General features: G+C 69.1%; 238 protein-coding genes and 1 riboswitch (2 of these 239 running past the window's edge). Of the genes, 149 read left to right on the forward strand and 89 right to left on the reverse strand.

The features are described from left to right. Together PSS76_RS04905 and PSS76_RS04910 are read left to right on the forward strand one after the other, a co-directional pair. Positions 1-32 carry the end of a bifunctional adenosylcobinamide kinase/adenosylcobinamide-phosphate guanylyltransferase gene (locus PSS76_RS04905; RefSeq protein ID WP_069855950.1) on the forward strand. The gene continues 1,315 nt to the left of window position 1, outside the view, so the window shows 32 of its 1,347 coding nt (coding positions 1,316-1,347); its start codon lies beyond the left edge, outside the window; the stop codon is at positions 30-32. Positions 33-115: 83 nt separating this feature from the next. Next, the gene (locus PSS76_RS04910; RefSeq protein WP_337455938.1) at positions 116-1,255 is read left to right on the forward strand and encodes a serine hydrolase domain-containing protein; all 1,140 of its coding nucleotides are present in this window, start codon (positions 116-118) and stop codon (positions 1,253-1,255) included. A gap of 10 nt (positions 1,256-1,265) precedes the next feature. Here the strand turns inward: PSS76_RS04910 and PSS76_RS04915 are convergent, their stop codons facing one another. Both PSS76_RS04915 and PSS76_RS04920 read right to left on the reverse strand, forming a co-directional pair. Next, positions 1,266-2,081, reverse strand: a complete 816-nt coding sequence (locus PSS76_RS04915; protein WP_005517846.1) for an HAD-IIA family hydrolase — start codon at positions 2,079-2,081, stop codon at positions 1,266-1,268. Next, on the reverse strand, positions 2,078-3,082 hold the full coding sequence (locus tag PSS76_RS04920) for an alpha/beta hydrolase (RefSeq protein ID WP_005517848.1): 1,005 nt from the start codon (positions 3,080-3,082) through the stop codon (positions 2,078-2,080). Before PSS76_RS04920 ends, PSS76_RS04915 begins: the two co-directional genes overlap by 4 nt. Positions 3,083-3,233: 151 nt before the next feature. Here PSS76_RS04920 and PSS76_RS04925 point away from each other — a divergent pair, with 151 nt between their 5' ends. From PSS76_RS04925 to PSS76_RS04940, 4 genes are all read left to right on the forward strand, one after another. Further along, entirely contained in the window at positions 3,234-3,980 is a 747-nt protein-coding gene (locus PSS76_RS04925; RefSeq protein ID WP_037084904.1) for a hypothetical protein, read from the forward strand. Further along, entirely contained in the window at positions 3,977-4,450 is a 474-nt protein-coding gene (locus PSS76_RS04930; protein ID WP_005517851.1) for an RDD family protein, read from the forward strand. Before PSS76_RS04925 ends, PSS76_RS04930 begins: the two co-directional genes overlap by 4 nt. Before the next feature lie 77 nt (positions 4,451-4,527). Beyond that, a complete protein-coding gene (gene fgd, locus PSS76_RS04935) occupies positions 4,528-5,541 on the forward strand; it encodes a glucose-6-phosphate dehydrogenase (coenzyme-F420) (protein WP_005517853.1) in 1,014 nt (337 codons plus the stop codon). 38 nt (positions 5,542-5,579) lie between these two features. Continuing rightward, the gene (locus PSS76_RS04940) at positions 5,580-6,182 is read left to right on the forward strand and encodes a suppressor of fused domain protein (protein WP_084968485.1); all 603 of its coding nucleotides are present in this window, start codon (positions 5,580-5,582) and stop codon (positions 6,180-6,182) included. Between the two features lie 27 nt (positions 6,183-6,209). Here the strand turns inward: PSS76_RS04940 and PSS76_RS04945 are convergent, their stop codons facing one another. Further along, positions 6,210-6,731: a nitroreductase/quinone reductase family protein gene (locus tag PSS76_RS04945; RefSeq protein ID WP_084968484.1), complete on the reverse strand. Its 522-nt coding sequence runs from the start codon at positions 6,729-6,731 to the stop codon at positions 6,210-6,212. A 39-nt stretch (positions 6,732-6,770) separates the two neighbouring features. Between PSS76_RS04945 and pta the strand changes: the two genes are divergently transcribed. The 3 genes from pta to ctaD all read left to right on the forward strand — a co-directional run bounded on the left by pta (position 6,771) and on the right by ctaD (position 11,964). Beyond that, the gene (gene pta, locus PSS76_RS04950; RefSeq protein WP_064079321.1) at positions 6,771-8,852 is read left to right on the forward strand and encodes a phosphate acetyltransferase; all 2,082 of its coding nucleotides are present in this window, start codon (positions 6,771-6,773) and stop codon (positions 8,850-8,852) included. Further along, positions 8,849-10,039, forward strand: a complete 1,191-nt coding sequence (locus PSS76_RS04955) for an acetate/propionate family kinase (RefSeq protein ID WP_064079320.1) — start codon at positions 8,849-8,851, stop codon at positions 10,037-10,039. The genes pta and PSS76_RS04955 overlap by 4 nt, the downstream gene beginning before the upstream one ends. A gap of 164 nt (positions 10,040-10,203) precedes the next feature. Continuing rightward, the gene (ctaD, locus tag PSS76_RS04960; RefSeq protein WP_013417106.1) at positions 10,204-11,964 is read left to right on the forward strand and encodes an aa3-type cytochrome oxidase subunit I; all 1,761 of its coding nucleotides are present in this window, start codon (positions 10,204-10,206) and stop codon (positions 11,962-11,964) included. A gap of 228 nt (positions 11,965-12,192) precedes the next feature. Here ctaD and PSS76_RS04965 read toward each other — a convergent pair whose 3' ends face one another. The 3 genes from PSS76_RS04965 to PSS76_RS04975 are packed head-to-tail and all read right to left on the reverse strand — an operon-like array spanning position 12,193 to position 16,803. Then, positions 12,193-14,445, reverse strand: coding sequence for a serine/threonine-protein kinase (locus PSS76_RS04965; RefSeq protein ID WP_005517862.1), 2,253 nt, complete (start codon positions 14,443-14,445; stop codon positions 12,193-12,195). A 19-nt stretch (positions 14,446-14,464) separates the two neighbouring features. Further along, positions 14,465-15,448, reverse strand: coding sequence for a glutamate ABC transporter substrate-binding protein (locus tag PSS76_RS04970; protein ID WP_081184342.1), 984 nt, complete (start codon positions 15,446-15,448; stop codon positions 14,465-14,467). Further along, positions 15,445-16,803: a GlnX family signal transduction membrane protein gene (locus PSS76_RS04975; protein WP_081184628.1), complete on the reverse strand. Its 1,359-nt coding sequence runs from the start codon at positions 16,801-16,803 to the stop codon at positions 15,445-15,447. The genes PSS76_RS04970 and PSS76_RS04975 overlap by 4 nt, the downstream gene beginning before the upstream one ends. A 165-nt stretch (positions 16,804-16,968) precedes the next feature. Between PSS76_RS04975 and PSS76_RS04980 the strand changes: the two genes are divergently transcribed. Continuing rightward, entirely contained in the window at positions 16,969-17,808 is an 840-nt protein-coding gene (locus PSS76_RS04980; protein WP_013417102.1) for an NUDIX hydrolase, read from the forward strand. A gap of 9 nt (positions 17,809-17,817) precedes the next feature. Here PSS76_RS04980 and PSS76_RS04985 read toward each other — a convergent pair whose 3' ends face one another. Both PSS76_RS04985 and PSS76_RS04990 read right to left on the reverse strand, forming a co-directional pair. Beyond that, the gene (locus PSS76_RS04985) at positions 17,818-18,228 is read right to left on the reverse strand and encodes a pyridoxamine 5'-phosphate oxidase family protein (RefSeq protein ID WP_064077278.1); all 411 of its coding nucleotides are present in this window, start codon (positions 18,226-18,228) and stop codon (positions 17,818-17,820) included. Positions 18,229-18,486: 258 nt separating this feature from the next. Next, positions 18,487-19,866 (reverse strand): MFS transporter, encoded by a 1,380-nt coding sequence (locus PSS76_RS04990; protein ID WP_064077277.1) that lies wholly within the window; start codon positions 19,864-19,866, stop codon positions 18,487-18,489. A gap of 57 nt (positions 19,867-19,923) precedes the next feature. On the opposite strand from PSS76_RS04990, the gene PSS76_RS04995 reads away from it, so the two are divergent. Then, entirely contained in the window at positions 19,924-20,436 is a 513-nt protein-coding gene (locus tag PSS76_RS04995) for a winged helix-turn-helix transcriptional regulator (protein WP_005517872.1), read from the forward strand. A 113-nt stretch (positions 20,437-20,549) separates the two neighbouring features. On the opposite strand, the gene PSS76_RS05000 is transcribed toward PSS76_RS04995, so the two are convergent. Next, a complete protein-coding gene (locus PSS76_RS05000) occupies positions 20,550-20,951 on the reverse strand; it encodes a phage holin family protein (protein WP_005517873.1) in 402 nt (133 codons plus the stop codon). Between the two features lie 329 nt (positions 20,952-21,280). Here PSS76_RS05000 and PSS76_RS05005 point away from each other — a divergent pair, with 329 nt between their 5' ends. After that, the gene (locus PSS76_RS05005; RefSeq protein ID WP_022597713.1) at positions 21,281-22,486 is read left to right on the forward strand and encodes a glycosyltransferase 87 family protein; all 1,206 of its coding nucleotides are present in this window, start codon (positions 21,281-21,283) and stop codon (positions 22,484-22,486) included. A 16-nt stretch (positions 22,487-22,502) separates the two neighbouring features. Beyond that, on the forward strand, positions 22,503-22,937 hold the full coding sequence (locus tag PSS76_RS05010; protein ID WP_013417097.1) for a hypothetical protein: 435 nt from the start codon (positions 22,503-22,505) through the stop codon (positions 22,935-22,937). A gap of 6 nt (positions 22,938-22,943) precedes the next feature. Here PSS76_RS05010 and thiE read toward each other — a convergent pair whose 3' ends face one another. Then, complete coding sequence (gene thiE / locus PSS76_RS05015) at positions 22,944-23,636, reverse strand: thiamine phosphate synthase (protein WP_005517878.1); 693 nt, start codon at positions 23,634-23,636, stop codon at positions 22,944-22,946. Between the two features lie 26 nt (positions 23,637-23,662). Continuing rightward, a riboswitch (TPP riboswitch) is annotated at positions 23,663-23,774 on the forward strand. Between thiE and thiO the strand changes: the two genes are divergently transcribed. From thiO to PSS76_RS05070, 11 genes are all read left to right on the forward strand, one after another. Then, a complete protein-coding gene (thiO, locus tag PSS76_RS05020) occupies positions 23,743-24,840 on the forward strand; it encodes a glycine oxidase ThiO (protein ID WP_044991394.1) in 1,098 nt (365 codons plus the stop codon). Its footprint overlaps the riboswitch before it by 32 nt. Before the next feature lie 11 nt (positions 24,841-24,851). Then, positions 24,852-25,061 (forward strand): sulfur carrier protein ThiS, encoded by a 210-nt coding sequence (thiS, locus tag PSS76_RS05025; RefSeq protein ID WP_005517880.1) that lies wholly within the window; start codon positions 24,852-24,854, stop codon positions 25,059-25,061. A gap of 1 nt (position 25,062) precedes the next feature. Beyond that, positions 25,063-25,812, forward strand: coding sequence for a thiazole synthase (locus PSS76_RS05030; protein ID WP_013417095.1), 750 nt, complete (start codon positions 25,063-25,065; stop codon positions 25,810-25,812). Positions 25,813-25,922: 110 nt separating this feature from the next. Continuing rightward, entirely contained in the window at positions 25,923-26,462 is a 540-nt protein-coding gene (locus PSS76_RS05035; RefSeq protein ID WP_005517883.1) for a pentapeptide repeat-containing protein, read from the forward strand. A gap of 110 nt (positions 26,463-26,572) precedes the next feature. After that, positions 26,573-27,538 carry an ABC transporter ATP-binding protein gene (locus tag PSS76_RS05040; RefSeq protein ID WP_005517884.1) on the forward strand — a complete coding sequence of 322 codons (966 nt, stop codon included), beginning with the start codon at positions 26,573-26,575 and terminating at the stop codon, positions 27,536-27,538. Further along, positions 27,535-28,287 (forward strand): ABC transporter permease, encoded by a 753-nt coding sequence (locus tag PSS76_RS05045; RefSeq protein WP_005517885.1) that lies wholly within the window; start codon positions 27,535-27,537, stop codon positions 28,285-28,287. Before PSS76_RS05040 ends, PSS76_RS05045 begins: the two co-directional genes overlap by 4 nt. An 83-nt stretch (positions 28,288-28,370) precedes the next feature. Continuing rightward, positions 28,371-29,363, forward strand: a complete 993-nt coding sequence (locus PSS76_RS05050; RefSeq protein ID WP_069855922.1) for a GlxA family transcriptional regulator — start codon at positions 28,371-28,373, stop codon at positions 29,361-29,363. Positions 29,364-29,453: 90 nt separating this feature from the next. After that, the gene (locus tag PSS76_RS05055) at positions 29,454-30,272 is read left to right on the forward strand and encodes a dienelactone hydrolase family protein (RefSeq protein ID WP_337455940.1); all 819 of its coding nucleotides are present in this window, start codon (positions 29,454-29,456) and stop codon (positions 30,270-30,272) included. Between the two features lie 32 nt (positions 30,273-30,304). Continuing rightward, positions 30,305-31,762: a M28 family metallopeptidase gene (locus PSS76_RS05060; RefSeq protein ID WP_013417090.1), complete on the forward strand. Its 1,458-nt coding sequence runs from the start codon at positions 30,305-30,307 to the stop codon at positions 31,760-31,762. A gap of 64 nt (positions 31,763-31,826) precedes the next feature. Beyond that, complete coding sequence (locus PSS76_RS05065; RefSeq protein ID WP_337455941.1) at positions 31,827-32,693, forward strand: adenylate/guanylate cyclase domain-containing protein; 867 nt, start codon at positions 31,827-31,829, stop codon at positions 32,691-32,693. A 74-nt stretch (positions 32,694-32,767) separates the two neighbouring features. Next, entirely contained in the window at positions 32,768-32,953 is a 186-nt protein-coding gene (locus PSS76_RS05070; RefSeq protein WP_005517890.1) for a hypothetical protein, read from the forward strand. On the opposite strand, the gene thiD is transcribed toward PSS76_RS05070, so the two are convergent. Beyond that, complete coding sequence (gene thiD, locus PSS76_RS05075) at positions 32,954-33,805, reverse strand: bifunctional hydroxymethylpyrimidine kinase/phosphomethylpyrimidine kinase (protein WP_106851740.1); 852 nt, start codon at positions 33,803-33,805, stop codon at positions 32,954-32,956. Positions 33,806-33,933: 128 nt separating this feature from the next. Then, on the reverse strand, positions 33,934-34,824 hold the full coding sequence (locus PSS76_RS05080) for a hypothetical protein (protein ID WP_005517892.1): 891 nt from the start codon (positions 34,822-34,824) through the stop codon (positions 33,934-33,936). A gap of 850 nt (positions 34,825-35,674) precedes the next feature. Here PSS76_RS05080 and PSS76_RS05085 point away from each other — a divergent pair. From PSS76_RS05085 to PSS76_RS05100, 4 genes are all read left to right on the forward strand, one after another. Further along, on the forward strand, positions 35,675-36,448 hold the full coding sequence (locus PSS76_RS05085; protein ID WP_238086409.1) for a hypothetical protein: 774 nt from the start codon (positions 35,675-35,677) through the stop codon (positions 36,446-36,448). Between the two features lie 84 nt (positions 36,449-36,532). Further along, complete coding sequence (locus PSS76_RS05090; RefSeq protein ID WP_337455948.1) at positions 36,533-37,141, forward strand: hypothetical protein; 609 nt, start codon at positions 36,533-36,535, stop codon at positions 37,139-37,141. Between the two features lie 378 nt (positions 37,142-37,519). Further along, the gene (locus PSS76_RS05095; protein WP_013417084.1) at positions 37,520-37,879 is read left to right on the forward strand and encodes a GNAT family N-acetyltransferase; all 360 of its coding nucleotides are present in this window, start codon (positions 37,520-37,522) and stop codon (positions 37,877-37,879) included. Positions 37,880-37,970: 91 nt separating this feature from the next. Then, positions 37,971-38,351, forward strand: coding sequence for a GNAT family N-acetyltransferase (locus PSS76_RS05100; protein ID WP_013417083.1), 381 nt, complete (start codon positions 37,971-37,973; stop codon positions 38,349-38,351). Here PSS76_RS05100 and PSS76_RS05105 read toward each other — a convergent pair. From PSS76_RS05105 to PSS76_RS05115, 3 genes are read right to left on the reverse strand one after another with little or no spacing between them, the layout of a single operon-like run. Then, positions 38,321-39,121: an exodeoxyribonuclease III gene (locus PSS76_RS05105; protein ID WP_337455949.1), complete on the reverse strand. Its 801-nt coding sequence runs from the start codon at positions 39,119-39,121 to the stop codon at positions 38,321-38,323. The two genes, PSS76_RS05100 and PSS76_RS05105, sit on opposite strands and share 31 nt — an antisense overlap. A gap of 30 nt (positions 39,122-39,151) precedes the next feature. After that, a complete protein-coding gene (locus PSS76_RS05110) occupies positions 39,152-39,391 on the reverse strand; it encodes a putative acetyltransferase (RefSeq protein WP_041674426.1) in 240 nt (79 codons plus the stop codon). Positions 39,392-39,402: 11 nt separating this feature from the next. Beyond that, positions 39,403-40,020: a peptide deformylase gene (locus PSS76_RS05115; protein WP_005517906.1), complete on the reverse strand. Its 618-nt coding sequence runs from the start codon at positions 40,018-40,020 to the stop codon at positions 39,403-39,405. A 236-nt stretch (positions 40,021-40,256) separates the two neighbouring features. On the opposite strand from PSS76_RS05115, the gene napA reads away from it, so the two are divergent. The 5 genes from napA to PSS76_RS05140 all read left to right on the forward strand — a co-directional run bounded on the left by napA (position 40,257) and on the right by PSS76_RS05140 (position 44,599). After that, complete coding sequence (gene napA, locus PSS76_RS05120; protein ID WP_005517908.1) at positions 40,257-40,583, forward strand: nucleoid-associated protein NapA; 327 nt, start codon at positions 40,257-40,259, stop codon at positions 40,581-40,583. Between the two features lie 81 nt (positions 40,584-40,664). Beyond that, complete coding sequence (locus PSS76_RS05125; protein ID WP_005517909.1) at positions 40,665-41,237, forward strand: LytR C-terminal domain-containing protein; 573 nt, start codon at positions 40,665-40,667, stop codon at positions 41,235-41,237. A 62-nt stretch (positions 41,238-41,299) separates the two neighbouring features. After that, entirely contained in the window at positions 41,300-42,010 is a 711-nt protein-coding gene (gene sodC, locus PSS76_RS05130; protein ID WP_005517911.1) for a superoxide dismutase[Cu-Zn], read from the forward strand. Between the two features lie 114 nt (positions 42,011-42,124). Beyond that, a complete protein-coding gene (locus tag PSS76_RS05135; RefSeq protein ID WP_005517916.1) occupies positions 42,125-43,243 on the forward strand; it encodes a glutamate--cysteine ligase in 1,119 nt (372 codons plus the stop codon). 24 nt (positions 43,244-43,267) lie between these two features. Beyond that, positions 43,268-44,599, forward strand: coding sequence for a phosphatase PAP2 family protein (locus PSS76_RS05140; RefSeq protein WP_013417077.1), 1,332 nt, complete (start codon positions 43,268-43,270; stop codon positions 44,597-44,599). A 59-nt stretch (positions 44,600-44,658) separates the two neighbouring features. Here PSS76_RS05140 and mnhG read toward each other — a convergent pair whose 3' ends face one another. Genes mnhG through PSS76_RS05170 form a run of 6 tightly spaced genes read right to left on the reverse strand, consistent with a single transcriptional unit; the run spans position 44,659 to position 50,806 of the window. Beyond that, on the reverse strand, positions 44,659-44,997 hold the full coding sequence (gene mnhG, locus PSS76_RS05145) for a monovalent cation/H(+) antiporter subunit G (protein ID WP_005517922.1): 339 nt from the start codon (positions 44,995-44,997) through the stop codon (positions 44,659-44,661). Then, positions 44,994-45,254, reverse strand: coding sequence for a monovalent cation/H+ antiporter complex subunit F (locus PSS76_RS05150; protein WP_005517923.1), 261 nt, complete (start codon positions 45,252-45,254; stop codon positions 44,994-44,996). The genes mnhG and PSS76_RS05150 overlap by 4 nt, the downstream gene beginning before the upstream one ends. Then, positions 45,251-45,823 (reverse strand): Na+/H+ antiporter subunit E, encoded by a 573-nt coding sequence (locus PSS76_RS05155; protein WP_084968937.1) that lies wholly within the window; start codon positions 45,821-45,823, stop codon positions 45,251-45,253. Before PSS76_RS05155 ends, PSS76_RS05150 begins: the two co-directional genes overlap by 4 nt. Further along, a complete protein-coding gene (locus PSS76_RS05160; protein WP_064077267.1) occupies positions 45,820-47,421 on the reverse strand; it encodes a Na+/H+ antiporter subunit D in 1,602 nt (533 codons plus the stop codon). The genes PSS76_RS05155 and PSS76_RS05160 overlap by 4 nt, the downstream gene beginning before the upstream one ends. Further along, positions 47,418-47,975 carry a Na(+)/H(+) antiporter subunit C gene (locus tag PSS76_RS05165; RefSeq protein ID WP_005517927.1) on the reverse strand — a complete coding sequence of 186 codons (558 nt, stop codon included), beginning with the start codon at positions 47,973-47,975 and terminating at the stop codon, positions 47,418-47,420. The genes PSS76_RS05160 and PSS76_RS05165 overlap by 4 nt, the downstream gene beginning before the upstream one ends. After that, positions 47,972-50,806 carry a Na+/H+ antiporter subunit A gene (locus PSS76_RS05170; RefSeq protein WP_041674425.1) on the reverse strand — a complete coding sequence of 945 codons (2,835 nt, stop codon included), beginning with the start codon at positions 50,804-50,806 and terminating at the stop codon, positions 47,972-47,974. Before PSS76_RS05170 ends, PSS76_RS05165 begins: the two co-directional genes overlap by 4 nt. Before the next feature lie 197 nt (positions 50,807-51,003). Here PSS76_RS05170 and PSS76_RS05175 point away from each other — a divergent pair, with 197 nt between their 5' ends. Beyond that, on the forward strand, positions 51,004-51,426 hold the full coding sequence (locus PSS76_RS05175; protein ID WP_005517929.1) for an NUDIX hydrolase: 423 nt from the start codon (positions 51,004-51,006) through the stop codon (positions 51,424-51,426). Positions 51,427-51,451: 25 nt separating this feature from the next. Here the strand turns inward: PSS76_RS05175 and PSS76_RS05180 are convergent, their stop codons facing one another. Beyond that, entirely contained in the window at positions 51,452-52,792 is a 1,341-nt protein-coding gene (locus PSS76_RS05180) for a hypothetical protein (RefSeq protein ID WP_084968947.1), read from the reverse strand. Between the two features lie 10 nt (positions 52,793-52,802). Then, positions 52,803-54,380, reverse strand: a complete 1,578-nt coding sequence (locus tag PSS76_RS05185) for an MFS transporter (protein ID WP_237171065.1) — start codon at positions 54,378-54,380, stop codon at positions 52,803-52,805. Positions 54,381-54,548: 168 nt separating this feature from the next. On the opposite strand from PSS76_RS05185, the gene PSS76_RS05190 reads away from it, so the two are divergent. Further along, positions 54,549-55,211, forward strand: coding sequence for a TetR/AcrR family transcriptional regulator (locus PSS76_RS05190; RefSeq protein WP_084968936.1), 663 nt, complete (start codon positions 54,549-54,551; stop codon positions 55,209-55,211). A 100-nt stretch (positions 55,212-55,311) separates the two neighbouring features. After that, positions 55,312-56,064 carry an isocitrate lyase/PEP mutase family protein gene (locus tag PSS76_RS05195; protein WP_013417070.1) on the forward strand — a complete coding sequence of 251 codons (753 nt, stop codon included), beginning with the start codon at positions 55,312-55,314 and terminating at the stop codon, positions 56,062-56,064. Between the two features lie 12 nt (positions 56,065-56,076). Here the strand turns inward: PSS76_RS05195 and PSS76_RS05200 are convergent, their stop codons facing one another. Beyond that, on the reverse strand, positions 56,077-58,254 hold the full coding sequence (locus PSS76_RS05200) for an AAA family ATPase (protein ID WP_084968934.1): 2,178 nt from the start codon (positions 58,252-58,254) through the stop codon (positions 56,077-56,079). 238 nt (positions 58,255-58,492) lie between these two features. Here PSS76_RS05200 and PSS76_RS05205 point away from each other — a divergent pair, with 238 nt between their 5' ends. Continuing rightward, positions 58,493-59,380 (forward strand): endonuclease domain-containing protein, encoded by an 888-nt coding sequence (locus tag PSS76_RS05205; RefSeq protein ID WP_084846315.1) that lies wholly within the window; start codon positions 58,493-58,495, stop codon positions 59,378-59,380. A 142-nt stretch (positions 59,381-59,522) separates the two neighbouring features. Here PSS76_RS05205 and pssA read toward each other — a convergent pair whose 3' ends face one another. The 3 genes from pssA to PSS76_RS05220 form a co-directional block, all read right to left on the reverse strand. Further along, positions 59,523-60,311 carry a CDP-diacylglycerol--serine O-phosphatidyltransferase gene (pssA, locus tag PSS76_RS05210; RefSeq protein ID WP_005517937.1) on the reverse strand — a complete coding sequence of 263 codons (789 nt, stop codon included), beginning with the start codon at positions 60,309-60,311 and terminating at the stop codon, positions 59,523-59,525. 47 nt (positions 60,312-60,358) lie between these two features. Then, on the reverse strand, positions 60,359-61,072 hold the full coding sequence (locus PSS76_RS05215; RefSeq protein ID WP_005517938.1) for a phosphatidylserine decarboxylase: 714 nt from the start codon (positions 61,070-61,072) through the stop codon (positions 60,359-60,361). Between the two features lie 94 nt (positions 61,073-61,166). Further along, positions 61,167-61,634 carry an SRPBCC family protein gene (locus PSS76_RS05220; protein ID WP_005517939.1) on the reverse strand — a complete coding sequence of 156 codons (468 nt, stop codon included), beginning with the start codon at positions 61,632-61,634 and terminating at the stop codon, positions 61,167-61,169. 132 nt (positions 61,635-61,766) lie between these two features. Here PSS76_RS05220 and PSS76_RS05225 point away from each other — a divergent pair, with 132 nt between their 5' ends. From PSS76_RS05225 to groL, 3 genes are all read left to right on the forward strand, one after another. After that, positions 61,767-62,546: an HAD-IIA family hydrolase gene (locus PSS76_RS05225; RefSeq protein ID WP_175278825.1), complete on the forward strand. Its 780-nt coding sequence runs from the start codon at positions 61,767-61,769 to the stop codon at positions 62,544-62,546. A 110-nt stretch (positions 62,547-62,656) separates the two neighbouring features. Continuing rightward, entirely contained in the window at positions 62,657-63,181 is a 525-nt protein-coding gene (locus tag PSS76_RS05230; protein ID WP_005517944.1) for a DUF6764 family protein, read from the forward strand. Between the two features lie 243 nt (positions 63,182-63,424). Beyond that, positions 63,425-65,050, forward strand: a complete 1,626-nt coding sequence (gene groL, locus PSS76_RS05235; RefSeq protein ID WP_005517947.1) for a chaperonin GroEL — start codon at positions 63,425-63,427, stop codon at positions 65,048-65,050. A 102-nt stretch (positions 65,051-65,152) separates the two neighbouring features. Here groL and PSS76_RS05240 read toward each other — a convergent pair whose 3' ends face one another. Beyond that, complete coding sequence (locus PSS76_RS05240; RefSeq protein WP_337455956.1) at positions 65,153-65,353, reverse strand: PspC domain-containing protein; 201 nt, start codon at positions 65,351-65,353, stop codon at positions 65,153-65,155. A gap of 96 nt (positions 65,354-65,449) precedes the next feature. On the opposite strand from PSS76_RS05240, the gene PSS76_RS05245 reads away from it, so the two are divergent. Together PSS76_RS05245 and PSS76_RS05250 are read left to right on the forward strand one after the other, a co-directional pair. Continuing rightward, positions 65,450-66,283, forward strand: a complete 834-nt coding sequence (locus PSS76_RS05245; RefSeq protein ID WP_064079550.1) for an alpha/beta hydrolase family protein — start codon at positions 65,450-65,452, stop codon at positions 66,281-66,283. 125 nt (positions 66,284-66,408) lie between these two features. Continuing rightward, positions 66,409-66,549, forward strand: coding sequence for a hypothetical protein (locus PSS76_RS05250; protein WP_005517953.1), 141 nt, complete (start codon positions 66,409-66,411; stop codon positions 66,547-66,549). 67 nt (positions 66,550-66,616) lie between these two features. On the opposite strand, the gene PSS76_RS05255 is transcribed toward PSS76_RS05250, so the two are convergent. From PSS76_RS05255 to PSS76_RS05265, 3 genes are read right to left on the reverse strand one after another with little or no spacing between them, the layout of a single operon-like run. Continuing rightward, entirely contained in the window at positions 66,617-67,618 is a 1,002-nt protein-coding gene (locus PSS76_RS05255; RefSeq protein WP_205316613.1) for an alpha/beta hydrolase, read from the reverse strand. Next, on the reverse strand, positions 67,615-69,660 hold the full coding sequence (locus PSS76_RS05260; RefSeq protein WP_242420676.1) for a prolyl oligopeptidase family serine peptidase: 2,046 nt from the start codon (positions 69,658-69,660) through the stop codon (positions 67,615-67,617). Before PSS76_RS05260 ends, PSS76_RS05255 begins: the two co-directional genes overlap by 4 nt. Further along, positions 69,623-70,582, reverse strand: a complete 960-nt coding sequence (locus PSS76_RS05265; protein ID WP_069856857.1) for an Lrp/AsnC family transcriptional regulator — start codon at positions 70,580-70,582, stop codon at positions 69,623-69,625. The genes PSS76_RS05260 and PSS76_RS05265 overlap by 38 nt, the downstream gene beginning before the upstream one ends. 812 nt (positions 70,583-71,394) lie before the next feature. Here PSS76_RS05265 and PSS76_RS05270 point away from each other — a divergent pair. The 7 genes from PSS76_RS05270 (at position 71,395) to lpdA (ending at position 76,447) form a co-directional block, all read left to right on the forward strand. Further along, on the forward strand, positions 71,395-72,129 hold the full coding sequence (locus PSS76_RS05270; protein ID WP_064079677.1) for a hypothetical protein: 735 nt from the start codon (positions 71,395-71,397) through the stop codon (positions 72,127-72,129). 558 nt (positions 72,130-72,687) lie between these two features. Then, positions 72,688-72,819 carry a hypothetical protein gene (locus PSS76_RS05275; RefSeq protein ID WP_258013555.1) on the forward strand — a complete coding sequence of 44 codons (132 nt, stop codon included), beginning with the start codon at positions 72,688-72,690 and terminating at the stop codon, positions 72,817-72,819. Positions 72,820-72,861: 42 nt separating this feature from the next. Next, positions 72,862-72,993: a hypothetical protein gene (locus tag PSS76_RS05280; protein ID WP_258013554.1), complete on the forward strand. Its 132-nt coding sequence runs from the start codon at positions 72,862-72,864 to the stop codon at positions 72,991-72,993. 29 nt (positions 72,994-73,022) lie between these two features. After that, positions 73,023-73,217: a hypothetical protein gene (locus tag PSS76_RS05285; protein WP_337455959.1), complete on the forward strand. Its 195-nt coding sequence runs from the start codon at positions 73,023-73,025 to the stop codon at positions 73,215-73,217. A 17-nt stretch (positions 73,218-73,234) separates the two neighbouring features. Beyond that, the gene (locus PSS76_RS05290; protein ID WP_258013553.1) at positions 73,235-73,357 is read left to right on the forward strand and encodes a hypothetical protein; all 123 of its coding nucleotides are present in this window, start codon (positions 73,235-73,237) and stop codon (positions 73,355-73,357) included. Between the two features lie 1,391 nt (positions 73,358-74,748). Continuing rightward, positions 74,749-74,901 (forward strand): hypothetical protein, encoded by a 153-nt coding sequence (locus PSS76_RS05295; RefSeq protein ID WP_005517973.1) that lies wholly within the window; start codon positions 74,749-74,751, stop codon positions 74,899-74,901. 142 nt (positions 74,902-75,043) lie between these two features. Then, positions 75,044-76,447 carry a dihydrolipoyl dehydrogenase gene (lpdA, locus tag PSS76_RS05300; RefSeq protein WP_005517976.1) on the forward strand — a complete coding sequence of 468 codons (1,404 nt, stop codon included), beginning with the start codon at positions 75,044-75,046 and terminating at the stop codon, positions 76,445-76,447. Between the two features lie 19 nt (positions 76,448-76,466). Here the strand turns inward: lpdA and PSS76_RS05305 are convergent, their stop codons facing one another. Next, entirely contained in the window at positions 76,467-77,351 is an 885-nt protein-coding gene (locus PSS76_RS05305; RefSeq protein WP_084870262.1) for an alpha/beta hydrolase fold domain-containing protein, read from the reverse strand. 23 nt (positions 77,352-77,374) lie between these two features. Continuing rightward, positions 77,375-77,764 carry a winged helix-turn-helix transcriptional regulator gene (locus PSS76_RS05310; protein ID WP_205316617.1) on the reverse strand — a complete coding sequence of 130 codons (390 nt, stop codon included), beginning with the start codon at positions 77,762-77,764 and terminating at the stop codon, positions 77,375-77,377. A 118-nt stretch (positions 77,765-77,882) separates the two neighbouring features. Here PSS76_RS05310 and PSS76_RS05315 point away from each other — a divergent pair, with 118 nt between their 5' ends. Next, a complete protein-coding gene (locus PSS76_RS05315; protein ID WP_145235680.1) occupies positions 77,883-78,740 on the forward strand; it encodes an SDR family oxidoreductase in 858 nt (285 codons plus the stop codon). A gap of 92 nt (positions 78,741-78,832) precedes the next feature. Here the strand turns inward: PSS76_RS05315 and PSS76_RS05320 are convergent, their stop codons facing one another. From PSS76_RS05320 to PSS76_RS05335, 4 genes are all read right to left on the reverse strand, one after another. Further along, positions 78,833-80,440, reverse strand: coding sequence for an MFS transporter (locus PSS76_RS05320; RefSeq protein ID WP_005517981.1), 1,608 nt, complete (start codon positions 80,438-80,440; stop codon positions 78,833-78,835). A 168-nt stretch (positions 80,441-80,608) separates the two neighbouring features. Continuing rightward, on the reverse strand, positions 80,609-81,310 hold the full coding sequence (locus PSS76_RS05325; protein WP_005517982.1) for a GTP pyrophosphokinase: 702 nt from the start codon (positions 81,308-81,310) through the stop codon (positions 80,609-80,611). Positions 81,311-81,336: 26 nt separating this feature from the next. After that, on the reverse strand, positions 81,337-81,906 hold the full coding sequence (locus PSS76_RS05330) for a carboxymuconolactone decarboxylase family protein (RefSeq protein WP_084846324.1): 570 nt from the start codon (positions 81,904-81,906) through the stop codon (positions 81,337-81,339). Continuing rightward, entirely contained in the window at positions 81,903-82,787 is an 885-nt protein-coding gene (locus tag PSS76_RS05335) for an SDR family NAD(P)-dependent oxidoreductase (protein WP_064079681.1), read from the reverse strand. Before PSS76_RS05335 ends, PSS76_RS05330 begins: the two co-directional genes overlap by 4 nt. 165 nt (positions 82,788-82,952) lie before the next feature. Here PSS76_RS05335 and PSS76_RS05340 point away from each other — a divergent pair, with 165 nt between their 5' ends. The 7 genes from PSS76_RS05340 to PSS76_RS05370 all read left to right on the forward strand — a co-directional run bounded on the left by PSS76_RS05340 (position 82,953) and on the right by PSS76_RS05370 (position 90,078). Beyond that, positions 82,953-83,708 (forward strand): TetR/AcrR family transcriptional regulator, encoded by a 756-nt coding sequence (locus PSS76_RS05340; protein WP_064079682.1) that lies wholly within the window; start codon positions 82,953-82,955, stop codon positions 83,706-83,708. Between the two features lie 134 nt (positions 83,709-83,842). After that, the gene (locus PSS76_RS05345) at positions 83,843-85,036 is read left to right on the forward strand and encodes an ABC transporter substrate-binding protein (protein WP_013417051.1); all 1,194 of its coding nucleotides are present in this window, start codon (positions 83,843-83,845) and stop codon (positions 85,034-85,036) included. Between the two features lie 15 nt (positions 85,037-85,051). After that, positions 85,052-85,927: a branched-chain amino acid ABC transporter permease gene (locus tag PSS76_RS05350; protein ID WP_064077253.1), complete on the forward strand. Its 876-nt coding sequence runs from the start codon at positions 85,052-85,054 to the stop codon at positions 85,925-85,927. Next, entirely contained in the window at positions 85,927-86,967 is a 1,041-nt protein-coding gene (locus PSS76_RS05355) for a branched-chain amino acid ABC transporter permease (RefSeq protein WP_081206422.1), read from the forward strand. Before PSS76_RS05350 ends, PSS76_RS05355 begins: the two co-directional genes overlap by 1 nt. Further along, positions 86,964-87,734, forward strand: coding sequence for an ABC transporter ATP-binding protein (locus PSS76_RS05360; protein WP_337455962.1), 771 nt, complete (start codon positions 86,964-86,966; stop codon positions 87,732-87,734). Before PSS76_RS05355 ends, PSS76_RS05360 begins: the two co-directional genes overlap by 4 nt. Next, positions 87,731-88,444, forward strand: a complete 714-nt coding sequence (locus tag PSS76_RS05365; RefSeq protein WP_005517992.1) for an ABC transporter ATP-binding protein — start codon at positions 87,731-87,733, stop codon at positions 88,442-88,444. Before PSS76_RS05360 ends, PSS76_RS05365 begins: the two co-directional genes overlap by 4 nt. Then, a complete protein-coding gene (locus PSS76_RS05370) occupies positions 88,441-90,078 on the forward strand; it encodes a class I adenylate-forming enzyme family protein (RefSeq protein WP_337455963.1) in 1,638 nt (545 codons plus the stop codon). Before PSS76_RS05365 ends, PSS76_RS05370 begins: the two co-directional genes overlap by 4 nt. On the opposite strand, the gene uca is transcribed toward PSS76_RS05370, so the two are convergent. From uca to ramB, 7 genes are all read right to left on the reverse strand, one after another. Beyond that, positions 90,068-93,655 carry an urea carboxylase gene (gene uca, locus PSS76_RS05375; protein ID WP_064058400.1) on the reverse strand — a complete coding sequence of 1,196 codons (3,588 nt, stop codon included), beginning with the start codon at positions 93,653-93,655 and terminating at the stop codon, positions 90,068-90,070. The genes PSS76_RS05370 and uca overlap by 11 nt on opposite strands. A 52-nt stretch (positions 93,656-93,707) precedes the next feature. Then, entirely contained in the window at positions 93,708-94,400 is a 693-nt protein-coding gene (urtE, locus tag PSS76_RS05380; RefSeq protein WP_005517996.1) for an urea ABC transporter ATP-binding subunit UrtE, read from the reverse strand. 2 nt (positions 94,401-94,402) lie between these two features. Further along, positions 94,403-95,200, reverse strand: coding sequence for an urea ABC transporter ATP-binding protein UrtD (gene urtD / locus PSS76_RS05385; protein ID WP_005517997.1), 798 nt, complete (start codon positions 95,198-95,200; stop codon positions 94,403-94,405). Then, positions 95,197-96,288, reverse strand: a complete 1,092-nt coding sequence (gene urtC, locus PSS76_RS05390) for an urea ABC transporter permease subunit UrtC (protein ID WP_005517998.1) — start codon at positions 96,286-96,288, stop codon at positions 95,197-95,199. The genes urtD and urtC overlap by 4 nt, the downstream gene beginning before the upstream one ends. Then, complete coding sequence (urtB, locus tag PSS76_RS05395) at positions 96,285-97,169, reverse strand: urea ABC transporter permease subunit UrtB (protein ID WP_005517999.1); 885 nt, start codon at positions 97,167-97,169, stop codon at positions 96,285-96,287. The genes urtC and urtB overlap by 4 nt, the downstream gene beginning before the upstream one ends. A gap of 33 nt (positions 97,170-97,202) precedes the next feature. After that, positions 97,203-98,471 carry an urea ABC transporter substrate-binding protein gene (gene urtA / locus PSS76_RS05400; RefSeq protein ID WP_013417041.1) on the reverse strand — a complete coding sequence of 423 codons (1,269 nt, stop codon included), beginning with the start codon at positions 98,469-98,471 and terminating at the stop codon, positions 97,203-97,205. A 208-nt stretch (positions 98,472-98,679) separates the two neighbouring features. Continuing rightward, complete coding sequence (gene ramB / locus PSS76_RS05405; protein WP_005518001.1) at positions 98,680-100,089, reverse strand: acetate metabolism transcriptional regulator RamB; 1,410 nt, start codon at positions 100,087-100,089, stop codon at positions 98,680-98,682. 448 nt (positions 100,090-100,537) lie between these two features. On the opposite strand from ramB, the gene PSS76_RS05410 reads away from it, so the two are divergent. The 4 genes from PSS76_RS05410 (at position 100,538) to metE (ending at position 106,435) form a co-directional block, all read left to right on the forward strand. Next, positions 100,538-101,329 (forward strand): hypothetical protein, encoded by a 792-nt coding sequence (locus tag PSS76_RS05410; RefSeq protein ID WP_064078845.1) that lies wholly within the window; start codon positions 100,538-100,540, stop codon positions 101,327-101,329. 448 nt (positions 101,330-101,777) lie between these two features. After that, a complete protein-coding gene (gene aceA / locus PSS76_RS05415) occupies positions 101,778-103,067 on the forward strand; it encodes an isocitrate lyase (RefSeq protein WP_005518003.1) in 1,290 nt (429 codons plus the stop codon). Between the two features lie 91 nt (positions 103,068-103,158). Beyond that, a complete protein-coding gene (locus PSS76_RS05420; RefSeq protein WP_005518004.1) occupies positions 103,159-104,055 on the forward strand; it encodes a 3-hydroxybutyryl-CoA dehydrogenase in 897 nt (298 codons plus the stop codon). 91 nt (positions 104,056-104,146) lie between these two features. After that, the gene (metE, locus tag PSS76_RS05425; RefSeq protein WP_005518005.1) at positions 104,147-106,435 is read left to right on the forward strand and encodes a 5-methyltetrahydropteroyltriglutamate--homocysteine S-methyltransferase; all 2,289 of its coding nucleotides are present in this window, start codon (positions 104,147-104,149) and stop codon (positions 106,433-106,435) included. Positions 106,436-106,510: 75 nt separating this feature from the next. Here the strand turns inward: metE and PSS76_RS05430 are convergent, their stop codons facing one another. Next, on the reverse strand, positions 106,511-107,989 hold the full coding sequence (locus PSS76_RS05430) for an endoglycoceramidase I (protein WP_064058397.1): 1,479 nt from the start codon (positions 107,987-107,989) through the stop codon (positions 106,511-106,513). 178 nt (positions 107,990-108,167) lie between these two features. Here PSS76_RS05430 and PSS76_RS05435 point away from each other — a divergent pair, with 178 nt between their 5' ends. Both PSS76_RS05435 and PSS76_RS05440 read left to right on the forward strand, forming a co-directional pair. Next, positions 108,168-109,208, forward strand: coding sequence for an NAD(P)-dependent alcohol dehydrogenase (locus tag PSS76_RS05435; RefSeq protein ID WP_064058396.1), 1,041 nt, complete (start codon positions 108,168-108,170; stop codon positions 109,206-109,208). Positions 109,209-109,364: 156 nt separating this feature from the next. Then, complete coding sequence (locus PSS76_RS05440; protein ID WP_005518008.1) at positions 109,365-109,586, forward strand: hypothetical protein; 222 nt, start codon at positions 109,365-109,367, stop codon at positions 109,584-109,586. 13 nt (positions 109,587-109,599) lie between these two features. Here PSS76_RS05440 and PSS76_RS05445 read toward each other — a convergent pair whose 3' ends face one another. The 4 genes from PSS76_RS05445 to PSS76_RS05460 all read right to left on the reverse strand — a co-directional run bounded on the left by PSS76_RS05445 (position 109,600) and on the right by PSS76_RS05460 (position 113,101). Next, a complete protein-coding gene (locus PSS76_RS05445) occupies positions 109,600-110,460 on the reverse strand; it encodes a polyphosphate kinase 2 family protein (protein WP_064078828.1) in 861 nt (286 codons plus the stop codon). Positions 110,461-110,500: 40 nt separating this feature from the next. Then, positions 110,501-111,874, reverse strand: coding sequence for an ABC1 kinase family protein (locus PSS76_RS05450; protein WP_064078829.1), 1,374 nt, complete (start codon positions 111,872-111,874; stop codon positions 110,501-110,503). 74 nt (positions 111,875-111,948) lie between these two features. After that, positions 111,949-112,299 carry a DUF4873 domain-containing protein gene (locus PSS76_RS05455; RefSeq protein ID WP_005518011.1) on the reverse strand — a complete coding sequence of 117 codons (351 nt, stop codon included), beginning with the start codon at positions 112,297-112,299 and terminating at the stop codon, positions 111,949-111,951. A gap of 40 nt (positions 112,300-112,339) precedes the next feature. After that, positions 112,340-113,101 (reverse strand): TetR/AcrR family transcriptional regulator, encoded by a 762-nt coding sequence (locus tag PSS76_RS05460; RefSeq protein WP_005518012.1) that lies wholly within the window; start codon positions 113,099-113,101, stop codon positions 112,340-112,342. A gap of 228 nt (positions 113,102-113,329) precedes the next feature. Here PSS76_RS05460 and PSS76_RS05465 point away from each other — a divergent pair, with 228 nt between their 5' ends. From PSS76_RS05465 to PSS76_RS05495, 7 genes are all read left to right on the forward strand, one after another. Continuing rightward, positions 113,330-114,541, forward strand: coding sequence for a DUF445 domain-containing protein (locus tag PSS76_RS05465; protein ID WP_172504604.1), 1,212 nt, complete (start codon positions 113,330-113,332; stop codon positions 114,539-114,541). Positions 114,542-114,643: 102 nt separating this feature from the next. After that, positions 114,644-115,111, forward strand: a complete 468-nt coding sequence (locus PSS76_RS05470; RefSeq protein ID WP_005518014.1) for a helix-turn-helix domain-containing protein — start codon at positions 114,644-114,646, stop codon at positions 115,109-115,111. Continuing rightward, positions 115,108-115,965 carry a hypothetical protein gene (locus tag PSS76_RS05475; RefSeq protein ID WP_005518015.1) on the forward strand — a complete coding sequence of 286 codons (858 nt, stop codon included), beginning with the start codon at positions 115,108-115,110 and terminating at the stop codon, positions 115,963-115,965. Before PSS76_RS05470 ends, PSS76_RS05475 begins: the two co-directional genes overlap by 4 nt. Before the next feature lie 98 nt (positions 115,966-116,063). After that, positions 116,064-116,357 (forward strand): DUF2516 family protein, encoded by a 294-nt coding sequence (locus tag PSS76_RS05480; protein WP_005518016.1) that lies wholly within the window; start codon positions 116,064-116,066, stop codon positions 116,355-116,357. 154 nt (positions 116,358-116,511) lie between these two features. Next, positions 116,512-117,444, forward strand: a complete 933-nt coding sequence (locus tag PSS76_RS05485; RefSeq protein ID WP_013417036.1) for an AurF N-oxygenase family protein — start codon at positions 116,512-116,514, stop codon at positions 117,442-117,444. Between the two features lie 89 nt (positions 117,445-117,533). Next, positions 117,534-118,295, forward strand: a complete 762-nt coding sequence (locus PSS76_RS05490) for a MerR family transcriptional regulator (protein ID WP_005518018.1) — start codon at positions 117,534-117,536, stop codon at positions 118,293-118,295. 11 nt (positions 118,296-118,306) lie between these two features. Continuing rightward, positions 118,307-119,341, forward strand: coding sequence for an alpha/beta fold hydrolase (locus PSS76_RS05495; protein ID WP_005518019.1), 1,035 nt, complete (start codon positions 118,307-118,309; stop codon positions 119,339-119,341). A gap of 6 nt (positions 119,342-119,347) precedes the next feature. Here PSS76_RS05495 and purU read toward each other — a convergent pair whose 3' ends face one another. Both purU and PSS76_RS05505 read right to left on the reverse strand, forming a co-directional pair. Further along, positions 119,348-120,235: a formyltetrahydrofolate deformylase gene (gene purU, locus PSS76_RS05500; RefSeq protein WP_005518020.1), complete on the reverse strand. Its 888-nt coding sequence runs from the start codon at positions 120,233-120,235 to the stop codon at positions 119,348-119,350. A gap of 18 nt (positions 120,236-120,253) precedes the next feature. Next, positions 120,254-121,096 (reverse strand): class I SAM-dependent methyltransferase, encoded by an 843-nt coding sequence (locus PSS76_RS05505; RefSeq protein WP_013417035.1) that lies wholly within the window; start codon positions 121,094-121,096, stop codon positions 120,254-120,256. Positions 121,097-121,133: 37 nt separating this feature from the next. Between PSS76_RS05505 and deoC the strand changes: the two genes are divergently transcribed. Further along, the gene (deoC, locus tag PSS76_RS05510; RefSeq protein WP_005518022.1) at positions 121,134-121,814 is read left to right on the forward strand and encodes a deoxyribose-phosphate aldolase; all 681 of its coding nucleotides are present in this window, start codon (positions 121,134-121,136) and stop codon (positions 121,812-121,814) included. Between the two features lie 7 nt (positions 121,815-121,821). Here deoC and PSS76_RS05515 read toward each other — a convergent pair whose 3' ends face one another. Further along, entirely contained in the window at positions 121,822-122,559 is a 738-nt protein-coding gene (locus tag PSS76_RS05515) for an LmeA family phospholipid-binding protein (RefSeq protein ID WP_337456142.1), read from the reverse strand. 152 nt (positions 122,560-122,711) lie between these two features. Here PSS76_RS05515 and PSS76_RS05520 point away from each other — a divergent pair, with 152 nt between their 5' ends. Continuing rightward, a complete protein-coding gene (locus tag PSS76_RS05520; RefSeq protein ID WP_005518024.1) occupies positions 122,712-123,323 on the forward strand; it encodes a type IV toxin-antitoxin system AbiEi family antitoxin domain-containing protein in 612 nt (203 codons plus the stop codon). Between the two features lie 6 nt (positions 123,324-123,329). On the opposite strand, the gene PSS76_RS05525 is transcribed toward PSS76_RS05520, so the two are convergent. The 3 genes from PSS76_RS05525 to PSS76_RS05535 are packed head-to-tail and all read right to left on the reverse strand — an operon-like array spanning position 123,330 to position 125,164. Beyond that, on the reverse strand, positions 123,330-124,109 hold the full coding sequence (locus tag PSS76_RS05525) for a class I SAM-dependent methyltransferase (protein WP_064078831.1): 780 nt from the start codon (positions 124,107-124,109) through the stop codon (positions 123,330-123,332). A 5-nt stretch (positions 124,110-124,114) separates the two neighbouring features. Further along, the gene (locus PSS76_RS05530) at positions 124,115-124,615 is read right to left on the reverse strand and encodes a DUF2505 domain-containing protein (RefSeq protein ID WP_069856823.1); all 501 of its coding nucleotides are present in this window, start codon (positions 124,613-124,615) and stop codon (positions 124,115-124,117) included. A 45-nt stretch (positions 124,616-124,660) separates the two neighbouring features. Next, positions 124,661-125,164, reverse strand: a complete 504-nt coding sequence (locus PSS76_RS05535; protein ID WP_005518029.1) for a DUF2505 domain-containing protein — start codon at positions 125,162-125,164, stop codon at positions 124,661-124,663. 23 nt (positions 125,165-125,187) lie between these two features. On the opposite strand from PSS76_RS05535, the gene PSS76_RS05540 reads away from it, so the two are divergent. Together PSS76_RS05540 and PSS76_RS05545 are read left to right on the forward strand one after the other, a co-directional pair. Continuing rightward, entirely contained in the window at positions 125,188-126,291 is a 1,104-nt protein-coding gene (locus tag PSS76_RS05540; RefSeq protein ID WP_081264256.1) for a UDP-N-acetylmuramate dehydrogenase, read from the forward strand. A gap of 84 nt (positions 126,292-126,375) precedes the next feature. Beyond that, positions 126,376-127,563: a L,D-transpeptidase gene (locus tag PSS76_RS05545; RefSeq protein ID WP_084846361.1), complete on the forward strand. Its 1,188-nt coding sequence runs from the start codon at positions 126,376-126,378 to the stop codon at positions 127,561-127,563. Positions 127,564-127,605: 42 nt separating this feature from the next. Here the strand turns inward: PSS76_RS05545 and PSS76_RS05550 are convergent, their stop codons facing one another. Next, positions 127,606-128,577 carry a hypothetical protein gene (locus PSS76_RS05550; RefSeq protein ID WP_064077241.1) on the reverse strand — a complete coding sequence of 324 codons (972 nt, stop codon included), beginning with the start codon at positions 128,575-128,577 and terminating at the stop codon, positions 127,606-127,608. Between the two features lie 194 nt (positions 128,578-128,771). On the opposite strand from PSS76_RS05550, the gene PSS76_RS05555 reads away from it, so the two are divergent. The 7 genes from PSS76_RS05555 to PSS76_RS05585 all read left to right on the forward strand — a co-directional run bounded on the left by PSS76_RS05555 (position 128,772) and on the right by PSS76_RS05585 (position 132,915). Continuing rightward, a complete protein-coding gene (locus tag PSS76_RS05555) occupies positions 128,772-129,584 on the forward strand; it encodes an alpha/beta fold hydrolase (protein WP_064077240.1) in 813 nt (270 codons plus the stop codon). Positions 129,585-129,594: 10 nt separating this feature from the next. Continuing rightward, on the forward strand, positions 129,595-130,095 hold the full coding sequence (locus tag PSS76_RS05560; RefSeq protein ID WP_337455967.1) for a flavodoxin family protein: 501 nt from the start codon (positions 129,595-129,597) through the stop codon (positions 130,093-130,095). A 36-nt stretch (positions 130,096-130,131) separates the two neighbouring features. Then, the gene (locus tag PSS76_RS05565; protein WP_337455968.1) at positions 130,132-130,908 is read left to right on the forward strand and encodes an ESX secretion-associated protein EspG; all 777 of its coding nucleotides are present in this window, start codon (positions 130,132-130,134) and stop codon (positions 130,906-130,908) included. A 98-nt stretch (positions 130,909-131,006) separates the two neighbouring features. Next, positions 131,007-131,534, forward strand: a complete 528-nt coding sequence (locus PSS76_RS05570; RefSeq protein ID WP_337455969.1) for a YbaB/EbfC family nucleoid-associated protein — start codon at positions 131,007-131,009, stop codon at positions 131,532-131,534. Next, complete coding sequence (locus PSS76_RS05575; protein ID WP_022597570.1) at positions 131,527-131,841, forward strand: WXG100 family type VII secretion target; 315 nt, start codon at positions 131,527-131,529, stop codon at positions 131,839-131,841. Before PSS76_RS05570 ends, PSS76_RS05575 begins: the two co-directional genes overlap by 8 nt. After that, positions 131,841-132,737: a WXG100-like domain-containing protein gene (locus tag PSS76_RS05580; protein ID WP_064078835.1), complete on the forward strand. Its 897-nt coding sequence runs from the start codon at positions 131,841-131,843 to the stop codon at positions 132,735-132,737. Before PSS76_RS05575 ends, PSS76_RS05580 begins: the two co-directional genes overlap by 1 nt. A 13-nt stretch (positions 132,738-132,750) precedes the next feature. Further along, positions 132,751-132,915: a hypothetical protein gene (locus PSS76_RS05585; RefSeq protein ID WP_022597566.1), complete on the forward strand. Its 165-nt coding sequence runs from the start codon at positions 132,751-132,753 to the stop codon at positions 132,913-132,915. A gap of 10 nt (positions 132,916-132,925) precedes the next feature. Here the strand turns inward: PSS76_RS05585 and PSS76_RS05590 are convergent, their stop codons facing one another. Together PSS76_RS05590 and PSS76_RS05595 are read right to left on the reverse strand one after the other, a co-directional pair. Beyond that, positions 132,926-133,978, reverse strand: coding sequence for a DUF2804 domain-containing protein (locus PSS76_RS05590; RefSeq protein ID WP_337455970.1), 1,053 nt, complete (start codon positions 133,976-133,978; stop codon positions 132,926-132,928). Between the two features lie 9 nt (positions 133,979-133,987). Continuing rightward, the gene (locus PSS76_RS05595; protein WP_005518042.1) at positions 133,988-134,737 is read right to left on the reverse strand and encodes an SDR family NAD(P)-dependent oxidoreductase; all 750 of its coding nucleotides are present in this window, start codon (positions 134,735-134,737) and stop codon (positions 133,988-133,990) included. A 325-nt stretch (positions 134,738-135,062) separates the two neighbouring features. On the opposite strand from PSS76_RS05595, the gene PSS76_RS05600 reads away from it, so the two are divergent. Next, positions 135,063-136,364 (forward strand): ROK family protein, encoded by a 1,302-nt coding sequence (locus tag PSS76_RS05600; RefSeq protein ID WP_337455971.1) that lies wholly within the window; start codon positions 135,063-135,065, stop codon positions 136,362-136,364. 19 nt (positions 136,365-136,383) lie between these two features. Here the strand turns inward: PSS76_RS05600 and PSS76_RS05605 are convergent, their stop codons facing one another. Genes PSS76_RS05605 through PSS76_RS05620 form a run of 4 tightly spaced genes read right to left on the reverse strand, consistent with a single transcriptional unit; the run spans position 136,384 to position 140,809 of the window. Next, positions 136,384-137,637 (reverse strand): hypothetical protein, encoded by a 1,254-nt coding sequence (locus PSS76_RS05605; RefSeq protein ID WP_022597561.1) that lies wholly within the window; start codon positions 137,635-137,637, stop codon positions 136,384-136,386. Then, complete coding sequence (locus tag PSS76_RS05610) at positions 137,634-138,947, reverse strand: lipase family protein (protein WP_106851720.1); 1,314 nt, start codon at positions 138,945-138,947, stop codon at positions 137,634-137,636. The genes PSS76_RS05605 and PSS76_RS05610 overlap by 4 nt, the downstream gene beginning before the upstream one ends. 19 nt (positions 138,948-138,966) lie before the next feature. After that, on the reverse strand, positions 138,967-139,986 hold the full coding sequence (locus PSS76_RS05615; RefSeq protein WP_084846340.1) for a tocopherol cyclase family protein: 1,020 nt from the start codon (positions 139,984-139,986) through the stop codon (positions 138,967-138,969). A gap of 49 nt (positions 139,987-140,035) precedes the next feature. Then, entirely contained in the window at positions 140,036-140,809 is a 774-nt protein-coding gene (locus tag PSS76_RS05620) for a PIG-L family deacetylase (RefSeq protein WP_005518048.1), read from the reverse strand. A gap of 119 nt (positions 140,810-140,928) precedes the next feature. Between PSS76_RS05620 and PSS76_RS05625 the strand changes: the two genes are divergently transcribed. The 9 genes from PSS76_RS05625 (at position 140,929) to PSS76_RS05665 (ending at position 149,192) form a co-directional block, all read left to right on the forward strand. Then, a complete protein-coding gene (locus PSS76_RS05625; protein WP_069856801.1) occupies positions 140,929-142,116 on the forward strand; it encodes an MFS transporter in 1,188 nt (395 codons plus the stop codon). A gap of 23 nt (positions 142,117-142,139) precedes the next feature. Beyond that, positions 142,140-143,021 (forward strand): alpha/beta fold hydrolase, encoded by an 882-nt coding sequence (locus tag PSS76_RS05630; RefSeq protein ID WP_069856799.1) that lies wholly within the window; start codon positions 142,140-142,142, stop codon positions 143,019-143,021. Positions 143,022-143,046: 25 nt separating this feature from the next. Then, positions 143,047-144,381 carry a D-inositol-3-phosphate glycosyltransferase gene (gene mshA / locus PSS76_RS05635; protein WP_013417014.1) on the forward strand — a complete coding sequence of 445 codons (1,335 nt, stop codon included), beginning with the start codon at positions 143,047-143,049 and terminating at the stop codon, positions 144,379-144,381. Next, positions 144,378-144,932 carry a type III secretion system chaperone family protein gene (locus PSS76_RS05640; protein ID WP_022597549.1) on the forward strand — a complete coding sequence of 185 codons (555 nt, stop codon included), beginning with the start codon at positions 144,378-144,380 and terminating at the stop codon, positions 144,930-144,932. Before mshA ends, PSS76_RS05640 begins: the two co-directional genes overlap by 4 nt. Before the next feature lie 418 nt (positions 144,933-145,350). After that, entirely contained in the window at positions 145,351-145,680 is a 330-nt protein-coding gene (locus PSS76_RS05645; protein ID WP_005518053.1) for a transglycosylase family protein, read from the forward strand. Positions 145,681-145,909: 229 nt separating this feature from the next. Next, entirely contained in the window at positions 145,910-146,194 is a 285-nt protein-coding gene (locus PSS76_RS05650) for a putative quinol monooxygenase (RefSeq protein ID WP_337455974.1), read from the forward strand. A gap of 58 nt (positions 146,195-146,252) precedes the next feature. Beyond that, on the forward strand, positions 146,253-147,008 hold the full coding sequence (locus PSS76_RS05655; protein WP_172504603.1) for a phosphoglyceromutase: 756 nt from the start codon (positions 146,253-146,255) through the stop codon (positions 147,006-147,008). A 256-nt stretch (positions 147,009-147,264) separates the two neighbouring features. Then, on the forward strand, positions 147,265-148,506 hold the full coding sequence (locus PSS76_RS05660; RefSeq protein WP_005518071.1) for a sensor histidine kinase: 1,242 nt from the start codon (positions 147,265-147,267) through the stop codon (positions 148,504-148,506). Next, positions 148,503-149,192 (forward strand): response regulator, encoded by a 690-nt coding sequence (locus PSS76_RS05665; RefSeq protein ID WP_005518073.1) that lies wholly within the window; start codon positions 148,503-148,505, stop codon positions 149,190-149,192. The genes PSS76_RS05660 and PSS76_RS05665 overlap by 4 nt, the downstream gene beginning before the upstream one ends. A gap of 70 nt (positions 149,193-149,262) precedes the next feature. Here PSS76_RS05665 and PSS76_RS05670 read toward each other — a convergent pair whose 3' ends face one another. Then, positions 149,263-150,051 (reverse strand): DUF3109 family protein, encoded by a 789-nt coding sequence (locus PSS76_RS05670; protein ID WP_037086048.1) that lies wholly within the window; start codon positions 150,049-150,051, stop codon positions 149,263-149,265. 66 nt (positions 150,052-150,117) lie between these two features. Between PSS76_RS05670 and PSS76_RS05675 the strand changes: the two genes are divergently transcribed. The 3 genes from PSS76_RS05675 to PSS76_RS05685 are packed head-to-tail and all read left to right on the forward strand — an operon-like array spanning position 150,118 to position 153,064. Then, positions 150,118-151,071, forward strand: a complete 954-nt coding sequence (locus PSS76_RS05675; RefSeq protein WP_005518075.1) for a Ppx/GppA family phosphatase — start codon at positions 150,118-150,120, stop codon at positions 151,069-151,071. After that, positions 151,068-152,183: an Rv0497 family membrane protein gene (locus tag PSS76_RS05680; RefSeq protein WP_084869818.1), complete on the forward strand. Its 1,116-nt coding sequence runs from the start codon at positions 151,068-151,070 to the stop codon at positions 152,181-152,183. The genes PSS76_RS05675 and PSS76_RS05680 overlap by 4 nt, the downstream gene beginning before the upstream one ends. A 38-nt stretch (positions 152,184-152,221) precedes the next feature. Further along, the gene (locus tag PSS76_RS05685) at positions 152,222-153,064 is read left to right on the forward strand and encodes a sugar phosphate isomerase/epimerase family protein (RefSeq protein WP_005518077.1); all 843 of its coding nucleotides are present in this window, start codon (positions 152,222-152,224) and stop codon (positions 153,062-153,064) included. Between the two features lie 33 nt (positions 153,065-153,097). On the opposite strand, the gene PSS76_RS05690 is transcribed toward PSS76_RS05685, so the two are convergent. Continuing rightward, on the reverse strand, positions 153,098-153,517 hold the full coding sequence (locus PSS76_RS05690; protein WP_013417008.1) for a hypothetical protein: 420 nt from the start codon (positions 153,515-153,517) through the stop codon (positions 153,098-153,100). A 111-nt stretch (positions 153,518-153,628) separates the two neighbouring features. Here PSS76_RS05690 and PSS76_RS05695 point away from each other — a divergent pair, with 111 nt between their 5' ends. The 8 genes from PSS76_RS05695 (at position 153,629) to PSS76_RS05730 (ending at position 159,936) form a co-directional block, all read left to right on the forward strand. After that, positions 153,629-154,288 carry a MerR family transcriptional regulator gene (locus PSS76_RS05695; protein ID WP_064058434.1) on the forward strand — a complete coding sequence of 220 codons (660 nt, stop codon included), beginning with the start codon at positions 153,629-153,631 and terminating at the stop codon, positions 154,286-154,288. Further along, complete coding sequence (locus PSS76_RS05700; protein ID WP_337455975.1) at positions 154,285-155,142, forward strand: thioesterase family protein; 858 nt, start codon at positions 154,285-154,287, stop codon at positions 155,140-155,142. Before PSS76_RS05695 ends, PSS76_RS05700 begins: the two co-directional genes overlap by 4 nt. 81 nt (positions 155,143-155,223) lie before the next feature. Beyond that, on the forward strand, positions 155,224-156,039 hold the full coding sequence (gene proC / locus PSS76_RS05705; RefSeq protein ID WP_005518084.1) for a pyrroline-5-carboxylate reductase: 816 nt from the start codon (positions 155,224-155,226) through the stop codon (positions 156,037-156,039). Between the two features lie 160 nt (positions 156,040-156,199). After that, positions 156,200-156,844 carry a CPBP family intramembrane glutamic endopeptidase gene (locus tag PSS76_RS05710; RefSeq protein WP_253204909.1) on the forward strand — a complete coding sequence of 215 codons (645 nt, stop codon included), beginning with the start codon at positions 156,200-156,202 and terminating at the stop codon, positions 156,842-156,844. 176 nt (positions 156,845-157,020) lie between these two features. After that, on the forward strand, positions 157,021-157,263 hold the full coding sequence (locus PSS76_RS05715; RefSeq protein WP_005518088.1) for a helix-turn-helix domain-containing protein: 243 nt from the start codon (positions 157,021-157,023) through the stop codon (positions 157,261-157,263). Between the two features lie 210 nt (positions 157,264-157,473). Continuing rightward, positions 157,474-157,575 carry a 30S ribosomal protein bS22 gene (locus tag PSS76_RS05720; RefSeq protein ID WP_003402602.1) on the forward strand — a complete coding sequence of 34 codons (102 nt, stop codon included), beginning with the start codon at positions 157,474-157,476 and terminating at the stop codon, positions 157,573-157,575. A gap of 200 nt (positions 157,576-157,775) precedes the next feature. Beyond that, positions 157,776-158,825 (forward strand): NAD-dependent epimerase/dehydratase family protein, encoded by a 1,050-nt coding sequence (locus PSS76_RS05725; RefSeq protein WP_037084934.1) that lies wholly within the window; start codon positions 157,776-157,778, stop codon positions 158,823-158,825. A 79-nt stretch (positions 158,826-158,904) separates the two neighbouring features. Beyond that, entirely contained in the window at positions 158,905-159,936 is a 1,032-nt protein-coding gene (locus tag PSS76_RS05730) for a lysophospholipid acyltransferase family protein (protein WP_022597519.1), read from the forward strand. Here PSS76_RS05730 and PSS76_RS05735 read toward each other — a convergent pair. Then, positions 159,894-161,039 carry an HAD family hydrolase gene (locus tag PSS76_RS05735; protein ID WP_013417003.1) on the reverse strand — a complete coding sequence of 382 codons (1,146 nt, stop codon included), beginning with the start codon at positions 161,037-161,039 and terminating at the stop codon, positions 159,894-159,896. The genes PSS76_RS05730 and PSS76_RS05735 overlap by 43 nt on opposite strands. 191 nt (positions 161,040-161,230) lie before the next feature. Between PSS76_RS05735 and PSS76_RS05740 the strand changes: the two genes are divergently transcribed. The 18 genes from PSS76_RS05740 (at position 161,231) to PSS76_RS05825 (ending at position 176,536) form a co-directional block, all read left to right on the forward strand. Next, entirely contained in the window at positions 161,231-161,494 is a 264-nt protein-coding gene (locus tag PSS76_RS05740) for a glutaredoxin family protein (protein WP_022597515.1), read from the forward strand. Between the two features lie 209 nt (positions 161,495-161,703). Further along, the gene (locus PSS76_RS05745; protein ID WP_013417001.1) at positions 161,704-162,501 is read left to right on the forward strand and encodes a redox-sensing transcriptional repressor Rex; all 798 of its coding nucleotides are present in this window, start codon (positions 161,704-161,706) and stop codon (positions 162,499-162,501) included. Next, positions 162,498-163,871 carry a glutamyl-tRNA reductase gene (locus PSS76_RS05750; protein WP_005518098.1) on the forward strand — a complete coding sequence of 458 codons (1,374 nt, stop codon included), beginning with the start codon at positions 162,498-162,500 and terminating at the stop codon, positions 163,869-163,871. Before PSS76_RS05745 ends, PSS76_RS05750 begins: the two co-directional genes overlap by 4 nt. After that, positions 163,868-164,872, forward strand: a complete 1,005-nt coding sequence (hemC, locus tag PSS76_RS05755; protein ID WP_005518099.1) for a hydroxymethylbilane synthase — start codon at positions 163,868-163,870, stop codon at positions 164,870-164,872. The genes PSS76_RS05750 and hemC overlap by 4 nt, the downstream gene beginning before the upstream one ends. 72 nt (positions 164,873-164,944) lie before the next feature. After that, a complete protein-coding gene (locus PSS76_RS05760) occupies positions 164,945-166,510 on the forward strand; it encodes a bifunctional uroporphyrinogen-III C-methyltransferase/uroporphyrinogen-III synthase (protein ID WP_005518100.1) in 1,566 nt (521 codons plus the stop codon). Between the two features lie 17 nt (positions 166,511-166,527). After that, positions 166,528-167,505: a porphobilinogen synthase gene (gene hemB / locus PSS76_RS05765; RefSeq protein WP_005518101.1), complete on the forward strand. Its 978-nt coding sequence runs from the start codon at positions 166,528-166,530 to the stop codon at positions 167,503-167,505. Then, a complete protein-coding gene (locus PSS76_RS05770; protein ID WP_022597511.1) occupies positions 167,502-168,149 on the forward strand; it encodes a hypothetical protein in 648 nt (215 codons plus the stop codon). Before hemB ends, PSS76_RS05770 begins: the two co-directional genes overlap by 4 nt. A 273-nt stretch (positions 168,150-168,422) precedes the next feature. After that, positions 168,423-168,833 carry a hypothetical protein gene (locus tag PSS76_RS05775; protein WP_081184498.1) on the forward strand — a complete coding sequence of 137 codons (411 nt, stop codon included), beginning with the start codon at positions 168,423-168,425 and terminating at the stop codon, positions 168,831-168,833. 28 nt (positions 168,834-168,861) lie between these two features. Next, positions 168,862-169,377 carry a transport-regulating membrane protein Mce1N gene (gene mce1N / locus PSS76_RS05780; RefSeq protein ID WP_226347456.1) on the forward strand — a complete coding sequence of 172 codons (516 nt, stop codon included), beginning with the start codon at positions 168,862-168,864 and terminating at the stop codon, positions 169,375-169,377. Next, the gene (locus PSS76_RS05785) at positions 169,374-169,637 is read left to right on the forward strand and encodes a hypothetical protein (protein WP_064058374.1); all 264 of its coding nucleotides are present in this window, start codon (positions 169,374-169,376) and stop codon (positions 169,635-169,637) included. Before mce1N ends, PSS76_RS05785 begins: the two co-directional genes overlap by 4 nt. A 1-nt stretch (position 169,638) precedes the next feature. Then, a complete protein-coding gene (locus PSS76_RS05790; protein WP_013416995.1) occupies positions 169,639-169,920 on the forward strand; it encodes a metal-sensitive transcriptional regulator in 282 nt (93 codons plus the stop codon). 34 nt (positions 169,921-169,954) lie between these two features. After that, a complete protein-coding gene (locus PSS76_RS05795; RefSeq protein ID WP_013416994.1) occupies positions 169,955-170,158 on the forward strand; it encodes a heavy-metal-associated domain-containing protein in 204 nt (67 codons plus the stop codon). After that, on the forward strand, positions 170,158-172,326 hold the full coding sequence (locus PSS76_RS05800) for a heavy metal translocating P-type ATPase (protein ID WP_337455979.1): 2,169 nt from the start codon (positions 170,158-170,160) through the stop codon (positions 172,324-172,326). The genes PSS76_RS05795 and PSS76_RS05800 overlap by 1 nt, the downstream gene beginning before the upstream one ends. Positions 172,327-172,451: 125 nt before the next feature. After that, positions 172,452-172,685, forward strand: coding sequence for a hypothetical protein (locus tag PSS76_RS05805; RefSeq protein WP_005518121.1), 234 nt, complete (start codon positions 172,452-172,454; stop codon positions 172,683-172,685). A 108-nt stretch (positions 172,686-172,793) separates the two neighbouring features. Further along, a complete protein-coding gene (locus PSS76_RS05810) occupies positions 172,794-173,264 on the forward strand; it encodes a hypothetical protein (RefSeq protein WP_064079792.1) in 471 nt (156 codons plus the stop codon). A 111-nt stretch (positions 173,265-173,375) separates the two neighbouring features. After that, on the forward strand, positions 173,376-174,545 hold the full coding sequence (locus PSS76_RS05815; protein ID WP_022597506.1) for a PQQ-dependent sugar dehydrogenase: 1,170 nt from the start codon (positions 173,376-173,378) through the stop codon (positions 174,543-174,545). A 12-nt stretch (positions 174,546-174,557) separates the two neighbouring features. Continuing rightward, positions 174,558-175,469 carry a cyclase family protein gene (locus PSS76_RS05820; protein ID WP_044991344.1) on the forward strand — a complete coding sequence of 304 codons (912 nt, stop codon included), beginning with the start codon at positions 174,558-174,560 and terminating at the stop codon, positions 175,467-175,469. 260 nt (positions 175,470-175,729) lie between these two features. After that, a complete protein-coding gene (locus PSS76_RS05825) occupies positions 175,730-176,536 on the forward strand; it encodes a putative protein N(5)-glutamine methyltransferase (RefSeq protein WP_084968918.1) in 807 nt (268 codons plus the stop codon). Here PSS76_RS05825 and PSS76_RS05830 read toward each other — a convergent pair. Continuing rightward, positions 176,530-178,452 (reverse strand): acyl-CoA dehydrogenase family protein, encoded by a 1,923-nt coding sequence (locus PSS76_RS05830; RefSeq protein WP_084968917.1) that lies wholly within the window; start codon positions 178,450-178,452, stop codon positions 176,530-176,532. The genes PSS76_RS05825 and PSS76_RS05830 overlap by 7 nt on opposite strands. A 148-nt stretch (positions 178,453-178,600) precedes the next feature. Between PSS76_RS05830 and hemL the strand changes: the two genes are divergently transcribed. From hemL to ccsB, 6 genes are read left to right on the forward strand one after another with little or no spacing between them, the layout of a single operon-like run. Further along, the gene (hemL, locus tag PSS76_RS05835) at positions 178,601-179,935 is read left to right on the forward strand and encodes a glutamate-1-semialdehyde 2,1-aminomutase (protein ID WP_005518130.1); all 1,335 of its coding nucleotides are present in this window, start codon (positions 178,601-178,603) and stop codon (positions 179,933-179,935) included. Positions 179,936-179,991: 56 nt separating this feature from the next. Beyond that, positions 179,992-180,669 carry a histidine phosphatase family protein gene (locus PSS76_RS05840; RefSeq protein WP_005518131.1) on the forward strand — a complete coding sequence of 226 codons (678 nt, stop codon included), beginning with the start codon at positions 179,992-179,994 and terminating at the stop codon, positions 180,667-180,669. Beyond that, the gene (locus tag PSS76_RS05845; RefSeq protein ID WP_005518132.1) at positions 180,666-181,280 is read left to right on the forward strand and encodes a TlpA disulfide reductase family protein; all 615 of its coding nucleotides are present in this window, start codon (positions 180,666-180,668) and stop codon (positions 181,278-181,280) included. The genes PSS76_RS05840 and PSS76_RS05845 overlap by 4 nt, the downstream gene beginning before the upstream one ends. Then, positions 181,277-182,104: a cytochrome c biogenesis CcdA family protein gene (locus PSS76_RS05850; RefSeq protein ID WP_005518133.1), complete on the forward strand. Its 828-nt coding sequence runs from the start codon at positions 181,277-181,279 to the stop codon at positions 182,102-182,104. Before PSS76_RS05845 ends, PSS76_RS05850 begins: the two co-directional genes overlap by 4 nt. A 14-nt stretch (positions 182,105-182,118) precedes the next feature. Next, on the forward strand, positions 182,119-183,810 hold the full coding sequence (locus tag PSS76_RS05855) for a cytochrome c biogenesis protein ResB (RefSeq protein ID WP_041674418.1): 1,692 nt from the start codon (positions 182,119-182,121) through the stop codon (positions 183,808-183,810). 2 nt (positions 183,811-183,812) lie between these two features. After that, the gene (gene ccsB, locus PSS76_RS05860; protein ID WP_084968916.1) at positions 183,813-184,787 is read left to right on the forward strand and encodes a c-type cytochrome biogenesis protein CcsB; all 975 of its coding nucleotides are present in this window, start codon (positions 183,813-183,815) and stop codon (positions 184,785-184,787) included. Between the two features lie 109 nt (positions 184,788-184,896). Here the strand turns inward: ccsB and PSS76_RS05865 are convergent, their stop codons facing one another. Continuing rightward, complete coding sequence (locus PSS76_RS05865; protein WP_005518136.1) at positions 184,897-185,118, reverse strand: hypothetical protein; 222 nt, start codon at positions 185,116-185,118, stop codon at positions 184,897-184,899. An 81-nt stretch (positions 185,119-185,199) separates the two neighbouring features. Further along, positions 185,200-185,412 (reverse strand): BldC family transcriptional regulator, encoded by a 213-nt coding sequence (locus tag PSS76_RS05870; protein ID WP_005518137.1) that lies wholly within the window; start codon positions 185,410-185,412, stop codon positions 185,200-185,202. A gap of 404 nt (positions 185,413-185,816) precedes the next feature. Between PSS76_RS05870 and PSS76_RS05875 the strand changes: the two genes are divergently transcribed. From PSS76_RS05875 to cds1, 4 genes are read left to right on the forward strand one after another with little or no spacing between them, the layout of a single operon-like run. Then, entirely contained in the window at positions 185,817-186,023 is a 207-nt protein-coding gene (locus PSS76_RS05875) for a hypothetical protein (RefSeq protein ID WP_005518138.1), read from the forward strand. Positions 186,024-186,054: 31 nt separating this feature from the next. Beyond that, positions 186,055-186,252 (forward strand): hypothetical protein, encoded by a 198-nt coding sequence (locus PSS76_RS05880; RefSeq protein WP_005518140.1) that lies wholly within the window; start codon positions 186,055-186,057, stop codon positions 186,250-186,252. A gap of 33 nt (positions 186,253-186,285) precedes the next feature. Then, positions 186,286-186,639 (forward strand): DUF4229 domain-containing protein, encoded by a 354-nt coding sequence (locus PSS76_RS05885; protein ID WP_022597497.1) that lies wholly within the window; start codon positions 186,286-186,288, stop codon positions 186,637-186,639. After that, positions 186,636-187,730: an L-cysteine desulfhydrase Cds1 gene (gene cds1 / locus PSS76_RS05890; RefSeq protein WP_005518142.1), complete on the forward strand. Its 1,095-nt coding sequence runs from the start codon at positions 186,636-186,638 to the stop codon at positions 187,728-187,730. The genes PSS76_RS05885 and cds1 overlap by 4 nt, the downstream gene beginning before the upstream one ends. On the opposite strand, the gene PSS76_RS05895 is transcribed toward cds1, so the two are convergent. Beyond that, the gene (locus PSS76_RS05895; protein ID WP_005518143.1) at positions 187,727-188,269 is read right to left on the reverse strand and encodes a GNAT family N-acetyltransferase; all 543 of its coding nucleotides are present in this window, start codon (positions 188,267-188,269) and stop codon (positions 187,727-187,729) included. The two genes, cds1 and PSS76_RS05895, sit on opposite strands and share 4 nt — an antisense overlap. Positions 188,270-188,271: 2 nt before the next feature. Continuing rightward, positions 188,272-188,571, reverse strand: coding sequence for a hypothetical protein (locus PSS76_RS05900; RefSeq protein WP_005518144.1), 300 nt, complete (start codon positions 188,569-188,571; stop codon positions 188,272-188,274). A gap of 186 nt (positions 188,572-188,757) precedes the next feature. On the opposite strand from PSS76_RS05900, the gene PSS76_RS05905 reads away from it, so the two are divergent. From PSS76_RS05905 to PSS76_RS05915, 3 genes are all read left to right on the forward strand, one after another. Next, complete coding sequence (locus tag PSS76_RS05905) at positions 188,758-189,609, forward strand: SDR family NAD(P)-dependent oxidoreductase (RefSeq protein WP_013416978.1); 852 nt, start codon at positions 188,758-188,760, stop codon at positions 189,607-189,609. A 43-nt stretch (positions 189,610-189,652) separates the two neighbouring features. After that, entirely contained in the window at positions 189,653-190,570 is a 918-nt protein-coding gene (locus PSS76_RS05910; RefSeq protein WP_337456143.1) for a TIGR03619 family F420-dependent LLM class oxidoreductase, read from the forward strand. Between the two features lie 86 nt (positions 190,571-190,656). Beyond that, the gene (locus PSS76_RS05915; RefSeq protein WP_041674417.1) at positions 190,657-191,409 is read left to right on the forward strand and encodes a lysophospholipid acyltransferase family protein; all 753 of its coding nucleotides are present in this window, start codon (positions 190,657-190,659) and stop codon (positions 191,407-191,409) included. On the opposite strand, the gene PSS76_RS05920 is transcribed toward PSS76_RS05915, so the two are convergent. Beyond that, positions 191,388-191,717: a hypothetical protein gene (locus tag PSS76_RS05920; protein ID WP_005518149.1), complete on the reverse strand. Its 330-nt coding sequence runs from the start codon at positions 191,715-191,717 to the stop codon at positions 191,388-191,390. The genes PSS76_RS05915 and PSS76_RS05920 overlap by 22 nt on opposite strands. Positions 191,718-191,857: 140 nt before the next feature. Here PSS76_RS05920 and PSS76_RS05925 point away from each other — a divergent pair, with 140 nt between their 5' ends. Together PSS76_RS05925 and PSS76_RS05930 are read left to right on the forward strand one after the other, a co-directional pair. Then, on the forward strand, positions 191,858-192,211 hold the full coding sequence (locus tag PSS76_RS05925) for a hypothetical protein (protein ID WP_005518151.1): 354 nt from the start codon (positions 191,858-191,860) through the stop codon (positions 192,209-192,211). Positions 192,212-192,263: 52 nt separating this feature from the next. After that, positions 192,264-192,644 carry a phage holin family protein gene (locus PSS76_RS05930; RefSeq protein ID WP_005518152.1) on the forward strand — a complete coding sequence of 127 codons (381 nt, stop codon included), beginning with the start codon at positions 192,264-192,266 and terminating at the stop codon, positions 192,642-192,644. A gap of 24 nt (positions 192,645-192,668) precedes the next feature. Here the strand turns inward: PSS76_RS05930 and PSS76_RS05935 are convergent, their stop codons facing one another. After that, on the reverse strand, positions 192,669-193,538 hold the full coding sequence (locus PSS76_RS05935) for a 1,4-dihydroxy-2-naphthoate polyprenyltransferase (protein WP_005518154.1): 870 nt from the start codon (positions 193,536-193,538) through the stop codon (positions 192,669-192,671). A 78-nt stretch (positions 193,539-193,616) separates the two neighbouring features. Here PSS76_RS05935 and PSS76_RS05940 point away from each other — a divergent pair, with 78 nt between their 5' ends. Continuing rightward, on the forward strand, positions 193,617-196,919 hold the full coding sequence (locus PSS76_RS05940) for an ATP-binding protein (protein WP_337455983.1): 3,303 nt from the start codon (positions 193,617-193,619) through the stop codon (positions 196,917-196,919). 4 nt (positions 196,920-196,923) lie between these two features. Here PSS76_RS05940 and PSS76_RS05945 read toward each other — a convergent pair whose 3' ends face one another. From PSS76_RS05945 to PSS76_RS05985, 9 genes are all read right to left on the reverse strand, one after another. After that, on the reverse strand, positions 196,924-197,754 hold the full coding sequence (locus PSS76_RS05945; RefSeq protein WP_064058367.1) for an ABC transporter permease: 831 nt from the start codon (positions 197,752-197,754) through the stop codon (positions 196,924-196,926). Beyond that, complete coding sequence (locus tag PSS76_RS05950) at positions 197,751-198,725, reverse strand: ATP-binding cassette domain-containing protein (protein WP_084968914.1); 975 nt, start codon at positions 198,723-198,725, stop codon at positions 197,751-197,753. The genes PSS76_RS05945 and PSS76_RS05950 overlap by 4 nt, the downstream gene beginning before the upstream one ends. A 132-nt stretch (positions 198,726-198,857) precedes the next feature. Continuing rightward, positions 198,858-199,391, reverse strand: a complete 534-nt coding sequence (locus tag PSS76_RS05955) for a hypothetical protein (RefSeq protein ID WP_084979527.1) — start codon at positions 199,389-199,391, stop codon at positions 198,858-198,860. Positions 199,392-199,619: 228 nt separating this feature from the next. After that, entirely contained in the window at positions 199,620-200,180 is a 561-nt protein-coding gene (locus PSS76_RS05960) for a hypothetical protein (protein ID WP_081121011.1), read from the reverse strand. A 378-nt stretch (positions 200,181-200,558) separates the two neighbouring features. Continuing rightward, positions 200,559-201,725, reverse strand: a complete 1,167-nt coding sequence (menE, locus tag PSS76_RS05965; RefSeq protein ID WP_081187206.1) for an o-succinylbenzoate--CoA ligase — start codon at positions 201,723-201,725, stop codon at positions 200,559-200,561. Positions 201,726-201,766: 41 nt separating this feature from the next. Next, on the reverse strand, positions 201,767-202,069 hold the full coding sequence (locus tag PSS76_RS05970) for a DUF3349 domain-containing protein (protein WP_005518168.1): 303 nt from the start codon (positions 202,067-202,069) through the stop codon (positions 201,767-201,769). A 22-nt stretch (positions 202,070-202,091) separates the two neighbouring features. Then, complete coding sequence (locus PSS76_RS05975) at positions 202,092-202,445, reverse strand: DUF3349 domain-containing protein (RefSeq protein WP_005518170.1); 354 nt, start codon at positions 202,443-202,445, stop codon at positions 202,092-202,094. Positions 202,446-202,485: 40 nt separating this feature from the next. Then, positions 202,486-202,758, reverse strand: a complete 273-nt coding sequence (locus PSS76_RS05980) for a hypothetical protein (RefSeq protein ID WP_005518171.1) — start codon at positions 202,756-202,758, stop codon at positions 202,486-202,488. 13 nt (positions 202,759-202,771) lie between these two features. Beyond that, positions 202,772-203,980: an inorganic phosphate transporter gene (locus PSS76_RS05985; protein ID WP_005518172.1), complete on the reverse strand. Its 1,209-nt coding sequence runs from the start codon at positions 203,978-203,980 to the stop codon at positions 202,772-202,774. Positions 203,981-204,434: 454 nt separating this feature from the next. Between PSS76_RS05985 and PSS76_RS05990 the strand changes: the two genes are divergently transcribed. The 5 genes from PSS76_RS05990 (at position 204,435) to PSS76_RS06010 (ending at position 210,121) form a co-directional block, all read left to right on the forward strand. Next, positions 204,435-205,850, forward strand: coding sequence for an ABC transporter substrate-binding protein (locus tag PSS76_RS05990; protein WP_013416969.1), 1,416 nt, complete (start codon positions 204,435-204,437; stop codon positions 205,848-205,850). Between the two features lie 126 nt (positions 205,851-205,976). Continuing rightward, positions 205,977-208,277: an ABC transporter permease gene (locus PSS76_RS05995; protein WP_013416968.1), complete on the forward strand. Its 2,301-nt coding sequence runs from the start codon at positions 205,977-205,979 to the stop codon at positions 208,275-208,277. Continuing rightward, complete coding sequence (locus PSS76_RS06000) at positions 208,270-209,013, forward strand: ABC transporter ATP-binding protein (protein WP_013416967.1); 744 nt, start codon at positions 208,270-208,272, stop codon at positions 209,011-209,013. The genes PSS76_RS05995 and PSS76_RS06000 overlap by 8 nt, the downstream gene beginning before the upstream one ends. Further along, entirely contained in the window at positions 209,013-209,765 is a 753-nt protein-coding gene (locus PSS76_RS06005; protein WP_022597477.1) for an ABC transporter ATP-binding protein, read from the forward strand. The genes PSS76_RS06000 and PSS76_RS06005 overlap by 1 nt, the downstream gene beginning before the upstream one ends. Before the next feature lie 2 nt (positions 209,766-209,767). Continuing rightward, positions 209,768-210,121 carry a hypothetical protein gene (locus tag PSS76_RS06010; RefSeq protein ID WP_013416965.1) on the forward strand — a complete coding sequence of 118 codons (354 nt, stop codon included), beginning with the start codon at positions 209,768-209,770 and terminating at the stop codon, positions 210,119-210,121. Positions 210,122-210,182: 61 nt separating this feature from the next. On the opposite strand, the gene PSS76_RS06015 is transcribed toward PSS76_RS06010, so the two are convergent. From PSS76_RS06015 to PSS76_RS06030, 4 genes are read right to left on the reverse strand one after another with little or no spacing between them, the layout of a single operon-like run. Beyond that, positions 210,183-210,563, reverse strand: a complete 381-nt coding sequence (locus PSS76_RS06015; protein ID WP_005518183.1) for a VOC family protein — start codon at positions 210,561-210,563, stop codon at positions 210,183-210,185. A 25-nt stretch (positions 210,564-210,588) separates the two neighbouring features. Beyond that, complete coding sequence (locus PSS76_RS06020) at positions 210,589-211,038, reverse strand: hypothetical protein (protein WP_005518184.1); 450 nt, start codon at positions 211,036-211,038, stop codon at positions 210,589-210,591. 34 nt (positions 211,039-211,072) lie between these two features. Next, positions 211,073-212,692: a RecQ family ATP-dependent DNA helicase gene (locus tag PSS76_RS06025; RefSeq protein ID WP_233282270.1), complete on the reverse strand. Its 1,620-nt coding sequence runs from the start codon at positions 212,690-212,692 to the stop codon at positions 211,073-211,075. Then, positions 212,689-213,306 (reverse strand): dienelactone hydrolase family protein, encoded by a 618-nt coding sequence (locus tag PSS76_RS06030; protein ID WP_013416963.1) that lies wholly within the window; start codon positions 213,304-213,306, stop codon positions 212,689-212,691. The genes PSS76_RS06025 and PSS76_RS06030 overlap by 4 nt, the downstream gene beginning before the upstream one ends. 125 nt (positions 213,307-213,431) lie before the next feature. Between PSS76_RS06030 and PSS76_RS06035 the strand changes: the two genes are divergently transcribed. Continuing rightward, the gene (locus PSS76_RS06035; RefSeq protein ID WP_084923662.1) at positions 213,432-214,037 is read left to right on the forward strand and encodes a helix-turn-helix domain-containing protein; all 606 of its coding nucleotides are present in this window, start codon (positions 213,432-213,434) and stop codon (positions 214,035-214,037) included. 34 nt (positions 214,038-214,071) lie between these two features. Here PSS76_RS06035 and PSS76_RS06040 read toward each other — a convergent pair whose 3' ends face one another. Beyond that, positions 214,072-214,965, reverse strand: a complete 894-nt coding sequence (locus PSS76_RS06040) for a 1,4-dihydroxy-2-naphthoyl-CoA synthase (protein WP_064079128.1) — start codon at positions 214,963-214,965, stop codon at positions 214,072-214,074. Positions 214,966-215,050: 85 nt separating this feature from the next. Between PSS76_RS06040 and PSS76_RS06045 the strand changes: the two genes are divergently transcribed. From PSS76_RS06045 to PSS76_RS06055, 3 genes are read left to right on the forward strand one after another with little or no spacing between them, the layout of a single operon-like run. After that, on the forward strand, positions 215,051-215,716 hold the full coding sequence (locus tag PSS76_RS06045) for a PaaI family thioesterase (protein WP_041674414.1): 666 nt from the start codon (positions 215,051-215,053) through the stop codon (positions 215,714-215,716). Then, a complete protein-coding gene (locus tag PSS76_RS06050; RefSeq protein WP_064077332.1) occupies positions 215,716-216,711 on the forward strand; it encodes an o-succinylbenzoate synthase in 996 nt (331 codons plus the stop codon). Before PSS76_RS06045 ends, PSS76_RS06050 begins: the two co-directional genes overlap by 1 nt. A gap of 45 nt (positions 216,712-216,756) precedes the next feature. After that, on the forward strand, positions 216,757-217,203 hold the full coding sequence (locus tag PSS76_RS06055; protein ID WP_005518196.1) for a DUF6918 family protein: 447 nt from the start codon (positions 216,757-216,759) through the stop codon (positions 217,201-217,203). A 68-nt stretch (positions 217,204-217,271) separates the two neighbouring features. Here the strand turns inward: PSS76_RS06055 and PSS76_RS06060 are convergent, their stop codons facing one another. Beyond that, the gene (locus PSS76_RS06060; protein ID WP_022597462.1) at positions 217,272-218,096 is read right to left on the reverse strand and encodes a siderophore-interacting protein; all 825 of its coding nucleotides are present in this window, start codon (positions 218,094-218,096) and stop codon (positions 217,272-217,274) included. Between the two features lie 66 nt (positions 218,097-218,162). Beyond that, positions 218,163-218,759 (reverse strand): flavin reductase family protein, encoded by a 597-nt coding sequence (locus PSS76_RS06065; protein WP_081184636.1) that lies wholly within the window; start codon positions 218,757-218,759, stop codon positions 218,163-218,165. Between the two features lie 111 nt (positions 218,760-218,870). On the opposite strand from PSS76_RS06065, the gene menD reads away from it, so the two are divergent. From menD to PSS76_RS06085, 4 genes are read left to right on the forward strand one after another with little or no spacing between them, the layout of a single operon-like run. After that, on the forward strand, positions 218,871-220,517 hold the full coding sequence (menD, locus tag PSS76_RS06070; protein WP_013416957.1) for a 2-succinyl-5-enolpyruvyl-6-hydroxy-3-cyclohexene-1-carboxylic-acid synthase: 1,647 nt from the start codon (positions 218,871-218,873) through the stop codon (positions 220,515-220,517). Beyond that, entirely contained in the window at positions 220,514-220,936 is a 423-nt protein-coding gene (locus PSS76_RS06075; protein WP_037084945.1) for a DUF3592 domain-containing protein, read from the forward strand. The genes menD and PSS76_RS06075 overlap by 4 nt, the downstream gene beginning before the upstream one ends. Before the next feature lie 36 nt (positions 220,937-220,972). Beyond that, entirely contained in the window at positions 220,973-221,644 is a 672-nt protein-coding gene (locus tag PSS76_RS06080) for a phosphatase PAP2 family protein (protein ID WP_233285068.1), read from the forward strand. After that, on the forward strand, positions 221,631-222,365 hold the full coding sequence (locus PSS76_RS06085; protein ID WP_005518209.1) for a demethylmenaquinone methyltransferase: 735 nt from the start codon (positions 221,631-221,633) through the stop codon (positions 222,363-222,365). Before PSS76_RS06080 ends, PSS76_RS06085 begins: the two co-directional genes overlap by 14 nt. 28 nt (positions 222,366-222,393) lie before the next feature. Here PSS76_RS06085 and PSS76_RS06090 read toward each other — a convergent pair whose 3' ends face one another. After that, on the reverse strand, positions 222,394-223,196 hold the 3' portion of the coding sequence (locus PSS76_RS06090) for a geranylgeranyl reductase family protein (protein ID WP_005518210.1). The gene runs 484 nt beyond the window's last position; only the last 803 of its 1,287 coding nucleotides appear in the window; its start codon lies off the right edge, out of view; its stop codon occupies positions 222,394-222,396.

Genomic DNA, 223,196 nt, shown 5'->3' on the forward strand with positions numbered 1-223,196 from the left:
TGGTGGCGGGCGTGCCGACGTCGCTGCGCTGACGCCGAACCGGATGCGCGGGTCCGCCGCGCGCAATAGCCTGGCATCGGGGCCGCTCCCGGGGGATGCCCGATTAGAGGTGTTCATGGCATCTGTTCAGGGTCAATGTGATTCGGCGTTCAGCGGTGTTCGCGAGGTATTCGAGGAGAGCTTCGCGGAGGGGCAGAACCTGGGCGCCGCAGTGGCCGTGTACGCCGACGGCCGCCCCGTTGTCGATCTGTGGGGCGGCGTCGCCGATCGGCGGACCGGGCGCAGGTGGTCGTGGGACACCCCGTGCGTGGTGTTCTCGTGCACCAAGGCGGTGACGTCGGCGGCGGCACTGCTGCTCGTCGAGCGCGGCTACGCGAGCCTCGACGACCCCGTCGCCGACTGGTGGCCGGAGTTCGCCCGCCACGGCAAGGGCGGCGCCACCCTCGAACACCTGTTGACCCATCAGGTGGGACTACCGGCCTTCGACGGGCCGGTGACGGTGGCGCAGGCCGCGGACCCCGTCGCGATGGCCGACCGATTGGCCGGGCAGCACCCGGAATGGGAGCCCGGCACCGACTTCGGTTACCACGCGCTCACGTTCGGGTGGCTGCTCGGCGAACTGGTCAGACGGCACACCGGTGCGACGGTGGGGCAGTTCGTGCAGGAGGAGTTCGGTTCGGATCTGTGGATCGGGGCCCCGGCGGGGACGATCGCGCGGGCCGCGCGGATCAGCGTCCCGAAGCGGGGCGAGCCGAAATCCGAGCTGACCGACATCGCCACCCAGACCAGGATCGGCGCGGCGTACGGGGAGCCGGGTTCGCTGATCTTCCGGGCCACCGCGAATCCGGCCGCGTCGTACAACGACCCGGTGCTGCTCGGCGGCGGTTGGCCGGCCGCCGGGATGGTGACCACGGCCCGCGCCCTCGCCCGCTTCTACCGGGATCTGGTGCACGGGGTGACGTTGAGTCACCGGACGCTGGACGACGCGATCCGGGTTCGGGTGCGCGGACGCGACCGGGTGCTGCTCACCGACAGTGCGTACGGGCTCGGGTTCATGCGCCCCGCCCAGAGTTTCGAACTTCCGGACGTGGCTTCCGATGCGTTCGGGCACCCGGGTGCGGGTGGCGCTGTCGGGTTGGGCGACCCCGGCAGCGGGCTCGCGTTCGCGTTCGTGCCGAACCTCAAACGCGACTACTTCGCGGGCGACCGCCGAGCGCACCGGCTGGTCGAGGCCGCGTATGCGGCGATCACGTGAGACGCCGGGGTCAGAACGGATTCGCGGTGCGTCCCACCAGGTCGGCAACCGAGTCGAGCACGAGTGTCGGGCGGTACGGGAACGTCTCGACGGTCTGCCGGGTGGAGATGCCGCTCAGTACCAGGATGGTCTGCAGACCGGCCTCGAGGCCCGAGACGACGTCGGTGTCCATCCGGTCGCCGATCATCAGCGTGTTCTCCGAGTGCGCCCCGATCGCGCGCAGTGCCGACCGCATCATGAGCGGATTCGGCTTGCCCACGTAGTACGGTTCGCGTCCCGTCGCGCGGGTGATCAGCGCCGCGACCGAACCTGTTGCGGGGAGGGAACCCTCGCGGGACGGGCCGGTGGCGTCGGGGTTGGTGGCGATGAACCGCGCGCCTCGCTCGACGAGCCGGATCGCGGTCGTGATCGCCTCGAACGAGTAGGTGCGGGTCTCGCCGAGCACGACGTAGTCGGGGTCGTTGTCGGTGAGCACGTAACCGATCTCGTGCAGCGCGGTCGTGAGCCCCGATTCGCCCACCACGTAGGCACTTCCGCCGGGACGCTGATTCTTCAGGAACGTCGCCGTCGCCAGGGCCGACGTCCAGATCGACTTCTCGGGAATGTCGAGTCCGCTGCGCAGCAGGCGCGCCCGCAGATCGCGGGGGGTGCGTATCGAGTTGTTGGTCAGCACGATGAACGGCGTGCCGGCCTCCTGCAGCTCGGTGAGGAAGGCGTCGGCGCCAGGAATGATGTGCTCTTCGTGGACGAGAACTCCGTCCATGTCCATGAGGTACGTCCAGCCGGGGTTCCGTTCGTCGGTGCTCACGGATCCAGTATCCGTCATGCCCCGATCGCCGGACCGAGCACTGCCCACGAGTCCCGCATCTCGGCCTCGAACACGCCCCACGTGTGGCTACCGACATCCCGGTAGACGACCGTCGCGGGGATCCCGAGCGAGCGCAGCCGGGCGTCCATCACCGCGGTGCAGCGCATCGTGATCGACTCCAGCAGGCCGCCGACGAGGCCCTGCGGAATCGCGATCAGTGGGTCGAGGCGATCGATCGCACCGGGCATCCCGGATGCGGCGGACAGGAACAACACCTTGCCCCGCAATCGTTCTGCCTGCACCACCGGGTCGTGCTCGATCCATTGCGGTCCGCCGCCCGGTCCCCACATGTTGTTGACATTGCCGCCGCCGCGCACCTCGACCATCGAGCGAACCATCGCCTGCCCGTTGAAGTCGCTGGTGCCCGCGCACCCGCTGTACGACCCGACGGCGCGGTAGACGTCGGGTGCCTGGATCGCGAGGTCCAGCACCGGACCGGCAGCCATGGACACCCCGCCGAGCGCGTTGACGCCGGTGGTCCCGAACTGGCGGTCGATCACCGGCGGCAACTCCCTGGTGAGGAACGTCTGCCACTTGTTGCGCCCCAGCACGGGGTCGTCGGCGTCCCAGTCGGTGTACATCGAGTACTTGCCACCCACCGGAAGCACCACGTTGACGTGTTTGTCCGCGAAGAAGTTCGTGACGTCGGTGTTGTTGTACCAGGACACGCCGTCCTCGCCGCCCGTGATTCCGGTGAGCAGGTAGAACGTGGGTGCGGGACCGCCCCCGGTGGGATGGATGACGTCGCTGGTGACCACCCGGTCCATCGAGGGTGAGTACACCGATATCCGGGTCACCCGATCGCTCACCTGGACCGTCCCGGCCACGTACGCGACGTTCGACGGCGCGGCCCGCGCGGTGAGCGTCGCGCCGAGCAGCGAGGCCACCAGCACCCCGACGAGAGTGAGTGAGTGCAGGATCCGGTGCCGGGCACCGTCCCTCGCCCCAGAGCTTCGCATCGCGCACCTCCGGCCGAAAGGCCTGAATTGCTTTCTGGCTGAATGAAGCTCACGACAGCATATCCGTGGACGCCGTGTCGGCGCGGGGCTTCCGGGCCCCGGCGGGACCTAGGGGGTGCATTTTGCGCCCGTTCGGTCTTGGATGTTCGATATGGACGGCAACCGAACCCCCGATCCGGCCCGCGTCGTGGCCGGATCCGTCGCATTTCTCGGCGACGCGCTGCGCTACGCGGCGGGCACCACGCTCGATCTCGCTCGCCGAGTGCCCGGGGTGGACGCCGGTCTGGCCCTCCTCGAGTCGCGGGGCGCCGAAACCCTCCGGGCGGCGGACGCCGTCGTCGACCGCGTGCTGCGGGAGGTGGTGCGCCGGGTGGTCGCCGCCGCGCTCGCCGAAGTGGACATCACCGCGGTGGTCCGCGAGCACGTCGACCTCGATGCGATCGCGGAGGGCATCGACATCGAGCGGATCGTCGACCGCGTGGACATCGAGCGGATCGTCGACCGCGTGGACGTCGACGCGATCGCCGCCCGCGTGGACATCGCGCCGATCCTCGACCGCGTGGATGTCGACGACGTGGCCGCGCGCGTGGACATCGAGCGGATCGTCGACCGCGTGGACGTGAACGCTATCGCCGCCAAGGTGGACGTGGACCGGATTGCCGCCTCGGTCGACGTCGACGCCGTGATCGGGCGGGTCGACCTGGTCGGGCTGTCCAACGAGGTCATCGAGGGCGTCGACCTGCCGCGGATCATCCGGGAATCGACCAGCACGATGTCGACCGAGGCGGTGCGGGGCGCCCGTTCGCAGGGGATGGCGGCCGACGACGCCGTCGCCGGCTTCGTCGGCCGCCTGTTCGGTCGTGAGGAACGTGAGGGTCGTGAAGGTGACGAGGCATGACCGAACTCCGTCGCCCTGATCCGGAGCACCGGCCGGCGGGCATCGTCACGCGTGGCCTGGCCGCGCTGATCGACATCGGGGTGGTGCTGTTCCTGATGGGCGTGATCTACATGGGGCTGACCTTCACGCGATTGTTGTTCTCACCGCAGGAGTTTCGGTTCCCGCAGGCGCAGTTCCTGCTGTCGGCGACCACGTTCGTGGCGCTGTCCGTGCTGTATCTCACGGTGTGCTGGTCCACCAGTGGCCGCACCGTGGGGGCGGTCGCCATGGGGCTGCGCCTGGTCAGCCGCAACGGACAGCTCGTCCGCTTCCCGCGGTGCGCGGCCCGCGCCGTGCTGTGCGTGCTGTTCGGCTTCGGGCTGTTCTGGGTGGCCGTGGACCGGAGGAGACGCTCGCTGCAGGACATCGCGTTGCGGACGTCGGTGGTCTACGACTGGAAGCCGGATCCGCATCTCGTCGAGCATCACTGACACCGGAGTCTGCGCCCCGGCAGTGACGCGGGGCATACTCGAAGCCACAGCGAATCGGGCAGACGATCGGAGAACCGGTGGTACAGGGATTGAAGTTGGGGTTGAAGGCGTCCGCGGAGCAGTTCGGGCCGCGCGATCTGGTCGAGCTCGGCGTGATGGCCGAGGAACACGGCCTCGACAGCGTCACCGTCAGCGACCACTTCCAGCCCTGGCGGCACAACGGTGGTCATGCCCCGTTCTCGATCGCGTGGATGACGGCGGTCGGCGAGCGCACCCAGCGGCTACAGCTCGGTACCTCGGTGATGACCCCGACGTTCCGCTACAACCCGGCAGTGGTGGCGCAGGCGTTCGCGACGATGGGCTGCCTGTACCCGGGGCGCGTCATGCTCGGTGTGGGTACCGGTGAGGCGCTCAACGAGATCGCCACCGGTTTCAAGGGCGAGTGGCCGGAGTTCAAGGAGCGGTTCGCACGGCTGCGCGAGTCGGTGCAGCTGATGCGCGATCTGTGGACCGGCGACCGCGTCGATTTCGAGGGCGAGTACTACAGCACCAAGGGCGCGTCGATCTACGACGTGCCGGAGGGCGGCATTCCGGTCTACATCGCGGCCGGCGGCCCCGTGGTCGCGCGGTACGCGGGCCGCGCGGGCGAGGGCTTCATCTGCACGTCCGGCAAGGGCATGGACCTGTACACCGAGAAGCTGATCCCTGCGGTGAAGGAGGGCGCCGAGAAGGCGGCCCGCAACTTCGCGGACATCGACCGGATGATCGAGATCAAGATCTCGTACGACACCGATCCGGCGGCGGCACTGGAGAACACCCGATTCTGGGCACCGCTGTCGCTGACCGCGGAGCAGAAGCACAGCATCGACGACCCGATCGAGATGGAGGCCGCCGCCGACGCGCTGCCGATCGAGCAGGTCGCCAAGCGGTGGATCGTCTCGTCGGATCCGGACGAGGCCGTCGAGATGATCAAGCCGTACCTCGATGCGGGCCTCAACCACCTGGTCTTCCATGCGCCGGGCCACGACCAGAAGCGCTTCCTCGACCTGTTCGAGCGGGATCTCGCGCCGCGTCTGCGCGCGCTGGCCTGACGCCGGTTCCGCCGGGAGCGGCCTCTAGGCTCGTTCCCATGGAAGCGAGTGAAGAAGTCCGGGCGGCGGCACACCGAATCGGTGAGGTCTTCGGTGTGTCGCCGCAGGTGTTGCGGTTCCGGGCAACCGTCGATCCGGACGGCGACGGCGAGGAGCCGGCGGAGGTGTCGATCGCGGTCGGCGACGGCTGCCCCGGCCCGGGCTACGCGTCGTACGCGACGCTCGACATGGTGCGCTTCCCGACCAACGTCACGACCGACGACGGCCGTCCGATCCGCACCGAACTGATCACCGTCGGCCGCGCCGACTACCGGCTGCTGTCCGACGTGCTGGCGCAGTGCGCGTTCCAGGTGGCGTCCGGATCGCTGCACGTCACCCCGAACACCATCGTTCCCAACGCCGTTCACGCGGCGGATCCCGGTCGGTCCACCCGGCACGTGCTGCTCGTCGTGCCGTTCATCTGGGGCACGCTCGAGATCCTCGTCGACCGCGAGGAGGACGTGACCACGTGGCTGCAGGCCGTGCCGATCACCGACTCCGAGCTGCAGTTCGCCTCGAAGTACAGCACCGACGAACTGTTCGAGCGACTCGAAGCCGCGGGCGCGGACGTCTCCGACATCGACCGCCCGTCGGTGGTCTGACCTCACACAGCCACACAGCGGCGCTGCTCAGCGGCGCGTGAGTACGAACATCCGGAGGTCGCGATCGGTGCGGCCCCGGTAGACGGCGTAGGCGCCGGCCAGTTCGACGAACCGCCGGTACAGCCGGTCCTTCTCGGCGCCGGTCACCGGCGTGGCCAGGACGGGGATCTCGCGTCCGGCCATGGTCACACTGGCCTCGGGCTGCGCGAGCAGGTTCGACGTCCACGCCGGGTGGTGCTGCTGCCCGAAATTGCTGCCGACGACGACCAGTCGGTCGGTGTCGCGGACGTAGAGCAGCGGGCTGGTGCGGCGTTGCCCGGACTTGCGGCCGACGGTGTTGAGCAGCACGGTGGGCGCCCCGATCGGCCCGAGGACGGTGAAGCGGCCCTTGCTGCGCGTGAGCAGCCGCCGGTCCACCCCGGCGAGGGAGCGGATGGTCCACGACCCCAGCCGGGTCGCGGCGAAGGCCGTCGCGGGCCGGCGCAGGAAGCTGGTGTCCGAGCCCCACCGGACGTCCGGGAAGGCCGAATCACTGACCATGTCGTTCATGGACGCCGATTATGCGCGATCCTCACTAGGCTGTCGCTCATGGCTGTTTCGGGCACGGTGTCGAGCGTCTACATCGCCTCCCCGGAGGGAGACACGGGCAAGTCGACGGTGGCGCTGGGGGTGTTGCAGATGCTGTGCGCGTCGACGGCGCGGGTGGGAGTGTTCCGTCCCATCGCGCGCGCTGCCGACCAGACGGACCACATCCTGGAACTTCTGATCGAGCACACGACGGCCGATCTGAGCTACGAACAGTGCCTCGGCGTGACGTACGAGCAGGTGCACGCCGATCCGGACGGCGCCCTGAGCGACATCGTCTCGCGCTACCACGAGGTGGCCGCCGAGTGCGACGCGGTGGTGGTCGTCGGCAGCGACTACACCGACGTCGCGAGCCCCAGCGAACTCGGCTACAACGCGCGCATCGCCGCGAACCTCGAGGCCCCGGTACTGCTGACCCTGCGCGGCCTGCACCGCAGCCCCGACGAGGTGCGGCAGCTGGCGCAGATGTGTGCGGTGGAACTGGCTTCGCAGCACGCGCACCTCGTGGCGATCGTCGCGAACCGGTGCGCGCCGGAGTTGCTCGACGAGTACGCGACGGCCCTCGAGCCACTGGGGGTACCGGCGTGGAGCCTGCCGGAGATCCCGCTGCTGGTGGCGCCGACGATGGCCGAACTGCTGGACGCCGTCGACGGCGAGCTGTACAGCGGTGACACGGCGCTGCTGCAGCGGGAGGCGCTGAAGGTGATGGTGGGCGGCATGACCGCCGAGCACATCCTCGAGCGGCTCGTCGAGGGCGCCGTCGTGATCGTGCCCGGTGACCGGTCCGACGTTCTGCTCTCGATGATGAACGCGCATGATGCCGAAGGATTTCCGTCTCTCGCCGGGATCATCATGAACGGCGGGATCGCCCCGCACCCGGCCATCGCGAAACTCATGGCGGGGCTCAAGCCGCGGCTGCCGATCCTGAGTACGGAGATGGGGACCTTCGACACCGCACACACGGCGGCGCAGACACGCGGCAGGGTCGCCGTGGGCTCGCTGCGCAAGGTGGACACCGCGCTGAGCCTGGTGGAGCGCCGGGTGGACGCCCCGACGCTGATCGAGCGCCTGCGCCTGCAGATCCCGTCGGTCACGACACCGCAGATGTTCGAGTACCAGCTGATCGACCGCGCCCGCGCGGACCGCAAGCACATCGTGTTGCCGGAAGGATCGGACGACCGCATCCTGCGGGCCGCCGGGCGTCTGCTCCGCCGCCAGGTGGTGGACCTGACGATTCTCGGTGACGAGGCCAAGGTCCGCGGCCGTGCCGCCGAACTCGGGGTCGATCTCTCGACGGCGGAGGTGCTCGACCCCGCCCGATCCGACCACGTGACGGACTTCGCCGCCGAGTACGCGGAGCTGCGGGCGCACAAGGGCATGACCGTCGACCGGGCCCGAGAGATCATGACCGACATCTCGTACTTCGGAACCATGATGGTGCACAGGGGGGTTGCCGACGGCATGGTGTCCGGTGCGGCGCACACCACGGCGCACACCATCCGTCCGGCGCTCGAGATCATCAAGACCCAGCCGGGAGTGTCGACGGTGTCGAGCATCTTCCTCATGTGCCTGTCGGACCGGGTCCTCGCCTACGGCGACTGCGCCGTCGTGCCCGATCCGACGGCGGAGCAGCTCGCGGACATCGCGATCTCGTCGGCTGCGACGGCCGCCCGCTTCGGGATCGACCCCCGCGTGGCGATGCTGTCGTACTCGACGGGGGACTCCGGATCGGGAGTCGACGTCGACAAGGTGCGCACCGCGACCGCACTCGTTCGCGAGCGGCGCCCGGACCTGCTGGTGGAGGGTCCCATTCAGTACGACGCGGCGGTGGAGCCGTCGGTGGCCGACGCGAAACTGCCGGGCTCGGAGGTGGCCGGCCGGGCCACGGTGTTCGTGTTCCCGGATCTCAACACCGGCAACAACACCTACAAGGCCGTGCAGCGCAGCGCCGGCGCGGTGGCGGTGGGACCGGTGCTGCAGGGACTGAACAAGCCGGTGAACGACCTGTCGCGCGGCGCGTTGGTCCAGGACATCGTCAACACCGTCGCGATCACCGCGATCCAGGCGCAGGAGGAACTGTCGTGACCGAACCCGTTGTGCTGGTAATCAACTCGGGTTCTTCGTCGATCAAGTTCCAGCTGGTGCACCCGGTCGCGGGCGAATCGGTCGGCACCGGCCTGGTGGAACGGATCGGTGAGTCGGCCGGCCGCATCGTGTACCGCTACCCGGGTGGGGAGGTCGACCGCGAACTGCGCATCGCCGACCACACGGCCGGCCTGCACGCGGCCGAGGACGTGATCGCCGAGACCGGGCCGCCGCTGCGCGAGCGCGGCATCGTGGCCGTCGGGCACCGTGTCGTCCACGGGGGTGCGGTGTTCCACGAACCGACGATCGTCGACGACGGCGTCCTGCGTGAACTGCGCCGACTGTCGACGCTGGCGCCACTGCACAACCCGCCGAACGTCGTGGGCATCGAGGTGGCGATGGCTCAACTGCCCGACGTCCCGCACGTCGCGGTGTTCGACACGGCGTTCTTCCACACGCTGCCCGAGGCCGCGGCGACCTACGCGATCGACGCGGAAGTGGCGCGCGCGAATCGGGTGCGCCGCTACGGGTTCCACGGAACCTCGCACGAGTACGTGAGCGGCCGGACCGCAGCGTTCCTCGGCCGCGACCTCGCGGACCTGAACCAGATCGTCCTGCATTTGGGCAACGGGGCGTCGGCGTCGGCCATCCGTGGCGGCCGGGCGATCGACACCTCGATGGGCATGACACCGCTCGAGGGCCTGGTGATGGGAACCCGCAGCGGCGACCTCGATCCGGGAATCCTGCTGTACCTCAACCGGAATGCGGGCATGACGGTGGACGAGATCGACGACCTGCTCAACCGGCACTCCGGGTTGAAGGGACTCTGCGGTGAGAACGACTTCCGGTCGGTGCTGAAGATGGTCGCGGACGGCAGCCCGGACGCGAAGCTCGCATACGACGTGTACGTGCACCGGCTGCGCCGGTACATCGGCGCGTATCTCGTCGAACTCGGTGGCGTCGACGTCATCACGTTCACCGGTGGGGTCGGGGAGAACAACGTCGACGTCCGGCGCGATGCCCTTGCGGGACTGGGCCGTCTGGGTATTGTGGTCGACGACACTCGCAACGAGTCGCCGCAGCGAGGCGAGCGACGGATCAGCGCGGAGGACTCCGCGGTCGAGGTGCTCGTCATCCCCACCGACGAGGAACTCGCGATCGCGCGCAAAGCGGTGGCACTCGCGTGAGGTGAGCGGGCCAGGTGCCCGAGCCCCAGGTGCCCGAGCCCGCGGACGGCGAGCACATCGCGGCCCGGCCCGCGCCGAGGTCGGGAGAATTGGTGTCCGTCGGCGGGAACTGTCGGGACCTTAGGCCCTCGTGACGGAACCCTCGGACGTCCGACCATGTCAGCATGGTTGCCAACCCCGAGATCGAACTGTCTCCACCCCGAACGCTGACGGCGTCGCGACCGGCCCCTGCCCGCACCGGGTCGAAAGGTTCGTTCATCTACAAGATGATCACGACCACCGACCCCAAGGTGCTCGGGATCATGTACCTGGTCACGGCGTTCGCGTTCTTCCTCATCGGTGGCCTGATGGCGCTGCTGATGCGTACCGAGCTCGCGGTGCCGGGGATGCAGTTCCTCTCGAACGAGCAGTTCAACCAGCTGTTCACGATGCACGGCACGATCATGCTGCTGCTGTACGCGACCCCGGTCGTGTTCGGCTTCGCCAACTACATCGTCCCGCTGCAGATCGGCGCGCCGGACGTGAGCTTCCCGCGGCTCAACGCGCTGAGCTACTGGTTCTACCTCTTCGGAGGACTGATCGCGACGGCCGGCTTCATCACCCCCGGCGGCGCCGCGGACTTCGGCTGGACGGCGTACGTGCCGCTGTCGAACGGCGTGCACAGCCCGGGCGTCGGCGCGGACCTGTGGATCATCGGCCTGGCGCTCGGCGGCGTCGGCACGATCCTCGGTGCGGTCAACTTCATCACCACCATCGTGTGCCTGCGCGCCCCCGGTATGACCATGTTCCGGATGCCGATCTTCGTGTGGAACATCTTCATCACGTCACTGCTGATCCTGCTGGTGTTCCCGCTGCTGGCCGCCGCGCTGATCGGCCTGTGGGTGGACCGGAATCTGGGTGCGCACCTGTTCGACCCGGCCACGGGCGGAGTGATGTTGTGGCAGCACCTGTTCTGGTTCTTCGGCCACCCCGAGGTGTACGTCATCGCGCTGCCGTTCTTCGGCATCGTCTCGGAGATCTTCCCGGTCTTCGCGCGTAAGCCGATCTTCGGCTACAGCGGCCTGGTCTACGCCACCATGGGTATCGCGGCCCTGTCGATCGCGGTGTGGGCACACCACATGTACGCCACCGGCGCCGTGCTGCTGCCGTTCTTCTCCTTCATGACGTTCCTCATCGCGGTCCCGACCGGTGTGAAGTTCTTCAACTGGATCGGAACCCTGTGGCGGGGGCAGTTGACGTTCGAGTCGCCGATGCTGTTCTCGGTCGGCTTCCTCGTGACCTTCCTCTTCGGTGGCCTCTCCGGTGTGCTGCTCGCGAGCCCGCCGCTCGACTTCCACGTCACCGACACGTATTTCGTGGTTGCGCACTTCCACTACGTGCTCTTCGGCACCATCGTGTTCGCCACCTACGCGGGCATCTACTTCTGGTTCCCGAAGATGACCGGCCGCATGATGGACGAGCGTCTCGCGAAAATTCACTTCTGGACCACGCTGATCGGTTTCCACACCACCTTCCTGGTCCAGCACTGGCTGGGCGCGTCGGGCATGCCGCGTCGCTACGCCGACTACCTGCCCACCGACGGCTTCACCACGCTGAACACGATCTCCACGGTCGGCTCGTTCATCCTCGGTGCGTCGACGCTGCCGTTCCTGTGGAACGTCTTCAAGAGCTACCGTTACGGGCCTGTCGTCGAGGTCGACGATCCGTGGGGTTACGGCAACTCGCTCGAGTGGGCCACCAGTTGCCCGCCGCCGCGGCACAACTTCACCGAGCTGCCCCGGATCCGTTCGGAGCGTCCGGCGTTCGAGCTGCACTACCCGCACATGGTCGAGCGCATGCGCGACGAGGCGCACGTCGGACTCGGCCACGGCAAGGACAAGGGCGGAAAGTCCACAGCCGCGGAACTCACCGAAACGAGGGCCTGACGATGGACGACGGCAACAGGTCCCGGAACTGGATGCTCGACTCGGCGCCCGAGATCCGGCCCGAGCCGCGCCGGCTGTTGGCGCCGCTGCTCACCGTGGCGGTCGCGCTGGCCACCCCGCTCGTGGTGTCGGTCCCTGTCGCCGTCGTCGTGATCCTCGCTGCACTGGCCTGGCTGGGCTCGCGGATCCAGGAGGGCCGCAACCACACCAGTTCGACCCCGGGGGCACTCAGAACAGGCTCTGCGGGCGCACCGCGTTCGCCAGGTCGACGAGCGTATAGCGGTGAGTGGGTGTAGGGGCGCTCCGCGCCATCGCTCGTAGGGAGGCTTCGGTACCCGCACGCAGGCCGCGCTCGGTGAACGGCACACCGAGCAGCGGCTCGTGTGCGGTTGTGGGGGTGTTCCCCGACAGGATCCACTCGAGCGCGGTACCGAGCACCACGGTGCGCATCTGCGGGCCGCGGATCTCGGTGCGGGGCAGAGCCTCGACCCGACGGGCCGACTCGCGGAGCGTCGCCTCGTCGATCGCGCCGATGGGCCGGACCGACAGGTACGTCAGAACCGCGGTCATTCGGGCGGCGCCGTAGTTGCGTGAACCGGGCGGAACCTGGTCGAGGGCGGTGACGGCCGCGTTCACGTCACCGTCCGCAGCCAATCGGCGGGCCAGCCCGAACGCCGCGGTGACGACGTTGCGGTCGATCCGCCACACCGTGCGGTAGTACTCGCGGGACGGTAGCCGCCAGCGGTCGGTGCCGCTCTCGCTGTGGTGTTCGAGCAGCAGTTCCGCGGTGGCGGCGAGCGCCAGTTTGGGGGAGACCTCGCCCGGCATCGCCGAATAGACCGCATCGAAAGACGCGTACGCGGTGGTCAACTCGTCGGACAGCAGCGCGGCGATGCCGCGGTACCAGTCGATCCGCCACTCGAAGGGATACGCCGGCGCCAACGCTCGCAGCAGTTGCCGCGCCTTGCCCGCGTCACCGAGATCCAGGTGTGCGCGGATCTCTGCGAGCTTCAACTCCAGCGAATCGGGAACGCCCCGCTCCGGGCTGTCCCGCGCGCGGTCGAGGACGTCGAGCATGAGCTGGGGATCGCTGTGCGCCGTCGCGTTGACCAGGGCGGCGCCCGGATCGTCGGTGTCGACGAGCGGGACGGCGAGCGACTGGGCGACGTTGCGCGGGTTCAGCTTCCGTTCCCGCTCGACGCCGTCGGCGAACACGTCGGTCTGTTCCACGAATTCGTCGGCACCGAATGTTGCGCGCTGGCGCCCGAACACGGTGGACAGGTACGGGTGTTCACGTTCGGAATCCCGCGAGACGATCTCGTGCAGCACCCCGGTGAGCTGAGCCGCCAGTTCGGACGCGGACCGGAAGCGGCGATCCGGATCGGGCTCGATGGCGCGCAACAACAGTCGCCGGTACGACTCGTTCTCGGCGAGCAGCGGCGCCTGTTCGGGGGTGGGGAGGCCGTCGACGTAGCGGCCGTCCTCCGACGGGAGATCGAGCGTGAGGGCAGCGAGGGTACGACCTACGGTGTAGATGTCGGACGCGACCGTGGGGCCGGTCTCGGTGATCTCGGGGGCCTGGAAACCGGGTGTGCCGTAAAGGTATCCGTAGCTCTCGAGTGGGGCGACGGCGCCGAGGTCGATGAGCTTGACCTGCTCGTCGGTGACCATGACGTTGTCCGGCTTGAGGTCGTTGTACGCCAAGCCGAGTGAGTGGAGGTATTCGAGCGCCGGAAGGATCTCGAGAATGTAGGCGATCGCCTGTTCGAGGGGCAGGCGGTCCGGCCGGCACGTCTTCAGGATGTCGCGCAGCGAGTTGCCGCCGACGTACTCCATGACGAGATATCCGGCCGGGGGATGCCCCTCCTTGTGGTACTCGACGAAGTTGTAGATCTTGACGATGCTGGGGTGCTGCACCTCGGCGAGGATCTGGCGTTCGGCGGCCGCGACGGCCTGCGCCTCGGCGTCGCCCAGCTGCAACAGTCCTTTCAGCACCACCCAGCGGTTGTCGACGTTGCGGTCGATCGCCAGGTAGATCCAGCCCAGGCCGCCGTGCGCGATGCAGCCCTGGACCTCGTACTGCCCGGCGACCAGCTGGCCGGGGGAGAGCAGGGGAGAGAACTCGTACCGGGCGCCGCAGTGCGGGCAGATGCCGGACGGGGATCCCGGTCCCGCCTCGGTGGTCCGGCCCACCGGCTTGCTGCATCTCCAGCAGAACCTCTTGCGCTCGGGCACATGCGGATCGGTGAGGACGGCGTCCTGCGGATCGCGTTCGGGAACCGGCGGGACCTCGACCAACCCGTCGGCCAGGCGACGCCGCGACAGCGTGCGGGTGCGTTGCGTCCGTGCCCGCCGGCCCGTCGTGGGGATGCTCTCGCGGGTCGGCATCGGTTCGTCGTCGGGCGGCGGCGCTGCGCGAGTCTGGGCGATCTCACCCGAATCGTCGGTATTGCCTTCTCCGGCAATCTCTCCCGGCATCATCCTCCGTTCTTCTGCCACGTCAGTCCCGGTAGGTGGCCGGGGGCGGGCCCGGAGGCGGACCCAGTTCGGAGAGCCATCTGTCGTAGATCTTCTCCCACGTGCCGTCCCGGCGGATCCTTTCCAGCGTGCCGTTCACGAACCGGACCAGGTCCTCGTTGCCTTGCGCCACCCCGATGCCGTAGCGCTCGTCGCCCATGTTCGGGCCGACGATGCGCGAGTGGGGATCCTGCGTGGCCAGGCCCAGCAGCAACGTGTCGTCGGTGCTGATGGCGTCGACCTGGTTCTGCTGCAGCATCACCAGGCAGTCGGACCACATGGGCACGGTCACCACCGCGGCGTCCGGTTGCTGGCGTTCGACCCGCTCGAGCGACGTCGTGCCCTCGCCGACGCAGACGCGGCGCCCCGCCAGATCCGAGACGTCCCGGACCGGTGATCCGGCCATCACCAGGATGCGTTGGTGGGCGTCGTAGTACACCGTCGAGAAGTCGATCCGCTGCCGTCGTTCGCACGTGATCGCCATCGTCTTGGCGACGATGTCGACGCGGCCGTCCTCGAGGGCCTGCTCGCGCTCGGCGTAGTTGAGAACGCGGAACTCCACCTTGTCCGGGCTGCCGAGCAGATCGCGGGCGATCTCCCGCGCGATGTCGACGTCGAATCCCTCGATCTCGTCGGTCGTCGGGTTGCGGAAACTGAGGAGATTGCTGCCGGTGTCGAGGCCGACGACCAATCGGCCGCGCTGTCGGATCGCGTCGAGCGAGGCGCTGTCGGGGATCTGCCCGGCCGGGAAGGGTCGCAGGCTCGCGGTGGGATCGCCGCACTGGACGGGCGGGGGCAGGGCGGTGGACGCGACGGCGGTGGCGCCCTGCGGCAACGGGGCCAGGCTGTAGGTCTCGGTCGGCGGCACCGTGTACGGCTCCGGCGGGGAGGAACATCCGGCGGCCAACGTCGCCGTGATTCCGATCGCCGCGACGACCGTCCGGGTGGTGGCCGTCGTGGGGGTCACTGGTACTCCCTCAGCCTGGGCCACAGACCCACCGGGATGCCCACCACCGCCAGGGCGGTGAGGATCGCGGCGCCCGGCCCCAGCGCGGACAGCACCCGGGACGACGTCGCCACGTCCTCCCGCAGTTCCTCCCGCGCGGTGTCCGCCCCCGAAGCCAGCGCGGCGTCGACGGCGTCGAACTGCGCCGCCGACGACTCCGGATCGGACCCGATGGTCGTCATCGCGGCCGCCGTCCAGTCGCCGGTCGAGAGCGCGTCGAGCATCGTCCGATGGGACGTGGTCCAGTTGTCCATCGCCTGCGACGCCTGGTCGACGTCGTCGCGGCCCACGGTGCCCGTGTAGCTGCCCAGCAGTTGCTGCAGTTCCGCGGTGTCGTCCTCGTACAGTCGCGCGTGTTCCTCCTTCTCCTCGCGGCGCACCAACTGCAGAATCTCCTGCGTGCGCGCCTGCTGGGCGAGGATGCGGGCGGTCGCGAACGTCGACAGCGGCTCCGAGCCGTCCCGGATCGCGCGGTGCGCGCTGGTCGCGGAGATGATGCCGGCGATCAGCATCCACACCAGCAGGGCCACCATCGCCGCCGTCGTGAACAGCAGGCCGGGATTGAGCGTGCGTCTGGTCCGTCTCGACAGCACGACCTGCGTGGCGCCCAGCCCCACGATGAGCGCGACGAGCAGACCGATCGCGAGCCACGGCGGGCGGCCGAACCCGGCCTGGGGGGCGAGGGCCGCCGCGGAGCGCTCGGTGTGCAGCGCCTGCGCGGCCGGGAGGATGTCCGTCTGCATCAACGCCGACGCCTCGGCGAGGTAGGCGGTGCCGACCGGATTGCCGACCCGGTTGTTCGTGCGCGCGGTCTCCACGAGTCCCGTGTACACCGGTAGCTTCGTCGCGATCTCGGTGAGCAGCCGTCGGCTCGGGTCGTCGCCCGGCAGCCCGTCCGATGTCGCGACCATCTCGGCCGACGCGGTGCCGATCGCCTGCGCGTACCGGTCGCGGGCCTCGCTGGGTTCGACACCGCCGGACAGGAACGCGGTGGCAGCGGAGGCGTCGGCCACCGACAGCGACGCGTACAGATTCTGCGACGACCGGGCCAGCGGCTCGGTCGTCGACAGCAGGGTGTCGATGCTCTGCTTGCGGCCGCCCGCGGCCATCGACGCGATCAACCCGACCGCCAGCGTGCCGAGCAGCAGCGCCACCCCGATCGCGAGGAGCCGCGCGGGCGTGGAACGCAGCAGGTCGTGCCCGGTCATCTGGCGCGGACGAGTGCCGGCGCCGTTGGTCGCCAGGCCGCTCCAGATCCTGCGAGCGGTGGTGGTGGGCGTCGCCTCGCCTTCGTTTGCCGTCGTCGTTTCCGGCATTGCCACGGGCTGGTACCTCGGTTCGCCGTCCGGTGTGGTTCGCCGTTCCGCAGTTTCGAGCATATAAGCAGCACCGCGGGGATGTTCCGCCGTTTTCGGATGCCGCGGGGAATACTGTGGGGACAGGTGAGCGGCTCGGCGGACAGGGCAGGTGAGAGGTACTCCATGCGCGGTGACGGAGACGGCTGGGCGACGACGCCCGACGGGGTGCGGCATTGGGGCCGGCACGGCGCGGCGGGTCTGCTCCTGCGCGCCCCGCTCGAGGACGGTTCACCGGCGGTCCTGCTGCAGCACCGCGCCGCGTGGAGCCACCAGGGCGGGACGTGGGCGCTTCCGGGCGGTGCCCGCGACAGCCACGAGACGACGATCCACGCGGCGGTCCGCGAGGCACAGGAGGAGACCGGGATCGACACCGGCGCGGTCCGCGTCCGGACCGAACGGGTCACCGCCAACGTCGACGGCGGCTGGACCTACACGACGGTGGTCGCCGACGCCGAGAAGACCCTGGCCCTCGTGCCCAACGGGGAGAGCACAGAGCTGCGCTGGGTGCCGGAGGCGGACGTCGAGCACATGCCGCTGCACCCGGGATTCGCGGCCGCGTGGCCGAGTCTGCGCACCAACGAGATCCGCGTCCTCCTCGACACCGCCAACGTCCTGGGTTCACGACCGACCGGGTGGTGGCGGGACCGCGCGGGCGCGACCGGTGAACTGCTGGACCGGATCGCCCAGGTACTCCCGCGCACCGTCGAACTGCCCGGCGGCGGATTCGGCTGGCTGCCGCGGATCGAGGCGGTGCTCGAAGGCCAGGCCCGCGCCGTCGACCACGCCGACGTCCGGGTGCCGGTGCATGCCGCCACCGGCAGCGGCGACGACGAGCTGGCCCGGCTGGCGTCCGACGGCGACACACTCACCGCGGTGGTGACGGCCGACCGCGGGCTGCGCGGCCGACTGCCGACGTCGGTGCTGGCGCTGTCGCCGTCGACCGTGCTGGGCTGGCTGGACTGATCGCCCGGGTCAGCCTCGGTCGAGGACGAATCGCCGCCCGTGGCTCTCCGTCGGCCGGATCTCCACGAAATTGAACTTCTCGGTCGGTACCCAGGACTGCAGGTCCAGTTCCTCGGCGTCGTTGATCTCGTCGAACCGGACGAGGGTGCGCGCGATGCCGCGGATCACGACGCTCCACCCGGACGTCGCGTCGGCGTGGTCCACCTGGAACGTCGTCATCGGCCGGAGGGTGAGTTCGGTGAGCTTGTCGCCCTCGGCGGACCGGAAGTAGATCTTGCCGTCGTGGACCACGTAGTTGACGGGGTAGACGTCCGGTCGGTCGCCGGCGACCACGATCAGTCGTCCGAGGCGCTCGGTGGCCAGCAGGTCCAGGCATTCCTGTTCGGTCAGTGTCGTGACAGGTGCGGTCCGGTCCGGCATGTCTCCTCCGATCCTCGGTGAGTGTCACCTCCGACTCTGCTCCTTGCCGGACGCTCGTGCCAGACGCCGGTGGTGTGACGTGCGCTGCACGGCCGTTCACCTCTGCCCGTCCCGCCCACCCCTGCTCACCCCGCCGACTACCCGCCGCCTCCCACCCCCGCACCCCGCCTCCCACCCCCCCCGCGTTTTGCGCACTTATCGCGTTCGGGTGGCCCCGATCTTCGCGATAAGTGCGCAAAACGCGGGGGAGAACGAAAGCTAGTGCGCCGTAACGGCGGGAGGGGTGCTCGGCCGCTCGGCGGCGCGGGGTGACATGCCGAGAGCGGTGACCGCGCCGACGGCGGCGAGAGCCGCGACCGCCCACCACGCCGCGGTGAATCCGGACGAGGCCAGGAGGGCGACGAGAATTGCGATGCCGAGGACGCTTCCGAGTTGGCGAGCCGTGTTGACCACAGCGCTGCCGGTCGCGCCGAGAGCGGGCGGCAGGGTCGCAGCGGCCGTCGCGAGGATGGTCGGCAGCGCCAGCCCGACGCCCGCGCCCCCGACGATCCACCCCGGCAGCATCCCCGCCGCGTAGTTGGGGGTGGCGTCGACGCCGGCGAGCACGAGGACGATCCCCGCGCCCCACAGCGCGCTGCCGAGCGCGGCCACGGTCCCGGACGGAATCCGACGGCTCAGCAGTTGTCCGATCACCGCGAACAGCGGGACCAGCATCGGTCCGGGCGCGACGGCCAGACCGGTGCGCAGGGCCGAGTAGCCCCACTGGTTCTGCATCCACAGGATGTTCGCGAGCAGTCCCGCGGCGAACGACGCGCTGAACGCGATCGCGGTGACGTTGGACCATGCGAACGGGCGCACGCGCAGCAGCGCGGGATCGAGCAGTGGGCTGTCGTGGCGCATCGTGCGTCGGGCGAACCAGGCGAGGGCGAGGACGCCGAGGATCGCGGCGGCGAGCGTGGCGGCGTGGGTCCAACCCCATTCTGGGCCCTGCACCAGCGCGAGCGAGACCGCGCCGACGCCGAAGGCGAGCAGGACCGCGCCCGCGCCGTCGACGGGTGCGGGATTCGGATCTCTCGACTCGGGGACGGTACGCGCAGCCGTCCACAGCAGGATCACGCCGATCGGAACGTTGATCAGGAAGATCCATCGCCACGACGCGGCCACCAGCAGGCCGCCCAGCACCGGTCCCAGCGCGGCCGCGGCGGCTCCGGTCGCGGCCCACAGGCGGACACCGAGCGCGCGGCGTGCCTCGGGCAGCGCCGCGATGACGAGTCCGAGACTGGCCGGCGTCAGTATCGCGGCGCCTGCGGCCTGGACGAGGCGGAACGCGACCAGCGTCCACAGCGACGGTGCGAGGGCGCACGCCGCGCTCGCGACGGTGAACAGCGCGAGGCCGACGAGGAAGGCGCGACGTCGTCCCACCCGGTCGGCCCAACGTCCGGCCGGAATCAACAGGGCCGCATAGACGATCGCGTAGCCGCTCAGTACCCAGCTCAGGTGGGAGAGCGGCGTTCCCGAGTAGTCGGCGGCGATGTCGTCGAGGGCGACGTTGACGACGAAGAGGTCGAGGTTGGCGACGAACGGAGCTCCGGCGAGGACGGCCAGCACCGCCCCGAACTTCTGACTTTGCTTTTGCATAGCCAGGAGTGTGGACCCTGGCTATGGATTTGACAAGTCAGCGCGTAGCCTGGGGACATGGAGGCAGCACGACTCGACGGGTTTCTCGCGGACCGGGACGCGTGGCGTCCCACTCAGTGCTCGATCGGCAAGGCGATGGACGTGGTGGGGACGCGGTCGGCGATGCTGATCCTGCGCGAGGCGTACTACGGGACCACCCGCTTCGATCACTTCGCCGAGCGAGTCGGGATCACCGAGGCCGTCGCGGCGGCACGGCTACGGGAGCTGACCGCCGAAGGACTGTTCGAGCGCCGGCCCTACAAGGAGCCGGGTCAGCGCACCCGCCACGAGTACGTGCTCACCGACAAGGGGCGCGACCTGCTGCCGGCGGTGCTCGCGCTGATGCAGTGGGGCGATCGGTATCTGCAGGGGGAGGGGGGCGGTCCGCTCGACCTCGCCGACGACACGAACGGCGAGCCGGTCCGCGTCGAGGTGCGCAGCGCATCGGGGCGTCAGGTGCCGCTCGAGGAGATCCGCGTCGTCCCGCACTTCACCGAGGAACAGGCCCGCCGGGCCATGCGACGCACCTGACACCCTCCCGCGTTTTGCGCACTTATCGCGCCCGCGGGGCCCCGAATTCCGCGATAAGTGCGCAAAACGCGGGGAGAGGGGCGCGGGGAGAGGAAGGGGGGTGGAGGGGTGCGTCAGGCGCCGGCGTCCTTCTTCGCCTTGCGGTCGGCGATCTCGTCCTTGAGGAGGAACATCGGCAGCAGCACCGTCGCGAGGGCGGTGACGAGCCACACGACGAGCGACGCGAGGATCCAGGTGCGCCATCCGGTGATCGACAGTCCGGTCACGAGCGACGCGATGACGAGCGCGACGAACGTCGAGACCAGGCCGATGCCGCCGAGGAAGGCGGGAGCGTTGCGTGCCGCGACCTTGGTGATGAACGGCGACAGCAGGCTCTGCGCGACCGCGAAGACGATGGCGGCGAGGACGAACCCGGTGGCGGTGACGTGCACGTCCGGCAGCAGCCACACGGCAGCCAGGATTCCGATCGCCGCCGACCCGAGGAAGATCGCCGTCCGGATGAGGAAACGAATCATGTTCGGGGCCTTTCGTGTCGACCGCGGCGGCGCGATCTCGGGGAATCGGATCGGCCTCGGCGGAGTCTAACCAGCGGGGCGCCCGCGGACGTGCAGGTGCGATTCCGGCCGTGTTGCGCAGCGGCCGGTAACGTGCGACCGGTGCGCCCACGACGCCCGGGCAGCGGTCTCGGTGAGTGGGTTCCCGGTTCGTCCGAATCGGTGAAATTGCTTAGGCTGGGTATCGAGGCTGCGAGGGTTCTGGGGTGGGACCGCGATCGGGAGGGCTGGCCGTGCTGAGGAACATTCTTGTCCGCGGACGCGAGATGCCGCGTCGGACAGGGACTTCGGTGATCCTCGCGCTCTGGGCTGTGACATCCGTCGTGCTGCTCTTCACGACTGTGTCCCCGTGGATGCCCAAGATCGGACTGTTCGCGGGTGGCGCCGACCTCGACGTGTACCGCGACGGCGCCCGCCACGTGATGGCGGATCTTCCGCTGTACACCGAGCCTGTGATCCACGGCCTGCTCTACACCTACACGCCGTTCTCGACGTTGATGTTCCTGCCTTTCGGATTGCTTCCCGGCGGGGTCGACAAGTACCTGTGGATGGCGGCCAACGTCGCGCTGCTGGTCGCGATCGTGGCGTTGTGCTGGCGCATGCTCGGCTACCGCATCACGCCGTACGTCGTCGGGATGTCGGCGCTGCTGGCCGCGTCGTGCACGTTCCTCGAACCGGTTCGGACCACGCTGTTCTACGGGCAGATCAACCTGGTGCTCATGGCGTTGGTGCTGTGGGACGCCTCGCGCGGCGACGCGAGCCGGCTCAAGGGCATCGGCGTGGGAGTCGCGGCGGGCATCAAGCTCACGCCGGCCTACTTCGTCCTCTACTACCTGGTCCTGCGGAAGTGGCGTGCTGCCGTCGTCGCGGTCGGCACCGGCGCTGCCACGGTCGCCGTCAGCTGGCTGATACTGCCCGACGACTCGTTGCAGTACTGGACGGAGACGTTCTTCGAGTCCACTCGCATCGCGGAGGACTCGCACCCGTCGAACCAGTCGATCCGCGGAGTGATCGCGCACCTCGGTGGCGACCCCGCCCCGGTGGCGCTGTGGCTGGCGCTGGCGGGGTGCGCGGTCGTGGTGAGCATGTGGATCGTCGTCCGGTTGCATCGGAAGAACGAGGCGCTGCTGGCGGTGACCGTCGCCGGACTCACCGCGGCCGCGGTCTCACCGTTCTCGTGGAGCCACCACTGGGTGTGGTTCGTTCCGCTGCTCGTCTACATCGTGCACCGGGCGACCACCAACCGGTGGTGGTGGCTCGCGGCCGCGGTCGTCTACCTCGCGGCGGGCGCGTGGCCCTACCGCTGGGAGGAGGACAACGTGGTGGTGGGGCTGTTCCTGTTCCCGCCGTGGTGGACGATCACGGACGTCCTCATGAACATCTATCTGCTGGTCTACGTGGCTGTTCTCGCCGCGGCGGCGGTCATCGCCTTCCGCGGTACACCCGGCCCCGCGCTCGAGAAGCCGGCACCCGTGCGCGCGCCCGAACCGGTGTGATGCCACCATTCGGGGCATGCGCATTCGACATCTGATCGCCGCCGTCCCCGTCGCCCTGCTGGTCCTCACCGGCTGCAGTGACGGTGGCGACTCGGACCCGAAGGACACCAAGAACGACGCGGGCGAGACCACCATCACGGCCGAGGCCGGCGCCGACGCCCAGGAGACCGCGGTCTCGGTGATGTGCGCGCAGGTGGTGGCCTACCTCGACGCGACGCAGCAGCAGGCCGAGAGCACCGGGCAGCCGTTCGACCGGGATGCGAAGGGCGCCGAGTTCCTCGACATGCTGAAGGCGAACGGCGGCACCGTGGTGGCGGCGTACAACCAGCAGGCGGTGGCGGCCGGTGAGCCGACGCTCGATCCGGCGACCGCGACGTGGGAGGACGTGCCGGCCGAGGCCCGTGAGCTCATCGAGCAGTCGGTGCAGTCCGGGATCTCCGGCAGCTGCTGACGGCGGTCAGCCGCGCAGGGCGTCGGACAGTGCCCGCGCGGCGGCCTTCGGGTCGTCGGCCGCGGTGATGGCGCGGACCACGACGATGCGGGTGGCCCCGGCCTCGAGAATCTCCGGCAGCCGCTCGTGGTCGACGCCACCGATCGCGAACCACGGGCGCGACGGCTGCGCCTCGGCGGTGCTGCGAACCAGTTCGATGCCCGACGCGGCCCGGCCCGGCTTGGTGGGGGTGGCCCACACCGGACCGGTGCAGAAGTAGTCGACGTCCTCTTCGATCGCGGCGAGGCTGGCCTGCGCGCGGTTGTTCGTGGAGCGGCCGATGACGACGTCGGGTCCGACGATCTGCCGTGCGTAGTGCACCGGCAGGTCGTTCTGGCCCAGGTGCAGGACGTCGGCTCCGGCGGCGAGCGCGACGTCGGCGCGGTCGTTGACGGCGAGCAACGCGCCGTGGCGGCGGGCCGCGGCCCCGATCACCGCGAGCGCGGCGAGCTCCTCCTTGACCTCCATCGGCCCGAACTCGCGCTCGCCGGCCGAGCCCTTGTCGCGGAGCTGGACGATGTCGACGCCACCGGCGAGCGCGGCGTCGACGAACTGGGCCAGATCGCCCTTGTCGCGGCGGGCGTCGGTGCACAGGTACAGCCGCGCGTCGGCGAGACGTTCGCGCGGTGTGAGGTGCTTGACGGACTGGGAAGCATGCACACCTGGAACGGTAGTCTGTACCGCGGACGAATCAACACGGGAGTCCCGACGGATACGGGGCTGAGAGGGGGCCTGCCGGCCCCGACCGTCATACCTGACCCGGATCATGCCGGCGCAGGGAGTGAGGTGGAGAGAAGTGACCCGATCGGTTTCCGTCGTGGGAGGCGGAGTGATCGGCCTGTCGATCGCGTGGCGTGCCGCGCAGAGCGGCTGGGCGGTGACGTTGTACGACCCGGCGCCGGGGAGCGGTGCGTCGTGGGTGGCCGGCGGGATGCTGGCGCCGCTGTCGGAGGGCTGGCCCGGTGAGGAGAAGGCGCTCGCACTCGGTGCGGCGTCGCTACGGCGGTGGCCGGACTTCGGCGCCGAACTCGGGCGCCTGGCGGACGTCGAGTTGTTCACCTCCGACGACTCGCTCACCGTCGCACTCGACGCCGCCGACGCCGCGGACCTGCACACCATCGCCGACTGGGTGGCCGAGCAGGGCCACGAGCTGCGCATCCTGAACCGCGCGCAGATCCGCGAGCTCGAGCCGTCGCTGGGGCGCGGGATCCGGCTGGCGCTGCAGGCACCCACCGAACTGGCCGTCGACAACCGGCTGTTGGTGGCCGCGCTGCGGACGGCGGTGGCCGAAGCCGGCGTCGAGCTGATCGAGCAGGCGGTCACGGATCTCGGCGAGCTCACCACCGACCAGGTGGTGCTGGCGGCGGGATCGAACTCGGCGCAGCTGTGGCCCCACCTGCCGGTACGCCCGGTGAAGGGGGAGATCCTGCGGCTGCGGGCCCGGCCGGGCGTGACGCCGGCACCGCTGCGCACCATCCGCGGCAGTGTGCACGGGCGGCCGTCGTACCTCGTGCCGCGCGCCGACGGAATCGTCGTCGGCGCAACGCAGTACGAGTCGGGTCACGACACCCAGGTCACCGTCGCGGGTGTGCGCGACCTCATCGCCGACGCCGAGGCGCTGATGCCCGCGATCGGCGAGTACGAGCTGTACGAGGCGAAAGCGGGTCTCCGTCCGATGAGTCCGGACAACCTGCCGATCATCGGACGCGTGTCGGACCGCGTCGTGCTGGCGACCGGGCACGGCCGCAACGGGATCCTGATGACCCCGGTCACCGCGGACGCGACGGTCGCGATCTTGGACGGCAACCCCTTGGCGGAGGCGGAAAGCGCCACCGCCGAACGATTTTCACCCGCGAAGGTTTGAGTGAGGTTTGGATGAGTGAGTTGATCGGGATCACCGTCAACGGTGAGGACCGCGAGTTCGACGGGCCGCTGACGGTGACGGAGTTGCTCGAGCGGCTGGAGTTGCCGCAGCGCGGCATCGCCGTCGCGGTGGACGGTGCGGTGTTCCCGCGCGGCCGGTGGACCGAATCGGTCGGCCGCGGCTGGGAGATCGAGATCCTCACGGCGGTGCAGGGTGGCTGACATGGGCAAGCTGACGATCGCCGACCGCACGTTCGGCTCGCGCCTGATCATGGGCACCGGGGGCGCCGCGAATCTCGCGGTTCTCGAGGAGGCGCTGGTGGCGTCCGGTACCGAACTGACCACCGTGGCGATGCGACGCGTCGACGCCGCGGGCGGCACCGGCGTGCTCGATCTGCTCCGCCGTCTCGACATCGCGCCGCTGCCGAACACCGCCGGATGCCGCGGCGCCGCGGAGGCCGTGCTCACCGCGCAGCTCGCACGGGAGGCCCTCGAAACCGACTGGGTGAAACTCGAGGTGATCGCCGACGAGCGCACCCTGCTGCCCGACGCGATCGAATTGGTCAGCGCCGCAGAGCAGTTGGTGGACGACGGCTTCACGGTGCTGCCGTACACCACCGACGACCCGGTGCTCGCGAAGCGCCTCGAGGACGTCGGTTGCGCGGCGGTGATGCCACTGGGTTCACCGATCGGCACCGGTCTGGGCATCTCGAACCCGCACAACATCGAGATGATCGTCGACGCCGCGAACGTCCCCGTCATCCTCGACGCCGGCATCGGTACCGCGAGCGATGCGACGCTCGCGATGGAACTGGGCTGCGACGCGGTGCTGCTCGCGACGGCGGTCACCCGGGCGAAGGATCCGGCGCTCATGGCGTCGGCGATGCGCGGTGCGGTCACGGCCGGTTACGAGGCCCGGCATGCCGGACGTATCCCCAAGCGGTTCTGGGCGCAGGCGTCGTCGCCGATGTAGTTGCGGCGCGCCGCGGGTCACGGGTTGATCGAAATCCCTGGCCCGGCGCGGATTCAGGCTAGGCTCGACAGCAACTTGCTCCGTTGGTTCGAGTGCCTGGAGGGCATGCCATGACGACGTTGAGTACCGACCTTCTGGATTTGCTCCGCTCGGATGTCGTGGCGTGGAACGCCCGACGCGATCAGTTGCCCGATGCGCCCGACCTTCACGGTCTCGATCTGTCGGGTGCCGACTTGGCCGGGGCCAACCTCACGGGCGCCAACATGGAGGGCACCGATCTCTCCGGGGCGGACCTGACGTTCGCGGAACTCGGCGGCGCCAACCTCAACGGCGCGAACCTCTCGGGGGCCGTGGCCGCGGACGCGGACTTCAGCAAGGCGTATCTCACCAACGCCAAACTCAACGGGGCAGTGCTCACGCTGTCGTTCCTGACGTCGACGTATCTGGCACACGCCAACCTGACCGGCGCGGACCTGTCGGGCGCATACATGACCGGCGCCCACCTCGAGGACGCCGATCTGACGGGGGCGCGGCTCACCGGCGCGTACCTCGCGCACGCCGATCTCACCGGGGCCCGGCTCGGCACAGCCGACGTCAGCGGCGCGGACCTGACCGACGTGACGATGCCGGACGGCGCCGTCCGGGCCTGACTCCGGGTGATCCCCCACACGCCTCGGGGTGCGCGTCATCCCTGGGTATGACACGCGAGTAGACCCGGGACCGATGCGCAGGCAGGGGCGTTTCGGGCAGAGTGGTCCCCATGATTGAAGTGAGGGGACTGACGAAGACCTACGGGTCGACGAGAGCGGTGGACGATCTCACGTTCTCCGTGAAGCCGGGAATCGTCACCGGCTTCCTCGGCCCGAACGGTGCCGGCAAGTCGACGACCATGCGAATGATCCTCGGACTCGACACCCCGACGTCGGGAACCGCACTGGTCGAGGGTGTGCCGTACCACGAGCTCAAGCAGCCGTTGCGGACCGTCGGCGCGCTGCTCGACGCCAAGTGGGTGCACCCCAACCGCTCCGCGAAGGCGCACCTGCAGTGGATGGCCGCGGCCAACTCGCTGCCGATGTCGCGCGTCGACGAGGTGCTGCGTCTGGTGGGCCTGAGCGAGGTTGCCGGCAAGAAGGCCGGAGGCTTCTCGCTCGGTATGTCGCAGCGGCTCGGTCTGGCCGGCGCGCTGCTGGGTGACCCCAAGGTGCTGCTGTTCGACGAGCCGGTCAACGGCCTCGACCCCGAGGGCATCGTCTGGATCCGAAAGTTCATGCAGAGCCTGGCCGCCGAGGGCCGCACGGTCCTCGTCTCGAGCCATCTGCTGTCGGAGATGGCGCAGACCGCCGAGCATCTCGTGGTGATCGGCCGCGGTCGCCTCATCGCCGACACCAGCGTCAAGGATTTCGTCGACCGCGCCTCGGGTGCGTCGGTGCGGGTGCGCAGCCCGCAGCTCGACGCGCTGCGCAGCGTGCTCACCGCGCAGGGTTTCTCGGTCCAGGAGGACCCGGGCACCGATCATCAGCCGGCGCTGCTGGTCGCGGGTGTGCGCACGGACGACGTGGGCGCCCTCGCCGGTGCGAACGGCATCGTGCTGCACGAGCTGGCGTCGAAGCAGGGCTCGCTCGAGGAAGCGTTCATGAAGCTCACCGGCCACGACGTGCAGTACCAGGCGCAGATCGGCGGTCAGCCGGCCGACGCCGCGCAGAACATGGGAGGTGCGCTCCGATGAGCGTGTTGAATGCCGAGCGCATCAAGCTCACGTCCACCAAGTCGCCGATGTGGTGCAGCCTCATCGCCGTTGTGGTCAGCGTCGGGTTCGCGGCGATTATGGGCGTGGCCTACAAGTCGCTGGTGTCGTCGGGCGACAACTCGATGGGCGAGTTCACCGTCGCCTACACGCAGGCGGGTGCCGCCCAGTTCGGCGCCATGCTCGTGATGATCATGTCGGCGCTGGCGGTCACCACCGAGTACCGGTTCGGCGTCATCCGCACCACGTTCCAGGCCATCCCGCGCCGCACCCAGGTGATCGGCGGGAAGGCAGCGTTGCTGGCGGCGATTGCGGCGGTCCTCGGTCTGGTCATCGCCCTGGCGTCGTTCTTCGTGGCGCAGGCGACGTCGGGTGAGACGCTGTCGATGGGCAGCGGTGACAATGCCCGGGAACTGTTCGGTATCCCGATCTACTACGCGCTCCTGGCCGTGCTGGCCGTGGGCGTCGGCACGCTGATCCGTCAGTCGGCGGGTGCCATCTCGCTGCTGCTGCTGTGGCCGCTGGTGATCGAGAGCCTCGCGACGATCATCCCCAAGGTGGGCAAGTACGTCGGCGAGTTCGGTCCGTTCAACAACGTGAACTACTTCCTCGGCAACGGTGGCGGGTTCGATTTCCACTGGGGTCCGTGGGGCGGCCTGCTCTACTTCGCGGCGTTCGTCGCGATCGTGTTCGGTGCGAGCCTGTTCGTGGTGAACAAGCGCGACGCCTGAGTACCGCTCTCGAAGCGCCCGGCCGAATTCTTTCGGCCGGGCGCTTCGGCTATCTTCGGCCCGGACGACGGGAGGGTGCCGCGATGCGGATCGGAGTGTTGGCCTACGAGGGCTGTCTGGCGGCGGAGATCTTCGTGTTCACCGATCTGCTCCGCATCGCCAATCGTGTTGCGCGGGAGACGGGTGCGGCCACCGAGGATCCCTTCCGGGTGTCGGTGATCGCGGCGTCTGCCGAACCCGTTGCGGCGGCCGGCGGCTTTCCGGTCGGCGCGAAGCGCTGGCACCACCGGTTCGATCGTCTGATCGTCCCCGGCTTCGAACTCGTGCCGTCCGAGGATGTCGCGGCGCGACTGGGTTCTCTGCAGCGGGAGACGACGTTCCTGCGGGCGGCGGCGGAGCGAGGCACCCGGATCGCGTCGGTGTGTGTGGGCGCGTTCCTGCTGGGCGAGGCCGATCTGCTGGCCGGACGGCGGGCGACCACGTCGTGGCTGTTCGCGTCGCGCCTGGCCCGGCGCTACCCGCGGACGACCGTGTGCCCCGAGGCGCTGATCGTCACCGACGGGACGATCACGACGACGGCCGCCTTCAGTGCCGCGCTGGACCTTGCGACCGCACTGGTCCGGGAACACCTCGGCGACGACGTCGCGCGCGCCACGGCGCGGATCACGCTGGTGGCCGAGAACCGAACGAGTCAGGCCCCGTACGTCGTCGACGCCATGTTGCCGTCGGCCCGCGGGCCGTTCGCGGACCAGGTGGCGGCGTGGCTCGTGGAGCACCTGGCCGAACCCTACGAACTGGGGCGCCTCGCCGGCGCGTTCCACGTGAGCACCCGGACGCTGTTGCGGCGCTTCCGGGCCGAGACCGGGGAGTCGCCGCTCGACTTCCTCCGCCGGGCCCGGGTGCGGGCGGCGCGGAACCTGCTCGAGACCACGGATCTGCCGCTGGCCCGTGTCGTCGAGCGCGTCGGGTACCGGGATGCCGGCACGTTCCGGCGCTTGTTCGTCGAGCAGGTGGGGATGAATCCGGCCGACTACCGCCGGAAGTTCCATGGCGAGGCGAGCTCCGTGGCGATGTAGCCGCTATGGGTGGCGATGTCGCCTCTCCCCGTCGTGCCGGGACGCGGACAGACTGACCGAACCACCATCGATCGGTCACGGAGGACACAAGTGCCCCAACGCAGCCTGCACGAGGACGATCCGCTCGACGACTTCGAGCGCCGCAGCATCGAGGAGAACGGCGTCACCAAGACCGTCTACGTCGCGGGCAGCGGACCGGCGGTGATCGTCATGCCGGAGATGCCGGGGATCAGCCCGCACGTCGCGCGGTTCGGGCGGTGGGTGCGTGACGCCGGCTTCACCGTGTACCTGCCTTCGCTGTTCGGCCGGGACGGCGCTGTGCCCGGCGTCGAGGAGGGGGTCGCGGTGCTCCGCCGGGCGTGTGTGAGCGCGGAGTTCCGGGCGCTCGGCGCCGACGGCACCACCCCGGCCGTCGCGTGGTTGCGTGCGCTCGCCCGCCGCGCGCACGGCGAGTGCGGCGGACCGGGCGTCGGGGCGATCGGCATGTGTTTCACGGGCAACTTCGCGCTGTCGATGATGCTCGAGCCCGCGATGCTGGCGCCGGTGCTCTCGCAACCGTCGCTGCCGCTCGACGATCCGGACGGAATCGACAGCGGCCCGGAGGAACTCGCATCGGTGCGCAAACGTCTCGAGAAGGACGACCTGACGGTGCTGGCCTACCGGTTCCAGGGCGACAAGTTCTGCCGCGCACAGCGGTTCGCGGCGTACGAGCGGGCGCTCGGCGACCGGTTCGAGGCGCGGGTGCTGCCCGACAGTGCCGCCAATCCGGAGACGTCGCCGTTCTTCGAGCACGTCATCGCGAGCCCGCACAGCGTCGTCACGGCGCACCTGATCGACGAGGCCGGCCAGCCCACCGTCGCGGCGCGGGACGAGATCCTCTCCTTCCTCGCCATGCGGCTGAGGGACTGAGGAGCCGGTTCCGATCGGGGTACTCTGCCCGCATGCGGGTGAGGGTGGGGTTGGTCGCGGGTCTGTCCGGTGCGCTGCTGCTCGCGGGATGCAGCGATCCCGACGAGGGTGGCCCACCCGTGGACGGGCCGGGCCTGGCCGCGGCGATCGACGCCGACGCGGTGATGGGCGATCTCGAGCAACTGCAGCGGATCGCGGACGCGAACGGCGGCAACCGCTCCGTCGGCACCCCCGGCTACGACGCGAGCGTCGACTACGTGGTCGGACAGCTCGAGGGCGCCGGATTCGACGTCGACACACCGGAATTCGACGTCGACCGATTCGACGCGCATACCCAGACGCTCGCGTTCGCCGGCCGCGACGTGCCGGTCGAGGCGCTCACGTACTCGCCGGCGACACCGCAGGGCGGGCTCACCGCCCGGTTGGTGCCGGCGCCGTCGGACGAGACCCCGGGCTGCGAGGCCACCGACTACGACGGCCTGGACGTCACGGGTGCGGTGGTGCTGGTGGATCGCGGCGTCTGCCCCTTCGCGCAGAAGCAGCAGGTCGCGGCCGACCGGGGCGCGGTGGCCGTGCTCGTCGCCGACAACGAGGACGAAGGCCTACCCGGCGGCACGCTGGGGGCGAAGGCGGACGCGCGAATCCCCACCGGCGGCATCAGCAAGGCCGACGGCGTCGCGCTGCGACAGGGTGGAGACGTGACCCTCACGCTCGACACCACCGTCGAAACGGTCAAGTCCCGCAACGTGATTGCGCAGACCAAGACCGGCGATTCCGGCAACGTGGTGATGGCGGGCGCGCACCTGGACTCGGTGCCGGACGGCCCCGGCATCAACGACGACGGCTCGGGTGTCGCGTCGCTGCTCGAGACGGCCCGGCAGCTCGGCGCGAGGCCGGACACGGCGAACGCGGTGCGGTTCGCCTTCTGGGGTGCCGAGGAGGAGGGGCTCAACGGGTCGACGGCATACGTCGAGGGCCTCGACGACGCGGCCCGCGCCGACATCGCGCTGTACCTCAACTTCGACATGGTGGGCTCGCCCAACGCCGGCTACTTCGTGTACGACGGCGACAACTCCGACAACGTGGGCGAAGGGCCGGGGCCGGAGGGGTCGGCCGGGATCGAGCGCACGTTCGCAGCGATCGTGTTGCAGTTGGGGGTGACGCCAGGGGGAACGGACTTCGACGGGCGCTCGGACTACGGCCCGTTCATCGCGGCCGGGATCCCGGCGGGCGGCCTGTTCACCGGTGCCGAGGAGAAGAAGACACCAGCTCAGGCGCAGCAGTGGGGTGGTGAGGCCGACGCGATGCTGGACCCGAATTACCACACCGCGCAGGACACCGTCGGCAACATCGACCGCACCGCGCTGGCGCTCAATGCGCAAGCGATCGGGTACGGCATCGGGCATTACGCGCAGTCGACCGACGGCGTGAACGGGGTGCCGCCGGCGGGTGACGCCCGGAGCGCGGCGCGGGCCGATGTGGGGAAGTAGCCGCCGAAACCGGCGTCACGCGGCAGTTCTGCGAGACGACCCGGCCACGATTACTCTTGCCGGGGTGAGTGACGACCCGGAGGGCGACGCCACACCGGAACCGGTCCCCACGGATTCCGGCACGGAGGGCGGCTACGCCAAGGTCACCGGTTCGGTGGCGAAGTGGGTACGCGACGCAGACCGGCAACCCCAGTTGGTCGACGCCGTGCGGCGGATCAGGCGCTCACTGCCCGGTGATCCCTCATTCGGCGACCCCCTCTCGACGGCTGGTCCCGGCGGCGCGCGGGCCGCCGCCCGCATGCTCGACACCGGGGCGGGGGCGTCGCGCGAGGTGAGCATGGCGGCGCTGCAGGTGCTGCAGGCGGTGCTCGAGAAGACGTGGGGCAGCCCCGCGAACGGCGAGGTCACCATCGTGTTCACCGACCTCGTCGGGTTCTCCAGCTGGTCGCTGCAGGTGGGCGACGGCGCGACGCTGTCGCTGCTGCGGGAGGTCGCCGCCACCATCGAGCCGCCCATGATCGAACGGGGCGGCCAGGTGATCAAACGTTTGGGAGACGGCTTGATGGTGGTGTTCGACCACCCGGACCGGGCCGTCGAGGCGGTGTTCGCGGCGCGCGCGGCGCTCGCGACCCTCGACCACGCCGGCTACCGCCCCCGGATGCGCGTCGGCCTGCACACCGGGGCTCCGCAGCCCATCGGCGCGGACTGGTTCGGCGTCGATGTCAACGTCGCCGCGCGCATGATGGAGCTCGGCGGGAACGGCAACGTCGTCGTCTCCGGCAACACGCACGACGCGATCGGCGAGGAGCGCCTCGCCGAGCTGGGCCTGGTCGCGCGGCGCTACCGGCGCGGGCTGCTGGCGGCGCCGCAGCGTGGGGTGCCCGAGGACCTGCGGGTCTACGTGCTGCGCCCGGCGCCGGCACCGCGGTGACGGCCTAGCGGACCATTCGGACGACTTCGGGAAACCGTTGCCGCCCTCGCCGCCCGGCGCGCACACTGGGGACCATGACCGAGTCCGGGCATCCGCAGCGCACACCCTTCTACGGGGTGTTGATGATCATCGCGGCGCTGGCGGCCGCGATCGCGGTGAGCTACTACGGGCCCACGTGGTTCCGGATCACCGTCTACATTCTCGCGGTGCCGGTGGTGGCGGTCGGTTTCGTCATGACCCTGCGCGACTATTCGCGCTGATCAGGCGCCTTTCGGATCCAGTCGCCACAGCGGCGACACCGGACCGTGCCCGGCGCCGAGGTCGTACGACGCCTCGAGGCACTTGGTGACCCATTCCTTGCCGAACGCGACCGCGTCGGGCATCGCGTAGCCGTTGGCGAGCGCGCATGTGACCGCCGCGGCCAGGGTGTCGCCGCCGCCGTGATCGTTGCCGGTGTCGATCCGCGGGCTGGTGAACTCGTGGAAGGTGTCGCCGTCGAACAGCAGGTCGGTGCTCGACGTCGACGAGCGCAGGTGCCCACCCTTGACCATCGACCACTGCGCGCCGAGGGCGTGCAGGGCCTCAGCGGCGAGGCGGGCGGTGGCATCGTCGACCACCTCGATACCGGTGATGAGGCGCACCTCGTCGAGATTCGGTGTCACCAGCGACGCGATGGGGATGAGGGTGTTCCGGACGGCGTCGAGTGCCTCGGCGTGCAGCAGCGGATCGCCGTGCATGGACGCGCACACCGGGTCCACCACCAGCGGGATGGAGCCGTCGCGGCCGATGCCCACCTCGGTGCACACCTGCGCGACGGCCTCGATGATCGCGGTGGACGCGAGCATGCCGGTCTTGGCGGCCGAGACGCCGATGTCCAGGGCCACGCAGCGCACCTGCGCGGCGACCGTCTCCGGCGGGATCTCGTGAAAACCGCTGACGCCCACCGAGTTCTGCACCGTCACCGCGGCGACCGCGACGCACGCGTGCACCCCGCACATCGCCATGGTGCGCGAATCGGCCTGGATGCCGGCACCGCCGCCGGAGTCGGTGCCGGCGATGGTGAGGGCGCGGATCGGGGTCTGGCCGGTCGGCGTCAGGGGCAGGTAGTTCACGGCCTCGAGCCTACCCAGGCGAGGCGGGTGCGACGGACGGTGGTGTGAGTCGTGCGGCTGGGACATCTACGACGTGAGTCGTCCCGGTGCCGGCGGGATACCGGCACCGGGACGAGGTCAGCGGTGGATCAGGGCGTGGGGGTGTTCAGGTACTCGTCCAACTCCCAGCCGGCGACGTTGTAGACGGCGCTGGTCGTGGACAGGGAGTTACCGGCACCCGCGGAGGGCAGGCCCGCCCGCAGGTTGACGGCCCAGTTCAGGGATCCGAGCGGTCCGCAACCGGAGGCACCGGGGACGGCGAAGTCGGTGGCGGTGTGGGGTGCCTGGGGCCAGACGTAGCCCGGCACCTCGGGCCCGTTGGTCGAGATGTACTCGGTCGGTCCGGCGCTGCCCACGAGTGCGAGGGACAGGTTGATCGGGGTGGCGGCGGAGCCGATGTAGCAGTTGTCGCCGAGGAGTGGATTGGAGAGCTTGAGCCGCACCGGAAGCTGCACGGCGAGGTTGTAGGGATCGACGTCGGGCAGGGCGACGGCCTCCACGGTCGCCTGGATGGCGGTGGGGCCGAAGTTCTCCGCCGACGCGGCGCCGAATGCTCCGCCGGGAACGGTGATCGGGTTGGCGTACACGCCGAACTTGCCGTCGTCGGCGGCGGGGACGAAGACCTGCTCGCCCGTCACGCCGCCGGCGATCATCAGGCTGCCGTCGGGGACCGCGACGTCGAGATTGCCGATGCGCATGTTGCCGTCCCGGATGATCACCGTCATGCAGGTACCCAGGCCGGTATCGGGGTCGTAGGCCAGATCGAGCCGGCAGGTGTCCCAGTTCTGGAACTCGTACGGCGTGCCGGGCGCGGCCGACGAGCCGGTCGAGGAGCCGCTGCTGCCTTCGGAACTGGACAGGCTGCCGCTGCTACCGGAGCTGCCTTCGGCCGATCCGGCGGCGTTCGCGACGCCGCCGCCGACCAGGGCCAGCGCGGCGGTGGCCGCCAGCACGGCGGAGCGGGTGGTGTTCTTTCGCATGTACTTCCCCCACATGGATGTCGACTCGGCCAGGAGGTTCGGTCGAACCCAGCTGTGACTGCCCGAGTGCCCTACTGACAGGTTGGCGCCGCCCTGGCATGGGCCTTGGCGACGCCTGGCGTCGAGGTGAGTCGGGCGTGCCCCGGATCGAGATGGGGCGCAGATGCGCTCATCCGAATCCCCCGATGTTCCCCGTCCAGAGCCGGACGTTGTTGCAGTCCGACTGCGAGCGTGTAACAGATCGTCACACACACAGCGGATGTCATGTGCCGGTTTCGGGAGGATCGGCGAAATCTATCTGCGGTACACCGAAACTGTACTGCAGTACAAACTTTAGCATTGACCGAAAAGGCGACCTGAAAAGTCGGGTGTCGTTACGGCCAGGGCTGGCCCCTTGCTGGAAGTCGTGCGCTCAGGCGAATATCGGCCGACCGGTATCTCGTACTGTTGACCTGCGTGGATCTCGGAAATGGCAAGGGGTGCAACATTTATTGAACGCCCGTCCAGCTAGGGGCCTGCTTGGCGGCGGCCGGGGGAATTGTCGAAACTGTCACGCGAAGGCGTCGTGTGTGTGACGATCTGTTACGCGCACGCAGTCGGGCCGACATCAGGTCCGGCTCAGGATGCGGAATCTCGGGGGAGATCAGGAACGGGCACAACCCCGCTCGTTCCGGACTTACGCCAGCAGCGCACCCGACTCACCCCAACGTCATGCATCGTGCTCGAGGTGCAGTGCATATCGAGCCGATGCTCTTCCGTGAGAAATACACTCGATCGGCGATGCCGAGTCCTGCTCGAATCGAATCTGGACGGGTGTGTACCCGAATGGGGGTTCTACGTGAGAAAACTCATGACCCGCTCCGTGATCCTGGGTGCGGCAACAGCTTTGGCTCTGGTAGGGGGTGGTGTGGCGAACGCGGCTGCCCCGGTATCGGGGGCGAAGTACGATTTCAAGAATTGGGACACCTGCCAGCTGGACAAGGTTTACGACCCCGATACCGGTGTGGGTACCTGTATGACGGTCGTGATTCGGGATGGCACGATGCGAGTCGGCAGCCTCAACGTCCAGATTCCGGACGGAAGTCTGATGATTGCCGGCGGTGTCGCGCAGGACCAGGTCTTCGTTCCCGCTGCCAATGATGGCAAGTTCGGTGTGTATTCGAAGTCGCTCAGCGTCCCCGGCGGCGCACTCGGGACCAGTTCGGCCGAGGACTTCGGCCCGACTGCCATCCAGGCGACCGTGGAGGCTGTGGCGCTGCCTGTGGTCGATCCCTACAACCTCGGTGTGCAACTTCCGGTTCGGTTGAAGCTCTCCAACTCGTTGCTGGGGAACAACTGCTATATCGGTTCTACTTCGAATCCGATACGGCTTTCGCTGGCACTCCAAGATGCTGGTGCTGCGCAATGGATTTCGGACACGGTTCCTGGCGTTCCGGGCGGGGTCTGGCCCCAGGCAACACACAAGGCCACCAACTTTGCGGTGCCCGGAGCCACCGGATGCGGTCTCTTCGGCTCGCTGAACTGGGCCGTCAATCAACGGGCCGGCCTGCCGTCGGGTGGTTCGGGCAATTCCCTGTCCACAACCAGCTCTGTCTACAACGCCGCGGGATGGGAGCTGTCGTAGTACGGCAATCGAATCGATTCATCGAAGCCTGTTCACTCGACCGTTCATCCGAACGGGGCTACACCTCACATGAAGGAGAAACGAATGGCAACGACGATTCTCAATCGGGGTAGCGCAGTTCTGGCCGTCGCCGCGGCCGCGACGTTGACGGCTGCGGGGCTGTCGTACGCGTCGACAACGATCACTCCCGCGAGCACGCCGGTCACCGCGACGAGCAGCGATCTTCGGATCATCACCACCACCCCCGGGTACACCATGCGCTGTACGAATGTGTCCGGCACCGGGACGACCCCGGCTGCACCCGGCAACGTCAACCCGTCCACTGGCGGGATCGACATCAACATCAGCAGCGTGAGTCTGTCGAGTTGCACGCTCAACGGGCAGCCTGCGACGGTCGCTGCCAGCGGGACCTGGAAGCTGAAGGTCGACAACGATGGTGCATCTCCACAGGGTTCACTGATCATCCCCGCCGGTGGCGCGGTGGTCACGGTGCCGTCGAGTGGTTGCTCGATCACGTTGGGGGCGAGCACCATCGGGCCGCTGCCGTACGCGAAGCCGTCGGTGACCGCCTCGAACTCCGGGACGGTCAATTTCAACTCCACCGGTGGCGGTGTATGCCCGCCGGCAGGTCCCGGTACGGCTACCCTGACGGGCAAGCTGACCTTCTCGCCGGGAATCGACGTCACGCCGTGACGTCGATCTGACCTAGACCGTCCCGGTATCCACGTGGGTGGGTACCGGGACGGTCGACGGATCGGATCGAAAAGTATTCAGCTGAAGGCTTTTCGAGAAGCGGCTGTTCGGTAGTGCAGGGGATCGGCCGGGTGGCTCTTGTGTGTTTGCCAATGTGTATCGGGTGGCCGGGTGAATCGATTGTGTCGACAGCAAGAAGAACCGGTCGGGTGGTATTGGATTCCGCGCTGCGTCTCCGCTGCTTGTGTACGCGATCTGAAGGGGCCCGGAATTCGCGTCGAACGGATTCGGTCAAATGCCTGACAGGTTGCCCCGAACGGCGGTACAAATAGTGGCGTGGATCACATTGTTGCATCGAAAGCGTCCCGAGGAGGTGTCGTGTTCGACGATTCGCCCAGTGCCGACGTGACCGACAATACCGACCAGAACCGCTTCGAGTTGCGGCTCAACGGAGACCTGGTGGGAATCGTCGGCTACTACGACACCTCACCGGCCCGTCGTCGCGGCGCGCGGAAACCCACTCCGGTCGTCTCGTTCATGCACACCGTCGTCGTCGAGGACTTCGGTCACCGCGGGCTCGCCGCCGTCATGGTGCGGCGCTCCCTGGACCGGGCCCGGGACTACGGCTGGCGCGTGCGCCCAGTGTGCACATACGTGCAGCGGTTCGTGGAGGCCAACCCGGAGTACCTGGATCTGATGGCGCCGCCCGAGGCGTCCGACGCAATCTCGCTGAACTGATCGACGCGCGGCCACGCCGCGGTCAAGGATCGGCATCGAACCGCCCCACCCGTCCCGAAACGGACCCGGTGCCGGCGGTTCGGCCGGTTTCATGGGGAACGTGAACAGCGAATCCCCACGAACAGCGGGTGCCGTCGCCGACGCCGTCCGTATCGTCGACAGCCCGCCACACGAGCGCTACGAACTGTGGGTGCGTGACGACCTCGTCGGCATCCTCGGCTACCGCCGCGACAGCGCCGGGCCGTACGGTGACGTGCTCACCCTGCTGCACACCGTCGTCCGCGAGGACCGGAGCGGCCGCGGCTGGGCGGCGGTACTGGTGCGGGCCGTGCTCGACCGCGCCCGCAGCGAGGGCGCCCGGATCCGCCCGGTCTGCACCTACGTCACGCGGTTCCTCGGCACCCACACCGAGTACCTGGACCTGCTCGACGAGCAGCCTGATCAGGCCAGATCCACCACGACCGGCGCGTGATCGCTCGCGCCCTTGCCCTTGCGCTCGTCCCGGTCGATGTGCGCGCCGGTGACCCGCGCCGCGAACGCGGGGGAGCCCAGCACGTAGTCGATGCGCATGCCCTGCCGCTTGGGGAACCGCAGCTGTGTGTAGTCCCAGTAGGTGTAGACGCCGGGGCCGGGCGTGTGCGGGCGCACCACATCGGCGAAACCGGCCTCGGCGAACGCATCGAATGCGTCCCGCTCCGCCTGCGACGTGTGCGTCTTGCCCTCGAAGAACGCCGGATCCCACACGTCCTCGTCGGTGGGCGCGACGTTCCAGTCGCCCACCAGCGCGATCTGCGCGTCCGGGTTGCCGGCCAGCCAGCCCTCCGCGTCCGCGCGCAGCTTCGCGAGCCACTCCAGCTTGTAGACGTAGTGCGGATCCGTCAGTTCACGGCCGTTGGGCACGTACAGGCTCCACACCCGCACCCCGCCCACCGTCGCACCGATCGCGCGGGCCTCCCGCGTGGCCTCCGCCTCCGGATCCTTGTTGAACCCGGGCTGGTCCGCGAACCCGACCTGCACGTCCTCGAGCCCGATGCGCGACGCGATCGCCACGCCGTTCCACTGGCTCAATCCGACGTGTGCCACCTCGTAGCCGGCCTCGGTGAACCGCTCGTACGGGAACTGCTCGTCCTTGCACTTGGTTTCCTGCATCGCCAACACATCGGTGTCGGTGCGGGCCAGCCAGTCCACGATCCGGTCGGTTCGGGCACGGACCGAGTTCACATTCCACGTCGCGATACGCACACCGGAGAGGGTAGTCAGCTATCCCGACAGTCACCGAACCCGGCCGTCGGACCGGCGCACCGGCTTGGAGCCCAGCGCCTTGAGCCGCACCACGTCGGCGCGCTCGATCTCCACCACGCGGTCGTCGGCGGTGCGAATCACCACCGTCGGCTCGAGCTGCTCGAGTGTGCCGATCACGTCGGTGAGCGGATGCGAGCCCCCGGGTGGCAGGCGATACCGCACCACCACCCGGCCGCCGATCACCGGCGGACCCGGCTCGCGACTCGTCACGGGTCCTCGACTCAGTCTTCCTCGGAGTCCTCGTCGTGACCGAACGGGTCGTCGACCGTGCCCGGCGTCCAGCTCAGGCCCGGCACGCCCCAACCCTCACGCTTGATCGTCTTCTTCGCCGCGCGCTTGTTGCGGCCGATCAGCACGTCCACGTACAGGAAGCCGTCCAGGTGACCGGTCTCGTGCTGCAGCATCCGCGCGAAGAAGCCGTGGCCCTCGATCTCGACCGGGTTGCCGTGCTCGTCGGTGCCGGTGACCTTGGCCCAGTCGGCACGGCCGGTGGGAAACTGCTCACCGGGAACCGACAGGCAGCCCTCGACGTCGTCGTCCTCGTCCGGCATGGTCTCCGGAATCTCCGACGTCTCGAGCACCGGGTTGACCACGCAGCCGCGGCGCATCACGGGCTTGCCGGACGCGTCCTTGCCGGCGGCGTAGTCGGGGCAGTCGTACACGAACAGGCGCTTGGCGACGCCCACCTGGTTCGCGGCCAGACCCACACCGTTCGCGGCGTCCATCGTCTCGTACATGTCGCGGATCAGATCGGCGAGTTCGGCGGGCGACTCGGTCACGGGCTTGGTCGGCTCGTGCAGGACGGGATCGCCGACGATGCGGATCGGAAGAATTGCCATGGTCACCAAGGATAGTGCGCGTGATATTCGCGGCGCGTCCCCCTGGAAGCCCGTCACCCGCGCCGCCACCGTGGTTCAATTGACCAGGAAGAACACAGATGTAATTCGTGACCGGTCCCGAGCGATGTCTCAGTGTCCGGGCACACCGCTCGGCCTGATCCTGCCGGGTCCAACGGGGCGCGGAGGTCGCGCTGACGTCGGGCGGACCGGAAGTCATCGAGCAGTCGAGGAGTGAGATGGACGGCGCAGCAGCGCGGAACCAATCTGAGCGGCCCGACAGCACGTCGGGGAACGAAGTGGGCGAGGACGGTCTGACTCGCCGCGAGCACGACATCCTGTCCTTCGAGCGGCAGTGGTGGAAGTACGCGGGGGCCAAGGAAGAGGCCATCAAGGAACTCTTCGCGATGTCGGCCACCCGCTACTACCAGGTCCTCAACGCGCTCGTCGATCGCCCCGAGGCGCTGGCCGCCGACCCGATGCTGGTCAAGCGCCTGCGGCGCCTGCGCGCCAGCCGTCAGAAGGCCCGCGCGGCCCGTCGCCTGGGCTTCGATCTCAGCACGTAGCCCTCTCCCAGTAGTCGCCAACTCGCGGCCGTCGTCACCTCGTTACGGGAAGCGTCCGACGGGCCGATTAAGGTCGGAACAGTGACCACCCCGAATCCAGAGTCGTCAGGCCCCCCGCTGCGCGCGATCGCGATGGTGCTGATCGCCCTCGCGATCCTGTTCGCCGGCCTCGGCGCGGCCTCCCTGGGTGGCTCCGATTCCGACGAGACGGCCACCGAGGCCTCGCCGACCACCACCACGTCCGCCCCCGCCGCGGCACCGGCCGCGGCGCGCACGACGACGGCGGCCCCCACCACGACCGCGGCCGAGCCGACCACCACGACCAGCACCGCGACGTCGACCACCGCTGCCTCGGCCACCACGTCCGCGCGGGTCGACAAGTCCGTGCCGGTGCGGGTGTTCAACAACAGCACCGTCTCGGGCCTGGCCGCACAGACCGCGAACGAGCTGACGTCCGGCGGTTGGAACGTCTCCGAGACCGGCAACTACAGCTACGGGCAGATCCAGACCACCACCGTCTACTACGGCAGCAGTGCCTCGGAGAAGGCTGCCGCCCAGGCCATCGCCGCCGAGCTCGGCGTCAAGGCCGAACCTCGTTTTGCCGGAATCGAGAGCGCGTCGCCCGGCGTGATCGTGATCGTCACCTCCGGGTAGTCCGGTACCACCCGCTGGTTATGATCATCCGCAGATTTCAACCACCTCGAAGGAGCGGTTCGATGGCCTCGCAATTCTCCCGTAGCAAGTCCTGGCGTGTCGTGACCCCGTTGGTCGCGATCGCCGCGCTGGGCTTGACCGCGTGCTCGAACAACGAGGAGCCCACCGACGTTCCCGGCACCACCCCGCCGGTGTGGACCGGTGCCCCCGCTCCCGCAGGCGAGCACGGTGAGAGCGGCTCCGAGCACGCCACCACCACCGGTTCTGCCGACAACGTCTCGGTGACGCTCAAGGATGCCAAGGGCTCCCAGGTCGGCACCGCGACCCTCGCCGAGAACGGTGGCTTCGTCCAGGTCACCGTCGACGCTCAGGGCCTGACGCCCGGCTTCCACGGCCTGCATGTGCACTCGGTCGGCAAGTGTGAGCCCAACTCCGTCGCCCCCACCGGCGGCGAGCCGGGCAACTTCCTCTCCGCCGGCGGCCACTTCCAGGTCGAGGGCCACACCGGCCATCCGGCCAGCGGCGATCTCACGTCGCTCGAGGTCCGCGAGGACGGCAAGGGCTACCTGGTCACCACCACCGACGCCTTCACCCTCGAGGACCTGAAGAACGGTGGCAAGGGCACCGCGCTGATGATCCACGCGGACGCCGACAACTTCGGCAACATCCCCACCCGCTACGCGCTGCCCGACAATGCGGCGGTGCCGGACCAGCAGACGCTGTCCACCGGTGACGCGGGCGGACGCGTCGCCTGCGGCGTCATCGGCGGCTGACGCCACACCACAGATCACCGCAACGGCGGGGCCCTCGCGGCCCCGCCGTTTCGCGTCTACCAGCGCCTTTGCGGAGCCGTGCGGGCTCCAGGACGCTGTGGTTGGATCGTTTCTGTGGGAGTCCCCTTCGCAGGTTCGCCGCGTCCGACCATCGGTGTGGAATGGGAGATCGCGCTGGTCGACCGGACCACTCGTGATCTGTCCAACACAGCCGCCGAGGTGTTCGACGCCGTCGGTGGTCTGGCCGACGAGCCGCGGGTCACCAAGGAGTTGCTGCGCAACACCGTCGAGCTCGTGACCGGCATCTGCGACAACGTCGGCGAGGCGATGGACGACCTGTCGGAGACCATGTCGCTGGTGCGCCGGGCCGCCGACCCGCTGGGGGTCGACCTCATGTGCGCCGGCACTCATCCGTTCGCCCAGTGGTCCACCCAGTTGATCACCCGGACGCCGCACTACGACGAGCTGATCGAGCGCACCCAATGGTGGGGGCGGCAGATGTTGATCTGGGGTGTGCACGTGCACGTCGGGATCTCCTCGAAGGAGAAGGTGTTCCCGATCCTGAACGCACTTCTGCTGAAATACCCTCACCTGCTTGCGCTTTCGGCGTCGTCGCCGATGTGGACGGGCGTCGACACCGGTTACGCCAGCAACCGGGCACTGATGTTCCAGCAGTTGCCCACCGCGGGACTGCCGTTCCAGTTCGAGAACTGGACGCAGTTCGAGGGATACGTCGACGACCAGCTCACCACCGGCGTCATCGAGAACCTCGGCGGACTGCACTGGGACATCCGGCCGGCGCCGCGGTGGGGCACCATCGAGGTGCGAGTGTGCGACGGGATCTCGTCCCGCACCGAACTGTCCGCGCTGGTCGCCCTCATCCACTGCCTCGTCGTGCACCTCGACGAGCGTCTGGAGGCGGGCGAGACGCTGCCGTCGATGCCGCCGTGGCACGTGCAGGAGAACAAGTGGCGCGCCGCCCGCTACGGCATCGACGCCGAGGTGATCCTGGGTGCCGACAACCGCGAGCGGCTCGTCACCGACGACCTCGACGACCTTCTCGAGAAGCTCACCCCCACCGCCGTGCGGCTCGGCTGCGCCGACGAACTTGCCCGCGTCGCCGACATCCCGAGGCGGGGAGCGTCGTACCAGCGTCAGCGCAAGGTGGCCGCCGCGACCGGTGGCGACCTGCGCGCCGTCGTCGGCTCGCTCGTCGACGAACTGGACACGTAAGCGCGAATTCACCCGCCGTTTACTATGAACGGCGTGTTGGTGGACGGTGGTGCGCGGACGGAGCCGGTGCGGCTCTCCGACCGGACCCGCAATTATCTGATCGGCGGCGTCGTCGCGGCCGGTATCGCGATCCTGATCGCTCTGCAGGTGTTCGCGTCGTCGCGCGGGTTCGAGGGACCCCTGACGAGCCTCCTCAACGATTTCGTCGGCACCCCCAAGTCGGCGTCCGTGCCGTGGGCCGGGCTCGCCCTCGCGATGGTGGGGCTCACCAACCGGCAACGGGTGCTGGCGCTGTCGAGCGCGCTGGTCATCGACGTCGTCGTCGCCGGGATCCGCTACCTCGCGGGGGGATCGCTCACCGTCGGCAACGGCGCGGTGATCGTGCTGACCGCGATCGGCGTCTGGGCCGGCTGGAAATGGTCCGGTGAGCAGCGCCGCAACGCGCTCATGGGCGTCGGTCTCGGCGCGCTGCTGATCGTCGCCACCAAGTTCGGGGACGTGTGGCTGCACATCACCGTTCTCGCCGGTCCTGAGGTTCTCGACCAGTACGTCCAGCTCGCCGACCACGCGCTCGGCAACCCGTCGTGGGTGATGGGCAACATCGTCGACGCCACCGGTTCGGTCGGCTACGCCGTGCTGCACTGGGTGTACATCGAGCTGCCCGTGGCCGCGATCGTCGTGGCGCTGTACCAGCTGCGCAAGGGCTGGCCGTCGCACCACCTGGTCCGCACGTTCCTGCTGATCGGGCTGATCGGGCCGGTGTTCTACATCCTGTTCCCGGTGGTGGGCCCGATCTTCGCGTTCGGCGCCGACGGCAACGGCTTCCAGGTGGGCGACTTCTGGCCGTCCGTGGTCCCGTTCGACCTGACGCCGTCGCCCATGCCGTTCGACGACGCCACCCCCCGCAACTGCATGCCCAGCCTGCACACGGCGTGGGCGCTCGCGCTGTTCCTGCACTCGCGGCAGGGGCCGCGCTGGCTGCGCTGGGGCGGCACGTTCTGGCTGGTCTGCACGCTCAGCGCGACCTTGGGCTTCGGCTACCACTACGGCGTCGACCTCATCGCCGGCGTAGTCCTGACGCTGACGCTCGAGTCCGCGCTGCGCGCCCCCGAACGCGGCTGGGGCTGGTTCCGGGTGCGTCTCGTCGCCGGTGGCGCCGTGCTGCTGGGCGCGTTGCTGCTGAGCTATCGGTTCCTCGCCGTGGAGATCGCGGAGTATCCGATCGTTTCCGCGCTGCTACTCCTCGGCGTCCCCGCACTCTTCGCCTACGGCTACTGGCGCACCTTCTACCGTGCCGCCGCCTCCTCGCGTTTTGCGCACTTATCGCTCCCGCAGGACGCTCCGACCGCGCGCTAAGTGCGCAAAACGCGGGGGTGAGGGACGGCGTCGGCGCGACAAGTGCGCAAAACGCGGGATCAGCGGAAGGTGCCCGGATCGTCGTTGTGATTCATCAGCAGCCCGTCGCGCCCGCGCTGCTCGCGGTAGGCGACGCGGCCGACGCTGTGCGCGATCACCGGCGCCGTCAGCAACGTGAACAAACCGATGAGCACGAGCATCCAGATGTCGACGTTGCCGTGCAGTCGGATCACCGCGCCCACCAGCACCAGCACCAGACCGACGACCTGCGGCTTGGTGGCCGCGTGCATGCGGGACAGGGTGTCGGGGAAGCGGACGATGCCGATCGCGGCGGTGAGCGCGAGGAACGATCCGATCAGAATGCAGATCGCGGCAAGGATGTCGAGGAAGGTGTTCACGAGTCGTCACTCACCCGGAATCGGGCCACGCTCACCGAGCCGACGAAGCCGACCAGGGCGAGCGCGACGATGGCGGGCACGATCGTGGTGTCGCCGCTGTACGCCGCCCACACCGCCAGACCGCAGATCGCCGTCGCGATGAGGGTATCCATCGCGACCAGACGGTCGAGGCTGCCCGGTCCGGCCAACAGTCGGTAGGTGGTGAGCAGCGCCGCCACCACCAGCATCACTCCGGCGACGATCATCACGGCCGTCATGCTCGGTCCTCCCTGCCCTCTTCGTTGTACTCGTAGTCGCGCAGATGCCACGGCGCCGGCTGCCACTCCGAGTCGCGTTCGAACGCCGCGATGAACAGCCGCTCGAGCTGCCGTGTGGTCCGGTAGAACTGGTCGACGGCCTTGGTGGTCCCGACGTCGAGGACGTGCACGTACACCGCGCGCCGCGCCTGATCCACCTCGAGCACCATCGTGCCGGGGATGAGATTGAGGACGTCGACGCACAGTGTCAGCACCAGGTCCGACTTGATGCCCAGCTTGCAGCGCAGGACCCCGGTGACCGGCGGCGGACCGGGCCGCACGGCCAGCCACGCCACCTGCGCACTCGACTGCGCGGCGTAGAAGATGATCGTGCCCACCAACTTGACCATCGAGAACAGGTGCACGCGGCCCTCGACGGGCACCCGCGGCAGCGGCAGCAGCCACATGATCAGCAGGCCGACGACGGCGCCGCCGAGCAGGTTCGCGATGCTGAACGTGCCCCACAGCAGGATCCACACCACCGTCAGCCACGCGAGGATGCCGACGCGGAGTACGCGTTCGCGGGTCATCGGGCACCTCCCTCGCCGAGGACGGCCGTGATGTAGACGTCTCGATTCTGCAGGTCCTGCGCCGCACGGTCACTGATCCCGATCATGGGACCGGCGAAGATCGTGAGCGCGAGGCCGACGCCCACCAGTCCGATCGTCGGCAGCAGCATGAACACCGGCATCTTGCCGACGTCCTCGCGGTCGACGAACGCGATGTCCTCCTCGGACTCGTCGATGAGCGCGGACGGGCTGACGTCGGCGAGGTCGCCTTCCGGGGCGTCGGCGCGGGCCCGCCAGAACGCCTTGGTCCACACGCGGGCCACGACGTACAGCGTCAGCAGGCTGGTGACGGTGCCGCCGGCGACGAGCAGCCACGACAGCACGCTGGGGTGCGCGACACCGGCCTGGAGCAGCGCGATCTTGCCGATGAACCCGGAGAACGGCGGAATGCCGCCGAGGTTGAGTGCCGGGACGAGGAACACGATCGCCAGCACCGGGCTGGCCGCGGCGAGGCCGCCGAGGCGGCGCAGCGACGACGACCCGGCCTGCCGCTCGATGAGGCCCACCACCAGGAACAGCGTCGTCTGCACGACGATGTGGTGCGCCACGTAGTAGACGGCACCGGACAGACCGGACTGTGTCGACAACGCGACACCGAAGATCATGTAGCCGATGTGGCTGACCAGGGTGAACGACAGCAGACGTTTGATGTCGGTCTGCGCGATCGCACCGAGGATGCCGACGATCATCGTGAGCAGGCCGCACACCATCAGCACGTTGTCGAGCTCGCCCTGCGGGAACAGCAGCGTGTGGGCGCGGATGATCGCGTACACGCCGACCTTGGTGAGCAGGCCCGCGAACACGGCGGTGACCGGGGCCGGGGCGGTGGGGTAGGAGTCGGGTAGCCACGTCGACAGCGGGAACACCGCCGCCTTGATGCCGAACGCCACCAGCAGCACGCCGAAGATCGCCATGCGGGTGCCGACCGGGATGTCGTCGAACCGCAGCGCCATCTGCGCGAGGTTGAGGGTGCCGGTCGCGGCGTAGGCGAACGCGATGCCGCACAGGAAGATCAGCGACGACACCATCGACACCATGACGTACGAGACGCCGGCCCGGACGCGGTCGGCGCTCGCCCCCAGGGTGAGCAGCACGAAGCTCGCGGCGAGCAGCACCTCGAACCCGACGTACAGGTTGAACAGGTCGCCCGCGAGGAACGCGTTGCACACGCCCGCCGTCAGCGCCAGATACGTCGGCAGGAAGATCGACACCGGCTGGTGTTCGTGGCCGTCGCGGATGCCCTGGCCGATCGAATAGATCATGACGGCGAGCAGCACGATCGACGACACCAGCAGCATCAGTGCGGACAGCCGGTCGACGACGAGGGTGATGCCGATCGGGGTGTCCCAGCCGCCCACCTGGATCGCGGTGGTGCCGTGGCGGTCGGCGAGGTACAGCAGCATCCCGGAGACCGTGGTGACGCCGACGAGGGCGGCCAGGGTGATCCAGCGCTGCGCGGTGGGGCGCCGACCGAGGATCAGCGTGACCGCGGCCGCGATCATGGGGATCAGGACCGGCAGCGGGGCCAGCGTGCCGATGAGTTCGGGGGAGAGCGTCATCGCTTACCTCCCGGTGATTCGGCTTCCAGTTCGTCGTCCCCGTCGCGCAGCTCCTCGTAGGATTCGTAACCCTCGGGATCCTCGAGCAGTTCCACGGGAATCGGATTGCCCTCGGCGTCGAAGGCGTCACCGCCCTTGGACGGGGCACCGGTGAGCGGGTCGTCGGAGCGGTCGCGGTCCGGCGCCTCCGCCGGGGTACGCCGCTTGGAGACCTTGGTGTCCTCGGGGTCGTCCTCGACGCGGTCCGCCGTGTTGATCTTGAACGATCGGTAGGCGAGGGCCAGCACGAACGCCGCGATACCCATCGTGATGACGATCGCGGTCAGGATCATCGCCTGTGCCAGCGGGTCGGCCATCTCCTCGTGCACCGACTCGCGGCCCACGATCGGAGGGTTGCCGGAGCGTCCGCCGACGGTCAGGATCAGCAGGTTGACGGCGTTGCCCACGAGTAGCAGGCCCAGCAGCATGCGCGTGATGCTGCGCTCGATGAGCAGGTACACGCCGGACGCGGTGAGGACACCGATGAGGACAAGCGTCGCGAGATCGGCATTCATCGGGCGTTCACCTCCTCCTGTGCGTCGAGTCGGGCTCCGAGACTGCGGAGCACGTCGAGCACGAGGCCCACCACGATCAGGTACACCCCCAGGTCGAAGAACAGTGCGGTGACGAGTTTGATGTGGCCGAGCAGCGGCAGCGTCACCTCGAACACCGCCGACGACAGCGGCGGCGCCCCGAGGAACAGCGACGTCAGCGCCGTGCCGGCGGCGAGTGCGAGACCGAGGCCGAGGATCTTGCCGGCGTCGATGGGCACGGCCTCACCGAGTTCGTAGCGGCCACCGGCGAGGTAGCGCAGCACCAGCGCCAGGCCGGCGGTGAGACCGCCCGCGAAGCCGCCGCCGGGCGCGTTGTGCCCGGAGAAGAAGAAGTAGACCGACAGCACCATCATCGTCGGGAAGATCAGGCGGGTGGTCACCTCGAGCACCAGCGAGCGGTGCCGGGGGTCGATCAGGTCGCCGCCGCGCAGCCACGTCGTCTCGGTGTTCGACGCCGCCTCGAGGATCCCGGCGGGGGCGTCGGACACGCGCGGCGCCGTCCCGAACCGGCGGTGCCGGAACACCAGGCTCGCGACACCGGTCGCGGCGACCAGCAGCACCGAGATCTCGCCGAGGGTGTCCCACGCGCGGATGTCGACGAGCAGCACGTTCACCACGTTGCGGCCGTTGCCGAGCGTGTAGGCCGCCTCGGGCAGTTGGAGATGGATCGGTACCGAGTTGCGGGCGTTCATCGCGTACGCGGCGATCGTCGTGACGGCGACGCCCACACCGATCGCGAGCAGGGCCCGAGGCAGTTTGAAGCCGATGGCCTGGCGCTCGTCGATCTCGGCGGGCAGCTTGCGCAGCACCAGCACGAAGATCACCAACGTCAGGGTCTCGACGAGGAACTGGGTGAGCGCCAGATCCGGCGCGCCGTGGAGCGCGAAGATGACACCGCAGCCGTAGCCGCTGAGCCCGACGAGGATCACCGCGGCCAGACGATTGCGCAGCACCGTCGCGGCCAAGGCGGCAGCCATCATCATCAGCCCGACGGTGAGCTGCAACGGCGACTCCCAGAGCCGGATCTGCGCCCACACGTCGGTGCGCAGCGCGAGCAGGACGATCGGCAGCAGCACCAGCGTCGCCAGGATCGTCGACTGCGTCAGCGGCAGCGAACCGCGCTGCGTGAAACCGGTGAGTCGCATCGACAGGGTGTCCATGCCACGCAGCGTCGCGTCGTACACCCGGTCGGCGTTGCCGAGCGGCGGGTGCTGGAAGCGCAGTCGCTGGACGGCCCATCGGTGCGCGACGAACAACACGGTGCCGACGACGACGATCGCGACGGTGAGCAGCAGCGGGGTGTTGACGCCGTGCCACAGGGCCAGGTGGTAGTCGGCGTGCGGACCCGCGGGCAGCGTCGTCGAGTAGGGCGTGAGCAGCTTCTCGAGCTGCGGCGACAGCGGTCCGGCTACCAGACCCGCCACGGCGAGCAGGGCGGGCGGCGCGAGGAACAGCGCACCCGGGGCGTGCATGTTCGCCACCGGCGGGCTGGGGTTGCGCAGCCGCTTGCGGCCGAACGCGCCCCACACGAACCGGATGCTGTAGGCGACCGTGAGGATCGAGCCCAGCGCCATCGCCACCACGATCGAGGTGCGGGCCCACGGCTCGAGCATGTCGGCCTGCAGGATCGACTCGAGCGCGGCCTCCTTGCCGACGAACCCGAGGAACGGCGGCAGGCCCGCCATCGACGCGGCCGCAAGTGCTGCGATGACCGCCAGCCACGGGGCGCTCGGCCCGAGACGGGCGAGCTTGCGGATGTCGCGGGTGCCGGTGGTGTGGTCGATGATGCCGACCACCATGAACAGCGCGGCTTTGAACATCGCGTGCGCGACGACCATCGTCATACCGGCCAGAGCCGCGTCGCGGGAGCCGACGCCCACGAGCACCATGAGGAAGCCGAGCTGGCTGACGGTGCCGAAAGCGAGAACGAGTTTGAGGTCGAACGAGCGGAGCGCGCGCCAGCCGGCGAGCAGCATCGACGCCAGGCCGAGCACGATGATGGTGACCCGCCACGGCGGCGAGTCGGCGTAGCCCGGGGCCAGCCGCGCGACCAGGTAGATGCCGGCCTTCACCATCGCCGCGGCGTGCAGGTAGCCGCTGACGGGGGTGGGTGCGGCCATCGCACCGGGCAGCCAGAAGTGCAGCGGCACGATCGCCGACTTCGACAGCGCACCGATGAGCACCAACACGATCGCGACGCTCGCGAGCCAGCCGCTCGCGGGGTTCGCGACGACGTCGGACAGGTTGTAGCTGCCCACCAGCTGGCCGAGCATGATGATGCCGACGAGCATCGCGAGGCCACCGGCGGTGGTCACCAGGAGCGCCTGGGTGGCGGCGCGGCGGCTGGTGGCGCGCTCGGCGTAGTGGCCGACCAGCAGGAACGACAGGACCGTCGTCAATTCCCAGAACGTGTAGAGGATCAGCATGTTGTCGCTGGTCACGAGGCCGAACATGGCGCCCGCGAAGGCGACCATCTCGGCGGCGAAGATGCCGAGGCGGGGTTCGTCGTCCTTGAAGTAGCGCGCGCAGTACACGAGGATCAGCGCGCCGACGCCGAGGACGAGCACCGACATGATCGCGGCGAGGGAGTCGAACCGCATGTCGATGTCCATCGACAGACCGGGCACCCACCGGATGTTCAGTTCCTGTTCGGTGCCCCAGTTTGCGATCACCCAGCCGAGGCTCGCGAGTGGTACCAGTGCGAGCGGGAAGAACGCGTTGCGCCCTATTGATCGCACGGCGAGCGGAGCCAGAACGGCGGCTATCGCGTGGGCGATCAATATGACAAGCAAATGGCACTCCGTCGGGTTGTGGTGCGGCGGGGTGACGAATCGGCGTGAGCCGAGAGTCGGGCAGACCCTTCACTAGCTAGCAAAGTGGACTACGGCGTTCATCTTACTAAGTGCTCGAGTTGACGCCTCAATCGGTATCAACCGGGCAAATCGGCCGAGGTCGGTGGGGTCGGCCCGACGGGAGTACGTTCCAACGGGTGTCAGACGAGAATCCCACCGTGATCCGGACCGCCGCCCTCGCCCATATCCGCGATCGCCGGATGTTGCAGGCCCGATCGGCCGGCAAGACCGCGTTCTACATGGCGGGCGGCAAGATCGACCCAGGTGAAACCCCCGAACAGGCTCTGCACCGAGAGGTCCGGGAGGAGCTCGACACGGGGATCGTGGACGGCACGGTCGTCGAACTCGGCGTGTTCGAGGCGCCCGCGTTCGGCCACCGACCCGGCACCCGGCTGCACATGACGTGTTTCCTCGCGGAGCTCGACGACGAGCCGAAGCCCACCAGCGAGGTCGCCGAGATCCGCTACTTCACCGAAGACGAATACGCCGCGATGCCCGAGACGGCGCCCGGATCCCGGCTCGTCTTCGCACGGTTGCGAGAGTTGGATCTCGTCGACTGACGCATTGTGACGGATGTCCGTGAGGTCATTCCGGGAGCGCGGCGGACTGCTGCCACCGCTGTCCGCGGATCGCGAGTGCACAGAACACGACGACGAGCAACATCGCGACGGCGGCGGTGCGGTCGAAGGTGAAGAGGGCGGTAGGCGCGAACTCGACGTAGTTGCCGGTGTAGGCGTCGGTGCGCATGTAGTCGATGACGTCGACGCTGTCTGGCGTATACGCGGTGAACGTCTCGAACACGGTCGTGACGCGGACGACGGTCGTGTACACCAGCGCCAGCAGCGGTATCGCCAGGCCCAGCGCGGCAGTGGCGGCGCTGTCGGGGAGGGTCGAGCCGAGGGTGAGGCCGATACCGACTCCGAGGACCGCGAGCTGGACGAAGAACCGGGCTCGGCTATCGGGTGTGGGTTCGATCGTGGCGAAAAGGGGGACCAGAGCGAGCGCGGCAAGCCCGAGTAGAGGTGAGACCCGCAGCAGACTCACAGCGACGCCGGCCGCTACCGCCACCACACCCACCATGACCGGTATCCACGGCGTCAGCCTCAGGTGCCCCCACCAGAGCGTGGTCGCGACGAACGGCGTCACCGCTGCCACCGCAGTGGCCGCGAGCAGGAACGGCGCGTCGAGGCGTCGTGCCCAGAACTCGGTGAGCGCGACGACCAGCACCAGGCACAGCGCGATGACGACCCACTGCCGGAACTGCGACCCGGTCTGCCGGTCGATCCACTCGCCGAGCAGTCGGTGTGCGAGTGCGAGGGTCACCACGGCGGCCAGCGCGCCGATCGCGGTCTCCCGGTCGATGCGCTCGGGTACGGCGTCGTCGAGCACCACGCACACCGCGGCGAGCACGAGCGCCGGAATCAGAATCCACCAGAACGGTTCGCCGAGGATCGAGGTGCTCGGGTGCCAGCCCACATGGGCGGTGTGCGCGACGACGAACGTCGCACCCACCGCGCCGATGAGCGCGAATCGCGGGATCGGACGCGACCACGTCGCCGCGACGGCCGCGCCCAGCAGGACGCCGCCGGCGAGGCACTTGGCGTAGTACAAGAGCGTCAGCTGGTCGAGGTCGCCGACGCCCGACACCGTCAGCCGGGCCGCTATCAGCACGCCCGTCGCGACGACCGCGGTGATCCACGCGGGACGAAGGGACGACGCCCGCAGCAGTATCGCGCATGCCACGACGACGAGCACGCAGGCGGCGGCGACACCGGTGGACTGGGTGTCGTTCCAGCGGCTCAGCTGGCTCTCGGTCGCAGCGAAGTTCGCCAGCCACTGGGTCGGATTGACGAGCACGAACGTGGCCAGCGCCCCGGCGAACAGGGCGGCGACGGCGGACAGGGACGCGCGGACGGTCGGAGTCACCGACCCGACGCTACCTGGCGCGCAACGCGTTCCGGCGGCGACCACGCTCAGCGTGATCGCCGCCGTTCGGGCGAACTCGGTGACGTCGGTGCGCCATCACCAGCTGACCCTCGGGAGCGTCCTCTGCTGCGGGCAGCTTGCCGCCGGGTAGCAGGAACGCCGAGATCACCGCTCCCGCAGCGAAGATCGCGGCCGACCACCAGAACGTGGTGGTGTAGCCGTGCACTGCAGCGAGGGCCTGGCTCTGCGGGGTGGGGGCCGCGTCGGACAGGTAGCTCGTCGCGGCAGTCGCCGCGATCGTGCTGAGCAGCGCGGTGCCGATCGACCCACCGACCTGTTGCATGGTGTTCACCGTCGCGGAGGCCACACCGGCGTCCTCGGGGCGAACGCCGGTGACCGCCCCCTGCATGCCGGGTGCGAACACCATTCCCATGCCGACGCCGAGCAGCACCAGGCCGGGCAGGATGTGCGGCGCATACGTGCTGGCGACGGTGAGCTGGGCGAGCAGGACCATGCCGACCGCCACGAGGGTGAGGCCGGTGGTCATCAGCGGCCGGGGGCCGAACCGGGGCAGCAGCACGCTGGTGGAGGTGGTGGCCGAGATGACCATGCCCGCGACCATCGGCAGGTAGGCCACACCGGTGATGACCGGGCTGTACTGCAGGACCGTCTGCATGTAGTAGGTCAGGAACAGGAACACCGCGAACATGCCGGTGCCGGCGATGAACATGGCCAGGTAGGCGCCTCCGCGGGTGCGGTCGAGTACCACCCTCAGCGGCAGGAGCGGATGCGCGACGCGGGTCTCGATGACGACGAAGATCGCCAGCAGGACCGCACCCGCCAGGAGCCACGCGATGGTGGCGCCGTTGGACCAGCCGTGCGACTCGGCGTGGGAGAAGCCGTAGACGATGCTGAACAGCCCGGCCGACACCGTGACCGTGCCGGGGATGTCGAGCCGGGGCCGGTGTTCGGCCTTGTGCGGCGCCATCATCAGTACCGCGCCGACGAGGGCGACGGCCGCGAAGACGAGGTTGACGTACAGGCTCCACCGCCACGAGGCCCATTCGGTGAGCACGCCGCCGAGCAGCAGTCCCACGGCGCCGCCCGCGCCCGCGATTGCGCCGAAGACGCCGAAGGCCTTGGCACGCTCGTCGGGTCTGGTGAAGGTGACCGACAGCAGGGACAACGCTGCCGGGGCGAGCAGTGCGCCGAAGACGCCCTGGCCGGCGCGCGCGGCGACCAGCATCGGGAAATTCACTGCCGCGCCGCCGACTGCCGACATCGCGGCGAAACCGACGAGGCCGATCACGAAGGTGTTGCGGCGGCCGAACAGGTCGCTCAGGCGTCCGCCGAGCAGCAGCAGGCTGCCGAATGCCAGCGCGTAGGCGGTGACCACCCACTGCCGGTCGGCGTCGGAGAATTCGAGTGATTTCTGGGCGGCGGGTAGCGCGATGTTCACGATGGTGGCGTCGAGCACCACCATCAGTTGGGCCAGTCCGATGACGGCCAGGACGAACCAGCGCAGACGGTGCTCTCTCGTCTGTTCTCCCGGCACGGTCTCAGGCGGATCGATTGTGGTGCTGCTCATGAGGAACCCCTCTGGACGTGGGTCGTGGTGCGAGTCACCGAGATGGAATGAAGTGGAGGAGTAGGCTCCACTTAGGTCACCGTACGCCTAAGTGGAGGAGATATCTCCACTTGATTTTCTCCCGTGGAGCGGTTTGTCCGGGTATGTCGCAATTTCGGGGATGGCAGAATGAGAATCGTGAGCACCGTCACAGGAGGTCGCCGGCTACGCGCCGACGCCGAGCGCAACCGCCGCAAGATTCTGGACGCCGCGGCAGAACTGTTCGCGACCCGTGGCATCGACATCACTCTCGACGACGTCGCGCGGCACGCGGAGGTCGGCGTCGGCACCGTCTACCGCCGCTTCACCTGCAAGCAGGAACTTGTCGACGGGGTGTTCCAGCAGCACATGGACGACCTGGCCGACAGTGCGAGCGCCGCGCTCGAATACGCGGATCCGTGGGAGGGGCTGGTGGAGTTCGTCGCCCTCACCTGCGAGCAGATGGCGCTCAATCGGGGCATGGCCGACGTCTTCTTCACCGGCGACGAGGGTCGGGAACAGATCGCCTGCGCGCGCGAGCGGGTGACGCCGGTGGTCGACGCCCTGATCGCCCGGGCCCGCGACGCCGGTGCGCTGCGACCGGACGTCACCGTCAACGATCTCTTCGCGGTCAGCCGGATGGTCGAGTCCGTCATCGACTTCGTCCGGCCGGTCGCACCCGAGGCCTGGCGCCGCTATCTCGCGCTGGTGCTCGACGGCCTGCGGGCGGAGGGGGCGGAGCGGACGCCGCTGCCCGCGCCGCCGCTGACGGACGATCAGGTCGAGCAGGCCAAGGCGTCCTGCAGGCGGTAGTCCCTCCGGCTCGCGTCCGGGAACGGGTGAGCGGAAGGAGTGGTCGACGCCCGCCGGCGTGCCACGATGGACTTCCCACTCCGCGACGCGAGGACAGCTCATGACTGCGATCACCCAGAAGGCGAGCGATCTGCTCGCACTGCACCAGCCCGGGAACCCCGTGATCCTCCCGACCGTGTGGGACGCGTGGTCGGCCGGCCTCGCCGCCGAGGCCGGATTCGCGGCCCTGACGGTCGGCAGCCACCCGGTCGCCGACTCGGTGGGCCGGCCCGACAACGAGGGCATGACGTTCACCGAGCTCACGACGCGCGTCGCGCAGATCACCGCGGCGGTGGACCTGCCGGTGTCCGTCGACATCGAGGCGGGTTACGGCCTGCAGCCGCAGCAGCTGATCGACGGTCTGGTGGAGGTCGGCGCGGTGGGCCTCAACATCGAGGACACCGTGCACAGCGAGGGCGGCCGGCTGCGTGAGGCGCAGGAGCACGCGGACTTCGTCGGCGGCCTGCGCAGTGCCGCGGACGCCGCGGGGGTGCACGTGGTGGTCAACGCGCGCACCGACCTGTTCCTGAAGCAGGTCGGTGACGAGGCGGATCGCGTCGAGCGGGCCATCGCCCGGCTCACCCTCGCAGCCGAGGCCGGGGCCGACGTGCTGTACCCGGTGGGGTTCCACAGCGACGACGTGTACCGGCAGCTCGCGTCGGCACTGCCGTTGCCCGTCAACGCAATTGCCGATCCGGTGCGCGGCGGTAAGGCCGACTTCGCGGCCCTCGGCGTCGGCCGGGTCAGCTTCGGTCCGCTGCTGCAGGCCGCCCTGGCCGTGCGGGCGAACGAGCTCCTCGCCCGCTGGCAGTAGGGCGGCTGCGCGTCAGCGGTTCTCGGCGTACGCCTCGAGATGCGCCACCTGGTCGGGATCGAGCGAGGGGCGCACCTTCTCGCGTGCCGCGGCGACGTCGGCGGCCGTGACGTCGGCGGCGTCGACGTCACGCCGCATCGCCGCGAGCGCGGCCTCGCGCAGCAACGCCGAGCAGTCCGCGGCGGAGTAGCCGTCGAGATCCTGCGCCAGGGCGTCCAGGTCCACGTCGTCGGCGAGCGGCACCGACTTGCCCGACGTCCGCAGAATCTCCTTGCGCGCGTCCGCGTCCGGTGGCGGCACGAACACCAGGCGTTCGAGTCGGCCCGGGCGTAGCAGCGCGGGGTCGATGAGGTCCGGCCGGTTGGTGGCGCCGAGGACGACGACGTCGCGCAGGGGTTCGACGCCGTCGAGCTCGGTGAGCAGTGCGGCGACGACGCGGTCGGAGACGCCGGAGTCGGAGCTCTGCCCGCGGCGCGGCGCGAGGGCGTCCACCTCGTCGAGGAAGATCAGCGACGGCGCCGAGTCGCGGGCCCGCTGGAACAGCTCGCGCACCGCCTTCTCGGACGAGCCCACCCACTTGTCCATGAGTTCGGCACCCTTGACGGCGTGCACGCTGAGCTGACCCGAACTGGCAAGGGCGCGAACAAGGTACGTCTTACCGCAACCGGGCGGACCGTACAGCAGGACGCCCCGCGGCGGATCGACGCCGAGGCGCGCGAAGGAATCGGGGTGCTGCAGCGGCCACAGCACCGCCTCGGTGAGCGCCTGCTTGGTCTCGACCATGTCGCCGACGTCGTCGAGAGTGACGCTGCCGATCGCCAGTTCCTCCGTGCCCGAACGCGACAGCGGGCGGATCACTTCGAGGGCACCCACCAGGTCGTCCTGCGTCAGCTTCGGTTCCGCCTTGTCGCTGCTCGCGCGGGACGCGGCGCGCAGGGCGGCCTCCCGGCACAGGGCGGCCAGGTCGGCGACGACGAATCCTGGTGTCCGCGAAGCGATCGCGGGCAGATCCAGGTCGGCGGTCGGCACCTTGCGGAGCAGCAGTTCGAGGAACTGGCGGCGTCCGGCGCCGTCGGGCAACGACAGCGACAGCTCACGGTCGCACAGGTCCTGCGCGCGCAGTCGGTCGTCGAGGTCCTCGGGATGCGCGGTGGTGGCGACGAACGCCACCGACTCGGTGTCCACGGCGCGGCGCAGTTGGTCGAGGATCAGCGTCGACACGGGCTCGCGGGTGGCCGGCAGCAGCGCGTCGATGTCGGTGACGAGCAGGACGCCGCCGGACCGGACGGCGTCCACGGCCGCGGTGACCCGCTCGAGCCGCGACTGTGCCTCGGACGCACCGACTCCCGGGCCGTCGAGTTCGACCACGCGGCGCTTGGCGAGCACCGAACGCGCGAGCATCGACTTGCCGACGCCGGCCGGCCCGGTGACCAGCACCCCGAGATGCGGTGACGCACCGAGCTTCTGCAGCAGTTCCGGTTCGTCGAGGGCGAGCGTCAGCCACTCGGACAGTTTCGCTGCCTGCGCGTGGGCGCCCACGAGGTCCTCGACCGGCACGACGTCGGCCTCCCGTGGCTCGACCACCGTCGGTGCGGCCGACGTCGTCGGTGCGGGCGTGGCGTGCGCGACACCCGCACCCCAGCGCACGGCCGAGTTCGGTTGCACGCTCACCGGTCCGCCCGAGGGGTCCACGCCCGTGACGGTCAGCAGCTCCGACGTCCAGGTGACGCCGAAGGTCCGTGAGAGGGCCTGCGTGGCCGACGTCGTGCTGGTGCCGGGACCGAGGTCGCGGGGCAGCAGCGACACGGCGTCGCCGACGGTGAGGACCTTGCCGAGCAGCGCCTGCCGCAGCGTCGCGTCGGGGATGGACTGCTGCGCCATCGCCGATCCGCTCACCGTGACGGTGCGTGCGCCGTAGACCGCGACGGGTGCGACCACCACGGTCGCGTTCTCGCGCAGCCCGGCGTTGGACAGTGTGACGTCGTCGAGCAGCGCCGTCCCGGTGGGGGTTCCGGCCGGCGCGATCCCGGCGACCGCCGCCGTCCGACGCGCCCCGATCAGCGAGATCGCGTCCCACTCCCGCAGCCCGAGGGCCGCGAGCGCCTCGGGGTGCAGGCGCACCACCCCGCGTCGGGCGTCCGCGGCGGACGTGTTGAGTCGGACCGTGAGCGTCAGTTCGGGTGAGGTCACGCGGTCCAGCCTAGTGCGGCCCGTCGCGTCCCCTGTCTCCCCGCGTTTTGCGCACTTATCGCACCTGCCGCGCCCCTCCCTCCCGCGTTTTGCGCACTTATCGCGACGTGGGGACCCGGATTCTCGCGATAAGTGCGCAAAACGCGAAGGGGGTGGGCTGTGGAGAAGCGTGGAGGCTGTGGATAACTCGGTGTTCGGAACGGGGTCGGTTCGCCGTCGTAGGGCACTGTGACGAGTCATGAGGAGGAAGAGACCCGAACTGCCCGAGGTGTTCGTCGGACGCGATGCCGTCCGGGAGGGAGCGCTCCGCCCGTCGGACCTGCGCGGCCCCCGCGTTCGCCGACTGTTCCGCGGCGTCTACTGCCCGACAGGGGTTCGCGTCAGCCATGAACTGCGATGCCGGGCCGCCGCGCTCACCGGTGAGGGGACCTTGGTGCTCACCGGCCGGTCGGCCGCGGTGGTGCGGGGCGTCGACCTTGCCTCGGCGTCGGATCCGGTGGACGTGATCGCGCTGCCCGGATGTCGGGTAAACCGGCGTCCGGGATTGAACGTTCGACGCGTCGCGATCGACGCCGGTGACCATCAGCCGTGGGAGCAGATCGCGATCGCCCGCCCCGAACGCATGACGTTCGACGTGCTCTCGACGGGGCCACTCGTCCGCGCCGTCGCCGACGCCGACCGGATCCTGCGCGCGAAGCTGACGACCGGGGCGCGCATGGCGTCGTATCTCGAGGGCCGGCACGATCACGGCATCGTGCGGGCGCGGGAGGCGTTGGCGCTCTGCGATCCGCGAGCGGAGTCCCCGCCGGAATCGGAGCTGCGCGTGCGGATGCACTTCGCGGGACTGGACCCGGAGCCGCAACTGCAGATCTACGCCGACGGCGAGTTCGTCGCGCGCGTCGACTTCGGATTCGAGGAGGAACGCCTGGTCGTCGAGTACGACGGGGAGTGGCACGGGCAGGGTTCGGCGATAGCGCGGGACCGGGTCCGGCAGAACAAGCTCCGGCGGGCCGGCTGGCAGATCCACTTCGTCACCAAGGAGATGATGGTGGACCCCCACGCCGTGATCGACGAGATCTACGGCGCCGTGCTGCGCGCGCGAAGCGCCCGGGCCCGCCACTTCTGACCACCGCCCGCGTCAAGTGCGCGCAACGCGAAAACTCGGCCCCCGCCCCTCGCGATAAGTGCGCAAAACGCGAGAAGGGGGCCGGGATTCCCGCGATAAGTGCGCAAAACGCGGGAGGGAGGAGGGGCAGGGAAAGCCGGGCTCAGCGGGGGCGGCGCAGGCCCAGGCGGGCGGCGGAGCGGCGGTTGCCGTTGGGGGAGCGGCGGATGGCACGACGCTCGGACGGCTTGAAGTCCCACGTCTCGGGGCGGGCGGCGACCCACCGCTTCGAGCGGATCGCGAACGGGATGTGCACGAGATACACGCCGACGAGCACCATCAGCAGGATGTACGGGTACGTGACGAGCGCGGCGGCGGCGAGTGCGACGAGTACCAGGAGTGCGGCGGCCATGTGACCGGGCACCGACACCGACTTCATCGCGAGCGTGGGGATGCGGCTGACGATGAGCGCCGCCGACAGCAGCGTCCACACGGTGACGACACCGATCGACGACCACCACCCGTCACCCCACTGGATGTAGACCGCCAGCGGCGTCAGAGCGATCAGGGCGCCGGCCGGTGCGGGTACGCCGACGAAGAAGTCCTTCGTGTAGGCGGGCACCGTGTCGTCGTCGAGCAGCGTGTTGAACCGGGCCAGGCGCAGCACGATGCTGACGGCGAACAGCAGCGCGATGATCCAGCCGAAGTTGTTGCCGTCGAGCAGCGTCACGTACAGCACGAGCGCGGGCGCGACGCCGAACGAGATGGCGTCGGCCAGCGAGTCGAGTTCGGCGCCGAGCTTGCTGGTGGCGTCGAGCATGCGGGCGATGCGGCCGTCGAGCGAATCGAGGACGGCCGCGGCGCCGATCATCGCGAGCGCGGTCCCCAGTTCACCGTCGAGGGCGAACTTCACCGCCGACAGCCCGCTGCACAGCGCGAGGATCGTGATCATGCTCGGCAGTAATCGGACGGCGTTCCGTCCGCTGGGGCGGCCCGGTCTCACGACAGCTGCGCGAGGACGGTCTCGGCGCCCACGGTGCGCTGGCCGCGCTCGACGAGCAGCGTGGTGCCGGCGGGGAAGTACGTGTCGACGCGGGAGCCGAACCGGATGAGTCCGTACGTGTCGCCGATGGTGAGCTTGTCGCCCTCCTTGGCCTCGCACACGATGCGGCGGGCGAGCAGGCCGGCGATCTGTACGACGGCGACGTCGTGGCCGTCGGGCGTCTCGATCAGCATGCTGTTGCGCTCGTTGACCTCGCTGGCGTCGGCCAGGTCCGCGGACAGGAACTGGCCGGGCTGGTGCACCACCTTCCTGACCAGTCCGGCGACGGGTGTGCGCTGGACGTGCACGTCGAGGACCGACAGGAAAATGCTTACGCGCGGCAGCGGCTGATCGCCCATGCCGAGTTCGGCCGGGGGGACGGCGGTGTCGACGAGCGCCACCTCACCGTCGGCCGGCGCCACGACGACGCCGGGCCGGTTCGGCGGCACCCGGTGCGGGTGCCGGAAGAACGTGGCGCACGCGGCCGCGGACGCGAGCCCGGCGCGACGCACCCACTTGCGGTTGCGTCCCACCGCGGCCACCGCGAGGGGGGTCAGCACGAACGGCAGACCCGCCGGATGCAGCGGCGGGACGGCCGCCTTGACGAGGCCGATGACGTGGCCGACGCCGGTGGGCTGGGGGGTACCAGGGGGTGTCGGTCGACGTGCCACGGGCTCCTCTTACCTGTTCGAGTGTGACGGCGGCGTGTGCCGCTCGTGCTGACACAGGTTACGTGACCACCGAGAACCGGTGGGTCGCGATGTGCTACCGGGAGCCGACGGCGAGGGCTTCGGCCTCGTTCTTGATACGCGCGAGGGTCGCGTTCATCCCGACGATCATGTCGGCCTCGAAGGACTCGGCGCCGCCGAGGACGGTCTTGATCAGGAACTGCGAGACCTGGCTGGTGCCGGTGGGGGCCTCACGGCGCTCGACGACGCGGGTGCCGGTCTCGGTGGGCTCGAGGGTGTACGACCAGATGGTGCGGTTCTCGTTGACCCGGAACGCGATGGCCTTGTTGGGCTCGAAGCGGACGACCTTGGACGTCGTCGGCCACACCAGGAAGCCCTTGCGGTTGATGTTGAACGTCTTGGTGCCCTCTCGGACCTCGCCGGACACACGCATCTTGCGGCACTGCGGGCTCCACTCGCCCATCCGCTTCAGGTCGGACACGATCGTCCACACGTCCTGCGGGGTGGCGGCGATCTCGATGCTGGCTTCGAGGGTGTTCGTCACGGTCGGCTCTCCGGTTTCGGGTTAGGTGGTACAGGAGGTCACGCGTACCGGTCGATCCTAGCGTCCGTTGTGCAGCAGGTCACTTTTCCGGCAGCGCAGCACGGACCGGTCGCGCTGGTTACCCTCGGATTCATGACCGGGGTCGAGGGCGTGCTGTTCGACATCGACGGGGTGCTCGTCACCTCCTGGAAGCCGGTGCCGGGCGCCGTGGAGGCGCTCGCGGAGGTGCGCCGACGCGGCGGCGTCCGCGCGTTCCTCACCAACACGACGTCCCGGACGTGCGACGAGATCGCGGCGGCGCTGGGTGCCGCCGGCTTCGACGTCCGGCCGGAGGAGATCGTGACGGCTGCGCGGCTCACCACCGAGTACCTGCGCTCGACGTATCCGGGCGAGCCGGTGCTGCTGCTCAATCACGGCGACATCCGCGCCGACATGCCGGACGTCGAGTTCGACGACGTCGACCCGCGCGTCGTCGTGATCGGTGGCGCGGGCCCGGAGTTCACCCACGAGGCGCTCAGCCGGGTGCTGGACCTGATGGTCTCGGGTGTGCCGGTGGTCGCGATGCACCGCGCGCTGATGTGGTCCGAGTCGGACGGGCTGCGACTGGACACGGGCGCGTACCTGCCGGGCCTCGAGGACGCGTCGGGGTCGCGGATCGTGTCGGTGGGCAAGCCGTCGCTCGCGGGTTTCCTCACCGCGGCCGAACTGATGGGCGCCGATCCGGCGTCGACGGTGATGGTGGGTGACGACTTCCGCAGCGACGTGCTGCCGGCGCAGCGGGTGGGCATGACCGGGGTGCTGGTGCGCACCGGCAAGTTCCGGCAGCCGGTGCTCGATCTGGCGGTGGATCGGCCCGACCACATCCTCGATTCGGTCGCGGACCTGCCGACGCTGCTCGATCGGCTCGGGTGACGCGCCGAGCTTCTTCGGCGTGCTATCGAAATCCCGGGTATCGCGGTCCGCTGCGGGTACTGTTCCGGGCACGCTCAGCTCTCTGCTTTCCCGCTCGTGAAGGAGTCTGCATGTCGACCATTTCCCGCTTCGGTGCGATCTCGAACCTCGGTCGACGGATGACTCGGACGGCGGTTGCCGCTGTCGCGGGAATCGGTCTGGCTGCGGGCATTTCGCTGATCGGTGCGGGTTCCGCGTCGGCCGCGCCCGTGGTGTGCACGTCCCCGATGTCGCCCAACGACATCCAGGTGTCGGAGTTCGCGAGCTGTGGCGCGCAGGCCTTCGAGCAGGGCGTGGCCCGCTCGGCGGCGATGGACAGCGGCACTGCCGTGTCGGTCGCGCAGGATCTGGGCTCGTCCAACAGCCTCGCGACCGGCTACGGCACCGCGCTGAGCGCGTCGCGTGGCAACGGTCAGTCGCTCGCGCTGGCGATCGGTGGCGGCATCGCCCACTCGTGGGCCGACGACGGTTTCGCGACGTTCGCGGTCGCCGGCTGGGGCTCGGGTGCGACGGCCGAGCAGGGCGGCGTCAACTGCATGGGTCCGCTGTCGTTCGCGTGGAATCTGAAGACCGGGCAGACCTGCCTCGGTCGGTAACGATCGGGCGCCCCATTCGTGACCGTGCAGGCCCCTCCCGGACGTTGCACTCACCCCCTACGAGTGCTAAAAAGGCACTTGGCACTCGCGACACGTGAGTGCCAGGTCGGGACGGTGAGACCGGGTACCTAGACACCCCTGGTCGTCCGTCGCGGGCACCGAGCCTGGCCGGAAGCGTAAATGGGGCGATCCGACGAGCGATCGCCTCCGTGTGTCACCCCCAATCCGGAGGATCACTTCGCAATGGCCAAGATCATCGCGTTCGACGAAGAGGCACGTCGCGGCCTCGAGCGTGGCCTGAACAGCCTCGCTGACGCCGTCAAGGTGACGCTGGGACCCAAGGGTCGCAACGTCGTGCTGGAGAAGAAGTGGGGCGCCCCCACGATCACCAACGACGGTGTTTCCATCGCCAAGGAGATCGAGCTCGAGGACCCCTACGAGAAGATCGGCGCCGAGCTGGTCAAGGAGGTCGCCAAGAAGACCGACGACGTCGCTGGTGACGGCACCACGACGGCTACGGTCCTGGCTCAGGCGCTCGTCCGCGAGGGCCTGCGCAACGTCGCTGCCGGCGCCAACCCGCTGGGTCTGAAGCGCGGCATCGAGAAGGCCGTCGAGGCCGTCACCGCCAAGCTGCTCGACACCGCCAAGGAGGTCGAGACCAAGGAGCAGATCGCTGCCACCGCCGGTATCTCGGCGGGCGACTCCACGATCGGCGAGCTCATCGCCGAGGCGATGGACAAGGTCGGCAAGGAAGGCGTCATCACCGTCGAGGAGTCGAACTCCTTCGGCCTGCAGCTCGAGCTCACCGAGGGTATGCGCTTCGACAAGGGCTACATCTCGCTGTACTTCGCGACCGACGCCGAGCGTCAGGAAGCGGTCCTCGAGGATCCGTACATCCTGCTCGTCAGCTCCAAGATCTCGACGGTCAAGGACCTGCTGCCGCTGCTGGAGAAGGTCATCCAGGCCGGCAAGCCGCTGCTGATCATCGCCGAGGACGTCGAGGGCGAGGCCCTGTCGACCCTGGTCGTCAACAAGATCCGTGGCACCTTCAAGTCCGTCGCCGTCAAGGCTCCGGGCTTCGGTGACCGCCGCAAGGCGCAGCTCGCCGACATCGCCATCCTCACCGGTGGCGAGGTCGTCAGCGAAGAGGTCGGCCTGTCCCTCGAGACCGCCGGCATCGAGCTGCTGGGCCGCGCCCGCAAGGTCGTCGTCACCAAGGACGAGACCACCATCGTCGAGGGTGCCGGCGACGCCGACGCCATCGCCGGTCGCGTCAACCAGATCCGCGCCGAGATCGAGGCGTCGGATTCGGACTACGACCGTGAGAAGCTGCAGGAGCGCCTGGCCAAGCTGGCCGGTGGCGTTGCCGTCATCAAGGCCGGCGCTGCCACCGAGGTGGAGCTCAAGGAGCGCAAGCACCGCATCGAGGACGCCGTCCGCAACGCCAAGGCTGCGGTCGAGGAGGGCATCGTCGCCGGTGGTGGCGTGGCTCTGCTGCAGTCCTCGCCGGTCCTGGACGACCTGAAGCTCGAGGGCGACGAGGCCACCGGTGCCAACATCGTCAAGGTTGCTCTCGAGGCGCCGCTCAAGCAGATCGCGTTCAACGCCGGCCTCGAGCCCGGCGTCGTCGCGGAGAAGGTTCGCAACCTGCCCGCCGGCAGCGGCCTCAACGCCGCCACCGGTGAGTACGAGGACCTGCTGGCTGCTGGCATCAACGACCCGGTCAAGGTCACCCGCTCGGCGCTGCAGAATGCTGCGTCCATCGCGGCTCTGTTCCTGACCACCGAGGCTGTCGTCGCCGACAAGCCGGAGAAGGCCGCTGCTCCGATGGGCGACCCGACCGGTGGCATGGGCGGCATGGACTTCTGATCTGACGATCGGAACGCCTGAGCTCAGGTAAGACGAAGAAGCCCGGGACACCATCACGGTGTCCCGGGCTTCTCGCATTTCGCATCCGCCGCGGTGCAGCGGTCACTCGCTGGGCATGATCATCCAGGCCGCGAGGTAGATCAGCGCGACGGTGCCGAGCGAGACGAACGCGCCGACGACGGCGGCGACGCGCACGAGGTTGACGTCGATGCCGAAGTACTCGGCGATGCCGCCGCACACGCCGGAGAGCATGCGCTGGCTGCTGGAGCGGACGAACGGGCGGGCCAATTCGCTGGAGGTCATGACATCGAGTCTGGTGCGCGGCGGGCCGTGAAACCATCGGGATTCCCCCCGATCTGCACCCTGATCTTTCGTCTCGGGGCATAGGCTCGAACCGTGGTGGAGACCGTGCCGATCCAGATGCCCGACGGGACGACGACGCCGGTCCGGCTGTTTCCCGGGCCCGAGGGTGCGCCCGTCGTGGTGATCGTCCCGGGGCTCGGTATCCCCGGCGCGTTCTACGACAGGTTCGCCAATTCGATTGTCGACCACGGCTTCTGCGCGGCGACGTGCGAGCTGCGCGGGCAGGGGGACAGTCGGCCGCGGCCGAGCGCGTCGAGCGCGTTCGGCTACCAGGAACTGGTGTCGGTGGACCTGCCGGCGATGTTCGAGGTGGTTCGGGAGCGGTTCGACGCCAGCACGCCGTTCCTGTTGGGGCACAGCATGGGCGGGCAACTCGGAGTGATGTACGCGGCTCGGATCCGGGGCCGGCTGGGCGGGCTGATCCTGGTGGCGTCCGGTTCGCCGTATTACCGAGGTTTTCCCGGAACCCGCTCTCCCGGCGTGCTGCTGGGTTCGGCGGCCATGTCGATCACGGCGAGTGTCGCCGGGTTCTGGCCCGGGGACCGGTTGGACGTCGGCGGTTTCGGTCGGCAGTCGCGGGTGCTCATCTCGGACTGGTCGCGGTTCGCGCGCAGCGGGCGTATGGAGCCGGCAGGCGCGGACATCGACTACGAGGAGCGGATCGGACGGCTGAAACTGCCCGTGCTGTCGATTTCGATCGAGGGCGACGACCTGGCACCGCGCAGCGCGTCGGCCAACCTTTTGAACAAATTGTCGGGTTCCGAGGTGACCGTGTGGCACCAACCCGAACCGTTGGGGCACAACGGGTGGATAAGCACCCCGGACAGCACGGTCGATCGAATCGCGGAGTGGATCCGTGACCTCGGTTGATCTCACCCTCGATTTTCATCCCGTGTTAATGCGTCAATCCGGTGCATTCCTGTATCCGCACCGTTATATTGACCGCAGCGCTTCGATCAGGGGCGTACCACCACACAGCAATTGCAGGAGTCCCCATGGGTTCGTCTGAGATCATCGCCATCCTCGATGCCGTCAAGTCCCTCGTGTCTGCGCTCAACAGCCTCAGCTCGGGCAGCGCCGGCGGCGGCGCAGCCTCCGGCTCGCTGGACACCGGTTCGCTGAGCTCGCTGAGCTAGTCTCCACCCCGAGTTTCGAAAGGCGGCCCCCGCGCAGACTGCGCAGGGGCCGCCTTCGTTTGTCGGGTCAGATGTCCAGGGAGGCCGCGAGTGTCGGCCACGACCTGGCCAGTTCGTCGCGCCAGTACGTCCACGCGTGCACACCCACCGGGTTGTAGACGACGGTGGCCGCAATGCCGAGCGCGCGCAGGCGGTCGTCGAGCCGGCGGGTGCAGAAGTTGGCACCGGCCTCCACCGGTCCGCCGCGCACCACGTGCGCGACGAGGTCGGGGTTGTCGAGGGTCTCGTGCGGCCCGGGCACACCGGTGCCCGTGGAGACGTACAGCGTGGTGCCGCGCAGCTTCTCGGCGCCCAGGAGGACGTCGTGCTCGGCCCACTTCGGGTCGTCGAACCGGCCCCACATGTTCTCGATGCCGCCGCGCTCGATGGTCACGGTCGACGCCATCTGCGCCTGGCCGAGGGGTGTGGCGGATTCGTAGCAGCCGCTGTAGGCGGCGACGCCGCGGTACAGGCCGGGCGAGCGCATCGCCAGCATCATCGCGGACTGTGCGCCCATCGACAGTCCCGCGATCGAGCGGATGCCGTTGCCGCCGAACCGGTCGTCGATCAGCGGCGGCAGCTCCCGGGCCAGGAACGTCTCCCACTTGTTGATGCCGAGGACGGGGTCGGGCCGGTCCCAGTCGGTGTAGTACCCGGCGCGGCCACCGGTGGTCAGGACGACGTTCACCGGCTTGTCCTCGAAGAACTTCACAGCGTCACCCTGCGTGGTCCACGTGCTCAGACCGGGGGAGGCGGACCGACCGTCGAGCAGGTACAGGCTCGGACGCGACACGGAGGTGTCGCGGGGCAGCAGCACCTGCACCTCCTGCTCCGACTGCATCGCGGGCGAGTACACGAACACTCTGACCCAACGGTCGGTGATGTTCTCGACCCGGGTGATGAGCGCGCCCGACGCCGGTTGCAGGGCAGCCGAGTTCGGGACGCCGCCCGCCCCGGCTGCGGGTGCGAGGCCGAGCAGCGCGGCGGCGACGAGAACCGGGACCGCGCCGAAACGACGTCGGGCGGTCACCGGGCCAGCTTGTCCCACAGGAACGTGTAGGTGAGGGCCGACTTGAACGCGGCCTGCGCATTGTCCGCGGCGCCGCCGTGCCCGCCCTCGATGTTCTCGTAGTAGTGGACCTCGTGGCCTTCGTCCTCGAGCCGCGCGGCCATCTTCCGGGCGTGCCCGGGGTGGACGCGGTCGTCGCGGGTGGACGTGGCGATGAGGATCGGCGGGTATGCCGCTGTGGCACTGGTGTTCTGGTACGGCGAGTAGTCGGAGATGAACGCCCAGTCGTCGGGGTTGTCGGGGTCGCCGTACTCGGCCATCCACGACGCGCCCGCGAGCAGCAGGTGGTAGCGCTTCATGTCGAGCAGTGGCACCTGGCACACGATGGCGCCGAACAACTCCGGGTACTTGGTGAGCATGACGCCCATCAGCAGGCCACCGTTGCTGCCGCCCTGCGCGCCCAGCTGCTCGGGCGTGGTGATGCCGCGGTCTACGAGATCGCGGGCCACCGCGGCGAAGTCTTCGTAGACCTTGTGCCGGCCCTCGCGCACTGCCTGCGTGTGCCACTGCGGCCCGTACTCGCCGCCGCCGCGGATGTTCGCCACCACGTAGGTGCCGCCGCGCTGCAGCCACGCGGTGCCGTTGATGCCGCTGTAGCCGGGCGTCATCGAGTTCTCGAAGCCGCCGTAGCCGTACAGCAGCGTCGGACCTGCGGGCGCGCCCTCGCGCCGCACCACGAAGTAGGGGATGCGGGTGCCGTCGGCGGACTCGGCGAAGTGCTGGGCGACGGCCAGTCCGGCGGTGTCGAAGAAGGCGGGCGCCGACTTGAGCGCCTCGAGCGGTCCGCCGACGGTGCCGGAGAACAGGGTCGCCGGAGTGAGGTAGCCGCTGGAGTTGAGGAAGAAGTCGTCGCTCTCGCGCGGATCGGTGTCGATGATCTCGGTCGACGTCAGCTCCGGGAGGCCCTCCAGCGGTGTTGTCTTCCAGCCGTTCTCGCCGGGGGTGAGGACGTGGACGTGGGACTGGACGTCGGAGAGCGTCACCATCAGCAGGTGGTTACGGGTCCACGAGTACTGCTCGAGCGACGTGCGCTCGTCGGGCTCGAACAGCACGGTGAGTTCGCAGGAGCCGGTGAGGAAGTCGTCGTACTTCGCGGCCAGCAGCGACCCGGCGGGGTAGGTGGTGTCGCCGACGGTCCACGGGGAGCGCGGACGCACCAGCAGCCACTCCCGGTACGCGGAGATGCGCGCGTCCTCGGGGGTGTCGATGCGGACCAGCGAACCGTCGTCGAGGAGCTGGAAGCGCTGCGACGTGTAGAAGTCGACGGCCCGTTCGACGAAGCTGCGCTCGAACCCGGGGGTGCTGTCGTGCCATGCGGAGATCGCGACGTCGGTCTGCTCACCCTCGAACACGGTGACGGCGTCGGCCAGCGGGGTGCCCCGAAGCCACCGCTTCGCCAGTCGCGGGTAGCCGGAGTCGGTGAGCGTGCCGTCGCCGAAATCGGTTCCGACGAAAACACTCTCGGCGTCGATCCACCCGATGTCGGTCTTGGCTTCCTCGATGCGGAAGCCGTCGGCGTCGTCCTTGAACGTCAACGATTCGAGGTCGAACTCGCGCACCACGACGGCGTCGGCGCCGCCGCGGGACAGGCTGATCAGCGCCAGGTTCTGCTCGGGGCGCAGCACCTGCGCGCCCGACCACACCCAGTTCTCACCCTCGCGGTCGGCGAGCTCGTCGACGTCGACGAGGATCTCCCATTCGGGGGTGTCGCGCCGGAACTGGTCCATCGTGGTCCGCCGCCACAGCCCGCGCACATGGTCGGCGTCGCGCCAGAAGTTGTAGAGGTACTTCCCGCGGCGGCGCGAGTAGGGGATGCGCGCGTCGGTGTCGAGGATCGCGCGAACCTTCGACTCCAACTGCTCGAACGCGGTGGTGCCGGCGAACTCGGCCACAGTCTTGTCGTTGTGCTCGCGGACCCAGGCGAGGGCGTCGTCGCCGGTGACGTCCTCGAGCCAGAGGTGGGGATCATCGGACGGGCTGGAGGTCACCGGGTGCTTCGTCATAGGGACATTGTTGCCCGCCGTCGCGGTGTCGGGGCCACTGGTGCCGATCGAAGTCGGTGGCGAGCACGAAGTCGACGTTCACGACGGTGTGCAGTTGCTCGCCGAGCCGGTCGGCCGCGGTGCGGGCGGCGGCGATGTCCCGATACGTGCCGACGGCCACGGACGATCTGCGGCCGGACAGTGTGTAGCAGGCCCCGATCTCGGGGAAGCCGTGCAGCTTGCCGAACTTTGCCGGTTCGACGGCGGTCGCGGCATTCGACTTGATGGCGAAGACGGCGGTGACGGGCAGCCCCAGTGCTCCGGAATCGACCAGCGTGGTGTAGCCGCGGATCACCCCGCGTTCCTGGAGCACCTGGAGGCGTTTGTGCACCGTGGACTTGGAGAGGTGCGTCTTCTTGGCGAGGGAGTCCAGCGACGCGCGCCCGTCCATCATGAGTAGGTCGATCAAGGTCCGATCGGTGTCGCGCAGTGCCGGAGCGGTCGTCGAATCGGGTGACCAGACGGCGTCGCCGAACCTCGTCTCGAGGACGAAGTCGATGTTCACCCGGGCACTCAGGTCGTCCCGGAGCCGGGCGGCGAGGGACTCCGCCTTCTCCGGGCTGGTAAACCGGCCGACCGCAATGTTCGGACGATCGCCCGACATGGTGAAACTCGCGGTGATCTGCGGTAGGCGGCGCAGCCGGTCGGCAATCGACCGTCTCGCCGGTGCCTGCCCCCGCGGTTTGATGCTGAACAGGGCCGTGGTGGGCTCGCCGAGAGTCCCGGGATCGACCACCACGGTGTAGCCGCGGATCACCCCGCGCCGTTCGAGTGCCGCGAGGCGCCGGCACACGGTGGTGCCCGAGACGCCGACCTGGGCCGCGAGGGTGGTGAAGGGGACGCGGCCGTTCTGCACGAGGGCATCGATCAAGAAGCGATCCACGGCGTTCAGTGGCTCTCCGTGTGACGACGAGACACCCGATGTTCTCCCCATGGCGCATACGGTAGGCCGACGGGCTGCATGTGTTCGGGTGTTTGATCAGATTTGTCGTCTCGTTGGACGTCCGACCTTTTGCGACCGAACGTCGCGGATGATGGCCCTTCAACCCCATACCGGACCGCCTGTTTGCGAGAGACCAGGTGGGACTGCGTCGGCGGAAGGCCGCGCCGCGGGGCGAGCCCGTCTGCCGGAATCCCTGCGGTGCTTGCTCTTCTGATCGAGCCACGCGCCGACGGTTCCAGCCTCGCCGCGAGGAGGCGAACGCTGTGGTCGGCCCTGTCCGGGAGGGAGATACCGCCCTACCGGCCGGTATCAGTGGGCAGCCACGCCGTAACCGGTACGAGATTCGCTCGCTATCGCCGATCGATTGTTGCGCGATCAGTCGTGATGGTGCGCGTCGTTTTCGTGACCATCCCATCCGGTCGGCTGGGGTAAACAATCCGTCGCTCGAGCCGGTGCGGCGGGGACGAACTCTCGTCTGACACGCGTACAGCGTGCGTCTTTCTCGTTCTCGAAACGATTGCTGGGTTGGCGGGATCTGTCGGGCTAACGTCTGTCGCACTCCACATGGAGATCACGAAACGGTTTCTCCAAGAACAGTTTTGGTCGACGCCGTGACCTAGTCGGCGATCGACAGAACACCCCAATCCTGAGTGGAGGACCCGTTGACTCGGCTGGAGGCGACCAGAAGTTGAAAACCTCCGGGAGTCGGCGACATCAAGGATCGATCACCAACCCAGAATGAAGGAGATCGCATGTCCAAGATCAACCGCAAGCTGCCCATCGCACTCTGCGCCGTGGCGGCATCCGCCGGAATCGCTCTCGCCGTCGCCCCCGCGGCGTCGGCAACGATCGGATCGACCACGACCGACTTCTCGATCTCTTGCCGGGGCACGTCGAGCGGCCTCGGGTTGTCTCAGAATCAGGCCCAGCCGTTCTCGGTGACGGTTGACCACCAAGTGTCAGGCTCCAACCAGAAGTTCGACCTTTCGATAGCGGGGCAGGTGGTGCCCACGGCAGCCCCCTTCGGCTACACCGTCGACTCGCTGTCGAACGTCAAGATCCGGGTTCAGATCGACGGCAGCGCTTATGTTTCGCACGCGCTGACGGCCGGCTCGGGGTATACGGGGACGGCAACCGCGACCAAGACGACGAGCAGCCCTTCGGGTAACGACATCATCGAGATCACGGTTCCCACGGTCGCCGCGGGCGGCACCTTCACTCCGCCGTCCTTGTCCATCATCCAGTCATCGACAGTCGCTCCGAAGTTCTCCACCGGCAACGGCGGGAACGGCACGGCCGCAACCCAGGATGAGGGCAAGTTTGTCTACAATGCAGGGAACTTCTATGCCTTCGACTCGATTGTCAAGGCACCTCTCTCGGGGGCCAAGTCGACTGCGCCCACTTCCTGTGTGCCGACCAATGTCCAGTTCCCGTCCACCAACTCGTATCCGGTCCTGAACGTCGGTGCGGGCATCCTTCACTCCTGACCTATCAAGGTAGGAGGTACGGACGCGGGATCGACCCGCGTCCGCACCTTTCGGAGTGGATGACCGCGATCACACGACGCAGTGGTGAAGATCTTCTCAATCCACGCGGGCATTCCGTGGATTCGTCCGATATTTCACGAAATCAGCGCTCTGGTGTGATCCGTGCCATAGGTTTGTGCCGGATCGCGAGCCTTCGAACCGGACTCACTCGGATCCTGGTGGTCGAAACGGCCGTTTGGCAACGCGCCGATCGCTTCCGAACACGTCCGGTTCGGCGCTCGTGCGCAGTGTGGAGTTTCGAGGCGGATAAGGGGTGTGACGTCGTGTCAGTGCGCATTCCGTATCTCGCGTCATCGAACGTGGTCAATTGAAATGAATATCTGTCCAGATTGGGCGATTGAAGCCTGTTTTCTGAATAGCACTCAACGTACGGTTCGAGTAGTTACGCTTGAGCGACACGTAACCCGTGATAGTCGGGTTCAGTGTCGTAGCTGGACGGTTCAATCCGAGGGCAACTTCGAAAAGGTCTGAACAACTACCGAGGGGAGAGGAATCGACATGAGTGTGACGTTCATGCAGGCGACGTCGGCGTTCCTGGGGAATCTGCTGACGGCGATCCTCAGTGGATCGGCTGAGCCGGGCGCTGAAGGTGCGATCGGATCTCTGGCCAAAGTAATCAGTGAAAGTTGACGCGCAGCGCGCCAACTCTTAGCGCAGTAGTTAGGAGAAAGAATGACACTCGGCTCGCTCGCGCCCATTCTTGAGATGGGCTTCGTTCCGAAGCTTGTGGCAGGTCTGTTGGTTCAGCCGCTGGCCATCTCTTTGGATGGAACCTGGACCGCGCCGCCAATCGAACTTGGCTGACAACTTCACGCAGAAGGAGCGGAAATAGCATGAACACAGGTAGTCTCGTCGATCTCGTCACGAGCGTTGACATCGGGTCGCTTGGACCGGCGTATCAGCAGGTGGGTGCACTCATCGCCTCGTTGTTCGACGTGGTCGGCGATCTCATTGGCCTCTGGCCGGCCGGCTCTGCGGGTGCGGCGGGCAGCTTGCAGGGCATCGTCGGATCTGTCAGCGGCACGTAAACCCAAAGGAGAATGCAATGGACCTGTCGTTGGCCTACAGCTCCGACATGATCAACTTCGGTTCGATCGATCTGGTGGGTGTGTTTGCCTCCTACCTCAACGCTCTGTCCCTCGCTGCGGGACTGCCGCAGACTGTTTAGAAAGGGAACATCGATGGTGCAAAGATTCGTCGATCAGGTGTTCGAGTATATCGGCACGTTGCTCTCGTTCACCGCGGTGGGAAGCATTATGTTGAAAGATCCCCCGCAGAAGTGAGCAAGCTCTGAACGGCTGAGACCGCAGGCGCCCTCGAGGGCCTGCGGTCTCGCTGTTTGCGCGAATATTTGGCAAGCGGAAACGCGGAGGGAAACCGGTGACCAGCGGCGCACGCCTCCGAGGTGCCGTTCACGAGACTGAACCCCGCAATGCGCACGTTGTATACAACGAGTCCACCGCCGCGAGAGTTCGGCAGTGGATACACACCAGGCCCGGCAGCCATCGGGTGCCCACCTCCGTGATCGCACAATCGCCATTTCGAACACCCCAGCTGAATACCCGCTATGTGTGGTCACCGGCGTCCGACCACCGCGGTTGGGCTCGAGTTCCGTGACATCAGGTGGGGACACCGATCTCGGGTCCACCCCGACACCACGATCGGCCGGCCGGCATCGGCTCGATGATGCTGCCTGCCGAGCAGGTTGCCTGCATCGAGTAGGCGCGCACTGCGCGTCACCGTCAACGACGTCGTCCTGGCGGCAGTCGGCTGGTCGTGCTCGTCGTCGACATGCATACCTACGCGAGGGCAGCCCGTACGACCGCGATACACGCCGCGCCCCATGATGTTGAGCAACATCTCCGCTGACCGTCGACGGCTTTGCGTTGGTGGTGCACGCGCACTCGCGGTTCTCGGCGCACGGCCACCGATCGACGGGGATCGCTTGCAGCACTTCGTAACTGCGGGAACCGACAGCGACCCCATCTTGACCGTCACCGCCGATCCCGAGGCGATGCCGGATCTGCTGCACTACCTCGAACTGATCGCTGAGAGCGTCTCGGAGCTGAAGGAAGCGGCGCGGGCGGTCTGTGCTGGCCGAGTCGGGCAAGGCGCTGCGACCCGGGGGGGGTGAGGAGACGGGTGAATTTCCCGGCATCCTGGACAGTTGCCCAGTTCGTGTAACGAAAACGCGTACAGGACGACGATACCTAGATTATCTTTCGATCACGGTCGAATAAACCCGATCGTCTTCCCGACCGGGAGGCAGGCGGATGGCACACCACGGTCACGCCGCAGCTGGTGCCGAACGGGCGGGATGAGCAGGGAGTAGACGAATCCGGGGTAGCGGGGTCCCCTGGCCGGCGAACTTCCAGACCCGCTGCGCGAGAAATCACGCAGCAATCACGAACAGTACCCACCACCACGAAAGTAGGAGTAACAATGAACGCGGATCTCCTGGGCCTCATCCAGCTCATCATCGGCAACATCGTGAACCTCGGTTCGGTCACCGAGCTCTCCTGATCCGAATCACCCAGCGCAGTAAGAAAGGCGATTGCCATGAATCTGGACGCCATCGACCTCGGTTCGTTCTCCGGGGCGGTCACGGGCTCCATGTCGGGTCTGCTCGACATCTTCCTCAGCCTCAGCCGGGGAAGCGTCTTCGGCGGTAGCACCGTCGGTGACCTCGGGAGCGCCATCTCGTTCAGCTGACGCATTCGCACCTCCGACCCCAGTCGCCACCGGCGGCTGGGGTCGCAGGTGTGTTCGGGGTCATGGCCGCGTTCCGTGACCTTACTCGCGAGTAAGCACCAACCCGGGACAGCCGATCGAGGCGGGGCTACGCTAGGGCCTCGTGACCTCACACTATGACGTCGTTGTCCTCGGAGCCGGTCCCGGTGGGTACGTCGCTGCTATCCGCGCGGCACAGCTGGGCCTCAAGACCGCCATCATCGAAGAGAAGTACTGGGGTGGTGTCTGCCTGAACGTGGGCTGCATCCCCTCCAAGGCACTTCTGCGCAATGCCGAACTGGCGCACATCTTCCACAAGGAGGCGAAGGCGTTCGGCATGTCGGGAGACGTGTCCTTCGACTTCGGCGCAGCGTTCGACCGCAGCCGCAAGGTCGCGGACGGCCGCGTCAAGGGCGTGCACTTCCTGATGAAGAAGAACAAGATCGACGAGTTCGACGGTCGCGGCACGTTCGTCGATGCCAAGACCATCTCGGTCGCCCTCAGCTCGGGCGGCACCGAGACGGTCACCTTCGACAACGTCATCATCGCCACCGGTTCGGTGACCAAGCTGCTGCCGGGCACCTCGCTCAGCGACAACGTCGTCACCTACGAGGAGCAGATCCTCACCCGCGACCTGCCGAAGTCGATCGTCATCGTCGGCGCCGGCGCCATCGGCATGGAGTTCGGCTACGTCCTCTCCAACTACGGTGTCGACGTCACCATCGTCGAGTTCCTGGACCGCGCCCTGCCCAACGAGGATGAGGACGTCTCCAAGGAGATCGCCAAGCACTACAAGAAGCTCGGCGTCAAGATCAAGACCGGTGCGGCCGTGCAGTCGATCGTCGACAACGGCTCCGACGTCACCGTCTCCATCAAGGACAACAAGTCCGGCGAGATCGAGACCGTCACCGTCGACAAGGTCATGCAGTCGGTCGGCTTCGCGCCCCGCGTCGAGGGCTACGGCCTCGAGAACACCGGCGTCGCCCTCACCGACCGTGGCGCCATCGCGATCGACGAGCGCATGCGCACCAACGTCGACGGCATCTACGCCATCGGTGACGTCACCGCCAAGCTGCAGCTCGCGCACGTCGCCGAGGCTCAGGGCGTCGTCGCCGCCGAGACCATCGGGGGCGCCGAGACGATGGAGCTGGGCGACTACCGGATGATGCCGCGCGCCACGTTCTGCCAGCCGCAGGTCGCCAGCTTCGGTCTCACCGAGGCGCAGGCCAAGGCCGAGGGCTACGACGTGAAGGTCGCCACCTTCCCGTTCACCGCGAACGGCAAGGCTCACGGCCTGAACGACCCCAACGGCTTCGTCAAGCTCATCGCCGACAAGAAGTACGGCGAGCTGCTCGGCGGCCACCTCATCGGCCCCGACGTCTCGGAGCTGCTGCCCGAGCTGACCCTGGCCCAGAAGTGGGACCTCACGGTCAACGAGCTGGCCCGCAACGTGCACACGCACCCCACGCTCAGCGAGGCACTACAGGAGGCCATCCACGGCCTCGCCGGCCACATGATCAACTTCTGACGGTCCGCCGCCCGAAGAGCTAGTCCGCGAGAAGCCCGCACAGAATTGTGCGGGCTTTCTTGCCCTCCGGGATCGGGAGCAGCGGGTAGACGTGGATCATCTCCCGCGCCTCGTGGAAGTCGAGTGACACCCGGGCCTCGGACGCCAGTGGCCGGAAGCGGCGGGCGTCGACGTTGAGGATGTCGCGGGTGCCGGTGAACAGCGTCATCGGGCCGAGACCGGTGAGATCGCCGTTCAGTGGGCTCACCCACGGGTGCTCCCGATCCAGTTCGCCGCGGTAGGCGTCGGCGGCCACCGTGAGGCTGTCCGGGTGCAGCCACGGATCGCGCGGGGCGATCTCGCGGATCTCCGGGTGCTCCCCGGTCGCGTCCAGCCACGGCGAGATCAGCGCGGTGTGGGCGGGGGCGGCGGTGCCGCGATCGCGCAGCGCCAAGGCCACCGCGAGCGCGAGCCCGCCGCCCGCCGAATCACCCGCGATCACCAGTGGCTCGTCGTGCTTCGCCAAACGTTCGGCGAGGTCGGCCGACGCCGGAACCACGTGCGACGCCGTCCCGCGCGGCGCCACCGGGTAGATCGGCACCGTCACCGACGCGCCCGCGGACGCCAACTGCGCCACAAGTTTCCAGTGGTGGCGGGTGATCTCCCGGATGTAGGCGCCGCCGTGGAGGTACAGCACGCGCGCCGACGGCGCCATCCCGCGCGGGGTCACGGTGAACACCGGCCACCCCGCCGCCGAGGTGGACGCGGTGACGTCGAGGGTGCGCCCCAGCGACGACGGCGGCGCGAACGGCTTCGGCCGGGCCTGCAGCGCCGCGATCTCCCGGCGGATGTCGTCGGCGCTCGGACGGCGTCGCCCCAGCACCGCGATGGCCAACGGCATGGCCCTGCTGGTCAGGCTCGGCATGGCCACCCCCGTCGTCGTCTCGGTCAGCGTGCGTCGTACCGATTCTGGGCCGCATAGATGTCCGGCATGTGCGATTCGAGCAGATCGATCAGGCCGGTGAGACGCTCGGCAATCTCCTCGCCGAGTGGGGTGAGGCTGTACTCGACGTTCGGCGGGATCGTCTCGCGGACCTCGCGGTGCACCAGGCCGTCGCGCTCGAGTTGCTGCAACGTCTGCGCCAGCATCCGATCGCTCACCCCGTCCACCCGGCGGCGCAGCGCGCCGAACCGGTACGGGCCCTCGGCGAGTGCAGCCAGGGCGAGCGTGCCCCAGCGTCCGGTGACGTTGAGCAGCGCGCCCCGCGAATGGCAGTCGCGCGCGAAGACGTCGGCCTCGAGGGTCGGGTCGTCGAAGTGCTGGTCGTCGCTGCTCACGTACTTCAGGTTACTACCTGTCAAACAATCAGTGCTGACTCAAACAGTTGCACTTACGAAAAATAAGTGCATCATGGAGGGTGAACGAAGCATTGAAGGTTCAACCTTGGGAGTTCTCATGACCATCGCCGTCACCGGTGCCACCGGACACCTCGGCCGCCTCGCCGTCGACGCCCTGCTGCGGCGCGGTGTCCCCGCATCCGACGTCGTCGCCGTCGTCCGCAACCCGGAGAAGGCCGCCGACCTCGCGGCCCAGGGCGTCCAGGTGCGCACCGCCGACTACGCCGACCGCGCCGCGCTCGAAACCGCCCTCGCCGGGGTCGACAAGTTACTGCTGATCTCCGGCAGCGAGGTGGGTGCTCGGGTGCCGCAGCACACCAACATCATCGACGCCGCGAAGGCCGCTGGCGTCGGCTTCGTCGCGTACACGTCCATCCCGGACGCGCCCAACAACACGCTCCGGCTCGCGCAGGAGCATCAGGTGACCGAGCGGCTGCTCGCCGAGTCCGGCATCGACCACGCGCTGCTGCGTAACGGCTGGTACTGGGAGAACTACACCAACGACCTGGCCGGCACCGCCGAGCGCGGCGTCCTGGTCGGCAGCGCGGGCGACGGCAGGGTGTCGGGTGCGGCCCGTGCCGACTACGCCGAGGCCGCGGCCGCCGTGCTCACCTCCGACGAGAACCAGGCCGGCAAGGTGTACGAGCTGGGCGGCGACGAGCACGTGTCGTACCCCGAACTGGCCCAGGCCATCTCGAACGTCACCGGCAAGCCCGTCGAGTACCGGAACCTGCCGGTCGCGGAGTACCAGGGCGTCCTCGAGTCCGTCGGCCTGCCCGCGCCCGTCGCCGCGGTCCTCGCCGACGCCGACGCCGGTGTCGCGACCGGCGTCCTCGACGTCACCAGCGGCGACCTGCAGCGGCTCATCGGTCGGCCATCCACCCCGCTCGAGGACGTGCTGCGGGCCGCGCTCTGACGGCCCCCGATAGCAGCTGAAGGGTCCGTTCATACGCCGGCAGCGCACGAACGGACCCTTCAGCTTCCCGAGGGGGAATGGGGGAGGAACGGTCAGTGCATCCCGACGGCGCCTTCGGTGGGCAGATCGCCCTTCTTGGCGCGGACCAGGACGATCACCAGCGGGCTGATGACGAGGATGAGCGCACCGGCCCAGCCGAACGCGTGCGCGTAGCCGGACACCTCGGTGCCGAACACCCAGTCCATGATCTTGCCGACGAAGTCCTGCGCGGGCGCGGGCATGGCCGCGATCTGCTCGGCCGTGGGCGGCGTCGCGTTGGCGAGGTCGGTGGGGATCGCGTCGGCCGGGAAGCCGGGCGGGGGAGTGGGCGCCGGGTTGTCGGCCTGGAACGCGCTCTTGGCCGACGCGTACACCGTGGTGAACAGGGCTGTGCCGAGCGCGCCGCCGACCTGCAGCGTCGCGTTGGCCAGTGCGCTGGCAGCGCCGGCGTCGTGGTTGGGGACGCCGAGCAGCGCGAGGTTCTGCATCGGCACCATCAGCAGGCCCAGGCCGAAACCGAAGATCGCCAGGCCCGGGAACACGTGCGTCCAGTAGGACGTGTCCACGCCGATCTGGGTGAGCAGGAACAGCCCGACGGCCGCGAAGATCGGTCCGACGACCATGAGCGGCTTGGGGCCGATGCGGGTGGTGAGCTGCGCCGCAATGGTGGACGCGATGACGATGAAGAACGCCATCGGCAGCGACCCGACACCCGACATCACCGGGCTCAGGCCCATCACGATCTGCAGGTAGAACGTCAGGTACAGCGTGCCGCCGAGCAGCGCCGCGCCGACCAGCGCCGAGCCGATGAACGCGGCGCCGCGGTCACGGTGCCACGGAACGCTGAGCGGCAGAAGCGGGTTCGCCGACTTCTTCTCCACCAGCACGAATGCGACGAGGGCGACCAGGCCGATGCCGATGAACACCAGCGTCTGCGTCTCGAGCCAGCCGTGCTCGGCCTTGGTGAAGCCGTACACCAGCGAGCCGAGACCGATCGCGACCAGCACGGTACCCGGTAGGTCGTAGCTGGTGTCGCCGTGCGCCTTGGTCTCCTTGACGATCGGCAGCGTCACCGCGATCGCGAAGATCGCGACGGGGATGTTCACCAGCAGGCACCAGCGCCAGTCGACGTACTGCGTCAGCACGCCGCCGAGCAGCAGGCCGATCGCGGCGCCGCCGCCGGAGATCGCACCGAACACCGCGAACGCCTTGGCACGCTCCTTCTCTCCGACGAACGTCGTGGTGAGGATCGCCAGCGCGGCGGGCGCGAGCAGGGCCGCGAACACGCCCTGCCCGGCGCGCGCGGCGAACAATTGCATGCCGGTCTGCGCGAAGCCGCCGACGGCCGACGCGATCGCGAAGCCCGCCATCCCGACCATGAAGGAGCGCTTGCGGCCCCAGAAGTCGGCGATGCGGCCGCCGAGCAGCAACAGCGCGCCGAAGGCGAGCGCGTAGGCGGTCACCACCCACTGCCGGTCCAGGTTGCTGATGCCCAGTTCCTTCTGGGCGTCGGGCAGTGCGATGCTCACGATGGTGCCGTCGAGCACGACGGTGAGCTGGGCCAGCGCGACGATGCACAGCACCAGCCAGCGGCGGTCGTGATTGGGATTGTCGTGTACGGGGGCGTCGGGACGCGAGGTCGCCTGGACGTCTTGGGACATGCAGTTCCTACCGGATCGGTGGCACGGACGACTGTCGCGGCCGAACGTGCAGACGCTACCGGCGAACAGGGAACGGCAGCAATCGAATACCGCCCATCGTCGGAATGGTCACATGTCGGTCCGGAGACTTGCAACCGCGGGACAACTATGAGCAGCGGGCGGGCCGCGTCATTCGGACAGGCGCACCTGCAATGCGTCGAGCAACTGCGGCGGCAGTTCGAGCGCGGGGGCCTCGTCGGCGACACCCTCCTGCGCTTTGAGTTTCGCGAACTCCTCGTTGAGCCGCTCCATCTTCATGTCCAGCCGGTGTGCGGTCTCCGCGGCCTCGGTGAGTTCGGCGAGCAGTTCCGGCGGCACCTCGCGATTGAACTTGTAGTAGATCTTGTGCTCGAGGCTGGCCCAGAAATCCATTGCGATGGTGCGGATCTGGAGCTCGATCGGCACCTGCTGCACGCGGTCGCTCAGGTACACCGGTACCTCGACGATCAGGTGCAGGCTCTTGTAGCCGTTCGGCTTGGGCTTGGCGATGTAGTCCTCGACCTCGCGGACCTCGATGTCCGGCTGGCTCGTGATCATGTCCGCGATACGGTACGTGTCGGCGATGAAGCTGCACGTGATCCGGACCCCGGCGATGTCGAGGATCTGCTCGCGGACGTCGTCGAGGGTGAGCGGGCAGCCGATGCGGTTCGCCTTGCGGATGATGCTCTCGGGCGTCTTGAGCCGCGACGTCACGTGCTCGATGGGGCTGTAGAGATTGATGTGCGTGAACTCGTCCTTGAGGATGTTCACCTTGGTCAGCAGCTGAGTGATGCCGAACCGGTACGTCATCATGAATCGGGAGAAGTCGGTTCGGAGTTGCTCAGGATCCACGCCACCAGTGTGCCACCGCCGGCGAATCAGAAGTCGGGCTGGATTCGCAGGGTGTCGATGGTGGTGGCCAAACCGTCGTACTGCGTCACCAGGAGACAGAACTCGACGAGCCGCCGATCGTCGAGGTGCTCGGCGAGCGTGGCCCACGTCGCGTCGTCGACGTTCTTGGTGGCGACCATCTGGTCCGTCGCCGCCAGCATCGCCCGGAACCGCGGCGACCAGTCGGGGTCGGTGGGGCCGGCGAGGACGCGGTCGAGGATCTGCGGGGTGACGCCGGCACGCCGGCCGAGCCGCACGTGGTGCTGCCATTCGTAGCGGGATCCGCGCAGGTGGGCGACCCGCAACACCACGAGTTCGATCTCGAACCGGGACAGCTTGGTGCCGGGCAGCAGCATCAGGACGCCCGAGTAGTGCAACCAGCCGCGGAACAGCCCTCCGGTGCGGCCGAGGGTGCTGAACAGCTTGGCGTCGCGCGTGCGGGAGCCGAGGGAAAGTACCCGCCACCCGGCCCAGTTCACCGGCCCGAGTTCCTTGAAACGTCCCGGCCGGACGCGCGGCGCCGTGTGGTTGCCGGTCTTCTCGTCGTGTGCGGTCACTCGGTCTCCCCGGGTCGGTCCGGCAGTGGCGTGGTGAGTCGGGCGTGCTCGGCCCGGGCAGCGTCGAGGGCTGCGGCCATCCGCGGTTGCGGGCGCAGCTCGACCGCCCGCTGCACGAGCATGCGCAGGCGCATCGTCGGCGCCACCCAGCGGGGCGCGTAGATCCGCCGGGCGCGCGTGGCGATGCCTCGCTCGAATGCGTCCACCCCCACCGAGCGTGGGGCGACCCGGGTGAACGGTCCGAGCCCTTTGATCTGGGCGGCGGCCTCGGTTCCGAATCCGATCGCGGTCATGTCGGTGTCGACCTCGGCGAGGTACGCGACACCCACCCGCAACCCGAGGTGCTTCGTCTCGAGGCGCAACGTATTGCCGAGCGCCTCCACCGCGGCCTTGCTGGCGGCGTACGCGCCCATGAGCGGCAGCTGCACTCCCGCCGCGGCCGACGCGACCAGCAGCACGTACCCGCCGGGGTGCGCGACGAGCGGCCCCGCCGCGCGCACCGTGTGGTACGTCCCGAGCAGGTTCACCTCGACGGTGCGCGTCATGACGTCGGGGTCGCCGCCGAGCAGGGGAAGTTGCGCCGCCACACCGGCATTGGCCACCACGACGTCCAGCCCGCCGAGGTCGTCGGCGAGGGCGTCGACGGCCCGCTGCACCGCCTCGCCGTCGCGGACGTCGCACACCCGCCACGGAGCGCCGCCGCACATCGTCGCGACCTGTTCGAGCAGTTCGCGTTCGAGTCCGAGTAGCGCGACCCGGGCACCGCGCGCATACAGGCGCCGGGCGAGGGATGCGCCGATCCCGCGGGCCGCGCCGGTGACCAGGACGCGACGGCCCTCCAGGCGCTCCTCGAGCGCCTGTCTCGTCCCGGTTCGTACCATCGCGCTGCCCCCGCCCCTCGGTTACCCCACGGTAAGGAGACGCTAGCACCGCAGGTCGGATCTACCGGGCAGGTCGGCGGCGCCGTGTAGCATTGACGGGCATCAAGCAAGCGTTCGATCGGGATCGGTCGACACTGCATCACCGTTCCTGGGGGGAGTCGTCAGGTGGCATCGACCCGGCGAGAAGAAATTCTATTTCATGCGGCCAAGCTGTTCAGCGAGCGCGGCGTCGCCGGCACCACCGTGCGGGACATCGCCGACGAGGTCGGCATCCTCTCGGGCAGCCTCTACCACTACTTCGGCTCCAAGGACGCGATCGTCTTCGAGATCGTCATCGCCTTCGTCGACGACCTCAACGAGCGTTACGAGGCCGCTCAGGTCCCGGGTGAAACCGGCAGGGAGCGAATCGATCACATGGTGGCCGTCTCGTTCGAGGCCGCGGCGGACCATCCCTTCGCCACCGAGATCTATCAGAACGAGAGCGCGCTGTCGTCGCAGCCGGAGGACAGTCCGATCTCCGTGGCGGTCCGCCGGGCCCACGACTACTGGGCCGACGCGATCTCGCGCGGCGTCCGGTCGGGCGAGTTCCGTGTCGACATCGACCAGCAGCACTTCCATCGCATGCTCCGGGAATCCGTCTGGTCGACGGTGCGATTCAACCGGGCCTCGCTGGCCCAGGACGCCGAGCGCCTGCGGCACGACCTGATCGCGGTGTTCCTCGACGGTTTCGCGGCGGGCGGGCCGGTGGGATCGGCATCCGCCAAGGCTGCGCCCGGCCCCGTGCGCCGGTCCGAGATCGCCGACCGTGCCGCTGCCGTCGAGCTTCCCGGGGCGGACGACTCGGAATTCGACGATCTGCGGCGCGACGTCCGCGAGCTCAAGGAAGCGATCCGCGAACTGCGCCTGCTGCGCGGCAACTGAAGTTCCCTCTCGTCGTCGGTCCTCGGCGTTGACTTCGCGGTGTGACGCGGGGCATACTCCTGTCGCCAATTGTCAATCAAGCAATTGCTTGATTGACCAAACGCTTGAAGGTCGGCGTCAGACGGGAGTCGGTTGTGAGAATCGGAAGGGTCGTCGCTGCGGCGGTGGCCGCCGCCGTGGGAGCTTTCGGCGTCGCGGGATGCGGATCCGCGGGGGAGATGTCGCCGGACGAGATCGTGATCGGCCTCGACGAGGACTCGACGGGGCCCGGCGCGTCGTACAGCACCATCGCCGGCAGCACGATCCGGCTCGCGGTCGACCTCGTCAACGCCGACGGCGGGATCAACGGCAAGCCGGTGCGCCTGGTCGTCGAGAACGACGAGTCCAGTCCCACCAAGACGCCGTCGATCATCCGCAAGCTCGTCGACCACGGCGCGAGCGCGGTCCTGCTCGCCACCGGGTCCGGCTCGGTGATCCAGGCCAAGTCGGTGCTGCAACAGTCCGAGATCCCGGCCATCGCGCCCGTCGTGCTGTCCGACGCCTTCGCGAACAAGCCGGACAACGGCTACTCGTTCATGATCCCGAACTCCCTCAAGCAGTACGCCGAGGTGTACTGCGGCGCGTTCGAGCAGATGGGCTACAAGACACTCGGCATCCTCGGCGACGCGAGCGCTTCGATCGACGGCATCATCAAGACGCTGCGGCCCGCGCTCGAGAAGTGCGCCACCGTCACCGCCGTCGAGAAGGCGCCCGTCGACGCCGCGGACCTCACCGCGCAGGCCTCCCGGGTCACCGGCACCGAGCCCGACGCGATCCTCGTCGCCAGCATCGGTGGCCACTTCGAGATCCTCGCCCACAACACGCTCGCCAAGATCTACCCGGACGCGCAACGCTTCTCGCTCGCCTCGATCGGCAACCAGCCCAAGTCGTGGGCGCTGGCCGACCCGGGCGCGCTCACCGGCATGGTCTACATGGGCAGCCTCAGCGCGAACAATCCGCGCACCGCCGAGCTGACCGAGAAGATCCGCGCGGTCAAGGGCGCCGACTACCAGCTCACCGCGTACGACGCGCAGGCCTACGACGCCGTGATGATGCTCGAGCGCGCGTTCGAGATCGCCGGCGACCACACCGACCGGACCAAGGTCCGCGATGCGCTGCAGCAGGTCTCCGACGTGCCAGCGACGTTCGGCCAGGAGGGCCTGACGCTGTCGTACGGCCCCGACGACCACCTCGCCCCCGACAGCCTGTGCGGCCTGGTGCTCGTCGAGTTCGGCGCCGACAACAAGCCGGCCGGGCCGTGGGCGTCCTACCAGCCCCCGTGCGGCTGACGAAGGAGAGAACAGATGACTGATCCTCAACTCTGGCTCGCCGCGCTCGAGATCGGCGCCTTCTTCTCGCTCATCGCCCTCGGCATGTACCTCGTGGTGGTGGGGGCGGACTTCTTCAACTTCGCGATGGGCCCCTACGCGATGGCCGCCGCGATGGCGTGCAGCTTCGTCGTCGTCGACCACGGTGTGCCGCTGTGGCTCGCGCTGCTGCTGGGCCTCGCCGTCGGCATGGCGCTGTCGGTGATCACCGAGAAGCTCGTCGTGCAGCAGGTCCAGAAGCGTTCGGGCCGTGGCGAACTGCCGGCCCTCGTCGCGGTCACCGCGGTGCTGTTCGCGGTGCAGCAGCTGGCCGGCACGATCTTCGGCCGGACCCCGCTGCCCGGACAGAAGCTGTTCGACTTCCAACCGATCACCGTCGCCGGCGCCACCGTCGACAGCTCGTCGATCGTCCTCATCGTCGGCACCGTTGTGGTGTTCGTCGTGGTGGGTCTGTGGCTGCAGGCGACGCAGACGGGTCGGCTGCTGCGCGCGGTCGGTGACAACCCCGAGGCCGCCCGGATCCTCGGCCTGCCGGTGAACCGGGTTCGGCTGGTGGCCTTCACCGTCGCCGGACTCATCGCCGCCATCGCCGGACTGCTGTTCGCGCCCAAGGCCGGCGTCCAGTTCACGAGCGGACTGTCCTGGACGCTCACCGCTTTCATCGCCCTCGTGATCGGCGGCACCGGACGCAGCTGGGCGCCGCTGATCGGTGGCCTGCTGCTCGGCTTCGTGCAGGTGTTCGCGCCGTACTACTTCGGTGCCAGTGCCGCACAGACCGCGATCCTGCTGATCGCGTTGGTGTTCTTCGCCTTCCGGCCGGAGGGCCTGCTCTCGAGGAAGGTCCGCGTCTGATGTCGACTCTCACGTCACCGCCGTCGGAGGCGGCAGCGCCGGCACGTCCCTCGCGGGCCCGCCGGTCGCTCACCAACATCGCGATCGAGGCGGGCATCACGCTCGTCGTCGTCGCCGCGGTACTGGTGTGGATGGGGCCGAGCCTGTACCGGCAGGACCTGGTGTTCCTGGCCGCGACGTACTCGCTGATCGCCCTGGGCATGTACATCCCGTTCGTCATGGCAGGTTCGCTGTCGATGGCCTACAGCGCGTACGCCGCGATCGGCGCGTACGCCGTCGCTCTCGTCTCGGTGAAGACCGGGCTGTCGATGTGGTGGGGTTGGGTGATCGGCGCCCTCGTCGCGGCAGTGGTCGCGGTGATCCTGGCGCTCGCGACGCAGAAGCTGTCCGGCTTCTATCTCGCGGCCGTCACCCTGCTGTTCGGAATCGCCTTCGAGCACTGGCTCATCGACGGGCCCGACTTCACCGGTGGTTCGGCGGGCATCTCCGGCGTCGAGGCCGTCACACTGTTCGGGTGGCAGCCGCCGCGATACACGCTGGTGGTTCTGGCGATCCTGTTCGTCTGCGCGATCGCGGTGATCGTCGACCGCATGCGCAAGTCCGTGTGGGGCCTGACCCTGCGCGCCGCCCGCGACAACAAGAACGCCGCCCGCTCGTCGGGCGTCAACCCGGCACACCTGACGGTGATCGCGCTCGCGATCGGTGCGGCGATCGCATCGACCGGCGGCTCGCTGTTCACGGTGTCCGTGCAGGCCGTCACGCCGGAGACGTTCACCCTCAGCATCGTGTTCCTCGCGATCTTCATGCCGATCATCGGCGGCCGCAACAGCGCGTGGGGCGCCCCGCTCGGTGCGCTGATCGTCGTGATCGTCACCCTCAACATGCCCGGCTACCAGGGCAGCGGCGAACTGCTGCTCGCCGTGGCGGTGCTGCTGATCCTCATCGTCGCGCCGGGCGGCGTGATCGGCTGGGTGGGAACGGCATTCGCCAAGGTGACCGGTCGTGGTGGTTCCGACGAACGAGGAAGTGATCGAACGTGAGCGTGCTGCTCGAGGTCTCGGGCCTCACCAAGAACTACGGCGGTGTCCGCGCCGTCGACGACGTCTCGTTCACCGTCGCCCCCGGCGAGGTGGTCGGTCTGGTCGGCCCCAACGGCGCCGGCAAGACCACGCTGGTGGACTGCATCTTCGGGACGCAGAAGGCGGACGCCGGCACCGTGACGCTCGCCGGCCGCACGCTGACCGGGCCCAGCGAGAAGCGGGCACGTCAGGGGCTCTCGCGGACCTTCCAGCACCCGCAGTTGGCGCTGGAACTGAGCGCCGTCGAGAACATCGTGCCGGCACTGTACGGTCGCCGGATGCGCACGCCGCTGCACTCGCTGAGGTGGGCACTCAAGGGGCCGTTCGAGAACTGGGACGCCACCGCGGACCGGGCGCGCGCCGTCGCGCACGAGTACGCGATCGACGACACCGCCAGCGCCTGCGGCGAATTGAGCCTCGGCGGGCAGCGCCTGGTCGAGGTGGCGCGCGCGATGGCCACGGATCCGCAGGTGCTTCTGCTCGACGAGCCGTTCGCCGGCGCCGACCACACGGGCATCGCCGCGATCGCCGGGGCGGTGCGCAAGATTCAGGCCCAGGGTCGCGGCGTCGTGCTGGTCGACCACAACGTCGACCTCATCGCCGAACTCGCGTCCACCGTCGTGCTGCTCGACTTCGGATCGGTCGCCTTCCACGGCGCGCCCGCCGAGTGTCTCGCGAGCGACGCCATGCGTGAGGTGTACTTCGGTGCAGGAGAGGAAGTGTCATGACCACGCTCGAGGTGACGCACCTGAAGGTCCGGTACGGATCGGCCGTCGCGGTCGACGGCGTCTCGTTCACGGCGCCGTCCTCGACGGTGACCGCCGTCGTCGGTCCCAACGGCGCCGGCAAGTCCAGCCTGTTCGGGGCGGTCTACGGATCCGTCCGCGGCACCGGGCAGGTGATGATGGACGGCCGGCGGGTCGACGGGATGTCCGCGCTGCAGCGGGTCCGGGAAGGTTTCGCGTACGTTCCGCAGGGCCGGCAGTTGTTCATGAAGATGTCGGTCCGCGAGAACCTGCAGGTGGGTGCCGATCTGCTCGGACTGAAGAAGGACGCGATCGACTCGGCGTTCGACCGGTTCCCGGTGCTGCGCGAGCGATCCGGCAGCTACGCCGGTGTGCTCAGCGGCGGCGAACAGCAGATGCTGGTGCTGGGGCGGGCGCTGCTCGCGACGCCCAAGGTGCTGCTGCTCGACGAGATGATGACGGGCCTCGCGCCGAAGATCGTCGCCGAACTGCGTTCGCTGGTGGCCGGTCTCGCCGCCGACGGCGTGACGGTGCTGGTCGCCGAACCGGCCTTGGCGGCGCTGAAGGCGGTGGTCCAGCGCGGTTACGTGATGCAGCGCGGCCGGATCGTCGACATGCGGGACGACGCGGCGTCGCTCGACACCGCGTACAAGCAGTCGATGGGCATGTTGGAAGCGACAGTGGAGCAGTGACGGTGACCCGACGTTTCTCGACCACCCTGGACGTCGCGGTCGGTGACTTCGCGACCGATCCCCGCAAGCTCGACGGCCTGAGCGTCAGCGAACTGGTGCGGCACTGGGCCCTCACGATCGGCGAGCGGATCGCGTTCATCACGCCGGACTCGCGGATCTCGTGGGCCAGTTACGACGCGACCACCGACCGCATCGCGTCCGCACTGGCGGCGGTGGGCGAGGACTCCGCCGTCGCGCTGTACCTGCCCGACACCATGGTCTTCCATGCCGCGCTGTGCGCCGCATACCGCACGGGACGGATCGCGGTAGGCATCGGGTCTCGTTCGGGCGTCAAGGAAGTGGCGCATCTGAGCACCCGCGCCGGGTGCCGGACGCTGGTCACCACGCGGTCGCTGCGCGGCCAGGACACCGCGGCTCTCGTCGCGGAACTGCGCGAGCGGACCGGTGGGCCGGAGCACGTGATCTACGTGGACGACCTCGGCTCCGTCGAGGTCGAGGACGCCGCCGGCGAACGGGTCGAGGTCACCGACCGCCGATTCGACTCCACCAGCCCACGTTTCGGCGTCGACGACGTTTCGCTGCTCAACTCCACGTCCGGCACCACCGGTCTGCCGAAGCTGGTGACCCAGACCGAGCGCCGCTGGATCGGGTTCTCCGAGGTGGCCGTGCGGGCCGGGAGGATCACCGGCGACGACGTCTTCTTCGGTGCGGTCCCGGCGCCCTTCGGGTTCGGGCTGTGGACGTCGCACTTCCTGCCGGCGCTGCTCGGCGCACCGAACGTGGTGGTCGAACGGTTCAACGCCGACGTGATGGTCGACCTGCTCGAGCGTGAGCGGGTGACGATCCTGAACTGCGTCAGTACCCAGTTCAAGATGCTGTTGCGGTCCGAGCGGGCACAGGCCGCCGATCTCGGTGCCCTGCGCGCGATGTTCACCGGCGGTGAGGCGGTGCCGTACTCGGAGGCGCTCGCGTTCGAGGAGCGGACCGGGGCCGCGGTGCTCCAGTTCTACGGTTCCAACGAGACCGGCGCGGTGAGCGTCACGACCGTCGACGACGACGCCGACACCCGCCTGCGCACGTGCGGGCGCGTGGTGGACGAGGCTCGGGTCCGGGTGTTCGACGACGCGGGTACCGAGGTGCTCGGTGCCGAGCGCCGCGGCCAGCCCGGCGTCAACGGCCCCCTGACGTGCCACGGCTACTGGGACGACGACGCCGCCAACGCCGAGCTGTACACGGACGACGGCTGGATGCTGCTCGGGGACATCGTCGAGATCGACGCGGCCGGACGCCTACGGGTGGTGGGCCGCAAGGCGGACATCATCATCCGCGGTGGCAAGAACATCTCGGCCGTCGAGGTCGAGGAGTTCGTCCGCGCCCATCCGGCGGTCACGATGGTGGCGGTGGTCGGTGTGCACGACGCCCTGTTCGGCGAGAAGGTGTGCGCCGTCGTGGTGACGGCAGACGGCACCGAACTGACAGCGGACGACCTGTCCTCGTGGCTGGCCGCGCAGGGCGTCACCCGCGAGTACACGCCCGAGCACGTCGTCACGGTGGACGAGCTCCCCTTGGCGCCCGGGGGGAAGGTCGCCAAGGGGGTCGTGAAGGTGCTCGCCGAGCAGCAGCTCAGCCGATGACGGCCAGCGGAGTCCCGGGCGCCACCTTGGCGCCCGGCTCCGCGAGCACCTGGAGCACCGTGCCGGCGGCGGGACACGGGACCGGCATCTCGAGTTTCATGGCTTCGAGGACCACCGCCGGATCGCCCGCGGATACCTGCTGTCCCGGTGCGAGTTCCACCCGCCACACGTTGCCGACCATCGGGGCCTCCACCACGACGGCGCCCGGTGGGACGTCCAGCTCCTCGGTCGCGGGCTCGGGGGCCGGCCCGGCGTCGACGCGGTCGAACTCGCCGGCCGCGTGCCACGCCCGCTTCTCGGCCTCGAACGCCGCCCCCTGACGTTCCTCGAACTCGGCGATCGACTCGGCGTGTTCCTCGAGGAAGCGCAGGTGGTCGGCCAGTGCGAACGTGCCCTCGCTGACGTCGGCGTCGAATCGCCCTGCGCGGGAATCGGACCGAGCCTGCTCGAGCTGTTCGGGGGTGACGGGCTCCCACACGATCCGGTCGAAGAAGCGGAACAGCCACGGCTTGCCGGACTCGAACGGTGCCCGCTGCCGGTAGCCCGACCAGATCGGCACCGTCCGCCCGATCAGCTGATAGCCGCCCGGCGACTCCATCCCGTACACGCACAGGTACTTGCCGCCGATCCCGACCGCGTCCGACGGCGTCCACGTGCGGGCCGGGTTGTACTTGGTGGTCACCAGCCGGTGCCGCGGATCGAGCGGAACAGCCAGCGGCGCACCGAGATACACGTCACCCAGTCCGAGTACCAGGTACTCCGCGTCGAACACGGCCTTGCGGACGTCGTCGACGCTGCCGAGTCCGTTGATCCGCCTGATGAACTCGGTGTTCGACGGCAGCCACGGTGCGGTGTCCCGCACCCCGCTGCGGTAGCGGGCCATCGCCTCGGCGATCGACGGGTCGTCGAACGAGAGTGGCAGGCGCACGGTACGGCTCGGGACGACCAGATCGTGGGTCGCAGGCAGTCGGCTCTCGAGTTCCTGCAGCACCCCCAGGAGGCGATACTGCGGCAACACGTCCGGGTCGAAGTGCAGGTGCAGCGACCGGACGCCCGGGGTGACGTCGATCAGCCCCGAGACCTGCAGGTCCGCCAGCGCCTCCGACAGTGCGTGCACCCGCATCCGCAACCCGAGATCGAGGGCCATCGGACCGTACTCGACGAGGATGTTGTCGTCGCCGCCGCGCAGGTACACCACCTCCGGGCGGTCGTCGCCGGCGTCGGTGCGGCCGAGGACGCCGCCGTCCCCGCGGGCGACCCGCACGGCCGGAACGTCCTTCGCGCGCATCGCGTCGGAGCGGCGCAGCGAGTCGGCGTCCGCGTCGGGCACCGGAACGAAGCGCACGGCGTCGCCGGGGCGGATCTGTCCCATCTTCCAGCGGTGCGCGCTCGTCACCGTGAGCGGGCACGCGAACCCGCCGAGACTCGGACCGTCCGGGCCCAGCAGGATCGGGGTGTCGCCCGAGACGTTCAGCGCACCGACGCTGTACGGATTGTCGTGCAGGTTCGACGGGTGCAACCCCGCGTCGCCGCCGTCGGTGCGCGACCACGTCGGCTTGGGTCCGTCGAGCCGGATCCCGGTGCGGTTGGCGTGGCTCGCGGTGATCCACGTGGTCTCGTAGAACTGCGTCATGTCCGCGTCGGTGAAGTACGACGGCGACGGCTGCGGACCCTCGGTGACCGCGAGGTGCCACGTGTGGGTCAGTTCGGGGCGCACGTCGTCCGGGACACGCGCCGGCGCGGTCGACGTGTCGCTCTCGGGGCGTATCCCCAGCACGTCGCCGGTCGCGACGGCGCTGCCGGTGACGCCGCCGAACCCGCCGAGCGTGAACGTCGATGCGCTGCCGTGGAACAGCGGGACGTCCAGCCCGCCGCGCACGGCGAGGTACGTGCGCAGTCCGGTGTCGGCGGGGGCGCCGATGTCGAGCACCGAGCCGGCGGCGATCTCGATCGGCTCCCACATCGCCGCCGCGAGTCCGTCGACGGTCACCGGTGCGTCGGCGCCCGTCACGCACACCACCGTCGGCGTGGAGAACTCGAGCCGCGGTCCCTGCAGCGTGCATTCGAGGCCGGGTGCGTCGACCGGATTGCCGACGGCGGTGTTGGCGAGCCGGAACGACAGGTCGTCCATCGGGCCCGACGGCGGAATACCGACCTGCCACAGCCCGATCCGGCCCGGAAGGTCCTGCACGGTCGTCATGGTGCCGGCCCGCAGCACGTCGATGCGCGGTCCCGTGGCCGGGATGTCGGCGAGTGCGGACGTCGTGTGGTCGGTGAGCGGCTGGGCGCAGATGTGCCGCAGCTGAGGGAGATTGGTCTGCACGCCGTAGAGGCGGGTCTCCGCCAGCGCGCCGCCCAGCTTCGCGACCGCCTCCTCGCGGGTGTCGCCGCGGGTGACGATCTTCGCGAGCATCGGGTCGTAGTGGGCACTCACCTCGGTGCCGGTGTCGACCCACGTCTCCACCCGCGCGGCGGCGGGAAACTGCACCGACGTGAGCGTCCCGGCGCTGGGCCGATAGTCCCGCCCGGGATCCTCGGCGTACACGCGGGCCTCGACGGCGTGGCCGGTGATCGCCGGGCCGCTGTCCGGCAGACCGTCCAGCATCGACGCGTCGCCGCCCGCCAGGCGCAGCATCCACGCCACCAGGTCGACACCGGTCACCTCCTCGGTGACGGGATGCTCCACCTGCAGTCGGGTGTTCATCTCCAGGAACGACGCCTCGCCGCGGTCCACGTCGAACACGAACTCGACGGTGCCCGCCGAACGGTAGTTCACCGACGACGCCAGATCGCGGGAGGAGCGCAGCAACTGCTCGGTGACGTGGTCGGGCAGGCCCGACGCCGGCGCCTCCTCCACCACCTTCTGGTTGCGGCGCTGCAGCGAGCAGTCACGGGTGCCCAGGCTCACCGTGCGACCGGCGCCGTCGCCGAACACCTGCACCTCGATGTGACGCGCGCGGGCGACGAAACGTTCCAGGAAGACGCCCGACGACGAGAAGTTCGCCGCCGCCATCCGCTGCACCGTGTCGTACGCCGCGCGCAGCGCCTCCGGTGTGAAACACGCCTGCATGCCGATACCGCCGCCGCCACCGACCGCCTTGAGCATCACCGGGTAGCCGATGCGCTCGGCCTCGGCGAGGGCCTCCTCGACCGATTCGAGGAGGCCGCTGCCGGGAACCAGCGGGACGCCCACGGCGCGTGCCGCCTCGCGGGCGGTGTGCTTGTTGCCGAACACCCGGAGCTGATCGGGAGTGGGGCCGACGAACGCGATACCGGCCTGCTCCGCCGCCGCGGCGAATTGCTCGTTCTCCGAGAGGAACCCGTAGCCGGGGTGGATCGCCCCGGCGCCGGTGGCGAGGGCCGCCTCGATGACCTTGTCGGTGCGCAGATACGACTCCGCCGCGGGGGCGGGTCCGAGCCGGACGGCCGCGTCGGCCATCTCCACGTGGGCGGCACACGCGTCGGCGTCGGAGTACACGGCGACGGTCTTGAGCCCGAGTTCGCGAGCGGACCGGACGATGCGGCAGGCGATCTCGCCGCGATTGGCGACGAGCAGGGTGTCGAAAGCGGGGAACACGAAAGGTCTCCTTCGGTGGGAGGGAGCAGCGGAGGCCGGTGAGAGCGGCAGGTCAGATCGCCATGGCGGAGCGCACGACGGACTCGGCGTCGGCGCCGCCGGCACCGGTCGACGTGACGCGGCCGGACTCGAGGATGTAGTAGCGCTGGGCGGATTGCAGGGCGAACCCGATGTGCTGCTCCACCAGGAGGACACCGAGATTGCCGCGGCGCGTGAGTTCGACGATCGCGGATTCGATCTCGGCCACGACCGACGGCTGGATGCCCTCGGTCGGCTCGTCGAGCACCAGCACGCGCGGTTCGGTGATGAGTGCGCGGGCGATCGCCAGCTGCTGACGTTGACCGCCCGAGAGCAGCCCGGCCCGTCGGTCGAGTAGCGATTCGAGTGCCGGGAACAGTGCCAGCTGCTCGTCGATGAGCGCCTTGCCGCGCTTGCGGCCGTCGGCGACCACCTGCATGTTCTCGAGTGCGGTCAGCTGGCCGAACGACTGCTGGCCCTGCGGGACGTACGCGAGGCCGCGGGCGACACGGGCGCTCGGCCGCAGCCTCGTGACGTCCCGGCCGTCCAGCAGGACCTTGCCCGACGTCGTCTTCGCCAGCCCGACCGCGGCGCGCAGCAGCGTGGTCTTGCCGGCGCCGTTGTGTCCCATGACCGCGGCGACGCCGTCGGCGGGCACGGTGACGGTGGCGCCGTGGATGATCTCGGTGCGGCCGTAGCCGGTGCGGATGTCGACGAGCTCCAACATGATCAGGCCTCCTCGAGAACGTCGGCGGCGGCCGCGGTGCCGAGGTACACCTGCTGCACCATCGGGTGGGCCTGAATCTCTTCGACGCTGCCGTCGGCGATGACCTTGCCGCGGGCCAGCACCGTCACGGAGGTCGCGAAGGCCCGCATGAAGTCCATGTCGTGCTCGACGACCACGACGGTGCGCTCGGCGCCGATGCGTCGCAACAGGTTCCCGGTCTCTTCGCGTTCCTCGTGGCTCATGCCGGCCACGGGCTCGTCGAGCAGGAGGACGTCGGCGTCCTGCACCAGCAGCATGCCGATCTCGAGCCACTGCTTCTGGCCGTGCGGCAGGATGCCGGCCTTGCAGTCGCGCAGGTCGGTCAGGCCGATCGTAGCGAGGGCTTCCTCGATCTGCGGCAGGACATTTCTGCGGCGGCGGAGCAGTGTCAGCGCGGATCGTCCGGCGCCGGCGGCGATGTCGAGGTTCTGCAGGACCGTGAGGTCCTCGAACACCGACGCGGTCTGGAAGGTGCGTCCAACGCCCGAGCGGGCGATCTTGTGGACCTTCTGCCCCAGCAGTTCGACACCGGACTTGGTGACCGAACCGGTGGCCGGCACCAGGCCGGTGACGGCGTCCACCAGCGTGGTCTTGCCGGCGCCGTTGGGCCCGATGAGGAAGCGTAGATCGCCCTGGAACAGCGTCAGGTCGACGCCGTCGACGGCGGTGAAGCCGTCGAATGTGACCCGCAGATCGCGAATCTCGAGGTACTGGCTGGACATTCCGGCGTTGCCGCCGAGGGTGGGCTGGGGTTCGGTCATCGTGCGACCTCCAGTTCGCGGGCGGACTCGGGTTCGCTTTCGAGGGGAGCGGCGCGCCGGCGCCGTCCGAAGAGCTTGGCCAACCCCGCGATGCCGGCCGGGAAGAAGCCGATGACGACGATGAACAGCAGGCCCTGCGCGTACGTCCACGCCGACGGAAAGTTCTCCGACAGGGTGGTCTGTGCCCACGCGACACCGATCGCGCCGAGCACCGGCCCGAGCAGGGTGGTGCGGCCACCGATCGCCACCCCGATGAGGAACGCGATCGAGGGGACGATGCCCACATCGGCGGGGGAGATGATGCCGACGATCGGCACGAACAGTGCGCCCGCGATGCCGGCGAAGAACGCGGCGACCGTGTAGGCCACGACCTTGATGTTCGCGGGGTCGTAGCCCAGGAACCGGACCCGCTCCTCCTGATCGCGGACCGCGACCAGGAGCTCACCGTAGCGGGAGTTCATCAACTGCCGGGTCGCGGCGACGACGAGCAGCAGTACGGCGGCTGCGATGAAGAACAACATCCGCTTGTTCGCCGGATCGGACAGATTGAAGCCGAAGAACGTGCGGAACCGATTGAGGCCGTTGGATCCACCGATCGACTGCTGGCCGATGAGCAGGATCGCGAACGCCGCCGCGAGCGCCTGCGACAGGATTGCGAAGTACGCGCCCTTGACCCGGCGCTTGAACACGCCGAGGCCGAGCAGGAACGCGACGAATGCGGGAACGAGCAGGATCGCGGCGATGGTCGTGAACGGATCCGCGAACGGCGTCCAGTAGGAGGGGAGTTCGCGGATGCCGGCGATCTGCATGAAGTCCGGCACCGAGTCCCCGCGCAGTTCCGCGTCGGCGATCTTGAGATGCATCGCCATGATGTAGGCGCCGAGGCCGAAGAACACACCCTGTCCGAGGGTGAGCATTCCTCCACGGCCCCAAGCTAATCCGATGCCGACCGCGACTATCGCGAAGCACAGGAACTTGGCCAGGAGATTGAGCCGGAAGTCCGACAGCATGGCCGGTGCGACTCCGAAGAGGACGACCGCGGCGACGGCGAATCCCACCCACACCCGGTAGCGACTGAGCACGGTCATACCAGGCTCCTTGTCTTGGCGACGAACAGTCCCTGCGGGCGGACCTGCAGGAAGATGACGATGAGCACGAACACGATCACCTTGGCGATCGACGCCGTGGTCGAGTACTCGATGAACGAGTTCAGAATGCCGAGCGCGAAGGCCGCGACCACGGCACCCGACAGCCGGCCCAGGCCACCGATCACGACCACGAGGAATGCGTCGATCAGGTACGACTGGCCGATGGTCGGGCTCGTCGACCCGATCAGCGTGAGCGCGACACCGGCGACGCCGGCCAAACCGGAGCCGATGAAGAATGTCGTCACATCGGTTCGGCGCGACGAGATTCCGCTGGTCTCCGCAAGGTCGCGGTTCTGCACGACGGCCCGGATGCGGCGACCCATCGAGGTCTTCGCCAGTGCGAAGGACAGCACCGCGACCGCGACGATCGCGAGCACCAGGATGAAGATGCGGGTCTTCGGCACCACGGCGCCGAGGATCTCCACGCCGCCGGTGAGCCACGTGGGTGCGACGACGTTGACGGCGGGCGCACCGAAGATGTCCCGGGCCAGCTGCTGGAGTACCAGTCCCACACCGAAAGTCACCAGCAGGGTGTCCAGCGGCCGGTGGTACATCCGCCGGATCAAGGTGGCCTCGAGCAGCACGCCCATCAGGCCGCCCACCACGAAGCCCACCACCAGGGAGATCAGCAGCGACGCCCCGGCGCTCGAAACGACCTGCTGCACCACGTACGCGGTGTACGAGCCGGCCATGATGAATTCGCCGTGGGCCATGTTGATCACGCCCATCTGGCCGAAGGTCAGCGACAGGCCCAGTGCCGCCAACAACAGGATCGACCCGATGCTCAGGCCGGTGAACAGCTGCCCGATAACGACATCCATCGGTGCCCGCCCTTCCTCGTCGTTGTTCGTGAGCTAGCTACCCGAGCCGGACAGGTCCTTCGCCCAGTCGTAGCTCTCGAGGTACGGGTCCGGCTGGATCGGGCCGTCGGACTCCCACACGGTGTAGATCAGGCCGTCGCCGCGGATCTCGCCGATGCGCGCGGTCTTGGTGATGTGGTGGTTGTCGCCGTCGATGGTCACCAGGCCCTCCGGTGCCTGGAAGCTGACACCGTCGGCCGCGGCCTGGACGTCGGCCACCGCGAACGAATCGGCCTTCTCGACGGTGTTCTTCCACAAGTACACCGACGTGTAGGCGGCCTCCATCGGATCCGACGTCGGCTTGTTCGCTCCGTACTTCGCCTTGTATGCGTCGACGAACTTCTTGTTCTCGGGCGAGTCGACGGTCTGGTAGTAGTTCCAGGCGGTGAGCTGACCGGTCACGTTCTGCGCACCGATGCCGCCCACCTCCTCCTCGGCGATCGACACCGAGACCACCGGCATGTCAGCGGCTTTCAGACCCACATTGGCGTACTCGCGGAAGAACGCGACGTTCGAATCACCGTTGAGGGTGTTGAAGACGGCGTCGGCGTCGGCGGTGCGGACCTTGTTGACGATCGTCGAGAAGTCGGTGGAACCGAGCGGCGTGTAGTCCTCGCCCTTGATCTCGATGCCGTTGGCGGCCGCGTACGCCTTGATGATCCGGTTGGCGGTCTGCGGGAAGACGTAGTCGCTGCCCACCAGGTACAGCGACTTGACGCCCTTCTCCTTCAGGTAGTCCAGCGCGGGAACGATCTGCTGGTTGGTGGTCGCGCCGGTGTAGAAGATGTTGGGGGAGTCCTCGAGGCCCTCGTACTGCACGGGGTAGTACAGCAGCGCATTGTTGTCCTCGAACACCGGCAGCATCGCCTTGCGGCTCGACGACGTCCAACCACCGAAAACGGCTGCGACACAGTCGCTGCTGATGAGCTTCTCGGCCTTCTCTGCGAACACCGTCGGCTCGGACGCGCCGTCCTCGGCGACGACCTGGATCTTCTTGCCGAGCACGCCGCCGGCGTTGTTGATCTCCTCGACCGCGAGGGCGATGGAGTCGCGGACGGTGACCTCGCTGATCGCCATCGTGCCGGACAGCGAGTTGAGCGAACCGACCTTGATCGTGTCGCCCGACGTGTCGACGCAGGACGCGGTGGACGTCGTACCGGCGGCCGAGGTGTCCGACGCCTTGCTGCCGCAGGCGGTGAGAACCAGGCCGAGGGCCGCGAGTGCGGCCGGGGCGGTGAGAGCACGCTTCGAGAACGTGGGCATGAACGAGCCTTTCCGTCGAGAGGAATGACGCTGAGCTGCGGAGAGGTACGTATACGACGCTGTATCCGTGATTCGAGACAGTAGGCGGAAGTTGTTGCGCCGGAATGTCTGTGGATCACGAGTTCGTGTCGCGTATTACGTACGCATGAACAGGAGCTCACGCGGCCTCGACGGACGAGACCCGACTATCGGGAAAGGTGCTGGTGGATCAGAGGATCGTGTACGGCGACACCGAGCTGCGGTGCTCGTTGATGTCGAGTTCCTTGCCCAGGGGAGGGAAGGCCCGCTGCGGGCAGTTCATCCGCTCGCACACACGGCAGCCGGCACCGATCGGGGTGGCGGTGCTGCCACCGAGATCGAGACCGTCGGCGTAGACCACCCGCGGCGCGTGCCGCAGCTCGCATCCCAGACCGATCGCGAACGTCTTGCCGGGCTGCCCGTACCGCTGCGCGCGGCGCTCGACGGTGCGCGCCACCCACAGGTAGTTGCGGCCGTCCGGCATCTGCGCGATCTGCGTCATGATCTTGCCGGGGTACGCGAACGTCTCGTACACGTTCCACAGCGGGCACGTGCCGCCGCTGGACGAGAAGTGGAAACCGGTGGCGGACTGACGCTTCGACATGTTGCCGGCGCGGTCGACTCGGACGAACGACCACGGCACGCCCCGCTGCTTCGGGCGCTGCAGCGTCGACAGCCGGTGACAGATCGTCTCGTAGCTGATCGCGTAGAACGCCGACAGCCGCTCGATGTCGTACCGGAAGTCCTCCGCGATCTCGTGGAACTGGCCGTACGGCAGCACCGTGGCCGCCGCGAAGTAGTTGGCGAGGCCGAGCATCGCGAGCGAGCGGGCCTCGTCGGAGGTGAAGTTGCCCTCGTCCACCAGCCGGCGGAGCAGATCGCCGCACTCGAGGTAGGCGAGCTCGGTCGCGAACTTGAACACCTGCTGCCCACCCGACAGCGCGGGCGAGATCTCGAGCACCCGGGTCTCCGGGTCGTAGCGGTGCAGCACGTTCTCGCCGAGATCGATGCGGCGGACGATCTGGACGTCGTGCAGGTTCTCGAGCCGCCGGGCGATCCCGTCGGCGATGTCGCCGCGGTGGAAGCGCAGGCGCGCGGTGAGGTCCTCCGCGGCGGTGTCGAGGTCGTGGATGTAGTTCTGCCGCTGATAGAAGTAGTCGCGCACTTCCTCGTGCGGCATCGTGATCGACCCGCTGCCGCTGCCGTCGCTGAACCGGTCCTCGGTGGCCGCGGCCAACTGCGCCGACGTGTTCCGGAAGCGGCGGTGCATGTTCACCATCGCCTTGGCCAGACCCGGATGCGACGACACCATCTCCGCGATCTCCTGCGCATCGGCGTCGATGCCCATGTCCTTGTCGAGAGCCACCTCGCGCAGCTCGGCGATCAACCGGGTGTCGTCCTGCGACGAGAAGAACGTGGTGTCGACCCCGAACACCTCACTGATCCGCAACAGCACCGGCACGGTCAGCGGGCGCACGTCGTGCTCGATCTGGTTGAGGTAGCTGGCCGAGATGTCCAGCGTCTTGGCGAGGGCGGCCTGGCTCAGGCCACGCTCGGTGCGGAGCTGTCGCAGCCGGGCGCCGACGAAGGTCTTGGACATGCTCGCCAGCGTACGAGCGCCCTGCTAACCGTGCAAAGGCTCGGCTTAGCATCGGCACGCCGAGAGGTGTTCACGGACGAAACGAACAACAGACCGAACATGACGTTTCAGGCACAAGCCTTGACATCTCGGTGACGGTGGCAAAAGCTTGGCGACAGTCATTGATCGATTGTGTAAAGCATTGGTTGCTAGGCAGTTTGGGGCGAGCGGTGGGGGCTCGCGCGTCCCGAGCGCACGGACGTGGGCGCCCTCCGCAGGGCGGGAGCCCCCGGTTCACGCTCGCCCTCCGCACCGGGCGTGGGCCGTTCTCTGCTGCAGTGTCGCCGGTCGGCCCCGCGTCGGCCCGGCATTCGACCAGGAACCGCCAGAGGCCACGATGATCTTCACCTCCAAGCGCCGAGCTCGCGTCGGACTTCGCGCTTCGACACTCCTCCCGTCCAGTGACGCCGTGGAATCCGGTTCCGTGGCGTCGGGGTCCGTGGAGCCGTCGGACGCGGTCGGCCCCGTCGAGGTGGCGGCAGCGCCGGACGACGAGACCGCCGGGCCGGCGACGGAGGCCGACGCGGTAGCCGTGGCCGCCCGCTGGCTCGTCCTCACGACAGACGTGAGCCGGGGATTCGCCCGCGCGCTCCTGCCCGAGCCCTTCGCGGTCGCGGATCGGCCCCAACTGGCGGTGTGGATCGTCGAACCACTGTCCGCGGACTCGGACGCCGTGGGTGTTCCGGTCGGTCGGTTGTTCGCCGGGATGTCGTGCAACTGTCTGTTGCCGGGAGAGCAGGACGAGAGCGCGTACACGTCGGACTTCCTCGTCGGCGCCCCCATCGAGGAGGGCGACCGCGACCCGTTCTCTCTGCCGGACCTACCGCACACGGCGCTGAGCCTGGTGAACGGCGTCGGCGGGATGGGCTTCTCCATCCCCCCGGTCGACGGCGTCGGCAGGGGAGTGGTGGGCCACGTCGAGCTGGCCGAATGCGACGGCGAACAGGTACAGCTCACCCCCGACTGGCTCGCGTGTCAGTCGTGGCGGGAGGACGTCGTGAGCGGCTCGGGGACCGGTGCGGAGATGCCGACACTGGTCCACACCCAGTGGGAGGTCACGCGGCTGTCGCCGATCGTCACGGGTTCCGCGGTCATCGAGTGTGCCGAGTTCGGCTCCCATGCCTACGACCTGTCCGGGTCGACGGCTGCCCTCGACGCGCGGTACGGCTTCGCGCGCGTGGCCATTCTCGGCCGGCAGTAGCGCCGCCGACGCGGCTACCCGCGAGGCCCGAAGTATCTGTGACGCCGATTCCCGACCGTTCCGGTGTACGGAACGCTGTCCGATTCCTGTGATTGCCCTCACAAGCCTGCGAACGGTTCGGTGAGGGCGCTGTCCGGTTCGGGTGTCCGACGTGTCCAACTTCACCTCTCGGGGTCCTGTCCGGTTTTCGCGCTAACCCCGAGGTGAGGGCCTACTTGCGGGTAACTTTCATTGCTACTGATCGGTAACCCAAGCAACTGCTTGGCTCTATGAAAATTAGCAAGCTTTGCAGATTGAAATGAAAAGCTAGCGAAGATTGGCATTAGCAACAGGTAGACGGCGGTTTTCGGCTGTGCCATTCTCGGTTCGTACATCCGAACGGCCTGGCAACGATGTGAAGCAGTACATCCGTACCGGTCGAAGCAGCAGACAAGAAGTGGAGCTTTCGATGTCGACCACCGGCACCCCGAGGACCGCAGAAGAGATCCAGAAGGATTGGGACACCAACCCCCGCTGGAAGGGCGTCACGCGCAACTACACGGCCGAGCAGGTCGTCAAGCTGCAGGGCACCGTGGTCGAAGAGGCCACCCTCGCTCGTCGCGGCTCCGAGATCCTCTGGGATCTCGTCAACAACGAGGACTACATCAACTCGCTCGGTGCGCTCACCGGCAACCAGGCCGTCCAGCAGGTCCGCGCGGGCCTCAAGGCCATCTACCTCTCCGGCTGGCAGGTCGCCGGCGACGCCAACCTCTCCGGCCACACCTACCCGGACCAGTCGCTGTACCCGGCGAACTCGGTTCCGCAGGTCGTCCGCCGCATCAACAACGCGCTGCTGCGCGCCGACGAGATCGCCAAGGTCGAAGGTGACACCTCCGTCGACAACTGGCTCGCTCCGATCGTCGCCGACGGTGAGGCCGGCTTCGGTGGCGCCCTCAACGTCTACGAGCTGCAGAAGGCCATGATCGCGGCCGGTGTCGCCGGTTCGCACTGGGAGGACCAGCTCGCGTCGGAGAAGAAGTGCGGCCACCTCGGTGGCAAGGTGCTCATCCCGACCCAGCAGCACATCCGCACCCTCACCTCCGCGCGTCTGGCCGCCGACGTCGCCGACGTCCCGACGGTCGTCATCGCCCGCACCGACGCCGAGGCCGCCACGCTGCTGACCTCCGACGTCGACGAGCGTGACCGCGAGTTCCTCGACGGCACCCGCACCGCCGAGGGCTTCTACGGCGTCAAGAACGGCATCGAGCCCTGCATCGCCCGCGCCAAGGCCTACGCCCCGTACTCCGACCTCATCTGGATGGAGACCGGTGTGCCGGACCTCGAGGTCGCCAAGAAGTTCGCCGAGGCCGTCCGCAGCGAGTTCCCGGACCAGCTGCTGGCGTACAACTGCTCGCCGTCCTTCAACTGGAAGGCGCACCTGGACGACGCGACCATCGCGAAGTTCCAGAAGGAGCTCGGCGCGATGGGCTTCAAGTTCCAGTTCATCACCCTGGCCGGCTTCCACTCGCTCAACTACGGCATGTTCGACCTGGCGCACGGCTACGCCCGCGAGGGCATGACCGCCTTCGTCGACCTGCAGGAGCGCGAGTTCAAGGCTGCCGAGGAGCGCGGCTTCACCGCCATCAAGCACCAGCGTGAGGTCGGCGCCGGCTACTTCGACAGCATCGCCACCACCGTCGACCCCAACACCTCGACGGCAGCCCTCAAGGGCTCCACCGAAGAGGGCCAGTTCCACTAGGCCTCTCGACCTCTCGGGAGGGATCGGCGGGGTGTCCTCCACGTCGATCCCTCCCGGGGACCCGACCTCCACTTCCGAAAAAGGAGCTGACGTGACCAGCGAAAAGATTCAGCGCGTCGGCGTGATCGGCGCCGGCATCATGGGTTCCGGAATCGCCGAGGTGTGCGCCCGTGCACACGTCGACGTGCTGGTGTACGAGCCGAGCCGCGAACTCGCGGCAGCAGGACGCTCGCGCATCCTGCGCTCGCTCGACCGTGGCGTGAGCAGCGGCAAGATCACCGAACGCGAGCGGGAGCAGGCCGCCTGGCGGCTGCGCTTCACCTCCGACCTCGGCGACTTCGCCGACCGGCAGCTCGTAGTGGAGGCCGTCGTCGAGGACGAGAAGATCAAGAGCGAGATCTTCGCCGAACTCGACTCGATCGTCACGGATCCGGACGCGGTGCTCGCATCGAACACGTCCTCGATCCCGATCATGAAGCTGGGGATTGCGACGAGTGCGCCGGAACGCGTCATCGGCATGCACTTCTTCAACCCCGTTCCCGTCCTCCCGCTCGTGGAACTGGTCACCACGCTCAAGACCAGCCCCGCGGTGTCGGCACGAGCGGAGGCGTTCGCGAGCGAGCTGCTCGGCAAGCAGGTCGTGCGGTCTGCGGACCGGTCCGGCTTCGTCGTCAACGCGTTGCTCGTGCCGTACCTGCTCTCCGCGATCCGCATGGTGGAGTCGGGCTTCGCCACCAAGGAAGATGTCGACAAGGCGATGGTGCTCGGATGTGCGCACCCGATGGGTCCGCTCGCGCTGACCGATCTGGTGGGACTTGACACCGTCAAGTCGATCGCCGACTCGATGTACGAGGAGTTCAAGGAGCCGCTGTACTCGGCCCCGCCACTGCTGCTGCGGATGGTCGAGGCAGGGCTCGTCGGCAAGAAGTCGGGCGCCGGCTTCTACGAATACGCCGACAACGGCCGTGTCACGAAGAAGGCAAGCTGAACAAGCGCTCCGCACCCGTGCGCCTTTTTGGTAGCTCCCGCTACCGGAAAGGCGCACGGGCGGCGTAGCCGCCTACGAAAGGTCGATCCGCATGTCCGCCGCAAACACCGCCGGGTACGGATCCAGCGTCCTCGGATACCCCCGCATCGGGCCCCGCCGTGAACTCAAGCGAGCTCTCGAGGCCTACTGGCACGGCACCGGCTCCAAGGCCGAACTCGTCTCCGTCGCAAGGGAACTGCAGGAGCAGACCTGGAGCGAGCTGGCTGCCACCGGGTTGACCCAGGTCCCCGGCAACACGTTCTCCTACTACGACCACGTGCTCGACAACGCGCTGCTGTTCGGCGCGGTCCCCGAGCGGTTCGCTCCGCTCGAGGGTGAGCTGGACCCGCTCGACTTCTACTTCACGATGGCTCGCGGCCGGCCCGACTTCCCGCCGCTCGAGCTGGTGCGCTTCTTCGGCACCAACTACCACTACCGGCAGCCCGAACTGTCGGAGAACACGACGTTCGAGCTGCATTCGGAGACGCTGCTCGACGAGTTCGAGCGCGCCAAGGCCCGCGGCATCGAGCTGCGCCCGGTGGTCCTCGGCCCACTCTCGCTGCTGCTGCTGTCGAAGATCGCGCCCGATTCCACCGCAGAGGGTTTCGCGCCCCTCGACCTCCTCGACCGGCTGCTGCCCGAGTACGAGAAGCTGTTCGCGCAGCTGGCCAAGGCCGGCGCGACGTGTGTCCAGCTGGACGAGCCGTGTTTCACCGAGGACCGGACCGCGGATGAGCTCGCCGCTCTCGGCCGCGCGTACGACAAGCTCGCCCACGCGCCGCTGCGTCCGCGCATCCTCGTCACCGGCCCGTACGGGTCGCTGGGGGAGGCCCTGCCGATCCTGGCCGCGACACCTGTCGAGGCGCTGGGTCTGGACCTGATCAACGGGCGCATCACCGCCGAGGAACTGGCGAAGGTGCCGGGTATTCGCCGCAAGCGCATCTATGCGGGCATCGTCGACGGCCGCAACGTGTGGCGTGTCGACCGGTTCAACACCCTGACGTACCTCAACCAGATCAAGGACGTCACCCCCGATCTGGTCGTCTCGACGTCGTGCTCACTGCTGCACGTCCCGTACGACGTGCTCATGGAGTACGACATGCCCGGCGACGTCGCCGACCGGCTCGCCTTCGCGAAACAGAAGGTGGGCGAAGTGGTCTCGCTCGCGAAGGCCCTCACCGAGGGGCCGTCGGAGCGGTGGCGCAAGAAGCCGACGTCGGTGCACTTCAAGCAGAAGCACGACGTCCGCGCCCGGGTCAACGCGATCAAGCCGGAGCATCGCGTCCGCGCCCCGTACGAGGAGCGCCGGATCGCGCAGCAGGCACGCCTGAACCTGCCGCCCGTGCCCGCGACCACGCTGGGCTCGTTCCCGCAGACCGACGAGATCCGCCAGGCCCGTTACGAACTGGGTGAAGGACGCCTCGACTGGGACGAGTACTACAAGCGGATCCAGGACGAGATCGCCAAGACGATCGCGCTGCAGGAGGACATCGGCCTGGACGTGTTCGTCCACGGCGAGCACGAGCGCAACGACATGGTGCAGTACTTCGCCGAACTGCTCGAGGGCTACGCGTTCACCCACAACGGTTGGGTGCAGGCGTACGGCTCACGGTGCACCCGTCCGCCGGTGCTGTACGGCGACGTCCGTCGTCCGAAGCCGATGACGGTCGAATGGATCACGTACGCTCAGTCCCTGACCGACAAGCCGGTCAAGGGCATGCTCACCGGACCGGTCACGATGCTGGCACGCTCGTTCGTGCGCCAGGACCAGCCGCTGCACGAGACCGCCGACCAGTTGGCGCTGGCCATCCGGGACGAGATCGCCGATCTCGAGGCCGCCGGTATCGCGATCATCCAGGTCGACGAGCCGGCCGTCCGGGAACTGTTGCCGCTGCGGGAGACCGGGCGCAAGGAGTACCTGGACTGGGCCGTCGACGCTTTCCGTCTCGCGACGGGCGGCGCCAAGCCGGCGACCCAGATCCACACGCACCTGACCTACTCCGGTCAGCGGTCCGTCGTGGACGCGATCGAACGACTCGACGCCGACGTCACGGCGATCGTCGCGACCCGGTCGATCAGCTGGGTGCTCGAGGCCATCAAGGAGAAGGCGCTCACGCACGGCGTCGGACCCGGTGTGTACGAGAGCCGTTCGGCCCGGATCCCCGACATCGACGAACTCGACGCGCTGCTCACCGAGGCCGCCGAATCCGTGGATCTCGACCGGCTGTGGGCCAACCCCGACGGCGGGCTCAAGACCCGCCACTACTGGCAGCTCGAGCCGTCGCTGCGCAACCTCGTGGCTGCGGCTCGGCGTTTGCGGCGGCGTGCCGCGCAGGGGTAGGCACGCCGACCCTTGCAGCACACCGGGAGCGGATCGTCTGCGGATCCGCTCCCGGTGTGCTGTGTTCGGAAGGTCCTAGGAGCTTCCGGAGCTGCCCGACGAACTCGTCTCGATCGGACCGTCGGGCACCTCGGCGCCCGCCGAGCCCGGGCGGTTGATCTTGACCGTGACCGGTCCGCTGCCGTCGGCGACTACGGTGACGATCCGGGCGCCGGGCGCGGACGTGACCTGTCCGCCGTCGACCTGCACCGCGTATCCGTCCGGGTAGTGCAGATCCGACACGAAGATCTCGGTGGGCCGCGTCGCCGCCCGCGGTGTGAAGCGGTACGCGAAGTCACCGTTGTCGGCGTCGAAGGTCATCCGCCCGGGCTCACCGGCCGTGGCCTGTGGATATGTGCGTACGAGCTGACGTCCCACCTCGCCGAGGAACGGGTCGGTGGCGTTGCCGGCACCGAAATGCCAGTACTGCCAACCGATGAAGCGTTCGTCGGCACGCGCGAGCGTGTTCTTCAGAACCGTCGGATCACCGTCGCCGAACTCGGTGATCACGGTCGGGACATTCGCGCGCTCGGTGATCGCGTCGATGTTCGACCACGTGAGGTCCTGCTGCGGAACACACAACCCGCGCAGCGCTTGCGGCAGTCCGAGATAGATGGCGAGCTGACTGGGGATGCAGTAGTCGTGCGGCGCGAAGACGACGTCGGCGGTGGTGAGGGCGGGTGTGACGGGTGGAGCGAACAGATTCGACGGCATCATCTGGTTCCATGTGACGTTGGGCTCCCAGTACACCGGAATCGTCGGGTTCTGTGCGCGAACGGCGTCGGTCAGTTTCTGCATCGCGGCCTGGTACGTGCGGTCGAAATCCGGGCACCCGTTCGGGAAGCACGAGAGGAACCGCGACCCGGGCCACGGCTCGTTCAACAGCTCGATCCCCATCACGCCCGGTTTGCCCTCCACGCGCTCGGCCAGTGCGCCGAGCGCGGTGCCGAGATGGTCGAGCGCGCCGTGCGTGTTGCCCCACACCTCGTCCCAGCCCGCGTTGAGGCTCGGCATCAGGTAGTAGAGCGGGAACCCGGGGTTCGGTTCCCACTCGCGGGGTCGGGACTCGATGGCCCACTCGGGAAAGCCGTTGCCACCCCATGCCTTCGAGAGACCGTCCTGGTGGTTGTCGAGCAGGACGTGGATCCCGCGGGCGGTGAGGGCGTCGACCACGCCGGTGAGCCGGTCGAGGTACGCCTCGTCGATCTGCCCGCGTTGCGGCATCAACGCGTCGAACGAGGTGCCCAGACGGACCGTGTTGAAGCCGTGCCGGACCAGGATGTCGATGTCCTGCGGTGTGAGCGTCTCACCCGCGGGCAGGTAGGGCGCATCCTTGTCGACATTGTTGACGCCGTGCAGAAGTACGGTGCGTCCGTAGCCGTCGACGAGGTGGGTGCCGTCGGCCTGCAGCGTGGTGATCGGCGTGGGCGGTGGCGCCGCGGAAGCGGTCGTGGACGACAGGACGGCTGAGCACGCTGCGATCGCCGCAGCGAATGCGACAACGGTTTTGCGCATTCGATCCCTCGGTTCGCGTCGGATGGTCCCAGCGGATATGGACACATGTTCAGTTGTCGGGGATGGTAAGGCGGATCGCGATCCGCGCGGAGCGTTTCGGGGGAAACGGTCCATTTCTCCGGTGCAGGTCAGTCCTGGTTCTTTGCGCGTACTCGCCGGTAACGGGTAGGCATGGGGGATGCTTACCGCTTCCGCCTACGCGGCGAACTCCGCCGACGCCCCTCTCGAGAAGACCACCATCGAACGCCGCGAGGTCGGGCCGCGCGACGTCCTGATCGAGATCAAGTACGCCGGCATCTGCCATTCCGACATCCACACCGCCCGCAACGAGTGGGGCGGCACCAGTTACCCGGTCGTGCCGGGCCACGAGATCGCCGGCGTCGTCGCGCAGGTCGGGTCCGAGGTCACCAGGCACGCCGTCGGGGACCGCGTGGGCGTCGGCTGCTTCGTCGACTCCTGCCGCACGTGCGCCAGCTGCGAAGCCGGCGAGGAGCAGTACTGCGAGAACGGCGTCGTCGACACCTACAACACCGTCGGGCGGGACGGAAAGCGCACGGCTGGTGGGTATTCCACGCACGTCGTCGTGGACGAGGACTTCGTCCTGTCGATCCCGGACGGTCTCGAACTGGATGTCGCGGCGCCGCTGCTGTGCGCCGGCATCACGCTGTACTCGCCGCTCGCGCACTGGGGCGCCGGCCCCGGCAAGAAGGTCGCGATCGTCGGTATGGGCGGACTGGGCCACGTCGGCGTGAAGATCGCGCACGCGATGGGCGCCGAGGTCACCGTGCTCAGCCAGTCGCTGAGCAAGAAGGACGACGGCCTGCGCTTCGGCGCCGACCACTACTACGCGACCGCCGACAAGGAGACCTTCAAGGCGCTGCGCGGGAAGTTCGACCTGATCCTCAACACCGTGTCGGTGAACCTCGACATGGACCGCTACCTGTCGATGCTCGCGATCGACGGCACGCTGGTCGAGCTCGGCCTGCCCGAGAACCCGATCAGTGTCCGCGGATTCTCGCTGCTCAAGAATCGTCGCAGCCTGGCCGGGTCGCTGGTCGGTGGCATCGCGCAGACGCAGGAGATGCTGGATTTCTGCGCGCAGCACGGTATCGGCGCGGAGATCGAGGTGATCCCCGCCGACCGGATCAACGAGGCCTACGACCGCGTCGTCGCCAGCGACGTGCGCTACCGCTTCGTGATCGACGCCTCGACCTTCTGACGGGCGCCGCTCCCGTCCTGACCTCCCGCGGATGCGATCGCTTCCGCGGGAGGGCTTTCGGGAGCGGCATCGACCGGTCGGTTTCTCGCGCAGCGCGTTCGGGCGGCGTAGCGTCGAAGCACGGACCTCTATGCCGACACGGAGGAGGGACAGCGAATGACTCTCAACGACTTCGCTGGGTGGGCCGGGTACGGACTGGCCCTGACGGGCATCGCGGCGGCCGGGCTGTTCCTGGTCGCGGCGGGCGGAGGCTTCGCCGGGTGGGCGGTCATCGCGGGACTGGCCTCACTGGCCCTGCTGTCCGGGTCCGCCGCGATCTTCGGCGGCGTCACCCGACACGATCAGAAGATGCACCACAGCACCCCTCACATGCTCTGACGGCACGCGCTCGTCACGACAGTGCCAACCGCTCCTTCTCGACCTCGATGTCGAACTCGGCCGGAGGCCAGTCGAGGTCGAGCCGCCGCAGTGCGTCTACCAGTAGTTCGGTGACGGCAATGCGGCTGTACCACTTGCGATCACACGGGACCACGTACCACGGTGCGTGCTCCGTCGACGTCTTGTCGAGCATCGCCTGGTAGGCCTCCTGGTACTGCGGCCACAACTTGCGCTCGGTGACGTCCCCGGGGTTGTACTTCCAGAACTTGTCGCGGCGCTCGAGTCGCTCGGCCAGCCGGCGCTTCTGTTCGTCCAGCGACACGAACATCGCGACCTTCACGATGGTGGTGCCGTTGTGGACCAGTTCGCGTTCGAACTGGTTGATCTCCTCGTAGCGACCGGCCCACACGTCGGGCGGGACCAGATTGTGCACCCGCACCACCAGCACGTCCTCGTAGTGCGAGCGGTCGAACACCCCCAACTGACCGCCGCGAGGCAGTGCCTTGTTGATCCGCCACAGGTAGTGGTGGCGCTTCTCCTCGGGCGTCGGGACCCCGAACGCGGCGTGGTCGACGCCCTGGGGATCGACGTGGCCGATGACGTGCCGGACCATGCCGCCCTTCCCGGCGGTGTCCATGCCCTGCAGGATCAGCAGTACCGAACGCTTGTCTCCCGAGCGGCCGTTGGCGTACAGCTTCTCCTGCAGCGACGACAGCACCGCGCCGCGCTCCTCGAGCATGCGCTCGCCGTCGGCCTTGTTCCCGGTGAACCCCGGCGTGGCGCGGGGGTCGATCTCGGAGACCCGGGTGTGCGGTCCTGCGCGGAGCGCTTCGACGGCGGGGGTGGTCCACAGGTCACTCGCGTCCGCAGGCATGGACCGAACTGTGCCACAACGACTGCCACAGAGGGTGGATTCAGCGGTCCGAACGCCAGCGTTCCTCGGCGACGCCGAGTTCCGTGGCAGGCGCGTCGCCGTACACCCACTCGCGGCCGATGCGGTGCCAGTTGGCGCTCGCGTCGAGCTGACCCAGGACGCCGAAGGTGAGGAAATCGGCGCGGCGCGAGAAAAGGTGCTCGGGCGGCAGGTTCTGGCTCTTCATGCCCGAGAACTCCGACGCCCGCGGATCGATCGCCAGGAGGAACCCGGTGCTCGCCATCTCCGGGGTGATGGCGATCTCCTCGTCCACCAGATTCCACTCGGCGGCCGCGTACACGTACTCGAGGCACTCGTCGGGCGTGACGTCGGCGTCCGGCGCGATGACACCGCGGCGCACCATCAGCGCGTAGAGATCGTCTCTGCGCCCCTCCGTCGCGGCGCGCAGGCACTGCTTCTCGAACTCGACGTGTTCGGCGTCCATGCGGTTGAACAGTCCGAAGTCGACGAACGCGACCCGGCCGTCGGTGCCGAGCAGCACGTTCCCGGGATGCGGATCGCCGCAGAACTCGTGGTACCGGTACAGCGACCCGATGTAGAAGCGGAAGATGATCTCGCCGATGCGGTTTCGCTCGTCCTGCGGGAGCGCGCAGATACTCGTGAACGGAGATCCCTCGAAGAACTCGCTCACGAGCACCCGCCGCGTGCTCAGCTCCGGGATGCTGTCCGGTACCGCGACGAACGGATGGCCCGTATACAGCTGCGCGATCGCGTGCTGCGTGCGCGCCTCGCGCTCGTAGTCGAGTTCGCCCTCGAAGTTCAGCCGCAATTCGTTGAGCAGCGCGGGCGTCGACAGCGTCGGAACCGTCGACTTCCACACCTTGAGGAACATCGTCAGATTCTTCATGTCGGCGCGGATCGCGGCGTCGATCCCCGGATACTGCACCTTGACCGCGACGTCCCGGCCGTCGTGCAGGCGGGCGCGGTACACCTGACCGATGGACGCGGCCGCGACGGGTGCGGGATCGAACTCGGCGAACACGTCGGAGGCCGGACGGCCGTAGTCGGCCTCGATCACCCGGCGCATGGTCTCGAACGGTGCGGTGGGAGCCTGGTCCCGCAGTGCGGCGAGCTTGCGCTGGAACTCCTCGCGATGAGCCTCCGGCACCAGGTCGAGATCGAGGATCGAGAGCATCTGCCCGAGTTTCATCGCGACGCCCTTCATGCTGCCCAGCACCGTCACGAGCTGGTCGGCGGCCGCCAGCACCGAATTCTCGGCGATCCGCGCACGGACCTCCTCGGAGCGCCCGACCATCGACACGCGCGTGCCGGCGTTGCGGATCACGCGGCCCGCCGCGACCTGCCCGAGCTTCGAACCCCGGACGAGGCGGGACGTGGGAACCTTGTCGGCCAACTGGACCTCCGGATGCGAGAAGCGACAAGGGACTGCTGCAACGTGTGTTCGGTGGCGACGTGCCACACGTCACACTAGAGCAGTCCCTCGGTGTCCTCCATGACGGGAAACGGTGGCCGGGTGAGTCCGTCGACCATGTGGCTGCCCCACAGGTCCAGCCCGCTCACGCGGGCGGTGCCACTGCCCTCTGACGTCGTGATCGTCAGGTCGGTGCCGACGGGCGCCGCGTCCTCGCCGAGAGCGTGCGTCAGTTCGCGGACACGTCCCCGCCACACGAACCGACCGCTGATCGGCTCGAAGTTGCCCGACAGTTCGACGTCGACGATCACCGGGGGGCGCTGCCCGACGACCACGTGGGCCGGCCCGCGGTAGCCGTCCGGCTCGTCGTGGTCGTGCCCGTCCGCGTCGTCCGTGAAGTGAGTCACACGACAACGATACCTGTTACCGCTGGTAACACAAGAGGGGTCAGGCGTCCCCGGGCGCCCCGTCCGACTCGGTCGCCTTCTCCAGCAGCGGATGCGGAACCGACTTGAAGCGGGCCGGTGAACCGCTGGACGCCGCGATACCGGAGATTCCGCCCCACGTCATCATCACCAGGTAGTCGATGAGGTCGTCCGTCGACATCGACTTGTTGGAGATCCACCAGTGCGTCGCGAGCTGCACCGCGCCGACGACGCCGTACGCCCACGGCACCGAGCCGCCCGAGTCCATGCCCATGTTCCGCAGCCGCTCGCCGAGCACGGTCGCGAGCAGTTCCGCGATCATCCGCTCGGAATCGGCCACGACGTCCCGGTTCGGGCCCGCGCTGTTGGCCATCACGTACAGGTAGACGTCCGGGTCGGCCGCGACCGTCTCGACGTAGGCCGAGATCGCGACGCGCGTGAGGTCGTACTCGTCGAGATCCTCGCCGATGACCGCGTACATCCGCGGCGCCAGGATGGTCTCGACGTAGCGCATCATCGTCGCGCTCGTGAGGTCGTTCTTGTCGGTGAAGTACCGGTACAGCACCGTCTTGGAGACGCCGATCTCCGACGCGATGTCGTCCATGCCGATGTCGCGGCCCCGCGCACGGATGGCCGCGATCGTGCCGTCGACGAGTTCCTCGCGGCGGGCGATCTTGTGTTCGCGCCAGCGCCGCTTGCGCCCGTCGGGCTTCCCGGTCTCGGGTCGGCTGTCTTCGGTTGTCTGCAGATCTGCGCTTTGCTTCGGCACTACGTTTCGCCACATCCGTTCGAGGTTGAACCAGAAGGCCAGCTTAATGGGCGGGTGCGCCGGAGGTGATCTCTATCTCGGCAGCCGGGCCCGGTATCCGGGCACAATGTCGGTGTGCAGCCCGTCCAGTCAGCTCAGCCGCCCGCCCCGGCCCGGCCGCGCCCGGCGCAGCCGCAGCCGCCGTCGCCGTCGTCGTTCGCGGGCGTCTTCGACGATCGCGAGAAGCGTCGCGACCTACGGAAGATGAAGCTCGTCGCGACCGGATTCCTCGTGTTCGCGACCGTCGTCTACCTCTTCTGTCGGTGGCAGGAGACGCGGGGAGCGGGCGCGTGGGTCGGTTACGTGCGGGCCGCATCGGAGGCCGGCATGGTGGGTGCACTCGCCGACTGGTTCGCGGTGACGGCGCTGTTCCGGCATCCGCTCGGGCTGAAGATCCCGCACACCGCGATCATCAAGCGCAAGAAGGACCAGCTCGGCGAGAGCCTCAGCAACTTCGTCGGCGACAACTTCCTCGCACCCGACGTGGTGTCCGCCAAGGTCGCGAACGCACAGATCCCTCTCCGGGTCGGAACGTGGATGGCCGAACCCGAGCACGCGCAGCGGGTGGCCGCGGAGACCGCGACGCTGCTGCGTGGCGTGGTCGAGGTCCTCAACGACGAGGACGTCACCGCGATCATCGACAACACGATCGTCCGACGGATCGCCGAACCCGACTGGGGTCCGCCGATCGGCAAGGTCCTCGCCGAGCTGCTGCGCGAGAATCGCCAGCTGCCGCTGCTGGACCTGCTCGCCGAGCGGGCGCACCAGTGGGCGCTGAACAGTCAGGAGACCATCGACCGCATCATCAGCCGGGACTCGCCGTCGTGGTCGCCCAAGTTCGTCGACGCGATGCTCGGCGAGAAGATCTACCGCGAACTCGTCGAGTTCACGTGGAAGGTGCGTTCGAATCCCGAGCACGAGGTGCGTCTGGCGGCCAACCGGTTCCTGATCGACTTCGCCGACGACCTGCAGAACGACCCCGCCACCATCGCCAAGGCCGAGTCCATCAAGGCCGAGATCATGGGCCGCGAGGAGATCACCGGACTCGCCGCGGCCACCTGGAAGGTCGCCAAGCGACTCGTCATGGAGTCGGTCGACGACCCGAACAGCACCCTGCGCCGCAAGGTCGCCGAGAACGTCGTCGCGTTCGGCGAACGCCTGCGCGACGACGACGAGATGCGCGCGAAGGTCGACGGCTGGCTGCTGTCGGGCACGCGCTACGTCGCCGAGAACTACACGGACGAGATCACCGCCGTCATCACCGAGACCGTCGAGCGCTGGGACGCCGAGGAGGCGAGCCGCAAGATCGAACTGCAGGTCGGTCGCGATCTGCAGTTCATCCGGATCAACGGCACCGTCGTCGGAGCCCTCGCGGGCCTTGCGATCTACACGATTTCGCAGCTCATGTTCGCCTGATCTGCGTCTTTCGCCTTCGGTGCCGACAAGTGCTAGCAAAGTGCTTGCAATAGTTAGCACCCTGTTCTACCGTGGGATTTGCGTACAGAACAGGGAGTACTGATGGTCGACGAGCCCGACGACATGAGCAGTGCCGCCCGAGTGGTCGCAGGGGCCGCTCAGGACATCGGCAGCTTCATCCGCTCACAGCGTGAGGCCGCACAGGTTTCGTTACGGCAGCTCGCGCAACTCGCCGGCGTCAGCAATCCCTATCTGAGTCAGATCGAACGCGGACTCCGCAAGCCGTCCGCCGACGTCCTCGCTCAGATCGCGAAGGGTCTGCGGGTGTCGTCGGAGGTCCTGTACGTGCAGGCCGGGATCCTCGAGCAACGCCCGCACAGCCCGGTCCGGGACGCGCTGCTGGCCGACGGTGCCATCACCGAACGGCAGAAGCAGGTGCTTCTCGAGATCTACGAGTCGTTCCGCCGTGAGAACGACCCGCACCAGTCCGAATCCGCCGATCAGGCCGACGCCTCGGACGAAGAAGAGCACGAGATCGCAGATCCACCTCGACAGGAGATCCGAGAATGACCGATCCGAAGATCGTCGAAAACATCAAGACCCCGTTCTACGCTGCCGTCGGCACCGGTGACCTGGTGGTCCAGGCCGTCGCCGACGTCGTGTCCCAGGTGCGTGCCCGCGCCGAGAACACCAACACCGACGTGTCCGGCCGCATCGACGAGGCCCGGGAACGCTGGGCCAACCTCCCCACCGAGGTGTCGGAGGGCGTCGAGCAGCTCCGCGAGCGTCTCGCCGCGCTGCCGTCCGAGCTGCCCGAGGAGCTCGCCGAGTTGCGCGAGCGGTTCACCCCCGAGGAGCTGCGCAAGGTCGCCGAGGCGTACCTGAAGGTCGCCTCCGACCTGTACGTCGCACTCGCCGAGCGCGGCGAGGAGGCTGTCGAGCGTATCCGTAAGCAGCCGGCTGTCGAGGAGCAGTTGGGGCGCGCCGAGGCCGTGTTCGGTGACGCCGTCGAGCTCACCGAGGAGGCGCTGGGCACGGTGGCGCGTCAGACGCGTGAACTCGGTGAGCAGGCCGCCAAGCTCGCCGGACGCGCGGCCGGACGCATCAGTGACGTCGCCGACGAGGCCGCCGTGGTTCTCTCCGAGACCAGTGACACCGTCGCGAACCGTCTGTCCGAGACCGGTGACTCGGTCGCCAGCCGCGTCGTCGACGCCGGTGAGCGGGCCGAGGCCACGTCCGAGGCCGCCGCCGAGCGTGTCGAGGCCGCCGCCAACAAGGCTCCGGCCCCGAAGCCGGCCACCCCGACCGCTCCGGCCAAGAAGGCTGCGCCTGCCAAGGCTCCCGCGGCCAAGGCCACCCCGGCGCCCGCTGCCAAGAAGGCTGCTCCGGCCAAGAAGGCGCCCGCCAAGAAGCCCACCAACTGATCGGACACCGATCGCGTACCACCATCGGGGATCGGCCCCCGCGCACTTCGTTGCGCGGGGGCCTGCGCGCATCTCCGCCCGATTCGTAGGATGGAAACGTGTTCAACATTCACGGCGTCACCGGACTGATCCTCTTCGCGCTGCAGCTCCTGGCTCTCGCCGGCGCGGTCTTCGCGATCTTCCATGCGGCGCGTCAGCGTAAGGACGCGTTCACCGCCGTGGACAAGCTGAGCAAGCCGATCTGGCTGGGCATCCTCATCGCGTCGCTGCTCGTGGTGTTCCTGTTCGGTGCCGTGCACATGCTCGGCATCATCGCCGTCGTCGCGATCTGCGTGTACCTCGTGGACGTCCGCCCGCGGGTGGACGACATCCAGCGCGGCCCGCGCTGGTAGCTGCCCCGGCCTGGCCTGCACGGGTCGGCGGCTGCATCTGTTCACGAACAGTTACAGATAAACCTTGACAATGCTCGTTGTGACGATGCTATCGTCGACATATGCCTGAAATTGGGCATGACCTGCATGAACACCAGTCGAGCAGGAGTTGACGATGTCCATCATCCATCGCGAAGCAGTCGAGGTACCTCCGTCCCGGCACATGCGGGTGGGCGACCGTCAGGACACCGCCGAGCGTCTGCTCGCCTCCGCCGCCCGCAAGTCGTACGACCCGCTGGTCGAGGTCGACTGGGCGGCGCCCATCCCCGACGATCTCTACGGCATGACCCCCGAGTGGTGCAGCCTCTACGGCACCGAACTGTGGGACCGGATGACCGACGAGCAGCGGATCACGCTCACCAAGCACGAGGCCGCGAGCGTCGCCGGCACCGGCATCTGGTTCGAGATGATCCTCATGCAGATGCTGCTGCGCGACATCTATTCGCACGACCCGGCCACCCCGCACGTCCAGTTCGCGCTCAACGAGATCGCCGACGAGTGCCGGCACTCCACGATGTTCGCCCGCTCGGCGCAACGCTTCGGGATCCCGTCGTACCGGCCCAAGCGGTGGATCCGCAACACCGCCCGGCTGTTCAAGTCGACCGCGTCCGGCTCGCTCGCGTACGGCGGAACGCTGTTCGCCGAGGAGATCCTCGACATGATGCAGCGCGACTTCATGCGGGACGTCCGCGTCCAGCCGCTCACCCGCACGGTCAGCAAGATCCATGTGCTCGAAGAAGCCCGGCACATCAAGTTCGCGCGTGAGGAGACGGTGCGCCGTGTCCGGTCGCTGTCCCGCGCCAAGCTTGCGTACCAGCGGCTGGTGCTCGGCGTCACGGCGTACTTCATCGTCACGTGCCTCGTGAACGAGCAGGTGTACGCCGCCGCCGGGCTCGACGTCGAAGAGGCCAAGCGGGCGGCGCGAAGCAACGTCCACTACCACGAGATGATCCGTGAGGGCTCCCGCAAGACCGTCGAATTCCTCGACGAATGCGGGCTGATCGGAGGCCCGTCCAAGGCCCTTCTGCGCCGGGCGCACGTCATCTAGTGCCCACACTCTCCGCGATAGAATTCCCCTCACCGTCGACCTCGCCGGAACCGCCGACGTCGTCGCGGTTCCTACGGGGAAGGCGGAACATGACGGAGTACCGCATCGACGACCTCGCGCGCGAGGCCGGTATGAGCGTGCGGAACGTTCGGGTCTACCAGGATCGGGGTCTGCTGCCGCCGCCCCGCAAGGAGGGTCGCGCGGGCTGGTACAACGAATCGCACCTCGCGCGGCTCAATCTGATCGGCCGGATGCTCGACCGCGGCTACACCTTCGCCACCATCAGCGAACTGCTCACCGCCGCGCAGTACGGCCTGCAGGTGCGCGACGTTCTTGAAACCGACGATCCCGGCGGGCGGTGGAAGAAATATCGTCGGGCCGCCAAACTCACGATGGCGGAGCTGCGCCGCATGTTCGGCGACCAGACCACCGACGAGAACATCGCGCTCGGTACCCGGCTCGGTGTGCTCGCGAAGGCCGGCCAGGAGTTCTCGGTCGCCAATCCGCGCCTGATGGAGGCCGCGCAGGTCCTCGTCGACGCCGGCATCCCGTTGGCGGACATCCTCGAACAGACCGAGGCGGTGCGCCGCGACCTCGGAGACGTCGCCGGACGGTTCGTCGAACTGGTCTCGGCGCGCTACCTCGCACCCGAGGGCGGCACGCTCGACCTCGACGAGGCGAAGGTCTCGGAAGTGGCGGCGCTGGTGAACCAGGTGCGCCCACTCGCGCACGACGCGGTGCACGCGCTGTTCGCCGAGGCGATGGAGGAACAGATCTCGAAGGCACTCGCGAAGGCCGCGAGTCAGCTCGAACAGATCGCGCCCGAGACGGACTCGACGCGCGCAGGCTAGAAGCAAGGGGAGTGGAAGTGGCTGCACGGAAGTCGCACAGGAAGCTGTGGACGTTGCTGGGAATCGCGGGGCTCGGTGCGCTGGCGGGTGTCGCCGTCGCGGCCCGATCCCGCGGGGCCGGGCCCGTCGGCGGCGGCCCCGAGACCGAGGCCGAACTGTTCTCGACCCCGCGCATCGAACCCGAGATCGTCCCCGTCGTCAGCTCCGACGGCGCCGAACTGCACGTGCGGGCCTACGGGTCGCCCGACGCCCCGCCGATCGTCTTCAGCCACGGCTGGACCTGTTCGGCCGACTTCTGGAATCCGCAGGTCAACGAGCTCGCCGAGAAGTACCGCGTCATCACCTACGATCAGCGTGGGCACGGCCGCAGCGATATCGGCCGGACCCCGCTGAGCCCCGACGTCCTCGCCGACGACCTGTCCGCAGTCCTCGCCGCGACCGTGCGCGACGGGCGGAAGGCAGAGATCGTGGGGCACAGCATGGGCGGTATGAGCATCGTCGCGTGGGCCGGCAAGTACCCCGAGGAAGTGGACCGGTACGCGGCGTCGGTGCTGCTCGCGAGCACCGGCACCGACAGCCTCGTCGCCGAGACCACGGTGATCCCGCTGCCGCAACGGTTCCCGCGGGTGCCCGTGCCCGTCGGCCGCGCCGTCCTCGGTTCGGCGATGCCGATGCCGTCGTCACCGATGACCACCCGGGCCATCAAGTACGTGGCCATGGCGCCGGGTTCGACGCCCGCCGAGGTCGCGTTCTGTGAGCGCATCGTCAGCGAATGTCACCCCCGCACCCGCGGCGGTTGGGGTGCCGCCCTGAGCGCCCTCGACATCAAGGACGGGCTGCAGAACCTGACGGTGCCGACCACGGTGCTGGTGGGTACCGCGGACCGGCTCACCCCGCCGTCGCACGCGCGTCGGGTCGCGCAGATCCTCGACGACGCCGACCACCTCGAACGGCTCATCGTGCTCCGCGGGATCGGGCACATGACGTCGGTCGAGGCCGTCGCCGACTTCAATGCCGAAGTGGACCGGCTCCGTAGCCTGAACTGAGGTCCGTCAGCTGAACACGACGGTCTTGCGGCCGTGCACCTGGACGCGGTCCTCCAGGTGCCACCGCAGGCCTCGGGCCAGCACCAGCTTCTCGATGTCCCGGCCCTGCCGGACCATGTCCGACACCTGATCGGTGTGGTCGACTCGTATGACGTCCTGCTCGATGATCGGGCCCGCGTCCAGTTCGGCGGTCACGTAGTGGCAGGTGGCGCCGATCAGCTTCACACCGCGCGTGAACGCCTGGTGGTAGGGGCGGGCGCCGACGAACGACGGCAGGAAGCTGTGGTGGATGTTGATGGCCCGGCCCGCCCAGTGATCGCACAGTTCGGCGGGCAGCACCTGCATGAACCGGGCCAGCACCACGGCGTGCGGATCGTGCGCGTCGACGAGCTTGCGGACCTGCTCGAACGCCGGTCCGCGCTCGGCCGGATCCTTCGGGAACGACACGTAGTGGAAGTCGACGCCGTGCCGCTTCGTCACCCGCTCGAGGTCGGGATGGTTACCGATCACCGCGGCGATCTCGCATTGCAGCTCACCGGCGGCGACGCGGCCCAGGATGTCGTGCAGGCAGTGGCCTTCCTTGCTGACGAGCAGCACCACGCGCTTGCGCTCGCCGGTGTCGGTGAGCGTCCACTCCGTCTCGGGGCCGAGCTCCTCGGCGACGGCAGCGAACTTCTCGCGCATCTCCTCGAGGCTCAGGCTGATCGACGACGCCCGGACCGCCTGCCGGGTGAAGAACCAGCCGGTGTCGGCGTCGGCGTGGTACGCGGCCTCGACGATCCAGCCGCCGATCTCGGCGAGGAACGCGGAAATCCGCGCCACGATGCCGGTGCGGTCGGGGCAACCCAGAGACAGGACGTAACGACGGTCGTCGGTCGAGGCAGTCGAACTCATGCGCCCCAGTCTGTCAGGTCACGGAAAGCCGACAACCTTCGCCGTGCCGACGAGGGTCGTCGCGTCGACGGTGTGCAGGCCGCGTTCGGTGATCTGCCCCAGGAATTCGCGGCGCACCTGCGCGACGACGTCGGGGCCCAGACCGGTCAACAGCCCCCGCAACCCGCTGCCGACCACGAAGTTCCAGCAGAACTCCTCCGTCGCCGGGATCAGGTTCGACAGCTCGCGCACCTCGACGTGCTCGGTCCCGGCATCGGCGAGCCACCCGCGCAGCTTGGCGGGGGAGTCGAGCCGCTGGGCCGGCGCCATCACGTGAGGGCGATCCGGCGGCTGCTCGGGCGCGAGCGGGCCGAGCGCCGCGAGGAAAGCGGCAGCGAACTCGCGCAGTGCGGACTCGCGCCACGCCGTGACACCCACGGTGCCGCCGGGCCGCACCAAGCGGGCCAGTCGGGCGAACGCCGCGTCCATCTCGGGCAAAAAGAACACCGCGTAGGAGCTGAGCAACGCGTCGTACCCGGCGTCGGGGACGGCGCTCGGCGGCTCCCACGTGGTGGCGTCGGCGCACACGAACTCGACGTTGAGCAACGCCCGATCCGACGCCTTCACCCGGCCGCGTTCGAGCATCTCGTCGGACAGGTCGACGGCATGTACGAGGCCCGTCGGGCCCACTGCCGCCGCGGCCGGGAGTGCCGACGCCCCGGTGCCGCTGCCGATGTCGAGGACGGCGTCACCGGGCCGCAGACCCGCCTGGAATGCGAGCGCCTGGCCGGCCGGGTCCCACACCTGCGGCGCGACCCGATCGAAATCGACCGCGGCGGCGTCGAACGTCGCGGCGACCTCCTCGGCGCGGGGGGCTGCCATGGAACCGATGCTAGCGAGCTGTGCCAAGCTTCGGGGCATGTCCGAGACAGCGCGTAACCGCACCTTCGTCGCCGGGATGGTCGACCACACACTGCTCAAGCCGGAGGCGTCGGACGCCGACGCGCGGGCCCTCGTCGCCGAGGCGCACGACCTGGGCGTGCTTGCGGTGTGCGTGTCCCCGTCGATGCTGCCGCTGCGCTCGGCGGACCTCGGTGACCTGGTGCTCGCGACCGTCGTCGGCTTCCCGTCGGGCAAACACCACTCGCTGATCAAGGCCACCGAGGCGCGGCTCGCGGTCGACCAGGGCGCGACCGAGATCGACATGGTGATCGACGTGGGCGCCGCGGTGGCCGGCGAGTACAACGCGGTCCTCGCCGACATCCTCGCGGTCCGCGACGCCGTGGGGCCGGAGCCGGTGCTGAAGGTCATCGTCGAGTCGGCCGCGCTGAGCGACGACGCGATCGTCGAAACGTGCCGCGCGGCCGAACAGGCCGGCGCGAACTTCGTCAAGACGTCCACCGGCTTCCACCCGGCGGGCGGGGCGAGCGTGCACGCGGTGCGGCTCATGGCCGCCACCGTCGGCGGGCGGCTCGGCGTCAAGGCGAGCGGCGGCATCCGGACCGCGGACGCCGCGCTCGCGCTGATCGACGCGGGCGCCACCCGGCTGGGACTGTCAGGCACCCGCGCCGTGCTCGACGGGCTGCCCGACCAGTCCTGACCCGGCGTCAGAGCAGGCTGCAGCCGCTCTGCGCGTTGGGGTCGGCGGCCGGCATCACGTACTCGCCACCCTGCAGGTTCACGTCGATGCCGCTGTCCGTGACGGTCAGCGCCGTCGGTTCCATGCCGAGCGGGTACTGCTGCAGACCGTCGGTGAGGGCCTGGACGATACCGTCGACCAGTGCTGTCGGCAGCCCCAGGCCGAGGATCGCGGCACTCACGGTCTCGACGTCGATCTTCCCGTCCTGCACCTTCGGCTGCACCGTCATGTCCGCGAAACCGCCCACCGAGACCTTCAGGGTGCCGGCGGCGGGGTCGGCGGTGACCGCGGTGATCATGCCGCCCAGCGGCTGTGCCTGCAGCGTCGCCAGGATCCCGTCGGTGGACCAGGTGACGTCGGCGGACGAACTGCCGATCGTGCCGCTGCTGTCGGCGGAGTCGGTGATCTTGATGTCGTTGGCGCGGGCGCGGACCTCCATGCCCTGCGCCGGTCCGAATGCCGAGCCCTTGCTGTCGATCTCGACGTACGGAACGTTCTTGCCGGTCATCTGCAGCAGCACCGGCTTCCAGCTGAGGCTGACGTCGACCGGGGAACCGAGCTGGCTCTCGAACTGGGACTCCATGCAGCTGGTGGCGCGCTGGCGGAGGAACAGCTCTCCGCCGACCAACGCGACCACGAGGGCTGCGACCACGATGAGCGAGATCGTGACCGCCTTGCGCCGCTTGGGTTTCGGGGGCGTGGGCATCTGGGGTGCGTTCACTGGTGCCGACATGACAGTGATTCTCCCGGAAGACTCTGAACGGTTTCTGTGAAAGGGCCACGGCTTCGGACTCGGTATGGACACGAGCGACCCGAAAAGCTGTGATCCGGCCCACAGTGGCGCAGTAGGGTTACTGCATGGCGGGCTGGACAGATCCGCGACGTGAACCGACTCCCGACACGGGAGAGGATCTTCGTCGTCTTGCGCTCCGGCAAGCGGGGTATTTCACGACCGGGCAGGCGCTGCGCCTCGGCTGTACCACCGAGGACATCGGCGGCCGCCTGGCCGAGGGGTCCTGGTTGCGTATCGAACGGGATCTGTTCCGCCTGGCCTCGTTCCCACGCAGCGATCTCGAAGAGTTCGCCAAGTGGTGTGCGTGGTTCGAGGGCGCCGCCGTCGTCTCCCACCAGAGCGCGGCCGAACTGCACGGCCTCGGGCACCTGCACCCCAGCTTCGTGCACCTGTCGACCCAGGCCACGGCGCCCGCACCGACCCGCCGGCTCGCGCTGCACCGCCGGGAACTGCGTGCCCAGGACTACGAGGTGGTGGGGACGTTCGGCATCACCACGCCGCTGTGCACCGCCCTGGATCTCGCGACCGGCGGCATCGCCCAGGACCTGTTCGACGAGGTCGTCTGCGACGGCGTCGCGATCGGCCGGATCGACCCCGAGAAGCTACGGGCCGAGTGCATCGGACGGCCGCAGCAGGTCGCCGAGCGCATCGAGCACGCGCTGGGGGCGTGCCAGTAGAACCGCTCACCCGCCGGGGCGGACGTAGCTCCATGGCACGGTGACGACGCAGTCCCGGATCCGCCGTCGCTGCGGTGTGACGGGCACCCCGAGGTCGGACAGCAGATGCAGGGTTTCCCGCCACCGGATGCGGGGGCCGAACGGCGCGAGGCCCGCGGCCGTCGCCCACGCCCGGTCGGCGGCGACGAGTAGGTCGTGGATCCGCTCGCCCGCGACGTTGCGGTGGATGAGCGCCTTGGGTAGCCGCTCGGCGATGTCGCTGGGGCGATCGACGTCGAACGGGTCCCACGCGAGGGTCAGTGAGCGGGGGCCGTCCCGATCGAGGAGTACCCACGCGCAGCGCCGCCCGAGTTCGTCGCACGTGCCGTCGACGATCAGCCCGCCCGGTGCGAGGCCGCTGCGCAGCCGTCCCCAGGCGTCGTCGACGGCGTCCTCCGGGTACTGCCGCAGCACGTTGAACGCCCGGATCAACGTCGGGCGCAGACCGGCGAGTTCGAAGCCGCCCCGCGCGAAGGTGACCCCGTCGCGCCCCTCGACCACCCGTGCGGGGTCGATTTCGAGCCCGACGACGCGGACGTCGGAACGCACGGTCCGCAGCCGCGCAGCCATCTCCAGCGTGGTGACCGGCATCGCGCCGTAGCCGAGGTCGACGACCAGCGGGTCGGGGGCGTCGCGCAGCGTGCGCGTGACGACCGGACTGTGGACGAGCCAGCGGTCGCTGCGACGCAACCGGTTGATGCCTGTGGTGCCGCGGGTGATGACGCCGACGGGTTTCCCTTCGCGCACGCCGGCTACTGCCGAGCGAGCCAGGACGCGGTGACCTCGGCCTCGGTGCGGAACAGGTCGACCAGGTTCACCAGCATCAGCTGCTCGAGCTTGCCGCCGACGAACGGGATGAAGACCTTGGCCTCGGACGTCGTGCGCAGCGTGCACCCGGTGTCGGTGCTGAACAGTTCCATCGTCCCGGTCAGACTGCCCGGCCCGCCGGGAATCGAGGCCTCGTACGTGCCGGTCACGGGCTCGCCGAACGACGTGTACTTCTCCTTGCGCGTGATGATCAGGTCCTTCTTGAGCACCGTCTGCGCGATGTCCGGCAGATCCTTGCGCGGCAGCACGTGGTGCAGCACCAGATCGATCCCGTCGTCGGTCACGGCGAGCGATTCGACGTGGTTCTCGCTGTACTTGCGCATCTCTTCCATCCGCGCCTCCCAGTAGTCGGCGTCGCCGAGAGCGGCGTACACGACTTCGACGGGATGCTCGAATCTGGCGGAGTAGTCGACGCGACGGGCCATGACCGGCAGATTACCGGCTGGCGGCCCGTCGGTCGGAGAAAGCGACTACCCGGCCTGCGCCACCCAGTCGCGGGTGAAGTCCTCTTCGGCGTCGAGCAGTTCCAGCACCTGGCCGGCGATGACGGATTCGATCTTGCCGCCGATCAGCGGGATCCTCACCTCGACCTCACCTGCCATGACCAGCAGCGATCCGGTGCCGTCCGCGGTGATCGTGACGGTGCCGCGCACCTGTCCCGGTGCCCCCTCGACCTCGGCCGAGAAGGTGCCGTGCGCCCGGCCGTCCTGTAGCGGACCCCACGATTCGGTACGCCGGATGATCAGGTCACCCTGACGGATCGAGGTCACCATCGACGGCAGATGTTCGGCCGGTACTGCCTGCTGCAGGACGACCTCGATCGCGCCGTCCCCGACGGTCACGCTCTCGAGCGCTGCACCGGGCCCGCCGACCTGCTGCAACCGGGCCTGCCAGTAGCCCTCGTCGGTGAGCGCGGCGTGCAGCGTCGCGACGGGGTGGGGGTATTGCGCGGAATGCTCGATGTGTCGGGCCATGTCGGGCACGCTACCGTTTCCACGTGTTGGATCCACTCATCCGGGGACATCTCGAGCAGGCCGGTGCGCAGTTGTCCGAGCAGGTGCCGCTGGCATCGCTGACCACCCTGCGCCTCGGCGGCCCCGCCGCCGTCCTCGCCGACTGCGCGTCCACCCGGGCCCTCGTCGATGTCGTCCGTGTCCTCGACGACGCCCGGGTCCCCACGTTGATCCTCGGTGGCGGATCCAACCTGGTGATCTCCGACGACGGCTTCGACGGCGTCGTCGTCCGGGTCGCCGATGCCGGCGTCGAGATCGGTGACGACACCGTGCTCGCGCAGGCCGGTGCGGTGTGGGACGACGTCGTCGCCAAGACCGTCGCGGCCGGGCTGGGCGGGCTCGAATGCCTGTCCGGCATCCCGGGCTCGGCCGGTGCGACGCCTGTGCAGAACGTCGGCGCCTACGGCGTGGAGGTCGGGGCGCTGCTGCGCCGAGTGCAACTGCTCGATCGCACCACCGGCGACGTGCGCTGGGTGGAGCCGTCCGAGCTGGGGCTCGGCTACCGCACCAGTGTCCTCAAGCACCGTGACGACGCCCTCGTCCTGGCCGTGGAGATGACGGTCCGCCCCGACGGCACCAGCGCACCCCTCGGCTACCGCGAACTCGCGTCCGCGCTCGGCGCGCAGGAGGGCGAGCGCCGACCCACCGCCGAGGTGCGCGACGTGGTGCTCGGCCTGCGCCGCGGCAAGGGCATGGTGCTCGACGCCGCCGACCACGACACGTGGAGCGCGGGGTCGTTCTTCACGAACCCGGTGATTCCCGACGTGAGCCTGCCCGCAGTGCTCGACGCGATCCGGGCGAAGGTCGGTGCGGACGTGCGGATCCCGCAGTTCCCCGGCCCGGTCGGGGCCGAGGTGACCAAGTTGTCCGCCGGCTGGCTCATCGAACGCGCCGGGTTCGGCAAGGGCTACCCCGGCGAGGACGCGCGGGTCCGCCTGTCCACCAAGCACACTCTGGCCCTGACCAACCGCGGGCACGCGCGGACCGGTGACCTGGTGGAACTGGCCCGCACGGTCCGGGACGGCGTCGAGCGCGAGTTCGGCGTCCGGCTCGAACCGGAACCCGTGACCGTCGGGTGCACCATCTGACGCGGTTCCGATCGTGCCCGGATCGTGGCCCGATCGTCTCTGTGTGACGAAAGCCACTGTCGCACTGGGAGTACCGTGGTTTTCGTGCGTGAACAGGGGATTCGGGTAAATCGGACGCGGCTACTGATGGTGGTGGCCGCGCTGCTCGGGCTGACCCTCCTGGCCGGTTGCACCATCCCCACCGGGGACGCCGCCGACGGCACCCCGGTGCCCGCCGGCCCCGTCGCGCAGGTGGTCGAGAATCCGGCGCCCGACGCGCAGGGCGTGAACCCGGCGCAGCCGATCTCGGTGAGCGTCACGCAGGCGACCTTGCAGGACGTCGCGCTGACGAACGCGTCCGGCAAGGTGGTCCAGGGCCTGCTCAGCCCCGACCGGACGTCGTACACGGTCACCGAACCGCTCGGCTACGACGCGAAGTACACGTGGTCCGGCACCGCGCTCGGCACTGACGGCAAGACGGTGCCCGTCACCGGCAGCTTCACCACGATCGACCCGGACACCCAGATCTCGGTGCGCACCAACATCGGTGACGGACAGGTCGTCGGCGTGGGAGCGCCGATCATCCTGCAGTTCGACGGCCCGATCGCCGACAAGGCGGCCGTCGAGAAGGCCCTGCACATCACCACGGTCCCGCCCACGATCGGCTCCTGGGCGTGGCTGCCCGACGACAACGGCGCCCGGGTGCACTGGCGACCGCAGAACTACTGGGCGCCCGGGACCGCGGTCCACGTCGACGCCGGGCTCTACGGACTCGACTTCGGCGACGGCGCCTACGGGGCCGGTGACGTGTCGCTGGACTTCACGATCGGCCGCAGCCAGATCGTCAAGGCCGTCGCGCCGAGCCACCGCATGCAGGTGGTGCGCGACGGCGTCACCGTCATGGACATCCCCGTCAGCTACGGCGAGGGCAACGAGAACCGCAACGTCACCCGCAGCGGCATCCACGTCGTGTCCGAGATGCACGAGGACTTCCTGATGTCGAATCCGCCGTACTACGAGAACGTCCGCGAGCGGTGGGCCGTCCGCATCTCCAACAACGGAGAGTTCATCCACGCCAACCCCCTCACCGTCGGCGTGCAGGGTGCCTCGAACGTGACGAACGGATGCATCAACCTGTCGCTGTCGGACGCCCAGGAGTACTTCGGGACCGCCATGTACGGAGATCCGGTGGAGGTCAGCGGCACCCGGATCGACCTGTCCGCCGCGGACGGCGACATCTACGACTGGGCAATCGACTGGCCGACGTGGACGTCGATGTCGGCGCTCGTGTGACTTCCGCCGAGGTTCTCCCTCGGCGGAATCTCGACGGGTAGATCAGCACCACCAGCGACGGCTGCAGAAGCGACTCTCTCCGCCGCCCCAACCTCCGCCGCCCCCCGTGCTGTAGGACGGCGTATCGACGTAGAGGTTGCCCGCGTCATCGTAGCGGTAAAGGGTTTTGTCGTCGTCACTGGTGTAGAGCACCCCGTCGGGGCCGGCTTTCAGGCGATCGAGTTCCTTGCGCTGCTCCGCTTTCCGGATGGCAGCGTCGTCGTCGGCGCGGCAGAGGGCCTGCAATCCGACGCGGTTGTCCCACGCTGCACGGTATGCGTCGAGCATCCCCGGAAAGTGCATGGCGCCCGCGCCGACGGCGTTTGCTGCCGTCGCATTTGCGATCGCCTGGTCCGAGGGCGCGAGCGCGACAGTCGAGAGGTCGATCGCGGGATCTATCGCAGCCATCCCTTCGGACATGAGTGCAGCGTTGACTGTCGTTCCGGATCCTGCGATTTCACTGGTCGTCACGGCTCCGGCAGGCTGCTGGGTGAAGGTAGCCGAGGCGGACGTCGTCGTTCCTGCGCTGGTGGTCGTGGTCGTCGTCGTGGATGCGGCGGTGCGAGTTTCGACGTAGACGAATCCGTCGGACGATAGGCGGCCGCCGTATCCGGTCGTGCGCGCGATCCTCACAGCGGATCCGATCGGAGCGAGTTGCGCGATCCGGTCCTTCTGCGCCTGACTGTTGGCCGCATACGCGCCGCCACAATGGACCTGCCCCACGTTGGCGAAACCCACCGTCTGCGACTTGCCGTCCACATCGACAATCAGGTCGGTGTCATAGCTGGAGTAGCCGACCACCGTTCCAACCCATTCGGTGCGGTCGGCCACCGGAACTGACTTGGTGGTCGTCGCGGAGGTCGACGGAGCCGCCTGTATGGGGGCACGATCGTCGTCGTTCACGCAGCTGCCGAATACTGCTAGCGCGAGCACCGCGCCGACTCCGATACCGACTTTCTTCTTCGTGCTCGCCACGTAATGCTCCTGCGCTTGTCGAAACCGGCCAGTCGGCCGGTCGAACAGCTTAGAAGAGCCCTCGATGAACGATGTCGTCGGCGCTCGTGTGAGTCTCGACTGAGGCACAGCTGAGTCTCGGCCGCCCCGATCGGAACTGACGGGTACGGCCTGCGTGGGAATATCCGGGGACTTCCCACACGAGGAGATCCGCCATGAGAATGCGCAGGATTCGGACCTTGACGGCGATGTGCGCACTCGCGCTCGCAGCGGTGCTGTCGGTGGGGGTTTCCCCGGCCGCCGCCAACCCGATGCCGACCATCGTGCTGGTGCACGGCGCGTTCGCCGACACCACCAGCTGGGACCCCGTTGCCGCGGAACTGCGCGGCCGCGGTCACGACGTCGTGGTGCCGTCGAACCCGCTGCGCGGGCCCGGTTACGACTCGGCCGCGATCGAGAAGGCCCTCGCCGACATCCCAGGTCCGGTGCTGCTGGTCGGGCACTCGTACGGCGGTGTCGTCATCACCAACACCCACGCCCCCAACGTGGTCGGCATGGTCTACGTTGCCGCCTTCGCGCCCGACCAGGGTGAGCCCGCGCAGGCGGCGCTCAACCCGATCACGTTCCCCGGTAGCCAGTTGCTGCCGCCGGTGCTGCAGGTCGGAGTGGTCGACGACCCGACCACCCCGATCGGTAAGAACCTCGACGGCTACATCGCTGCGGACAGCTTCCACGAGGCGTTCTGTCAGGACGTCTCCGATTCCACGGCCGCCGACATGCTCGCGCATCAGCGATCCATCGCGTTGGCGGCGAACCTCGAACCGACACAGGACCCGTCCTGGCGAAACCTGCCGACCTGGGCCGTCATCCCCGACCAGGACCGTGTCATCCCGCCGGCGTCCGAACGTTTCATGGCCGAACGGGCAGGCGCGCAGATCACCGAGATCCCGGGAGCCTCGCATGCGGTCCTGGTGTCGCAGCCCGCGCAGGTAGCGGACGTGATCGAGCGCGCCGCCGCGGCAGTGTGAGGTGACGGCAATGCGGACCCTGATCGTCGTGGAATCGGTGTGGGGCAACACGCAACAGATAGGCGCCGCCATCGCTGCCCGGCTGGCGACCACCGGTGACGTCGACTTGGTTGCTGCAGCGGACGCACCGGGCGAGGTCGACGCCGATCTGCTCGTGGTGGGAGCGCCGACGCACGCCTTCGGGCTGCCGTCGGCGAAGACCCGGGCCGGCGCCGTCCAACAGCAGGGTGCACCGGCGCAACCCGACCGGGGACTTCGTGAGTGGATCGCCGCGCTGCCCCGACCGACGAGGGCGATCGCGGTCGCCACGTTCGACACGAAGGTCGACAAGCCTCGACTGCCCGGTTCGGCGGCGAAGAAGGCCATGAAACGCCTTATCGCACTCGGGTATGTGCCGGTCGAACGCCCGGAGACGTTCCGCGTGCACGGGTACACGGGTCCGCTGGTCGACGGGGAAACCGATCGGGCCGACGCGTGGGCGGAGCAGTTGGTGCGCGCGGTCGCCACCTGAGGGAACCGAACGACGTCGGGCTGCGTCTACCCCTTCGTGGCTGAGTATTCGAATCGACCGGCGTCCGGCAGCGAGTGGCGGTTCACCGGGCTCGAGTTCCAGGTCCTGTGGCGGCAACTCGGGCTCGACCGGCTGCCGTATCCGCTGCGCTACCGCCCGGTCGCCGAGACCCAGGACGACCTGGACCGGCAGCGTCGGGACGCGTCGGCGGCGTTGCTGCCCCGGCTGACCGAGGCCCTCCACCGGCACCTGGTGGCGCTCGCGGAGCCGAGGGAGCGGGTCGAGGTGCTCGGTTTCGCGGGCCGGCCCGACACCGCACCGGTGCGGTTGCACGCCGGGATCCGCGGTGACACGGGCACGCTCGCGATCCAGTTGCCCGGCCCCGACGTCGACACGGGCGGCGACGTGCTGCTCCGAGGTGTCGCGCCGACGCGGATCCCCGACGCCATCGCATCGGCACTGCCGCGCATCCCCGCCGGGTCGCGGTCGCCCGTCCGGTTCCGCCGAGCCGACCTGCACTCCGGTCCGGGCTCGGTGCTCACATCCGCAGGATCAGTCGCGTTGCGCGACGAGGTGCGCGCCCTGCTGGGTCGGCCCCGCAGCGGCACCGGGGAGATCACCGCGTTCGCGGGCGTCGCTTACGACAGCCGCCCCACCGACGACGGCGTCGCGCTGCACTGGCTCGACTTCGACGGCGACGGCCGCTACGTCCTCCGGGGCGACGCCGATGTCGTGGTCCGGCCCGCGGGGCCGGCCGACGTCGCGGCCGAGGTCCGGGCGCTGCTCGACACGGTGCGGGTCGCGGCGGGCTGATCGACTCCGGATGCAGGGGAACCGAACCGCCGCCACCCGCGTCCAAGGAGACAGAGGGGTGCGAAGGGGTTCGCAGGGGATCGAACGGAGGGGGATCGATGATTCACAACGGAGGGGACGAACGACAGGAGTCGCGGCAGCGGCTACGGGAGGGCAACACCGTCCTACGTGATCGGGTGGACACGATGCTCGAGCGGTTGCACGAGCAGACCGCGGCACTCGCGGCGGCGCAGGGGGCCGCCGCGAACCTGACGGCGGAGGGCGCGTCGGCGGACGGGTTGGTCCGGGTGACCGTGGATGCGTCCGGCACCGTGGTGTCGACGAGGCTCGATCCGGCGGCCTTCTCGCGATCCACGCCGGAACGTCTCGCGGATTCGTTCAGTGCGGCAGCGCAAGCGGCGTCACGCGAGGTACGAACTCGCGCAACCGAACTGATGACTCCGGTGGCGGCGATGGCCGCGGAGTTCCCGGACCTCACCGACCTGGTCCCCGGGGCACCGAGTATTCGGAACCTCGTGCCCACGGTCGCGACCGGGTTCGCGGCCGCCACGCCGCAGGACGCCGCTGACGCCGACGACCGCCACGACTGGCGGGCGCCGATCCTGCGGGAGGCGCACCGTGACTGACGGCATGTGGATCGAGGTGGACCGGGTGCGATCGGCCGCACCACGTTTCGACCGGGTCTCCGACAACCTGGTGGACGTGCGGCGGCAGCTCGACCTCGCGCTCGACGCGGAGGGAGCGAGCTGGGGCTCCGACGCGACCGGTGCCGCCTTCGCGGCCGACTACGTGCCCGGCGCGGAGGGCGCCCTCGCCGCGCTGCGCAACCTCTCCGACGTGCTGACCGGCATCGCGGGCGGGTTGCGGGATACGGCCGCGGCGTTCGAGAACACCGACACCGGCTTCTCCCGCACACTGGGCGGGGGCCGCTGATGGGCATCGAGATCCCCGGATCGCTACGGGCCGTCGCGTCGCTGGCCTCGGGACAGGACTGGCCCGAGGCGGACGAGACATCGCTGCGCCGGCTGTCGGACGCGTGGGAATCCGTCGCGACCGACGTCGAGCGGATCGGTGCCGGTGGCGACGACGCGATGCAGGCGGCGCTCGCGGGTGTGGCCGGAGCGGTGAACCAGGCGATGACCTCGCACTGGGCGACGGTCGGTGGGAGCGACGGCGCGATCGAACAACTCGTCGGGCTGTGCCGGGAACTCGCCGATGCGTGCGAGTCCACGGCGGCCGACGTCGAGGAGGCCAAGCTCACCATCATCGCCGCACTCGTGGCGCTCGCCGCGCAGATCGCGGCGCTCACCGCGTCGGCCGTCGCCACGTTCGGTGCCAGCACCGCCGCGATCCCGGCAGCCCAGGTCGCCACGCAGCTCACGATCCGCACCATCATCACGGAACTGCTGCGCCGGGTCGCGCAGGAAGTCGCGGTGAGCGTCGTCCGGGAGGTGGCGATCGCCGGCGGCATCCAGGTGTACCAACTCGCGCAGGGTCAGCGGGACGGACTCGATTTCGGGGCGCTCGGGAAGGAAGCCCTGGGCGCCGCGGCCGAGGGTGTGGTCACCGGCCTCCTCGGCCGGGAGGGCGCCGGCGGGATGGTGCTCGACGGCGTCGAGAACGCCGGCCGCCGCGTTGCGACCGGAGTCGCCGTGGACCTCACCACCGGCGGCGTCGGCGCGGCCGCGGGCGACGTCGTCAAAGGTGAGGACGTGAGCGTGGAGAGCGTGCTGAAGGGCGCGGTCCTCGAGGCGTCCGACGGGATGCGTGAGGGCGGCCGCGTGCCCGAGCCGGCATCGCCCCCATCGAGCTCGCTGAACATGAACTAGGAGGAGCGCGAACATGATTCCCGCGATTCTGCTCGTCTGTGTACCACTGTTCGTCGCACTGGTCGGGCACTCCGCGTACCGGGTGCGCCAGGCCGACCGCGAACACCGGGCGCGGATCGACGGCGTCCCGGCTCCGGCCGCGGAACCGCCGCCGCCCGCGACCTACACGGAGTGGTGACGGCGCCCGCTCACCAGCGGTTGCGGACCTCCTCGGCGAACCCGAGGAGGTCGGTGACCTCCATCCGGCTACCGTCGTCGAGCACGACATGGCCGGTGAACCGTCCGAAGACCTGATGCTGGATCGACCTCAATACCTTGAAGTCCACCGCGGCGGCGCGGTCGAGGATCGGTTCGAAAACCATCTCGAACCGGCCGTCGTTGCTCGAAAACTTCCACGGCGCACCGTCGTACGTGCCCCCGGGCAGGTGGAACATCACCCGGTCCAGCTTGTGCGCGACGCCGCCGACGAACACCATGTTCTCGCTCGCCGCGGACGTGTCACCGAAGCCGTACCCGATGTTGAAGCCGAACGGGCGGCCGTCGACGACACCCGACGCCGACCCCCAGTACCACGTGTTGTCGTACGTCCACACGCCCCGACCCCAGTCGAAGACTGCGAACGCGGACTCCGGTTCGAACACGACGGTGTCGCCGCCGACCGTCACCTGGCCGGTCGCGGGCAGACAGTTGATCTTCTGGTTGTAGTAGAAAGCCTTGGGCGCCTTCGGGAACGGCGTGGCGATCACCATTCGGGCAGGAGCGGAGCCTGCGGAGCGGCCCGAAGACGTCGTGTCGGGCCGGGCGAGACGTAGTTCGCCGCGCAGGCCGCGGCCGCCGTCGAATCGGGGGTGGTCGATGCTCAGCACGCGGCCACCCGCGTCGTGCCGGAAGGCGATCCGCATCTTCTTGTGGTCGACCACGACGTCGCCGGTGTCGGCGCTCGCGGGCAGGCCCATGCGGCCCAGCGGGAACGGCAGCATCACGTTCTCGGTGACCTCGCGCCGGTTGCGGAGGTCGAGCCAGGAGACGCCCAGCAGCCCCATGTAGCCGTTGTCGGCGACCGTCAGCGCCAGGCCGTGCTCCGGGGTGAGGACGCAGTAGTAGTCCCACTCCTTGATCCGCCACGACGGCGCGGTCACCGCCGCACGGTCGTAGCGGCGGACCTCGGCGTCGGCCCACCCGGCCTCGGCGAGGTGTCCGGATTCGTCGAGGAGCGGTCCCGGCTGCAATCGGTGCTGCATGCCGCGAGGTTAACCGGTGGTGCGGTGGAATCGTCCGGTATCGGCCTGGTCTCGTGGCTTGACGATGATCTGGTCCAGGTTCACGTGCGGCGGGCGCGACGCGACGAATCCCACGATCTCGGCGATGTCCTCCGCGATCAGCGGGGTGATGCCCTCGTAGACCTTCGCGGCGCGCTCGGCGTCGCCGTCGAACCGCACCAGGGAGAACTCGGTCTCCACGGCGCCGGGGGCGATCTCGGTGAGACGCACCGGCTTGCCGAGCAGTTCGCCGCGCAGCGTGCGGTGCAGCACGGCCTGCGCATGCTTGGCCGACGTGTAGCCCGCGCCGTTGTCGTACGCGGTGAACGCCGCCACCGACGTGACGGTGACGATCAGCCCGTCACCCGACGCGATCAGCTTCGGCAGCAGGGCCTTCGTCACGCGCAGCGTTCCGAGGACGTTGGTCTCCCACATCCACCGCCAATCGTCGAGGTCCGCGTCCATGACCGGGGCGAGGCCCTTCGCGCCGCCGGCATTGTTGACGAGCACGTCCACGCGGGGGAGGACGGCGCAGAACGCGTCCACGGAGTCCTCGTCGGTGACGTCCAGTTCGAGGGCGGTGCCGCCGATCTCCGCCGCGATCGCCTCGAGCCGATCCAGCCGCCGCGCGCCGAGCACGACGTGGAATCCCTGGCCGGCGAGGGTGCGGGCGGTGGCTTCCCCGATGCCGGAGCTGGCTCCGGTGACGACTGCGACGCGGGTGTCCAGTGGCAGGCTCATGACCCGATCGTAGTGCCGACACCCGGGCGTCGTCCGGGACGGGGGAGGCCCCGGTTGCCCGCGGGATGCTAACTTGATCGTCATGTCGTCCGGCGCCACCTCCGCACCGCGGGTCACCTACGTGACCGCCGCGCTGGGTTCCCGGCTGCCGCACCCGCGGGAACTCTGTTGTCCCTGCCGCATCGCTCGCCGCTAGTTCCGCGCTGCTCACACCGTAGATCCGTGCCGGTCCACCGACGCCCTCGTCGGTAGCGATCGCCGTCGGCAGCGCGTCTCCCAGACCGCGTCGACTTCCGTCCCCTCGGGGACGAGGCAAGGACATGCCATGCTCACCGCAGCGCCTCCCGTCACCGGAAGATCTGTGACCGCCCGCACCACCAGTTCCCGTACCGTCCGCAGCACCCCGCCCCGGCCCGCGACCCGGTCGCGCATCGTGCCGCCGACCCTCGGCATCGCCGACGGCCCCGCCGCCGCGGTGTTCCGGGTGGCCGCCGCCGGTGGACCCATCTCCCGCGACGAGGCCACGCGGGCAACGGGTTCGAGCATCGCGACCGTCAACCGGCATGTGTCCGCGATGATCGCGGCCGGGCTGCTGCGCGAACGCCCCGACCTCGTCGCGGCCGGCGCGGTCGGGCGGCCCCGCGTCCCGTTCGAGGTGGACCACGAATCGCACCTGACCGTCGGCATCCACATCGGTGCCGTCGTCACCAGCGTCATCACCGCCGACCTGCGTGGACGAATCCTCGGTGCAATCGAGATCCCCACCCCGCGTGGCGCGTCCGACGCCGCGCTCGCGACGATCACGGCCAGTGCGCGTGGCTTCGCGGCGCGCTGGCACCGCCGCCGGCCGCTGTGGGTCGGCGTCGCGATCGGTGGCCGCGTCGAACCCGAGACCGGACTGGTGGCGCATCCGCGGCTCGGGTGGTCGGGGGCCCGCGTCGGTGACATCGTCGGGGCCGGGTTCGGTCTCCCCGTCTCGGTGGCGGCGCACGTGGAGGCGATGGCGGCATCCGAGTTGCTGCTCACTCCACAACGCGCCGACAACGCCGACGCGCGCGGCGGCGGACTGTACTTCTACGCCCGTGAAACCGTCGGTCTGGCACTGACACTCGACGGGAAGGTGCACACCCCCACGGCCGGTCCCGGGTCGATCGTGCACCTGCCGACGGCGTCGGACGCGCCGTGCGACTGCGGTGCGACCGGCTGCCTCGAGGCGGCGGTCAGTGACCGTGGAGTGCTGCTCGCGGCGCGACGAGCCGGGGTGCTCCCGGCCGACGGGCCGTTGCCGCCCGTGGCGACGGTCTACCGGGCCGCACGGTCGGGGTCGGCTGCGGCGCAGCAGATTCTCACCGAGCGGGCGCAGGTCCTGGGTCGGGCGGTGGCGATGGTCCGCGATCTGTTCAATCCGGATCGGGTGATCCTGGGTGGGCAGGCGTTCACCGACTACCCCGAGGCCGCACCGCAGGTGGCGCGTGCGTTGTCGGAGGCGTCCCGCGTCGCCGGCGCCGACGTGCGCATCACAGGATTCGGCAACCGTGTCCAGGAGCATGCTGCGGGCGTCGTGTCGCTGAGTTCGCTGTACTCGAACCCGTTGGCGGCGATGCGGAAGGCCACCGTCCGGGTGTGACCCTCCGCATCGCGCGGGTTCAGAAGTACTGAGCCTGTGTGGTCCGAGCCATGGACAGCAGCATCTGCGGCAGCCGCGCCAGCGCCCGCTGGTCGCCGATCTGCTGCTCCATCGGCTTGGACAGCGTCGCTCGCCACAGGTCGGGCTGAGTGTCCTTGAGCGCGCGGTACTTCGGCAGCATCTGCTCGGTGATGTACGTCCAGCGTGCGTCGCGGTCGGACCAGTTGAACGCCGGCAGCGGGGTCTGCAGACGCCACTGCGGGCCGTCGGCGACGGTGCCCGTGAGATGACCGGCGGTCAGGACCAGCGGATCGGCCTCGCGCGGTGGGACGACGCCCGGGATCGCGGGATCGGCGGCGACGGTGCTGAGGTAGGTCAACGCCCGGCCCACCGCCCCCCGGTAGTTGCGGGCGGCGTCCCACTGCGCGCCGATCGATTGGTACTGCTCGCGATACAGGAGATCCTTGTTGCCCTCGACGACCTTGTCCGGGTCGCCGGTGTCCACCTTCCGCCAGGCCTGATAGGCGTTCTCGTCGATCAGGCCGGCGTCGCGGTACTCGTCGATCGCCGTCATGCCACCGGCGAGGTAGGCCTCGTGCTGCGGGATCAGGTCCATGAAGATGTGCTTGCTCATCGCGATGACCTGCGTCTGGAAGTGGGCGATGTCGTCGGCGGTGACGACGGCACCCACCTCGAGGACCGCGCGCACGTCCTCCGGCAGGTTCGCGGTGGCCGGTGCCGCGGCGGAGTCGAGCGCGCCGACGACGGTGGCGATCGCGTCCCGCACCGCGCGGACGTCGAGCACGACGCGCCCGAGGTCGACATCCATGATGCCCGCGGCGAACGACGGCCCGGCCATGCCGCCCTGCCCGGTCCACAGGAAGTTCGGATTCTCGAGTTGCAGGCGCTCGTAGTAGCGGAACGTGTTGGCGAGGTTCTGCTCGTTCGCCGCCAGGCCCCGACCCGCGTCCCAGTTGTTCAGATCCAGGCCGGCCTTGCGAGTGGCCGTTGCGAGCCAGAACTGTTGCAGCAGAGCCTTGTACCGCGTCGGCTCGACACCCTGCGTGCGCGCCCGGTCGAGCAGGGCGCCCAGCTCGTCGGGGTCGGTCGAGAACGACGGGTTGACGCCGCCGTTCGACTCGGCGTTCTCGTTCGACAGCGGGGCGTCGAGGTAGCCGTCGAGCTTGCCGTCCAGCGCAGGGTCGGCGGTTGCCACCGCCGTCGGGACGAACAGGAGCGCGGCGGCGAGCGCGCCGGTGAGCAGTTTCCTCATCGAGTCGTCTCCTCGAACTTGCCGACGAACCAGTCGACGTTCTGCATGCCGAGCATTTCGGTGCCCACCCGGTAGGGGTCGGTCAGGACGTCGGTGACGCCGCAGTGACTCGGCTCCACCGTGACGTCGGTGCCGCCCGCGCGGTACGCGGCGATCAGGTTCTCGACGTCGGAGTAGGGGACCAGGAAGTCGTCCCGGCACGAGGTGATCAGCACCGGCGCCTTCGGTGCCTGCTGACCCATGCGGTTCTCGGCGTAGGCCCGGGCGAATGCCGGATTGTCGGCGGGGCGCCCGTGCGTGTACAGCGCGCTCAGCGGCATGAAGGGCATCAGCAGGTAGGTCTGCTGGCACGTGCGGTTGAAGAGGTCCGCGACCTGCTTGCCGAGCGGGGTCAGCTCCCTGTCGAGGTCGATCTCGGGGTAGCGGGCCGCGTAGCCGAGGGAGTTCGCGAACACGAAGCCCGCACCGATCCCGCCGTCCGCCTTGCGTTCGAACGTGGCGCTGTCGATCACCATGGCTTGCAGCACCGTGCCGACGACGTCGAGTTCCGGCGCGTACGACGCCTGCTTCTCCGCGGCGAATCCGGCAGCTACGCCGCCGCCGGCGATGCCGTAGATCCCTATCGGGACGTCCCGCTCGAACTCGGCCTCGGGTAGCGCGATCGCGGCGCGCAGGCCGTCGAGCGTTGCGGCGCCGGAGAACTGGCCGATCGAGAACCCGTTGGGTGCGGGATCGCCGTCGTTGGCGGTGTCGCTCATCATCACGGCCCAGCCGTTGCCGAACATCTGCGCTACGGGCCCGAGCGCCGAGAACAGCGACGGGTCGTCCTGGTCGGTGCCCGTCCACTGCGCGCTCGGCATGCAGCCCGGTCCGAGGCTGTCGTTGGCCTCGGAGTAGCCGATGAGCTTGCGGTCCTGCGGCGCGGTGCCGTCCTCGGGAATCATGAGGATTCCGGTGCTCACCACCCGGGAACCGTCGAAATCGGTTGTGACGTACATCAGTTGGTACCCGCGCACGTGCGCCGGCTGCACGCCGTACACCTGGACGGTCGCCGGGCGGGCCTTGAGTAGCGTTCCGGGGGCGAGGTCGGCGACGGGTGGGGCCTGGAACCACGGATCGGTGACGGGGTGCCGGGGCCGCCACTGCTCGGGCGGCGCGATCCGGCCGTCCCGGAACGTGTCGAGCACGAACGGCCCGAACACGTCGCCCATGTCCACCGTGTCCGGTGCCGCCGCCACCGTCGGCGCGCCGACCAGCAGCGCCGCCGCGGCGACCGCGGTCGCCGCGAGTGTCGATCGAAGCCTGCGCAAGGATCCCCCCTCGAGTTCTTCAGTTCTGTGTGTCCCCGCACGCGCGTTCGCGCCGTCGGAGTTCGTCGTGCGCCCGAGAGATCCCACCCCACTCGAGCCCCGCCAGGTGTGATGCACCCGACAGACGACATCGGCCATTGTGACTCAGCGTTACAGACAACCTGCCGCCGAGGTGCTCGAGCGCACCCGGGACGTTGCGGTGCTGCGCGGGCAGCGGCACCGGCAGGACGTGGGCGTCGCCGCGCCTCGCCTCGCCTCGAATCTCCACCGACCACCGGCGGCTACCACCGCTGAGCTGCCACGACTCGTCGTCCACCCGCGCCCGGACCGGGGAGAGCACCGGATTCCCGACCCGGACCACGGTGCCGTCGGGCAACGCCACGACGACAGCGGTCACCTCGGTGCGCAGCGGGCCGGCCGTGACGACGCCGCCGGCGAACGCGACGCACACCCGCGGGTCGTCGAACCCCTGCGCCTGGCCCCACCACCACGCCTCGGGGAAACCACCCCGGCCCCAGTTCTTCTCGCCGTACACCTGGGCGCCGTCGAGATCCCAGCGTTCGCCGTCGACGTCGGCCCACCCCTCGGCGCGGCCCCCGAGCAGCCACGGGTGCCAGTACTGGTTGAGCGCGGGCACCGTGTGGAAGACGCTCGACCCGCCCAGCCGTCGGCGCGGCCACTCGAACCGGTCGGTGATCCGGACGTCGATGCACGCGCCCGGTCCGAGGTCCACGCGCAGACGGTCCCGAGTGCCGTGGAACGCCGAGCCCGCGAACGCGCCCAGCCCGTGCGGATCGGCGGACGCGACGGGATGTGCTGCAGTCCTGAGGAATCCGCCCGGATGCGCGCCCAGGCCCAGGGTGGCCCACGGCCCGTCGGCGGCGCGGTTGATGCCGGCGAGGGCGATCAGCACCCGGCCGGTGTCGCGTTGGGTGAAGCGCCAGAAGTAGCCCTCCATCGCCACGCCGTGCGCGGCGAGTGGATTCCCGAACGGCACGTCGGCGCCGGTCCGTCGGTAGCGCGCGAGGAGACCGGGCATGAGCCGATGCTAGGTCGGCCCGTGGTGAATCCGCAGGCAGTTGGCGCTATCAGAGGGGGAGCGCGGTCTCGGCCAGTCCGCTCGGTGCGCCGCGGCGACGGAACCACTCCTGGCCGAACGCGGCGTGCAGCTGTTCCTCCGGCATCTGCAGGAACGGGCCGAAATCGCCGATCTGCGTCTCGTGCGCGAGCATCGCGGCACGCTTGGCAGCGAGCGCGGCCGTGACGTCGACGACCGTCGTGATCTCGTCGTCCGACAGGCCGAAGGTCTCGAAGTCGGGCGGAGTCGCCTCCTCGCTCCACTCCGGGTTCGCCGCCATCATGCGTCGGATGTGGTCGCGGCTGACCGCGGCCTCGTACACGTGCGCGACGTTCGCGAGCTCGGCCGCCCGGACGCCGACATGGTGGACCTGCACGTGGTCGGGATGGCCGTAGCCGCCGTTGGGGTCGTAGATCGTCAGGACGTCCGCGCCCTCCTCGACCAGGATCTCGGCGAGGCGGGCCGCGGCGGTGTCGACGTCGACGTTGCAGAAGGCGTCCGGGTGCGCGTTCTCCGGCGTCCCGGCCATACCGGAGTCGGCGTAGTGCAGCATCACCACCCGATGCGCGCCCAGCACGCTCGTCGACGCCTCGAGTTCGCGGCGACGACGCTGCGCCAGCGTCTCGCCGTCACCGAGCAGGCCGTCCGGCACCTCGCCGAGCGCTCCGTCGGTCGCGGTCACCACCACGACCCGGTGCCCGGCATCGGCGGCCTGGCGCATCACGCCGCCGGTCACGAAGACCTCGTCGTCGGGATGCGCATGGAAGCAGACCAGAACGCTCATGCGGAGAATGCTTACACCCCGGTCGGACCCGGGGGCAAGGGTGCGAGACTTCTCCCGACAACTGGTTACCGGCCGGCGCGGCGCGCCTCGTCGCGGATGGTTCAGGAGAGACACCGGCAATGATCGGTACGTACCGGGAGATCTTCGCCGCCCGCGGGTCGGCCGCGTTCTCCGCGGCCGGGTTCGTCGCACGCCTGCCGATCGCGATGGTGGGCATCGGCATCGTGACCATGCTGTCGCAGTTGCGGGGTGACTACGCGGTGGCCGGTGCACTCTCGGCGGTGTTCGCCCTCTCCTACGCCGCGATCACGCCACTGGTGTCGCGCGCCGTCGACCGGTACGGGCAGCGTCGGGTGCTGCCGGCCGCATCCGCGGTGAGCGCGGGCGCGCTCGCCACGCTGCTGCTCTGTGTGCGCATCGGGACACCCGATTTCGTGCTGTTCCTGCTCGCGATCCCGGCCGGCTGTATGCCGACGATCGGTGCGATGGTCCGCGCCCGGTGGACGGAGCTGTATCGCGGACAACCGCAGTTGCGCACCGCGTTCGCCTTCGAGTCGGTCCTCGACGAGGTCTGCTTCATCGCCGGCCCGGTGATCTCGGTGGGTCTGTCGGTGTCGGTGTTCCCGGAGGCCGGTCCGCTGCTGGCGCTGATCCTGCTGGTGGTCGGCACGCTGGCCCTCGTAGCGCAGCGCGGCACCGAACCGGCCGTCGCCGAGCGGGACGCGCATGCCGGTGCCTCGGTGGTCCGGAACCCGGCGATCTGGGCGCTGGTGGCGGTGATGCTCGGGATGGGCACGATCTTCGGTGCCGTCGACGTCACGAGCATCGCCTTCGCGACGGACCGGGGAGCGCCCGCCGCCGCGACGATCGCGCTGGCCCTCTTCGCGGGCGGGTCCGCGGTGGCCGGCATCGTCTTCGGTGCGCTGCGTCCCGGTGCGGCGCTGCGGCGCCAGCTCGTGTTCGCCACCGTCGTCGTCGCGGTCCTGGTGTGGCCGCTGCTGCTCGTCGACTCGATCCCGATGCTCACCGCGGCACTCGCGCTCGCCGGTATCTCGATCGCGCCGACACTGATCATCGCGACGACCCTCGTGGAGGCGGTCGTCCCGCAGCACAAACTCACCGAGGGCATCACCTGGACCGTGACCGGCCTCGGCGTAGGGGTCGCCGTCGGTTCGGCCCTCGCCGGGCAGATGATCGACGGCTTCGGCACCCGGGCCGGATTCGCGGTGGTGGTGGTCGCGGGCGCGACGGCGTTGGTCGTCGCCCTGACCGCCTACCTCCTGCACCGCGCGCGCAGCGCCCGGTGACCGCGGCCCCTTAGGGTGACGCCATGGCCATTCGCGAAACCGTCAGTGCCGACGGCACCACCATCGTTTATCGAGCGTTCGGTAATGCGGCCTCCAGGCCGCTCGTCCTGATCCACGGATGGGCGCAGTCGTCGCGCTGCTGGGGCGAGCAGGTCGTCGACGCGCTGGCGGAGCGGTACCGCGTGATCGCCGTCGACCTGCGTGGACACGGCTGTTCGGACGTCCCCGCTGCGGGCTACGACGACTCCGCGAACTGGGCCGCCGACGTCGACGCGGTGCTGTCCGCGGAGGGGATCTCCGCGGGCGCGGCGCTGCTGGGCTGGTCGTACGGCGGGTTGGTGATCTGCGACTATCTCGCCGCGCACGGGACGGGAGCGGTCGACGCCGTGGTGTTCGTGGGGGCGATCACGAGCATCGGACGCGGTGAGCGCGGCGGCGCAGTGGGACCGGCGATGAAGGCCGCGATCCCTGCCGCGATGGCCGAGGACCCCGACGTCGCGGTTAGGGCCCTGGGCAGTTTCGGGACGGCGCTGACCGGTCCGCTCGGCGGCGATGCGGCCCGGGGCGCTCTGTCGCAGGCGCTGTTCGGTGCAAGCCTGTCCACCCCGCCGCGGGTGCGGTCGGCGCTGTTCCGGCGGGCTGCGAGCCACGACGACGTGCTGCGCGCCCTCGACGTCCCCGCCCTGGTGCTGCACGGCACCGCCGACGCTGTCGTCGACGTCTCTGCAGGTGAGCACGCCGCCGAGCTGATCCCGCAGGCCCGTGTGTCGTACTGGGAGGGTTGCGGGCACGGCCCGTTCGTCGAGGATCCGGCGCGGTTCGTGAGCGAGGTCGACGGATTCCTGTCGGACCTCGGGGAGGGTGTCCCGGTCGGCGAGAACAGCGCGGGCGCAATTACCTCCTGACAGAGCGACAGGGCAGTATGGACGCGTGACACCCAAGCACAGTGCGACGCCGAGACGGGTCGCGGTTCTGTCCGTACACACGTCGCCGCTGGCCCAGCCGGGCACCGGCGATGCGGGTGGAATGAACGTGTACGTGCTGCAGACCGCCATCCAGCTGGCCCGCCGCGGTGTCGAGGTCGACATCTTCACCCGCGCCACGTCGTCGGCCACGCCGGTCGTGCAGGACGCGGCGCCGGGTGTGCGGGTGCGCAACGTCGCGGCCGGCCCGTACGAGGGTCTCGACAAGCACGAACTGCCCACGCAGCTGTGCGCGTTCGCTGCCGGTGTGCTGCGGGAAGAGGTTCGGCACGAGCCCGGCCACTACGACCTCGTGCACTCGCACTACTGGCTGTCCGGGCAGGTCGGCTGGCTGGCCCGCGACCGGTGGGGGGTGCCGCTGGTGCACACCGCGCACACCCTGGCCGCCGTGAAGAACGCGTCGCTCGCGGAGGGCGACACCCCCGAGCCGGCCGCCCGGCAGATCGGTGAGCAGCAGGTGGTCGCGGAGGCCGACCGGCTGACCGCCAACACCGTCGACGAGGCCGCGCAGCTCACCGCCACGTACGGCGCTTCGGCGGACAAGATCGACATCGTCGCGCCGGGCGCCGACCTGACGCGCTACCGGCCCGGCGACCGTCTCGCTGCCCGCGCTGCGCTCGGCCTCGACCCGTCCGAGACCATCGTGACGTTCGTCGGCCGGATCCAGCCGCTCAAGGCTCCCGACGTGCTGCTGCGCGCCGCGGCCGAGGTGGCCGGCCGGCGTCCGGACCTGCCGCTGCGGGTACTGGTGGTGGGCGGGCCGTCCGGTACCGGGCTCGACCGACCCGATTCGCTGATCGAGCTGGCCGCGGCGCTCGGCATCACCGCGCGGGTGACGTTCCTGCCGCCCCAGCCGCCCGACCGGCTCGCCGACGTGTATCGCGCGTCGGATCTCGTTGCGGTACCGAGCTATTCGGAATCGTTCGGGCTCGTCGCGATCGAGGCACAGGCGTGCGGAACGCCGGTGATCGCTGCCGACGTGGGCGGTCTCGGTGTGGCCGTGCGCGACGGCCTGACAGGCATGCTCGTCCAGGGACATCGCATCGACGACTGGGCGGCGGCGCTCGAGTCGCTCGTCGCGTCGCCGGACCGACTCGACGAACTGGCGGCCCGCGCGCCGCGGCACGCCGAGAACTTCTCGTGGGAGCACACGGCGGACGCGCTGCTCGCGAGCTATCGGGCCGCGACCGCGATGTATCACCGGGCGGAGGGCGGCGAACTCTGGCAGCGTAGGCCACGCGGGTTGTGGAAATTGCGTCGGACGAGCGGAGTGCGAGCGTGAGCGAACAGGAACCGACGGCGGACGCCGTCAGCGGCATCATCGATGCAGCCCTGAAGGAACGCGAACTGGACTACAGCCGCCGGGGCGAGAACCAGTTCGTCGTGGAACTGCCGGGCGAGCACAAGCTGAAGACGACCACGCTGCTCACGGTCGGCAACCACGGCGTCCGAGTCGAGGCGTTCGTGTGTCGCAAGCCGGACGAGAACTTCGAAGGCGTCTACAAGTACCTGCTGCGCCGCAACCGCCGGCTGTACGGGGCCTACTACACGATCGACAAGATCGGCGACATCTATCTGGTGGGCCGGATGTCCGCGCACGCGGTGACCGGCGCCGAACTGGACCGAGTGCTGGGCTCGATCCTCGAGGCGGCGGACGGCGACTTCAACACGCTGCTCGAGTTGGGATTCGCGTCGTCGATCAAGCGCGAGTGGGCCTGGCGGGTGTCGCGGGGCGAGTCGCTCGCGAACCTCGAGCCGTTCAAGCACCTCGTCGAGGATGCGCAGGACGCACCGAGTGGAGCCGGATGGGGTCCCGATCCCCGGTCGCAGTAACGACTCGCGGGCGGCCCGGCTCGTTATCCGGCCGAGATTTCGTGACCGTGTTCACTAAATCCGAGTGACCTGAGTCACATTACGGTTATGCAACGACGCCGGTACTCGACGGCAATTCTGCACCGCTGAGCTGCGACTTTTACCAGCTCATGGCGTATTTCACGTACGGGTGTCCCACAAAATCGACCCGTGACCTTTCCGTAATCGGTGCCTACGGTTGTAACCAGCTCGAGACGAACGAACTCGAGAAGCAACAACCGCAAGGAAGCAAGACCCCGACCCGCCGCCGCCGGCTCTGCCCCGCGGGATCGGACGGAGCAAGACCTTCGAGGGGCAGAAGCGAGGCCCAACCCGAGCCCGGATCGACGTCGTCGTCCGCAGGCCGCCTCGCCCGCAATACGGAGAGGATCCACCCCCCATGGCCAAGTTCGACATCAAGCGCACCATCGGTACCGTCGCCGCGACCGCGGCCCTCGTCGCCGCCCCCTTCGCCCTGAGCACCGGCACCGCCAACGCCGCCTCCGGCAACTGGGACGCCGTCGCGCAGTGTGAGAGCAGCGGCAACTGGGCCGCCAACACCGGCAACGGCTTCTACGGCGGCCTGCAGTTCACCGCGAGCACCTGGCAGTCGTTCGGCGGCTCGGGCATGGCCCACCAGAACTCGCGCGAAGAGCAGATTCGCGTCGCCGAGAACGTCCTGGCCGGTCAGGGCCGCGGTGCATGGCCGGTGTGCGGTCAGTACCTCTGATCGACCACCGAGTTCGACAGTGGGGCTGGGCTGAGCCCCCGCGGACGAGCTGAAGGGTCCCTTTGTGCGCTACCAGCGCACGAAGGGACCCTTCAGCCATTCTGGGGCGAGCGGGGGCGCGGGTGCTGGATCTCCCGTCGGGCGGGAGGTTCTCTGCCGCAAGGTGTCTGGCGCCTCCTACGTTGTGGCGGCCGGGCGGTCCGGTCCGTTCACGAGAGGACGCGTCGAGATGCAGACCGCCTTCATCCGAGTGACGGTCCGGCCCGACCACGCCGACCGGGATGCTCGGGCAATGCTGGACCTGGTAGAGCCGACGCTCGGCGAGCCGGGCTGTATCGCCTACGAGTTCTGCCACGACCTCGACGACCCCGGCCTCCTCTACTGCTTCGAGCACTGGAAGACCTGTCAGGCGCTCGACGATCATGCCAGCACCGCGCACATGCGGGCGTTACTGGACGAGTTCGGTTCCGCTGATCGAACGCTGGGATTCGCACCACACCTCAGCCTGTCCTGACGCGGCACCGGAGTGCGCACCGACGGCTGTCGCAGGCGTCCGAGTGCGTCATGCCAGGATTGGGGGTATGAGTACCGGAACACTTGTGCTGCTCCGCCACGGCGAGAGCGAATGGAACGCGCTGAACCTGTTCACCGGCTGGGTGGACGTGCACCTCACCGACAAGGGCATGGCCGAGGGCAAGCGTGCCGGTGAACTGCTCGCCGAGCACAACCTGCTCCCGGACGTGCTCTACACGTCGCTGCTGCGTCGCGCGATCAGCACCGCGAACCTCGCGCTCGACGCCTGCGACCGCCACTGGATCCCCGTCATCCGCGACTGGCGCCTCAACGAGCGTCACTACGGCGCGCTGCAGGGCAAGAACAAGGCCCAGACCAAGGCCGAGTTCGGCGAGGACCAGTTCATGCTGTGGCGTCGTAGCTACGACACCCCGCCGCCGCCCATCGAGGCCGGCAGCGAGTACAGCCAGGACCAGGACGTGCGCTACGCCGCCCTGCCCGAGGTCCCGCTGACCGAGTGCCTGCTCGACGTCGTCAAGCGTCTCGTCCCGTACTGGGAGGAGACCATCGCGGCCGACCTGAAGGCGGGCAAGACGGTCCTGGTCACCGCGCACGGCAACTCGCTGCGCGCACTCGTCAAGCATCTCGACGGCATCTCCGACGAGGACATCGCGGGTCTGAACATTCCGACGGGCATCCCGCTGCGCTACGACCTGGACGAGAACCTGAAGCCGCTCAACCCGGGTGGCACCTACCTCGATCCGGCGGCCGCCGCGGCCGGTGCCGCGGCCGTCGCGAACCAGGGCGCCAAGTAGTTCCAGGCAGTCCTCGGCGGTTCTCTCTCGACCCCGCGTTTCGCGCACTTGTCGCGACGACGGCCCCTCCCGGCCGGCGTCAAGTGCGCGAAACGCGGGGTTTTCCGTGCCCGGAACGCGATGAGTGCGCAAAATGCGAGGGGAGCGGGAAACAAACGGTGAACAGGTGGATAACGCCAGCTCTCGGGCCTGTGACGTGCGAGAAAACGGTCACACCCGCCTTCGTGCGTCGTCCGTGCGAACGTACGATTCACGTGTGACTGTTGTTCAGGCCGTAATCTTGGCCGTCGCGACCGCGATCGTCGGTTACGTCGTCGGCGGGGTCGTCGTTCCCCGACTGAGCAGGCGTCACGCCGAGCGGCAGAAGGCCCAGGCGGGCTTGACGATGTCCCAGGTGCTCGACCTGATCGTTCTCACCTCGGAGAGCGGCATCGCGGTCGTCGACAAGTTCAACGACGTCGTGTTGGTCAACCCGCGCGCCGAGGAGCTCGGGTTGGTCCGCAACCGCATGCTCGACGACCGAGCGTGGGTCGCCGCCACCGAGGTGCTCGCGAAGGGCGAGCCCGTCGAGGTCGACCTGACTGCGCGGACGCCACAACGCGGACGCGACAAGATCGCCGTGCGCGGCGTCGCGCGACTGCTGAGCGAGGAGGACCGCCGCTTCGTCGTGGTGTTCGCCGACGACGACTCCGAGCAGGTCCGCATGGAGGCCACGCGCCGTGACTTCGTCGCCAATGTGAGCCACGAACTCAAGACCCCCGTCGGCGCGATGGGTCTGCTCGCGGAGGCGCTACTCGAATCGGCCGACGACCCCGACTCGGTCCGCTACTTCGGTCAGCGGGTGCTGAGCGAGTCCGCCCGCCTGGGCAACATGGTCACCGAACTGATCGCGCTGTCGCGTCTGCAGGGGGCGGAGAAACTGCCCGACCTCGAGGTGGTGGACGTCGACGACGTCATCGCCGAGGCACTGCGCCGGTCCAGCGTGGCCGCCGAGGCCGCCGACATCACCGTCCACGCCGACGCCCCGAGCGGGCTCGAGGTGATGGGCGACCGCACCTTGCTCGTGACGGCCCTGTCGAACCTGGTCGAGAACGCCATCGCCTACTCGCCGAAGGGCACCCCGGTCTCGGTGAGCCGCACCGTCCGCGGCGACGACGTCGCGATCGCGGTCACCGACCGCGGCATCGGCATCGCCAAGGAGGACCAGGAACGCGTCTTCGAGCGGTTCTTCCGCGTCGACAAGGCCCGCTCCCGCGCCACCGGCGGCACCGGGTTGGGGCTGGCGATCGTCAAGCACGTCGCCGCCAACCACAACGGATCCATCGACCTGTGGAGCCGGCCCGGCACCGGGTCCACGTTCACCCTGCGGATCCCCGCCCACTTCGAGACCGTTCCACCCGAGCCCGCCGCGGCGGGCGAGAACCGTGATTCATCGATGATCGACAAGAAGGCCGCGGCGCGAGGCGCCGCCGCCACGAGCCTGGAGGCCAACCGTTGACGAGTGTGCTGATCGTGGAGGACGAGGAATCGCTGGCCGATCCGCTCGCGTTCCTGCTCCGCAAGGAGGGCTTCGAGACGACCGTCGTCGGTGACGGTCCGTCCGCGCTGGCCGAGTTCGAGCGCTCCGGCGCCGACATCGTCCTGCTCGACGTCATGCTGCCCGGCATGAGCGGAACGGATGTCTGCAAGCAGTTGCGGGCGAAGTCGTCGGTGCCGGTCATCATGGTCACCGCCCGCGACAGCGAGATCGACAAGGTGGTCGGTCTGGAACTCGGCGCGGACGACTACGTCACCAAGCCGTACTCGGCTCGCGAACTCATCGCCCGCATCCGCGCGGTGCTGCGCCGCGGAGCGGACAACGAGGCCGCCACCGACGTGGACGACGGCGTCCTCGCGGCCGGCCCGGTCCGGATGGACGTCGAGCGGCACCTGGTGCATGTGAACGGCGACCCGGTCACGTTGCCGCTCAAGGAGTTCGACCTGCTCGAGTATCTGCTGCGCAACTCCGGCCGGGTGCTCACCCGCGGCCAGCTGATCGACCGGGTGTGGGGCGCCGACTACGTGGGCGACACCAAGACCCTCGACGTCCACGTCAAGCGGTTGCGCGCCAAGATCGAGGGCGATCCGGGCAAGCCGAAGCACCTGGTCACGGTGCGCGGCCTGGGGTACAAGCTCGAGGAGTGAGCTCTCCGTGGCCGAATGTCACACGCGTCCAGTCGGGCTGAGCGCGTGTGACATTCGGCCGCCCGGGCGGTCAGTCGCGCTGCGCCTTCGCCTGCGCGGCGGTGGTCGCGGGGTGCACCGCGATGAGGCCCAGTCCCTCGCGGCGGCGGCAGAGCGACGCGAGTTCGTCGTACGCGGCCTTGCCCAACAGTTCGGTCAGTTCCGGGGCGTACGACTGCCACACCGGACGGGTGCCGACGTGCGCGTCGGGCGAGCCCGAGCAGTACCACGTCAGGTCCTCGCCGCCCTCGCCCCAGCCGCGACGGTCGTACTCGGTGATCGTGGTCTCGAGGATCTGCTCGCCGTCGGGCCGGTCCACCCACTCCTGGGTGCGGCGGATCGGCAGCTGCCAGCACACCTCGGGCTTCACCTCGAGCGGCTCGATGCCCTTGCGCAGCGCCATCTGGTGCAGCGCGCATCCGATGCCGCCGGGATGTCCGGGGCGGTTGAGGAAGATGCACGCGCCCTTGTACTTGCGGGTGCGCAACGCGGGCTCGTCCTCGAGATCGTCCTCCTCGAGGTACCCCTTCTTCCCGAGACCCTTCTCCATGAACTGCCAGTCGTCCGGTGTGAGCATCCTCACCGCGTTGTCGAGCTTCTCGCGGTCCTCGTCGTCACACAGGAAAGCGCCGTGCGAGCAGCAGCCGTCGTCGGGGCGATCGGCGACCGTGCCCTGGCATGCGGGGGTGCCGAACACGCAGGTCCAGCGCGAAAGAAGCCACGTCATGTCGGCCTTGATGGTGTGCTCGGCGTTCTCTGGATCGACGAACTGCACCCACTCGCGCGGGAAATCGAGATCTACTTCCGGCGCGGGAGCCAACTTGTGGGACCTGTCGGTGCTGCCTGCTGTCACAGTGCCCGACGGTAGACCCAGTACCGTAACCGTGTGCGCCTTGGGGTACTCGACGTCGGAAGCAACACCGTCCACCTGCTCGTGGTGGACGCACATCGTGGTGGGCACCCCACCCCGATGAGTTCGACGAAAGCCGCTCTACGGCTTGCGGAGAACACGGACGACCGCGGGGACATCACCGCGTTCGGTGCCGACCGGTTGGTCGAGACGGTGGGCGATTTCGCCGGTATCGCCAGGTCGTCGGGGTGCGGTGAGCTGATGGCCTTCGCGACGTCGGCCGTGCGCGACGCCAACAACTCCGAGGCCGTCCTCTCCCGCGTGCGCGCCGAGACCGGCGTGAACCTCGAGGTGCTCTCCGGCGTCGACGAGGCGCGGCTGACCTTCCTCGCGGTGCGCCGCTGGTACGGGTGGAGCGCCGGGCGCATCCTCAACCTCGACATCGGCGGTGGTTCGCTCGAGCTGACGTGCGGCGGCGACGAGGATCCCGACGTCGCGTTCTCGCTGCAACTCGGCGCCGGCCGGCTCACCCGGGACTGGCTCCAGGAGGATCCCCCGGGCAAGCGCCGTGTCGCCGTGCTGCGCGACTGGCTCGACGCCGAACTGGCCACCCCCGCGAAGGAGTTGCGCGCCGCGGGCGCCGCGGACCTGCGCGTCGGCACCTCCAAGACCTTCCGATCCCTCGCCCGCCTCACCGGCGCAGCGCCTTCCGGTGCAGGTCCGCGCGTCAAGCGCACCCTCACCGCGAGCGGGCTGCGGCAGCTGATCGCGTTCATCTCACGGATGACGACGGCGGACCGTGCAGAATTGGAGGGCGTGAGCTCCGACCGTTCCCAGCAGATCGTCGCCGGGGCTCTCGTTGCGGAGGCCAGCATGCGCGCGCTGGGGATCGACACTCTCGAGATTTGCCCGTGGGCACTGCGTGAGGGTCTGATTCTTCGCAAGCTCGATACGGACATGGGTGGAGAACTGGTGGTGAGCGCTCGATGACTGAGCCCGAAGGCGACAGCCAAGCAATCTCGGTTGCAGAACTGCTGGCCCGCAACGGCCAGCGCGTCGGTGCCGGTGGCGGCGGACGCCGTCGTCGCGGTGTGAAGGGCGGCATCTCCGTCGCGGAGCTGACCGGCGAGTTCCAGGCCGTCCGTGCCGCGACGCCGGAGACGCCCGACGCGGAGACCCCCGACACGCAGGCTCCCGACACGCAGGCTCCCGACACGCAGGCTCCCGAGGCGACGACTCCCGAGACGAAGGCGCCGGCGGCGGAGGCCCCTGTCGACGACGCTCCCGCCCCCGAGACTCCTGCCGTCGAGTCGACCGCGGTCGCCGAGCCGAAGAAGAAGCCCGAGTCGGAGAAGCCCGAGTCCTCGGACGAGAAGGGCGCCAAGGACTCGAAGGACTCGAAGGACGCGAACGCCACTGTCGCCTTCTCGTCGGCCGACGCCGTCGCAGCCCGTAAGGACGCGGACGCTGCCGACAAGGCGGACGAGAACACCGACGCGGCCGGCGAGGACGCCGCCGCGAAGGCCGAAGAGACCCCGACCCTGATCTCGCGAGCCGTCGAGGCCGACGATCACAGGGCCGACGACCGCAAGGCCGACGATCACAAGTTCGACTCCGGTTGGCGGTCGGCGGCGACCACGGTCCTCGAGCCCGTCCCGGCGCAGCCCCTCGCGCACAGTGTGGACCCGGAGCCGCGGCTGCTCTCGGGCCAGAGCGTCGCCGGCGATCTGCTCCGACGGAACGACGCGGCAGCGCCCGCTCAGGCAGACGCCGGTGCGGCGGACACCGACCTCGACGACGACAGCCCCGCCGACCCCGAGGACCTGCCCGAGGAGGCGAGCGCCGCGAAGCAGTGGGCGGTGCTGCTGGGGCAGGGTGCTGTCGCGGTCGTCGCGGGCGCGCTGATGTTCAAGGGCTTCGAGAAGCTGTGGGACATGCTGCCGATGGTGGCGCTGATCCTCGCGGTCCTGGTGATCGTCGGACTGGTGGCGATGGTGCGGATCCTGCGCCGCACCGACGACATCGCGAGCCTGGTCATCGCCGTCGTCGCGGGTGTGTTCGTGACACTCGGGCCCCTGGCCTTCCTGCTCAGCACGAGCTGACCGGACACGGGCGGAGCGGGATCGTGGGGAGGGCGCGCATGTCGGATCGGAAGGTCCTCGTCGGACTGTCCACTGCGTCCGTCTACCCGGAGAACACCGAGGCCGCCTTCCGCTACGCGGCGGAGGTCGGCTACGACGGCGTCGAGCTCATGGTGTGGGCCGAATCCGTCAGCCAGGACATCTCCGCCGTCAAGCGTCTGGTCCGCAAGTATGCGGTGCCCGTACAGGCCGTCCACGTGCCGTGCCTGTTGATCTCCCAACGGGTGTGGGGTGCGGACCCGGTCGCGAAGCTGGACCGGTCGGTGGAGGCCGCGGAGGCGCTGGGCGCGTCGAACGTCGTGGTGCACCCACCGTTCCGGTGGCAGCGTCGGTACGCCGACGGATTCGCCGAACAGGTCGAGCGTCTCGAGGAGAAGACCGGGGCGATCGTGGCCGTGGAGAACATGTTCCCGATGCGCGCCGACAGCTTCTTCGGCGGCAAGGAGCGGAGCGCGGAGCGTCTGCGCAGGCGCGGCGGCCCGGGTGCGGCCCTGTCCGCGTTCAGCCCGTCGTACGATCCCACCGACTCCGGTTACCGGCACTACACGCTCGACCTCTCGCACACCGCGACTGCGGGCATGGATGCACTCGAGCTGGCCGACCGGATGGGCAGCGGGCTCTCGCACCTGCATCTGGCGGACGGCCGCGGTGCCTCGGTCGACGAACACCTCATCCCCGGCCACGGGAGTCAGCCGTGCGTCGAGGTGTTCCGGCATTTGCGCGACAGTGGCTTCGGCGGACAGGTGGTCGTCGAGATCAACACCCAGAACGCCCGGACCCGACCGGAGCGGGCGTCGATGCTCGGCCAGGCCCTCAGCTTCGCCCGCGCGAACCTGCGCTGACGCCGGCCGGCTGCTGCTCACGTCGGCCGGTTCCTACAGCGCGGACACGCCCGCGCCGATCACCGTGATCCCCGAGATCACCAGGCCCGTCACCAGGCAGGCCGCGCCGAGCCAGATCGCCGCGACCATCGGTCCGGGCTTCGCCGGATCCCGGCCGAGGACCGACAGGAAGAACCCGGCAGGGATGAAGATCGCGGCGACGAGGACCGCGATCGCGCCGGCCGCGGACCACCCGGGACTGGCGTCGACGACCGCGGTGAGCGTCGCCAGCAGGATGCCCAGCGTGACCAGCACCCCCGCGTGGGCGTGACCGGCGCGGAAGAAGCTCTTCTGCAGGGCGTTGAAGCCCTGGTCGCCCGCGAGGATGCGGAGCAGGAACGCGCCGCCGGACGCGATACCCACCACGGTGAGCACGGTGACGCCGACGACGATCGTGAGAACGGGATCCATCATGGGAGCTCCTGGGGGTGCGGTAGGCTCGATCCCAGATTGGATAGCTCAACTATCCAATCTGGTTTCATGGTCGACCCGGTGCGGCCGGGTGTCAAGCAGGAGAGGCTCGACGTGCGGGTGTCCGAACTGGTCGCGGTCAGCGGCGTGCCGCTCGCGACCGTCAAGTACTACCTGCGCGAGGGACTGCTGATGCCCGGCGCGGCGAGCAGTGCGACGCAGGCCGAATACGGTGAGCAGCACGTGCGGCGCCTCGCGCTCGTCAAGGCGCTCGCCGGCGTCGGACTGCCGCTCGGCAGGATCCGCACGATCGTCGGACTCGTCGACCACCCCGCCGACACCGTCTTCGAGACGATCGGGCGGGCGCTCGCCGCGCTTCCGCCGTACCCCGCCGAGGGGGAGGAGCGGTCCGGCGACTACCCGCGGGCCCGCGCCGTGCTCGAACGTCTGGGGCAGGTGTACGAACCGGCGTATCCCGTTGTCGCGCAGCTCGAACGGGCGCTGGCGGCGGCCGAGGACGTCGGCATCCCGATGACCGACGAGCGGCTCGACGCCTACGCGCGGCACGTCCGCGGTATCGCCGAGATCGACCTGGACCTCATGCCCACGGACTCCGCGGAATCCGCGATCGAGTACGCCGTCCTCGGAACCGCGATCTACGAACCCGTGCTGGCCGCGCTGCGCCGGCTCGCCCACCAGGACATCGGTGCGGCTCGCTTCGCGGGCCGCACCTTCGACGACTTCGACACCCCCGACAGACAGGACCAGCCGTGACCACTCACCCGTTTCGGGACCTCACCACCGTCACCCCGAGCGGTACCGGTGCCGACGGCCGGTACTCGGCCCACATCGACCCGATCTGGACCATCGGACCCAAGGTGCACGGCGGCTGCATGATGGCCGTCTGCGCGGCCGCGGCCCGGCGCGAGCTGACCGCGACCGCGCCGTCGGACATGCCCGTCGACCCGGCCGTCCAGTCGCTCGCCGTGAGCGCCAACTACCTCGCCGCACCCGACCCCGGTGACGTCGACATCGTCGCAACCGTGCGCAAGCGGGGCCGTCAGGTCTCGCTCGTCGACGTCGAGCTGTCCCAGAACGGTCGCCCGGCCGTGCACGCCGCGGTGACGCTGGGCGTTCCCGACGCGGGGGAGCCGCACTACGCGCAGGAGCAGGCGCTCGCGCAACTGCCCGCCGAGCCGCCCGCCGAGGCGCACGCGCTCGTCGCCGACCATCCGATGGCGCGGATCGTGCACGTCTCGCAGGGCTGCGATCTGCGGGTCGACGGCGCGTCGGCGCATTTCCTCAGCGGCAGGCAGGGCGAACCCGAGGTCCGGATGTGGGCGCGGCCGTGGGCCGACGACGAGCAGGACCCGGCCACCGCGGCGCTGTTCGCGATCATGACCGGCGACATCTGTGCGCCGGTCACCATGAACCGCGGCATCTTCGGCTGGGCGCCCACCGTCCAGCTGACGACGTACCTGCGGCGCCGTCCCGCGCCGGGCTGGCTGCGCGTCATGGCGAGCTCGACGGTGTTGGGGGACACGTGGTTCGAGGAGGACCACACGGTGCTCGACTCCACCGGTGCAGTCGTCGTGCAGAGCCGTCAGCTCGCGATGATCCCGCGGTAGGCGCCTTCGGCGCCTGTGCGCCTTTTCGGTAGTGGGGGCTACCGAAAAGGCGCACGGGCACGCAGTGCCTAAGCTGTCCGCATGACGAGAATTGCGGTGATCGGTGGCGGCAAGATCGGTGAGGCGCTGGTCTCTGGGCTGTTGCAGGGTGGTCACGCGACCCGTGACCTGGTGGTCGCCGAGCAGTACGAGCCCCGCGCCGAGGAACTGGCCGCGGCCTACTCGATCCGGGTGACGACCCCGGAGGACGCGGCCGAGGGTGCGGACGTCATCGTCGTGGCGGTCAAGCCCACCGACGTCGACTCGGTGCTGGCTGCGCTGTCGAAGGTCGACCTCGACGGCGAACGTGAACAGATCATCGTCTCGCTCGCCGCGGGTATCTCCACGGCTCGGTACGAGTCGAAGCTGCCGGCCGGTTTCCCGGTCGTGCGGGTGATGCCGAACACCCCGATGCTCGTCGGGCAGGGTGCCAGTGCCATCGCGCCCGGACGACACGTCAAGCCCGAGCACCTCGACCTGGTCCGCGGGATCCTCGCGACGGTGGGCGCCGTCACCACCGTGCCGGAGTCGCAGATCGACGCCGTGACCGCGGTATCCGGTTCCGGACCGGCGTACTTCTTCCTCGCGGCCGAGGCCATGATCGACGCCGGCGTCTCCCTCGGCCTGACCCGCGCGACGGCGAGCGAACTCGTCGTGCAGACGATGATCGGTTCGGCCGCGATGCTCGCGGAGTCGGGCGAGAGCGCGAACGACCTGCGCGCCGCCGTCACCTCGCCCGGCGGTACCACCGCGGCCGCGGTACGCGAACTCGAGCGGTGCGGGCTCCGGACCGCGTTCTACGAGGCCCTCGCGGCAGCGCGCGACCGGTCGGCGGAACTGGGCGTCGCCCCCGAATGATCTGCGGGTCGGGCCGGCGCGGTGAGCGTCGGCCCGCCGCGGTGACGCGCGCCTGTCCACGACGCGCGAACAGGCATGCCGGAGTTCTACTGTGGCGCCGTGGACACACGCAATCGCGAGGCCTCGCCTCATCCTGACCACCAGAGAGGTGTTCTTCACCATGGTGATCCCGCTCGGGATCGCCCTCGTCTTCACCTACGGCGTCGTCGCGGCACTCGGCTGGTGGCGTCCCGTCCTGAAGGACGACCGGCCCGTCAGTCGGTGGGTGTGGGCCGTGCCCGCCATCCTGTTGGTCGCGATCCTCGTCGGAATCGACTACAGCGCCCTGTCCGAGAAGGGGTGGCTGTTCGTGGTCGTCCTGCTCGTCGCCACCCAGTTCGTCGGGTGGGGTGAGGAGGGGATGTTCCGCGGCATCGGGGTGACGGTGCTGCGCCGGCACGGTCTCCGCGAGGGTCAGGTCGCGCTGTGGTCCAGCATCATCTTCGGCGTGGTCCATCTGTCCAACGTCTTCGGGCACGGCGGCGCGTCCGCGATCCCGCAGGCCGTCGTCGTCAGCCTGGCCGGCTACTTCTTCTACCTCATCCGCCGCGTCTCGGGCAGTAACGCGCTCAACTCGGTGATGCACGGCCTCTTCGACTTCGCGCTGTTGAGCGGCGCCGCCATCTTGCTGGACCAGGCGTTCTACCCCGGAACGCTCGCGCCCATCCTGGCCTATCCGGTGATCGCCATCCTGCTGCTCGTCAAGCGGCGGGACGTCGAACGGTCCGGGCACGCGGGCGCCGCGCCGGCCGCCGTCCAGAGTTGACCGGCCGGATCCGGCGGCGGGCCTCGAGGGGCCGCCACCACTGCGATTGTCGATCTTGTTTGCAACACCCGTCGCATCAATCCCTCTGGTCCCGCTAAGCTCGTGTCAGCACGTGCGTGTCTGGTCCGCCGGAGGGGAAGCCGGCGGCGCGACACGTGCCGGAGGTAATTGAAGAGATGGGATCCATCGACAAACCTGACAGGTCCCTCCGGGGACAACAGGAAGGGCAGTCCGGTCTCGGCGGGACGCAGTTCCTCACGGTCGCGGAGGTCGCGGCCTTGATGAGGGTCTCGAAGATGACCGTGTACCGCCTGGTGCACAGTGGGGAACTCCCCGCGGTCCGTGTGGGGCGGTCGTTCCGTGTCCACGCGAAAGCTGTGCACGACTATCTGCAGACCTCGTATTTCGACGCCGGCTGACCCGTCGGAGCCGAAAAGGATGGGCCTCGGTTTTCGCCGAGGCGATCCGTCCCGGTACGATCGTTAGTCGTCGTACCAGCCAGCCGGTGTCGTCAGGCGCTGGGGTCGTGAAAGCGGCCATGGCAACGAGGCCTCAGCGCCAGAGGCAGACACAGGCGTACGTGACCGGCGTGCGCTGAACGCTAGAGAAGACTGTGAGGGACACCCACCATGGGTTCAGTGATCAAGAAGCGCCGCAAGCGTATGTCGAAGAAGAAGCACCGCAAGCTGCTCCGCCGCACGCGCGTCCAGCGTCGGAAGCTCGGTAAGTAAGAACTTGCACACGGATGCCCGTCACCTCGCGGTGGCGGGCATCCGTGTGTTGGGGGGGGGCGGGCGTCGGACCGCGCGGTGGGTGGCGTGTTGCCGGGACGTAAAGGCTCACGCGGAACCCTTGCCCCACCCCGCGGATTCGTTAGGCTCCCCGAAGGGGCGAATGGACGGGGGTAGCGGTGAGTCCTGACGATCGGGGTGTGCAGCCTCCCCGGGTGGTCCTGGTGACCGGCGCCAGCCGGTTCCCGGGAGGATTCCTGGTGTCACGGCTGGTCCAGGATCCGAGCATCGAGCGCGTCGTCGCGGTCGACGCCGTCTCACCCAGCAAGGACATGATGCGGCGGATGGGCCGGGCCGAGTTCGTCCGTGCCGACATCCGGAACTCGTTGATCGGCAAGGTGATCAGGGGCGCCGAGGTGGACACCGTGGTCCATGCGGCCACCGTCGCGCAGGCCCCGCGGTCGGGCAGTCGCGCAGCCATGAAGGACATGAACGTCATCGGCGCCATGCAGTTGTTCGCGGTGTGCCAGAAGTCGCCCAGCGTGCGCAAGGTGGTGCTGCGGTCGGCGTCGGCCGTGTACGGCGGCAGCCCCGGCGACCCGGCGAAGTTCACCGAGGAGATGGGGGCGCGCCGCCCACCGCGGGGCGCCTGGGCCCGCGACTGCATCGACATCGAGGGCTACGCGCGGGCGATGGGCCGACGTCGTCCGGACATCGCGGTCTCCATCCTGCGGCTCGCGCCACTCATGGGCCCGCACCGGCACGGATGGGTGGCGCGATATCTGTCCTCCCCGATTGTGCCGAGAATCCTCGGCCGCGACGCCCGCATGCAGTTGCTGCACGAGGAGGACGCGCTGGCGGCGCTGCACCGCGCCACGGTCACCGGGCCCACCGGCACGTTCAACGTCGCCGGTGACGGGATCGTCATGATGTCGCAGGCCGTGCGCCGGGCCGGTCGCGTCGAGGTGCCGATGCCGTTCGCGCTCTTCCGCAGCGCCGGACGGGCTCTGATGGGATCGCAGATGCGGTCCTTCACCCACGAGCAACTCGACTACTTCCACTTCGGGTGCGGGCTCGACACCACTCGGATGCGTGCGGAACTCGGATTCGAGCCGCGCTGGACCACCGTCGAGGCGCTCGACGACTTCGTGCGGGGCACCGGGTTGACCCCCGTGATCCGACCGGAGTGGGTCGACCGTGCCGAGGCCACGGCGCTCGGCGTCGTCGGGGCGGGCGGCGGGCGCAGGTGACGGCTCGGTACAGCGGGAAAGCCGAGGGTCGGAGTGCCGGGGGCCGGAATGCCGTGGGGTCGGACCGAAGGGGAGTGTCGTGAACGAGGTGGCCAAGGTGATCCCACTGCACGCGGACGCGCGCGCACGGTCGACGCGTGACCGGCCGGTGGACCCACGCCCGTCCCGTCCCGCGGCCGATCCCGGCACGCTCCCCGAACCGCCCTTCGCGGAGGACGTCGACCACGGCACACCACCGGCGGACGAGGCGCCGGGCAGCGGCCTGCGGGCCCGCGTCGCCGGTCAGGTGGCCGGTGCCGCAGAGTTCGCGCGCCGTCGGCTGGCCGGCGACTACGAGGTGGACGAATTCGGGTACGACCCGCACTTCGCCGACGGTGTGTTCCTCCCGGCGCTGCGTCCACTGTTCGAGAAGTGGTTCCGGGTCGAGGTCCGCGGTGTGGAGAACATCCCGGCCGACGGGGGTGCGCTCGTCGTCGCCAACCACGCCGGGGTGGTGCCGATCGACGCCCTCATGACGTCGGTCGCGGTGCACGACCATCACCCCCGGCACCGCGCGCTGCGGATGCTCGCCGCAGACCTGGCGTTCGAGATGCCGGTCGTCGGCAACATCGCCCGCAAGGCCGGTCACACGCTCGCGTGCCACCCCGACGCCGAACGACTGCTGCGGAGCGGCGAGGTGGCAGCGGTGTTCCCGGAGGGCTTCAAGGGCATCGGCAAGCCGTTCTCCGAGCGGTACAAGCTGCAGCGGTTCGGCCGGGGCGGATTCGTCTCCGCCGCGATGCGCGCCGGTGTGCCGATCGTTCCCTGCTCGATCGTCGGATCCGAGGAGATCTACCCGAAGATCGGCGACATCGCACCGCTCGCCCGGCTGCTGAACATGCCGTACTTCCCGGTGACGCCACTGTTCCCGCACCTGGGTCCGCTCGGGCTGGTGCCGCTACCGTCCAAGTGGTTCATCGAGTTCGGGACGCCGATTCCCACCGACACCTACGACGCGGCCGAGGCCGACGATCCGATGGTGCTCTTCGAGGTCACCGACCACGTCCGGGAGATCATCCAGCAGACGCTCTACCGGCTGTTGGCGCAGCGCCGGAACATCTTCATGGGCTGACGCCCGGACTCCGACGCGGCCCTGTCGGCGACCAGTTGCGCCAGCAGCGCGCGTTCGCGACGGCGGCTGAGGATCGCCCCGACGGCACCGCCGACGGCGCCGAGTAGCAGTGCGGTCGGCACGCCGATCTTGGCGGCCTTGCGCCCGGTGCGGAAGTCGCGGACGTCCCAACCCCGGTTCTTCGCGAGCTCCCGCAGGTCCGCGTCGGGGTTGACCGCGACGGCGGTTCCCACCAGCGACAGCATCGGGACGTCGTTGTAGCTGTCCGAGTACGCGGTGCAGCGCTTGAGGTTGAGACCCTCACGCACCGCGAGGGTACGGACGGCGTGAGCCTTGCCGAGGCCGTGCAGGATGTCGCCGACGAGCCGACCCGTGAAGACGCCGTCCTCGCTCTCCGCGACGGTGCCCAACGCGCCGGTCAGCCCGAGGCGCTTGGCGATCACCTGCGCCAGTTCGACGGGGGTGGCGGTCACGAGCCACACCTGCTGCCCGGCGTCGAGGTGCATCTGCGCGAGGGCACGGGTGCCCGCCCAGATCTTGTCGGCGATGACCTCGTCGTAGATCTCCTCGCCGAGACGGGCGAGTTCGGCGGTGGACCGTCCCGCGACGAACGACAGCGCCTTCTCCCGGCCCTCCGCGACGTCGTCGCTGTTCTCCTTGCCGGTGATGCGGAATTTGACCTGCTTCCACGCGAAGTCGACCAGGTCGGAGGTGCGAAGGTACTTACGGGCGGCGAGACCGCGCGCGAAGTGGATGATCGACGCGCCCTGCACCATCGTGTTGTCGACGTCGAAGAATGCCGCGGCGGTGAGGTCTCGCGGAACGACGGGCGCGGTGGGAGGTTCGAGGACCTCGAGGTCAGGCGTGATTTCAGGTTCGACGGACTCGAGCGACGCCGCCGCCTCGGCGGCCTCCGCGGCCTCGGCGGCTTCGGCCTCCTGTATCGCGAGTGCGGCGTCGGCGCTCGCCTCGCCCGCGAGGTTGGCCCGCAACTCGGCCTCGCTCGGGCCCAGCAGGTTACGGATCCTGCGGCGGCCCGGGCGCAGAATCCCGGACAGACCCACACCGAATCTCGCGCCGTTCGGCAGTGATCGTCCAGGCACTCGCACCTCCCGTGTCGAAGACAGCTCCGGCTCACCTCTGGCTCACCCTAGCCCGCGTGTCGATGCCGATCCCGCTGGATGGTCCGGCTGTCTGCGGCGTGTGATGTTCGTCTCGAAACGGAACGGTCCGGAACCCGCGGGGTGGGGCGCTCCCCGAATGCCGCCGCGAGCCTCGAGGAAGACTGGTGCGCATGGATCAGTCGCGACATCGGATCACTCTGCTCACTCGCGCCGGTTGCGGTGCCTGTCAGCCGGCGCGCGAGGTCCTCGACGTCGTCTGCCGCGACTTCGAACTGGAACTGACCTGCGTCGACGTCGACGAGGCTGCGGCCGAGAACCCTGATCTGCGCGCCGAGTACGGCGACCGCTTGCCGGTCGTCCTCCTCGACGGCAAGGAGCACAGCTACTGGGAGGTCGACGAGGACCGGTTGCGCGCGGACCTCTCGGCGGGCTGATTCCGGGCCTCGGGCGCCGCTCGCGCCGCCGAGTGGGAAGGGTCACGCCGGACCATCGGGTTCGGTCGCTTTGCAGGTGAGAGCACGTGTGAGGGCGGTCGAGCAACTTTGTGCATGGCTTCACAAGCGGTTACCGTGGTGTGAACAAACGCCCCGGACCTTCGCGTGAAGGCCGGGGTACACGGCCGACCGGACGAGGAACCATCGACGTGAGTGAACAGCACGAGACGCAGGGGGCAGTGACCCGCGGCGTTTCCGGGGCTGCTCCGTCCGCCTCCCGGCGTGGAACGCCTGCCGCTGCACAGCACCGCGACATCCCCCAGGCTACGGTGACGCGTCTCGCCACGTACCTGCGGGTCCTCGGACTGCTCGCGGACGAGGGCGCCATCATCGTCTCCAGCGAGGAACTCGCCACCGCGTCCGGCGTCGGATCGGCCAAGCTCCGCAAGGATCTGTCGTTCCTGGGGCCCAATGGCGTTCGTGGAGTCGGCTACGACGTCACGCGGCTGCGGGCGCGGATCGAATCGGCGCTCGGGCTGGATCGGGGCCACCGCGTGGTGCTGGTGGGGATCGGCAACCTGGGGCGGGCGCTGGCCGGGTACGGCGGTTTCGATCGCCGCGGATTCTCGATGGTGGGTCTGTTCGACCGTGATCCCGCCCTGATCGGCGCCGACATCGGGGGCCTGACGGTCCGCGACGTCGCCGAGCTGGCCGACGCCTGCCGCGAACTCGACGCGACGATCGGCGTCATCGCGACCCCGGACAGTGCTGCGCAGGACGTGTGCGACCAGCTCGTCGGCGCCGGTCTGCGCTGCATCCTCAGCTTCTCCCCGCTCACGCTGGAGATCCCTGATCACGTCGAGATGCGCCGGGTGGATCTCGCGATGGAAATGCAGGTGCTCTCCTTCAACCTGGCGCGTAACGAGGAACAGTCTCCCCAGCAGGTCTCCGCTGCATCCGTGGCGGTTGGCGCTTCGACCAGAAACGGATCGGTGATCAGGCCGTGAGTGTGCTTCTCGTCGGGATCTCGCACCGCAGTGCTCCCGTCTCCGTCCTCGAGCGGATCGCGGTGACCGACACCGACCGTCCGAAGCTGACCGACAGGATGCTCGCCTCGGCGCACATCTCCGAGGCGATGATCGTCTCGACGTGCAACCGCATCGAGATCTATGCCGTCGTCGACGCCTTCCACGGCGCGCTCACCGAGATCGGTGACCTGCTGTCCGCGCATTCCGGACTCGATCTGACCGAACTGCACAAGCACGCGTACGTCCGGTACAGCGAGGCAGCCGCCGAGCACCTCTTCGCGGTCGCCAGTGGTCTCGATTCGATGGTCATCGGCGAGCAGCAGATCCTCGGTCAGATCCGTACCGCCTACGCGGCCGCCGACGCGCAGCAGGCCGCGGGCCGCGCGCTGCACGAGTTGGCGCAGCAGGCGCTGCGGGTCGGCAAGCGTGTGCACTCCGAGACCGGGATCGACGCCGCGGGCGCGTCCGTGGTGTCCGTCGCCCTCGACCGCGCCGCCGGGATCCTCGGCGACGGCGGACTCGTCGGCCGCACCGCCGTCGTCCTCGGCGCCGGTGCGATGGGCAGCCTGTCGGTCGCGCACCTCACCCGCGCCGGCATCGGACGCATCCTCGTCGTCAACCGGACCCGCGAGCGGGCCGAGCACCTCGCCGCCACCGCGGTGGGCAACGGCGTCGACGCGGTCGCGATGGACTTCGACGACCTCTCCGACGCGATGGCCCAGTCCGACGTCCTGGTCACCTGTACCGGCGCGGTCGGTTCCGTCGTCACGCTCGCCGACACGCACCGCGCCCTCGCGGCGCCGGAGCGCGAGCCGAACCGCCCGCTCGTGATCTGCGACCTGGGCCTGCCGCGCGACGTCGAACCCGCCGTCGCCGGACTGCCCGAGGTGGTCGTGCTCGACATGGCTGCGCTGCAACGGGATCCGGCTGCCGGTGCCGCCGCATCCGACGCCGACGCCGCCCGCGCCATCGTCGCCTCCGAACTGTCCCAGTACCTGGCCTCGCAGCGTCTCGCCGAGGTCACCCCGACCGTCACCGCGTTGCGTCAGCGCGCGGCGGAGGTCGTCGAGGCCGAACTGCTGCGCCTCGACTCCCGACTGCCGGGGCTCGAGGACCCACAGCGCGACGAGGTCGCGCGCACCGTCCGGCGCGTCGTCGACAAGCTGCTGCACGCGCCGACCGTGCGGGTCAAGCAACTCGCGTCCACCCCCGGCGGCGACACGTACGCTGCGGCGCTGCGCGAACTGTTCGAGCTGCGCCCCGGATCGGCGGAGGCGGTTGCCGCGCCGATCGATCTGGGCGATTTCGCCTCCGGACCCGACACCACAGGAAAGGATGCGCAGGCATGAGCACCGATGCGGCCGCGTCGCCGGCCACCGACCTGAACGTCGGTCCGGACTCCCGCACCCTGCGGATCGGCACGCGAGGCAGTCTGCTCGCGACCACGCAGGCCGGCCACGTGCGCGATGCGCTGATCGCCGCCGGACACCCCGCCGAGCTGGTGATCATCAAGACCAAGGGTGACGTCACCGCCGGACCGGTGCAGCGCATCGGTGTCGGCGTGTTCGTCGCCGAACTCCGCGAGGCGCTCGTCGCCGGCGAGGTCGACGTCGCGGTCCACTCCTACAAGGACCTGCCCACCGCGCAGCCCGACGATCTGACGATCGCCGCGGTCCCGACCCGTGAGGATCCGCGCGACGCACTCGTCGCCCGCGACGGCCTGGTGCTCGGCGAGCTGCCGCCCGGATCGCGGATCGGCACGTCGGCGCCCCGTCGCCGCGCGCAGCTTCGCGCGATGGGTCTGGGGCTCGAGATCGAGCCGCTGCGCGGCAACATCGACACCCGCCTCGGCAAGGTCGCGTCGGGAGAGCTCGACGCGATCGTGATCGCCCGCGCCGGCCTGTCCCGCATCGGCCGGACCGAGCGCATCACCGAGACGCTCGAGCCGGTCCAGATGCTGCCCGCGCCGTCGCAGGGCGCGCTGGCCGTCGAGTGCCGCTCCGACAACCCGGATCTCATCGCGATTCTCGGCGAGCTCGACGATCACGCCACCCGTGCCGCGGTGGTCGCCGAACGTGCGCTGCTCGCCGAGCTGGAGGCCGGCTGCACCGCCCCGGTGGGAGCGATCGCCGAGGTCGTCGAGTCGCTCGACGACGACGGCAGAGTTTTCGAGGAACTGTCCATCCGCGGCTGCGCCGCCGCGATCGACGGCTCCGATGTGATTCGGGCGTCCCTGGTGGGGTCGCCCGAGCGTGCCGACGAGTTGGGGCGTGCGGTTGCACGGGAACTCCTCGACCTGGGTGCACGCGATCTGATGACGATTGCCGAGGACGGTGATGCCGATGCTTGACCTGGTTGCCCCGAGGCCCGATTTCACGCTTTCTATTACCTATCGACATGAGACCGCACTGGAGAACTACCGATGAGCCGAGTCCGTAAGAACAGCCCCGGACGGATCCTCTTTGTGGGATCGGGACCCGGTGATCCGGCGCTGCTCACCGTCCGCGCGCACGACGTGCTCGCGTCGGCCGCGCTGGCGTTCACCGATCCCGACGTGGACAAGGGCGTGACGGCGCTCGTCGGCACCGCGCTCGGCCGCGACCCGGAGACCGATCTGCCGATCGCCGAGGTCCGCCCTGCGCTGGGCGAGCCCGCCGAGGTCGCCAAGACCCTCGTCGCCGAGGCCAAGAACGGCCACGACGTGGTCCGGCTCGTCTCGGGTGACCCGTTGACCACCGACTCGGTGATCGCCGAGGTTTCGGCCGTCGCCCGCACCCAGGTCGTGTTCGAGGTGCTGCCCGGTCTGCCGTCCGGATCCGCCGTCCCCAGCTACGCCGGCATGGCGCTGGGCTCGGGCCACACCGAGGCCGACGTCCGCGGCGAGGTCGACTGGGCCGCGCTGGCCGCCGCTCCTGGCCCGCTGGTGCTGCACGCGACGTCCGCGCACCTGGCCGAGACGGCGAGCGCGCTGGTCGAACACGGCCTCGCCCCGCAGACCCCGGCCGCGATCACCGTCCGCGGCACCACCCGTCAGCAGCGCACCGTCGAGGCCACCCTCGCGACGCTCAACGACGCTGGTTCCGAGCTGGTGGGTCCGCTGATCGTCACGGTCGGCAAGGTGGTCTCGCAGCGCAACAAGATGTCGTGGTGGGAGTCGCGCGCACTGTACGGCTGGACCGTCCTGGTGCCGCGCACCAAGGAGCAGGCCGCCGACATGAGCGACCGCCTCGTCACGCACGGCGCCATCCCGATCGAGGTGCCGACCATCGCGGTCGAGCCGCCCCGCAGCCCGGCGCAGATGGAGCGCTCGGTCAAGGGTCTGGTCGACGGCCGCTACCAGTGGGTGGTGTTCACCTCCACCAACGCGGTCCGCGCGGTGTGGGAGAAGTTCGAGGCGTTCGGTCTGGACGCCCGTGCGTTCTCCGGCGTGAAGATCGCGTGCGTCGGTGAGGCCACGGCCGAGAAGGTGCGCTCGTTCGGCATCACCCCCGAACTGGTCCCGTCGGGTGAGCAGTCCAGCGAGGGCCTGCTGGCCGACTTCCCCCCGTACGACGAGGTGTTCGACCCGGTCAACCGCGTCCTGCTGCCCCGCGCCGACATCGCCACCGAGACGCTCGCCGAGGGTCTGCGCGAGCGCGGCTGGGAGATCGACGACGTCACCGCGTACCGCACCGTCCGGGCGGCGCCGCCGCCGGCCGAGACCCGCGAGATGATCAAGACGGGTGGCTTCGACGCGGTGTGCTTCACGTCGTCGTCGACCGTGCGCAACCTGGTCGGCATCGCCGGCAAGCCGCACGCCCGCACGATCGTCGCGTGCATCGGGCCCAAGACCGCGGAGACCGCGATCGAGTTCGGTCTGCGCGTCGACGTCCAGCCGGAGACGGCGCAGATGGGACCGCTCGTCGAGGCACTGGCCGAGCATGCGGCCCGACTGCGCGCCGAGGGCGCGCTGCCGCCTCCGCGTAAGAAGTCCCGCGCCCGCCGCTGATCCACCTCGGGAGAGCCGTGTTTCCAGTTCACCGTCCTCGTCGTCTGCGGGGCACGCCCGCGTTGCGTCGCCTCGTCGCCGAGACGTCGCTCGAGCCACGGCATCTCGTGCTCCCGATGTTCGTGGCCGACGGCATCGACGAGCCGCGTCCGATCTCGTCGATGCCGGGCGTCGTCCAGCACACGCTGGACTCGCTGCGGAACGCGGCGACCGACGCGGTCGCGGCCGGCGTGGGCGGGCTCATGCTCTTCGGAGTTCCGCGGGACGAGGACAAGGACCCGGACGGCTCGGGTGCCACCGATCCGGACGGGATCCTCAACCGCGGTCTGGCCGCGTTGAAGGCCGAGCTCGGTGACGCGACGGTTCTGATGGCGGACACATGCCTCGACGAGTTCACCTCGCACGGGCACTGCGGTGTGCTGACCTCCGACGGCCGCGTCGACAACGACGCGACGCTCGCTCGCTACGTCGACATGGCGGTGGCGCAGGCCGACGCTGGCGCCCACCTGCTCGGCCCCAGCGGCATGATGGACGGCCAGGTCGCCGCGATCCGTGCGGGGCTCGACGCCGCCGGCCACACCGACGTCGGGCAGTTGGCGTACTCGGCGAAGTACGCGTCGGCCTTCTACGGCCCGTTCCGGGAGGCCGTCGGCTCCTCGCTCGAGGGCGACCGCCGCACCTATCAGCAGGATCCGGCGAACCGCCGCGAGTCGCTGCTCGAGGTGGACCTCGACCTCGCCGAGGGCGCCGACCTGGTGATGGTCAAGCCCGCGATGTCGTATCTCGACGTGCTGCGCGAGGTCGCCGACCGCTCGACCGTCCCGGTGGCGGCGTACCAGATCTCCGGCGAGTACGCGATGATCACGGCTGCCGCGCAGAACGGTTGGATCGACCGGGACGCCGCGGTGCTCGAGTCGCTGCTGAGCATCCGCCGCGCGGGCGCCGACATCGTGCTCACCTACTGGGCGGCCGAGGCCGCGGGGTGGCTGGCATGACCGGACAGTGGCCGCCGCCGCAGCAGCCCGGTCAGCCCGACCAGTGGCCCGGCACCCCGCAGTACCCGTCGGGCCCGCCCCAGTACCCGGGACAGCCGCAGGGGCAGTACCCGATGCCGCCGGTCCAGCAGGAGAAGCGCCCGGTCCCGGCCGACGTCCTGACGGCGTTCCAGCTGTGGTTCGTCGTCGCGGCGCTGGGCGTGGTGTACCTGGTCGCGGCACTGCTGTTCGTGCACAGCGACCGGGCGTCGTTCGTCGACCAGCTGATGGACGAGTTCGCCAAGCAGCAGATCGATCCGCTGCCGACGCGCGCGGAGGTTGATCAACTCCTGACGTTGGGCCTGGTCGCCACGGGTGTCATCCTGACGCTGGTACTCGGCGGGCTGACGATTCTGTTCGCCTTCAAGATGCGCAAGGGCAAGAACTGGGCCCGCATGTTGCTCACCATGGCCGGCGTGTTCACGGTCTTCTCCGCGTTGCCGACGGTGTTCGGCGCCGGGCAGGGGAGCGGGACCGCCGCGCTGCTGATGGGCGGCGCGGGAATCCTGCAGGCGGTGGCTGCGATCGGCGCGATCGTGCTGATGCACCGCAAGGAATCCAACGCATACTTCCTGAACCTGCCGCCCGCTCCTCCCGCGCGCTGAGCGGTTCGCCCGATTCGGTCTTCCAGCCCCTCCGCTGTAATGTGAATCGAGTCACATGAACAGGGTGTCGGGTCAGGCTCCAGGGGGTTGGAATGCGCGTCGAACATCGGACCGGTGGGCGACGGGAACTGGTGTGGATCGCGTTGGTCGCACTGTTCGGAATCGCGACGTTGCTGTTGTTGATCGTGCCGGGCGTCCTCGCTGCATGACGTCCTCGGCCGCTCGCGCGACCTCGGTGATGCGCCGGCCTGCGCGCTGCCCCAGGATGGGGTCGTGATCGAACGTTCCCCGCGCCCGGTGTCGGTCGCCTACTGGATCTGGGTGCTGTGCGCCGCCGTGATGGTGCTGCTCGGTCTGCTCGCGGCGACGACGTCCGCCGACGCGATCCGCGGTCGCCTCGATTCCGACGTCGACTCGTTCGTCTGGTTGCTGCGCGGCATCGGCATCGGGTCCGTCGTGTTCGGTGTCGCCATCGGGTTCCTCGCAGCGCCCGTGCGCGCGGGAGATCGCCGCCTGCGGACGGTTGTCGCGGTGTTGTGTGGCGTGTTCGCGCTGGCCGTCGTCGCGATGGTGGCGATCGGTGTCGTCGCCCCGGTGCTGCTGACGATTCCGGTGCTGCTGACGGTGGCGAGTGTGCTGGTTTACCGGGAGGGTGCGCGTGAGTGGTTCGAGCACAGTGCCTGAATCGAACGGAGTGCCTGAGCCGAACGAAGTGCCTGAGCCGAGCGAAGTGCCCGAGGCTGGCGGTGCGGATGCGGTGACGCCGCTGTTCCTCGAGGAGGGTGCCCGCTGGCGGACGGTGGCGTACGGCCCCGTCTTCTGTGTGATCGCGCTCGTGATCGAACTGGCGACCGGGCCGGTGGTGCACTGGTTCGCGCTGACACTGTTCGCCGCGATCCTGGCCGGCATCGTCTCGGTGCAGGTGGCCGCGGCGCGGCGGCACGTGAGCGTGCTCTTGACCGACTCGCTGCTGCGACAGGGCGCCGAAGAGGTGCCACTCGACGAGATCGACGAGGTGCTCCCGGAGGCGGATCCGTATGCGGACGAACCGCAACCGTGGGAGCGCGCGCGCAGCCTCGGCGAACTGTCCGCGGTGCCGCGCCGCCGCACCGGCATCGGCCTGCGCCTGCGGGACGGCAGCTTCGCGCAGGCATGGGCGCGTGACGACGAGGGATTGCGAGCCGCTCTGACCGCGGCTGTCGCGCGTGCGAAGGGCGCCGGGTCGTGAATCGGGCGGTCCTGGTGCCGGTCGCAGAGTCGGTCGGGGCCCTCGCGCTGCTCGCCGTCGCGGTGTGGTGCTGGGCGCGCGGCGTGACGGACCACGAGTTCGCGCCCGTCGTGCCGGATGGGCCCGCCTTCACCTCCACGGACTATTCGGGTCCCTGGATCGCGGCAGCGTTCGTCGCGGTACTGGTGGCGGGACTGCTGGTGTGCGACGTCGCACGCCGTCGTCGCCGCGCGAGTACCCGTAGGGGGTATCATGGCTGACATGAACGGATACAGCCCGCAGCAGGAAGACCTGCTCAAGCGCCTGCGGCGCATCGAGGGCCAGGTGCAGGGCATCTCGCGGATGATCGCGGACGACCGCTACTGCATCGACGTCCTCACCCAGGTGTCGGCCGCGACGTCTGCTCTGCAGTCGGTCTCGCTCAAGCTGCTCGAGGCGCACCTCGCGGGTTGCGTCGTCGAGGCCGCGAAGAAGGGCGGCCCGGAGGCGGACGCCAAGGTCAAGGAAGCGTCCGACGCCATCGCGCGCCTGGTGCGATCCTGAGTCCGATGCGATTCTGAACATCGGGAGGTCTTCGATGGAACACACGTACCTCGTCAAGGGCATGACCTGTCAGCACTGCGCGGCCGCGGTCACCGAGGAGATCAGCGAACTGTCCGGAGTCACGAGCGTCGACGTGGACGTCGACGCCGGCCGGGTCGTGGTGGAGAGCGAGTCCCCGCTGGACACCATTGCCGTCGCCGCGGCAGTGACCGAGGCGGGCTACGAACTGGTCCTGTAGTGACCACCACCGCACCGCGCACCGTCGAACTCGACGTCGGGGGCATGACGTGCGCGTCGTGCGCGGCACGAATCGAGCGCAAGCTCGGCAAACTCGACGGGGTCACCGCCACCGTCAACTACGCCACCGAGCAGGCGCACGTCGAGTATCCCGACGGCATGCCGTTGCAGGATCTCATCGACGTCGTCGAGAAGACCGGATACACGGCCGCGGTGGCGGCTCCCGAGGAGCCGGTCGAGACGGACGAGGGTCGCGACCGCCTCGGGGCCAGGCTCACGATCGCGGCCGCCGCATCGGTGCCGGTGGTCGTGGTGTCGATGATCCCGTCGCTGCAGTTCGACTACTGGCAGTGGATCGCGTTCGCCCTCACCACCGTGGTCGTGTTCTGGTGCGGCTACCCGTTCCACCGTGCCGCCGCCGTCACCGCCCGGCACGGGATGGCGACGATGGACACCCTCGTCTCGCTCGGCACGCTCGCCGCGTACGGATGGTCGACGTGGGCGCTGGTGTTCGGTACCGCCGGGCGCATCGGGATGACGCACGCGTTCACGTTCCGGCCCGGCGCGCACGATCCCTCCGGGCAGATCTACCTCGAGGTCGCCGCCGGGGTCACCACCTTCCTGCTCGCCGGCAGGTACGCCGAGTCGCGGGCCAAACGTCGTTCCGGAGCCGCGCTGCGCGCCCTGCTCGAGGTGGGCGCCAAGGACGTGTCGGTGCTGCGCGACGGCGTCGAACAGCGGATTCCGGTGTCGGCGTTGCGGGTCGGCGACGAGTTCGTGGTGCGGCCGGGGGAGAAGATCGCCACCGACGGGCAAGTCGTGCGCGGTCGCGCGGCCGTCGACACCTCGATGCTCACGGGCGAGTCCGTACCCGTCGAGGTCGGCGAAGGCGACACCGTCGTCGGGGGCACGCTCGACACCGACGGCCTGCTCACGGTGCGGGCCGACCGCGTCGGATCCGACACCCGATTGGCGCACATCGCGAAACTGGTGACCGAGGCGCAGAGCGGCAAGGCGCACGCGCAGCGTCTCGCGGACCGGGTCTCGGCGGTGTTCGTGCCGGTAGTGCTGACCATCGCGGCGGCGACCCTCACGGTGTGGCTGCTCCTCGGACATCAGGCCACCGAGGCGTTCACCGCCGCGGTCGCGGTCCTGATCGTCGCGTGCCCGTGCGCGCTCGGTCTGGCGACACCCACCGCGCTGCTCGTCGGCACCGGGCGCGGCGCCCAGATGGGAATCCTCATCAAGGGCCCCGAGGTGCTCGAGCAGACCCGACGCATCGAGACCGTCGTCCTCGACAAGACCGGCACCGTCACCACCGGCCGGATGGAGTTCGAGGAAGTGATCGCGGCACGGGGGGAGGATCGGGACAGGGTGCTGGCGCTGGCCGCGGCTGTCGAATCCGGGTCGGAGCATCCGGTCGCGCAGGCGATCGTGCGCGCGGTGCCGGCACCGCTGACCGTCACCGGATTCGTGAACCGCCCCGGTGTCGGCGTCGAGGGTGTCGTCGACGGTCACGACGTCCGTGTCGGACGCGCCCAGGGCGCCGTTCCCGCGGAGGTGCAGAGCCGGCTGCCCGACGGCCGGACATCGGTGATCGTGTCGTGGGACGGCCGGGTACGGGGCGCGCTGGTGGTCGCCGACGCCGTCAAGCCCACCAGCGCAGAGGCGATCCGCGAGATCCGCGGTCTCGGGATGACACCGGTCCTGTTGACCGGCGACAGCGAGGCCGTCGCGACCGCCGTCGCGCGTGAGGTCGGCATCGACCGGGTGATCGCCGAGGTGCTGCCCGACCGGAAGGCGGCGACGATCGCCCGACTGCGCGAGGACGGCGCCGTGGCGATGGTCGGCGACGGCGTCAACGATGCCGCAGCGCTCGCCACTGCAGACGTCGGGATCGCGATGGGTACGGGCACCGATGCGGCGATCGAGGCGAGCGACCTGACACTCGTGCGCGGCGACCTGCGGTCGGTGCCCGACGCCATCCGGTTGTCTCGGCGCACACTCGCCACCATCAAGGGAAACCTGTTCTGGGCGTTCGCCTACAACGTCGCGGCGATCCCGTTGGCGGCGACGGGACTGCTCAACCCGATGATCGCAGGCCTGGCAATGGCGCTGTCGTCGCTGTTCGTCGTCGGCAACAGTCTGCGGTTGCGGCGTTTCCGCTGACCGAGACCGGTCCGGACGACATCACAGGTATGGAACCGGTCGGCAGTGGGTACCGAACCTGTGCAGGGTCCCGCACCGCAGTGGTCGCCAGGGACCGTCGTCGTCCGTTCGGGAGGTTGCCGCCGATGAGTTCGGTGAGAACGCAGGTTGCCGCGAATCGTGGGCTGTCGTGGGCCGAGGACTCGGCCACGGACGAGGATCCGGCGTCCACGCCGGGCTGGCTGCTCGGTGTGGCCGCGTCGGTGGTGCCCGGCGCCGTGACGATGCTGCTGGGGCGCTCGGTCCTCGAAGCCGTCACCGTCGTCGCGCTCACCGCCCTTGTCGTCGCGGCGTCGGCACTCCTGCTGCCCTCCCGCTGAACGTTCGGCCGTTTTCGGAATTGGTTGCGGTGCAGACTGTTACGGGTCGATCGAGCGTCGGGGTCCGTTGCCCGGCAGAAATGCCCCAGCGGTGCGAGACTCGACGTCATGAACAGGAACAGGATCGCCTCCGCAATCATGATCGCCGCTGCCACAGTCGGTTTCGCCACAGCGTGCAGCGACGACGACAACGACTCGACCGACGCATCGGTGACGGCGTCGGCCACGACGACCGCCTCGTCGGCGTCGGACGACCTCGGAGACAAGGCTTCCGAGATGGCGAGCTCGGCGTCGAGTGCTGCGTCCAGCGTGGCCTCCCAGGCCGGTGACGCCGTCGACAGTGCCAAGCAGGCGGCGTTCGTCGCCACCTTCCGTGCCTCGTATTCGGATCTGGCGACCGATCGCGACGACGACTCGATCAAGGCGATCACCGAGGACACGTGCGCGCTCCGCGAGAAGGGTGCGACCGACGACGAATTGAAGGAAGCGGTCAAGGGTCTCGCGGCCAACGGCACGACGGTTCCGTCCGACGAGCAGGCCTCGCGCATCCTCGACATGGCTGTGGCCGCCTGTTCCTGATCGCCCGCTCGTTGCGGCCGCCGTCGGATCGTCTGCCGGCTTCGGACCGACGCGTCGGTTACTCCGCGTAGGGTGAGCAGCACATCACCGGCAGACAGGGAGGGGTCTTTCGTGCGCAGGTCGACGCTCGGAGCAGGAGCTGCCGTCGCGGCAGCGATCATCGGAATCGGGGTCGCGCCGACAGCGTGTGCCGAACCGGCGCCGCCACTTCAGGTCACCACGGTGATGGACGGCCTCGCGAAGCCCTGGGACGTAGTGGTCGCGCCCGACGGCGCGATCCTCACGGGTGAACGTGCCGGACGCTTCGTCGTCAAGCGTCCCGACGGCACCGTCGGGGAGATGACCGCGGACCTGTCGGACCTGTACGCGGAGGGCGAGACCGGGCTGATGGGTATCGCGCTCGCCTCGGATTTCGCGACGAGTCGCACCGTCTACACGTGTCAGGGACACCGGCAAGCGGGCGGGGGTTCGCTCGGGGCCGGTTCGCTCGGGAGCGCGGACGCCGGCACCGACATCCGCGTCGTGTCGTGGACGGCAGACCCGGAGTGGACGACGCTGACCCGCACCGGGGTTGTTCTCACGGGGATTCCGACCGGTGCGGGCGGTCGCCACGGCGGATGCCGAATCCTCGCGCATCCGGACGGCACGCTCTACATCGGCACGGGGGACACTGCGAGCCCCACGGTCCCGCAGGATCGGAACTCGCTGGGCGGCAAGGTGTTGCACGTCGACGCCGACGGCTCACCCGCGGCGGGGAACCCGTTCCCGGACAGTCCGGTCTTCACGCTCGGGCATCGGAACGTGCAGGGCCTGGCCTTGCAGCCGGGCACCGGGCGTATCTACGGCATCGAGCAGGGCACCAGCCGGGACGACGAAGTGAACCTGCTCGATGCCGGAAACAATTACGGCTATCGACCCGATCGGGCGCCGTTCATCTACGACGAGAGCGTTCCGATGACCGATCCGGTCCGTGTTCCCGGCGCGGTCGCCGCGGTGTGGAGTTCGGGCGCGCCCACTCTCGCCACCCCGGGCGGCACCTTCGTCTCCGGCGCCGCATGGGGGGAGTGGGACGGCGCACTGGCCGTGACCACCCAGCAGGGCCGGGAGATGCTGCTGTTGAAGCTGACCGCGGACGGAACAGCGGTGACGGAGACGGACTCCGTGCTCACCGATCAGGGGCGCCTCCGGTCGGCCACCCGGATGCCCGACGGCAGCCTGCTCGTGACCACCGACAACGGCACCGGCGACAAGGTGCTCCGCGTCGCTCCCACCACGTCGTAGGAGCAGTAGGTCGTGTGTGCTCCCGAGGTGATGACGCATGTGCACCGGACGATCGGGGAGGGCGGGCCGAGGGTGACCCGACGGGGACTCCTGGGCGCCGCAGGCCTGGCGGCACTGGGCGGGGTACTGGCTCCGCGCGCCGCTGTGGCCACGCCCGCAGAGCCTGCGATCTCGATCCGGGCGCGCTCGGTGGTCGATCTCACGCATACTCTCACTCCCGATTTCCCGGTGTGGCCGGGGAGCGAGGCCTTCACGATGGCACCGGTCGTCGTGATCGATCCGAGCCCGCTCGGCTCCGTCGCAGGTGTACTGGGTGGATCGTCCGGCCCGGCGCGCGGCGAGTTCCACGTCAACCGCGTCTCGTACTGCGAACACGTCGGAACCCACATCGACGCGCCCGCCCACAAAATCGTGGGCGGTCGCACGGTCGAGGAACTACCGATCGAGGACTTCGTCGCGCCCATCGCCGTCGTGGACATCTCCGAGCGAGCCCGCACCGACGCTGACGCGGTGCTGACGGTTGCCGACATCGAGGCGTGGGAACGCGCACACGGGCGGCTGCCCGCCCGATCACTGATTGCGATGAACTCCGGTTGGGCGGCGCATGTCGCCAACCCGCGCAAGTACGTGGGCCTGGATGCGACCGGGACCCCGCACTCGCCGGGATTCGACCCCGACGCGGTCTCCTTCCTCGTCGAGGAACGCGACATCGTGGCGATCGGCGTCGACACACTGAGCCTGGACGCCGCGCGCAGCCGCACCTACGGCGCCCACGTGGCGGCCCTCGGCGCGGGCAAGTACGGCATCGAATCCCTCGCGAACCTGTCCGCGCTGCCGCCGGCAGGGGCGACCGTGGTGGTCGGGGCGCCCAAGCATCGCGGCGGATCCGGCGGGCCGTGCCGGGTGCTGGCGTTCGTGGACTGACCGGACAGGCAGTAGGCCCGGTAGCTCACCCGCCCGGAATCCCGCGATAAGTGCGCAAAACGCGGGAACCTGCGCCCGGAAGCCCGCGATAAGTGCGCAAAACGCGGGACCTGTGCCCGGGAACCCGCGATAAGTGCGCAAAACGCGGGACGGGCGGGGTGGGTCGCGGCGGGTCGGGCTGGGTCGAATCGTAAGGAGAAGCGCCGCGAGCCGCGGTAGTCTCGCCGGACGAGCCTCTTCGGTATCTCGAAAGGCGTTTCGTGCGAACTCCGGAACCCGACATTCCGCATCTCGCGCCGGCGACGGTCGTTGCGACGCTGCGCGCGGCCGGATGCGTGTTCGCCGAAGACGAGGCGCGCCTTCTGGTCGCGGAGGCGGCGCGCGCCGGAGACCTGGCTCGGATGGTCGAACGTCGCTCCGCCGGTGTGCCCCTCGAGCACGTCCTCGGTTGGGTCGAGTTCTGCGGCCGGCGAATCGACATCGAACAGGGCGTGTTCGTGCCGCGTCGACGGACCGAACTTCTGGTGCAAGAGGCTGCGGCACTGGTGGATCAGCGCGACGTCGTCGTCGACCTGTGCTGCGGGTCCGGCGCGGTGGGAGTCGCGATCGCTGCCGATTCACCCGGTGTCGAACTCCATTCCGCCGACCTCGATCCCGTCGCCGTCAGGTGCGCGCGCCGCAACGTGGAACCGGTCGGCGGGCACGTGCACGAGGGAGACCTGTTCGACGCACTGCCCGAGGAACTGCGGGGACGCGTCGACGTCGTGGTCGCCAACGTCCCGTACGTGCCCAGCGATGCGATCGCGCTGATGCCGCCGGAGGCGCGCGATCACGAACCGCGTGCGGCGCTGGACGGCGGCCCCGACGGCCTCGACGTTCAGCGGGCCGTCGCGGAAGCGGCGCCGCGCTGGCTGAGCCCCGGCGGGCGTCTGCTGGTGGAGACCAGCATCCACCAGGCGTCCAGCTCGGTCGGGATATTCACGCGCGCAGGACTTCTCGCGCAGATCGTCCATTCCGACGAGCTGGACGCCACCGTGGTCGTGGGAATGCGGCCGGCTGACTACTGACCGTCGAGCATGGCGGCGCCCGCGAGGGCGTCGGGCACACCGAGGCCGTCGACGAGGGTGGCCGCGTGCGGGCGCAGCGTCCGACAGCGTTCGTTGATGCCGCGGCGGACCGCCTTGGCGCGTTCGACCGAGAGCAGGCGATGCTCCATGAACCACGCCTTGTCGTCGTCGATCACGGTGAGCGCGAACAGGTCGCACAGTTCGCTCAGCAGGTCGCGCGCGGCCTCGTCCTCGCACTCGTCGATGCCCGCGATGAACGCCTCGAGCACCACCCGGTCGATGTGGGCGCGGGCCGCGTGCAGCACATGGTCCTGCACGAAGTTGAAGGCGTCGAAGGGGTCGTCCTCACGCTTGCGGGCGGCTTGCAGGCGCCGCGCGGCGGTCGCGAGCAGATACTCCTCGCGGTCCTCGATCATCGTCAACTGGGTGCCGCGGTTGAAGAGGCTGCCGTCCTCCTCGTTGTCCTGGCGGGTGTCGAGAATCGTCTGGATGATCTGCTGCGCTGCCGTACGGGAACGGACCGCGTCACCGAAAGCGCTGGCGGCGAACGCCATCCACTCGACGGGGCTCATCCCGCGCACCTCGTCGGCGTACTTGGTGAGGAGCTCCTTCGCGACCAGCTGGGTGAGCACCGTGTTGTCGCCCTCGAAGGTGGTGAACACGTCCGTGTCGGCCTTGAGGGCCGTGAGGCGGTTCTCGGCGAGATAACCGGCACCGCCGCACGCCTCCCGGCACTCCTGGATCGCCCGCGTGGCGTGCCACGTGTTCGCGGCCTTGAGCCCCGCGGCCCGCGACTCGAGTTCGCGCTGCTCGGCGGAGTCGACCTCGTCGGCGGTCTGGATGTCGTGCATCTTCGCGACGAGTTCGTTCTGCGCGAACCCGAGTGCGTAGGCGCGGGCGATGTGCGGGAGCAGGCGCTGCTGGTGGACCAGGTAGTCCATGATCGGCACCTCGGGATCCGGCGTCGCGTCGTCCCCACTCGGCGCGCTGAACTGCTTGCGCTGCAACGCGTACCGGGTGGCGATCGTGAGGGCGACCCGCGCCGCTGCGGCCGCCGAGCCCCCCACCGTGATCCGCCCGCGCACGAGCGTGCCGAGCATCGTGAAGAAGCGGCGGTTCTCGTTCTCGATCGGCGACGAGTACACGCCGTCGGCGTCCACGGACCCGTACCGGTTCAGCAGGTTGGTCCGCGGCACCCGGACGTGGTCGAACATGATGCGCCCGTTGTCGACTCCGGGCAGTCCGCCCTTGAGGCCGCAGTCCGACGTCGTCACCCCGGGCAGGTCGTTGCCGTCGGCGTCGCGGATCGGCACGAGCAGGCAGTGCACGCCGTGCGACTCGTCCCCGACCACCAACTGCGCGAACACCGCCGCCACGCGGGCGTGCTCGGCCGCGCCGCCGATGTAGTCCTTGCGCGACGACGGGGTGGGGGAGTGGACCACGAACTCGTCGGTGGCGGCGTCGTACGTGGCGGTGGTCTCGAGGCTCTGCACGTCGCTGCCGTGCCCGGTCTCGGTCATCGCGAAGCAGCCCAGTAACTCGAGGTCGATCATCGGGCGCAGGAACTCGGCGTGATGGTCCTCGGTGCCGAGGTTCTCGATCGCGCCGCCGAACAGACCCCACTGCACGCCGGCTTTCACCATGAGCGACAGATCCGACATCGCGAGCATCTCGATGGCGGTCACCGCCGCGCCCGGGTCCGCGCCGCTACCGATCTCGACGCCGAAGCCTCGGTCGACGAAGCCGCCGGTCGCGAGGACCCGCATCTGTTCGAGTGTCTTCGCCCGAGCCTGCGCGATGTCGGGGGTGTAGTGCGGCCGGAACTCGTCCGTCGACAGGTCGATCCGGGCCTTCTCGCGCACCTCCGCCCATCGGCCGTCGAGGGTGCTTCGCAGATGATCCGCAGTGGTCGCCATGACCCGACGGTAATGCGGTCCGGCGGGTCCTGCCCGGGAACTGCCCGGCACCCGACCTGCGTGAACGGACACATCGAGCCGATGTGATTCCGGCCACCTCCTACACCCTGTCGTTGGCAAACTCGACAGAACTGGGACACTGGAAACCGTGACTGCTGCCTCCAGCGGGTCCGGCCTCGGACCCGATCTTCGTGACGCCCGTTCCGCCCAACTCTTCGACCGGGCGTCCAGGGTGATCCCGGGCGGCGTGAATTCCCCCGTTCGGGCGTTCGGTTCGGTCGGCGGCGCACCCCGGTTCATCGAGAAGGCGTCCGGTTACACCCTCACCGACGTCGACGGCAACGACTACGTCGACCTGGTGTGCTCGTGGGGTCCGATGATCCTGGGACACGCGCATCCGGCCGTCGTCGAGGCCGTGCAGAAGGCCGCGACCACCGGTCTGTCGTTCGGTGCCCCCACCGAGGGCGAGATCGCGCTCGCGGAGGAGATCGTTTCCCGCGTCGCGCCCGTCGAGCAGGTCCGCCTGGTCAACTCGGGCACCGAGGCCACCATGAGCGCCGTGCGGCTGGCCCGCGGCTTCACCGGCCGGTCCAAGATCGTCAAGTTCTCCGGCTGCTACCACGGCCACGTCGACGCCCTGCTCGCCGACGCCGGTTCGGGCCTGGCCACGTTCGGGCTGCCCACGTCGCCCGGTGTGACCGGCGCGCAGGCCGAGGACACCATCGTCGTGCCCTACAACGACCTCGAGGCGGTGCGCGCCGCGTTCGCCGCGAATCCCGGCGAGATCGCGTGCGTCATCACCGAGGCCGCCGCCGGCAACATGGGCGCGGTCGCGCCGCTGCCCGGCTTCAACGAGGGCCTGCGCGCACTCACCTCCGAGCACGGCGCGCTGCTGATCATGGACGAGGTCATGACCGGGTTCCGCGTCAGCCGTTCCGGTTGGTACGGCCGCGACGGCGTCGCCGGTGACCTCTACACGTTCGGCAAGGTGATGAGCGGTGGCCTCCCGGCCGCCGCGTTCGGCGGTCGCGCCGACGTCATGGCCAAGCTCGCCCCGGCCGGCCCCGTCTACCAGGCCGGCACGCTCTCCGGTAACCCCGTCGCCGTCGCCGCGGGCCTGGCGAACCTGCGCGCCGCCGACGACGCCGTCTACGCCGCGCTCGAGCGCAACGCGCAGACCCTGGGCACGCTGCTCGGTGACGCGCTCACCGCCGAGGGCGTCCCGCACCGGGTCCAGTACGCCGGGACGCTGGTCAGCGTGTTCTTCACCGAGAACCCCGTCACCAACTACGCCGAGGCCAAGGCCGCGGACACGTGGCGCTTCCCGGACTTCTTCCATGCTCTGCTCGCGCGCGGCATCTACGCGCCGCCGAGCGCGTTCGAGGCATGGTTCGTCTCGTCGGCCCTCGACGACGACGCCTTCTCGAAGATCGCCGACGCCGCACCGCACGCGGCGAAGGCCGCCGCCGCAGCCCAGAACTGACCAGACCCGGATCGACCGGACACCGGCCGACCGACCGAAACGCAGGGACCACCACCGTGACCGACGCCGACAACGCGAGCGCTGCCGACACCTCCGACAACTCCGAGACCCGGACCATCGTTCACGTGCTCCGGCACGGCGAGGTCCACAACCCGAGCGGCATCCTCTACGGACGCCTCCCGAACTTCCGGCTGTCGGAGAACGGCGAGTCGCAGGCCCGTGCCGTCGCGTCGGCGCTCGCGGACCACGACATCACCCACGTCGTCGCGTCGCCGCTGCAGCGCGCACAGGAGACCGCTGCGCCGATCGCGGAGAAGCACGGCCTGCAGATCGCGACGGACGCCAACCTCATCGAGGCCGCCAACGACTTCGAGGGCCTCAAGGTGGCCGTCGGCGACGGTGCGCTGCGCCGCCCCCGGCACTGGTGGAAGCTGCGCGACCCGTTCACGCCGTCGTGGGGCGAGCCCTACCTGCAGATCGCGCACCGCATGCTCGCCGCGGTCAACACCGCGCGTGTCGCCGCGGTCGGCCACGAGGCCGTGTGCGTGAGCCACCAGCTGCCGGTGTGGACGCTGCGGCGTTTCCTGCAGGGCGAGCGCCTCTGGCACGACCCCCGCAACCGTCAGTGCGGTCTGGCATCCCTGACGTCCCTGGTCTACGAGGGCGACACCCTCGTCGACATCGTCTACTCCGAGCCGGCCGGATCGTCGGACCCGAGGGTGACCGGAGCATGAAGTTCCCGTCCCTCCGACTGGCGGCCGCGGCGTGCTCGCTGGTTGTCGCGGCCACCGTCGCGGGCTGCGCCACCGGTGACGACGCCGTCGCGCAGGGCGGCACGTTCGTCTTCGTCTCGCCCGGCGGCAAGACCGAACTGTTCTACGATCCGCCGTCCGAGCGCGGCGCCGTCGGCAAGGTGTCCGGCGAGGACCTGATGACGGACGGCAAGACCACGTCGCTCACCGACTACGAGGGCCAGGTCGTCGTGCTCAACGTGTGGGGCCAGTGGTGCGGACCGTGCCGTGGTGAGGCCGACGATCTCGAGAAGGTCTACGAGAACACCAAGGACATGGGCGTCCAGTTCCTCGGGATCAACGTGCGGGACCACACCAAGGACAAGGCGCAGGACTTCGTCGTCAACAACAAGGTGGGCTACCCGTCCATCTACGACCCCGAGATGAGGACGCTCCTCACCCTCGGCAAGAACTACCCGACCAGCGTCATCCCCACCACGATCGTGCTCGACCGCGAGCACCGGGTGGCCGCGGTGTTCCTCAAGGAGTTGCTGGTCGAGGATCTCCAACCGGTCGTGGAGCGGATCGCGCAGGAACCGCAGGACCAGGGATGACCGCCGATACCGTCCTCCTCGCAGGTGTCGGCGACAGCTTCCAGTCGGCGGCGGCGAGTGGACCGCTCCTGCTCGCGTTGGGCGCGTGCGTGCTCGCGGGCCTCGTGTCGTTCGCATCACCGTGCGTCGTCCCGCTCGTGCCCGGCTACCTGTCGTACCTGGCCGGTGTCGTCGGCGCCGACGCTCCCGCCGTGTCGGAAGCGGAAGCCGCCACCCGCACCAGGACGCTGCGCGACGGACGCTTGCGGGTGGCCGGAGCGGCGGGACTGTTCGTCGCGGGCTTCACGGTCGTGTTCGTGCTGGCCACGGTGTCGGTGTTCGGCGCGATCGAGGCGCTCGCCCTCAACCGCGACGTGCTGCAGCGGGTCGGCGGTGTCGTGACGATCGTGATGGGCCTGGTGTTCATCGGCCTGGTCCCCGCGCTGCAGAAGGACACGCGGATGGAGCCGCGCCGCATCTCGAGCCTGGCGGGCGCCCCGCTGCTCGGCGGTGTGTTCGCCCTCGGCTGGACGCCGTGCCTGGGCCCGACGCTCGCGGGCGTCATCTCGGTCGCGTCCGGCACCGAGGGCGCGACCGCGGCCCGGGGTGTCGCGCTGATCGTGGCGTACTGCCTCGGTCTGGGACTGCCGTTCGTGATCGTCGCGCTCGGTTCGGCGCGCGCGCTGCGCGGCGTCGGCTGGCTGCGTCGAAACACCCGGACCATCCAGATCATCGGCGGAATCATGTTGGTGGCTGTCGGCATCGCGCTGGTCACCGGAGCGTGGGACCAGTTCGTCGGCTGGGTCCGTGACGCATTTATCTCGGAGGTGACCCTGCCGATATGACGGTTCGAGACACAGTGAGCGACGGCGGCACACCCGCCGACGCCCCGACGAATCCGCCTCGCCCGCCGCGGCAGTCGGCCGGTGGCCGCGCCGCCGCTCTCGCCCGCAACACGTGGCGCGGGCTGACGTCGATGCGGACCGCGCTGGTGCTGCTGTTCCTGCTGGCGCTCGCGGCCATACCGGGCGCGCTGCTGCCGCAGCGCAGCCTCAACGAGGGGAAGGTCAACGACTACATCGCGGCCCGGCCCACCCTCGGTCCGATCATGGACAAGCTGGAGCTGTTCGACGTGTTCGGCAGCTACTGGTTCACCGCGATCTACGTGCTGCTGTTCATCTCGCTGGTCGGCTGCATCCTGCCGCGATGCGTCGAGTACGCCAAGGCGCTGCGCACGCAGCCGGTGGCGGCGCCGCGCAACCTCGGCCGGCTGCCGCACCACCGCAGCGAGACCGTCGACGAGGATCCGGAAGCGGTCGCCGAGCGGGTGCGGGGGCAACTGCGCGGATGGCGCGTCGTCCAGCGCGTCGGCGGCGCCCGCGCCAAGCACCCCGAGGAGATCACCCTCTCCGCGGAGAAGGGCTTCCTGCGCGAGGCGGGCAACCTGGTCTTCCACCTCTCGCTCGTGGCGCTGCTGGTCTCGCTGGCCGTCGGCAAGCTCAACAGCTACGAGGGCAACGTGATCGTCATCGCCAACGACGGAGCCGGCCTCTGCACGACCTCACCCGCGGTCTTCGATTCCTTCCGCGCCGGCAACGAGCGCGACGGCACCGGAATGACCCCGCTGTGTGTGCGAGTGAAGGACTTCACCGCGGACTACCTCGACAACGGCCAGGCCGAGATGTTCACGTCGAACATCTCCTACCAGTCGGGCGACGACCTCGAGTCGAACACCTGGCGGGACGCGCAGCTCAAGGTCAACCACCCGCTGCGGGTCGCCGGCGACCGCGTCTACCTGCAGGGCCACGGCTACGCGCCGACGTTCACCGTGACGTTCCCGAACGGCGAGACCCGCACCGAGACGCTGCAGTGGCGTCCGGACGACGCGACGACGTTCCTGTCCAGCGGTGCCATGCGCTTCGACCCCCCCGGCGGCATGTACGCCGACGAGGACGAACGCCGCAAGAACCAGATCGCCATCGAGGGTCTGTTCGCCCCGACCGCGGTGTTCCACGGGAATCTGCTGTCGTCGGGCTATCCGGCGATGAACGATCCGGCCGTCGCGATCGACATCTACAAGGGCGACACCGGTCTCGACACCGGCAACCCGCAGAGTCTGTTCTCGCTGAACAAGGAGCTCATCAACCAGGGTCGGCTCGTCAAGCAGGAGCGCGTGAACCTGTTCCCGGGCGAGTCGAAGACCCTCGCGGACGGCACGCAGGTGCGGTTCGACGGTGCCGTCGACTTCGTGAATCTGCAGGTCTCGCACGACCCCGCGCAGCAGTGGGTGCTGGTGTCGTCGATCGTGATGATGGCAGGCCTGCTGGTCTCGCTGGTGATCAAGAGACGTCGTGTGTGGGTCCGGATCTATCCCGCGACCGGCCCCGGCAAGGATGCCGACACCGTGTCGGCTACATTGGCCGAGGGTGAACGACGTACCGTAGTAGAGCTCGGTGGACTCGCCCGAACCGATCAGGCCGGCTGGGGCGACGAGTTCGATCGGCTGTGCACCCGACTGCTGGACGACGAGCGCGCGACGCGCAGGAGATGAATATGACGATCAACGAGACACTCGCTCGCTACAGCGACTGGTCGTTCGAGTCGGCTTTCGCGATCTACGCGCTCGCGACGGTGCTGCTCATCGCCCGGTACGCCTCGATGCGCGCCCGCGCGGTCCAGGACCGTGAGCTCGTCGCGGCGGGCGCCACCGGTGGTGCCGTCGCCACGGCGGATCTCGTGCCCGGCCGCGTGGTCGAGAAGCCCGGCAAGACGTGGTCCGAGAAGCTCGGCGGCATGGGCTACGCGCTGCTGGTCGTCGGCGCGGTGCTGCACATCGCGTCGATCGTGCTGCGCGGGTTCGCCACCGAGCGGTTCCCGCTCGGCAACATGTACGAGTTCGTGACGATGGCGTGTGCGGCGGCGATCGTCGCCGGTCTCGTCGCACTGCGCAAGACGGCCGATCTCTGGGTCTTCATGCTGGTGCCGGTCCTGATCCTGATGTTCCTCGCGGCGACCGTTCTCTACGCCGACGCGGCACCCGTCGTACCCGCCCTGCGCTCGTTCTGGCTGCCGATCCACGTCACGATCATCAGCGTCAGCAGCGGCATCTTCCTGGTCTCCGGCGTCGCGAGCATCCTGTTCCTGTACCGCATGAAGTTCCCGGCGGGCGAGGAGGGCGACGGGCCGTTCGGCAAGATCGCGCAGCGTCTGCCCAACGCCGAGACTCTCGACCGACTCGCCTACAAGTCGACGATCGTCGCGTTCCCGTTGTTCGGTGCCGGCATCATCCTGGGCGCGATCTGGGCCGAGGCGGCCTGGGGACGCTTCTGGGGCTGGGACCCCAAGGAGACGGTCTCGTTCATCGCGTGGGTCATCTACGCGGCGTACCTGCACGCCCGCGCCACGTCGGGCTGGCGCGACACCAAGGCGGCCTGGATCAACGTCGCCGGCTTCGTCGCGATGCTCTTCAACCTGTTCATCATCAACATGGTGGTCTCGGGTCTGCACTCCTACGCGGGTCTCACCTGATCTGCCCCGCTCGGGCGCGGGACCCCGGCAAGCGAGGGGTGGAAAAAGCGAAAAGGAATCGGCCGCTGTGAGACAGCGGCCGATTCCTTTTGTTGCGTTCTCGCGTGGCCTAGGCGTCGGGATCGGTGGGGGTATCGCTACCGGGCCGGTCCGAGTGGCGGCGGTGGTTCTCGCGGTCCACGCGCCACAGGAACTCGGGGTCGTCGTCGGGACCGACAGCCCTACCGCCCCTGCCGCCCCCGCGTGCCGCGGTGGTGGGTGTGGGGCCGAACGCCTTCCAGAACAGGACCGCAAGCGTCACCAGACCGATGAGCGCCAGTAGGTAGATCACGGTGCACCTCCTGGTTACGAGGGTAGCCGTGTCCGGGTGTTCCCGGCATCCACCTGGTGTCCGAAGTTCCGGACCCCGGCACTAGCTGTGGTGCGCCTCGGTGGTCAGGGACGAGAGGAGTGCCATCACCTCGGCCTCCCGGAACCTCCGGTGGCCTCCGGGGGTACGCAGCGATCCGAGCCGGCCTGCGTGCGCCCAACGGGTGACGGTCTTGGGGTCGACATGGAACAGTGCGGCGACCTGGCCCGGGGTCAGCAGGGCTTCCTTGGCGCCGTTATAGGTGGGTGCGCTCATCGATCCTCCAAGGTTCGGGGCCCACCAGGACGGTCGGCCGGGGGGAGATTCGGGACCGGTTCGTTTGTCGACCGGCTTCGACATAGTGGCACTCAACCCCCCAGGTACTCGAACGATCTAAAGTTGGTAAAGCGGAGGTAATAGACAAATCGGACTACCCGGGCTCATGGGTATCAAGCTGGTCTCCGGAATCGGCAATCCGGTACGAACCCCACCGCCGGCCCCTATGGTGGCCCCTGTCTGCCTCGACGCCAAAGGGTCCGATCGGACATCCGGATGAGGCATCGGAGCGCGACGAGGTCGACATTCAGGGGTGGCAGTGCGGGACGCGGGTGTCGGGGATCGCGTCTCACGGAACCGTCGGTAGCGGCCCGTTCTCCACGCGGGCCGGGAGGGGGATGTGCATGCTCGCGGAGAACCTCGGTCCGCTCCTCGGGACGAACGTCATCGACAGCGTCTACTGGGCCTTCCAGCAGGGAGCGACGTTCGGGAACGCGATCATGACGGGACTCACCAGCGGGCTCGTCAACGTCGTCACGACGATCGGAACACTCGATCTCGGCTCGACCATCAGCAACAACACCGCCCCATTGCCGCCACCACCTGCATGAGGACCATTCGTCGAGTTACGAAGGAGGACCCGTGATCACAGGATTCATCGGCCCCAACGCCGGCGCGACCGTCATCCAGGCCATTTACCAGGCATTCCAGCAGGGCGCGACCATCGGCAACGCCGTGGTGACGGGAAACTGGGGCAACCTCATGGCGACGTTCGGAGTCGTGGACTGGGGCTCGACCTTCAACAATCTGGGGCCGGGAGTCCTGCCACTGGTCTTCTGACGACGGCGCCGGTCGGGTCGGTACCCTGGTCGTGTGAGTGAAGCAGCGCAGAACCGTCCTGATCAGGCCCGCAGCGACAGCACCGGACCCGCCGGTGCCGTGACGACCGGAACGCTGGTCCGTGACGTCGCCCTCTACTCGGTGGCGAGGCTCGGCCTCGTGGTGGTGCTCGCGGTCGTGATCCTGTTCGGCGGCAAGGCGATCGGGGTCGACGTACCGCTGATCGTGGCTGCGCTGTTCGCGGTCCTCATCGCGCTGCCGCTGTCGCTGGTGCTGTTCGCGAAGCTTCGCAAGAGGGTCAACCTGGACATCGCCGCAGTCGACGCGCAGCGCCGAGCCGACAAGGCCGACCTGCACGCCAAGCTCCGGGGTGAGGATCGGCGGTGACGGCCGTTCTCGACCGTCGGGGCTCGCGGGCCTGGGTCGACAACGCCGTTCGTCTGATCGAGGCCGACGCACAGCGCAGCGCCGACACGCATCTGCTCCGCTACCCGCTTCCGCCGGAGTGGAACGTACAGCTCTATCTCAAGGACGAGTCCACCCACATCACCGGCAGCCTCAAGCACCGCCTCGCGCGGTCGCTGTTCCTGTACTCGATCTGCAACGGCTGGGTCGGTGAGAACACGACGGTGATCGAGGCGTCGTCCGGATCGACGGCGGTGAGCGAGGCGTACTTCGCGAAGCTGCTGGGACTGGATTTCGTGGCCGTCATGCCCGCGAGTACCAGCCCCGCCAAGATCGCACTGATCGAGGCGCAGGGCGGACGCTGCCACTTCGTCGACGACCCGTCGAGCATCTATGCCGAATCCCAGCGCCTGGCCGTCGAGACCGGCGGCCACTACATGGACCAGTTCACTCACGCCGAACGTGCGACCGACTGGCGCGGGAACAACAACATCGCCGAGAGCATCTTCACCCAACTGCAGCAGGAGGATCACCCGATCCCGGAGTGGATCGTGGTCGGTGCGGGCACCGGTGGAACGGGCGCGACCATCGGACGCTTCCTGAGGTACCGCAAGCTCGACACCGGGCTGTGCGTGGTCGATCCGGAGAACTCGGTGTTCTTCGACGCCTGGCGTAGCGGCGACTGCGGTACCGCCCCGACGTTCGAGCGGGGCTCCCGGATCGAGGGCATCGGCCGCCCCCGTGTCGAACCGTCGTTCATCGGCCAGGTGATCGACCGGATGGTGAAGGTGCCCGACGCCGGTTCCATCGCCGCGATGCGTCACGCGAGCGACGTGCTGGGACGGAAGGTGGGCGGCTCGACCGGCACCAATCTGTGGGGCGCGTTCGGTCTGGTCGCCGAGATGCTCGAGCGGGGGCGCAGCGGCAGCGTGGTCACGCTGTTGTGCGACGGCGGAGAGCGGTACGCCGGAACCTACTTCGACGACGACTGGGTCGCGTCGGAGGGCATAGACCTGGCCGGGCCGGCCGCGGTGCTCGCCGAGTTCACCGCGACCGGCCGCTGGACGGCCTAGCCCTCCGCGGGGTCCGTTCCGGCGGGTGCCTCGATGGGTACGTGGCGGGTCATGACGACCCGCGGCCAGCGGTCGAGGCCGCGTTCGACCTCGAGTTCGCGCACGGCCCGCAGTCCCGGCCCGAGGTCCTCGTCGGCGACGACCTCGAATCCCAGTCGCGCGTAGTACGGCGCGTTCCAGGGCACGTCCCGGAAGGTCGTCAGCGTCACCTCGGGCAGCCCGCGATCACGTGCCCACTGGTCGAGGTGCGCGATCAGGGCGGCGCCGATCCCGCGTCGCGCATGATCGGGGTGGACCGAGATCTGTGCGATGTGGGCGGTGCCGTCCACCACCTCGACGAGGCAGAAGGCGACCGGGGGCTGCTTGCGCTTGCCCCACACCCACACGCGGCCCGCAGCGACGTGCGTCTCGAACCACGTGAGCGGAGGCGGGTCGTCGTCGGCGACAGCCGCCATGCCCACGTCGCGAAAGACGGCGCCGGCGGCGACGTCGATCCCGGGGAGATACGCCAGGTCGGCGGGCTCGGCGAGGCGGATCACTCTCAGCCCTTGGAGACGACCTGCGACGCGATCGCGGTGCCGGCCGCGACGACGCCGACGGACGGCCACGCGCCGATCTTCTTGGCCAGAGGGTGCGAGCCGCCGAAGGCGCCGACGTAGGTGCCGAGCAGGGCTGCGGCCCGACCCGGTCCGGAGCTCTTGGCCCAGCTGTAGGTGCAGACACCGCCGACCGCCGCGAGAACCACGCCGCCGAGCTGACGGTTGCCGGTCTGCCGTGCGACGGTGTAGCCGCCGACGAGTCCGGCTGCGGCGAGGGCGGAGGTGGCGGTCTTGTTCAGCATCGTGAGGTACTCCCGTTCCGGTGTGAGGGTCGTTCGATTCGAGGCTACGACAGTGCGCTCTCCGCCCTGTCGGCAGAACCCGCGCGGGCTGTTTCTCGATGGCCGGGAAAGCGCCTACGCACAGCGCAATCCGCCGTCGATCATGGCCATCGGGCCGAGCGCCCGCCCGCGAATCGAGGAGGAACCGTGTCGTCAGAAGACACCCAGCAAGCACCGTCGTCCCGGCCGGCGTTCAGCCCCGGCCCGCTGCTCGCGGGCAAGCGCGCGATCGTCACCGGCGGTGCACACGGCATCGGTGCCGCGATCGCCCGCTCGTTCGCGGCGCACGGAGCGCAGGTCCTCGTCGCCGACATCGATGCCGACGCGGCTCGGGGACTCGAGTTCGATCCGGCGGCCGGCGGCGCGATCGAGGTCCTCGCGTACGACGTCCTCGACGCCGCGGTGCCCGCGCGGATCGTCGAGTTCGCTCCGGACGTCCTGGTGAACAATGCGGGCCACTTCCTGCGCCCGCCCCGCCCGTTCGCGGAGACCGAACCCGCGTTCTGGGCCGAGATCGGCGGTATCAACCTCGATCACGTCCTGCGGCTCACGCATGCGGTCCTGCCGGGGATGGCCGAGCGCGGTCGCGGCGGCGCGATCATCAATCTCACCACCGTGGAGGCGCATCGGGCGATTCCCGGGCACTCGGTGTACGCGGCGTACAAGGCGGCCGTGACGCAGTTCAGTCGCAGCCTCGCGGTCGAGGTGGGGCACCTCGGGGTGCGGGTGAACGCGATCGCCCCCGACCTCATCGAGTCGGTCCAGGTGCCGTACAGCGAGTGGCTGTCGGAGGAGGAGTGGACCAAGTGGCCGACGTGGGCTCCGCTCGGTGGACCCGGGCAGCCGGACGACGTCGCCGGTTCCGCGCTGTTCCTGGCGTCGGATCTGGGCCGCTACACGACGGGCACCACGGTCCACGTCGACGGCGGCACGTTCGCGGCGGGCGGGTGGTTCCCGAAGCCCGAGGGCGGCTGGACCAACCGGCCCCGCAATCCGTGAACGAAAACCACTGTCCCACTTCGCTGAAAGGTGGCTCGTGTCCGTGGACAAGCCCACGCTGAGCATCAACGTCCCCAACTTCGGCCCACTCCTCGCGCAGGATGACTACGGCCGGTTCGTGCAGTTCTGCGTGGCCGCGGATCGCGCCGGCATCGATCGCGTCATGGTCACTGATCACGTGGTGATGGGCTCGGACACTTCGGGTTACACGTGGTCGGCATTTCCCACCGAGCCCGATGCCGTCTGGCTCGAGCCGCTGACCATGCTGGCGCTGCTGGCCGGTAGGACCGAGCGGGTGCGTCTGGGCACCGGCATCGTGATCGCGGCCCTACGCGGTGGGGCGGTGCTCGCGAAGATGGCCGCGACGCTCGACCTCGTCTCGGGTGGTCGTTTCGATCTGGGTGTCGGGACAGGTTGGCAGGAAAAGGAATACGAGGTCGCCGGCCTGGACTTCGCGAAGCGCGGTCCGCTGCTCGACGACGCCCTCGCGACCTGTCGAGCGCTGTGGTCCGGCGCCCCGGCGGCAGTGTCGACGCCCAGCCTGTCGTTCGACGACGCCTACTGTTCGCCCCGTCCACCGGCGGGCCGGAGCATTCCGATCTGGGTGTCGGGTTCGCTGTCGAAGCCCGTCGTGCGCCGGGTGACGACGTGGGGCGACGGCTGGATCCCGATCATGGGCGCCACGAACGAGGATCTCGCGGCGGGCACAGCGCTGCTCCGCCGCAGCTTCGAGGACGCCGGACGCGACCCGCGGTCGCTCCAGGTCCGCGGCCGCCTCGTCGTGGAGCGCTCGCCCGACGGTTCGATCGACTTCGATCGCACGATGGACGGCGCCGAGGCGCTCGTCGCGAGCGGCGCGACGGACCTGATGATGGCGGTCGCCGGGATCGACCCGGACCCGGATGCAGCCGAGGCTGCTCTGCCCGCGCTGGTCACGGCCTTCCGGGCGCGCCTGTACTGATCGTGTGGCCACGGTACACAACCTACGGTTCCGTAGGTTGTGTACCGTGGGTGATCGGGCGGGGGCATCCGAACGAGAGGTGTGCCATGGTCCGGCCGGAAGTGACGCTCGAGAACTACGAGGACGTCTACCGCTTCTATCTGGACCACCAGCAGAACCGATTCCTCGCTCGTGCCGCGTACGCCGCGCTGAGTGCGCGATTCCGGCCGCGGATCGGCTATGCCGACGGCGCCCGGGCGCAGTTGCAGGAGCTGCTCTCCAGTGGGCGCCGGCTGATCGTGGTCGCCAACCACCTCACCGATCGCGATCAGTACACGCTCGCGGCCACGGCGTGGCGGACGCCGTTGCGGTCGGTGATCGGACGGACCCGGGTGCTCGCGAAGGACGAACTCTTCGCCGGCCCGAGGATGCGGCGCGCGATCGACATGATGGGTTCGATACCGGTGTTCCGGGGCAAGGATCACGGACTGCGGGCAGTGGCCGACGCGGGCCGCGCGATGATGGACGTCTCCGCCGAACGCCTGCACCGCGGAGACGTTCTCGCCATCTTCCCCGAGGGCACGTGCAACGACGGTGACCCGGCGCGCATCCGACAGATCAACAGCGGCGTCGGGCACATCGCGGTGAAGGCCCGCAAACTCGGGGCCGAGCCCGCGCTCCTCGCCCTGGGGATCCGCTACCACCCGGACCGGCCGGCCGACGTCTTCGTCGCGTGCCCGGTCGCCGAGCTACCGACCACGCCGATGAACATCACGCGCACGGTCGCGGCGGAGATGCAGGCTGCGGTGGACGGGGCGGTCGCAGCGGGCGCGAGCGGTCAGCGGACGCCGTCGCGGTAGCTCTCGAAGCAGCCGTCCGCGAAGCGTTTCCGGTCGAGTTCGCCGACCTGGATGACGCCGCCGCGGTACCAGATCTGCGTTGTCGCAGACAGTTCGGCACCTTCGCTGCACCACTGGACCAGCTCGTGGTCGCTCGGGTCGCCGTGGTTGATCTGGTTGTACATGACGGCCTGGTTGGAGCCGTACTCGCGGCCTGCTCGCACGGAGGCGTCGTCGCCGATCGCCGATCGGCCGGCCACCACGCCGACCACCAGCAGCAACACTCCCGCACAGACGGCCGTCAGCCAATGGGCGCGGCGCGCGGTCATGAGGGGATGCTAGTCGGGATTGCGCGGGATCTTCCCGATATTCCGTTCCCGGCGTTGGTCACGTTTCGATGACGGCTCCGGCCCCGGGGAGGTCGACGCGTTCGGGCGCCGCCCCGCGGTGGCCGTGGCAGGCTGGTGGGATGGAGCAGACGATGCAGGCCTTCTTCGCGGCACTGGACCGACTCGTCGGCGGGGCGTCGCTGCGCATCGACCGGCCCTGTGGCAGTGCGCATCCGCGATTTCCCGAGGTGATCTATCCGGTCGACTACGGCTATCTCGAGGGCACCAGCGGGGGTGACAACGAGGGCGTCGACGTCTTTCGGGGCACGGCGTCCGGCGCCGGGATCGTCGGCATCGTCCTGACCGCCGACCTCACCAAACGGGACGTCGAGGTGAAGATCCTGCTGGACTGCTCCACCGACGAGATCGAGGCGATCGAGCATCTGCTGCACGAGCGTCTGCGCCTGAACGCCAGCCTGGTTCGTCGACCGTGACGTCTTCCCCCACCGTTACTCGGACGCACCCGATCCATGCCAGCATGAACGAATGACATTCCTGATACGCCTGGTGATCAACGCGGTCGCCATCTGGCTCGCGTCGCAGTGGGTGAGCGGCATCACCGTTGCCGATTCCGGCGAGGGCACCGGCACGGACATCCTGATCGTCCTCGGGATCGCGCTGGTGTTCACCGTCGTGAACGCCTTCGTGAAGCCGATCGTCCAGCTGCTGTCGTTGCCGCTGCTCATCCTCACACTGGGCCTGTTCACGCTCGTGATCAACGCCCTGATGCTGCTGCTGACGTCGTGGATCAGTTCGCAGACCGAGTGGGGACTGAGCGTGGACGGCTTCTGGACCGCGGTGTGGGGCGCGCTCATCATCTCGGTGGTGAACTTCGTGCTCAGTGCCCTGGTCCCGGACAAGAAGTGACGTGACGATCGGGTAGGTGGTCCCTCAGCCGAGGCCCAGCGCGAGACCGGTGGCCGCGGCCCACACCAGCATCGACTGTCCTGTGACGGCCAGGGCGGGGATCAGTGCGGGGCCGCGGCCACCGCTGCGCACGGGGGCATTGGCCTTGACCGCCAACGGAAGCGCGAGGAGCCCGACGAGGGCCCACGGCGTCCGCGCCACCAGCGCGAGGGTCACCACGAACGGCACGACGAGCAGCACCAGGTGCAGGGCCCGGGTCCGGGCGTCGCCGAGTTTGACTGCGAGCGTGATCTTCCCGGATTCGGTGTCGGTGGGGATATCGCGGAGGTTGTTCGCGACCAGCACCGCGCTCGAATACGAGCCGATCGCGATCGCGGCGAGCAATCCCACCCAATCGACCCGGCCGACCTGCACGAACTGAGTGCCGAGTACCGCGACCAGTCCGAAGAACACGAACACCGCGATCTCGCCGAAACCGCTGTAGCCGTACGGCTTCTTGCCGCCCGTGTAGTACCAGGCGCCGAGGATGCACACCGCGCCGACGAGGATCAGCCACCACGCCGACACGAGGGCGAGCGCGATACCGGCGACCGCGGCCACCGCGAAACACCCCATCGCGGCACCCTTCACGGATGCCGGTGACGCCAGTCCCGAACCTACGAGGCGCAGAGGACCGACCCGCTCGTCGTCCGTGCCGCGGATGCCGTCCGAGTAGTCGTTGGCGAAGTTCACGCCGACGATCAACGCGAGCGAGACCACCAGCGCGAGCAGCGCCTTCCACCACACCGCGCCGTCGAGGGACGCCGCCGCTCCGGTACCGGCGAACACGGGAGCGATCGCGTTCGGGAGGGTGCGCGGCCGGGCGCCCTCGATCCACTGGGAGACAGAAGCCATGTGGCGATCCTTTCACCCCCGCCGAATCGGGTGGCCGCGCGGTCGGCCGCTCCCATAGGCTGGACGCCGGTGCAATCAGTGACGAGGGACTCCGAGACTCCGGCACCCACTCGGCCGCCGGTGGAGGTGGCCCTGCTGGGTGACGTCGCCACACGCCGAGACGGTGTCCTGGTGCCGCTGCCCGGCCCGCGGGCCCGCAGCCTGCTGGTGGCGCTCGCCCGACGTCCGGGCCACAGTCGCAGCGCGGCCGCGCTCGTGGAGGACGTGTGGGGTGACACCCCGCCGAAGTCGCCGGCCAACGCCCTGCACACGCAGATCTCCCGATTGCGCTCGGCGCTGCCCGACGGCGCCGTCGAGGCCGGCCCCGCCGGGTACCGACTGGCGCTCGCGCCGGAGCAGGTCGACCTGGCCCGCGCCCGGTTGCTGGCACGCCGGGCGAATCGGCAGCACGCGGACGGGGACCAGCACGGCGCGCTCGCGGCGGTGCACGAGGCGCGCGTGTTGTGGCGGGGCGAGCCCGGCGCCGACCTGCCCGCCGGCGAACTCGCCGACGACCTGGCGACGGAGGCGGCGGCGCACCGGAGTGCGCTCGACGCAGTGGAACTCGCGGCGCTGGTAGCCGCCGGACGGTACGAGGACGCGTTGCCGATCGCGCGGGCCGCGGCCGGGTCGTCTCCCCTGGACGAGGGGGCGCACGCGCTGCTCATGGAGTGCCTGCACGGGTCGGGCCGGCCCAACGAGGCGCTCGAGGTGTTCGCGGGACTGCGCGGCCGTCTCGCGGACCGGCTCGGCGTGGACCCGTCGGCCCGTCTGATCGATCTCAACGCGACGATTCTGCGCGGCGGGGAGCGGGCACTGCCGGCGGAGGTCGGAGGCACCCGGGACGGCAACGCCGAACCCACGACTCGGCTGCTGCCCTCCACGATCGGGCTCCGGGCCGCGCCCAACCCGCTGCTGGGACGCTCGAGCGACCTGGCCGCCCTCGAACTGCTCGTGACGTCGTCGCGGGTGGTGACCGTTCTCGGCCCCGGCGGCACCGGGAAGACACGGGTGGCGCACGCGCTCGGCAACGAGGTGTCGGCGCGGATGCCGGTGGCTCTGGTCGAGCTCGCGCCGTTGCGCAGCGGCGAGGACCTGATCGCGGCCATCAGCAGCACGCTCGGGCTGAGCGAGAACGATCTGACCCCCGGCGCCCTCACCCGCACTCGCATCCACGACGCCCGCCAACGGCTGCGCGACGCACTGGCCGCCAGGCCCATGCTGTTGATCGTCGACAACTGCGAGCACCTCATCGACGATGTCGCGGACGTGGTGTCGGACCTGATCTCCGCGAGTCCGCACCTGACGGTCCTCGCCACCAGCCGGGCGCCCATGGCGATCACCGCGGAGTCGGTGTATCCGTTGCCGCCGTTGGCGATCGGCGACGACGGGTCGCCGGCGATCGAGCTGTTCCGGGCGCGGGCCCTCGCGGTGCGGCCCTCGGTGCGCCTGGACCGCACCGAGGTGGAGCGGCTGTGCCGCACGCTCGACGGCCTGCCGTTGGCGATCGAACTCGCCGCCGCCCGCGTCCGCACGATGAGCGTCGAGGAGATCAATTCCCGTCTCGTCGACAGATTCGCGCTGCTGCGTTCGGGGGACCGCACGTCGCCCGAGCGGCACCGCACACTGCACGCGGTGATCGAGTGGAGCTGGAATCTGCTCACGGTCCCGGAACGGGCCGCGCTGCGTCGACTGTGCCGATTCCCCGGTGGTTTCACGGCCGACGCCGCGCGGGCGGTCGCGCAGTGGGGTGAGATCGTGGACGTCGCCGACGCGCTCGAGGGGCTGGTGAACCAGTCGATGCTGTCGGTCAGCGAGAACCCCGAGGTGGGTGGTCTGCGCTACCACATGCTCGAGACGGTGCGGGAGTTCGGCGAGGAACAGTCGGACGCCGGCGAATCCGCGGAGGTGTCGGCCCGGACGGTGGCATGGGCGGAGCGGTTCTCCCGAGAAGCGTTCGGCGACTTCATGGGCGGCCGGCAGGTGGCTGCCGCGCACCGAGTCGAAGCCGAGCACGACAACCTGCTCGCGGTGCTGCGCTACGCATACGCGGAGCAACTCGCTCGCGCGGTCTTCACGGTCTTTCCGGTGATCGGCGGCATGTGGTCGATGCGGGGCGCGCACTCCGAGGTGTTCACGTGGGTGCCGCGCCTTCTCGAACTCGACACTTCCGGTTTCGGACCCGAGGACGTGCCGGGTGACCTCCTGGCGTCGGCCTACGTGCTGGCCGCCTCCCACATGGCGATGGGTGGCAGATTGCGGGCGGTCGCGATCGCCCGGACCCGGCTGCGCCGACTGCTCGCCACCCGGACCGACATCAGTGAGCAGTCGCGCATGTACGCCACTCTGCTGCTGGTCCCCGCCTCTGGCCGCGGACTGGCGCGGATGCTCGCGCGAGCGGTGCGCTCACCCGATCCGGGGGCGCGCAGTTCCGCGCTGGTGGCGCGGGCAAACCTCCGGGAGAACAACGGGGACCTCTTCGGGTCGGAGTCCGACGCCCGACTGGCGCTCGTCCTCGCGGAGGAACGCAGCGACAGTTGGGGTCTGGCGACGGTGTGCCAGCACCTGGGCAGCCTGTACGCGCAGTCCGCGAGCTACGGCGACGCGGTCGGGTACTACCGGCGCTCGGCCGAGATCCTCTGGGAGATGCACCTGTACGACGAGAGCCTGCAGGTGCGGGGATTCCTGGTCGCGGCCCTGATCGGTGCGGGCCGGATCGCCGACGCGCGAGCCGAACTCGCGTCGCTCGCCCCCGCACACGCCGGTGCGTCGAGCGGCGCCCCGAGCAGCGACCACGACGTGCACAACCAGGCCGCGTTGTCGGCGAGCACTGCAGAGGCCGATCTCGCCTCGGGCGCCGTCGATTCGGGGCTGGCCGAGTATCGCCGGGCGGCCGGGTACGCCGGTGACCTCGACGGCGAACTGCCCGCCGACCCGTTCGAGCTGATGGTGGTCTCCGGCGTCGTGGACGCGCACGTACTCGCGGGGCGGGCCGAGCGCATCACCGATCTGGCGCTGCGGCTCGAAGCGGTCGCGACGGCGCGCCTCGGTTCTCGGGGATACCCGGACCTTCCGCAGACCGGGGCGGTGGCCTGCGCCGTCGGCAGCTTCCACATCGCCACCGGCAGTGCCCCCGAACGCGGACTGCGGCTGCTCGCGCTGGCGACGAGAGTGCATGCACGGCAGGACTATCCGTCGATGCGCCTCGACCGACACCTCGGCGCGGCACGCACCGTCCTCGGCGGCGGCGACGTCGTCGCGGCGGCGCTGGAGTCCGCACAGGGGACGTCCCGCGCCGCCGCGCGCCGGGAGATCCTCGATCTCCTGGACTCGGGTTCGTGACCGCTCAGGCCTTGCGCATGTAGATCCGCACGGTCAGCGGTGCCATGATCGCGACGATCACGGCGGCGCCGAGAAGCGCGTACACCGCGTGGATTCCGAAGTGTCCGCTGTTCGCGAGTTCACGGACGGCCGTGACCAGGTGCGATACGGGGTTGACGTTCACGAAGGCCTGCATCCAGCCCGGCATCGTGTCCGCGGGCACGAAGGCGTTGGACATGAAGGTGAGCGGGAACAGGATCATCATCGACGTGCCCTGCACCGAGGCGGCCTTGCTCATCAGCACGCCCATCAGTGCGAAGATCCAGCTGATCGCGAACGCGCACACCATCACCAGCATCGCGGCGCACACGACCCCGACGAACCCGCCGCCCGGGCGGTAGCCCATCGCGATGCCGACGACGACCGTGATGGTCGTCGCGATGAGATACCGGACGACATCGGCGATCAGCGCCCCCGACAGTGGCGCGATCCGGGCGATCGGCAGCGACTTGAAGCGATCGAACACGCCCTTGTCCATGTCCTCGCGCAACTGGGTGCCGGTCACGATCGACGCCGTGATTACGGTCTGCACCAGGATGCCCGGGATGATGATCGGCAGGTACGACTCCACGTCACCGGAGATGGCGCCGCCGAAGATGTACGTGAACATGAACGTGAAGATGATGGGCTGGATCACCACGTCGAACAGCTGCTCGGGGTTGTGCTTGACCTTCAGCAGACCACGGTGGGCGAGCGTGAGGCTGTGCGCGATCGCCTCGCGTAGCCCGATGCGATCGGTGGCCTCGATCGTGCGGGTGTTCGCCTGCCGCGCAGGCGAGGTCAGGGTGGTCGTCATGCGGCGCTCCCTTCGGACTCGGCGGTCTCGTGACCGGTGATGGTGAGGAAGACCTCGTCGAGGCTGGGCTTGGAGACGGTGATCTCGTCGACGGCGATCGAACGGTCACGCAGCCGGACGAGCAGGTCCCCGGTGATCGACGGGTCCGCGAGCGGCGCCGTGATGCGGCCAGACTCGGGAGTCACGGTCGCCTCGAGGCCCAGCACCGTGGAGATGAGGGCGCGGGCCTCGTCGATGCGGTCGCGGTCCGCGAGCGTCAGTTGCAGCGCCGAGGTTCCCACGGACGCCTTCAACTCGTCCGCGGTGCCGTCGGCGATGACCTTGCCTCGGTCGATCACCGCGATCCGATCGGCCAACTGATCGGCCTCGTCCAGGTACTGGGTCGTGAGCAGGACCGTCGATCCTTCCGCGACGAGCCGTCGGATCGTGTCCCACATCTGGGCGCGGGTCCGGGGATCGAGACCGGTGGTGGGCTCGTCGAGGAACAACAGTGGGGGACGAGCGATGAGGCTGGCCGCGAGGTCCAGACGACGGCGCATGCCGCCGGAGAAGTTCTTCAGTGGTTTGGACGCCGCCTCCGTCAGGCCGAACTCCTCGAGCAGTTCGGTCGACTTGCGCTTGGCGTCGCGCCGGCTCAGGCCGATCAGTCGGGAGAAGATGACGAGATTCTCTGTGGCGGTGAGGTCTTCGTCGACCGAGGCGTACTGCCCGGTGACGCCGACGAGCGAGCGCACTGCCGTCGATTCGCGGACGACGTCGCGGCCGAAGATGCGGGCTTCGCCGCCGTCGGGACGCAGGAGGGTCGCGAGCATGCGGACCGTGGTGGTCTTGCCGGCGCCGTTGGGGCCGAGCACGCCGTACACCGCGCCGGTCGGCACGGTGAGGCTGACGCCGTCGACCGCGCGCTGCTGCCCGAAGGTCTTGACGAGCCCGACGGCCTCGATGGCCGGGGGTGAGGTGTCGAGGTTCATGACCTCACAGTGCCGACACCCGCTTGCAGCGTTCTTGCACCGTGCTTGCACGCCCCTCACACGGAGGAAGCCGGGGCCCAGGCGTACGACAGGTGTACGTCACCGGGCCCCGGCTCCACGGGGAAGTGGGGGCTACTTCAGCAGGCCACCGAGCAGACCGCCCAGGTCCAGGTCGCCGAGGCTGCCGGTCAGGTTGCCGAGATCGAAGTCGCCGAGGCTGCCGAACGGGTTGCCGATCGTCACGAGCGACGGGTCGCCGAGCGCAGGCTGCGTGGGATCGCCGGCCGAGACGCAGCCGCCGATGAACGCGTAGATGCCGTCGCTCAGAGCCGGCGTCGTGTACGTCTTGGTCGATCCGGCGGTCGCGCCGTCCACACCACTGGTCCAGGACACGAATCCGGGCTCGAGGAACTTGGTGGGGTCGTCCATCAGCGCCGGTACCTTGGCGGAGTCGATCGCGACTGCGGTGCAACCGCTGAGCGGGTCGAGATTCGGGTTGGTGAGCGTGACGGTCACGACGTTGCCGTCGACCGCGGTCTCCAGCGTCGGCGGTACGAGCGTCGTGGGCTCGGCGGACGCGAATGCGGGAGCGGCGAGAGCGGCTGCCGCGGCGACGGCGAGGCCGGCGGCGGCACGGGTGAGGACAGCGGTGGCGTTGGTGCGCATGGTCGTGACCTTTCGGGTGGTAGGGGAGCGGCCACCCGATCAAGGGTTCGTTGGAACCGATCGATCGAGATCGCCTGCGGCACAGCATCGACTGTGAACCCGATTTTGGCAAGCGAAACCGAACGCATCACTCCGGTACGGACGTACCGTTCAGCAGATGAAACAATGCGCGGCGGCTCGGACATCCCCGACTGGTGTCCGAACCGCCGCGCACGACTGGGTGATCCCCTACCGAACCGGCTGCGAGGACCCGGCGGAGATCGCGTCGATCAGGCTGTCGAACGCGCCCGTGGTGACGAAATCGAGGATGTCCTGGAACGCGCCGTTCTGGAGGCTGCCGAACATGGCATTGTCCGGAACGGAGACGATCGGCGCCTTGCTGACCTTGGCGTCCGAGGGGTCGGCGCTCGAGGCGCACTCGCCGAAGACCGCATACGCGCCGTTGGTCAGATCCGGCGTCGTGAAGGTCTTGGTGCTCGCCGCCGCGACCCGCTCGACCGTGGGCGTGCGGTACGCCGCGAAACCGGGCTCGAAGAGCTTGGCAGGATCGGCTTCGAGTTCGGAGATCTTCGTCGCGACCACGACCACTGCCCCGCACGTCACCGTGGAGTCGGTGTTGGGGTTCTGCACGGCCACCGAGATGGTGCTGCCCGCCACGGTCGCGTTCACGATCGGCGCCTCGACAACGGGCGTCGCGCCGGCCAGAGCCGGTCCGGCGATACCCGCGGCGGCCATGGTGACGAGACCGACAGCGCTGCGGCCGAGCAGGTTTCGTGCTCGAAGGTTCATTCACTACCCCTTGTTGGAAACGTCCGTCCGAAGAGTGACCGCGGCGCCTTGTCCCCGACATCCAAGATCACTTGCGAAAGCATCTGGCCTACGTGGGCTTTCTGCAACACATAGCTCGGGGGGAGGTAAGGGATTCTCGAGGTCGGCCGTAGCTAAGGACAGTTCTTACCGGTCGGTAACGACAATTGATCTGCGGAAACCGCCGGTGCCCCAGCTTCTTCCCGCAAACGTAACGATTTCGTCTCAGTCTGCGGCGGGGGTGGACTTTTCAATTGCTTGTTCAATTACCTGTGCGGACCACGCCCTTTGGTGTGCGCTGAGCGAGAATCCGGCCTGTTCGGTCGGCTCGGCAGTGCCCCGTCGTTACCGCTTCGAGGCCTAACGGTTCCAGCCCGATCGGAGGGCCTCGCGATCGACCTTCCCCGGCCCTCGCAGCGGCAGCGCATCGACCAACCGGACCTCGCGCGGCGCCGCCGTGGGATCGAGTGCGGCGCTCACGTGGGTTCGCAGCTCTGCGGCTGTCGGCACTAACCCGGCCTCGGGAACGATCGCGGCCACCACCCGCTGGCCGAGGCGGTCGTCCGGCAGGCCCAGGACGGCGCACTCGCGAACCGCCGGGTGCTCGACGAGGACCGACTCGACGACCTGGGGGACGACGGTCAGTCCGCCGGTCGAGATCGCCTCGTCGAGGCGTCCGCGGATGGTGAGTACCCCGTCGGCGAGAGTGCCGGCGTCATCCGTCCGGAACCAGCCCGGCTCCGCGAACGCGGGGTGCTCCGGCAGACCACGGTAGCCCGAGGCGATCATGGTGCCGCCGAGCAGGACCCGGCCGTCGTCGCCGATCCGCACCCGCGCACCGTCGAGCGGGACGCCGTCGTAGACGCATCCGCCGCACGTCTCGCTCATGCCGTAGGTCCGCACGACCCGCACGCCTGCATCAACGGCTCGACGGAGCAGAGGAGCCGGTGTCGCCGCGCCGCCGAGCATGACGGCGTCGAGGTCGGCCAGCGCAGCCGTGGCCTCCGGGTGGTCGAGAGTCTTGACCAGTTGGGTGGGAACGAGCGACGTGTAGCGGCGCGTGCCCGTCATGGAGGCGATCGCCGCGGGTAGCGCGGCCGGGTCGAAACCCCCCGTCACGTCGACGACGACCGGGGTGGTGCCCGCGAGGAGGCTGCGGAGCAGCACCTGCATTCCGGCGATGTGGTGTGCGGGCAGCGCCAGCAACCACGCGCCCGGGCCGCCCAGCCGTCGATGCGTCGCGTCGCCGCTCGCGCGCAGGGCCCGTGAGGTCAGCAACGCGCCCTTGGGGACACCGGTGGTTCCGGATGTCGCCATCACGAGCGCCACGTCGTCGGCGTCGGGAACGTCGTCGATGGATTCGCCGGGACGCAGGGCGTCCGTCAGGCGGGCGGTTTCGCGGGCGTCACTCGCCGGTACCGGGAGCAGGGGTGGACCGTCACCGCGTAGCGCGCGCTCGAGTCGGGGCAGGACCGACTCGAGCGCGGCGCCGGTGGGTACCGGGAGCGGGTGCAGCAGCGAACTCACCCCTCGATCGTTTCACGGAGAACCGGGGCGGGCCCGGCAGGTCAGGTCGGTGAGGGGCCGGCGAGGGGCCAGCCCCCGGCGGCGAGGTGCGAGCGCACCCGATCGACGTCGGACTCGAGAGGCATCTCGTTCGTGATCTTGGTGATCAGGACCTGGATGTCGGTCTTCGAGATGGGAAGGTCGCCGTCCTCGACGAGGGCCGCGGTCACCAGGTCGACCTCGTCCTCCGAGAGTCGGCGGGTGAGGAGCGCGAACAGTGGGACGTAGTCCTGCTCGGGCACGCCGTTGGGGTACCCGGCGCGCAGCCAGTCGATGATCGAGGAGAGAAACGGAGGCAGGCTCAACAGTGCTCCTGAACTCGGTCCGTCAGCTCCGGGCGTCCGGTGCTTCCCGGTCCGTTTCCTCGTCGCCGACGACGGGCCAACCGCCTGCAACGAGACGCTCGGTGACCCGGCTGATGTCTTCCTCGGTGGGTTCTTCGTGGATGACCCCCGCGATGATGCTCTTGAGCGCGTCGTAGTCGACGTGCCGATCGGGATGCTCGTGAGCCGTCGCGATGGACAGTTCGACGATCTCCCCGATCTCCTCGTCGGTGAGGCGCCGTCCGAGTACCGCGAGCAGAGCGAAGTGATCTTTGGCAGGAATGCCCTCCGGATAGCCGGCGCGTAGCCAGTCGAGTACCGAGCGGAGCGAATACTTGCTGTTCACGGGTGCGATCACTTTCACGAAGGAGCGGGGGTGGGGTCGGTCGGGGCCCCGCTCAGAAGACGTGGATGCCGAAGCTGCTTGCCAGGAAGTCCTGCATCAGCATCAGTATCCCAGCGATGATCGCGATCAGCACGACGGCGAAGCATGCCGCTGCGCCGACCTTGCCGGCGGTGCTCGCAGACGAGGTGCCGTCGGAGTTCGTTCGGGCACCGACCGAGAGCGACTTGAGTCCCAGCGCGAAGATCGCGGGCAGGCCCGCACCGAGGAGAAGTCCCACCAGGACGACCTGCCACAGCGAGTTGGCGGTCTGCGTCAATAGATCCATCGGTCGTCTCCTCTCAGTGGTGGCTGCGGGTGGTGGTGTCGGCGTCGGCCTGGCGAGCGGGTGCCGTGGCTGCCTTGTCCGTCGCGGGCTCGAGTCCGTCCTCCCACTCGGCGTTGACGTTGGTGGGATCGATCGGCTGACGGCGCGAGCGCAGGTACATGAAGACCGACAGGGCCACGAGGAGGGCGAAGACGACGAGCACGCCCGGGAGACCGCCGATGACGTGGGCCAACGCCCAGCAGACGGCACCGACGATGCCGGCGGACGGCAGGGTGATCAGCCACGCGACGGCCATCCGTCCGGCCACTCCCCAGCGGACCTCGGCGCCCCGGCGTCCGAGTCCGGTACCGAGGATCGACCCGGTCGCGACGTGGGTGGTCGACAGCGGCAGGCCGAGATGGCTGGAGGTGAGGATGATCGCGGCCGACGACGACTCGGCGGCCATGCCCTGAGGCGCGGCGATCTCGACCAGACCCTTGCCCAGCGTGCGGATGATGCGCCATCCGCCGAGATAGGTGCCCAGGGCGATCGCGACGGCGCAGCTCAGCTTCACCCAGAACGGCATCTCGGCATCCGCGGAGATGGACCCGTGCGCGACGAGCGCCAGGAAGATCACGCCCATCGTCTTCTGGGCGTCGTTGGTGCCGTGCGCCAGCGAGACGAGGGACGCCGTACCGACCTGGCCGATGCGGAAGCCCTTGCCCTTCGTGTCGTCCGGGACGTCACGGGTGATGCGGTAGATCAGCTTGGTGCCGACAGCGGCGACGAGCGCCGCGACGACGGGCGCGAGCAGCGCGGGCAGGATGACCTTGCCCATCACGCCGCCCCACTCGACGCCGCTCATGCCGATCGAGGCGATCGCGGCACCGATGAGGCCGCCGAAGAGGGCGTGCGACGAGCTGGACGGCATGCCGAACAACCACGTCGCGAGGTTCCACAGGATACCGCCCACGAGGCCGGCGAACACGATCAGAAGTAGTGCCTCGCCGCTGACGGATCCGAGGTTGACCACGCCTTTCGCGACGGTGGCCGCGACCTCGACGGAGAGAAAGGCGCCGACCAGGTTCAGGGTTGCAGAGAGTGCCACTGCGACCTTCGGTCGAAGTGCGCCGGTGGCGATGGAGGTGGCCATCGCGTTTCCGGTGTCGTGGAAGCCGTTCGTGAAATCGAAAGCGAGGGCAGTGACGACCACTACCAAGAGAACGACGAGCTCTGCGGTCACAACCGAATTGTGCGTATCGAAAGCGCAAAAGTACAGCGAGCAACCGGCGAACAGACGGTGCGCATCACCACATTCTGCTATCACCTCGCACGACGGTCCCGGGACTGTGGCGACACTCACGTCGATATGTCGGTGTGTCGGGCCTCACTCATCGGTCTCACTCACTGGGACCGGCTCCAGGGCGGGGGTGTGACGCTCGTTACGGTCCTCGCCACCGGGAGCTCATCGTCCCGGTGACTGAAGTTCGCGGAGGTCGGTGGTGGGACGACGGTGGCGGTCGGGGCGCGCCGTGCCCCCTTCTTTACCTAAGCAAAGTATTTGCCTTACCTAGTTTTTGCGAAAGGCCCGGGTGGGCCCGCAAGCGGTGTCATCGCTGCAGCTCCGGCCCGGTTTTCGCTCTGTTGGTTCGACCCCGGCCCGGTCGCACGGGCACTGAGAAGGAGAAACACCGACCGTGAAGAGAAACAAGACAGCCAAGCTGGTCGTGGCGCTCGCCGCGACAGCGGCTCTGGTCTCGGCCTGTTCCGGCGACCGTGGCGGCGAAGCCGTCGTTCCGGGCAGCGGCGACTCGGGCAACAGCAAGTCCACCTCGTCCGCGGACGTCGAGTTCGGCACGCTCGCCTCGCCGTGCGGCGACGGCGACGCGAAGGGCGCCACCGATCAGGGCGTCTCCGACACCGAGATCAAGATCGGCTACGGCGACGACCGCGGCTACGCGAAGAGCCCGGGTCTCAACAAGGAGATGTCCGACGCCGTCTCCGCGATGATCAAGTGGTGCAACGAGCAGGGCGGCATCAACGGCCGCAAGATCGTCGGCACCGACTACGACGCCGCCATGACGCAGGCGAACGCCGTGATGCAGGACGCCTGCCGTTCCGAGTTCATGATGGTGGGCCACGGGTTCGCCATGGACGCGACCGCCGAGCAGACGCGCGTGGCCTGCAACATGGCAGCCGTGCCGGGCTTCACGGTCTCCCCGGACGCCGCGAACGGTCCGATGTCCTACCAGGGCGTGCCCTTCCCCGTCGACATCGCCAACGCCTCGGCGTGGTTCCAGATGGGCGAGATGCACCCCGACATGAAGAACGACTTCACGCTCATCGGTTCGACGATGCCCGCGATCATCACGTCGCTCGCAAAGACCTCGCAGATGGCGAAGGCCGCCGGCTTCAACCTCAAGGACTGCGGCGTCGTCCTCAACTACGAGGGCGAGGCCAGCTACGTCCCGTTCGCGGAGAAGATCAAGCAGTGCGGCGCCAAGGGCATGTGGACCTCGCGGTCCCCGGTCCCGAACGAGTTCAACTTCTTCAAGGCCGTCGACCAGGCCGGTCTCGACCCGATCATCTTCGGTGAGGCCACCTGGTACGCCAACTCGGCGCAGGCGTTCAACAAGGACAGCGGTCTGCTCGACAACCTGAACGCCGGCATGGCCTTCCAGATGCTCGAGAACGACAACGATCCGGCCGTGAAGCAGTACAAGGATCTCGTCACCGCGGGCGGCGGCAAGACCGCGCTGCTCGGTATGCAGGCGACGTCGTCGTTCCTGCTGTGGGCCACCGCGGCCAAGGAGTGCGGCTCCGACCTGACCCGCCAGTGCATGATCGACGAACTGTCGCAGATCCACGAGTGGGACGGCGGCGGTCTGCACGCCACGATGGATCCGGGCGCCAACATCCCCGCTCAGTGCGGCCTGATGGTCTCGCTGAAGGGCGCCGACTACTCGCAGGCGTTCCCCGCCGACAAGGGCGAGTTCAAGTGCGACCCGCAGTACCTGGTCAAGACCGACCCGTCGACGTGGGGCACCGAGCTCAACGCCGACCGCGTCGCCACCAAGTACCTCAACCCCAACGTGATCACGCCCAAGGCCTGATCCGGCCACGCCGCCCGGTCGACGCCCACAGGTGATCGACCGGCCGGCACCAACTCCCACCGATGAACGCGGCGCCCCGGGCCACCGCCCCGGGGCGCCGCGCCCATCCTTACTGAGGGTTTCCAGATGGACACTTTCGTGACGTTCACGATCCTGGGTCTCGTCCTGGGCTCGGTGTACGCAATCGCCGCCTCCGGGCTGGTACTCACCTACAACACGTCCGGCATCTTCAACTTCGCGCACGGTGCGCAGGCGATGCTCGGTGCGTTCCTCTACTGGCAGTTCCGCTACGGCTGGGACCTGCCGACACCGTTGGCGCTGCTCCTGACGATCGGCGTCGCCGGTCCGCTCATGGGTCTGCTGCTGTACGCGCTGATCATGCGCGGGCTGCGGGACACCGCCGAGGTCACCAAGATCGTCGTCACGGTGTCGATCCTCCTCGGTGGCGTGTCGCTCTCCCACTGGTTCTGGCATCCCGAGGAGCCGCGGACCGTCAAGATGTTCTTCGGCGACGAGAGCCGCTTCTCGTTCTTCGGCGCCACCGTGCACATGCACGAGGTCATCTGCCTCGTCGCCGCGGTGCTGATCGCGGTCGGCCTGCGCTTCCTGTTCACCCGCACCCGCCTGGGCGTCTCGATGCGGGGCGTAGTCGACGACCCGGATCTGCTGCGGCTCAACGGTCACAACCCCGAGCGGATCGCGGCCTTCTCGTGGGCCCTCGGCTCCACGCTCGCAGTGGTCGCCGGCATCCTGATCACCCCGATCAGCGGCGGCACCCTCGAGGCGAACCTGCTGACGCTGCTGGTGATCGACGCGTTCGCCGCCGCCATGTTCGGCCGACTGCGCAGCATCCCGCGCACGTTCGTCGGCGCGATCGTTCTCGGCCTGGCCGGCACCTACGTGCTCGGCTACTTCCCCTCGGAGTGGACGTGGACGTCCAATCTGCGTGTCTCGCTGCCGATGATCGCGCTGTTCGTCGTCCTCATCGTGCTGCCGCAGGACCGCTTGCGCGGCGCCGCGGTCCGCACCCGCGAGCGGTACACCGTCCCGACGGTGCGCAAGGCCGTCGCCTGGGGCGCCGCGCTGCTGGTGATCGTCTACATGATCCGACTGCTCATGGTCGAGTCCGCGATCACCACGCTCACCCTGGGCATGTCGTTCGCGATCATTGCGCTCTCGCTCACCCTGCTCACCGGCTACGCGGGCGAGATGAACCTCGCGGTGGTCTCGTTCGGCGCCATCTCGACGATCGTCGCCTACCACTTCGGCACCTCGGGCAGCGGACTCGCGACCCGGTTGACGCTGTGGGGCTTGATCATCGGCACCCTGGTCGCGGCCGTCATCGGCGGCCTCGTCGCGCTGCCTGCGCTGCGCCTGCGCGGGCTGTACCTGGCCCTCGCAACCATGGCGTTCGGTGTGTTCCTGAGCAACATGGTGCTGCGCGACACCACCGAACACGAACTGTTCGGCGTCAAGTTCTCGCTGTTCACCGGTGGCAGCCTGTCGATCCCGCCGCTGAAGGTCGGCCCGCTCGACCTGAGCAACCAGACGGCGTTCCTCATGACGGTCACCGCGATCTTCACGATCCTGGCGATCGGTGTCGTCGCGCTCCGCAACAGCGGGTACGGACGCCGCCTCGCGGCCATGAAGGACAGCCCGGCCGCGGCCGCGATGCTCGGACAGAACCTCGTCAAGCTCAAGCTCAGCGTCTTCATGCTCTCGGCCGGCATCGCCGGACTCGGCGGCATCCTGATGTCGAGCGCGATCGGTGCGGTCTCCAACGAGAACTTCTCGATCATGATCAGCCTCACCGTGCTGATGCTCACCGTCGTCGCCGGTATCGGCTACGTGACGGGCGCACTGTTCGGCGGGCTCATGGCCGGCGTCGGCTTCGCCGTGATCATGGTGTCGTTCAACAACCTCGGCGCGGCGCAGCCCGAACTCGAGGGGCTGTGGACGTTCATGGGGCACCTCGCCGCCGTCAGTCCCGCGCTGATCGGTCTCGGGGTCGGCAAGAATCCGTCCGGCACGGTGCACGACGTCCTCGAGGGCTACCGCCATCTGCGCAGCGCCAAGCCGGTGCTGGTCGGCGGCGCTGCCGTCGTGGCGCTGTCGTACGTCCTCGCGCTCACCGGTGTCCTCGGCAACTGGTGGTTCGCCACGATCACGATCGTCACGGTGTTCATGCTCCCGGTCGTCGGGCAGATGTTCATGCCGGAGGCGGTACTGGGACCGGAGGCGGCCGCCGCCAAGCGCGGTACGCCGCCCGAGGAGATCGGCGTCGACCAGCCCTGGACGGAGGACCGCCTGGCCGAACTCGACCGCGAACTGGGGCTTCCGGCGAACGTCACCGAGCACACCGCGTCGGCACAGTTCGGTGAGCCGTCGCCCGCCGCGACGCCGAAGGAGGCGATCGTCCATGCCTGACACCCCCATCCTCGAAACCCGGGGAATCACCGTCAAGTTCGGCGGCAACGTCGCCGTCGACGACGTCAGCATCACCGTCGAGAGCGGCGCCATCACGGGCCTGATCGGTCCCAACGGCGCCGGCAAGACGACGCTGTTCAACACGATCACCGGACTGCAGAAGCCGGCGTCGGGCAAGGTCCTGCTCGACGGGCACGACGTCACCCGGCTCTCGCCCGCCAAGCGCGCGAACCGCGGCCTGGCCCGCACGTTCCAGCGACTGGAACTGTTCCTGTCGCTGTCGGTGCGGGACAACATCCGGGTGGCCGGTGACATCCATCGGTCCAACACCCGCAGCCGGATCGACGTGGACGCCGAGACCGACCGGATCCTCGAGCTCACCAAGCTCACCGACGTCGCGGACAAGGACGTCTCCGACATTCCGACCGGCCGGGCCCGGGTCGTCGAGGCGGCCCGTGCACTGATGACGTCGCCGCGACTGCTCCTGCTCGACGAACCGGCGTCCGGTCAGACGGAGCAGGAGACGGAGGACTTCGCGGAACTGCTGCTGCAGCTCGCGGCGGACGGCCTCGCGATCTGCCTGGTCGAGCACGACATCCCGCTCGTGATGAAGCTGTGCAAGCAGATTCACGTGCTCGACTACGGCGCCGTGCTGGCGTCGGGCAGTGCGGAGCAGGTTCGCGACGATCCGGCCGTGATCGCCGCGTACATCGGTACGGCAGAGGAGGCGGTGTGATGTCGACGGTGACCACGAACGCGGCGCAGGCGTCGGGCGGCCGCCACGAGGCTCCCACGCCACTGCTCGAATTGGACGGTGTCCGAGCGGGTTACGGCCCCATCGAGGTACTGCACGGTGTGGACCTGGCGGTTGCGCCGGGTACCGTCATGGCGCTGCTCGGACCCAACGGCGGCGGCAAGACCTCGACACTCAAGATCTGTTCCGGGATCCTGCCGATCACCCAGGGCGAGCTGCGCATGGCCGGCCGGTGCGTCAACGGCGCCGAGGCGTCCGACCTGGCCAAGCTCGGTGTGTGCTCGATCCCGGAAGGCCGCGGCATTTTCGCGAACCTCACGGTCCGCGAGAACCTGTGGATCGCAACGGGAACCGGATCGGATCTGGCGAAGCTCGAGGAGGTCGCCTACAACCGGTTCCCGATCCTCGGCAAGCGCAAGAACCAGCTGGCCGGATCGATGTCCGGCGGTGAGCAGCAGATGCTGGCACTGTCCCGGGCGCTCGGCACCGACCCCACCGTGCTGCTGCTCGACGAACTGTCGATGGGGCTCGCCCCGCGGATCGTCTCGCAGATGTACGACATCGTCGGCCAACTGGTCGACGAGGGCCTGACGATCCTGGTGGCCGAGCAGTTCGCCCGCGCCGTGCTGCCGATCGCCGATCGCGCAGCGCTCATGCTCCACGGACGAGTGGTCCGCGTCGGGGCACCCGACGAAATCGAGAACGAACTTTCCAACAGCTACCTAGGAGGATGACGATGACCACTCTCGCAGACGAGCGTCGCGCCCAGTTCAAGTCCGACGTCGACGATCTGAAGCTCAAGACCGGCCAGTCCCGTGGTGACGGTGCCGCCCGCATCGCCGGCATCGCACTCATGGTCGTCGGTGTCGTCGCCGCATTCGTCGTGTACATCTCGTCGCTCACACAGAGCGACCTGCGCGACATCGCGTCGTACCAGATCCTGGCCACCGCGTTCCTCGCGCTGACCGTGATCGGCGGTGCCCTCTACCTCGCGGGCGCCATCGCCCGGGTCCTGCGACTGTGGCTGCTGCGCCAGCTGCACGAGGGCCAGGCGCAGGCCGACCAGATCGCGGCGGCGCTGTCGAAGTAGGCGCTCCGCACCTGTGCGCCTTTTCGGTAGCCGGCCCTACCGGAAAGGCGCACAGGTGCGTTCAGCGCAGATCCCGCCGGATCGGATGGTCCTCGGGAATCTGCACCAGAACGATCGGGATGTCGTCGGGATCGGCGATCCACATCTCGTGCAGACCCCACGGCTCCTGCCGCGCCTCCCGCACGATCGGCACCTCGGCGCGGATCAGTTCCGCCTGGACGTCCGCCAGGTTGCGCACCTGCAGCCACAGGGCACCGGAGAACCGGTTGTCCAGCCCGGTCCCGCCGTGCGCACTCACCTCGATCAGGCCCTGACCGGCGAAGAACACGGTCCCACCCGGGTACTCACGGGCGATCGCCAGCCCCAGCACGTCCCGATAGAACGCCAGCGTCACCTCGTAGTCGCGGGGGCGCAGAATCGTTCTGCTGCTGAGAATCTCCACTTCGTTCCTCTCCTCGATCGGGGCGTCACTGCTCGGGTGCGGGCCGCGCCTCGTGCCCGGCCCGGCCCTGCGTGCGCCGCGCTTCCTTCATCTCGGCCTCGAACAGGTGCCGGCGGCCGTCGAGCAGCACGCCGCGCACGGCCTTCTCGTGCTCGCGCAGCTCGGACCAGTAGCCGTCGTCGAACTCCTCGACCACCTGGAACGTCCACCGCCCCTCGATGACGTTCCGGCCCACCATCGCAGTCCGCAGGCGTTCGGCCGCCGCCGAGTGCCCGGACTCGGCCAGTTTCTCCACCGCGTCCCCGAGCTGCAGATCGGCCCGGCCCATCAGCTGGTGGAACGCATACAGATGGCCGCGGGCCTGCTCCACGGTCTCGAGGGCCTCCGACAGCTTCCCGACGGCCTCGACGGTCTCGTCGGTGACGCCGTCCGGGCGGCGGTGTTGCGGTGCGGGTTGCTCACGGTCGACGGTCATGGGGTCCAGTGTGCCTGGTCGGGTGGTCGCCTCGTCAGTCGATCGAACGGAGCAGCTCCGTGTCCTCGAGTGCCTCCAGGGACAGCGTGCGGTATCCCACCTCGTCGAACAGGACGGTGACGCGGTCGGATTCGGTGCGGATCACCACGCCCGCACCGAAAGTGCGATGGGCGACGCGGCTGTCCACCGGGAACGGATCGGCGCCGGGTCGCGTCGTCGAGCGGGGGTTGTCGTCGCAGCGATCGCAGTTCCCGCACGGGCCGTCCGGGTGCTCGCCGAAGTAGTCGAGGAGGAAGACGCGCCGGCAGCCGCGGGTCTCCGCGTACCCGCGCATCATCTCGACCCGGGAACGATCCCACCTCCGGTCGACCGCCGCGACGTGGGCGGCCGCGGCGACCGCCTCGTCCTCCCCGACGCCGGTCCACGTGACGCCGTCCGGTCCGTCCCCGACGACCCCCGCGCGGGCGAGGAGATTGACCGCGTTGGTTGCGGTGCGGGACCGCAGATCGGTCCGGGACCGCAACTCGCGCAGCGATATCGGCTGCCCCGACAGGGCGCGGTAGATCCGGCGCAAAGTGGCCTCCCGCGGGGCGCCCGCAGCGAAGAACGCGCGCAGCGCCAGGTCCTCGGGACGGTAGAGGAGCACCGCGCGAGCGTCCGCGCCGTCGCGGCCGGCACGTCCGATCTGCTGGTAGTAGTCGTCGAGGGAATCCGGCACGGACTCGTGTACGACGAACCGGACGTCGGGCTTGTCGATACCGAGCCCGAACGCCGACGTCGCGACCACCACGTCGTACCGGTCGGCGAGGAAGCCCTCGTGGACACGCGCACGGTCGGCCGCACGCATCCCGCCGTGGTACGCCGCGGTGCGCAGCCCGGTCTCGGCGAGCGAGCGCGCGTACTGCTGCGTCGCGGCGCGCGTCGAGACGTAGAGCAGGCCGGTGCCCGACAGCTGCCGCACGGCACCGACGAGTTCGCGCGTCTTGTCCTTCGCGGTGGTCGCGCGGTGCACTTCGAGCCGGATGTTCGGCCGGTCGAAGCCGCCGACCACGAGCACCGGGTCGCGCATCCGCAACTGCGCGACTATCTCCTCCCGGACCGGCGGCGACGCGGTCGCGGTCAGGGCGAGCACCGGCGGATGCCCGAGCCGATCGATCGCGGCGCCCAACCGCAGGTAGTCGGGGCGGAAGTCGCGGCCCCACGCGCTGATGCAGTGCGCCTCGTCGACCACGACCAGCGAGACGTCCGAGGCCGCGAGCCGCTCGAGCGTCGCCTCGTCGACGAGTTGCTCGGGGGAGAGGAAGAGGTACTCCGCGCCGGCCCGTTCGACGGTTCGCCAGGCCTCCGCGGTCCGACGTGGCCCGAGAGTGGAGTTCACCGCCAGCGCGACGGGCGCGTCGTCGGCGGCTTCGATGCCCGACACCTGGTCGTGTTCGAGCGCGATGAGCGGCGAGATCACCAACGTCATCCCCTCACGGAGTGCGGCCGTGACCTGGTACACCGCCGACTTGCCGTAACCGGTGGGCATCGCGGCCACCACGTCGCGGCCCTCCAACAGCGGCGTCATCGCCTCCACCTGGCCGGGGCGCAGCCGCTGCCAGCCGAAGTCCTCGCGGGCCACCCGGCGGAGCTCGTCGGCGGCCGTCACGGTCACCGGCCGTGCTCGACGAACCAGGTGCGGGCGTGTTCGGCGACGACGCCCAGGGTGCCGGGCTCCTCGAACAGGTGCGTCGCGCCGGGCACGATGACGAGTTCGTGCTCGCATTCGAGCAGCTTCGCCGCCTGACGGTTCAGGTCGATCACCGTGGTGTCGAGCGAGCCCACCAGCAACAGCGTCGGCGCCCGCACCATCGACAGCCGTGAACCGGCCAGGTCCGGACGGCCGCCGCGCGAGACGACCGCCGAGATGTCGTTGCCCTTCTCGGCGGCCGCGTGCAGGGCCGCGGCCGCCCCGGTGCTCGCCCCGAAGTACGCGACGGCCGAGGTGCGCTCGCGCAGCTGCGCGGTCACCTCGAGCAGCCGACACGCGAGCAGCGGGATGTCGAACACCAGGCGCCGGTCGGCCTCCTCGTCCGGTGCGAGCAGATCGAACAGCAGCGTGCCCAGTCCGGCGTCCTGCAACAACTCGGCGACCAGTCGGTTGCGCGGACTGAACCGTCCGCTCCCACTGCCGTGCGCGAACACGACCACCGGCAGTGAATCGACCGGGTCGGTGAGTGCCCCGGACAGGCGCACGCCGTCGACGTCGAACTCGACCTCGGTGCTCACTCGTCCATTGCACACCCGATCGCACCGGCACTCCACCGGAATCGGCGCATCCGGTGCGGGACCGTTCAGCCGCTGGGGAGTGCGCGGTCGACGAGAGCGCCGACCACGGGGGAGAGGGCTTCGGCGTGTTCGACGGTGAGGTGGTTGTCGTCGCGGAACACCAGCGCTACAGCTACCGCGCGTACCCGACCGCTGCGCAAACGCTGATGCTCGCCAAGACCTTTGGATGCGCGCGTGTCGTGTTCAATGATTTCGTCGCCCACTGCCGGGACGCGTATGAGACGCGGGGCTTCGTCCCTGATCTCGATGAGGTGAAATCGCTCGTGACGGCGCAGGCAAAACACACGCCTGAACGGCACTGGTTGTCCGAGGTGAGCGCGGTCGCGCTTCAGGAGTCGGCGCGAGACGCACAGGCGGGATATCGCGCTTTCGTCGCATCAGTTGCACGAACACGACGCGGGCCCCGGGTAAACCCGCCGCGGTTCAAACAGAAGTCTGGGCGACAGGTCGCAACCTCCGTCGATGGTCCGAAGCCGCTCCGCATCCGCACGTGGACATGCAGGTGCGGAGCGACTCTCGACCGCGACTACAACGCGGCAGTCAACGTCATGCTCGCCGCAGGGCTTGCGGAGAGGCTAAACGCCCATGGAGGGGATGTCAGACGGGTGCTTGCGCTCGCGGGCCCCGACGAAGTGGGAACCCGCCTAGCCGATTCTCGACGATCGGCGTAGGAACCTTTGCTCGATTCACGAGCAAAAGGGGAGGTCAATAGTACCAGGGGTACGGCGACCAGTCCGGGTCGCGCTTCTGCAGGAACGAGTCGCGGCCCTCGACGGCCTCGTCGGTCATGTACGCCAGACGGGTGGCCTCGCCGGCGAACAGTTGCTGGCCCACCAGCCCGTCGTCCTGCAGGTTGAACGCGTACTTGAGCATGCGTTGCGCCTGCGGCGACTTGCCGTTGATCTTGTTGCCCCACTCGATCGCGACGTTCTCGAGCTCGTCGTGGTCGACGACCCGGTTCACCGCGCCCATCCGGTGCATCTCCTCGGCGGTGTAGGTGTCGCCGAGGAAGAAGATCTCGCGGGCGAACTTCTGGCCCACCATCTTCGCGAGGTACGCGCTGCCGTAGCCGCCGTCGAAGCTGCCCACGTCGGCGTCGGTCTGCTTGAAGCGGGCGTGCTCGCGGGAGGCGAGCGTCAGGTCACACGTGACGTGCAGGCTGTGCCCGCCACCGGCGGCCCAGCCGTTGACCAGGGCGATGACGACCTTGGGCATGAACCGGATCAGGCGCTGCACCTCGAGGATGTGCAGACGGCCGGCGCGAGCCGGATCGACGGTCTCCGCGGTCTCACCCGACGCGTACTGGTAGCCGCTGCGGCCACGGATGCGCTGATCGCCGCCCGAACAGAACGCCCAACCGCCGTCCTTCTCGCTGGGGCCGTTGCCGGTGAGCAACACGCAGCCCACGTCGGAGGTCGTGCGGGCGTGGTCGAGCGTGCGGTACAGCTCGTCGACGGTGTGCGGGCGGAAGGCATTTCGGACCTCGGGGCGATCGAACGCGATGCGGACGATGCCCTCGGAGACATGACGGTGGTACGTGATGTCGGTGAGGTCCTCGAAGCCGGGGACGGGACGCCAGAGCTGCGGATTGAAGGTCACGGACCGAAGGATATGCCCCGGCCGTCGGTGTGTCGGGCAGTGCCTCACGCCCGAACCGCCCCTTTCCGGCGATAACGTGCAGGGCATGAGCGAGTCAGTGCAGTCCGGAGTTCTCCCCGGGGACGGGGTGCGATCCGTCGACGACGTCCACGAACACCACGGCGGTTTCCCGGTGTTCACGCCGGTGCAGGCGGGGGCGAACTACGGGGAGTTCGTCGAGTCGCTGCGCCGACTCCAGGATCTCGCGGTCTCGACCCACCTCCCCGACGACGTCGTCGACGACGCGATCGCCCGGGTGAACGCGTTGAGCGACCTGCTCGAGCCCTACCGGGTGCCGGAAGGCAAGTCCCCGGCCGGCTTCAACCGGCAGCTGCCGGGCCGCGGCAGCCTGCTGCTGTTGCCGTGGCTGTTCGAGAAGGTCGAGGCCGACGGGATCCGGTCCCGCGGCGTGTTCCGCCTGTTCCACCGGGGCGGCAACAGCGCCGCGCACGGCGGCACCATCGGGCTGCTGTTCGACGACATGCTCGGGATGATCGTGTACGCGTCCGGACATCCCATCGCACGCACCGCCTACCTGCACGTCAACTACCGCCAGGTGACGCCGCTCGAGACCGAACTCGTACTCGAGGGCCGCGTCGACCGCGTCGAGGGCCGCAAGCTCTACTGCACCGCGGAACTGCGCGACCTGGACGGCACCGTGCTGGCCGACTGCGAAGCCCTCATGATCGAACTGCTCCCGGGCCAGCCGTGATCCTGCCGCCCCTCGCCGACGTCCTGGCCGGCGCCCGCGTGGTGAGCCTGCCGATGCGGGTTCGCTTCCGCGGCATCACCACTCGCGAGGCGCTCCTGCTCGAGGGGCCCGCCGGCTGGGGCGAGTTCGCGCCGTTCCCCGAGTACGACGACGCCGAGGCAGCGCACTGGCTGCGGGCCGGCATCGAGGCCGCGTGGGCCGGTCCGCCGACACCGCTGCGCACGCGGGTGCCGATCAACGCGACCGTCCCGGCGATCGGGCCCGAGCAGGTGCCGCAGATCCTCGCCCGCTTCCCCGGCGCCCGAACCGCGAAGGTCAAGGTCGCCGAGAAGGGGCAGAGCCTCGCCGACGACGTCGCCCGGGTGACCGCGGTGCGCGAGTTCATCCCGAACGTGCGGGTCGACGCCAACGGCGGCTGGAGCGTCGACGACGCCGTCACCGCGCTCACCGCCTTGACCGTCGCCGGCCCGCTCGAATACGCCGAGCAGCCGTGCGCCACGGTGCCCGAGCTCGTCGAGGTCCGCCGCAGGCTGCCGGGCGTGCCGATCGCGGCCGACGAGAGCATCCGCCGCGCCGAGGACCCGTTGCGCGTGGTGCGTGCCGGCGGCGCCGACGTCGCGGTGGTGAAGGTGCCGCCGCTCGGGGGGATGCGCCGTCTCCTCGCGCTCGCCGACGAACTCGCCGGGCACGGGGTGCCCGTGGTGGTGTCGAGCGCACTCGACACCGCGGTCGGGATGGGCGCCGGACTCGCCGCGGCCGCGGCACTGCCGAACCTGAACCACGCGTGCGGACTCGGCACCGGCGGACTGTTCGCAGCCGACGTCGCCGATCCCCGGGAGATGTCGGACGGCAGCCTCGACGCGAGCCCCGTCGTTCCGGATCCGGCGAGGCTGAGTGCTCTCGCGGCACCACCGGAGCGGACGCAGTGGTGGCTCGAACGGCTGCGTCGCTGCCACCAAATCCTGGCCACCAGCGGGGACACCGACCTCGTATAGTCTCGTGCCCGGTCAGATATGGACCAGTCGATACGGAGGCAAGAAGTGGTTGCAGCACTGAACGACACCCTGCTGGACGATGCACGGATGCCCGCGGTCCTCGCGGACGTCCAGGCGCTCGTCGACGCGGAGGTCTCGGACAAGAAGGGTGCGTCCGGACTGGCGCTCAAGGGCGGGTACGGCGCCGTCAAGAAGGTCGGACCGTCGATCGTGCCGGATGCCGTCGAGGGCCTGCTGCCGGCGTTCGTCGCGCGGCTCGAGCCGTTCTGGCAGGACTTCGGGACCAGCGGGGAGAGCAGCTTCTCGGCGTTCCTGACCGCGCGCAGCGACGCCGTCGCCGACGCGCTGCTGGGCGTCACCGACGAGCGCATCGAGGGCACCGACAAGGGCGCGATCAAGAAGGTCTACTCGACGCTGCGTCCGTCGGCGAAGAAGCACGTCATCGAGGCGCTGCCGCGTCTCGGTGATCTGGTGCAGAAGCACGCAGCCTAGGCGCTTCGCGCCCGTGCGCCTTTTTGGTGGTTCCCACTACCGAAAAGGCGCACGGGCAGCTCCGCTGCCTAGTACGCGGCGTGACCGTGACGCCAGTAGCCGGTGAACGCGATGTCGGACTTCGGCACCCGCCGGTCGTTCACCAGGTGGCGGCGCAAGCCGGTCGCGAGATCGCTCTCACCGGCGACGAACGTGTACGACGGGCCGCCGGGCAGATCGGCGGCCCGCACCGTCGCGAGCGCGAGCTCGCCGGGCTTGGCCGACGGGTCGTCGCGCACCAGCCAGTGCAGCTCGGCGTTGTCGCCCACTGCGACGTCCTGCCGATCGTCGTCGTGTGGGATCTCGATGTACGCGCGCACCGGCAGCGCCGGATCGACCGAGCGGAGGATGCCGACGATCGCCGGGAGCGCGCTCTCGTCACCGACCAGCAGGTGCCAGCGGGCGTCCGGGGTGGGGTTGTAGATCAGGCCCTCGTCGAGCAGCCCCAGCGGGTCGCCCGGCGCGCACGAGTTCGCCCACGCCGATGCCGGACCGAGGTCGCCGTGCGACGCGAAGTCGATGTCGAGTTCCGGCCCATCCCCGAAAAGCCCTCCCGCGGGCCGGAACTCGCGCACGGTGTAGTTGCGCAACACCGGCCGGACGTCCTTGGGGATCAGCTTGAACTGTGCGTACCAGAGGTTGCCGCCCGACGTGGGAAGTCGGAATCCGCTCACCTCCCGGTCGGGGATGAACATCCGGAACCAGTGGTCGAAGCCCATCGGGACGAACCCGCGCAGCTCCTCGCCGCCGATCGTGACCCGCACGAAGTTCGGGCTGATCTGCTTGCTGCCGAGCACGTGCGCCGAGACGATCTCGCGCTGCTCGGGCTTGACGAACTTGGAGCGTTTGGCCATGGCGTTCCGTCCCCGCGAATCCGATAAGAGTTTAGCCAACCCTAATACGAGGAGTGGGGGCGTGGTTCAGCCAGGCCGCCCCGGGCGGGCGATCCGCCGGACCGCGGGCGGCATACCCCACTCGTCGCGGCCCAACCTGCTCAACGGGGCGATCGTGGCGAACGCGGGCAGACCGTCGTCGGCCAGGGCCTCGGGCCGTACCGCCACCGCCAGTACATCGCCCATCACGACGAACGACGTCCCCACCTCGATCACCTCCCGGAGCCGGCACTCGATCGCTACGGGGGAGTCCGCGACCCGTGGCGGGCGAACGCGCTCGCTGGGTTCGGCCGCGATGTCGAGCGCGGCGAACTCGTCGGTGGCCGGCTCGTACGGCGCCGAGCTGGTGTTGACGGCGTCGAGCATCGGCTCGGTCGCGAGGTTGACGACGAACTCTCCGGTGGCCTCGACGTTGCGGAGGCTGTCCTTGCGGCCCACCGACGTGAACTGCACGACCGGCGGCTCGGCGCTCGACACCGTGAAGAAGCTGTACGGCGCGAGGTTCGGCACCCCGTCGGCCGACAGCGTCGACACCCACGCGATCGGACGCGGCACCACCGACGCGGTCAGTACGGGATAGAAGCGACCGGGACCCATCTCGGTGGGGTCGAAGACTGTGCGCACCATCCGACCATCGTGGCAGCGGAGCCGCCCGTGCGCCCTTCCGGTGTGCCCGGCTACCGAAAAGGCGCACGGGTGCGCAGCGCCCGACCCGCGTCTGCCAATCTGGAAGGCGTGAATCCGTCCACTGCACAAGCCACCGCCGTCGTCGACGAACTGATCCGCGGCGGGGTACGTGAGGTCGTGCTCTGCCCGGGTTCGCGCAACGCACCGCTCGCGTTCGCACTGCAGGCCGCCGACGCCGCCGGGCGGCTCCGCCTGCACCTGCGGATCGACGAGCGCACCGCCGGATTCCTCGCGATCGGTCTCGCTGTCGCGAGCGGGCAGCCGGTCCCCGTGGTGATGACGTCGGGCACCGCCGTCGCGAACCTCGGCCCCGCGGTGCTCGAGGCCAACTACGCGCGCATCCCGCTGATCGTGCTCAGCGCCAACCGGCCGTACGAGATGCTCGGCACCGGCGCCAACCAGACCGTCGAGCAGTTCGGGCTGTTCGGCAGCCAGGTGCGGGCCGCGATCAGCCTCGGTCTCGCCGAGGAGGCCGGGGACGAGTCGCAGCGCGGCATCCGCTTCGACGAGCAGAACAGCCAGTGGCGCAGCGCGGTGTGCCGGGTGCTCGCCGCCGCCCGCGGCACCCGTTCCGGCAACGCCGGCCCCGTCCACTTCGACATTCCGCTGCGTGAGCCGCTGGTGCCGGACGTTCGTCCGCGGGGACTCGTGCCCGAGGGCCGTCCCGGCGGCGCCGCCTGGACCACCACCGTGCACGCGACGCTCGACGTCCCGATGGACCTCGACATCACCGCCGACACGGTCGTCGTGTCGGGGCACGGCTCCGCGTACCGGCCCGAGCTCGCGGGCCTGCCGACCGTCGCGGAGCCGACCGCGCCGCTGCACGGCATCCCGCTGCATCCGCTCGCGTTGCCGCAGCTCAAGCCGCGGCAGGCGATCATCACCGGCCGCCCGACGCTGCACCGCCCGGTGTCGAAGCTTCTCGCCGACCCGTCCGTCGCGGTGTACGCGCTCACCACGGGCCCGCGTTGGCCCGACGTCTCCGGCAACGTGCTGGCGACCGGTACCCGCGCCGTCGTGACCGGCGAGCCGGACCCCGCGTGGATCGCGCGGTGCCGGCACCTGTCCGAGCACGCCGACAAGGCTGTCCGCTCGCAGCTCGACGCGCACCCGACCGCCACCGGTCTGCACGTCGCGGCCGCCGTCATGGAGGCGTTGTCCGACGGCGACCAGTTGCTGCTCGGCGCGTCCAACCCGGTCCGCGACGCCGCGCTAGTCAGTTACCCGCGGCCCGGGGTGAAGGTGCTCTCGAACCGTGGTGTCGCCGGCATCGACGGCACCGTGTCGACCGCGGTCGGTGCCGCGCTCGCCTACGAGTCGGAGGGGCGCACCGTCGCGTTGCTCGGCGACCTGACGTTCCTGCACGACGCGTCCGGACTGCTCATCGGTACGGGCGAGCCGCGGCCCACGGATCTGACGATCGTCGTCGCCAACGACGACGGCGGCGGCATCTTCGAACTGCTCGAGCAGGGCGACCCGCAGTACGCGGGCGTGTTCGAACGCGTCTTCGGCACCCCGCACGGCATGGACCTGGCCGCACTGTGCGCCGCCTACCGGGTGCCGCACCGCCGGGTCGATCTGGCCGAGCTGACCGCTGTGCTCACGGCGCCCGGCGACGGTATCCGCGTGCTCGAGGTCACCACCGAACGTTCGGGCCTGCGGGAGCTGCACGCCGCGGTGCGGGCGCAGCTGTGAGTCCCCGCGTCGCACACCGTGCGGCGGTGTCGGTGGTCGTCGTCGCCGCCGGGATCTCGGTGCTCGCGGTGCTGCTGGTGCTGGCGGCGTGGCGCAACGACCGGACCATCGAATCGGACATGGGCACCGCCACCGCCGAGGTCCTGTCCGCCGGTTCGCTGCGGTCGGCGGTCAGCTTCGTCACCCCCGACGGCGTTACGCACAACCCGAAGCTGGGGGTGCTGTACCCGACCAACCTCACCGCCGGCCAGCGCATCGATGTCGAATACGCGCGCAGCGAACCGGATCTGGTGCGCGTCGCGGGCCGGGACGCGAGCGTCGCGATCGTGCCGGCCGGATCGGTGATCGTCGTGACGTGGTTCGTGGCACTGCCCGCGCTGCTCGTGCTGCGCCGACGGGCCCGCGCCGAGGGTTCCTGAGAAGTTCACTCAGGAAGGGTTTCTATCCTCGACCGAATGCGGAGAACTTCGGAGCGGGCCGGGATGATGCTCGTCGCCGCGGCAGTCGTCGTGGTGGCCCTGTACCTGCTGCGCGGCGTCGGTGCGGCGATCTATCGCGCGATCGTGCCGCACACGTCGGATCTACCCGGTGTGGGCCTGATCGCCGAGATCGGACTGCTCGCGCTCGTCGCGCTGTTCGCGGTGCTCGCCGTGCAGATGTGGCGCACCCGCTCCCCGCACCTGGGGGAGCTGCTGATGGGCGGCTTCGGTGTGGTCGTGGCGTACGTGCTCAGCGAGGTGATCAAGACCTTCGTCAGCGAGGACCGGCCGTGCCGCGTCGAACTCACCCTCGCCGACTGCCCGGCCCCCGGGGACTGGTCGTTCCCGAGCAACCACACCGTCATCGCCTTCGGTCTCGCCACCGCCATCGTGCTCGCGACGGAACGGATCCTGTCGTCGTTGCAGCGCGGCCTGGTGATCGCGCTGGCCGCGCTGATCGGCCTCGCTCGGGTCCTGCAAGGCGTCCACTACCCGCACGACGTGCTCGCGGGCGCCGTCGTCGGATCCGCCGTCACGATCGCCGTCGTCGCGATGCTGCTGCCGTGGGCGCAGACCAAGGCACGGTCACTCGGCCGCCGAACGGCGCGAACGAGCGAGGACAACCCGGCGGCCGATGTCGACGCGTGAGCGGTTGGTAGCGTCTGACGCCGTGGCAGATACACACGGCTCGCGGGCCTCGCTCGAGAAGAAGCCGCACGAGGTCGCGTCGATGTTCGACGGGGTCGCGAAGCGATACGACCTGACGAACACGGTGCTCTCGTTCGGTCAGGACCGCAGTTGGCGCAAAGCCACCCGGGCCGCGTTGGACCTCGAGCCGGGGGAGCGGGTCCTCGACCTCGCGGCCGGCACCGGTGTCTCCACCGTCGAACTCGGCCGCTCCGGTGCCTGGGTGGTGGCCACCGACTTCTCCAAGGGGATGCTGCAGGCCGGTATCGACCGCCGCGTCCCGATGGTCGCGGGTGACGCGATGCACCTGCCGTACGGCGACGCCGTGTTCGACGCCGCCACCATCTCGTTCGGTCTGCGCAATGTCTCCGACTTCGACGCCGGGCTGCGCGAGATCGCCCGCGTCACCAAGCCCGGCGGACGCCTCGTCGTCAGCGAGTTCTCCACACCCGTGTTCGGGCCGTTCCGCACGGTCTACATGGAGTACCTCATGAAGGCGCTCCCGCGGGTGGCCCGTGCCGTGAGCAGCAACCCGGACGCGTACGTCTACCTCGCCGAGTCGATCCGGGCGTGGCCCACGCAGGAGCAGCTCGCCGGGCGCATCGAGGCCGCCGGTTGGAAGAACGTGCAGTGGCGCAACCTCACCGGTGGCATCGTCGCCCTGCACCGCGCCACCCGCTGAGCGCGTTCGCGGCCCGTCCGACACCGCTTCAGGAGAACGGCGGCCGCGCATCCAGACGTAGCGACCCGGCACCCGACGTCCGCCACGCGCGGGCCACGACGTCGGCGTCCTCGTCGGTGACGAGGTTGCCCATCACCCGCACCGCGACGGTCATCATCGCGCGCGAGCGCATCGCGACGGGCCCGGCCGTCGGCAGGAACCGGGCCACGGTCAGCAGACCCGCGAGACGCCGCGCGATCGAGAACGCGCGGCCGTACCGGTCCCGCAGCATCGCGGGCCACACGTCGGTCAGGTCGGCGTCGTCGAGGAGCCGCGCGACCAGGCGTCCGCCCTCGAGTCCGTAGTCGATGCCCTCGCCGTTGAGCGGGTTCACGCACGCGGCGGCGTCACCGATCAGCGCCCAGTTGCGCCCGGCGACGTTCGAGACGGCGCCACCCATCGGCAGCAGCGCCGACGCCACCGAGTGCACGTCGCCGTCCAGCCGCCATTCCGCGCGGCGCTGCGCGACGTACAGGTCGAGCAGCGGACGCAGCGCACCCGGTGCCGGACGTTTCGCGGTGGCGAGCGTGCCGACGCCGATGTTCACCTCGCCGGTCGCGAGCGGGAACACCCAGCCGTAGCCCGGCTGCAGTGCACCGGTGTCGTCGCGCAGCTCCAGGTGCGACGTGATCCACGGGTCGGCGCTGCGACCGGACGTCGCGTATGCGCGGGCCGCGACGCCGTACGCGGTGCCGCGGTGCCACTGCCGGCCCAGCTGCTTGCCGAGCGTCGAGCGGACGCCGTCGGCGACGATCAACTTCTCGCAGGTGACGGTGTGCGTGCCCGACGCGG

It is taken from the genome of Prescottella sp. D32, assembly GCF_037287305.1.
GTDB classification, from domain to species: Bacteria; Actinomycetota; Actinomycetes; order Mycobacteriales; family Mycobacteriaceae; genus Prescottella; species Prescottella equi.

Coding starts and splice junctions, on each gene's coding strand:
- PSS76_RS04910 (WP_337455938.1), top strand. CDS start 116: ATGGCATCTGTTCAGGGTCAATGTGATTCGGCGTTCAGCGGTGTTCGC.
- PSS76_RS04915 (WP_005517846.1), bottom strand. CDS start 2,081: ATGACGGATACTGGATCCGTGAGCACCGACGAACGGAACCCCGGCTGG.
- PSS76_RS04920 (WP_005517848.1), bottom strand. CDS start 3,082: ATGCGAAGCTCTGGGGCGAGGGACGGTGCCCGGCACCGGATCCTGCAC.
- PSS76_RS04925 (WP_037084904.1), top strand. CDS start 3,234: ATGGACGGCAACCGAACCCCCGATCCGGCCCGCGTCGTGGCCGGATCC.
- PSS76_RS04930 (WP_005517851.1), top strand. CDS start 3,977: ATGACCGAACTCCGTCGCCCTGATCCGGAGCACCGGCCGGCGGGCATC.
- PSS76_RS04940 (WP_084968485.1), top strand. CDS start 5,580: ATGGAAGCGAGTGAAGAAGTCCGGGCGGCGGCACACCGAATCGGTGAG.
- PSS76_RS04945 (WP_084968484.1), bottom strand. CDS start 6,731: ATGAACGACATGGTCAGTGATTCGGCCTTCCCGGACGTCCGGTGGGGC.
- pta (WP_064079321.1), top strand. CDS start 6,771: ATGGCTGTTTCGGGCACGGTGTCGAGCGTCTACATCGCCTCCCCGGAG.
- ctaD (WP_013417106.1), top strand. CDS start 10,204: ATGGTTGCCAACCCCGAGATCGAACTGTCTCCACCCCGAACGCTGACG.
- PSS76_RS04965 (WP_005517862.1), bottom strand. CDS start 14,445: ATGATGCCGGGAGAGATTGCCGGAGAAGGCAATACCGACGATTCGGGT.
- PSS76_RS04975 (WP_081184628.1), bottom strand. CDS start 16,803: ATGCCGGAAACGACGACGGCAAACGAAGGCGAGGCGACGCCCACCACC.
- PSS76_RS04980 (WP_013417102.1), top strand. CDS start 16,969: ATGCGCGGTGACGGAGACGGCTGGGCGACGACGCCCGACGGGGTGCGG.
- PSS76_RS04985 (WP_064077278.1), bottom strand. CDS start 18,228: ATGCCGGACCGGACCGCACCTGTCACGACACTGACCGAACAGGAATGC.
- PSS76_RS04990 (WP_064077277.1), bottom strand. CDS start 19,866: ATGCAAAAGCAAAGTCAGAAGTTCGGGGCGGTGCTGGCCGTCCTCGCC.
- PSS76_RS04995 (WP_005517872.1), top strand. CDS start 19,924: ATGGAGGCAGCACGACTCGACGGGTTTCTCGCGGACCGGGACGCGTGG.
- PSS76_RS05000 (WP_005517873.1), bottom strand. CDS start 20,951: ATGATTCGTTTCCTCATCCGGACGGCGATCTTCCTCGGGTCGGCGGCG.
- PSS76_RS05010 (WP_013417097.1), top strand. CDS start 22,503: ATGCGCATTCGACATCTGATCGCCGCCGTCCCCGTCGCCCTGCTGGTC.
- thiO (WP_044991394.1), top strand. CDS start 23,743: ATGCCGGCGCAGGGAGTGAGGTGGAGAGAAGTGACCCGATCGGTTTCC.
- thiS (WP_005517880.1), top strand. CDS start 24,852: ATGAGTGAGTTGATCGGGATCACCGTCAACGGTGAGGACCGCGAGTTC.
- PSS76_RS05030 (WP_013417095.1), top strand. CDS start 25,063: ATGGGCAAGCTGACGATCGCCGACCGCACGTTCGGCTCGCGCCTGATC.
- PSS76_RS05035 (WP_005517883.1), top strand. CDS start 25,923: ATGACGACGTTGAGTACCGACCTTCTGGATTTGCTCCGCTCGGATGTC.
- PSS76_RS05040 (WP_005517884.1), top strand. CDS start 26,573: ATGATTGAAGTGAGGGGACTGACGAAGACCTACGGGTCGACGAGAGCG.
- PSS76_RS05045 (WP_005517885.1), top strand. CDS start 27,535: ATGAGCGTGTTGAATGCCGAGCGCATCAAGCTCACGTCCACCAAGTCG.
- PSS76_RS05050 (WP_069855922.1), top strand. CDS start 28,371: ATGCGGATCGGAGTGTTGGCCTACGAGGGCTGTCTGGCGGCGGAGATC.
- PSS76_RS05060 (WP_013417090.1), top strand. CDS start 30,305: ATGCGGGTGAGGGTGGGGTTGGTCGCGGGTCTGTCCGGTGCGCTGCTG.
- PSS76_RS05070 (WP_005517890.1), top strand. CDS start 32,768: ATGACCGAGTCCGGGCATCCGCAGCGCACACCCTTCTACGGGGTGTTG.
- PSS76_RS05080 (WP_005517892.1), bottom strand. CDS start 34,824: ATGCGAAAGAACACCACCCGCTCCGCCGTGCTGGCGGCCACCGCCGCG.
- PSS76_RS05085 (WP_238086409.1), top strand. CDS start 35,675: ATGACCCGCTCCGTGATCCTGGGTGCGGCAACAGCTTTGGCTCTGGTA.
- PSS76_RS05090 (WP_337455948.1), top strand. CDS start 36,533: ATGGCAACGACGATTCTCAATCGGGGTAGCGCAGTTCTGGCCGTCGCC.
- PSS76_RS05100 (WP_013417083.1), top strand. CDS start 37,971: ATGGGGAACGTGAACAGCGAATCCCCACGAACAGCGGGTGCCGTCGCC.
- PSS76_RS05115 (WP_005517906.1), bottom strand. CDS start 40,020: ATGGCAATTCTTCCGATCCGCATCGTCGGCGATCCCGTCCTGCACGAG.
- napA (WP_005517908.1), top strand. CDS start 40,257: ATGGACGGCGCAGCAGCGCGGAACCAATCTGAGCGGCCCGACAGCACG.
- sodC (WP_005517911.1), top strand. CDS start 41,300: ATGGCCTCGCAATTCTCCCGTAGCAAGTCCTGGCGTGTCGTGACCCCG.
- PSS76_RS05140 (WP_013417077.1), top strand. CDS start 43,268: ATGAACGGCGTGTTGGTGGACGGTGGTGCGCGGACGGAGCCGGTGCGG.
- PSS76_RS05150 (WP_005517923.1), bottom strand. CDS start 45,254: ATGACGGCCGTGATGATCGTCGCCGGAGTGATGCTGGTGGTGGCGGCG.
- PSS76_RS05155 (WP_084968937.1), bottom strand. CDS start 45,823: ATGACCCGCGAACGCGTACTCCGCGTCGGCATCCTCGCGTGGCTGACG.
- PSS76_RS05160 (WP_064077267.1), bottom strand. CDS start 47,421: ATGACGCTCTCCCCCGAACTCATCGGCACGCTGGCCCCGCTGCCGGTC.
- PSS76_RS05165 (WP_005517927.1), bottom strand. CDS start 47,975: ATGAATGCCGATCTCGCGACGCTTGTCCTCATCGGTGTCCTCACCGCG.
- PSS76_RS05185 (WP_237171065.1), bottom strand. CDS start 54,380: ATGAGCAGCACCACAATCGATCCGCCTGAGACCGTGCCGGGAGAACAG.
- PSS76_RS05190 (WP_084968936.1), top strand. CDS start 54,549: ATGAGAATCGTGAGCACCGTCACAGGAGGTCGCCGGCTACGCGCCGAC.
- PSS76_RS05195 (WP_013417070.1), top strand. CDS start 55,312: ATGACTGCGATCACCCAGAAGGCGAGCGATCTGCTCGCACTGCACCAG.
- PSS76_RS05205 (WP_084846315.1), top strand. CDS start 58,493: ATGAGGAGGAAGAGACCCGAACTGCCCGAGGTGTTCGTCGGACGCGAT.
- pssA (WP_005517937.1), bottom strand. CDS start 60,311: ATGATCACGATCCTCGCGCTGTGCAGCGGGCTGTCGGCGGTGAAGTTC.
- PSS76_RS05225 (WP_175278825.1), top strand. CDS start 61,767: ATGACCGGGGTCGAGGGCGTGCTGTTCGACATCGACGGGGTGCTCGTC.
- PSS76_RS05230 (WP_005517944.1), top strand. CDS start 62,657: ATGTCGACCATTTCCCGCTTCGGTGCGATCTCGAACCTCGGTCGACGG.
- groL (WP_005517947.1), top strand. CDS start 63,425: ATGGCCAAGATCATCGCGTTCGACGAAGAGGCACGTCGCGGCCTCGAG.
- PSS76_RS05240 (WP_337455956.1), bottom strand. CDS start 65,353: ATGACCTCCAGCGAATTGGCCCGCCCGTTCGTCCGCTCCAGCAGCCAG.
- PSS76_RS05250 (WP_005517953.1), top strand. CDS start 66,409: ATGGGTTCGTCTGAGATCATCGCCATCCTCGATGCCGTCAAGTCCCTC.
- PSS76_RS05260 (WP_242420676.1), bottom strand. CDS start 69,660: ATGACGAAGCACCCGGTGACCTCCAGCCCGTCCGATGATCCCCACCTC.
- PSS76_RS05270 (WP_064079677.1), top strand. CDS start 71,395: ATGTCCAAGATCAACCGCAAGCTGCCCATCGCACTCTGCGCCGTGGCG.
- PSS76_RS05275 (WP_258013555.1), top strand. CDS start 72,688: ATGAGTGTGACGTTCATGCAGGCGACGTCGGCGTTCCTGGGGAATCTG.
- PSS76_RS05280 (WP_258013554.1), top strand. CDS start 72,862: ATGACACTCGGCTCGCTCGCGCCCATTCTTGAGATGGGCTTCGTTCCG.
- PSS76_RS05285 (WP_337455959.1), top strand. CDS start 73,023: ATGAACACAGGTAGTCTCGTCGATCTCGTCACGAGCGTTGACATCGGG.
- PSS76_RS05290 (WP_258013553.1), top strand. CDS start 73,235: ATGGACCTGTCGTTGGCCTACAGCTCCGACATGATCAACTTCGGTTCG.
- PSS76_RS05295 (WP_005517973.1), top strand. CDS start 74,749: ATGAATCTGGACGCCATCGACCTCGGTTCGTTCTCCGGGGCGGTCACG.
- PSS76_RS05305 (WP_084870262.1), bottom strand. CDS start 77,351: ATGCCGAGCCTGACCAGCAGGGCCATGCCGTTGGCCATCGCGGTGCTG.
- PSS76_RS05315 (WP_145235680.1), top strand. CDS start 77,883: ATGACCATCGCCGTCACCGGTGCCACCGGACACCTCGGCCGCCTCGCC.
- PSS76_RS05320 (WP_005517981.1), bottom strand. CDS start 80,440: ATGTCCCAAGACGTCCAGGCGACCTCGCGTCCCGACGCCCCCGTACAC.
- PSS76_RS05335 (WP_064079681.1), bottom strand. CDS start 82,787: ATGGTACGAACCGGGACGAGACAGGCGCTCGAGGAGCGCCTGGAGGGC.
- PSS76_RS05350 (WP_064077253.1), top strand. CDS start 85,052: ATGACTGATCCTCAACTCTGGCTCGCCGCGCTCGAGATCGGCGCCTTC.
- PSS76_RS05355 (WP_081206422.1), top strand. CDS start 85,927: ATGTCGACTCTCACGTCACCGCCGTCGGAGGCGGCAGCGCCGGCACGT.
- PSS76_RS05365 (WP_005517992.1), top strand. CDS start 87,731: ATGACCACGCTCGAGGTGACGCACCTGAAGGTCCGGTACGGATCGGCC.
- urtE (WP_005517996.1), bottom strand. CDS start 94,400: ATGTTGGAGCTCGTCGACATCCGCACCGGCTACGGCCGCACCGAGATC.
- urtD (WP_005517997.1), bottom strand. CDS start 95,200: ATGACCGAACCCCAGCCCACCCTCGGCGGCAACGCCGGAATGTCCAGC.
- urtC (WP_005517998.1), bottom strand. CDS start 96,288: ATGACCGTGCTCAGTCGCTACCGGGTGTGGGTGGGATTCGCCGTCGCC.
- urtB (WP_005517999.1), bottom strand. CDS start 97,169: ATGGATGTCGTTATCGGGCAGCTGTTCACCGGCCTGAGCATCGGGTCG.
- urtA (WP_013417041.1), bottom strand. CDS start 98,471: ATGCCCACGTTCTCGAAGCGTGCTCTCACCGCCCCGGCCGCACTCGCG.
- ramB (WP_005518001.1), bottom strand. CDS start 100,089: ATGTCCAAGACCTTCGTCGGCGCCCGGCTGCGACAGCTCCGCACCGAG.
- aceA (WP_005518003.1), top strand. CDS start 101,778: ATGTCGACCACCGGCACCCCGAGGACCGCAGAAGAGATCCAGAAGGAT.
- metE (WP_005518005.1), top strand. CDS start 104,147: ATGTCCGCCGCAAACACCGCCGGGTACGGATCCAGCGTCCTCGGATAC.
- PSS76_RS05430 (WP_064058397.1), bottom strand. CDS start 107,989: ATGCGCAAAACCGTTGTCGCATTCGCTGCGGCGATCGCAGCGTGCTCA.
- PSS76_RS05435 (WP_064058396.1), top strand. CDS start 108,168: ATGCTTACCGCTTCCGCCTACGCGGCGAACTCCGCCGACGCCCCTCTC.
- PSS76_RS05440 (WP_005518008.1), top strand. CDS start 109,365: ATGACTCTCAACGACTTCGCTGGGTGGGCCGGGTACGGACTGGCCCTG.
- PSS76_RS05445 (WP_064078828.1), bottom strand. CDS start 110,460: ATGCCTGCGGACGCGAGTGACCTGTGGACCACCCCCGCCGTCGAAGCG.
- PSS76_RS05460 (WP_005518012.1), bottom strand. CDS start 113,101: ATGTGGCGAAACGTAGTGCCGAAGCAAAGCGCAGATCTGCAGACAACC.
- PSS76_RS05465 (WP_172504604.1), top strand. CDS start 113,330: ATGAAGCTCGTCGCGACCGGATTCCTCGTGTTCGCGACCGTCGTCTAC.
- PSS76_RS05470 (WP_005518014.1), top strand. CDS start 114,644: ATGGTCGACGAGCCCGACGACATGAGCAGTGCCGCCCGAGTGGTCGCA.
- PSS76_RS05475 (WP_005518015.1), top strand. CDS start 115,108: ATGACCGATCCGAAGATCGTCGAAAACATCAAGACCCCGTTCTACGCT.
- PSS76_RS05485 (WP_013417036.1), top strand. CDS start 116,512: ATGTCCATCATCCATCGCGAAGCAGTCGAGGTACCTCCGTCCCGGCAC.
- PSS76_RS05490 (WP_005518018.1), top strand. CDS start 117,534: ATGACGGAGTACCGCATCGACGACCTCGCGCGCGAGGCCGGTATGAGC.
- purU (WP_005518020.1), bottom strand. CDS start 120,235: ATGAGTTCGACTGCCTCGACCGACGACCGTCGTTACGTCCTGTCTCTG.
- PSS76_RS05505 (WP_013417035.1), bottom strand. CDS start 121,096: ATGGCAGCCCCCCGCGCCGAGGAGGTCGCCGCGACGTTCGACGCCGCC.
- deoC (WP_005518022.1), top strand. CDS start 121,134: ATGTCCGAGACAGCGCGTAACCGCACCTTCGTCGCCGGGATGGTCGAC.
- PSS76_RS05515 (WP_337456142.1), bottom strand. CDS start 122,559: ATGCCCACGCCCCCGAAACCCAAGCGGCGCAAGGCGGTCACGATCTCG.
- PSS76_RS05520 (WP_005518024.1), top strand. CDS start 122,712: ATGGCGGGCTGGACAGATCCGCGACGTGAACCGACTCCCGACACGGGA.
- PSS76_RS05530 (WP_069856823.1), bottom strand. CDS start 124,615: ATGGCCCGTCGCGTCGACTACTCCGCCAGATTCGAGCATCCCGTCGAA.
- PSS76_RS05535 (WP_005518029.1), bottom strand. CDS start 125,164: ATGGCCCGACACATCGAGCATTCCGCGCAATACCCCCACCCCGTCGCG.
- PSS76_RS05555 (WP_064077240.1), top strand. CDS start 128,772: ATGAGAATGCGCAGGATTCGGACCTTGACGGCGATGTGCGCACTCGCG.
- PSS76_RS05560 (WP_337455967.1), top strand. CDS start 129,595: ATGCGGACCCTGATCGTCGTGGAATCGGTGTGGGGCAACACGCAACAG.
- PSS76_RS05570 (WP_337455969.1), top strand. CDS start 131,007: ATGATTCACAACGGAGGGGACGAACGACAGGAGTCGCGGCAGCGGCTA.
- PSS76_RS05580 (WP_064078835.1), top strand. CDS start 131,841: ATGGGCATCGAGATCCCCGGATCGCTACGGGCCGTCGCGTCGCTGGCC.
- PSS76_RS05585 (WP_022597566.1), top strand. CDS start 132,751: ATGATTCCCGCGATTCTGCTCGTCTGTGTACCACTGTTCGTCGCACTG.
- PSS76_RS05590 (WP_337455970.1), bottom strand. CDS start 133,978: ATGCAGCACCGATTGCAGCCGGGACCGCTCCTCGACGAATCCGGACAC.
- PSS76_RS05595 (WP_005518042.1), bottom strand. CDS start 134,737: ATGAGCCTGCCACTGGACACCCGCGTCGCAGTCGTCACCGGAGCCAGC.
- PSS76_RS05600 (WP_337455971.1), top strand. CDS start 135,063: ATGCTCACCGCAGCGCCTCCCGTCACCGGAAGATCTGTGACCGCCCGC.
- PSS76_RS05605 (WP_022597561.1), bottom strand. CDS start 137,637: ATGAGGAAACTGCTCACCGGCGCGCTCGCCGCCGCGCTCCTGTTCGTC.
- PSS76_RS05615 (WP_084846340.1), bottom strand. CDS start 139,986: ATGCCCGGTCTCCTCGCGCGCTACCGACGGACCGGCGCCGACGTGCCG.
- PSS76_RS05620 (WP_005518048.1), bottom strand. CDS start 140,809: ATGAGCGTTCTGGTCTGCTTCCATGCGCATCCCGACGACGAGGTCTTC.
- PSS76_RS05625 (WP_069856801.1), top strand. CDS start 140,929: ATGATCGGTACGTACCGGGAGATCTTCGCCGCCCGCGGGTCGGCCGCG.
- PSS76_RS05630 (WP_069856799.1), top strand. CDS start 142,140: ATGGCCATTCGCGAAACCGTCAGTGCCGACGGCACCACCATCGTTTAT.
- PSS76_RS05645 (WP_005518053.1), top strand. CDS start 145,351: ATGGCCAAGTTCGACATCAAGCGCACCATCGGTACCGTCGCCGCGACC.
- PSS76_RS05650 (WP_337455974.1), top strand. CDS start 145,910: ATGCAGACCGCCTTCATCCGAGTGACGGTCCGGCCCGACCACGCCGAC.
- PSS76_RS05680 (WP_084869818.1), top strand. CDS start 151,068: ATGACTGAGCCCGAAGGCGACAGCCAAGCAATCTCGGTTGCAGAACTG.
- PSS76_RS05685 (WP_005518077.1), top strand. CDS start 152,222: ATGTCGGATCGGAAGGTCCTCGTCGGACTGTCCACTGCGTCCGTCTAC.
- PSS76_RS05690 (WP_013417008.1), bottom strand. CDS start 153,517: ATGATGGATCCCGTTCTCACGATCGTCGTCGGCGTCACCGTGCTCACC.
- proC (WP_005518084.1), top strand. CDS start 155,224: ATGACGAGAATTGCGGTGATCGGTGGCGGCAAGATCGGTGAGGCGCTG.
- PSS76_RS05710 (WP_253204909.1), top strand. CDS start 156,200: ATGGTGATCCCGCTCGGGATCGCCCTCGTCTTCACCTACGGCGTCGTC.
- PSS76_RS05715 (WP_005518088.1), top strand. CDS start 157,021: ATGGGATCCATCGACAAACCTGACAGGTCCCTCCGGGGACAACAGGAA.
- PSS76_RS05720 (WP_003402602.1), top strand. CDS start 157,474: ATGGGTTCAGTGATCAAGAAGCGCCGCAAGCGTATGTCGAAGAAGAAG.
- PSS76_RS05740 (WP_022597515.1), top strand. CDS start 161,231: ATGGATCAGTCGCGACATCGGATCACTCTGCTCACTCGCGCCGGTTGC.
- hemC (WP_005518099.1), top strand. CDS start 163,868: ATGAGCACCGATGCGGCCGCGTCGCCGGCCACCGACCTGAACGTCGGT.
- PSS76_RS05760 (WP_005518100.1), top strand. CDS start 164,945: ATGAGCCGAGTCCGTAAGAACAGCCCCGGACGGATCCTCTTTGTGGGA.
- PSS76_RS05770 (WP_022597511.1), top strand. CDS start 167,502: ATGACCGGACAGTGGCCGCCGCCGCAGCAGCCCGGTCAGCCCGACCAG.
- PSS76_RS05790 (WP_013416995.1), top strand. CDS start 169,639: ATGAACGGATACAGCCCGCAGCAGGAAGACCTGCTCAAGCGCCTGCGG.
- PSS76_RS05795 (WP_013416994.1), top strand. CDS start 169,955: ATGGAACACACGTACCTCGTCAAGGGCATGACCTGTCAGCACTGCGCG.
- PSS76_RS05805 (WP_005518121.1), top strand. CDS start 172,452: ATGAGTTCGGTGAGAACGCAGGTTGCCGCGAATCGTGGGCTGTCGTGG.
- PSS76_RS05810 (WP_064079792.1), top strand. CDS start 172,794: ATGAACAGGAACAGGATCGCCTCCGCAATCATGATCGCCGCTGCCACA.
- PSS76_RS05830 (WP_084968917.1), bottom strand. CDS start 178,452: ATGGCGACCACTGCGGATCATCTGCGAAGCACCCTCGACGGCCGATGG.
- PSS76_RS05845 (WP_005518132.1), top strand. CDS start 180,666: ATGAAGTTCCCGTCCCTCCGACTGGCGGCCGCGGCGTGCTCGCTGGTT.
- PSS76_RS05850 (WP_005518133.1), top strand. CDS start 181,277: ATGACCGCCGATACCGTCCTCCTCGCAGGTGTCGGCGACAGCTTCCAG.
- ccsB (WP_084968916.1), top strand. CDS start 183,813: ATGACGATCAACGAGACACTCGCTCGCTACAGCGACTGGTCGTTCGAG.
- PSS76_RS05870 (WP_005518137.1), bottom strand. CDS start 185,412: ATGAGCGCACCCACCTATAACGGCGCCAAGGAAGCCCTGCTGACCCCG.
- PSS76_RS05875 (WP_005518138.1), top strand. CDS start 185,817: ATGCTCGCGGAGAACCTCGGTCCGCTCCTCGGGACGAACGTCATCGAC.
- PSS76_RS05900 (WP_005518144.1), bottom strand. CDS start 188,571: ATGCTGAACAAGACCGCCACCTCCGCCCTCGCCGCAGCCGGACTCGTC.
- PSS76_RS05915 (WP_041674417.1), top strand. CDS start 190,657: ATGGTCCGGCCGGAAGTGACGCTCGAGAACTACGAGGACGTCTACCGC.
- PSS76_RS05920 (WP_005518149.1), bottom strand. CDS start 191,717: ATGACCGCGCGCCGCGCCCATTGGCTGACGGCCGTCTGTGCGGGAGTG.
- PSS76_RS05925 (WP_005518151.1), top strand. CDS start 191,858: ATGGAGCAGACGATGCAGGCCTTCTTCGCGGCACTGGACCGACTCGTC.
- PSS76_RS05930 (WP_005518152.1), top strand. CDS start 192,264: ATGACATTCCTGATACGCCTGGTGATCAACGCGGTCGCCATCTGGCTC.
- PSS76_RS05935 (WP_005518154.1), bottom strand. CDS start 193,538: ATGGCTTCTGTCTCCCAGTGGATCGAGGGCGCCCGGCCGCGCACCCTC.
- PSS76_RS05945 (WP_064058367.1), bottom strand. CDS start 197,754: ATGACGACCACCCTGACCTCGCCTGCGCGGCAGGCGAACACCCGCACG.
- PSS76_RS05950 (WP_084968914.1), bottom strand. CDS start 198,725: ATGAACCTCGACACCTCACCCCCGGCCATCGAGGCCGTCGGGCTCGTC.
- PSS76_RS05955 (WP_084979527.1), bottom strand. CDS start 199,391: ATGCGCACCAACGCCACCGCTGTCCTCACCCGTGCCGCCGCCGGCCTC.
- PSS76_RS05960 (WP_081121011.1), bottom strand. CDS start 200,180: ATGAACCTTCGAGCACGAAACCTGCTCGGCCGCAGCGCTGTCGGTCTC.
- PSS76_RS05980 (WP_005518171.1), bottom strand. CDS start 202,758: ATGGATCTATTGACGCAGACCGCCAACTCGCTGTGGCAGGTCGTCCTG.
- PSS76_RS05995 (WP_013416968.1), top strand. CDS start 205,977: ATGGACACTTTCGTGACGTTCACGATCCTGGGTCTCGTCCTGGGCTCG.
- PSS76_RS06000 (WP_013416967.1), top strand. CDS start 208,270: ATGCCTGACACCCCCATCCTCGAAACCCGGGGAATCACCGTCAAGTTC.
- PSS76_RS06005 (WP_022597477.1), top strand. CDS start 209,013: ATGTCGACGGTGACCACGAACGCGGCGCAGGCGTCGGGCGGCCGCCAC.
- PSS76_RS06010 (WP_013416965.1), top strand. CDS start 209,768: ATGACCACTCTCGCAGACGAGCGTCGCGCCCAGTTCAAGTCCGACGTC.
- PSS76_RS06020 (WP_005518184.1), bottom strand. CDS start 211,038: ATGACCGTCGACCGTGAGCAACCCGCACCGCAACACCGCCGCCCGGAC.
- PSS76_RS06045 (WP_041674414.1), top strand. CDS start 215,051: ATGAGCGAGTCAGTGCAGTCCGGAGTTCTCCCCGGGGACGGGGTGCGA.
- PSS76_RS06060 (WP_022597462.1), bottom strand. CDS start 218,096: ATGGCCAAACGCTCCAAGTTCGTCAAGCCCGAGCAGCGCGAGATCGTC.
- PSS76_RS06080 (WP_233285068.1), top strand. CDS start 220,973: ATGCGGAGAACTTCGGAGCGGGCCGGGATGATGCTCGTCGCCGCGGCA.
- PSS76_RS06085 (WP_005518209.1), top strand. CDS start 221,631: ATGTCGACGCGTGAGCGGTTGGTAGCGTCTGACGCCGTGGCAGATACA.